Origin of the sequence: Massilia sp. LjRoot122 (genome assembly GCF_964252725.1) — a bacterium.
Lineage (GTDB): Bacteria > Pseudomonadota > Gammaproteobacteria > Burkholderiales > Burkholderiaceae_D > Telluria.
Genome location: NZ_CAXUPB020000001.1, coordinates 848,492 through 1,079,177, shown reverse-complemented (window position 1 = coordinate 1,079,177; position 230,686 = coordinate 848,492). Strand labels below are relative to the sequence as shown.

The 230,686-nt window shown below is 65.7% G+C and carries 166 protein-coding genes, 1 tRNA gene and 1 pseudogene (2 of these 168 cut by a window edge); 88 read left to right on the top strand and 80 right to left on the bottom strand.

Annotated elements, in window-relative coordinates; genetic code table 11:
* Together ACSQ25_RS04615 and ACSQ25_RS04610 are read left to right on the top strand one after the other, a co-directional pair.
* Positions 1–1,697, top strand: partial view of a S9 family peptidase gene (locus ACSQ25_RS04615; protein ID WP_436104536.1) — the 3' portion only. Its footprint begins 337 nt before the window's first position; 1,697 of the gene's 2,034 nt are visible here — the last part of the coding sequence; its start codon lies off the left edge, out of view; the stop codon is at positions 1,695–1,697.
* Positions 1,698–1,767: 70 nt separating this feature from the next.
* Complete coding sequence (locus tag ACSQ25_RS04610; protein ID WP_436104535.1) at positions 1,768–2,238, top strand: hypothetical protein; 471 nt, start codon at positions 1,768–1,770, stop codon at positions 2,236–2,238.
* Here ACSQ25_RS04610 and ACSQ25_RS04605 read toward each other — a convergent pair.
* Genes ACSQ25_RS04605 through ACSQ25_RS04595 form a run of 3 tightly spaced genes read right to left on the bottom strand, consistent with a single transcriptional unit; the run spans position 2,222 to position 6,471 of the window.
* Positions 2,222–2,947: a 2'-5' RNA ligase family protein gene (locus tag ACSQ25_RS04605; protein ID WP_436104534.1), complete on the bottom strand. Its 726-nt coding sequence runs from the start codon at positions 2,945–2,947 to the stop codon at positions 2,222–2,224. The genes ACSQ25_RS04610 and ACSQ25_RS04605 overlap by 17 nt on opposite strands.
* A 9-nt stretch (positions 2,948–2,956) precedes the next feature.
* Positions 2,957–4,819 carry a glucokinase gene (locus ACSQ25_RS04600; protein WP_436104533.1) on the bottom strand — a complete coding sequence of 621 codons (1,863 nt, stop codon included), beginning with the start codon at positions 4,817–4,819 and terminating at the stop codon, positions 2,957–2,959.
* Entirely contained in the window at positions 4,819–6,471 is a 1,653-nt protein-coding gene (locus ACSQ25_RS04595; RefSeq protein ID WP_436104532.1) for an alpha-amylase family glycosyl hydrolase, read from the bottom strand. Before ACSQ25_RS04595 ends, ACSQ25_RS04600 begins: the two co-directional genes overlap by 1 nt.
* Before the next feature lie 260 nt (positions 6,472–6,731).
* Between ACSQ25_RS04595 and ACSQ25_RS04590 the strand changes: the two genes are divergently transcribed.
* A complete protein-coding gene (locus tag ACSQ25_RS04590; protein WP_436104531.1) occupies positions 6,732–8,309 on the top strand; it encodes a POT-type proton-dependent oligopeptide transporter in 1,578 nt (525 codons plus the stop codon).
* A gap of 55 nt (positions 8,310–8,364) precedes the next feature.
* Positions 8,365–11,076: an alpha-1,6-glucosidase domain-containing protein gene (locus ACSQ25_RS04585; RefSeq protein WP_436104530.1), complete on the top strand. Its 2,712-nt coding sequence runs from the start codon at positions 8,365–8,367 to the stop codon at positions 11,074–11,076.
* 4 nt (positions 11,077–11,080) lie between these two features.
* Here the strand turns inward: ACSQ25_RS04585 and ACSQ25_RS04580 are convergent, their stop codons facing one another.
* Both ACSQ25_RS04580 and ACSQ25_RS04575 read right to left on the bottom strand, forming a co-directional pair.
* The gene (locus ACSQ25_RS04580) at positions 11,081–11,395 is read right to left on the bottom strand and encodes a hypothetical protein (protein WP_436104529.1); all 315 of its coding nucleotides are present in this window, start codon (positions 11,393–11,395) and stop codon (positions 11,081–11,083) included.
* A gap of 75 nt (positions 11,396–11,470) precedes the next feature.
* Positions 11,471–12,907, bottom strand: coding sequence for a TonB C-terminal domain-containing protein (locus ACSQ25_RS04575; RefSeq protein ID WP_436104528.1), 1,437 nt, complete (start codon positions 12,905–12,907; stop codon positions 11,471–11,473).
* Positions 12,908–13,042: 135 nt separating this feature from the next.
* Here ACSQ25_RS04575 and ACSQ25_RS04570 point away from each other — a divergent pair, with 135 nt between their 5' ends.
* Complete coding sequence (locus ACSQ25_RS04570) at positions 13,043–13,780, top strand: hypothetical protein (RefSeq protein ID WP_436104527.1); 738 nt, start codon at positions 13,043–13,045, stop codon at positions 13,778–13,780.
* A gap of 161 nt (positions 13,781–13,941) precedes the next feature.
* On the opposite strand, the gene ACSQ25_RS04565 is transcribed toward ACSQ25_RS04570, so the two are convergent.
* The 10 genes from ACSQ25_RS04565 to ACSQ25_RS04520 all read right to left on the bottom strand — a co-directional run bounded on the left by ACSQ25_RS04565 (position 13,942) and on the right by ACSQ25_RS04520 (position 24,763).
* Positions 13,942–14,376, bottom strand: a complete 435-nt coding sequence (locus ACSQ25_RS04565; RefSeq protein WP_436104526.1) for a hypothetical protein — start codon at positions 14,374–14,376, stop codon at positions 13,942–13,944.
* A 107-nt stretch (positions 14,377–14,483) separates the two neighbouring features.
* Positions 14,484–15,233 (bottom strand): ABC transporter ATP-binding protein, encoded by a 750-nt coding sequence (locus ACSQ25_RS04560; RefSeq protein ID WP_436104525.1) that lies wholly within the window; start codon positions 15,231–15,233, stop codon positions 14,484–14,486.
* Positions 15,223–15,981, bottom strand: coding sequence for an ABC transporter permease (locus ACSQ25_RS04555; protein ID WP_436104524.1), 759 nt, complete (start codon positions 15,979–15,981; stop codon positions 15,223–15,225). Before ACSQ25_RS04555 ends, ACSQ25_RS04560 begins: the two co-directional genes overlap by 11 nt.
* A 3-nt stretch (positions 15,982–15,984) precedes the next feature.
* Complete coding sequence (locus tag ACSQ25_RS04550) at positions 15,985–16,407, bottom strand: hypothetical protein (RefSeq protein WP_436104523.1); 423 nt, start codon at positions 16,405–16,407, stop codon at positions 15,985–15,987.
* Positions 16,408–16,983 (bottom strand): SCO family protein, encoded by a 576-nt coding sequence (locus ACSQ25_RS04545; RefSeq protein ID WP_436104522.1) that lies wholly within the window; start codon positions 16,981–16,983, stop codon positions 16,408–16,410. It lies immediately after the preceding gene.
* On the bottom strand, positions 16,980–18,005 hold the full coding sequence (locus tag ACSQ25_RS04540) for an ABC transporter substrate-binding protein (protein ID WP_436104521.1): 1,026 nt from the start codon (positions 18,003–18,005) through the stop codon (positions 16,980–16,982). The genes ACSQ25_RS04545 and ACSQ25_RS04540 overlap by 4 nt, the downstream gene beginning before the upstream one ends.
* Positions 18,006–18,010: 5 nt before the next feature.
* Positions 18,011–19,873: a glucokinase gene (locus ACSQ25_RS04535; protein WP_436104520.1), complete on the bottom strand. Its 1,863-nt coding sequence runs from the start codon at positions 19,871–19,873 to the stop codon at positions 18,011–18,013.
* Between the two features lie 110 nt (positions 19,874–19,983).
* Complete coding sequence (locus tag ACSQ25_RS04530; protein WP_436104519.1) at positions 19,984–21,672, bottom strand: alpha-amylase family glycosyl hydrolase; 1,689 nt, start codon at positions 21,670–21,672, stop codon at positions 19,984–19,986.
* Between the two features lie 28 nt (positions 21,673–21,700).
* Complete coding sequence (locus ACSQ25_RS04525; RefSeq protein WP_436104518.1) at positions 21,701–23,332, bottom strand: alpha-D-glucose phosphate-specific phosphoglucomutase; 1,632 nt, start codon at positions 23,330–23,332, stop codon at positions 21,701–21,703.
* Between the two features lie 93 nt (positions 23,333–23,425).
* Positions 23,426–24,763, bottom strand: a complete 1,338-nt coding sequence (locus tag ACSQ25_RS04520; RefSeq protein ID WP_436104517.1) for an MFS transporter — start codon at positions 24,761–24,763, stop codon at positions 23,426–23,428.
* 211 nt (positions 24,764–24,974) lie between these two features.
* Between ACSQ25_RS04520 and ACSQ25_RS04515 the strand changes: the two genes are divergently transcribed.
* Positions 24,975–25,859 (top strand): alpha/beta hydrolase, encoded by an 885-nt coding sequence (locus ACSQ25_RS04515; RefSeq protein ID WP_436104516.1) that lies wholly within the window; start codon positions 24,975–24,977, stop codon positions 25,857–25,859.
* 124 nt (positions 25,860–25,983) lie between these two features.
* On the opposite strand, the gene ACSQ25_RS04510 is transcribed toward ACSQ25_RS04515, so the two are convergent.
* The 3 genes from ACSQ25_RS04510 to ACSQ25_RS04500 all read right to left on the bottom strand — a co-directional run bounded on the left by ACSQ25_RS04510 (position 25,984) and on the right by ACSQ25_RS04500 (position 32,463).
* Positions 25,984–27,777, bottom strand: a complete 1,794-nt coding sequence (locus ACSQ25_RS04510; protein WP_436104515.1) for a DEAD/DEAH box helicase — start codon at positions 27,775–27,777, stop codon at positions 25,984–25,986.
* 172 nt (positions 27,778–27,949) lie between these two features.
* Entirely contained in the window at positions 27,950–29,470 is a 1,521-nt protein-coding gene (locus ACSQ25_RS04505; RefSeq protein WP_436104514.1) for a tryptophan halogenase family protein, read from the bottom strand.
* Positions 29,471–29,553: 83 nt separating this feature from the next.
* Complete coding sequence (locus tag ACSQ25_RS04500) at positions 29,554–32,463, bottom strand: TonB-dependent receptor (protein ID WP_436104513.1); 2,910 nt, start codon at positions 32,461–32,463, stop codon at positions 29,554–29,556.
* 532 nt (positions 32,464–32,995) lie between these two features.
* On the opposite strand from ACSQ25_RS04500, the gene ACSQ25_RS04495 reads away from it, so the two are divergent.
* Positions 32,996–34,858 (top strand): glycoside hydrolase family 13 protein, encoded by a 1,863-nt coding sequence (locus ACSQ25_RS04495; protein WP_436104512.1) that lies wholly within the window; start codon positions 32,996–32,998, stop codon positions 34,856–34,858.
* Complete coding sequence (locus ACSQ25_RS04490) at positions 34,855–37,758, top strand: MGH1-like glycoside hydrolase domain-containing protein (RefSeq protein WP_436104511.1); 2,904 nt, start codon at positions 34,855–34,857, stop codon at positions 37,756–37,758. The genes ACSQ25_RS04495 and ACSQ25_RS04490 overlap by 4 nt, the downstream gene beginning before the upstream one ends.
* Here the strand turns inward: ACSQ25_RS04490 and ACSQ25_RS04485 are convergent, their stop codons facing one another.
* The 4 genes from ACSQ25_RS04485 to ACSQ25_RS04470 form a co-directional block, all read right to left on the bottom strand.
* Positions 37,759–38,748: a diacylglycerol/lipid kinase family protein gene (locus ACSQ25_RS04485; protein WP_436104510.1), complete on the bottom strand. Its 990-nt coding sequence runs from the start codon at positions 38,746–38,748 to the stop codon at positions 37,759–37,761.
* 67 nt (positions 38,749–38,815) lie between these two features.
* The gene (locus ACSQ25_RS04480) at positions 38,816–39,337 is read right to left on the bottom strand and encodes a GNAT family N-acetyltransferase (protein ID WP_436104509.1); all 522 of its coding nucleotides are present in this window, start codon (positions 39,335–39,337) and stop codon (positions 38,816–38,818) included.
* Positions 39,334–39,861, bottom strand: a complete 528-nt coding sequence (locus ACSQ25_RS04475) for an N-acetyltransferase family protein (RefSeq protein ID WP_436104508.1) — start codon at positions 39,859–39,861, stop codon at positions 39,334–39,336. Before ACSQ25_RS04475 ends, ACSQ25_RS04480 begins: the two co-directional genes overlap by 4 nt.
* Before the next feature lie 103 nt (positions 39,862–39,964).
* Positions 39,965–41,245 (bottom strand): amidohydrolase family protein, encoded by a 1,281-nt coding sequence (locus ACSQ25_RS04470; protein ID WP_436104507.1) that lies wholly within the window; start codon positions 41,243–41,245, stop codon positions 39,965–39,967.
* A 198-nt stretch (positions 41,246–41,443) separates the two neighbouring features.
* Between ACSQ25_RS04470 and ACSQ25_RS04465 the strand changes: the two genes are divergently transcribed.
* From ACSQ25_RS04465 to ACSQ25_RS04455, 3 genes are all read left to right on the top strand, one after another.
* Entirely contained in the window at positions 41,444–42,109 is a 666-nt protein-coding gene (locus tag ACSQ25_RS04465) for a phasin family protein (protein ID WP_436104506.1), read from the top strand.
* A gap of 120 nt (positions 42,110–42,229) precedes the next feature.
* Entirely contained in the window at positions 42,230–43,981 is a 1,752-nt protein-coding gene (locus ACSQ25_RS04460) for an ABC transporter ATP-binding protein (RefSeq protein WP_436104505.1), read from the top strand.
* 22 nt (positions 43,982–44,003) lie between these two features.
* Positions 44,004–45,761, top strand: a complete 1,758-nt coding sequence (locus tag ACSQ25_RS04455) for an ABC transporter ATP-binding protein (protein WP_436108022.1) — start codon at positions 44,004–44,006, stop codon at positions 45,759–45,761.
* A 1-nt stretch (position 45,762) separates the two neighbouring features.
* Here the strand turns inward: ACSQ25_RS04455 and ACSQ25_RS04450 are convergent, their stop codons facing one another.
* The 4 genes from ACSQ25_RS04450 to ACSQ25_RS04435 form a co-directional block, all read right to left on the bottom strand.
* Positions 45,763–46,617, bottom strand: coding sequence for a hypothetical protein (locus tag ACSQ25_RS04450; protein ID WP_436104504.1), 855 nt, complete (start codon positions 46,615–46,617; stop codon positions 45,763–45,765).
* Between the two features lie 12 nt (positions 46,618–46,629).
* Positions 46,630–47,382: a DUF2243 domain-containing protein gene (locus ACSQ25_RS04445; RefSeq protein WP_436104503.1), complete on the bottom strand. Its 753-nt coding sequence runs from the start codon at positions 47,380–47,382 to the stop codon at positions 46,630–46,632.
* A gap of 84 nt (positions 47,383–47,466) precedes the next feature.
* Positions 47,467–49,020 (bottom strand): hypothetical protein, encoded by a 1,554-nt coding sequence (locus tag ACSQ25_RS04440; protein ID WP_436104502.1) that lies wholly within the window; start codon positions 49,018–49,020, stop codon positions 47,467–47,469.
* Positions 49,017–49,892, bottom strand: coding sequence for an ABC transporter ATP-binding protein (locus ACSQ25_RS04435; RefSeq protein WP_436104501.1), 876 nt, complete (start codon positions 49,890–49,892; stop codon positions 49,017–49,019). Before ACSQ25_RS04435 ends, ACSQ25_RS04440 begins: the two co-directional genes overlap by 4 nt.
* A 206-nt stretch (positions 49,893–50,098) precedes the next feature.
* Between ACSQ25_RS04435 and ACSQ25_RS04430 the strand changes: the two genes are divergently transcribed.
* On the top strand, positions 50,099–52,135 hold the full coding sequence (locus tag ACSQ25_RS04430) for a diguanylate cyclase (protein ID WP_436104500.1): 2,037 nt from the start codon (positions 50,099–50,101) through the stop codon (positions 52,133–52,135).
* Between the two features lie 198 nt (positions 52,136–52,333).
* Here ACSQ25_RS04430 and ACSQ25_RS04425 read toward each other — a convergent pair whose 3' ends face one another.
* From ACSQ25_RS04425 to ACSQ25_RS04400, 6 genes are all read right to left on the bottom strand, one after another.
* Positions 52,334–52,630: a hypothetical protein gene (locus ACSQ25_RS04425; RefSeq protein WP_436104499.1), complete on the bottom strand. Its 297-nt coding sequence runs from the start codon at positions 52,628–52,630 to the stop codon at positions 52,334–52,336.
* Positions 52,631–52,703: 73 nt separating this feature from the next.
* A complete protein-coding gene (locus tag ACSQ25_RS04420) occupies positions 52,704–53,504 on the bottom strand; it encodes a hypothetical protein (RefSeq protein WP_436104498.1) in 801 nt (266 codons plus the stop codon).
* Positions 53,505–53,512: 8 nt separating this feature from the next.
* Entirely contained in the window at positions 53,513–57,163 is a 3,651-nt protein-coding gene (locus tag ACSQ25_RS04415) for a tubulin-like doman-containing protein (RefSeq protein ID WP_436104497.1), read from the bottom strand.
* 19 nt (positions 57,164–57,182) lie between these two features.
* Complete coding sequence (locus tag ACSQ25_RS04410; protein ID WP_436104496.1) at positions 57,183–57,641, bottom strand: hypothetical protein; 459 nt, start codon at positions 57,639–57,641, stop codon at positions 57,183–57,185.
* A gap of 23 nt (positions 57,642–57,664) precedes the next feature.
* The gene (locus tag ACSQ25_RS04405; RefSeq protein WP_436104495.1) at positions 57,665–59,155 is read right to left on the bottom strand and encodes a hypothetical protein; all 1,491 of its coding nucleotides are present in this window, start codon (positions 59,153–59,155) and stop codon (positions 57,665–57,667) included.
* Entirely contained in the window at positions 59,152–60,642 is a 1,491-nt protein-coding gene (locus ACSQ25_RS04400; protein ID WP_436104494.1) for a hypothetical protein, read from the bottom strand. The genes ACSQ25_RS04405 and ACSQ25_RS04400 overlap by 4 nt, the downstream gene beginning before the upstream one ends.
* A gap of 223 nt (positions 60,643–60,865) precedes the next feature.
* Between ACSQ25_RS04400 and ACSQ25_RS04395 the strand changes: the two genes are divergently transcribed.
* The 3 genes from ACSQ25_RS04395 to ACSQ25_RS04385 all read left to right on the top strand — a co-directional run bounded on the left by ACSQ25_RS04395 (position 60,866) and on the right by ACSQ25_RS04385 (position 64,194).
* Positions 60,866–61,927 (top strand): hypothetical protein, encoded by a 1,062-nt coding sequence (locus ACSQ25_RS04395; RefSeq protein WP_436104493.1) that lies wholly within the window; start codon positions 60,866–60,868, stop codon positions 61,925–61,927.
* A gap of 58 nt (positions 61,928–61,985) precedes the next feature.
* Positions 61,986–63,170: a GAF domain-containing sensor histidine kinase gene (locus ACSQ25_RS04390; protein WP_436104492.1), complete on the top strand. Its 1,185-nt coding sequence runs from the start codon at positions 61,986–61,988 to the stop codon at positions 63,168–63,170.
* 184 nt (positions 63,171–63,354) lie between these two features.
* On the top strand, positions 63,355–64,194 hold the full coding sequence (locus tag ACSQ25_RS04385) for a phytanoyl-CoA dioxygenase family protein (protein WP_436104491.1): 840 nt from the start codon (positions 63,355–63,357) through the stop codon (positions 64,192–64,194).
* A 6-nt stretch (positions 64,195–64,200) separates the two neighbouring features.
* Here the strand turns inward: ACSQ25_RS04385 and ACSQ25_RS04380 are convergent, their stop codons facing one another.
* Together ACSQ25_RS04380 and ACSQ25_RS04375 are read right to left on the bottom strand one after the other, a co-directional pair.
* Positions 64,201–64,902, bottom strand: coding sequence for an anti-sigma factor (locus ACSQ25_RS04380; protein ID WP_436104490.1), 702 nt, complete (start codon positions 64,900–64,902; stop codon positions 64,201–64,203).
* On the bottom strand, positions 64,899–65,489 hold the full coding sequence (locus tag ACSQ25_RS04375) for an RNA polymerase sigma factor (RefSeq protein WP_436104489.1): 591 nt from the start codon (positions 65,487–65,489) through the stop codon (positions 64,899–64,901). Before ACSQ25_RS04375 ends, ACSQ25_RS04380 begins: the two co-directional genes overlap by 4 nt.
* Positions 65,490–65,707: 218 nt before the next feature.
* Between ACSQ25_RS04375 and ACSQ25_RS04370 the strand changes: the two genes are divergently transcribed.
* The 9 genes from ACSQ25_RS04370 to ACSQ25_RS04330 all read left to right on the top strand — a co-directional run bounded on the left by ACSQ25_RS04370 (position 65,708) and on the right by ACSQ25_RS04330 (position 78,176).
* Positions 65,708–67,204 (top strand): DUF4331 domain-containing protein, encoded by a 1,497-nt coding sequence (locus ACSQ25_RS04370; protein WP_436104488.1) that lies wholly within the window; start codon positions 65,708–65,710, stop codon positions 67,202–67,204.
* Positions 67,205–67,214: 10 nt separating this feature from the next.
* Positions 67,215–67,481, top strand: a complete 267-nt coding sequence (locus tag ACSQ25_RS04365; protein WP_436104487.1) for a hypothetical protein — start codon at positions 67,215–67,217, stop codon at positions 67,479–67,481.
* A 58-nt stretch (positions 67,482–67,539) separates the two neighbouring features.
* Positions 67,540–68,724: a hypothetical protein gene (locus ACSQ25_RS04360; protein WP_436104486.1), complete on the top strand. Its 1,185-nt coding sequence runs from the start codon at positions 67,540–67,542 to the stop codon at positions 68,722–68,724.
* Positions 68,721–69,869 (top strand): HupE/UreJ family protein, encoded by a 1,149-nt coding sequence (locus ACSQ25_RS04355; RefSeq protein WP_436104485.1) that lies wholly within the window; start codon positions 68,721–68,723, stop codon positions 69,867–69,869. The genes ACSQ25_RS04360 and ACSQ25_RS04355 overlap by 4 nt, the downstream gene beginning before the upstream one ends.
* 115 nt (positions 69,870–69,984) lie before the next feature.
* The gene (locus ACSQ25_RS04350) at positions 69,985–72,354 is read left to right on the top strand and encodes a M1 family metallopeptidase (RefSeq protein ID WP_436108021.1); all 2,370 of its coding nucleotides are present in this window, start codon (positions 69,985–69,987) and stop codon (positions 72,352–72,354) included.
* Between the two features lie 85 nt (positions 72,355–72,439).
* Positions 72,440–74,818 (top strand): M1 family metallopeptidase, encoded by a 2,379-nt coding sequence (locus tag ACSQ25_RS04345; RefSeq protein ID WP_436104484.1) that lies wholly within the window; start codon positions 72,440–72,442, stop codon positions 74,816–74,818.
* Positions 74,815–75,321 carry a DUF6702 family protein gene (locus ACSQ25_RS04340; protein ID WP_436104483.1) on the top strand — a complete coding sequence of 169 codons (507 nt, stop codon included), beginning with the start codon at positions 74,815–74,817 and terminating at the stop codon, positions 75,319–75,321. The genes ACSQ25_RS04345 and ACSQ25_RS04340 overlap by 4 nt, the downstream gene beginning before the upstream one ends.
* Complete coding sequence (locus ACSQ25_RS04335; RefSeq protein WP_436104482.1) at positions 75,318–77,372, top strand: TonB-dependent receptor; 2,055 nt, start codon at positions 75,318–75,320, stop codon at positions 77,370–77,372. The genes ACSQ25_RS04340 and ACSQ25_RS04335 overlap by 4 nt, the downstream gene beginning before the upstream one ends.
* Before the next feature lie 51 nt (positions 77,373–77,423).
* Positions 77,424–78,176, top strand: coding sequence for a 2OG-Fe dioxygenase family protein (locus tag ACSQ25_RS04330; RefSeq protein WP_436104481.1), 753 nt, complete (start codon positions 77,424–77,426; stop codon positions 78,174–78,176).
* A 206-nt stretch (positions 78,177–78,382) separates the two neighbouring features.
* Here the strand turns inward: ACSQ25_RS04330 and ACSQ25_RS04325 are convergent, their stop codons facing one another.
* On the bottom strand, positions 78,383–79,429 hold the full coding sequence (locus ACSQ25_RS04325) for a DUF1800 family protein (protein WP_436104480.1): 1,047 nt from the start codon (positions 79,427–79,429) through the stop codon (positions 78,383–78,385).
* Positions 79,430–79,560: 131 nt separating this feature from the next.
* Between ACSQ25_RS04325 and ACSQ25_RS04320 the strand changes: the two genes are divergently transcribed.
* From ACSQ25_RS04320 to ACSQ25_RS04310, 3 genes are all read left to right on the top strand, one after another.
* On the top strand, positions 79,561–80,724 hold the full coding sequence (locus ACSQ25_RS04320) for an efflux RND transporter periplasmic adaptor subunit (protein WP_436104479.1): 1,164 nt from the start codon (positions 79,561–79,563) through the stop codon (positions 80,722–80,724).
* 13 nt (positions 80,725–80,737) lie between these two features.
* A complete protein-coding gene (locus tag ACSQ25_RS04315; RefSeq protein ID WP_436104478.1) occupies positions 80,738–83,860 on the top strand; it encodes an efflux RND transporter permease subunit in 3,123 nt (1,040 codons plus the stop codon).
* Positions 83,861–83,941: 81 nt separating this feature from the next.
* Positions 83,942–84,439 (top strand): hypothetical protein, encoded by a 498-nt coding sequence (locus ACSQ25_RS04310; protein WP_436104477.1) that lies wholly within the window; start codon positions 83,942–83,944, stop codon positions 84,437–84,439.
* A 67-nt stretch (positions 84,440–84,506) separates the two neighbouring features.
* On the opposite strand, the gene ACSQ25_RS04305 is transcribed toward ACSQ25_RS04310, so the two are convergent.
* A complete protein-coding gene (locus tag ACSQ25_RS04305) occupies positions 84,507–85,358 on the bottom strand; it encodes a hypothetical protein (protein WP_436104476.1) in 852 nt (283 codons plus the stop codon).
* Positions 85,359–85,797: 439 nt separating this feature from the next.
* On the opposite strand from ACSQ25_RS04305, the gene ACSQ25_RS04300 reads away from it, so the two are divergent.
* A complete protein-coding gene (locus ACSQ25_RS04300) occupies positions 85,798–86,979 on the top strand; it encodes a DUF2325 domain-containing protein (RefSeq protein ID WP_436104475.1) in 1,182 nt (393 codons plus the stop codon).
* Between the two features lie 50 nt (positions 86,980–87,029).
* On the opposite strand, the gene ACSQ25_RS04295 is transcribed toward ACSQ25_RS04300, so the two are convergent.
* The 3 genes from ACSQ25_RS04295 to pepN form a co-directional block, all read right to left on the bottom strand.
* Positions 87,030–87,105: transfer RNA gene (locus ACSQ25_RS04295), tRNA-Thr, on the bottom strand.
* Positions 87,106–87,201: 96 nt separating this feature from the next.
* Positions 87,202–88,203, bottom strand: coding sequence for a class 1 fructose-bisphosphatase (locus tag ACSQ25_RS04290; protein ID WP_436104474.1), 1,002 nt, complete (start codon positions 88,201–88,203; stop codon positions 87,202–87,204).
* A 42-nt stretch (positions 88,204–88,245) separates the two neighbouring features.
* On the bottom strand, positions 88,246–90,891 hold the full coding sequence (gene pepN / locus ACSQ25_RS04285; protein WP_436104473.1) for an aminopeptidase N: 2,646 nt from the start codon (positions 90,889–90,891) through the stop codon (positions 88,246–88,248).
* A 191-nt stretch (positions 90,892–91,082) separates the two neighbouring features.
* Between pepN and ACSQ25_RS04280 the strand changes: the two genes are divergently transcribed.
* Positions 91,083–91,724, top strand: coding sequence for a DUF4136 domain-containing protein (locus ACSQ25_RS04280; protein WP_436104472.1), 642 nt, complete (start codon positions 91,083–91,085; stop codon positions 91,722–91,724).
* A gap of 146 nt (positions 91,725–91,870) precedes the next feature.
* On the opposite strand, the gene ACSQ25_RS04275 is transcribed toward ACSQ25_RS04280, so the two are convergent.
* The 4 genes from ACSQ25_RS04275 to ACSQ25_RS04260 are packed head-to-tail and all read right to left on the bottom strand — an operon-like array spanning position 91,871 to position 94,294.
* Positions 91,871–91,993 (bottom strand): hypothetical protein, encoded by a 123-nt coding sequence (locus ACSQ25_RS04275; RefSeq protein ID WP_436104471.1) that lies wholly within the window; start codon positions 91,991–91,993, stop codon positions 91,871–91,873.
* On the bottom strand, positions 91,990–92,964 hold the full coding sequence (locus ACSQ25_RS04270; RefSeq protein ID WP_436108020.1) for a quinone oxidoreductase family protein: 975 nt from the start codon (positions 92,962–92,964) through the stop codon (positions 91,990–91,992). Before ACSQ25_RS04270 ends, ACSQ25_RS04275 begins: the two co-directional genes overlap by 4 nt.
* A gap of 14 nt (positions 92,965–92,978) precedes the next feature.
* Entirely contained in the window at positions 92,979–93,377 is a 399-nt protein-coding gene (locus ACSQ25_RS04265) for a methylglyoxal synthase (protein ID WP_436104470.1), read from the bottom strand.
* On the bottom strand, positions 93,374–94,294 hold the full coding sequence (locus ACSQ25_RS04260) for a DMT family transporter (protein WP_436104469.1): 921 nt from the start codon (positions 94,292–94,294) through the stop codon (positions 93,374–93,376). The genes ACSQ25_RS04265 and ACSQ25_RS04260 overlap by 4 nt, the downstream gene beginning before the upstream one ends.
* Positions 94,295–94,495: 201 nt before the next feature.
* Here ACSQ25_RS04260 and ACSQ25_RS04255 point away from each other — a divergent pair, with 201 nt between their 5' ends.
* The 13 genes from ACSQ25_RS04255 to ACSQ25_RS04195 all read left to right on the top strand — a co-directional run bounded on the left by ACSQ25_RS04255 (position 94,496) and on the right by ACSQ25_RS04195 (position 106,338).
* On the top strand, positions 94,496–95,266 hold the full coding sequence (locus tag ACSQ25_RS04255) for a DUF2182 domain-containing protein (RefSeq protein WP_436104468.1): 771 nt from the start codon (positions 94,496–94,498) through the stop codon (positions 95,264–95,266).
* 132 nt (positions 95,267–95,398) lie between these two features.
* Complete coding sequence (locus tag ACSQ25_RS04250; protein ID WP_436104467.1) at positions 95,399–96,127, top strand: YebC/PmpR family DNA-binding transcriptional regulator; 729 nt, start codon at positions 95,399–95,401, stop codon at positions 96,125–96,127.
* 13 nt (positions 96,128–96,140) lie between these two features.
* Entirely contained in the window at positions 96,141–97,406 is a 1,266-nt protein-coding gene (purD, locus tag ACSQ25_RS04245; protein ID WP_436104466.1) for a phosphoribosylamine--glycine ligase, read from the top strand.
* A 208-nt stretch (positions 97,407–97,614) separates the two neighbouring features.
* Positions 97,615–98,526, top strand: a complete 912-nt coding sequence (gene hemF, locus ACSQ25_RS04240; protein ID WP_436104465.1) for an oxygen-dependent coproporphyrinogen oxidase — start codon at positions 97,615–97,617, stop codon at positions 98,524–98,526.
* Positions 98,523–99,182: a nicotinate (nicotinamide) nucleotide adenylyltransferase gene (nadD, locus tag ACSQ25_RS04235; protein WP_436104464.1), complete on the top strand. Its 660-nt coding sequence runs from the start codon at positions 98,523–98,525 to the stop codon at positions 99,180–99,182. The genes hemF and nadD overlap by 4 nt, the downstream gene beginning before the upstream one ends.
* Entirely contained in the window at positions 99,182–99,862 is a 681-nt protein-coding gene (rsfS, locus tag ACSQ25_RS04230; RefSeq protein ID WP_436104463.1) for a ribosome silencing factor, read from the top strand. The genes nadD and rsfS overlap by 1 nt, the downstream gene beginning before the upstream one ends.
* A gap of 7 nt (positions 99,863–99,869) precedes the next feature.
* Positions 99,870–100,340: a 23S rRNA (pseudouridine(1915)-N(3))-methyltransferase RlmH gene (gene rlmH / locus ACSQ25_RS04225; protein WP_436104462.1), complete on the top strand. Its 471-nt coding sequence runs from the start codon at positions 99,870–99,872 to the stop codon at positions 100,338–100,340.
* A 13-nt stretch (positions 100,341–100,353) separates the two neighbouring features.
* Entirely contained in the window at positions 100,354–100,971 is a 618-nt protein-coding gene (locus tag ACSQ25_RS04220) for a Maf family protein (protein ID WP_436104461.1), read from the top strand.
* Positions 100,972–101,049: 78 nt separating this feature from the next.
* A complete protein-coding gene (rng, locus tag ACSQ25_RS04215) occupies positions 101,050–102,522 on the top strand; it encodes a ribonuclease G (protein WP_436104460.1) in 1,473 nt (490 codons plus the stop codon).
* A 43-nt stretch (positions 102,523–102,565) separates the two neighbouring features.
* Entirely contained in the window at positions 102,566–103,456 is an 891-nt protein-coding gene (locus ACSQ25_RS04210; protein ID WP_436104459.1) for a CHAD domain-containing protein, read from the top strand.
* 100 nt (positions 103,457–103,556) lie between these two features.
* Positions 103,557–104,411, top strand: coding sequence for a sensor histidine kinase (locus tag ACSQ25_RS04205; RefSeq protein ID WP_436104458.1), 855 nt, complete (start codon positions 103,557–103,559; stop codon positions 104,409–104,411).
* A 44-nt stretch (positions 104,412–104,455) separates the two neighbouring features.
* Positions 104,456–104,860: a hypothetical protein gene (locus ACSQ25_RS04200; protein WP_436104457.1), complete on the top strand. Its 405-nt coding sequence runs from the start codon at positions 104,456–104,458 to the stop codon at positions 104,858–104,860.
* An 11-nt stretch (positions 104,861–104,871) separates the two neighbouring features.
* Entirely contained in the window at positions 104,872–106,338 is a 1,467-nt protein-coding gene (locus ACSQ25_RS04195; RefSeq protein ID WP_436104456.1) for an RAD55 family ATPase, read from the top strand.
* Positions 106,339–106,356: 18 nt separating this feature from the next.
* Here the strand turns inward: ACSQ25_RS04195 and ACSQ25_RS04190 are convergent, their stop codons facing one another.
* The 7 genes from ACSQ25_RS04190 to ACSQ25_RS04160 all read right to left on the bottom strand — a co-directional run bounded on the left by ACSQ25_RS04190 (position 106,357) and on the right by ACSQ25_RS04160 (position 115,637).
* Positions 106,357–107,163, bottom strand: a complete 807-nt coding sequence (locus tag ACSQ25_RS04190) for a substrate-binding domain-containing protein (protein WP_436104455.1) — start codon at positions 107,161–107,163, stop codon at positions 106,357–106,359.
* Positions 107,164–107,180: 17 nt separating this feature from the next.
* Entirely contained in the window at positions 107,181–107,834 is a 654-nt protein-coding gene (locus ACSQ25_RS04185; RefSeq protein WP_436104454.1) for an energy-coupling factor ABC transporter ATP-binding protein, read from the bottom strand.
* The gene (locus tag ACSQ25_RS04180; protein WP_436104453.1) at positions 107,831–108,538 is read right to left on the bottom strand and encodes an ABC transporter permease; all 708 of its coding nucleotides are present in this window, start codon (positions 108,536–108,538) and stop codon (positions 107,831–107,833) included. Before ACSQ25_RS04180 ends, ACSQ25_RS04185 begins: the two co-directional genes overlap by 4 nt.
* Positions 108,535–109,404 (bottom strand): formate dehydrogenase accessory sulfurtransferase FdhD, encoded by an 870-nt coding sequence (locus ACSQ25_RS04175; protein ID WP_436104452.1) that lies wholly within the window; start codon positions 109,402–109,404, stop codon positions 108,535–108,537. Before ACSQ25_RS04175 ends, ACSQ25_RS04180 begins: the two co-directional genes overlap by 4 nt.
* A complete protein-coding gene (fdhF, locus tag ACSQ25_RS04170) occupies positions 109,401–112,202 on the bottom strand; it encodes a formate dehydrogenase subunit alpha (protein ID WP_436104451.1) in 2,802 nt (933 codons plus the stop codon). Before fdhF ends, ACSQ25_RS04175 begins: the two co-directional genes overlap by 4 nt.
* Before the next feature lie 12 nt (positions 112,203–112,214).
* Positions 112,215–113,915, bottom strand: coding sequence for an NAD(P)H-dependent oxidoreductase subunit E (locus tag ACSQ25_RS04165; RefSeq protein WP_436104450.1), 1,701 nt, complete (start codon positions 113,913–113,915; stop codon positions 112,215–112,217).
* 81 nt (positions 113,916–113,996) lie between these two features.
* Positions 113,997–115,637 (bottom strand): OFA family MFS transporter, encoded by a 1,641-nt coding sequence (locus ACSQ25_RS04160; RefSeq protein ID WP_436104449.1) that lies wholly within the window; start codon positions 115,635–115,637, stop codon positions 113,997–113,999.
* Between the two features lie 123 nt (positions 115,638–115,760).
* Between ACSQ25_RS04160 and ACSQ25_RS04155 the strand changes: the two genes are divergently transcribed.
* Entirely contained in the window at positions 115,761–116,840 is a 1,080-nt protein-coding gene (locus ACSQ25_RS04155; protein WP_436104448.1) for a substrate-binding domain-containing protein, read from the top strand.
* A complete protein-coding gene (locus tag ACSQ25_RS04150) occupies positions 116,837–118,225 on the top strand; it encodes a class I adenylate-forming enzyme family protein (protein WP_436104447.1) in 1,389 nt (462 codons plus the stop codon). Before ACSQ25_RS04155 ends, ACSQ25_RS04150 begins: the two co-directional genes overlap by 4 nt.
* Before the next feature lie 7 nt (positions 118,226–118,232).
* Here the strand turns inward: ACSQ25_RS04150 and ACSQ25_RS04145 are convergent, their stop codons facing one another.
* The gene (locus ACSQ25_RS04145) at positions 118,233–118,463 is read right to left on the bottom strand and encodes a hypothetical protein (protein WP_436104446.1); all 231 of its coding nucleotides are present in this window, start codon (positions 118,461–118,463) and stop codon (positions 118,233–118,235) included.
* 243 nt (positions 118,464–118,706) lie between these two features.
* Between ACSQ25_RS04145 and ACSQ25_RS04140 the strand changes: the two genes are divergently transcribed.
* The gene (locus tag ACSQ25_RS04140) at positions 118,707–120,971 is read left to right on the top strand and encodes a family 1 glycosylhydrolase (RefSeq protein ID WP_436104445.1); all 2,265 of its coding nucleotides are present in this window, start codon (positions 118,707–118,709) and stop codon (positions 120,969–120,971) included.
* Positions 120,972–121,012: 41 nt separating this feature from the next.
* Here ACSQ25_RS04140 and msbA read toward each other — a convergent pair whose 3' ends face one another.
* Both msbA and ACSQ25_RS04130 read right to left on the bottom strand, forming a co-directional pair.
* On the bottom strand, positions 121,013–122,764 hold the full coding sequence (gene msbA, locus ACSQ25_RS04135; protein WP_436104444.1) for a lipid A export permease/ATP-binding protein MsbA: 1,752 nt from the start codon (positions 122,762–122,764) through the stop codon (positions 121,013–121,015).
* Complete coding sequence (locus ACSQ25_RS04130; protein ID WP_436104443.1) at positions 122,730–123,992, bottom strand: O-antigen ligase family protein; 1,263 nt, start codon at positions 123,990–123,992, stop codon at positions 122,730–122,732. Before ACSQ25_RS04130 ends, msbA begins: the two co-directional genes overlap by 35 nt.
* 59 nt (positions 123,993–124,051) lie before the next feature.
* On the opposite strand from ACSQ25_RS04130, the gene ACSQ25_RS04125 reads away from it, so the two are divergent.
* Positions 124,052–124,891, top strand: coding sequence for a glycosyltransferase family 2 protein (locus ACSQ25_RS04125; RefSeq protein WP_436104442.1), 840 nt, complete (start codon positions 124,052–124,054; stop codon positions 124,889–124,891).
* A 17-nt stretch (positions 124,892–124,908) separates the two neighbouring features.
* Here ACSQ25_RS04125 and ACSQ25_RS04120 read toward each other — a convergent pair whose 3' ends face one another.
* Together ACSQ25_RS04120 and ACSQ25_RS04115 are read right to left on the bottom strand one after the other, a co-directional pair.
* Positions 124,909–125,598: a type 1 glutamine amidotransferase domain-containing protein gene (locus ACSQ25_RS04120; protein ID WP_436104441.1), complete on the bottom strand. Its 690-nt coding sequence runs from the start codon at positions 125,596–125,598 to the stop codon at positions 124,909–124,911.
* 87 nt (positions 125,599–125,685) lie between these two features.
* Complete coding sequence (locus ACSQ25_RS04115) at positions 125,686–126,291, bottom strand: TetR/AcrR family transcriptional regulator (protein ID WP_436104440.1); 606 nt, start codon at positions 126,289–126,291, stop codon at positions 125,686–125,688.
* A 137-nt stretch (positions 126,292–126,428) separates the two neighbouring features.
* Here ACSQ25_RS04115 and ACSQ25_RS04110 point away from each other — a divergent pair, with 137 nt between their 5' ends.
* Entirely contained in the window at positions 126,429–127,502 is a 1,074-nt protein-coding gene (locus ACSQ25_RS04110) for a DUF5694 domain-containing protein (protein WP_436104439.1), read from the top strand.
* Between the two features lie 175 nt (positions 127,503–127,677).
* Here the strand turns inward: ACSQ25_RS04110 and dnaE are convergent, their stop codons facing one another.
* The 3 genes from dnaE to ACSQ25_RS04095 all read right to left on the bottom strand — a co-directional run bounded on the left by dnaE (position 127,678) and on the right by ACSQ25_RS04095 (position 135,546).
* Positions 127,678–131,175, bottom strand: coding sequence for a DNA polymerase III subunit alpha (dnaE, locus tag ACSQ25_RS04105; protein ID WP_436104438.1), 3,498 nt, complete (start codon positions 131,173–131,175; stop codon positions 127,678–127,680).
* A gap of 111 nt (positions 131,176–131,286) precedes the next feature.
* Complete coding sequence (locus ACSQ25_RS04100) at positions 131,287–134,223, bottom strand: Ig-like domain-containing protein (protein WP_436104437.1); 2,937 nt, start codon at positions 134,221–134,223, stop codon at positions 131,287–131,289.
* A gap of 174 nt (positions 134,224–134,397) precedes the next feature.
* On the bottom strand, positions 134,398–135,546 hold the full coding sequence (locus tag ACSQ25_RS04095) for an acyltransferase family protein (protein WP_436104436.1): 1,149 nt from the start codon (positions 135,544–135,546) through the stop codon (positions 134,398–134,400).
* A 140-nt stretch (positions 135,547–135,686) separates the two neighbouring features.
* Here ACSQ25_RS04095 and ACSQ25_RS04090 point away from each other — a divergent pair, with 140 nt between their 5' ends.
* Positions 135,687–136,562 (top strand): sulfurtransferase, encoded by an 876-nt coding sequence (locus ACSQ25_RS04090; RefSeq protein WP_436104435.1) that lies wholly within the window; start codon positions 135,687–135,689, stop codon positions 136,560–136,562.
* Positions 136,563–136,635: 73 nt separating this feature from the next.
* Here ACSQ25_RS04090 and ACSQ25_RS04085 read toward each other — a convergent pair whose 3' ends face one another.
* The 6 genes from ACSQ25_RS04085 to ACSQ25_RS04060 all read right to left on the bottom strand — a co-directional run bounded on the left by ACSQ25_RS04085 (position 136,636) and on the right by ACSQ25_RS04060 (position 145,784).
* On the bottom strand, positions 136,636–137,226 hold the full coding sequence (locus ACSQ25_RS04085; RefSeq protein WP_436104434.1) for a DUF4214 domain-containing protein: 591 nt from the start codon (positions 137,224–137,226) through the stop codon (positions 136,636–136,638).
* A 161-nt stretch (positions 137,227–137,387) separates the two neighbouring features.
* Positions 137,388–138,743: a TolC family outer membrane protein gene (locus tag ACSQ25_RS04080; RefSeq protein WP_436104433.1), complete on the bottom strand. Its 1,356-nt coding sequence runs from the start codon at positions 138,741–138,743 to the stop codon at positions 137,388–137,390.
* A gap of 1 nt (position 138,744) precedes the next feature.
* A complete protein-coding gene (locus ACSQ25_RS04075) occupies positions 138,745–140,106 on the bottom strand; it encodes an HlyD family type I secretion periplasmic adaptor subunit (protein WP_436104432.1) in 1,362 nt (453 codons plus the stop codon).
* The gene (locus ACSQ25_RS04070; protein ID WP_436104431.1) at positions 140,106–141,911 is read right to left on the bottom strand and encodes a type I secretion system permease/ATPase; all 1,806 of its coding nucleotides are present in this window, start codon (positions 141,909–141,911) and stop codon (positions 140,106–140,108) included. Before ACSQ25_RS04070 ends, ACSQ25_RS04075 begins: the two co-directional genes overlap by 1 nt.
* Before the next feature lie 221 nt (positions 141,912–142,132).
* Positions 142,133–144,097: a DUF4214 domain-containing protein gene (locus ACSQ25_RS04065; protein ID WP_436104430.1), complete on the bottom strand. Its 1,965-nt coding sequence runs from the start codon at positions 144,095–144,097 to the stop codon at positions 142,133–142,135.
* 316 nt (positions 144,098–144,413) lie between these two features.
* Positions 144,414–145,784 carry a FecR family protein gene (locus ACSQ25_RS04060; protein ID WP_436104429.1) on the bottom strand — a complete coding sequence of 457 codons (1,371 nt, stop codon included), beginning with the start codon at positions 145,782–145,784 and terminating at the stop codon, positions 144,414–144,416.
* Between the two features lie 265 nt (positions 145,785–146,049).
* Here ACSQ25_RS04060 and ACSQ25_RS04055 point away from each other — a divergent pair, with 265 nt between their 5' ends.
* From ACSQ25_RS04055 to ACSQ25_RS03970, 18 genes are all read left to right on the top strand, one after another.
* On the top strand, positions 146,050–147,915 hold the full coding sequence (locus ACSQ25_RS04055) for a CHASE2 domain-containing protein (RefSeq protein WP_436104428.1): 1,866 nt from the start codon (positions 146,050–146,052) through the stop codon (positions 147,913–147,915).
* Positions 147,912–149,171 carry a tetratricopeptide repeat protein gene (locus ACSQ25_RS04050; RefSeq protein WP_436104427.1) on the top strand — a complete coding sequence of 420 codons (1,260 nt, stop codon included), beginning with the start codon at positions 147,912–147,914 and terminating at the stop codon, positions 149,169–149,171. The genes ACSQ25_RS04055 and ACSQ25_RS04050 overlap by 4 nt, the downstream gene beginning before the upstream one ends.
* 45 nt (positions 149,172–149,216) lie before the next feature.
* Positions 149,217–149,543, top strand: coding sequence for a hypothetical protein (locus ACSQ25_RS04045; protein WP_436104426.1), 327 nt, complete (start codon positions 149,217–149,219; stop codon positions 149,541–149,543).
* A 15-nt stretch (positions 149,544–149,558) separates the two neighbouring features.
* Complete coding sequence (locus ACSQ25_RS04040) at positions 149,559–150,311, top strand: Crp/Fnr family transcriptional regulator (RefSeq protein WP_436104425.1); 753 nt, start codon at positions 149,559–149,561, stop codon at positions 150,309–150,311.
* A 60-nt stretch (positions 150,312–150,371) separates the two neighbouring features.
* Entirely contained in the window at positions 150,372–150,686 is a 315-nt protein-coding gene (locus ACSQ25_RS04035) for a hypothetical protein (protein WP_436104424.1), read from the top strand.
* Between the two features lie 182 nt (positions 150,687–150,868).
* Positions 150,869–151,669: an ABC transporter permease gene (locus ACSQ25_RS04030; RefSeq protein ID WP_436104423.1), complete on the top strand. Its 801-nt coding sequence runs from the start codon at positions 150,869–150,871 to the stop codon at positions 151,667–151,669.
* Positions 151,669–152,892, top strand: coding sequence for an ABC transporter ATP-binding protein (locus ACSQ25_RS04025; protein ID WP_436104422.1), 1,224 nt, complete (start codon positions 151,669–151,671; stop codon positions 152,890–152,892). The genes ACSQ25_RS04030 and ACSQ25_RS04025 overlap by 1 nt, the downstream gene beginning before the upstream one ends.
* Entirely contained in the window at positions 152,889–154,208 is a 1,320-nt protein-coding gene (locus ACSQ25_RS04020; RefSeq protein WP_436104421.1) for an FkbM family methyltransferase, read from the top strand. The genes ACSQ25_RS04025 and ACSQ25_RS04020 overlap by 4 nt, the downstream gene beginning before the upstream one ends.
* Positions 154,209–154,213: 5 nt before the next feature.
* Complete coding sequence (locus ACSQ25_RS04015; RefSeq protein WP_436104420.1) at positions 154,214–157,120, top strand: glycosyltransferase; 2,907 nt, start codon at positions 154,214–154,216, stop codon at positions 157,118–157,120.
* Positions 157,110–158,552, top strand: a complete 1,443-nt coding sequence (locus ACSQ25_RS04010) for a UbiA family prenyltransferase (RefSeq protein WP_436104419.1) — start codon at positions 157,110–157,112, stop codon at positions 158,550–158,552. The genes ACSQ25_RS04015 and ACSQ25_RS04010 overlap by 11 nt, the downstream gene beginning before the upstream one ends.
* Positions 158,553–158,555: 3 nt before the next feature.
* A complete protein-coding gene (locus ACSQ25_RS04005; RefSeq protein ID WP_436104418.1) occupies positions 158,556–160,475 on the top strand; it encodes a hypothetical protein in 1,920 nt (639 codons plus the stop codon).
* Entirely contained in the window at positions 160,472–161,518 is a 1,047-nt protein-coding gene (locus tag ACSQ25_RS04000; RefSeq protein ID WP_436104417.1) for a glycosyltransferase family 2 protein, read from the top strand. The genes ACSQ25_RS04005 and ACSQ25_RS04000 overlap by 4 nt, the downstream gene beginning before the upstream one ends.
* The gene (locus tag ACSQ25_RS03995; RefSeq protein WP_436104416.1) at positions 161,515–161,904 is read left to right on the top strand and encodes a GtrA family protein; all 390 of its coding nucleotides are present in this window, start codon (positions 161,515–161,517) and stop codon (positions 161,902–161,904) included. Before ACSQ25_RS04000 ends, ACSQ25_RS03995 begins: the two co-directional genes overlap by 4 nt.
* Positions 161,904–162,758: a GNAT family N-acetyltransferase gene (locus ACSQ25_RS03990; protein ID WP_436104415.1), complete on the top strand. Its 855-nt coding sequence runs from the start codon at positions 161,904–161,906 to the stop codon at positions 162,756–162,758. Before ACSQ25_RS03995 ends, ACSQ25_RS03990 begins: the two co-directional genes overlap by 1 nt.
* Positions 162,748–163,533, top strand: a complete 786-nt coding sequence (locus ACSQ25_RS03985; protein WP_436104414.1) for a PIG-L deacetylase family protein — start codon at positions 162,748–162,750, stop codon at positions 163,531–163,533. The genes ACSQ25_RS03990 and ACSQ25_RS03985 overlap by 11 nt, the downstream gene beginning before the upstream one ends.
* 4 nt (positions 163,534–163,537) lie before the next feature.
* The gene (locus ACSQ25_RS03980; RefSeq protein ID WP_436104413.1) at positions 163,538–165,658 is read left to right on the top strand and encodes a DUF7024 domain-containing protein; all 2,121 of its coding nucleotides are present in this window, start codon (positions 163,538–163,540) and stop codon (positions 165,656–165,658) included.
* Positions 165,659–165,681: 23 nt separating this feature from the next.
* Positions 165,682–167,733, top strand: coding sequence for a DUF7024 domain-containing protein (locus ACSQ25_RS03975; RefSeq protein ID WP_436104412.1), 2,052 nt, complete (start codon positions 165,682–165,684; stop codon positions 167,731–167,733).
* A 133-nt stretch (positions 167,734–167,866) separates the two neighbouring features.
* Positions 167,867–169,558, top strand: coding sequence for a histidine kinase famiy protein (locus ACSQ25_RS03970; protein ID WP_436104411.1), 1,692 nt, complete (start codon positions 167,867–167,869; stop codon positions 169,556–169,558).
* Positions 169,559–169,728: 170 nt separating this feature from the next.
* On the opposite strand, the gene ACSQ25_RS03965 is transcribed toward ACSQ25_RS03970, so the two are convergent.
* The 4 genes from ACSQ25_RS03965 to ACSQ25_RS03950 form a co-directional block, all read right to left on the bottom strand.
* Complete coding sequence (locus tag ACSQ25_RS03965) at positions 169,729–171,258, bottom strand: DEAD/DEAH box helicase (protein WP_436104410.1); 1,530 nt, start codon at positions 171,256–171,258, stop codon at positions 169,729–169,731.
* A 229-nt stretch (positions 171,259–171,487) separates the two neighbouring features.
* Complete coding sequence (locus tag ACSQ25_RS03960) at positions 171,488–172,237, bottom strand: hypothetical protein (protein ID WP_436104409.1); 750 nt, start codon at positions 172,235–172,237, stop codon at positions 171,488–171,490.
* A 10-nt stretch (positions 172,238–172,247) separates the two neighbouring features.
* Positions 172,248–172,868: an LON peptidase substrate-binding domain-containing protein gene (locus tag ACSQ25_RS03955; protein WP_436104408.1), complete on the bottom strand. Its 621-nt coding sequence runs from the start codon at positions 172,866–172,868 to the stop codon at positions 172,248–172,250.
* Positions 172,869–172,939: 71 nt separating this feature from the next.
* A complete protein-coding gene (locus ACSQ25_RS03950; RefSeq protein WP_436104407.1) occupies positions 172,940–173,374 on the bottom strand; it encodes a hypothetical protein in 435 nt (144 codons plus the stop codon).
* A 140-nt stretch (positions 173,375–173,514) separates the two neighbouring features.
* Here ACSQ25_RS03950 and ACSQ25_RS03945 point away from each other — a divergent pair, with 140 nt between their 5' ends.
* Both ACSQ25_RS03945 and ACSQ25_RS03940 read left to right on the top strand, forming a co-directional pair.
* Positions 173,515–175,776: a CHASE domain-containing protein gene (locus ACSQ25_RS03945; protein WP_436104406.1), complete on the top strand. Its 2,262-nt coding sequence runs from the start codon at positions 173,515–173,517 to the stop codon at positions 175,774–175,776.
* Between the two features lie 68 nt (positions 175,777–175,844).
* Entirely contained in the window at positions 175,845–177,134 is a 1,290-nt protein-coding gene (locus ACSQ25_RS03940; protein ID WP_436104405.1) for a cytochrome P450, read from the top strand.
* An 85-nt stretch (positions 177,135–177,219) separates the two neighbouring features.
* Here ACSQ25_RS03940 and ACSQ25_RS03935 read toward each other — a convergent pair whose 3' ends face one another.
* Positions 177,220–179,151, bottom strand: a complete 1,932-nt coding sequence (locus tag ACSQ25_RS03935) for a diguanylate cyclase domain-containing protein (RefSeq protein WP_436104404.1) — start codon at positions 179,149–179,151, stop codon at positions 177,220–177,222.
* Between the two features lie 211 nt (positions 179,152–179,362).
* Here ACSQ25_RS03935 and ACSQ25_RS03930 point away from each other — a divergent pair, with 211 nt between their 5' ends.
* The 6 genes from ACSQ25_RS03930 (at position 179,363) to ACSQ25_RS03905 (ending at position 184,495) form a co-directional block, all read left to right on the top strand.
* Positions 179,363–179,743: a YbaN family protein gene (locus ACSQ25_RS03930; RefSeq protein WP_436104403.1), complete on the top strand. Its 381-nt coding sequence runs from the start codon at positions 179,363–179,365 to the stop codon at positions 179,741–179,743.
* Between the two features lie 487 nt (positions 179,744–180,230).
* Entirely contained in the window at positions 180,231–181,577 is a 1,347-nt protein-coding gene (locus ACSQ25_RS03925) for an RNA-guided endonuclease InsQ/TnpB family protein (protein ID WP_436104402.1), read from the top strand.
* 14 nt (positions 181,578–181,591) lie between these two features.
* A complete protein-coding gene (locus tag ACSQ25_RS03920) occupies positions 181,592–182,488 on the top strand; it encodes an NAD(P)/FAD-dependent oxidoreductase (RefSeq protein WP_436104401.1) in 897 nt (298 codons plus the stop codon).
* A 36-nt stretch (positions 182,489–182,524) separates the two neighbouring features.
* Entirely contained in the window at positions 182,525–183,487 is a 963-nt protein-coding gene (locus tag ACSQ25_RS03915) for a ribonuclease Z (protein WP_436104400.1), read from the top strand.
* A gap of 20 nt (positions 183,488–183,507) precedes the next feature.
* Positions 183,508–183,819 carry a hypothetical protein gene (locus tag ACSQ25_RS03910; RefSeq protein ID WP_436104399.1) on the top strand — a complete coding sequence of 104 codons (312 nt, stop codon included), beginning with the start codon at positions 183,508–183,510 and terminating at the stop codon, positions 183,817–183,819.
* A 10-nt stretch (positions 183,820–183,829) separates the two neighbouring features.
* Entirely contained in the window at positions 183,830–184,495 is a 666-nt protein-coding gene (locus tag ACSQ25_RS03905) for an endonuclease III domain-containing protein (protein WP_436104398.1), read from the top strand.
* 6 nt (positions 184,496–184,501) lie between these two features.
* Here ACSQ25_RS03905 and ACSQ25_RS03900 read toward each other — a convergent pair whose 3' ends face one another.
* Positions 184,502–185,398, bottom strand: coding sequence for a LysR family transcriptional regulator (locus ACSQ25_RS03900; RefSeq protein WP_436104397.1), 897 nt, complete (start codon positions 185,396–185,398; stop codon positions 184,502–184,504).
* A gap of 102 nt (positions 185,399–185,500) precedes the next feature.
* Here ACSQ25_RS03900 and ACSQ25_RS03895 point away from each other — a divergent pair, with 102 nt between their 5' ends.
* Entirely contained in the window at positions 185,501–186,109 is a 609-nt protein-coding gene (locus ACSQ25_RS03895; RefSeq protein ID WP_436104396.1) for a glutathione S-transferase family protein, read from the top strand.
* Positions 186,110–186,112: 3 nt separating this feature from the next.
* Positions 186,113–187,003 carry a pyridoxamine 5'-phosphate oxidase family protein gene (locus tag ACSQ25_RS03890; RefSeq protein ID WP_436104395.1) on the top strand — a complete coding sequence of 297 codons (891 nt, stop codon included), beginning with the start codon at positions 186,113–186,115 and terminating at the stop codon, positions 187,001–187,003.
* Between the two features lie 699 nt (positions 187,004–187,702).
* On the opposite strand, the gene ACSQ25_RS03885 is transcribed toward ACSQ25_RS03890, so the two are convergent.
* The 7 genes from ACSQ25_RS03885 to drmD form a co-directional block, all read right to left on the bottom strand.
* Positions 187,703–188,095, bottom strand: coding sequence for a hypothetical protein (locus ACSQ25_RS03885; protein WP_436104394.1), 393 nt, complete (start codon positions 188,093–188,095; stop codon positions 187,703–187,705).
* Positions 188,096–188,367: 272 nt separating this feature from the next.
* Positions 188,368–191,328: an ATP-binding domain-containing protein gene (locus ACSQ25_RS03880; RefSeq protein WP_436104393.1), complete on the bottom strand. Its 2,961-nt coding sequence runs from the start codon at positions 191,326–191,328 to the stop codon at positions 188,368–188,370.
* A 293-nt stretch (positions 191,329–191,621) separates the two neighbouring features.
* Positions 191,622–192,383 (bottom strand): DISARM system phospholipase D-like protein DrmC, encoded by a 762-nt coding sequence (gene drmC, locus ACSQ25_RS03875; RefSeq protein WP_436104392.1) that lies wholly within the window; start codon positions 192,381–192,383, stop codon positions 191,622–191,624.
* Entirely contained in the window at positions 192,384–194,237 is a 1,854-nt protein-coding gene (gene drmB / locus ACSQ25_RS03870; protein ID WP_436104391.1) for a DrmB family protein, read from the bottom strand.
* Positions 194,230–198,219: a DISARM system helicase DrmA gene (gene drmA / locus ACSQ25_RS03865; RefSeq protein WP_436104390.1), complete on the bottom strand. Its 3,990-nt coding sequence runs from the start codon at positions 198,217–198,219 to the stop codon at positions 194,230–194,232. Before drmA ends, drmB begins: the two co-directional genes overlap by 8 nt.
* Entirely contained in the window at positions 198,216–199,880 is a 1,665-nt protein-coding gene (locus ACSQ25_RS03860; protein WP_436104389.1) for a hypothetical protein, read from the bottom strand. Before ACSQ25_RS03860 ends, drmA begins: the two co-directional genes overlap by 4 nt.
* Positions 199,877–203,017: a DISARM system SNF2-like helicase DrmD gene (drmD, locus tag ACSQ25_RS03855; RefSeq protein ID WP_436104388.1), complete on the bottom strand. Its 3,141-nt coding sequence runs from the start codon at positions 203,015–203,017 to the stop codon at positions 199,877–199,879. The genes ACSQ25_RS03860 and drmD overlap by 4 nt, the downstream gene beginning before the upstream one ends.
* A gap of 861 nt (positions 203,018–203,878) precedes the next feature.
* Here drmD and ACSQ25_RS03850 point away from each other — a divergent pair.
* The 5 genes and pseudogenes from ACSQ25_RS03850 (at position 203,879) to ACSQ25_RS03830 (ending at position 208,388) form a co-directional block, all read left to right on the top strand.
* Positions 203,879–205,018, top strand: coding sequence for a DNA cytosine methyltransferase (locus ACSQ25_RS03850; RefSeq protein ID WP_436104387.1), 1,140 nt, complete (start codon positions 203,879–203,881; stop codon positions 205,016–205,018).
* 56 nt (positions 205,019–205,074) lie between these two features.
* Entirely contained in the window at positions 205,075–205,938 is an 864-nt protein-coding gene (locus ACSQ25_RS03845) for a hypothetical protein (protein WP_436104386.1), read from the top strand.
* Between the two features lie 37 nt (positions 205,939–205,975).
* On the top strand, positions 205,976–206,407 hold the full coding sequence (locus tag ACSQ25_RS03840) for a very short patch repair endonuclease (protein WP_436104385.1): 432 nt from the start codon (positions 205,976–205,978) through the stop codon (positions 206,405–206,407).
* A 253-nt stretch (positions 206,408–206,660) separates the two neighbouring features.
* Complete coding sequence (locus ACSQ25_RS03835) at positions 206,661–206,873, top strand: hypothetical protein (protein ID WP_436104384.1); 213 nt, start codon at positions 206,661–206,663, stop codon at positions 206,871–206,873.
* A 234-nt stretch (positions 206,874–207,107) separates the two neighbouring features.
* Positions 207,108–208,388 (top strand): annotated as a pseudogene (locus tag ACSQ25_RS03830) (IS3 family transposase).
* 235 nt (positions 208,389–208,623) lie between these two features.
* On the opposite strand, the gene ACSQ25_RS03825 reads toward ACSQ25_RS03830, so the two are convergent.
* A complete protein-coding gene (locus ACSQ25_RS03825; protein WP_436104383.1) occupies positions 208,624–210,252 on the bottom strand; it encodes a DEAD/DEAH box helicase family protein in 1,629 nt (542 codons plus the stop codon).
* 6 nt (positions 210,253–210,258) lie between these two features.
* Complete coding sequence (locus ACSQ25_RS03820) at positions 210,259–212,583, bottom strand: ATP-binding protein (protein ID WP_436104382.1); 2,325 nt, start codon at positions 212,581–212,583, stop codon at positions 210,259–210,261.
* A 1,989-nt stretch (positions 212,584–214,572) separates the two neighbouring features.
* Between ACSQ25_RS03820 and ACSQ25_RS03815 the strand changes: the two genes are divergently transcribed.
* Complete coding sequence (locus tag ACSQ25_RS03815; protein ID WP_436104381.1) at positions 214,573–214,902, top strand: hypothetical protein; 330 nt, start codon at positions 214,573–214,575, stop codon at positions 214,900–214,902.
* Positions 214,903–215,061: 159 nt separating this feature from the next.
* Here the strand turns inward: ACSQ25_RS03815 and ACSQ25_RS03810 are convergent, their stop codons facing one another.
* Positions 215,062–215,763: a hypothetical protein gene (locus ACSQ25_RS03810; RefSeq protein ID WP_436104380.1), complete on the bottom strand. Its 702-nt coding sequence runs from the start codon at positions 215,761–215,763 to the stop codon at positions 215,062–215,064.
* A 177-nt stretch (positions 215,764–215,940) separates the two neighbouring features.
* Between ACSQ25_RS03810 and ACSQ25_RS03805 the strand changes: the two genes are divergently transcribed.
* The 6 genes in view from ACSQ25_RS03805 to brxD are tightly spaced (at most 30 nt apart) and all read left to right on the top strand, a layout consistent with a single transcriptional unit that may run on beyond the window.
* Entirely contained in the window at positions 215,941–216,162 is a 222-nt protein-coding gene (locus ACSQ25_RS03805; protein ID WP_436104379.1) for a helix-turn-helix domain-containing protein, read from the top strand.
* A complete protein-coding gene (gene pglW, locus ACSQ25_RS03800) occupies positions 216,159–220,439 on the top strand; it encodes a BREX system serine/threonine kinase PglW (RefSeq protein WP_436104378.1) in 4,281 nt (1,426 codons plus the stop codon). Before ACSQ25_RS03805 ends, pglW begins: the two co-directional genes overlap by 4 nt.
* A complete protein-coding gene (gene pglX, locus ACSQ25_RS03795) occupies positions 220,432–224,190 on the top strand; it encodes a BREX-2 system adenine-specific DNA-methyltransferase PglX (protein ID WP_436104377.1) in 3,759 nt (1,252 codons plus the stop codon). Before pglW ends, pglX begins: the two co-directional genes overlap by 8 nt.
* 30 nt (positions 224,191–224,220) lie before the next feature.
* A complete protein-coding gene (locus tag ACSQ25_RS03790; RefSeq protein WP_436104376.1) occupies positions 224,221–227,907 on the top strand; it encodes a phage resistance protein in 3,687 nt (1,228 codons plus the stop codon).
* Entirely contained in the window at positions 227,904–230,603 is a 2,700-nt protein-coding gene (gene pglZ, locus ACSQ25_RS03785) for a BREX-2 system phosphatase PglZ (RefSeq protein WP_436104375.1), read from the top strand. Before ACSQ25_RS03790 ends, pglZ begins: the two co-directional genes overlap by 4 nt.
* Positions 230,600–230,686: the start of a BREX system ATP-binding protein BrxD gene (gene brxD / locus ACSQ25_RS03780; protein WP_436104374.1), read on the top strand. It continues 1,224 nt past the right edge of the window; the window shows 87 of its 1,311 coding nt (coding positions 1–87); it begins with the start codon at positions 230,600–230,602; the stop codon falls past the right edge of the window. The genes pglZ and brxD overlap by 4 nt, the downstream gene beginning before the upstream one ends.

Sequence of the window (230,686 nt, the reverse complement as noted above, 5' to 3'; positions counted from 1 at the left end):
TGCTGTTCGTCGCCCAGCAGGACGCGGTGGCGGCGATCGGCGTGCGCGACGGCGCCGGCGGCCGCATCGCCATGCTCGACAAGGAAGGACAGCAGCGCTTCGCCGGCGTCGACCCCAGCATGCCGCGCCATGCCCTCCTCGAGGAGAACGACACGGCCAGGGGCAGCACGCGCCTGGTGCGCATCGGCGCCGACGGCGCCCGCAGCATCCTGTACGAAGGACCGGGCAGCGTCGCCGCCCCCCTGTTCAAGCCGGACGGCACGCCCGCCATCCTGCGCCGCCAGGACCGCGATTTCACGCAGCGGATCCTGCAGCGGCGCGGCAAGGACTGGATCGAAGCCGCGCGCTGCCGGCCGCTGCGCACCTGCGTCCCGCTGGCGCTGTCGGCGGACGGCAGCCGGCTGTTCCTGCGCACCCTGCACGCCGATGACCGCGAAGCGCTGGTCGAGGTGCCGCTCACCAAGGGAGCGGGCCGCGTGGTCCATACCGATCCGGACAAGCTGGCGGACCTGGTCGGCGTGACGCTGAACCCGATGGACGGGCAGCCGATGCTGGCCGCCTACCAGTTGCCGGCGCCGCGCCTGTACGGAATCGACGCCGCTGGCCGGCGCATCGCTGCCGCCATCGCGCGCCGCTTCCCGGAAGGCGGCGTGGTCGTCGAATCCTGCGCCCCTAGCGCCTGCCTGCTGGCCGAGCGCGGCGCGCGCATGGCGCAGGCGCGCTTCTGGCTCCTCGACCTGAAGGGGGATAGCTTCCGTCCCGTGCTCGACGATGTGCGGGCCCGCGCCGCCTTCCCGCCCGAGCGCCACCTGGCGCAGCGCATCGCCCTGCGCTACCCGGCCTCGGACGGCATGATGGTGCACGGCTACCTGACCCTGCCGCCCGGACTGCCGGCGCGCTCCCTGCCCCTGGTCACCATCGTCCACGGCGGGCCCTGGGGTCACGTGACCGGCGGCTACAGCGGCGGCGCCCAGCTGCTGGCCAACCGCGGCGTCGCGGTCTTCGAACCGAACTTCCGCGGCTCGACCGGCTACGGCGAACGCTATACGCGGGCGCCGGGCGCCGACTACGGCAACGGCCGCGTGCAGGCCGACATCATCGACGGCGTGCGCTGGCTGCTGGCCCAGGGCGTCGGCGATCCACGGCGGCTAGGCATCGCGGGCTCGTCCTTCGGCGGCTATGCCACCCTGCTCGCGCTGAGCCATACGCCGGACATGTTCCGCTTCGGACTGGCGGGCCAGCCGCCCACCGACTTCGCCCGCAACATGCGGGGCCTGGCAGCGGCACCGGCCAAGCCGGGCGAGCGGCCGCTGCGCCGGGTGCTGGCGGAAGTGGGCATCGACCCGGACGATCCGGCGCAGATGCAGCCGATATCGCGCGCCGCCCCCGTGCGCCTGGCCGCGCAGGTGCGCGCACCGCTGCTGGTGATCGCCGGCGGCAAGGACGAACTGGTCGAGGTGGAGGCGGTCGCCGACTACGTCGCGCGCCTGCAGGAACTGGGCAAGCCGGTCAGCCTGCTGGTCGATCCCGACGAAGGCCACAACGCCCGCAACCCGCTGGCGCGCAAGGCGCAGATGCACCTGCTGCTGCGGATGCTGCACCGTTACCTGGGCGCCCCGCCGCCGCCGGCCCCGAGCGCCGAGCTGGCGCGCTACCTCGCGCGCAACTTGCGGGCCGATGCTGCCCTGGGCCGCTGACGCTTGCCACTGAGTGTTGCTGCTCGAACATACAGGGTGTAGACTGCCCGCTCACCCCTGTGAGGCAACCATGTCGATTCGCGCTGCAATCCGTCCTTCCCTGTCCCTGCTGGCCGCTGCCCTGGTCCTGGCCCTGGCGGCCACCGGCTGCAAGCGCGCCGAGCGCGAGGAAGCGAAGCCGGCGCCCGCGGCCGTGACCGTCAAGGAAGCGCCGCTGCGCACCAGGGAGCAGGCCATGACGACCCTGCTCGCCGTGCCGGAACTGAAGGCCTGGTCCGAGCAGATCGAGAAGCGCTCGAAGGGCAAGGCCCACGGTGCGGTGATCGAGGACGATCCGGTGCCGCGCGAGATCAACGGCAAGAAGTACTACCAGCTGAGCTTTGTCGAAAACCGCGCGGCCGACGTCCGCCGCCGCGAAAGCTTCCTCGTCTCCCAGCAGGGGGACGAGATCCTGGTGGAAGAAGCCGAGACCGATACCCTGCTGTCGCTGCAGGAATGGCGCCGCAAAATCCAACGGGTCGAACTCAAGAGCGCGGACTAGGCTCCGGCAGGCGCAATACCTCTACCCGCTCCAGCTGCGCGCTCGACATATACCAGTCGTTGATCACCAGCTCGAGCTGGTCCACCCGCATGCTGCCGAGCGGCGCGTCGCGCAGTTCGGCCAGCAGCGCCGCGAAGCGCGACGGCTGCCGCAAGGGTGCGGCAAAGCGGAACAGGGTCGCATGGGCGGTCACCAGGCGGTAACGCTGGTCGAGCGTGCCGGCCAGGCCGCGCGCCAGCAATTCGCCGCGCAGGCGTTCACGCAAGCCTTCCAGCGCCGGGCCGCGGGGAATACCGCGCGCCAGCACCGCGCCGCGCGACAGCGCGATGCCGTCGAAGTCGATCTCGAAGGCCGCCATGCCGTCCAGCGCCGCATGCACGGCTGCGCGGTACTCCTCCAACCGGGCCAGCTGGGCGGCCGGATCTTCCGTGGCGGTGAACAGGGACAGGACGGTGAGGTGCATGTCGGCCGGGGGATGGCGGTACTGATCCGGTTCGGCGGCGGCCAGCCGGTCGAGCAGCGTATCGAAGCGCGCCGCCAGCGCCGCGCCGGGACGCGCGATGAGGGTCAGGCCGCGGCGCGTATCGGGTCCGGCGGCCAGTCGCTCGTCGCGGTCGACGTCGCCGGCGCCGATCGCGCCATGAGCGCGCTCCCACATGGCGGCGTAATGGGCGTGCAGGTCGGGCGAAGCCGGGCTGTTGCTCGTCATGCCGCCGGCTCAGCTGTCCAGATGCGAGATTAGCAGCCGGCGCTGTTCGATGTCCTGCGCTTCGCCGTGCTGGCCATCCACCGAGATCCCCACCGCAAGGATGTCGATCAGCAGCAGTTGCAGGATGCGCGAGATCATCGACAGGAAGCTGGTGCTGTCTTCCGCATGGTCCACCGCCAGGCAGACCGTGGCCTTGCGCGCCAACGGCGACTGGCTGTTGCTGATGGCGATCACGTCGGCGCCGGCGGCGCGGGCGATGTCCACCGCTTCAAGCAATTCGGCGATGCTGCCCGAATTCGATACCGCGATCACGACGTCGCCCGGCTGCAGCAGTTCGGCCGCGAGGCGGAACAGGTGCGAATCGCCATACAGCGAGGTCGGGATGCGGAAGCGGAAGAACTTGTGCTGCCCGTCCAGCGCCACCGCACGCGAGTTCCCCATCGCGAAGAACTCGACGCGGCGCGCCCGGCTCACCAGTTCGATGGCGCGGTCGAGCGCGCGCACGTCGAGCTGGTCGCGGAAGCGCAGGATCGCCGACACCGTGTTGTCGATCACCTTGGCCGACAGGTCGTGGGTGCTGTCGCTGAAACGCACCTGGCTGTGGCGCACCGGGATCGAGCCGGTCAGGCTGCTCGCGAACTTCAGCTTGAAATCGGCCAGGCCCTGGAAGCCGAGCGAGCGGCAGAAACGGATCACAGTCGGCTGGCTGACGTCGGCCAGGCGCGCGATCTCGGCGATCGGCTCGTTCAGCACCAGGCGCGGCTGCTCCAGCACCAGCGCCGCCACCCGCTGCTCGGCCGGGCTCAGGGTGTGGCGCAGCTGCTGGACCCGCTCCATCAGGGTGTTGGCGCCGCTGCGGCCGCGCAGGTGCTCGGCAAGGATGCTCGCTACCCCGCGCAAGGCCGGGTTGGGCGCGGTGATGACGTAGGTCGGGATGTCGGCCAGGTAGGTCGAAAAGCGGCCCTTGGCCTCGAAGCGCGCGCGGAAGGGCGAGCTCGCGAACCATTCGCCCATGCGCGGCACGATGCCGCCGCCGATGAAGATGCCGCCAAAAGCGCCCAGCGTCACCGCCAGGTTGGCGGCGGCGCCGCCCAGCATGCCGCAGAAGCATTCCAGGGTTTCCAGGCACAGCGGGTCCTGCTGGTCCAGCGCGCAGGCGATGATGTCGGCCGCCTTGCGCGCTGGCGCAGCGACGCCGTTGCGCTCGGCCAGCGCGCGGTGGATGATTTCCATGCCCGGACCGGAGATCAGGCGCTCGTTCGAGACGTGCTGCCATTCCCTCCACGCGGTCTGCAGGATGGCGAATTCGCGCTCGTCGGCCGGAGCGAAGTTGACGTGCCCCCCTTCACTGCCGAGGGTGACGACACCGTCGGCGGTCGGGATCACGCCCGACACGCCCAGGCCCGTGCCCGGCCCCAGCACGCCGACCACGGCGTTCGGCGCCGGCGCGCCCTGCCCCACCTGCATCAGGTCGGCCGGAGCGAAGCCGGGGATGGCCATCGCCAGCGCGGTGAAATCGTTGACGATCAGGAGGGTGCTCAAGCCCAGCTCGCGCCGCACCGCGTCGGTCGAGAACTGCCAGTCGCGGTTGGTCATGCGGACGAAGTCGCCGCTGATCGGGTTGGCCACGGCCAGGGCCGCGTGGTGCAGCCTGATGCCGCTATGGTCTTGCAGGTAGTGGCGCAGCAGCGGGACGATGCCCTCGAAATCCTCGCACTTGAGCACGCGCACGGCGCTGAACACGCCGGGCGCGGTCTGCAGGGCGAAGCGCGCGTGGGTGGCGCCGATGTCGGCCAGCAGGCGCGGTCCGTCGGCGAAGGCGCTGCGGGCGGACTTCTCCGCGAACTTGCCGAGCTCCCCCGCGCTGCCCATTATTGTGCGCCGCCCGGGATGCTGCCGAACCAGGCGCCGTAAGGCGGGAGCGTGAGCTTGCCGGCAACTGCCTGGCCCGGCAGGCCGTGCGCGTCCAGCCCTTGCGCCCTTGCGCTTTCCGGCCAGTCGAAGCTGACCTCCCTATTCGAGAGGTTGAAGGCGGCCAGCACGCCGTCCATGCCGGCGACGTCGCGGCGCAGGGCGAGCACCGGTTCCGGCGCATCGAAGAAGGCGATCTCGCCGCGGGTCAGCTGCGGCATGCTGCGGCGCCAGGCGATGAAGCGGCGCTGGAAGTTCAGCATCGACTCCGGATCGCGGTCCTGCTGCGCGACGCTGGCCGCGCGGTGCGGCTCGGCCACCGGCAGCCACGGGGTGCCGGTGGTGAAGCCGGCATGCGGCGCGTCCGGCGTCCAGGGCATCGGGGTGCGGCAGCCGTCGCGGCCCTTGAACTCGGGCCAGAAGGTGATGCCGTAGGGGTCCTGCAGCAGCTCGTAAGGCACATCCGCCTCGCTCAGGGCCAGCTCGTCGCCCTGGTACAGGCAAGGGGTGCCCTTGAGCGAGAGCTGCATGGCCAGCACCAGCTTGGCCAAGGCCGGGGTCGCGCTTTGTCCTTCCGCGCCGCCCCAGCGGGTGACCACCCGGATGGCGTCGTGGTTGCCGACCGACCAGGAGGCCCAGCCATCCTTCACGCGCTCCTTGAAATCCTCGACCTGCTTGCGGATGTGGGCTGCCGTGAACTGCGGCGTGAGCAGGTTGAAGCTGTAGGCCATGTGCAGCTTGTCGCCGCCCTCGGTGTACTCGGCCATCTGCGCCAGCGCGTCATCGGAGCTAACTTCGCCGATCGAGACCGCGCCGAACTCGTTCAGCTGGGCGCGCACGCGCTGCAGGAAGGCGATGTTCTCCGGCTGGGTCTTGTCGTAGAGGTGGGCCTGCATGCCGTAGGGGTTCACGTCCGTCACGGTCGAGGTGTCGCGCACCAGCGCCGGCGGGTTGCTGCGCAACTGGCGGTCGTGGAAGTGGAACACGCAGGCGTCCATGCGCACGCCGTCCACGCCGCGCTCGAGCCAGAAGCGCTGGGCATCGAGGTGGGCCTGCTGCACTTCCGGGTTGTGGAAGTTCAGCTGCGGCTGGCTGACCAGGAAGTTGTGCATGTAGTACTGCTTGCGGCGGGTATCCCACTGCCAGGCCGAGCCGCCGAACACCGACAGCCAGTTGTTGGGCGGGCAGCCGTCCGGGAGCGGGTCGGCCCATACGTACCAGTCCGATTTCGGGTTGTCGCGGCTCTTGCGGCTTTCGGCGAACCAGGGATGGGTGTCGGCGGTGTGCGACATCACCTGGTCGATCATGATCTTCAGGCCCAGGCTGTGCGCCTTGGCGATCAGCTTGTCGAAGTCGTCCAGGGTGCCGAACAGCGGGTCGACGTCGCAGTAGTCGGCGATGTCGTAGCCGAAGTCCTTCATCGGCGACTTGAAGAAGGGCGACAGCCAGACGATGTCCACGCCCAGGCTCGCGATGTAGTCGAGCTTCTCGGTGATGCCCGCCAGGTCGCCCACGCCATCGCCATTGGTGTCGAGGTAGCTGCGCGGATAGACCTGGTAGATGATGGCTTCTTTCCACCAGTTCGGGTTGTCGGTCGTCGAGATCTGGGTCATGGCTGGTCCGTGAGGATAGGTCAGAATTCTAGGCAATATACAGGATGAGAAAAAACTTTACAATCGGCCAATCATGCGCGTTTTGAAGGCTATTTCCTTTTATTTCAATCACTTAAGCTAAACCGCCGCGTGCCGGCCACAAACAAAAAGTAGCTAAACTACGCGTCATTTGTATCCGTAATGTTTCGCGACGATATTTTTATTGCAAAGTAACTCAGCCTCGGCATAGGATCGCGTCTGTATCGTTTTCCGAGGAAGCCATGACTTCTCCAGCAACCGAAGTGAAGAGCACCGGCCGCATGCCGCGGCAGATCCCCTACATCATCGCCAACGAGGGCTGCGAGCGCTTCAGCTTCTACGGGATGCGCAACATCCTGACGCCCTTCCTGATCTCGACCTTGCTGCTGTTCGTGGCCGAGGCCCATCGCCCCAGCGAAGCCAAGCACGTGTTCCACACCTTCATGATGGGTGTGTATTTCTTCCCCTTGCTGGGCGGCTGGCTGGCCGACCGTTTCTTCGGGAAGTACAACACCATCTTCTGGTTCAGCCTGATCTATTGCGCCGGCCACGCCTGCCTGGCCATTTTCGAGGACAGCGTCAATGGCTTCTATGTTGGCCTGTTCCTGATTGCCTTCGGCTCGGGCGGCATCAAGCCGCTGGTGGCGTCTTTCGTGGGCGACCAGTTCGACAAGACCAACAAGGACAAGGCGAAGGTGGTGTTCGACGCCTTCTACTGGATCATCAACTTCGGCTCCTTCTTCGCATCGGCACTGATGCCGATCTTCCTGCGCGACTACGGCCCCTCGGTCGCCTTCGGCATCCCGGGCATCCTGATGTTCATCGCCACCATGGTCCTGTGGAGCGGCAAGAAGAAATACGTGCACGTGCCGCCGGCGCCGAGCGATCCGCACTCCTTCCTGCGCGTGGTGCGCACCGCCGTGCTGGCAAGGCAGCCCGGCGCGGGCCGTCCGGGGCTGATCGTCGCCGTGATCGGCATGATCGGCGCCCTCTACGCGCTGGCGAACATCCCGGACTGGGGTTTCGTCATCGCCGCCTGTACCGCGCTGGTGTTGCTGCTGGCCTGCATCGGCATCGGCGCGTCGATGCAACTGGACCGCGCCCGCGGCGTCCATCCCGACGCCGCCGTCGATGGCGTGCGCGCCGTGCTGCGCATCCTGATCGTGTTCGCCCTGGTGACCCCGTTCTGGTCGCTGTTCGACCAGAAGGCCTCGACCTGGATCGTGCAGGCCAACGCCATGTCCACCGAAGTGAACCTGCTGGGCTGGACCTTCAACGTCATCCCGGCCCAGATGCAGGCACTGAACCCGCTGCTGGTGATGCTGCTCATCCCCTTCAACAACCTGGTGCTGTTCCCGCTGCTGAACAAGATGGGCCTGGTCCCGACCGCCCTGCGCCGCATGACCGCCGGCATCGCGTTTTCGGCGCTGGCCTGGATCGTGGTCGGCAACCTGCAGGTACAGCTCGATGGCGGCGACACGGTGTCGATCGCATGGCAGATCCTGCCGTATGCGCTGCTGACCCTGGGCGAGGTGCTGGTCTCGGCCACCGGCCTCGAATTCGCCTACAGCCAGGCCCCCGCATCGATGAAGGGCGTGATCATGGCGCTGTGGTACCTGGCGGTCACCGTCGGCAACCTGTGGGTGCTGATCGTGAACGCGGGCGTGAAGAACGAGGCCGTGATCGCCCACATCAAGAACTCCGGCGTGGGCGTGATCGCCTTCCAGATGTATTTCTTCGCCGGCTTCGCGCTGCTGGCCGCCCTTGCCTTCGGCCTGTACGCCAAGCGCTACAAGATGGTCGACCACTACCGCGCCTGATTTTTTCCATGGGCGGGCCGCGGCCCGCCCTGCTTCACCCACTTTCCTCGCCACGATGACCCGACTACATTACGCGGCCCTTGCGGCCGCCGCTTTCGCCTCGTCCGCCCACGCCGCGGTTCCCCTCGAGACCTGCAACGACCCTGCGTTCCAGCAGGTGCTGCATGCCTCCAGCGCCAGCGTCGACGCGCGCGCCGTCTGGCTCGACCGCCGCCTCCTGACCTGGCCCGGCGCCGATGCAGGTGCCGGCTTCCGCCTCTATCATTCTGCCAATGCCTCGATCGTGGCCAGGCCGGGTGCGAAAGTGGAAGGCGCCGATGGCGCGCTGGTCCTTGATGCTTCCGACGCAACACTGCCGGTCCGCTTCAAGTACGTGGCCGCCGGGCCGGTGCTGTCGCTGCGCGCGGCCGACCTGGCGCGCATGAAGGACTTGCACCGCGGCCAGCTGGTGCTGGTGCAGGAAGCCGCGGACGGCACGGTGCGCGCCGCGACCCGCGTCCAGGTGGCGGGCGCGCTGGATGACCTGTACGCCGCCGCCGAAGGCATCTCCGACCTGGGCGTGACGCCGAAGAAGGGCCGCACCGGTTTCCGCCTGTGGGCGCCGACCGCGCGCACGGCCGCTGTCTGCACCTACGACAGCGCCACCGGCAAGGCCCGCGCGGTGCACCAGATGGCCTTCGACGCGCGTACCGGCGCCTGGAACGCGCAGGTGGCACGCGACCTCTCCGGCAGCTACTACCGCTACGCGGTGGACGTGGCGGTCGACGGCATGGGCCTGGTGCGCAACCTGGTGACCGATCCCTACTCGGTCAGCCTCACCACCGACTCGAAGCGCAGCTACGTCGCCGACCTCGGCGCGGCAAACCTGAAGCCGAAGGACTGGGACGCGACGCGCCCGCCGGACACGGTCAAGGCCCAGACCGACATGGTGATCTACGAGCTGCACGTCCGCGATTTCTCGATCAACGATCCGAGCGTGCCGGCCGAAAAACGCGGCAAGTATACGGCTTTCGGCGAAAGCAGTTCGAACGGCATGCGCCACCTGAAGGCCCTGGCCAAGGCGGGCCTGACCGACATCCACCTGCTGCCGGTCTATGACCTCGGCAGCGTGCCGGAAAAGGATTGCGCCGTGCCGCAGCCTGCCGGCACCCCGGACGGCGAGAGCCAGCAGGCCCTCACCCGTAAGACCGCCGAGCTGGATTGCTTCAACTGGGGCTACGATCCCTACCACTACAGCGCACCGGAAGGCAGCTACGCGAGCGATCCTGCGGACGGCGCGCGCCGTATCCTCGAATTCCGCCAGATGGTGATGGACCTGCACCGCGCCGGCCTGCGGGTGGGCACGGACGTGGTCTACAACCACACCTTCATCGCCGGCCAGAACGAGAAGTCGGTGCTGGACCGCGTGGTGCCGGGCTACTACCACCGCCTCAACGCGACCGGCACCATCGAGCGCTCGACCTGCTGCGACAACACGGCCACTGAAAACCGCATGATGGCCAAGCTGATGATCGACTCGGCCGAGCTGTGGACCCGCCACTACAAGATCGATTCCTTCCGCTTCGACCTGATGGGCCACCAGCCGCGCGCGGCGATGGAGCGCCTGCAGCAACGGGTGAACAAGGCCGCCGGCCGCCACGTGCAGCTGATCGGCGAAGGCTGGAACTTCGGCGAGGTGGCCGACGGCGCGCGCTTCGTGCAAGCCTCGCAGCTGTCGCTGAACGGTTCCGGCATCGGCACCTTCAGCGACCGCGCGCGCGACGCGGTGCGCGGCGGCTCGGCCGGCGACTCGGGCGAAGCGATGGTGCGGCGCCAGGGCTACATCAATGGCCTGGTCTATGAGCCAAACGCGCAAGGCGGCGAACACAAGCAGGTCGATCTGCTGCGCGCTGCCGACATGATCCGCGTCGGCCTGGCCGGCTCGGTGCGCCCGTATGCCTTCCAGACCTTCGAAGGCCAGCTGCGCAAGCTGGAAGACATCGCCTACGGCAGCCAGCCGGCCGGCTATGCCAGCCAGCCGGGCGAAGTGGTGAACTACGTCGAGAACCACGACAACCAGACCCTGTTCGACATCAACGTGCTCAAGCTGCCGGTGGACACCACGCCGGCCGAGCGCGCCCGCGTGCAGGTGCTGGGCATGGCGATCAACGCCTTCAGCCAGGGCGTGGCCTACTACCATGCCGGCATCGATACCCTGCGCTCGAAGTCGCTGGACAAGAACAGCTTCAATTCTGGCGACTGGTTCAACCGCATCGACTGGAGCTACCAGGACAACTACTTCGGCACCGGCCTGCCCCAGAGCGACGACAACGGCAAGGACTGGGCCCTGCTCAAGCCATACCTGGCCAGGGCCGCGGCGATCAAGCCCCAGCCATCCGACATCGCCTTCGCGCGCGATGCCTTCCGCGACCTGCTGGCGATCCGCGCCAGCTCGACCCTGTTCCGCCTGCGCTCCAGCGCCGACATCGTCGAGCGCCTGCGCTTCTTCAACACGGGACCGCAGCAGCAGGCCACCGTGCTGGCGGCCTGGATCGATGGCAAGGGCTATCCGGGCGCGAAGTTCGCCGGCATCAGCTACCTGGTGAACGTGGACAAGGTGGCGCACACGGTGAGCGATGCGGCGCTGCGCGGCAAGCGCCTGAAGCTGCATCCGGTGCATGCGGCGGCGGGTGCGGCCGACAAGCGCGCGGCGCAGGCGCGCTTCGACAGCGCGAGCGGCAGCTTCACGGTGCCGCCGCGCACTGCCGTGGTCTTCGTCGCACAGTAGAGCGTCAGCCCGTCGGCCCAGCCAGGCGGGCGATCTCCACCGAGCCCTTCTCGTCGAAGATCGGGCATTCCTCGGCCACGCTGACCGCCTCGTTGAAGTCGGCGGCGGTGATGACGCAGTAACCCGAGAGCGAGGTGCTGTTGAGTTTCGGGCCGCGCAGGCGGCTCGGCACCTCGACGCTGCTGTGCGACAGTCCGCCGCGGTCCACCAGCGTGGCGCCGAGCATCTCGAACCACTCGGCCCAGCGCTGCGGGTCATGCTGCGGCCCTTCCGACTCGTCGACGGTCGATCCGCGGTAAACGATCAGGTATCGTTCCATGCCGGCTCCTCTGGTGTCATGTCCGGCAAACCTTATCAGAAGCCCGGCAGCGCCGACGCACAACAGGCCGTCCCCTCACTCCAGCCGGACGGCCATGTCGAAGACCCAGGTGCGGCGGATTTCGATGACGTCGTACTGGCGCGCCAGGGCCGGCGGGAAGGCACCGTAGGGCGCCTGGCTGGCGATGATCTTGCGCACCGCCTCGTCGAGCGCGGCCACGCCGCTGGAACTCACGAAGCTCACCTTTTCCACGCTGCCGTCGGCGCGCACCGCCACCGTGACCACCGGACGGACGTGCGGCTGCCTGACCAGCTCGCGCACCATGTCGAAGCTCATGTTCAGCTCGATCTTGCGGCCCATGGCTTGCGCGTACTGGACGAGTTCGGCGTTGGGGTCGGCGCGTCCGAACATCCATCCGCGGCGCAGGCCGCTGACAGTGCGCTGGGCCGCCTCCTGGTCGAGCTGCCGGCCGATCGCGCGCAGGCGCTCCTCGCGCTTGGCCTCCTGCTCGGCCTTCTCCAGGCCGGCCTGGTCTTTCCTGGCCTGCTCCTGCCTTGCCTGTTCCTGGCGGGCCTGCTCCTGTTTCGCGAGCTCCTGCCTTGCCTGTTCCTGCTTCGCCTGCTCCTGCCTTGCCTGTTCCTGCCTTGCCTGCTCCTGCCTTGCCTGCTCCTGCCTTGCCTGCTCCTGCCTTGCCTGCTCCTGCCTTGCCTGCTCCTGCCTTGCCTGTTCCTGCTTCGCTTGCTCCTGCTTCGCCAGCTCCTGCCTTGCCTGCTCCTGCTTCGCCAGCTCCTGCTTCGCCAGCTCCTGCTTCGCCAGTTCCTGCCTTGCCAGCTCCTGCTTCGCTTGTTCCTGCCGCGCCGCCTCGCGTTGCGCCAGTTTGAGCTGCTCCTGGCGCAGCATCTCCTGGCGTTCGGCTTCGACTTGCGCCTGCGTCGCCTGCTCCTTGCGTGCCGCGTCCAGCCTTTCCTGCTCCTGCCTTGCCGCATCCAGGCGTCCGGCTTCCATCCTCGCAGCCTCGTCCCTTGCGGCCTGCGCGACGCGGAACGCCTCCTGCCGCAATTCTTCCTGGCGCGCCGCTTCCCGCTGCGCGAGCGCGATCAGTTCCGCCTGGCGCTGCTGCGCATCCTGCGTCTCGCGCGCGAGCGTGGCCTGCGCCGGCACGGGTTTGCTGTCTTCCTGCCCGATCTCCACATCTGGCTTGATGCTTTCAGCTGCGAGCGGCTCCGGCACCGGACGGGGAAGCGGCGCCGGACGGACCGCGATGCCAGGTTCGACCAGCGGAGCCGGCTGCTCGGCGGGCACAGGTGCCGGCGCAGGCGCTGCGGCTTCGAGCACGACATGCAAGTCATGTGCGGCGAGACGCCGTTCTTCCCAGGGAAAGCGCAAGCCGGGGAGTCCAAACGCATCGCCGCCGAGGCTCAGGCTCAGGAGCAGTGCATGCGCCAGCAGGGAGCCCAGCACCGCGATGCGCAGGCGCCATGGAAAACGAGGCTGGTAGAGGAGCGTGCTCAAGAGAAAATGGCGGATGCCGATGAGACAAGGAATTCGTCGATGCTAGCACAACAACATCAGCGGCTGAGCGATTGAACTTGCAAAGAGAGAATTGGTGGATATGCAGCGCAGGCCATTCGCTATACTGCCGGGAACATGGCCAGCATCCCCCTTCCCTCCGCCGCCCCGCACGCAGGTCTCGCAGCCGACCGCCGCCTGGCCGGCATCCTCGCCACGGTCCTCGTCCATGCGGCACTGGTCATGGTCTGGCAGCTGACCCGCACGCAGCCGCCGGCGCAGCAGGAAGAAGCAGCGCTCATGCAATGGGTCGACTTGCCGCCCCTGGTGGCGGCCACCGTCCCGGTGCCCGTACCGAAGGCCGTGGAGACACCCCGGCCCGGCCGTCCCGCACGTGCCGCCCAGGTGCCCACCGCGCCCGCCGCGCCGGAAACGGCGGCTGCCATCGTCGAGGAAGCCGCGCCGGAGCCCGCAGCAGCGGAAACGCCGGCCCGGCCCAGCGCCGCCGCCATCCTTGAAAATGCCCGGCGCAGCGTCGGCAGCATCGACCGCGCCTTGCGCAAGGAAAGCAAGCCGCTCATCGTGGCGCCGCCGGACAGTCCGCAGCTGCGCATGCGTCATGGTATGGAGCAGGCCCACGCCCTGGCAGCGCCGCGCCTGTTCGAGGCCCCGAAGGTCGAGGAACTGGTGAACAACACCGGCGACGGCGCACGCCGCACGCGCGTCATCACCGGCAACCGTACCTATTGCATCACCGAGCGCTCGCCCGCCACCAACGTCGAGATGATCGAAATGCACGGCAAGATCAGGCTGACCAACTGCCCTGCGCCCGAGACGCCCGCCAAGCGGCAGGAATGGCGCACGGCGCGCGACTAAGAACCTATCTCAGTAGGGAGGAGGAAGCTGGCGGCGATGCATGGGAAGCGCGGGCAAGGCGCGAGGAGGCCGCATGGCTAGCCATGCAACGACGAGCAACGCCGCCCGCGCTTGCCAGGCGCGCCGAAAGCGACTCATTCCCTACTGGGATAGGTTCTAAGTTACCTGGCGGAGCGGATGCCGATGATGACGCTGGCTTCGCCCGTCTTGTTGATCCTCAGCTGACGCGGTCCTTCGGCCAGGACTCGCGCCGAGACCTCTTCCGGAACCAGTTCGTCGCGCAACAGGGCCAGCGCCCATTTGCTGCCGCATTTTCTTTCGAGCTTCAGGGCCGCCTCCACGATCGCATCATGGACGCGGTTCTTCCTTCTGCAAGCAAAGGCTGGCACAGACACGAGGGGCGGTGGCGAAGCAGGTCGCGCGCCATTCGGTGTGCGCTTCTGCTCCGTGAACAAAACTCTCTGAACAATATCGCGTGGGATATGTTCGCGCTCAAGATAGGCCCGCGCTTCATCCAGGCCGAGCATTTCTTTGTAAATCAGGGCGACATCGATGTGCTGCGAGATCAGTTTTTCTTGACGAACATCGTTACTCATAAGAATCCCAAAGCACAAGACTGTCGGAGTGCAACATCTGCATCTGACAAATTCTACAGGGACACACCGAGAGGCGATGCGCGAAAGGAAAACGTTGTGGTGACCGTTCAGTCGAACTGCAAGCCAAGCTGCGCCAGGATGTCATCCTTCATCTGCTGCAGGGCCGGGTCCGACAGCTTGCGCGGATGCGGTTGCGCGATCGGGAACACCGAGCGGATCGTGGTCGGGCGCGGCGACAGCACCACCACGCGGTCGGCCAGGTAGATCGCCTCTTCCACGTCGTGCGTGATCAGGATGACCGTATGGTTCTCTTCGCGCAGCACGCGCAGCAGCTCGTTGCGCATCTTCAGCGCGGTCAGCGCGTCGAGCGCCGAGAAGGGCTCGTCCATCAGCAGGATGTCGGGCTTCACCGCCAGCGCGCGCGCGATCTCGACGCGCTTGAGCATGCCGCCCGAGAGCTCGTGCGGGTAGGATTTCTCGAAGCCCTTCAGTCCCACCATCTCGGCGTAGTGGTCGGCGGTCGCCTCCTTGGCGGCATCGTCCCTGCCGGACAGGCCGAACATCAGGTTCTCGCGCACCGTCAGCCAGGGGAAGACAGAACCGTGCTGCGAGATGACGATCGCGTTCGGCGAGGGCCGCGTGACCTTCAGGCCGTCGATCGCCACCACCCCGCTGTCGGGATGCTCGAAGCCGGACAACAGCTTCATGAGGGTCGACTTGCCGCAGCCGGAGGGGCCGACGATGGCGATGAATTCGCCCGGCGCGACGTCCAGGTCGATGCCGTCCACCACCTGCAGCGATTTGAACCCCTTGCGCAGGGCGCGGATCGCGATCTTGGATTCGACCTTAGCGTCCATAGCGCCACCTTACCTGTTTGAGGCCTTCGAGGCGGCGCATCAGCGCGTCCAGCCCCAGGCCGATGAGACCGATGATGATCATGGCCGCCACCACCAGGTCGTAGCGGTTGCCGGCATTGCGTGCGTCCATGATCAGGAAACCCAGGCCCGAGCTGCGCACGATCATCTCGGCGGCCACCACCACCAGCCAGGCCACGCCGAGGGCGATGCGCATGCCGGTCAGGACTTCGGGCAGCACGGCCGGCACGATCACCTGGCGGAACAGCTTGGCGCGCGGGACGCCGAAGTTCTCGGCCGCGCGCAGGTAGCGCCCGTCGATGGCATGCACGCCCGCCGAGGTCTGCACGATCAGCGGGAACACCGCGGCCAGGAAGATCAGGAACACCGGCGCGACGTCGCCCACGCCGAACCACAGGATCGCGATCGGGATCCAGGCGATCGGCGAGATCGGGCGCATGATCTGGAAGACCGGATTGAGCGTGCGGTAGGCGCCGTCCACCCGTCCCATCCACAGGCCGAGCGGCACCGCGACCACGAGCGCCAGCAGGAAGCCGGTGGCCACCCGCACCAGCGAGGCGATGATGTGTTCCCACAGCGTGCCGTCCCTGGCCAGTTCCAGCACGCCGCTGGCCACCTGCTGCGGCGACGGGAAGATCAGGCTGCCGCTGGCCACGATCACCGCCCACCACAGGAGCACGATGGCGGCGATCACCAGCAGCGGGGGCCATATCCGGTTCAGTCTATCCATGGCTTATGCCTTGCCGTTCAAAAGGGAATGCAGGCGCCACTTCAGGCGCGGCAGGCCGGCGGCAGGCGCCTCCTCGACCAGCACCGTCATCCTGCCGCTGGCGTGGGCGGTGCAGTCGAAGGGGTGCTCGCCGACCTGGGCGAAGGGCAGGCGGAAGTCCTGGCCCGGCATGATCAGGACGGGGCCGAACATCTGCGGCACCGTATCGCTGTTGCGCAGCAGGAGCACGTCGCGCAGGCCCAGGGTCAGGGTAAGCTGCTCCGGCAGGATGCTGGTCTTGTCGCCCTTCATGCGGCGCTCCCAGCTTCCCTTCGGGATCTCGAACAGCTGCTCGCGCGAGGATGCCCGCAGCGGTGCGAATGCGGCCCAGGCAAACGATGCCGCCAACAGCGCCACCATGAGGGCGATACCGATCCGCTTGTTCATCTATTCGGCCGCCAGCACGTTCACGTCGTGCACGATCTCGTCGGCCGGACGGCCGAAGGGCATCAGGGCGCGCAGCATGCCCTTCCTGTCGATGAAATACAGGTAGGACGAGTGGCCCATCTGGTAGCCGGCCTGGCCGGCGGGGGCTGCGAACTTCGTGGCCGTGATGCCGTAGTCCTTGCGGATGGCGGCCATCTGCTCGGGCGTACCGGTCAGGCCGATGAAGCTCTTGTCGAACTGCGCCAAGTAGGACTTCAGGCGCGCCGGCGTGTCGCGCTCCGGGTCGACCGAGACGAACACCACCTGCAGCCGGTCGGCGTGCGGACCGAGCTTCTGGCGCGCCTGTGCCAGCGTCGCCAGCGAGGCCGGGCACACGGCCGGGCAATGGGTGAAGCCGAACTCCAGCACCACCACCTTGCCGCGCAGCGCGGACAGGCGGAAGTCGCTGCCGTCGGCGGACGTCAAGGCGATCTCCGGCGCCGGGCGCGCCGGCGAGAACGTACCGGACTTCAGTACCGGGGCGGCATGCGCGGCAGCAGCCAGGAGCAGCAGCGCCGCAAGCAGGATGCGCTTCATAAGCTCACCTTCACGGGCCGGATGTTCTTGACGAAGCTCTCGTCCACGTACTGTTCGTAGCGTACCGGGCGCTTGAGCGTACCCGCCTGCACCGACAGCTGCATCATCTCGTCGAACTCGGCGCGCAACATGCGCAGGTCGCCGTAGGTCACGCGGTCCGCGGGATTGTTCATGACGAAGCGGATGATGTTCGGATCCTGGTTGAAGAATTGTCGCTTGGCCGCGATCACGGCCGCCTTGTCGCGGTTGGCCGGCGACGCATCGAGCCAGTTGCCGGCCGCCTGCACGTAGTTGACCAGGTCCTGCACCAGCGGCCGGTTGGTGTCGATGAGTTCCTGGCGCGCGGTCAGCACGCAGCAGATATAGTTGCGCCAGTGGTCGCGCGTCATCGACAGCGGGCGCGCATAGCCGGCGCGCTGGGCCGCGGCCCCGAAAGGCTCGCCGGTGCAGTAGGCGTCCACGGCGCGGGCGTACAGCGCGGCCGGCATGTCCGGCGGCGCCATCTCGATGATCTCGATGTCCTTGGCCGTCATGCCCTCGCGCGCCAGCATCTTGCGCAGGAAGAGATAGTCCACCGCGAAGCGGCTCGGGATGGCGATGCTCTTGCCGCGCAGGTCGGCAAACTTCCGGAATGGCGAATCGGTGCGCACCATGATGACGGCGCCGGAACGGTGGCCCAGCGAGACGATCTTCAGCGGGATGCGCCAGTCGGTCAGGTCCATCACCAGCGGCGCCAGCATGTAGGCGGCCTGGATGCGGCCCGTCATCAGGGATTCCTTGATCTCCGGCCAGCCCGAGAACTTGTTGTACTCGAAAGCGGTGAAGGACGCCTCCGGCTTGCCGTCGGCCGCCGCCCTGGCCTTGCAGGCAATCGGCAGCGTCAGGTTGCAGGTGACGGGCAAGCCACCCACGCGCAGGGGCCGGTCGGCCACTGCTGCGCTCGCGCCTGCGCCCATGCCGACCAGCGGCAGGGCCATTGCGCCACCAAGCAGCTGGCGCCGGCGCGGGGAATGCTCGTACATGGGCTTTAAATGTCCAGGTGGGAGATCAGGAGCCTGCGTTCCGCATCGCCCTCGCCCGCTTCCCCATTGCCGCCCTGGTTGCCGAGCGAAATCCCGACCGACATGATGTCGATGAGGAGCAGCTGCAGGATGCGCGAGATCATCGACAGGAAGGTCGTGCTGTCCTCGCTATGGTCGACCGCCAGGCAGACGGTGGCTTTCTTCGCCAGCGCCGATTTGCTGCTGGTGATGGCGATGACGTCGGCCCCGGTGGCGCGCGCCGTATCCACCGCTTCGAGCAGCTCCGGCAGCTGGCCGCCGGTGGAGATCGCGATCACCACGTCGCCCGGTCCCAGCAGGCCGGCGGCCAGCGTGAACAGGTGCGAGTCGCCGTACAGCGCGGCGGGAATGCGGAAGCGGAAGAACTTGTGCTGGCCGTCCAGCGCCACCGCGCGCGCATTGCCCATCGCGTAGAACTCGACGCGGCGCGCGCGGCGCAGCAGTTCGATGGCGCGGTCGATCGCATGCACGTCGAGCTGGTCGCGGAACTTCAGGATCGCCGACACCGTGTTGTCGATGACTTTCGCCGACAGGTCGTGGGTGCTGTCGCTCATGCGCACCTGGCTGTGGCGCACCGGGATGGTTCCGGTCAGGCTGCCGGCGAACTTGAGCTTGAAATCGGCCAGGCCCTGGAAACCGAGCGAACGGCAGAAGCGGATCACGGTCGGCTGGCTGACGTCGGCCAGGCGCGCGATCTCGGCGATCGGCTCGGACAGCACCTTGCGCGGGTGTTCCAGCACCAGGGCGGCGACGCGCTGTTCGGCCGGCGAGAGTTCGTGGCGCAGCTGCTGCACCCGGTCCATCAGGGTGTTGGCGCCGCTGCGGCCGCGCAGGTGTTCGGACAGGATGCGCGCGACCCCGTACAGCGCCGGATTCGGCGTCATGATGACGTAGGTCGGAATCTGGGCGATGTACTCGGTAAAGCGGCCCTTGGCTTCGAAACGGGCGCGGAAGGGAGAAGTGGCGAACCACTCGGCGATGCGCGGCACGATGCCGCCGCCGATGAAGATGCCGCCGAAGGCGCCCAGGGTCACCGCCAGGTTGGCGGCCGCGCTGCCCAGCATGCCGGCGAAGCTTTCCAGGGTTTCGAGGCAGAGCGCATCGCCGCCCTCGAGCGCGCCGCTGACGATCTCGGCGGTGCTGCGCGGCGGGACCTGCACGCCATTTCTCTGCGCCAGCGCGCGGTACATCAGTTCGATGCCGGGGCCGGAGATCAGGCGCTCGTTCGACACGTGCGGCCATTCCTTCCAGGCGTATTGCAGGATCGCGAACTCGCGCTCGTCGGCCGGGGCAAAATTGACGTGGCCGCCCTCGCTGCCGAGGGTGACGAAACCGTCGATGGTCGGGATCACGCCCGACACGCCCAGGCCCGTGCCCGGGCCGAGCACGCCGGCCACCGCATGGCTCTGCGGCGCGCCGCCGCCGACCTGCAGCAGGTCCTTCGGCTCGAAGCCCGGCAGCGCCATCGCCAGCGCCGTGAAATCGTTCACGATCAGCAGGGTCGACAGGCCGAGGGCACGGCGCACCTCATCGGTCGAGAACTGCCAGTCGCGGTTGGTCATGCGGATGTAGTCGCCGCTGATCGGATTGGCCAGCGCGAAGGCGGCGTGGTTGATGCGCACCCCGCCGGCCTGCGCCAGGTAGGCGTGCAGCAGCGGCACGATGCCGGTGTAGTCGTCGCAGCGCAGCACGGCGACCTGGCGCAGCACGCCGGGCGCGGTCTCGAGGCCGAAGCGCGCGTGCGTGGCGCCGATGTCCGCGAGCAGGCGCGGGCCATCGGCAAATGCGGCGCGGGAGGGTTTCAGTTCGGTGTCGGGTTCAACAGTCATTGCGATCGTTTCGGGGGCGGGACGACAGTCCCGGATCGCGCTAGGATACCATTGATCGAATGGCAAAAATACGCCCGCCTGCTTCCCCCCTCCACCAAGGCTTGCGCGGCTCAGTCCTGGGCGATAAGCGCCACCGGCGCCGCGGCATCGAACTGCACCTTGCCGCCCTTGACCACCGCGGTTTTGCCCGAATACCAGTCACGCACCGTCTGGCCGTCGTTGAACACGCCGGCCACCTGGATCGGCAGCGCCTTGTCCTTCGGCAGGTCGAGCGCCACCACCACGCGGTCGGACACGCCGTCTTTCTCCCAGGTGCGCTTGAAGGTATAGGGGCTGGAAGCCAGCATCTGGTGCAGGCCCGCGCCCACCGCCGGGTGGGCGGCGCGGAAGCGGCCCAGTTTGGCCCAGTGCTCGCGCACCTCGGCCACGCGGTGCATGCCGCGCTGCGCGTTGGACGCCAGCTCGTCCCAGTTCATGAAGGAACGCAGCTTGGCGTCGCCTTCCGCCCCTTCGATGTTCAGCATGCGCGCGGTCTCGTCGCCGTAGTAGATCTGGGCCGAGCCCGGCGCCAGCATCAGCTTGTTGGCCGATTCGAGCGGGCGCTGGCGCGCCGGGTCGAAGGGGCTGCCGTCGTCGTGCGAGCTGATGTAGTTCAGCACCGAGTAGCCCTTCATCGGGCCGTGCAGGGCCTGCGAGTAATCTGAGAACAGCTTCTCGTAGCCCTGGCCCGCATCCGACTTCATGCTGAAGTTGATCATGCTGTCGAAGCCGTTGGCGAGCCAGTCGACCTTGACGCCGCCGCCCATGTCGAAGCTGCGCGCGTGCTTGATCGAGTAGCCGTAGACTTCCGAGGTCATGAAGAACGGCAGATTGCCGAGGCGCTTGGCCGGATTGGCGCGCTTCCATTCTTCATAGGCCAGGCTGGCTTCCTGCTTGAGTTCCTTCCACACGCCCGGTTCGGTGTGCTTGACGGTGTCGGCCCGGAAGCCGTCCACGCCGTATTTGCGCACCCAGTCGGCGTGCCACTTGACCAGGTAGTAGCGCGGCGCGCGCGGATAGCCGGTGCGCTTGAAGAAGGCGTCCAGCTCTTTCACTTCACGCTCGTAGCGCCCTTCCTTCTTCCACTTCGCCACCAGCTGCGGCGGCAGGGCCACGTTCTCGTTGCTGTTGGTGAGGAAGTCCGGCAGGTTGTCCACCAGGGTGCAGTCGACCGTGGTCGGCACGTCCTTGTAGGTACATTTCGGTTTGGTGCGCACCCAGTCCGACGGCCAGGCCGGATCCATCTTCGTCACCGGGCCGGTATGGTTCATCACCACGTCGAGGATCACGCGGATGCCGTTCGCATGCGCGGTCTCGACAAACGTACGGAAATCCTTTTCGGTGCCGAGGTTGGCGTCGACTGCGGTGAAGTCCCTGGCCCAGTAGCCGTGGAAGCCGTAGGAGTTGCCGGTGCCTTCGTCGGTGGATGCGTGGATCTGCTCGACCGGGGGCGTGAGCCAGATCGCGTTCACGCCCAGCTCCTTGAAATACCCATCCTTGATCTTGGCCGTGATGCCAGCCAGGTCGCCGCCCATGAAACCGCGCAGCTTGGCCGCATCGTCCTTGCGCCCGTAGGCATGGTCGTTCGCCTTGTCGCCGTTGTTGAAGCGGTCCGTCAGCAGGAAGTAGACGGTGGCATTCTCCCAGACGAAGGGCCTGCCGGCAGGCTTGCTGGCGGCGGTAGTCTGTGCGCCGGCCTGGGTGGCGAATGTGCCAACTGAGGCAAGCAGCAGGGAGGCGGCAAGGACGGGAAGTTTCATGCGGGTTCCTGTGTGGATGGGTGGATGGTCAGGTGATCACGGTCGGGGTGTCCCGGCCGGTGCGCCGGCGCAGCTCGGCCACGTCGTCGGCGATGGCGATCAGTTCGGAAAGGGCTTGCTGGGTGTCGAGTTCGTGGCGTGCCGGGTCGGCCTCGTAGCGTTCGAGGTAGAGGCGGATGGTGGCGCCTTCGGTGCCGGTGCCGGACAGGCGGAACACGATGCGCGAGCCGTCCGCCATGATGATCCGGATCCCCTGGCGGGTCGCCACCGAGCCGTCGACCGGGTCGTTGTAGACGAAGTCGTCGGCCTCCGCCACGCGGAAGCTGCCCAGCGTGCGGCCGGCCAGGTCCGGCAGCTTCGCGCGCAGCGCCGCCATCATGGTGTCGGCGGCGCCGGCATCCACCGCTTCATAGTCATGGCGCGAGTAGTAGTTGCGGCCGAAACGGGCCCAGTGCGCGCGCACGATCTCGTTCACGGATTGCTTGCGCGCGGCCAGCAGGTTCAGCCAGAACAGCACGGCCCACAGGCCATCCTTCTCGCGGATATGGTGCGAACCGGTGCCGTAGCTTTCTTCGCCGCACAGGGTCGCCAGGTTGGCGTCCATCAGGTTGCCGAAGTACTTCCAGCCGGTCGGGGTCTCGAAGCAGGTGATGCCGAGGGCATCCGCCACGCGGTCGGCCGCCTGCGAGGTGGGCATCGAGCGCGCGATGCCGGTGATGCCCTTGGTGTAGCCCGGCGCCACGGTGGCGTTGGCGGCGATGATGGCCAGGCTGTCGGAAGGCGTCACGGCCAGATTGCGGCCGACGATCATGTTGCGGTCGCCGTCGCCGTCGGAAGCCGCGCCGAAGTCGGGTGCGTCGGGGCCGTTCATGTGGGCGATCAGGTCGGCCGCGTTGACCGGATTCGGGTCCGGGTGGCCGCCGCCGAAATCCTCCAGCGGTTCGCAGTTCACCACCGTGCCCGCGGGGGCGCCGAGCATGCCCTCGAGGATGGCTTTCGCATAGGGACCGGATACCGCGTGCATGGCGTCGAAGCGCATGCGGAAGCCGCCGGCGAACAGCGCGCGGATGGCGCCGAAGTCGAACAGGCGCGCCATCAGCTCGCTGTAGTCGGCCACCGGATCGATGACCTCGACCACCATGTTCTCGATCTGGGTGCGCCCCGGCTGGTCGAGGTCGACCGGGCCGGCGTCGCTGATCCGGTAGGCCGTCAAGGCCTGGGTGTTGGCGAAGATCGCCTCGGTGATCTTTTCCGGCGCGGGGCCGCCATTCTCGATGTTGTACTTGATGCCGAAGTCGCCGTCCGGGCCGCCGGGATTGTGGCTGGCCGAGAGCACGATGCCGCCGAAGGCCGCGTGCTTGCGGATCACGCAGCTGACCGCCGGCGTGGACAGGATGCCGCCGCGTCCCACCAGGCACCTGGCCACGCCGTGGGCGGCGGCCATGCGCAGGATGGTCTGGATCGCTTCACGGTTGAAATAGCGGCCGTCGCCGCCGACGACCAGGGTGTGGCCGATGCCCTCGCCCAGGGTCAGGAAGATCGCTTGGACAAAATTCTCGAGGTAGCCGGGCTGCTGGAACTCGGTCACCTTCTTGCGCAGGCCCGAGGTGCCGGGCCGCTGTCCGGCGAAGGGCGTGGTCGGGACGTTCTGGATGCTCATGCTTCGCTCCTGTCGTAATAACGTATTGCAACATCAGCCGATGTTGGTAAAACGTTACGATACGACAGGCGCGAAATCACTGGCGCGCGGGGCTTAGATGCCTGCCTTGACCGGCGCCGCGCGGTCGGTGACGAACAGGGTCAGCACGGCCGCGATCAGCATGCAGCCGCCGCCCAGCGCCACCGTCATGACGGTATGGCCGCCGAAGAAGTGCTTGGTCACGCCGCCCAGCAGCAGGCCACTGCAGATCTGCGGGATCACGACGAAGAAGTTGAACAGGCCCATGAAGTAGCCCATGCGCTTGGCCGGCAGCGAACCGGCCAGGATGGCGTAGGGCATGGTCAGGATCGAGGCCCAGGCCAGGCCCACGCCGATCATCGGCAGCATCAGCATGTTCTTGTCGGTGATCAGGTAGATGCTGGCCAGGCTCAGGCCGCCGATCGCCAGGCAGCAGGCGTGCACGGTCTTGCGCGAGGTCGCCCGTGCGAATACCGGCAGCAGGAAGGCAGCCAGCGCCGAGACGCCGCTGTACACCGCGAACATGACGCCGACGAAGCTGCCGGCGGCCTGGAATTCGGACGACTGCGCATCGGTGGTACCGAAGACGTTGTCGGCGATCGCCGAGCCGGTATAGATCCACATGGCGAACAGCGCGATCCAGGTGAAGAACTGCACGAAGGCCAGTTGCACCATGGTCTTGGGCATCCGGGTGAAGCCGCCGACGATCTCGGTCAGGGCCACGCCCAGGCTGCGCGCGTGCTTGCGCTCGGCGTTGAAGGCGTCCATGTCGGCAGGCGGCAGTTCGTCGGCGCTGACGACGGTCCACAGCACGGCCAGGAAGAAGATCGCGCCGCCGGCATAGAAGGAATAGCGCACGGTCTGGGGAATCATGCCGCCCACCGCTTCGTTCGACACGCCCATCGATTCGAAGAACACCGGCAGCAGCGAGGCGATCACCGCGCCGCAGCCGATGAAGAAGGTCTGCATCGCGTAACCGGCGGTCTGCTGCGAGGCGTCCAGCTTGTCGCCGACGAAGGCGCGGAAGGGTTCCATCGACACGTTGATGGCGGCATCCATCATCCACAGCACGGCCACGGCCATCCACAATGCCGCGGAATTCGGCATCAGGAACAGGGCGATGGCGGCCAGCACGGCGCCGATGAAGAAGAAGGGACGGCGGCGGCCCCATTTCGGGTGCCAGGTGTTGTCGCTCAGGTAGCCGATCACCGGCTGCACCAGCAGGCCGGTCACGGGCGCGGCGAGCCAGTACAGGGCCAGGTTGTCGGGGTCGGCGCCGAGCGTCGAGAAGATACGGCTGGTGTTGGCGTTCTGCAGTGCGAAGCCGAACTGGATGCCGAAGAAGCCGAAGCTCATGTTCCAGAGCTGCCAGAACGACAGGCGTGGCTTGATCGCGCCGGTTTGCATATCCATGTGAGTCCCCAATCTGGCCCGGACAGTCCGGGCTCTCGTGTGATGCAGGCAGCCCGGATGAGGCCGACCTACAGGTAGCTGTAGCAAAATAACATGGCGATTTCTAGGTGTCAATCGAAGAGCTGTCATAGTAGAATCAGCACAACAGAGGTGGCTGAATACCACAGCTCTGTAGTCAAACAACATAAGAATCGATCAAGGAGACCTTCCCATGCCGTCGCTTCGCCCCGCTTCCCTCCCCTTCCTGCTGGCTGCCCTGCTGTGTGCATCCGCGGGCGCCGCCGACAAGCCGGCCGACTCCCCGAAACCGTCGACCGCCCTGCCCGGCGTCAGCCTGCTGGGCGCACCGCTCGAGATGCCGGGCCTGGAGCGCAAGCGTCAGTTGCGCCTCTACCTGCCGCCGGGCTACGCGACGTCCAACAAGCGCTACCCGGTGCTCTACATGCACGACGGCCAGAACCTGTTCGACAACGCGACTGCCTATGCCGGTGAGTGGAAGGTGGACGAGACGCTCGATGCGCTGGCGAAGGATGGCAAGCTGGAACTGATCGTGGTCGGCATCGACAACGGCCAGGAGAAGCGCATGACGGAGCTGAACGCCTGGGACTTCAAGGAAGCCGGCAAGGGCGAAGGCCGCGAGTACACCGACTTCATCGTCAAGACGGTCAAGCCGCTGATCGACAGGCAGTACCGCACCCTGCCGGGGCGCGAGCATACGGCGATCATGGGCAGCTCGATGGGCGGCCTGGCCTCGCACTACGCGCTGGTGCAGTATCCGCAGGTGTTCAGCAAGGCGGGCGTGTTCTCGCCGGCCTACTGGACGGCGAAGCCGGCCTTCGACTTCGTGGCGGCTAAACCGGTGCCGAAGGATGCGCGCGTGTTCATGCTGATGGGCGAGAAGGAAGGCCCGCAGATGAACGGGGACGTCAAGAAGATGGCCAAGGTGATGGGCCAGACCGGGCATCCGGCGGCCAACACGGTGCTGAAGATCGTGCCGGGGGCGGAACACAACGAGGCCTTCTGGGCGGGGGAACTGCGTGAGGCGCTGCTGTGGATGTTTGCGGCGCCGGAGACCAAGGTCGCCAGCAGCCGCTAGGCGGTTTGTAGGGTGGGCGGCTATGCCGCCCACGCGTTCAACCAACGTGGAAATGGACGCAGCACCTGCTTTCAAGGTGTAGTTGGACGCGTGGGCGGGAGACCCGCCCACCCTACGGCATACCTCAGCCCTTGCGGTGTGGCTTCTTGCCGCCCGCCTTGTCCGCCAAGCGCCTGTCGGCGCCCGGCTTCGCAAACGCCTTCTTCTTCGGCGCCGTGACGATCGGCGCTTCCTGGCCGTCACGGGTCATGTTCAGCTGCTGCCCGGCCACCCACACCGTCTTGAGGTGGTCGATCAGCTCCTGCGTCATGTCATCCGGCAGGTCGATGGTGCTGTAGTCGTCGTAGATCTCGATGCGGCCCATGTACTTGGCCGGCATGTCGGCCTCGTTGGCGATCGCGCCGACGATGTTGCCCGGCTTGACGCCGTGCTGGTGGCCGACTTCGATGCGGAAGGTCGCCATGCCCGGCTCCGGCGCGCGCTCGACGCGCTCCTTCTTGAAGGCCGGCTCGCGCGGTTCACGCGGCGGACGCGCCGGGCGGTCTTCCCAGGCGCCCTGCTCGCGCGGCGCGAATTCAGGCTTCACTTCACGGTCCGGCTTGTCCAGCAGCAGCGGCTGATCGCCGCGCGCCAGCTTGGCCAGCGCGGCGGCGATGTCCACCGCCGGCACGTTGTGCTCGCGCTCGTAGTCTTCGATCAGCGAGCGGAACATGTCCAGCCCGCCCTCGGCCAGTGCGGCCGCGATCTGTTCCTTGAACTTCGCGATGCGCACCTCGTTGACCGCCTTCACGGTCGGCAGCTGCAGCGGCGCGACCGGCTGGCGGGTGGCACGTTCGATCGCCTTCAGCAGGCCGCGTTCGCGCGGGGTGATGAACAGGATCGCCTCGCCGCTGCGGCCGGCACGGCCGGTACGGCCGATGCGGTGGGTGTAGCTTTCCGGATCGGACGGCACGTCGTAGTTGATCACGTGACTGATGCGCTCCACGTCGAGGCCGCGGGCGGCGACGTCGGTCGCCACCAGGATGTCGATCTTGCCGTTCTTGAGCTGCTCGATGGTGCGTTCGCGCGCCTGCTGGGCCATGTCGCCGTTGATGGCGACGGCCGCGAAGCCGCGCGCCTGCAGCTTGGTCGCCAGTTCTTCGGTGCCGAGCTTGGTGCGCGCGAAGACGATCATGCCGTCGAAGGGTTCGGCTTCCAGGATGCGGGTCAGCGCGTCGAGCTTCTGCATGCCGGCCACCAGCCAGTAGCGCTGGGTGATGTTGGCGGCGGTGCCGGTCTTGGCGGCCACGGTGATCTCCTGCGGGTCGCGCAGGTAGGTCTTGGCGATGCGCTTGATCGCCGGCGGCATGGTGGCCGAGAACAGCGTGGTCTGGCGCTCGGGCGGGGTCTGCTGCAGGATGTGTTCGACGTCGTCGATGAAGCCCATGCGCAGCATTTCGTCCGCCTCATCCAGCACCAGGGTCTTCAGCTGGGACAGGTCGAGCGAGCCTTTTTCGATGTGGTCGATCACGCGGCCCGGGGTCGCCACGACCACGTGCACGCCGCGGCGCAAGGCCGACAGCTGCGGCCCGTAGCTCTGGCCGCCGTAGATCGGCAGCACGTGGAAGCCCTTGATGTGGGCGGCGTAGGTCTGGAAGGCTTCGGCCACCTGGATCGCCAGCTCGCGGGTCGGCGCCAGCACCAGCGCCTGCGGCGCCATCTGCTTGATGTCGATGCGCGACAGGATCGGCAGCGCGAAGGCGGCGGTCTTGCCGGTGCCGGTCTGGGCCTGCCCGAGCACGTCACGGTTGGCCAGCAGCAGCGGGATGGTCGCGGCCTGGATCGGCGACGGCGTTTCGTAACCGACTTCCTTCAGCGCCTTGAGTACGGGGGCGGAAAGATCCAGGTCGGCAAACGTCGGGAGGGGGGTGTCAGACATTGTAAAGCTTTCAAAGTTGATACTAAAGCGCAGTTTACTCCCTTGCAGGAGGACGGCGGGCACAATTTGGAACGGGCCGGGCTGCGGCTACGGTTATGCTGTAGAGCAACCCAAAAAGAAATCGGCCCCGGGCGCTGCTGCGCGCGGGGCCGCAGATGATACAGGATCGTGCTTACATCTTCTTCGCCGGGCACATCTTCGCGATGTAGTCATTATGCGAAGGCATCACGTCCACGCACTTGGCGATCACCTCGCGCACGCTGGCAAGGTAGTCCGCGATGTCGGCCTCGGACTGGGTATCGGCCAGCGGGTGGTAGCCGTCGATCGGCATGTTCTGCCCTTCGAAGACCTGGATCCAGCCGACCTCCGAGAACAGCTCGTTGTCGATCCGGACCACGCGGCCATGCGAGCGGTACATGTCCATCTTGTGGCGCAGGCTGTCCGGGATGGCCATGTTGGCGCACTCTTTCCAGTACGCGGAATCGCTGCGCTGGTTCAGGTGGTAGTGCAGGACGATGAAGTCGCGGATCCGTTCGTACTCGAAACGGGACTGGCGGTTGAACTCGACGCGGTCGACCTCGCTGAAACGGCGGTCCGGGAAGAAGTCGATCAGGCGCTGGATGGTGGACTGGATCAGGTGGATGCTGGTCGACTCGATCGGCTCGAGGAAGCCGCCGGCCAGGCCGATGGCCACCACGTTCTTGTTCCAGGCCTGCTTGCGCATCCCGGTCTGGAACTTGATCAGGCGCGGGTCGGCCAGCGGCTTGCCGTCCAGGTTGGCCAGCAGGGTGCTGGCCGCCTCGTCGTCGCTGATGAAGCGGCTGCAGTACACATGGCCGTTGCCGGTGCGGTGCTGCAGCGGGATGCGCCACTGCCAGCCCGAGCTGTGCGCGGTCGCGCGGGTATAGGGCGTCATCACCGGCACCGATTCGCAGGGCACGGCCAGCGCGCGGTCGGCCGGCAGCCAGCGGGTCCAGTCCTCGTAGCCCGTCTCCAGGGTCTGTTCGATCAGCAGGCCGCGGAAGCCCGAGCAGTCGATGAACAGCTCGCCCTCGACACGGCTGCCGTTCTCCAGTTCCACGGCATCGATGTGGCCATCGCAGTCTCCACCCTGACGCCGGGTGGCGCGCGTGATCTTGCCTTCGATGCGGCTCACGCCGCGCGCTTCGGCCAGCTTGCGCAGGAATTTTGCGTACAGGCCGGCATCGAAGTGATAGGCGTAGTTGATGTCGCGCAGCGGCGAATTCTGCACGTCGAAGCGCGGCGGCATGAACTTGTTGGCCTTGGCGGCCATGCGCGTGATCGAGTATTCCTCGAGCGGCGCGGCCTTGCCTGCCAGGCGCATTTTCTGCCAGTACTGGTCGAAGGCTACCGTGGCCAGGTCCTGGCCCAGGCGTCCGAAACCGTGCATGTAGCGGTCACCCAGCTTGCCCCAGTTGACGAACTCGACGCCGAGCTTGAAGCTGCCCTGAGTCTCGCGCATGAACTCGTGCTCGTCGATGCCGAGCACGCGGTTGAAGCGCTGGATCATCGGGATGGTGGCTTCGCCGACGCCGACGATGCCGATCTCGTCCGACTCCACGAGGCGGATGTTGTAGCGGCCATTGAGCATGGTGGACAGCGCCGCCGCCGTCATCCAGCCGGCGGTGCCGCCGCCGACGATGACGATGTCCTTGATTGGTTCGTTGTGCATGTGTATTCGCCCGGAGGTCAAAAAAACGACCCCTGGCAGGCGCAGGCCCGGCAGGGGTCGTTACTTTACCTTACTTCAGCAGCTTAGAACTTGTAGCTGGCGCCGAAGTGGTAGGTACGGCCGAAGGCGCGGCGGTTGGACGGGTTTTCTTCGTCCGTGGTGAACTCGAGGAACGGTGCGTTGTTCCAGTTCTGCGCCTGGGCATACAGGCTCACACCCTTCAGCCAGCCACGCTGGATCTCGTACGAAGCCTGCAGGTCGACGATGGTCTCACCCTTGATGAAGGTGAGCTGCGCGTTGTCCTGGAAGTCCGAGACCTGGCCCAGGAAGCTCGAACGCTTGCGCGCTGCGGCGGCGATCTGGAAGCCGTTCTTCTCGTAGTACAGACGCAGGTTGGTCACCTTGCGCGACAGGCCCGGCAGCGGAATGCTGGTCATGTCGCCGTTCACGTTGGCGAAGCCGCTCTCCGGCAGGTTCACGTTGCTCTTCGTGTCCGAGTGGTTGACCATCACGCCGAAGCCGTCCAGGTACTGGGTCAGCATCGAGAACGGCACGTTCACCGCCAGCTCCCAGCCCTTCAGGTTGCCGCCGTCGCCGTTGGTCGGCTGGGTCAGCAGGCCCTGGGTCGAGCCCTTGTACGGGCCGGTCAGCGGCAGCGGGGTGGTCGGGGTCACGAACGGGCCGAAGTCGAAGGCGCGCGGCGCACGGATGATGTAGGTGTCCAGCTTCTTGTAGAAGTAGGCGGCGCTCACATAACCCTTGTTGCCGAAGTACTTCTCGTACGACAGGTCGAAGGCCTTGGCGCGGAACGGCTTCAGCTGCGGATTGCCGGCGCTGCCGGTCAGGATCGACACGCCCTGGGTCGCCAGGCCGAAGTTACCGCCGGCGCGCAGGTCGTCCAGGTTGGCGCGCGAGACCACCTTGGCCAGGCCGAGGCGCACTTTCTGCTCGTTCTTCAGGTCGAAGGACAGGTTCATGCTCGGCAGGACATCCCAGTAGCTGTCGGTTTCCGCCACACGCTGCGCCGGGCAGGTCTGGGCGGTGTTGCCGACGCAACGGGCCTTGTCGATCACGTAGCCGCCACCGGTCTGGTTGGTGTGGATCGCCTGCAGGCCGACGTTACCGGTGTAGTTCAGGCCGAACAGCTCGCCTTCCATGTCGCCCATGACGTAGGCGGTATTGATACGCTCGCGCACGTCCCAGAACTTGTTGTAGATGTCGGCGTCAACCTTGTTGGCAAGTTCGTAGACCGAACCGAGCGAGCCGCGCGGATCCCACGACACCACGTTGAAGCCCGAAGCGCCGGCTTGGGCAACGTCGCTGCCCGGCACGGCCACGGCCGCGTACGGGCCGGCACCACCCTTGATCACCAGGCGGCCTTCGTCGCCGGTACGCGACTTGTCGCGCGAGGTGTGGTTGAAGCCGAAGCTGGTGCCGACCAGCGGGCCAAACTCGATGGCGCGCTTGGCGGTCAGGCGCACGGCCTTGACCTGGTCTTCGATGTAAGGCTGCGCCAGGTAGCCGGCCTGTGGCGAGGTTTCGCCGCCCGACCAGCCCATCACGTCGGTCAGGCGCGCAACGCCGCGGTCCGCGTAGTTGCTGACCGGGGTGTACTTCACCTCGCTGACGTTGCTGCCGTTGAAATTGGTGTACTTCAGGCTGTCCTGGGTGCGGCCCGGGATACCGGCGGTGGTTTCGTAGCGCGAGGACAGCTTGGTGGCCTTCGACCAGGTCAGGTCGGCCGCGGTGGTCCAGTCGGCGATCTTCAGCTCGCTGTTCCAGCCGATCGTCTTCAGGTCATCCTTGGCGCCTTCGTAGTGGTTACGCACCACGCCCTTCCAGTTGCTGATGGTGCCGCTGGTAGCGACGCCGTTCGACACGGTGGCCGCGCTCAGCACGTGCGGCAGCTCGTAGGCGCCGCCGGCGTTGTAGGCCACGCCGCCTTCGAAACCGGTCTTCTTCTGGCCGGTTTCGCCGGCCGAGTAGAACAGGTCGACGGTCGACTTGAAGTTCTTGTTAGGACGGAACTGCAGCGAGGCGAAGGCGCCGTCACGTTCGTGCGAGTCGACCACGGTGTCGTAGCCGAAGCCGCCCGGGGTCTTCACTTTGCCGCCAGCGAAGTCCATCTCGGCGGTGCCCCAGGAATTGAAGGTCGTCTGGCCGCCGCCGGTTTCCTCGTAGCGGGTGAAGCCCATTGCCACGCCGATGGTGCGGTTCGCGAACTGGTCGATGTACGACAGGGTGGCGCGCTTGCCGTCGCCTTCCGGCAGGCCGTCCGGGTGCTTCACGCCGAGGCGGGTCTTCTTGTAGCTGACGGCGACGGTGCGCTTGCCGAAGTCGAGCGGCTGCACGGTGCGCAGGTCGATGGTCGAGGCCAGGCCCTGGCCAATGACGCTGGCGTCCGGGGTCTTGTAGATGACGATGGAACCCATCAGTTCGGCCGGGAACAGGTCGAACTCAGGCGAACGGGCATTGCCGGTCGAGGCCATTTCGCGGCCGTTCAGCAGGGTGCCGTTGAAGCTTGGCGACAGGCCGCGCACCGAGATGTCCGATGCCTTGCCCGAGCTGCGGCCGCGCTGGGCCGACACGCCCGGCAGGCGCGAGATCGAATCGACGACGCTCTGGTCCGGCAGTTTGCCGATGTCTTCGGCCGAGATGGCTTCGACGATCGAGCTGGAATTCTTCTTGATCGAGATTGCCGCTTCGATGCCGCGGCGGATACCGGTCACCTGGACGGTGGCGACGCCCGGGGCCGGGGTCGCGCCCGGCGGGGTCGGCTCGGCGGCGGCTGCTGCCTGCTCGGCCGATGCCGGCTGGGTAGCGACGCTCGAGGTGGCGCTGGTGGTGGTAGTGGTGTTGTCCTGCGTCGTGGCTTGCGCGTAGGCGCTACCGGCGAACACGGACAGGAAGACTGCGCAGCCGGCGGCGACCGGGCTCAGCTGAAATGCATTGCGGACCGGCTCGCCGGTGCGCTTGGTTGCGAAGATGCTCATTTGTCCCCTCAATAAAGACCAATAATTTTTTCCCGAAACTACAGCGCGACAGCCAGCTGCACGGCAGCCTCAAGCAAACGGTTTTGAACGTTCTGTCAAGGATTCTGTATTAAAACTAGATGCACTGTCAACGGGAGTTGCTTGTTACTACGATAATGGCATGTTTTTCCGAAAATCGGCAGTAGAGCACGGGTTTTCCGTTGTATTTGGGCTACAGGATCGTGTACAGACGTCTGTAGTCGGACTACAAACGCCCATTTGCGTCGCATATTTCGGCAGAAATGCACCAACTTGGTGCGTCGCTTCGAGCGCGCTGGTGGTGGCGCCGACTTACATGCGCTAGGGAAATGAAGCTTTCCATCAAAAAAGCTGTACTTTGACTAGATATATGAACGGCAATCCGTTTGTCCGCAGCGACCGATCCATAGTATTCTCGCTGCAATTTAACCAAGCACGGCACTCGCTTTGTATCAGGAGTCACACTGAAGCTGTAGTCTGACTACGCGAAATCAAAGAAACGCCCGATATCCTCATGAGACACTTCTTCGCCAGCATCCTGATCGGCAGCGCCGCCCTGTTCCCGCTTGCCGTCCACGCACAGTCCCCTGCGATTGCCCACATGGAGCCGCCCTTCTGGTGGACCGGCATGCAGCACAAGGGGCTGCAGCTGATGGTGCATGGCGAAGGCATCGCCGACCTGGAACCGAGCCTGGCCTACCCCGGCGTGCGCATCGCCTCGGTCACCCGGGTACCCAGCAGGAATTATCTGTTCATCGACCTGGAGATCGGCGCGCACGCGAAGCCGGGCAAGTTCGAGATCGTCTTCAAGGGCGCCGGCCGCCAGGCAAGCCATTCCTACCAGCTGCTGGCGCGCGCGCCCGGCTCGGCGCAGCGGATCGGCTTCAACGGCAGCGACGCGATCTACCAGATCATGCCGGACCGCTTCGCCAACGGCGATCCACGCAACGACAGCACCCCGGACACGCTGGAAAAGGCGAACCGCGCCAACGGCTCCGGACGCCACGGCGGCGACATCCAGGGCATCATCGACCGCCTCGACTACATCAAGGGCATGGGCTTCACCCAGCTGTGGCCGACGCCGCTGGTCGAGAACAATATGCCGGTCTATTCCTACCACGGCTATGCCGCCACCGACCACTACCGCATCGATCCGCGCTACGGCAGCAACGACGACTTCCGCCGCTTGTCAGCGGAGGCGAAGAAGCGCGGCATCGGCCTGATCCAGGACGTGGTGCTGTCGCACATCGGCAGCGGGCACTGGTGGATGAAGGACCTGCCGACCCCGGACTGGATCAACTATGGCGGCAAGTTCGTGCCGACCCAGCACCACCGCACCGCCGTGCAGGACCCCTATGCCGCGAAGGAAGATGCCGACAACTTCACGCGCGGCTGGTTCGTCGAGAGCATGCCCGACCTGAACCAGTCCAACCCGCTGGTCGCGAACTACCTCATCCAGAACAACATCTGGTGGATCGAGTACGCCGGCCTGTCGGGGCTGCGCATCGACACCTTCGGCTATTCGGACGGCGCCTTCCTGTCCGCGTACACGCAGCGCCTGATGGCCGAATACCCGAAGCTGAACATGGTGGGCGAGGAATGGAGCAAGCTGGTGCCGGTCGTCGCGCGCTGGCAGCGCGGCAAGGACAACTTCGACGGCTACCGCGCCTCCACCCCGAGCCTGATGGACTTCCCGCTGGCCGAAGCCATGCGCACCGCGCTCGCCACCAAAGAAGGCTATAACGTCTTCGGCGACGTATACGAGACCCTCTCGCTCGACTACCTGTACCCGGAACCGAGCAATCTGGTGCTGTTCTCGGATAACCACGACATGTCGCGCATCTGGAGCGTGGTGGGCGAAGACTTCGACCGCTACCGCATGGCCCAGGTGTTCCTGATGACGATGCCGCGCATCCCGCAGTTCTACGTGGGCGATGAAATCCTGATGACCAGCGCGACCAAGGAGCGCAACGACGTCAGCTACCGCAGCGACTTCCCAGGCGGCTGGGCCGGCGACAGGATCGATGCCTTCGCCGTCAAGGGCCTCAGCAGCCAGCAGCGCGCCGCGCAGGAACTGGTACGCAAGCTGGCCAACTGGCGCAAGGGCCAGCCGCTCATCCACCACGGCAAATTGATGCACTACGGCCCGCGCGACAACACCTGGGTCTATTTCCGTTATGACGACAAGAAGAAGCTGCTGGTCGCCTTCAACAACAACCCCAAGGAGATGGTGCTGGACGCAGGACGCTTCCACGAAATGCTGGCGGGCGTCGCCGGCGGCACCGATGTCCTGAGCGGCAAGCGCTTCGACCTGAGCAAGGAATTGCGCCTGCCCGCCAAGGCCAGCGTGATCCTCGAACTGGATGCCGCGCGATGAAGCGCTCCCTGCTGGCGGCCGCCGCCCTGCTCGCCTGCCTGTCCGCATCGGCACAGGAAAAGGCGCTGTACATCCGCGGCGCCTTCAACGGCTGGGGTACCGACAATGCCCTGGTCCACAAGGGCAAGGGCGTGTACGAAGCCGACATCCTGGTCAGCCCCGGCAACCATGCCTTCAAGGTGGGCAGCCGCGACTGGGCCGAGGAATGGGTGGCCGATGTCAACCAAAGCGTGACGGTGGCGCCGGACACGCCCTACCGGCTCGAAACCCAGGCGGGCCCGGAAGACTACCTGTTCGTGCGCCGCACCGGCACCTACCGCTTTACGGTGGACGCTTCCAATCGGGCCGCGCCGAGCCTGCGCATCGTGCGCCTCGAGACGCCGCAGGCGGCCGGCGCCCCCGACCCGCATGCGGGACGCAAGGCCGTCGCCGCGCTCACCTGGCCGACCTGGGACGGCAAGCAGGAAACGGCCCGCATCTCGTCGCCGGATGCGATGGCGCCGCTGCGCACCTACACGCACTCGACCACCCTGAGCCTGCGCGACCCGGGCCCCCAGCACAGCGAGTACCGCGAGGACGCCGGCCTGCCGCGCATCCGGACCGGCAACCTGGCCTATGACGCGCTGTTCGCGCTGGCCGGCGCCGAGATGCGCCTCGATTCGGTCAGCCATATCCGCGACGGCAATTACCAGGGCGGCGCCGCGATCCCCTGCGAGTGCTTCGCCACCGGCGAGAAGTGGCACTACGTCTGGACCCGCGATCTGTCGTATGCGGCCGACCTGGGCCTGGCCCTGCTCGACCCGCAGCGGGTGCGCAATTCGCTCGAGTTCAAGCTGTCCGGCTGGCGCAAGGGCGTGCCGATTGCGCCGCAGGTCGCCGGGAAGGGTTACGCAACTGAGGACGGCCTGCAGATCGTGCAGGACACCGGCAGCGGCGGCAGCTGGCCGGTCAGCACCGACCGCGTCACCTGGGCCTTCGCGGCCGAGGAAACCCTGCGCACCCTGCCCGCATCTGAGCGCACGCGCTTCGCCCGGCGCGCATTGGCGGCGCTGGCGAACACCATCGAGAACGACCGCATCGCGGCCTTCGATGCGAAAACCGGCCTGTACATGGGCGAGCAGTCCTTCCTCGACTGGCGCGACCAGAGCTATGCCGGGTGGATCCCGAGCGACCTGGCCTCGATGTCGACCTCGAAGTCGCTGTCGACCAACGTCGGCCATTACCAGGCCTTGCGCCTGGCCGCGCAACTGGCGCGCGAGCATGGCGACACGGCCCGCGGCAAGCGCTACGCGGGCTGGGCGCAAGCGCTCAAGCGCGCCATCAACCGCGAACTGTGGCTGCCCGGCGCCGGCATGTACAGCAGCCTGACGGCCGGCCACCTCGACGGCGCGCCCCTGCACAAGTTCGACTGGCTCGGCCAGTCGCTCGCCATCCTCAGCGGCATCGCCGGCGAGGAGCGCGCGCGTTCGATCCTGGCGCGCTATCCGCACGGCCCGATGGGTGCGCCCGTGATCTGGCCGCAGCAGCCGGGCATGCCGGTCTACCACAACCGCGCGCTGTGGCCTTTCGTGACGGCCTACGGCCTGCGTGCGGCGGCGCAGGCCGGGAACGTGGCGGTCGCCGATGCGGCCTACGATTCGCTGCTGCGCGGCGCCGCGCTGAACATGTCGAACATGGAGAACCTCGAGTGGCTGTCGGGCCAGCCGCTGCTGCTCGACGAACGCCATCCGACGCTGATCGGGCCGGTGATCAATTCGCGCCGCCAGCTGTGGTCGGTCGGCGCCTACCTCGGCATGGTGGTGGGCGAGGTGTTCGGGGTGTCGGTGCGGGACGAGGGCATCGCCCTGCGTCCCTTCGTGACCGCGAAGCTGCGGCGCGAGATGTTCGGCGCCAGCAGTGAAGTCTCCCTGCACGCGCTGCAGCTGCACGGCAAGCGCATCGACGTGCGCCTGCGCCTGCCCGCCGTGAGCCGGGACAATGGCTATTACGCGGTCGAGCGGGTGCTCCTGAACGGCAAGCCGGCCGGGCAAACCCTGCGCCTCGCACAACTCGCGGCGGACAACCAGGTCGAGATCGTGCTCGGGAAGCTGCTGGCCGGGCAGCAGGACATCCGCCGCGTGCAGGACGATCCGTATGCCGACGGCGGCGCCACGTTCGGTCCGCGCGAGCCGGCCATCACGGCATTGAAGCGCGATGCCGACGGTGTGACGCTGCAGATCGCCGGCAGCGGCAAGGAGCAGGATGTAAGCTACAGCATCTACCGCGACGGCAAGCGCGTGGTCGATGGCTTGCGGGCCGGCACCTGGACCGACCGCGCGGCAAGCGCCTTCGCTTGCTATGCGGTCGAAGCACGCTTCGGCGCAACGGGCAACCGCAGTCACCACAGCGCGCCGCGCTGCGCCGATGCCGGCATCGAGGTCGCCGTCACCGATCCGCGCACGGTCTCCAACCTCAAACTCAGCCCGCCGAATGCGCGCTTCGCGGCGCCCCACCTGGCCGGCTGGGGCCAGCCCGGCGACCGCTACACCGTCGAGCGTATCGAGGTGCCGGCGGCCGGCAACTACCAGGTCCAGCTGCGCTACCACAATGCCGCCAACCAGGTGAACCTGGGGATCAGCGGCGGGGTGAAATGGCTGGCGGTGAAGGACGGCCGCGGCCGGGTCGTGGCCCAGGGCGTGGTGGGCCTGCCGCATGCGCCGCTGGCGAAGGCGGACACGCCGACCGTGTATTCGACGCCGCTGGCGGTGCGCCTGGAGCGCGGGACCTACCGCATCGAGATGAGCGACTACTACAATATGAGCTATCTCGACAGCAACAGCAGCTTCAGCGCGGCCGGCGGGCTGACAGGACCGTCCAACCGCTTCGACATCTACGGGGTACGCCTGCTGCGGACGAACTAGTCATGCAGCCTCGGCCTCGCCGGGAACCGTACGCGCTTCCTTGCGCGACGGTCCCTGGGCCATCAGCAGCAGCCGCCCTTCCAGCACGCGGAATTCCAGCGGCATCGTCATCTTCGCCACTTCACCGTCGGCCGCCACCTTCATGTGCTTGCGGCCGTACACCGAGGGGGTGCGCACCAGCAGGCGCTTGAAGGCGAAGGCTTCCACCTCGTCATCGTCGCCCAGCCGTCCCAGCATGCCCCGCACCAGCAGGCGCAACAGGCCGAGCTTGCCCATCGGCTTGGGCGCGATGCCGACCAGCTGCCCGTCTTCCACCGCCTCGATCAGGCCGTCGCGCATGCCGACCTGCTCCAGCTGCAGACGATTATTTCCTATGAACAAAGTCGTGGTACGCAGGCGGCGTTCCTTGCCGTCGAGCTCGAGCGTGATGCGCAGGTGACGGTGCGGGCGCAGTGCGATCTTGATCGCCGAAAAGAAGGCGACGACACGGCTGCGCCCGTACTGGCGCTTGTCCTCTTCGCGCGCCTCGAGCATCTTCGGATACAGGCCGACGCTCGCGTTGACGAGGAAGATCTTGTTGTTCAGCAAGCCCACCTGGACTGGCTGCACTTTTGCGCGCAGCAGGGCATAGACGGCCTCTTCCAGGTCTTCGGGAATGCCGTGGGTGCGGCCGAAATAGTTGAATGTTCCTTGCGGCAAGACACCGAAGGGACAGCCGGCCAGCACCGCTTCGTGGGCGACCGTGTTGATGGTGCCGTCGCCGCCCGCCGCCACCAGGATGCCGCCGCTGCCGGCGGCGCGCGCCGCCAGCTCATGCGCTTTTGCGGCCAGCTCGGCCGGATCGTCGACCAGCTCCAGGTGGCAGCTGCGGCCGGCTGCTGCCAGCACGGTTTCGATGGTCGAGCGACGCAGCGCGGTCTCGGAATGGCCCGATCCGGCGTTGAGGACAATATAGAACGGTGCGTCGGGGCTCGGTTCGGTGGTCGGCATCGATGGTTCGATCGGTTGATGGATCAGCGACGCCATCCTACCACCACCGGCGCAGCGCCACGGTGCGCTAGCGCTCCCGGGACAGGGCCATGCCGTAGAGGTTGAGCGCGGGTTCGCCTTCCACCAGGGAGCGCGTGCCTTCGAAGCACATGCCCAGCCTGAGCAGCAGCCCGATCGAGGCCGCATTGCCCGGAGTCGTGATGGCCACCAGCCGCGGGATGCCGAGCGTGCGCGCATGCGCCACCACGGCCTGGGCGGCTTCGAAGGCATAGCCCTGCCCGCGATGGCGCGCCAGGAAGGCGTAGCCGATATCGACGTCCTCGAGGGTATCGCGCTTGATCAGGCCGGACAGGCCGACCGCTACCGCGCCCTCGAGCAGCTCCACCATGTACATCGAGTGGCCGCGCGTGCGCTGCATCGTTACCGGGCCCTCCTCGATCGACTTGACGGCGTCGTCGAGGGTGCGTACGCCGCGGTCGCCGATATGTTCGATGAAGGCCGGGTCGTTGAGGATGTCCAGGTAGACGGCGGCATCGCGCGCGTCGACCAGGCGCAGGCGCAGGCGATCGGTACGCGCCACCTCGGTCATGCGTCTACCGTCGGCCAGTGGTCCGGGTCGTGCAGCAGCTGGTACATGACGTAGGCGTCGACGTAGCCGAGGCGCTTGTGGCGGTAGGCCTTGGGCAGGGTGCCGACGATCGAGAAACCGAGCCTCTTCCACAGCCGGATGGCGGCGGTGTTGGTGCTCACGACGTAGTTGAACTGCATGGCAAGATAATGCAGGCGCCGCGCCTCCGCCAGGCTGTGCTCGCCGAGCAGGCGTCCGACGCCGGCGCCCTGGGCCGAGGGACTGACCATGTAGGAAGCGTTGGCCACGTGATGTCCGCGCCCGACCTGGTTCGGCACCAGGCGGTACATGCCGAGCACGCGCTCGCCGCCGGAGGTCGCGACGAAGCTCGTCACCTCGGGCCCGAGCCAGTAGGCATGGCCCGCCTCGCGCGAGATCGCGGTCGTGAACGGATAGGTTTCGCCGGCGGCGACGTGGGCACAGAAGATGCTCCACATCGCATCGAAATCGTGCTCACCGGCGGGACGGATCTGGATGTCTTTCACGGTGTCGGAAGGCGTTGCTGAACTGGAAAGCGCTCTATTCTAGCCGCAATCGGTACGCGATTTCACGTATCGTGCCGTCCTTTTTGTCGGCATTGTCATTCCGCTATTGCGCAGGCGGCATCCTGAAATCGGTGCCGGCCGGCCGCCCCGGCAGGTGCAGGGTCACCCGCGCAGACGGTGCCTCGGCCACCACGGCGCCGCGCCGCACCACCAGCCTGCGCGGTGCGCGCAGGCGGATCGCTTCCACCGTGGAGCCGGCGTCCAGCAGCACCAGGTCGGCATGGCAGCCAGGCGCCAGCCCGTAGCCCTCGAGGCCCAGGATGCGCGCCGGGGTCTCGGTCACCGCCAGGAAGCACTGGTGCATCGCCTCCACGCCCGTCATTTGCGCCACGTGCAGGCCCATGTGCGCCACTTCCAGCATGTCGCCCGAGCCCATGCCGTACCAGGGATCGAGCACGCAATCGTGGCCGAAGGCGACGTCGACGCCGGCCGCGAGCAGCTCCGGCACGCGGGTCATGCCGCGCCGCTTCGGGTAGCTGTCGTGGCGGCCCTGCAGCGTGATGTTGATCAGGGGGTTGGCGATGGCGGCGACGCCGCTCTCCGCGATCAGGGGCAGCAGCTTGCTCACATAATAGTTGTCCATCGAATGCATCGAGGTCAGGTGCGAGCCGGCCACTAGGCCCTGCATGCCGAGGCGATGGGTCTGCGCGGCCAGGGTCTCGATGTGGCGCGACATCGGGTCGTCGGTCTCGTCGCAGTGCATGTCCACGCGCCGGTCGTGTTGCGCCGCGAATTCGCACAGCAGGCGGATCGATTCGACGCCGTCCGCCATGGTGCGTTCGAAGTGAGGGATGCCGCCGACCACGTCGACGCCCATCGCGATGGCGCGCTTCAGGTTGTCGAAGGCGCCGGGACTGCGCAGCAGGCCGTCCTGGGGGAAGGCGACCAGCTGCAGGTCGAGGTAGGGCGCCACCTGCTTGCGCACTTCCAGCAGCGCCTCGACCGCCAGCAGGCGGTCGTCGCAGATGTCGACGTGGGTACGGATCGCCAACAGCCCGCGCGCCACCGCCCAGTCGCAATAGCGCAGCGCGCGCTCGACCAGCGCATCCTGGGCCAGCTGGGGCTTGAGCTCTCCCCACAGGCGGATCCCTTCCAGCAGGGTGCCGCTGCGGTTCACCCGCGGCAGGCCGTAGCTGAGGGTCGAATCCATGTGGAAGTGCGCGTCCACGAACGGTGGACTCACCAGGTCGCCGTCGGCATCGATCTCGCGCGCGCCCTGCGCCGCCAGCCGCTTTTCCACGGCGGCGATGCGGCCGCCGCTGATGCCGATGTCGATGCCGCGGCTGCCGTCCGGCAGGGTGGCATTGCGAATCACGAGATCCATGCGCGCTCCTCTTGTTGTCTGGCTGATTGTAACCATTTCCTGCCGGATTTGAGGGCTGAGCGACATTCATGAAGCCATGAGATGCTGCGGCGCAATATTTCTCGCTTTAAAGTATAAAATAAGTAGTTGGCAACACCTGCCTTTCATGGATACACTAGTTGATATTGCAGTGCGCCATAAACTGACAAGGAAACCTTCATGACATCACTCAGCGACCAGTTTTCCGCAGTACGCAAGGCCCAGTTCGAAGCACAGTTCGATTTCTTCAATTCCATGACCACCCAGGCGCTCGAGAGCGCCAGCCGCGTGGCTGCCCTCAACCTGGCGGTATCGCGCGACGCGGTCCAGCGTTCGCTCGGTACCGGCTTCGCACTGCTGAACGCGCGCGATCCACGCGACGTCTTCACCCTGGGCGGCCAGGCCGAAGAGCAGGTGCGTCACCTGTTCGACTATGGCCGTGAACTGCTCGGCATCGCCAGCGGCGTGCGCCCGTATGTCGCGCTTCCGCAGGCACTCGCGCAGGCGCGGCAGCAGCCCATCGAGACTGTCGAGGTGGTCGAGCGTGCAGCCGAGGCCGTCGTTGCGCCTGCACCTGCTCCTGCAGCTGAACCCGTCGCCGCAGCGCATGTCGCCGCCGAGGCTGGCGCCGAAGCCGAACCCGTCGTCCTGGCCGAGCCGGCGCCTGAGCCGCTGGCCGCCGTGACCGAACCCGCACCTGCCGCCGAACCGACGGCCATCGCCAAGGCCGCCGGCAAGGGCACACCCCGCGCCGCCGTGGCCCCGCATCCGGACGCCGCCCCGGTGGCCGCCGCCGAGCTGCCGAAGGTCGAGATCGCACGCCCGTCTTCCAAACGGAGGAAGTAAGCGATCCCTGCCGGGTGCGCACGAGCACCCGATTGGCAAAGCGACTACACTAGCGGGCTTCGGCCCGCTAGTCGTTTCTGGACGCAAAAATCGGGCCGCAAAGATCTCCAAGGAAACTGTATGAGTCTTGCAAGCCTGATCGGCGGTTTCGTCCGCCGGCATTGGCCCGCCTATGTCTCGTCGGCCTTCATGCTGGCCGGCGTCGCCATCTGCACGGTCTTGATTCCGCGCAAGGTTGGCGCCCTGATCGACGGCCTGGCGGCGCACAGCCTGGACCAGCGTGCACTGCTGCTCGGCCTGGCCCAACTGCTCGGCCTCGGAGTCGCCATCTACGTGTTGCGCGTGGGCTGGCGCATCCGCCTGTATTCGGCCGCCTACAATCTCGGCGTCGAGCTGCGCACCCGCCTGTACGCGCGCCTGTCGAACCAGGGACCGGCCTTCTACCAGCGCCAGCGCACCGGTGACCTGATGGCGCTGGCGACCAACGACATCGACGCCATCGAGATGGCGGCCGGCGAAGCCATGCTGGCTGGTTTCGACGGCACCCTCACCCTGGTCATGGTGCTGGGCATCATGACGCTCGGCGTCGATCCGCGCCTGGCCGGGATCGCCCTGCTGCCCTTCCCGCTGATGGCCTTCGCGTTCTGGCGCATCTCGAGCCAGGTCCACACGGCCGAGGCCGACGCACTGAAGCGTTTCTCGGCCCTGAACGACCACGTGCAGGAATCCTTGTCCGGCGTACGCACCCTGCGCGCGCTCGGCCTGGAAGCGCGCAGCAGCGCCCAGTTCAGCGAACTGGCGGGCAATGCGGCCGCCGCCAGCCTGAGTGCGCAGCGCTGGGAGGCCGCCTACGAACCCGCGGTCGGCCTGACCCTGACCGCCGCCACCGGCCTGACCCTGGGCCTGGGCGGCTACCTGGTCTGGAACAATGAGCTGACGGTCGGCGCCCTGACCAGCTTCTCGATGTACCTGGGCCAGCTGATCTGGCCGATGTTCGCGGCCGGCTGGGTGCTGTCGCTGATCGAACGCGGACGCGCCGGCCTGGCGCGCCTGCAGCCCCTGCTCGATGCGCCCTTGAGCGTCGAGGACAAGGGCAGGCTGGACGCGGTCGGACGCGGCGCGCTGGTGCTGGACCGGGTGGGCTACGCCTACCAGGATGCCGAGCGGCCGGCGCTGAGCGAGGTATCGGTGCGCCTGGAGCCGGGCCAGACCCTGGGCCTGGTCGGCCCCACCGGCGCCGGCAAGTCGACCCTGCTGCGCGTGCTGCTGCGCCAGGCCACCCCGCAGCACGGAACGGTCGCCTGGGCCGGCCACCCGATCGAGCACTACCGCCTGGAAGCCCTGCGCGCGGCCATGAGCTGGGTGCCCCAGGAATCCTTCCTGTTCTCGGCGACCATCGCGGAGAACATCGCGCTGGCCCGTCCGGGCGCCTCGCGTGCGGAGATCGAAGGGGCGGCGCAGATGGCCTCGATCCACGACGACATCCTGCGCTTCCCGCAGGGCTACGACACGCCGGTGGGCGAGAAAGGCATCACGCTCTCGGGCGGCCAGCGCCAGCGCGTCGCGATCGCGCGCGCCCTGCTGGCCGACAGCGCCCTGCTGCTGCTCGACGATGCCCTGTCGGCGGTGGACACCGGCACCGAAACCCGCATCCTCGAACACCTCGAGGAATTGCGTGCGGCACGTCCCGAACGCGCCGCCATCATCGCCAGCCACCGCCTGTCGAGCGTGGCCGGGGCCGACCGCATCGTGGTGCTGCGCGACGGCCGCATCACCGAGTCCGGCACCCACGACGAACTGCTGCTGCTGGACGGCTGGTATGCCAGCCAGTGGCGCTACCAGCAACTGGAGGCCAGCATTGACGCCGACTGAACCCAAACTCGACACCAGGGATATGCGCACGCAGGCCAGGCAGGCGGCCGGCCTGCTGCGCCGCGCCGCCGCGCCGGAGAAGCGTCACTTGTATTGGGCCACCTTCTGGCTCGCCATCGCGGCCGGCCTCGAAGTACTCGGCCCCTTGCTGGGCAAGGCGCTGATCGACGACCACCTGTTGACCCGCAACCTGGACTGGACCCGCATGTCGCTGCTGCTCGGCGGCCTGGTGCTCACCGGCTGGGCCTCGTCCTGGATCCGCTACCTGCAGCTGATCCGCCTCTCGGGCCTGGCGATGCGCTCGGTGCGGCGCCTGCGCGAATGGGTCTACGGCCACGTGCTGCGCCTGCCGATGGCCTTCTTCGACCGCGCTATCACCGGCCAGCTGGTGAGCCGCGTGACCAACGACACCGAGGCCGTCAAGACCCTCTACATCCAGGTGCTGTTCGTGATGCTCGACTCGAGCATTGTGCTGGTCGGGACGCTGGCGGCGATGGCCTGGCTCGACTGGCGCCTGATGCTGGTGGTGCTGGCCCTGGTGCCGGCCGTGGTCGGCATCGTCTGGCTCTACCAGCGCCTGTCGGCGCCGGCGGTGACGCGCGCCCGCGCCCTGCGCAGCGACATCAACGGCCAGATGGCCGAATCGATCGGCGGCATGAGCGTCCTGCAGGCGAGCAATGCCCAGCTGCGCTTCGGCGAGCGCTTCCTGCACACCAACCGCGCGCACCGCAAGGCACGCCTGGCCGAACTGAAGGCCAATGCCTTCCTGCTGCGCCCCGCCCTGGACCTGCTCAACGTGGTGCTGCTCACCATCGTGATCTACGGCTTCGGCCAGCGCCAGATGAACGCGGTGGAAGTGGGCGTGCTGTACGCCTTCATCAGCTACATCGCGCGCGTGGTCGAGCCTCTCATCCAGATCACCATGCAGTTCAGCGGCCTGCAGCAGGCGGTGGTGGCCACGGCGCGTGTCTCCAGCCTGCTCGACGAGACCGGCGCGGCCGAACATGCCCTTGGGCGCGTGGGCAACGAGGCGGCCTTCGATCCGCAGGCGCCGGCGGTGCGCGTGCGCGGCCTGAACTTCGCCTACGTGGCAGGCCAGCGCGTGCTGCACGACCTGTCGCTCGACATTCCGCAGGGCGCCTTCTTCGGCATCGTCGGCCACACCGGCAGCGGCAAGTCCACCCTGCTCTCGCTGCTGCTGCGCTACTACACGGCGGACGAGGGCAGCATCGAGATCGGCGGCCTGCCGCTTGCCTCGATCGGCAACGAACGCTTCCGCAACGAAGTGGGCCTGGTGCCACAGGATCCCTTCATCCTGGCCGCGACGGCGCGCGAAAACATCGACATGGGACGCGGACTGCCGCTCGATCGCATCGAGGCGGCGGCGCGCGCCGCGCACGCGCACGGCTTCATCGCGGCATTGGAACAGGGCTACGAGACCCAGCTGGGCGAAGGCGGTTCGCGCCTGTCCTCGGGCCAGAAACAGCTGATCGCGATCGCGCGCGCACTGGCGGGTGAACCGCGCATCCTGCTGCTGGACGAAGCGACTTCGCGCATCGACAGCGCCACCGAGCAGATCGTGCAGGAAGCGCTGGAGGAACTACGCGGCAAGGTGACCATCATCGCGATCGCGCACCGCCTGTCGACGATCCGCGCGGCCGACCGCATCATCGTGCTGAACCACGGCCGCATCAGCGAGGCCGGTTCGCACGAGGAGCTGATGCGCATCGAGGGCGGCCTGTACCAACGCCTCTACCTGCTGCAGCAGATCGCGGTCTAGCTCAGCCCTGCCGGCGCCGGAGGTCGTTCACGACCTGGGTGGCGAGCCGGTCGAGCGCCGCGAAATGCGGGCCCAGGCCCTGCTGCAGGGCCGCCGGGACGCTGTCGGCGCACCAGCCGAGCTGCATGCACAGCTCCAGAGTGCGCGGTGATGCCGGTCCACAGTCGGCGCCCAGGCGGCAGGCGACCAGCGCGGCGCCGAAGGGAATGCCGCGCGCAGTCGAATCCCGTTCGTCGCGCACCGGCGCGCGTTCCAGGATGACCGGGGCAAGGAGGGAAGCGATGACCTCGGGATTGCCCTGTTCGAAGGAGGCCAGCAGCATCCGCATGCGGCCTTCCGGACCATCGGCGGCCAGGTAGTCGAACAGGCTGCCCAGGAGCGGGTCGGTGGCCAGGTCCAGGTGCCGGGCCGCGTGGAGCTCGCGCTCGGCATCGGCCAGGCCTTCGGGCGTGAAATCGCAGCGCCGCAGCAGTTCCTCGGCGGCTGTGCGGCGCGGCGCCGGGAGGTCGGACCTTGTTTTCTCCAATGCGCGGCGGCAGGTCTCGAGCACATTGCTCGCATAGAAATAGGCACCGTCCCCGGGCTTGCGCATGGCCTCATAGAAGAATACGCGCAGGCTCCGGGCATGCACCAGTTTCGCGTGCATGTCGCGCCAGGATGTCCCCGGGCGCTGTTCGACGGCCGGCGCCGTGGCGGCGGTGTGCGCCGCCGGCAATGGCGCGGCGGCCGGCGCTGACACCAGGGCCGGCGCGGGCAAGGCGAGCTTGACCGGTTCCGGGGAAGGCATGGTCCCTACCACGACGCCGGCGAGCACCGCACTCAGCACGGCGCCAATGACGATTTCACGAATCCGCATGTCGGCATCTTATCAGCCCTTGCTCCAGTTGAAGCAAGCCGCCGGCACCCCTGCCCCGCTCACCAGCAGCGCGCCGTGCCGGTAGAAACCCCAGCGCCTTTCCTCCGGCACGGCCACCACCACGACGCCCATCGCGCGGTCGCTCCACACCAGGCGCGCGTCGAGGGCGTCGAGGGCCGCGAACACCTCGCGCGGGCCGGCGCCGGGCTGGAATACCACGGTGACGAAGCCGGTCTGGGCCGGCGGGACCAGGGCCCAGGCACCGGCGCCGGACGTCACGGCCACCAGCGCCAGCATCGCCGCCCCGCCCTGCAGGCCCGGACCGCCGCCCTTGCGCCGCAGGCGCAGGCCGAGCGCCAGCGGCAGCAGGCCGAACAACGCCAGCCACAGCAGGTCCCACAGCAGCGGCGCTTCGCTGTCGATGCGGATGCGGTGGATCCCGAGCAGCCAGTGCGAGAGCGCGGCGTCGACCACGTGCCAGAGGCCGAAGCCGACCAGCACCGCGCCCGCCAGCGGCCAGCCCCAGTTGCCGGCGCCGCGCCGGTGCAGGCGCCACAGGCCGACCAGGCCGGCCAGCGCGATCAGGTACATCAGCGCATGGAACCAGCCGTCCCACAGCACCTGCAGGCGCAGCTCATCGATGCCCGGAACCAGGCTGAGCAGATGGTGCCATTGCAGGATCTGGTGCAGCAGGATGCCGTCGAAGAAGCCGCCCAGCGCGAAACCAAGCACGGCGCCCCAGCGCGCCCACGGTGTGTTCCACATCGCCTTCCTCCCGAGCAGGACATGACCTGCCCGAGTATAGCCAGGCCGCCGTGACGGCCGATGCACCATTCGTCAAGGAATGCGCTAGCTGCGGCGGCTCCATGCGGCGCCCGCCGCCACCGCCGCCAGGCCGGCCGCGAGGAAGCCGGCGGCTGTCGCCAGCGTGGCGTCGCCGTGGAAGCCGACCACGTCCATCATCGCCATGCCCTTGGCCTGGATCATCACGTAGAAGCCGAACAGGAACAGACCGAGGAACAGGCGCGGCGTGCGGCTCAGTTGGCCGAACAGGGCGGCGCAGCCGGACAGCCCTACAAGGCCGGCCAGCAGCGCGAACGCGCGCACCGGCTCATCGAGGCTCCAGCGCAGCCCGACGCTTCCCATGAACAGCAGGCCGAGCAGCAGCGCGGCCGCCCACTGGCGCAGGAAGCGGCGGCGGATTCCGCCCGGCACGGCGGCGCTCAGGCCGTCGCAGCCGGCGCTGGTGTCGCGCGTGCTGCTCTCGCTGCACAGGATGCCCCAGAAGGCCAGCGCTCCCGCCAGCAGGCCGGGCAGGAAACTTGCCGGCAGCAGCAGGCCGCCGGCCAGGCAGACGGCGAGCACCAGGACCGCGCTGGGCGCCGACATCAGCACCAGGCCGGCATCGGCCAATACCTGACCCGCCGGTCCCGGCAGGCGCGCGGCCAGGCGCATCAGGGGCTGCACGGTGCGTGCCAGCGGGCGCAGCCAGCCGTTCAGCAGGGCCAGCGGCGAACGTCGCCGGCGCGCCTTGCCGGCCTTGACCCGGTCCGGCGAGAAGCGGTGGAACAGCAACACGGCCGGCAGCAGCGGCAGCAGGGCCAGCCCGCAGGAGAGCATGCGCTCGCGCGCCATGGCCCCGCTCCACAGCCATTGCGGCAGTTCGACCGGGGGCAGCGCGGCCTTGAAGGGCATCATGCCGATGCCCATGGCCGCCGTGTCGGCATGGTGGCGCAGGCCCATGATCGCATTCGACATGCCGGTGAAATCGACCAGGGTGAGCCAGGCCGGCGCCCCGCCCTCCTCCACCGCGCCCCCGACCGACAGCTGCGCCACCCAGACCATGAAATACAGGATGTCGCCGCCCTTGCCCATCAGCGGGCCCCAGCTGTCGCACAGCACCGCGCAGCTGGCGGCAAAGAAGGCCATCGGCAGCAACAGCAGCGCATAGGTCTGCAGGTAGACCAGGGGCTGGAGCGGGCCGTCGCCGCGCAGCAGGTGGCAGGCGAAGGTGGTCAGCATGAAGGCGCCGAGCAGCAGCACCAGCCAGGCGGCGGCGCCCAGCCAGCGGCTGGCGACCAGCAGGACGTCGCCGGCCGGGGTGGCGCCGATCACGCCGCCGATCCCGCTGCGCAGGTCCTCGCCGGTGCGTCCGCGCGCCAGGTAGAAGCCGGCGAGGCTGAACAGGAGGCTGGCCATGGTGGCGCTGCCGACCGCCAGCGCGGAACTGGTGTACAGCACGCGCGCGTCGTTCAGCACGATCAGGGTCCGGCCGGTGGACACGTCCTCGATCATGGCCCAGGTGAGCGCCACCACGGCCAGCACCGCCACCAGGGTGGACAGGCGGCGCAGGCGCAGCCGCACTTCGCTGCCGGCCAGAAGGAACAAGGGGTGCGCCATCATGCCGCCTCCGCCTCCGCCTGCAGCGCATAGCGCTGCGCCATCAGGGCTTCTTCCAGGCTCGGTTCGGCCTCGCGCGCGCCCAGGCAGGGCAGCTCGGGATGCGCGATGCGCAGCAGCATGCGGCCGTCCTGGCGCTGGGCCTGCAGCACGTGCACGCGTTCGCGCAGCGCCGCATAATCTGCTTCGAGCATGCTGACGCTCCAGACCTGGCCGCGTGCGCGGCGCAGCACCGCGTCCGGCGTTTCGTGCGCGACCAGCCGCCCCGCCCGCATGATCGCCAGTTCGGTCGCGATGCTCTCCACGTCCGACACGATGTGGGTCGACAGGATCACCAGCTTGCCCTGCCCGAGCTCGGCCAGCAGGTTGCGGAAGCGCAGCCGTTCTTCCGGGTCGAGCCCGGCGGTCGGTTCGTCCACCACCAGGATGTCGGGATCGTTCAGCAGGGCCTGGGCAATGCCGAGGCGGCGCTTCATGCCGCCCGAGAACGAGGCCGCCGGCCGCTGCGCCTGCTCGTGCAGGTTGACCAGTTCCAGCAGCCGGCGGATCCGGGCCGCGTCGCGCACGCCCTTCAGGGCCGCGAAGTACTGCATGAATTCGAGCGCGCTGAGGTTGGGGTAGACGCCGAAATCCTGCGGCAGGTAGCCCAGGCGGCGCCGGATCGCGTCGGGCTTGCGCACGATGTCGACGCCGTCGAACAGGATCTGGCCTGCGCTGGGACGCGCCAGGGTGGCGATCATGCCCATCAGGGTCGACTTGCCGGCACCGTTGTGGCCGATCAGGCCGACCACGCCCTGGCCCAGCGACAGCGTCACGTCGTCCACCGCCTTCAGGTCCTTGCCGAATTGTTTGCTTACCGCGCGCAGTTCCAGCATGTCTTTCCCCTCGTGTTGTTGTTGGGTCGACTATAGGAAAGGGATGGCGCCGGTTCCAGCGCTTTGCGACAAGCGGTCAAAAACGGGGGATGAGCGCGGTGTGTCTTTTTGGTGACAATTGGGGAGAAAGCGAATTTCCCTTGTGCAACAGGAATATAATTGAATGACATCAACGGATGTGACTTTGCCAGCGTTCCGATACTTCCATGGCCCATCTCCACCCCTGCCTGCCAGCGCTTCTCCGATGCATCGCACTTGCCGCGGCGCTCAGCACCGCACCAGTGGCGGCGGCAGACGGTACGACGTCCCTGGCCGGCCGCCTGGCGGAAATCCGTGAACTCAACAAGTACGTGCCCGGGCGTGCCCTGCCGATCCTGCTTGCAATGGAGCAGGAAGGCCGGGGCGCAGCGCTGAGGGAGCGCATCGAGTTCCTCAACCAGCTGTCGAACGGCTACTACGGCCTTGGCAAGCTCGAAGAAGCCGGCGCCGTCGCCGACGAGCTGGTAGCCATCGGCCGCAGCCGGAACAACAAGGTGGCGCTCGCCAAGGGGCTGCTGCGCAAGGCCTACATCGCCTACCGCCGCTCGGAACTGGCGGAATCGCACCAGCTGGCCTGGGAAGCCGAGCGGCTGGCCTATACCACGGATGACAGCGACCTGAAGGTATGGGCGACGATCTCGTCGGGCGAGTCCTTTAAAGAAGAAGGCAACTTCCCGAAGGCGCTCGAGCGCCTGCAGGCGGCGGCCGCGCTGGCGCGCAGGCACGGCGACCCGATCCAGATCGTCATGTCGCTGAATGCCCTGATCGGCCTCTACGAGCAGATGCGCGAGTACGACAAGGGCTTCGAAGCGCTGGCCGAAGCCATCGAGGCGGCGCAAAAGACGAATTCGCCGGGACGCATGGCGACCCTCAAGCACGCCGAATACGGCCTGGCGGCCGCCACCGGCCAGTACGGACGCGGCCTGAAGGCCCTGCTCGAAAGCCTGGCGATCGAGCGCTCGCTCGGCGCCCACGCGAGCGCCGCCTATTCGCTGGTGAACCTGTCGGATTGCTATCTGAAGCTGCGCGACTACCGCAATGCCGCGCGCTATGCCGAACAGACCGTCACGGCGGCGCGTGCGCTGAACGACGCCGGCCTGGAGGCGACCGCGCGCCTCAACCTGGGCCAGGCCTATCTGGCCACCGGCCGCCTGGCCGAGGGCAAGCGCCATATCGAAGCCGGCATGACGGCCTACGAGAACCTGGGCGACCAGCCGCAGCTGCAGGCGGTGCTGGTCGAATACGGCCAGGCGCTCGAACGCGCCGGCGACCTGCCGGGCGCGCTGCGCGCCTACCACCGCGAACGCAAGATTTCGAACGCGCTGTTCGAGAAGCGCCGCCAGCGCGCGGTACTCGACCTGCAGGCAAAATACGAAACCGAAAAGAAGCAGCGCCAGATCGAACTGCTGCGCAGCGAAAACGAAGTCAACCGCCTGCAGCAGCGCGTCTGGTGGCTGCTGGCGGCGGTCTTCGGGCTGGCTTCGGTGGTAGTCGGCCTCCTGTACCGCAAGGTGCGCCAGGCCAACGCCAAGCTCTACGAAAAGAACCGGGAACTCAAGCAGCAGAGCGTGCTCGACCCGCTGACCGGGCTGTACAACCGCCGCCATTTCCTGGAATACATGCGCGCGATGCCCCAGCCCGGCCTGCAGGCCGCCGCCGCCGAGCAGTGCGGCGCCCTCTTCCTGCTGGACGTCGACCATTTCAAGCACATCAACGATACCTGGGGCCATGCGGCCGGCGACGCAGTGCTGACCGCCATGTCCGCCAGCCTGCGCGAGATCCTGCGCGAGACCGATATGATCGTGCGCTGGGGCGGCGAGGAATTCCTGGCCTTCCTTCCCGCCATTCCGCGCGCGGGCCTGGACGAAGTCGCGCAGCGCATCCTGGCCGGGATCTCGGCGGTGCGCATCGCGCACGGCGGCCACTCCTTGAGCGTGAACGTATCGATCGGCTTCGCGCCCTTCCCGCTGTGCTGCGGCGGGCAGATGCTGCCCTGGGAACGTGCGGTCAATATGGTGGACATGGCGCTGTACCTGGCCAAGTCGCATGGCCGCAACCGGGCCTACGGGGTGCAGGGCTTCGGCGATCCGGCACAGGTCTGCGTGGAAGAGATCGAGCAGAACCTGGAGCGCGCATGGCGTGCGGGGCAGGTGAATCTGTCGGTGGTGCTGGGGAATCAGCAGGAGTTACGGGCCAGCGCGTAGAGCGTGGCTACCAACGCATGCGCCGTCGTTCCGGCGAAGGCCGGAATAATGCCACTGGCATTATTCCGCCCAAGTTCGTCGCGCGCTGCTTCCTCCTCGCGCTGAACGCAAACTCTGAGCGACGGAATTGGATCCCGGCCTTCGCCGGGATGACGGCTTTTAGGGCGGCTAATTAATCACAAGCTGGCTATCGGTCGATTAATCAGCCACGTCCTGGATCTTCTCCCCGGCGTCTTCCACTTTCTCGCCGACCTTTTCGGTGGCCTTCTCCAGGCCGTTCCTGGCATCCTTGGTCGCATCCTTGATCTTCTCGCGCGCTTCCTCGGCGGCCCGGTCGGCCTTGGCCAGCTCCTTGTCCACCTGGTGGGTGACCTTGGCCCCGGCGTCGTCCAGCGCCTTGCCGGCGCGTTGGGCCGGCCCCATCGCTTCTTCTTCACGGCTGCAGCCTGCCAGCGCGGCAAGCAGCAGCAGTGTGCCCAACATGTTCGTTTTCATGTCCGCCTCCTGGCTGTCTGCTTGCCGACCAGCATACACCGGCGCCGGAAAACGCGGCTGACGCTTGGCCCGCTTATTCTCCGCGGCTCGGATCGGCCAGCGGATGTTCGCGCTCGTCGTTGATCTCCAGCCTCAGCGCGCGGGTCTGCTCGTCCTCGCCCCAGCGCCTGGTGAACACGGCCAGCCGGGCCAGCGCCTTGTCATAGGTGCGCGCCCGGCGCAGCTTCTGGACCGCGCCGGTGGTCTCGCGCCAGGCCCTGGCGCGCTGTTCGGCGCGGGTGCAGTCGGCCGCCGCCTTGTTCAGCGACTGTTGCACCTGGCGCAGCTGCTCGGGAGTGGCGCGGGTATCGCGCAGGGCGATCAGTTCATCCTGCGCTTGCTTGGCCTTGCACTCGACGGCCAGGGCCACGGCGCGCTCCATGCGCCGCTCGATGCGGCTGCCTTCGGGACGCACGATCGTCCAGATCAGCCACAGCGCGACCAGCGCGGCGATCCACCAGCGCAGCCGTATCGGCGCGCGCCGCGGTGGTGGCGCCGGCGATGGGCCGGACGCGGCGCCGCGGCCGACGCCCGGTGGCGGCGGGATGCCGGGCTCGCGCCCTTGCTGCGCTTTTTGCTGCGCTTGTGGCGGTGCTTGCGGCGGCGTGGACGGCATGGGGGCCGGCGTCGGCGTTGCGACAGCCGGTGCGGCTGCGGGCGCCGCCGGCACAGGCCGCGGCGGCTCCACAGGCGGCTTCGCCAGCACCGGCGGCACGGCAGCCGGCTGCGCGGCCTGCTGGGCCGTGCCGCACCAGGGACAGAAATTCACCCGCCTCGGCATCAGGCGCCCGCAGTGCGGGCCGATGCAGCGGTAGACCGCGTCGTCTTGCACCATGCCGTCCTTCATTCCGGGTCAGGGATGCCGTCGGCGCCGCCCGGCGCATCGTCGGGATCGGGGATCGCATCGCCCAGCACCGCCGCCAGCTCGGGCAAGGCGCCGACGGTGCTCCATTTGTCGAGCTTCGGATTCCAGGCCATGTTCCAGGCGCGCGTCGCGGCATCGATCTCGCCGCGCGCCGCCTGGCGGGCAATCTCGTCGATCGTGAACGGGCCGCGCTGGGCGCCCTGCACGAACAGCTTGTAGCGCGGCTGCACCACTTGCACCGGCGCTTTGGCCAGCTCCACGCCGCCGGCCGCGCGGCGCTGCAGGACCACGGCGGCGCGCTCGTCGCTGGCCAGATACTCGGGCAGCAGCACGCGCTTGTCCACCGGCCGCTCGACTTCCCAGCTGTAGGCATCGCCGGCGGAATCCGGCACCGCCTCGGTCCAGCCCTGGATGCCCGCCAGCGCGGTTTCGATCTGGCTCGGGGACAGGGTCGGGTCGAGCGCGGCGGCGCGGCGGATCCAGCCTTCATACAGGCGCCGCGCGGTGATGTTCGGCAGCGAGGGCGACGGCAACTGGGCCCCGGTCTCGTCCACTTCCAGGCGCGGTTCGTACACGCGCAGCTGGTAGTAGCGCATCAGGGCTGCCAGCAGCACCAGCTGGTGCGGCCCCACGTTCGCCAGGCGGTGCCGCACCGCGCCGATCACGCCGTCGCGGTAATACGGCGGCAAGCCGTTCGAGCGGATCGCATACTCGTTGCCGATCTGGAGCCACTCGCCCGATCCCGGCTCGACTTCGAACAGATACTGGCCGCGCGGCTGGAAGCTGGCCTCGCGGTCGCCCAGGTCGGCCTTGCGACGGATCACGCCGAGCGCGATCGCCTGCAGGAACCATTCGTAGTCGTCGGCCAGGCGGTTCAGTTCATCCATCGAGGGCGACAGCGGATGGCGGAAGCGGGTGGCGTCGAAATGCAGATGGGTCGGGATCTTCGGGTTCTCGATCTGGTACGAGGCGCGCCAGGTCGGCAGGCCGCGCAGCACCGTCATCGGGTAGCCCGACAGCTCGATGTAGCAGACCGCCTTGCCGGCGATGCCGGTGTTGACGACCGAGAGCAGCTCGCCGTGGAAGTAACCGGTCGGCACCGCGGCGCGCAGCTCGGCTTCCATCCTGCGCCAGGCGCCGGCGTCGCCGACGCCGATGAAGCACTTGAACTGGTCGGCATTCGGCGTGAACTCGGCCGAAAAGCGCGCGTTCACCCAGGGCATGGCGCTGCGGATCCATTCGGCGAACACGCGCTGGCGCTCCTGCGGCGTCATCGACGACAGGCGCTCCAGCAGCGGGTCGACCGGCTCCGGCTGCTCCAGCTCCTGGCTTGACAGCTGCAGCTGGGCGCGGCGGAACAGCTTGAGCAGCAGGTCGGCGCGCAGGCGCTCGTCGCCCAGCTGCGGGAACAGGCGCGCCGAGCCGCCGAACTCCAGCAGCACTTCCTCGCTCCAGGCGCTGACGTCGCCGGTGAGGCGCACCGGCGGCGGCAGCACGTCGCTGGCCAGCTTGATGTAGGTGGCGTGCTCCTGGCGCGCATCGGCGCGCAGCTGGCTGATGCGCTGGTCGGCCGCGACCAGCATCGCCTGCACCATGCGCCGCCCTTCCTGGAATTCGCCGGCGATGCCGCTCCACTGGGCATTCCCGTGTTCGTCGGTGGACTGCGGTTCGCCCAGCCAGGCCGACATATTGCGCATCACTTCGGTCGACTGGCCGGCCGCCACCGCCAGCAGGTGGAAGCGCAGGTAGTCGGCGATGTCGCGCTTGAGGTGGTTCATCACCTCGCGCGCCTGCGGCTCCTTGCCGAACATGCGCCCGGCGGCCTGCGACAGGTTGTTCAGCGATTCCTCCACCTGGCGGGTGCGCAGCGCGTCGCGGATGTCGCGGTAGCGGCGTCCGTTGCGCTCGGCGTTGGCCAGGTCGCGCTGCGACAGGCGCGCCTTGACCTGCTCCAGCAGCGACAGCACGAATTCGAGGCCGCCCTGCTTGCGGTCGTCGAGCAGGGCGTACAGGCGCTCGCGCACCCGGGTCTTCAGGCGGCCCGTCAACTCTCCCGTGTGGCGCTTGATGCGATCTTCGCTGGTCTCGGCGGTGGCGCCGGCTTCGCGGATGGCGTCGCGCTCGAGCTGCGGCAGCAGTTCGGCCACTTTCTCGCGCCACTGCCGGATGTCGTAGGACGCCATGATGCGGTCCACTTCGAGCTGCACCTTGCTCTCGACCCGCTCGAGCAGCAGGCGCCCGTCCTTGTCGAGCAGCAGGGCGCCGGTGAGCGCGTATTCCGGGAAGGGCGTCACGTCCACCGTCCCCTTGCGGAAGTCCGGGAAGATGTCGAAGGGGCGTTCGGCCATGTCCATGTGCTCGCGCATGAAGCTGTCGCGCTCGGCGTCGCCGGCACGGCGTGCCGCCATGCCATCGGTCCCGACCAGCCCGAAGAAGGCCTTCACCATCAGCCCGGCCAGCTCATAGGCGCGAATGTCGTCGCGCAGGCTCTGCTGGGTGTCGAGCACGGACTGGCCGAAGGCGGAATAGACCTTGGAGTAAGACAGGCGCATGTCGCCGAAGCGCTGCTCCGGCACGCGCGGGTTGTAGGGCCCCAGCTTGTGCTGCTGCTGGTTGACCGCGACCGAGCGCTTGCGGTTGGCGAAGTCGGCCGAGGCGAAGTCTTCGAACAGGGTGTCGGCCACCATCTGGTACACGTCCTTGACGTCGAGCGTGGCCTTGTTGGCGAGGTTGGCGGTATCGACGAAATACACGTCGTCGAAGGGCGCGCCGCGGCCCGTGATGCTGTCCGGGTCCATCCAGTGGACTTGCGCGTTCATGTCGCGCATCGCCGTTTCCAGTTCCATCAGGGTGGCGTAGGCATTGGCCTCGGTGCGCTCCTTGTTGGCTTTGGCGAAGCCGCCGGGCATCAGGAGCACCAGGTCGACCTGGCTGTCCGAGACTTCCTGGCGCGCGATGGCTTTCGACAGCCAGCCCAGGTCCAGCACGCTGCCGGCGCCGGTACCGCCCGCACAGGAAGCGATGACGACGATGCGGAACTTCGAGGTATCGACCTGCAGGCCGAGGCGCTGGTAATTCTCCTTGCGCTCGATGCCGGCATTACTGCTCAGGAAGTTCAGCGCACCCTTGATGCGGCCGCGCAGCTTGGGGTATTTGTCGAACAGGTAGAGCCGCGCCAGCGCGCGGATCTGCCCTGCCCCTTTCGAGGGGTCGATGCCGAGCGAGCGCAGTTTTTTGGGACGCAGCGGCATCCAGCTTTCGATCAGCGGGAAGCGCGCCAGGCTGTCGTCGGACTCGTGATACTGCGGCAGGTCGAGCGGCTCGACCAGGCGTTCTTCGTCGGTGAGCTTGACCAGTTCGTACCAGGGATCGGTACGCTGCGACTTGCCCTCGTCGATGACGGCATTGTTGTCGAGGTCGAAGTGCAGGAAGCGCGCCACCGGGAAGTCGGCGATCGACTCGACCCGGGTCGGATTGTGCCGGTTCCAGACCGCCGACAGGATGCGGCGGCGGATGCGCATCATCACTTCCATGCCGGTACCGCCGGCGCCGATGAACAGGGTCGGGCGCAGGTCGACTTTCAGCTCTGCCTTGGCGTTCACGGCTGCGGGGTTGGGGAAATCTGCCATATCGCGTCTTTCAGGTAAATTAGCGGCGGCCGATGAACAGGGCCGCGACCAGCGCCACCAAGCCCACCGCCACCAGCGGGCCGGTGACGGCGAAGGTCAGGAACTTGCTGGCATTGATGATGGCCAGCACCGCGGCGGCCGACAGGAAGCCCAGGCCGACGAACAGCAGCCAGCCGGCGCTGCCCGCCGACGAGGGCGCGACCCGCCGCACCACCAGGTGGTGCACGTAGGCGTTGCGCACGAAGAAGTACACCACCAGCAGCACCACGAACACCGCCGCGCCGATCGCCAGGTCGCGCGACGAGGTGTCGGTGGCCGGCACCGGCGCAGTCGTCGTGCCCGGCACTACCTCGACCGGACGGCCTGCAGTTTCCGGCTGGGTCTGGGGCAGCGTGTCCTGGGTGGAGGCCGATTCTTCCGGCAGCTTGAAGCCGGGATCGGCGGGCGACGGGGCGGATGGTTTCTGGGTGCCTTGCATGGGGTTTCCTTTCCTTTTTATTGTTAGCGGCCGAGCCGGACCTGGGCGCCTTCGCGCAGGTCGGTCAGCTGGTGGCCGAACAGGGTGGTCTTGAGCATCGCCACCTGTTGTCCGGCCTTGTCGTAAATCGGCTGCGTGGTGCCGGGACGGGCCCGCATCGTGCGCAGCTCGTCCTCCACGGTGACCTGGGCCACGCGCGGCCTGCCATACATCCACGCGGCCGCGCCGGCTGCCGCCAGCGCCGCCGCCGCGAGGCCGCCCAGTGCCGCCAGCGGGCCCATGCCGTAATGCACCCGCACTTCGAGCGGCAGCACCGCGGTCGAGGCCTGGATGCTGGGCGGCGGCGTGAAGATATCGGGCAGCGGGTCGCCCGGGAACAGCGCCGCCATGCGCTGGCGGAAGTCCTGCGACAGGGCCAGGCGCTGGTTCGCCAGGTGCAGCTCGATCCGGCCCGGCAGCACATAGGCCGAGCCGGCCGACTTGAGCGCGGCCATCGACCATTTTTCGGGCAGCTGGGCCACCGGCAGCTGCATCGTCGAGCCGAGCGGCAGCGGCTTGCCCGGCGCCAGATTCTCCACGCGGCTGCTGGCCAGGGCGATCTTGCGGTCTTCGCCGGCCAGCATCGAGCGCGCGCCGAGCGTGGCCGAGACGATGGTGTACGGGTACATCGTGTTCTCGAGCTGCCAGCGCACGCTGGCGCGCGGCGTGCGCGCATCGGGATCGACGTCGGCGCGCAGGGCGCCGCCCGGGGCCTGCGAGAAGGCCACGCCGGGCGCATCCTCGACCTGGGCCGGCACCAGGCGCACGGTGTCGCGGTCGAGCGGCTTCAGGCGCGCCGGCCGTTCGGTGATCACGCGGGCGATGCGGCCGGAGGCCAGCAGGCCGTCGAGCGCGCGGCTGCCCTCCTGGCCGACGGCAAAGGCGTAGATCATCAACCCGTTGGCCTGATAGTGCTTGCCCTGGACCGGCATGCGCAGAGGGAAGGCCACCACCTTGTCGATGGCCCGGCCGCGGTGGATCAGCTCATAGAACTCACGGTTGCGCGCAGCCGTGGCCTGGTCGTTGTTGGGGCTGTTGCGGTTGTTGGTCACCAGCCAGACGATGCCCGGCTTGCCGCCCAGCGCGCTGGCAATCGCGGCCTGCACCGCTTCGCCGAGGTCGGTGTCGGCCAAGGCGCTGCTGTTCGGCTTGCGCGCCGTGTCGAGGCCGGCCAGGGCCGCGTCGACGCGGCTGCGCACGGTCTTGCCGTCGACCTTGAACGAGGCCAGCGCCTTTGGCGACGGCGCGCCCGGCAGCGACTGGTTGAAGGCGGCCAGCACCAGCGCGTCGCCCGGCTGCACCACTGCCCCGGCCAGGGCGCCGACGAGCGGCTTGAACTGGCTGTTCGGGTCGCTGTAGAAGGGCTCCATCCAGCCCGAGTTCTGCACCAGGAAGACGTGTGGCGTGGCGCAGGCACCGGCTGCCGCGAACAGCAGCGCCAGCGCAGCCACGATGTGCCGGGACAGCGCCCTCATGCCTGCTCTTCCAGAGTCCAGCCGCGCACCGCGTTCCAGTCAGGATGGTGCAGCCACAGGCAGCCGTCGTACACGAAGGGGACGCAATCGAGCGGCCGCGCCAGGCGTACCACTTCGTCGAGGATGACGTTGCGCCGGCCGATCCATTCGATCGTGGTGCGCGCGATCACGCGGTTTTCCAGCGCGTCTTCGGCACGGCCGGTGACCTTGTGCAGGCGCAGCACCAGCCCGCTCGGCTGGCTGCGGTTGTTGTTGAAGGCGCGCAGCAGCGGCAGCACCAGGGTCTCGTCCTGGTTCAGGTCTTCGACGTGCTCGCCCGACCAGGGTTCGTCGACCACCGGGTGACCGCGCCGGAACAGGAAATTGGCGAATCCCAGGCGCGCGCCGTCGATCGGCGCAGCCTCGGGCCGTTCGCTGCCGAGTTCGAGGAAAGAGTAGCCCTGCCCGTCATGGCCGATGTGCCACAGGCGGCCGTCGCGGCTCTGGGTCGGGCCGCCGAAGGCGAGGCGCGGCTGCCAGCCGGGCGGCCAGGGCGTGAACAGCGGCGGCTCGCCCGGACGCCAGGCAAGCTGGCCCTCTTCGTGCAGCCAGAACAGGCGGCCGTCGTAGCCGATCGGGCGCGACCAGCCCGCTGCCGGCACGTCCGGACAGGCGTATTCCTCGACGTCGCCGGTATCGACCCGCGTGCTCCATAAACGGACCGCGCCATCGGGCGCCAGCAGGCAGGCGATGTGGCGGCGCATGGCGCCCGGCGCGGCGGCGAGCGGCGCCTCCAGCACGGGTTCAAGGCGGTAGGTCTCGCTGACGGGATTGATCCACAGGCGCTGCAGGCCGCCATTGGTCGGCACGATGGCGACTTCGCCACGGCGCGGCTCCAGCACCGGCAGCCATGCATACGCGGATACCGTGAAGGCCAGGCCGGCGGCGCCTTCTTCCGGGGTCATCACGTGCCACAGGCCGGCCACCGGGTCCCAGTATTGCAGCACGCCGCGGGTGTGGGCCAGCGCCAGCAGGCGCTGTTCGGGAAAGCCGTAATGGGCGGCGGCGAACACGCAGCAGGCATTCGGCGGCACCGGCATGCTGCGGTCGGCACGGCCGGGATGCGGCGCGGCCGGACGTTCTTCGAGGCTGTCGCCGAGCGGCAGCGAAGTGACCGGCAGGCCGTGGGGCACGTGGCGCGGCAGCATGGCGTCGCCGCCCGGGCCCCACCAGCCGGCCAGGCGCGACGGCGTGCCCGGCAGGCGCTGCAGCGGCTTGCCGCAGTTGGGGCAGAAAGCGAAGCCTTCGGGGTAGATGGGGGCACAGCCGCAACTGGTGGGCAGCGAGGCGCCAAGCAGGCGCGCAATATCCGACAGACGCGCAGGCAGGCGGCCGGGCGCATGCGCCTGCCAGTCGATGCGGCCCAGCCCTTCGCTGGCCAGCAAGGCAAACTGCCCTTCCTCGTCCTCCTGCCAGACACTGGCAGGCGTTTCCCATCGGTATACCATCTGTCGCCTTGTGCCTTGATTACATTGATCGAAATCGGGCCTGGCGCGGCCCTTGTTGTTGCTCAAATCATAGCGCCGGGCACTGCCGCGCGGCGCGCCGTACACCGGGTAGCGCGCCCTGACCCCTCAGGGATCAATAGATGAGCCATTTCCGGACTGATGCGGGGAACTTTCAGCCAACGTACGTATAATGGCGGCGATTTCCCTTCCATTTCCCCGCAACATGCATACCCCAGATCCGACCGCCCTCCCCCAGCAGGACGACCTGCCCGCGACCGCCATCGACGCCGCCGCCGCGCACCTGCGCGACATCCTGGCGATCGCGCTCGAACACGGTCCCGGACAGCAGGCGCTGGTCGTCTACGACGAACGCACTGCGCTGGCGCGCGCCCTGGCCGAGGGCTACCGCCGCAACCTCCCGGACGCGCGCTTCGTCGACTTCGACAGCGCCACGCCGGACGCCGTGCTGGCCGCCTTCCGCGCGATGGCAGCGCAGGACCTGGTGGTGCTGGTGCAGTCCACCAACTTCCGCCTCGACGGCTTTCGCATCCGGGTCGAGCTGTTCAAGCTGGGGCTGAAGGTGATCGAGCACGTGCACCTGTCGCGCATGCCGGGCCCGCAGTCGGCGCACTACATCGAGGCGCTGGCCTACGACCCGGCCTATTTCCGCGGCACCGGACGCGCACTGAAGGCGCGTATCGACGCGGCGCCGCATGCGCGCGTGCTCGGCGGCGGCGAAACCCTGCATTTCAGTTCGCCTCTCGAGCCGGCCAAGCTGAACGTGGGCGACTACAGCGAGATGCATAACGTCGGCGGCCAGTTCCCGATCGGCGAGGTGTTCACCGAAGCGCTCGACCTGGAAGCCGTGCACGGCCGGGTGCAGGTGCACGTCTTCGGCGACACCTCCTACCGCTCCAACCGCCCGGATATTCCGGTCACCCTGATCATCGAACGCGGGCGCGTGGTCGGCACCGAGAACGCGACGCCGGCCTTCCAGCAGGTGCTGGACAACATCACCGCGGATGAAGGCGAGGTCTGGGTGCGCGAGCTGGGCTTCGGCATGAATCGCGCCTTCACGCGCGAGCGCCGCGTGGACGACATCGGCACCTACGAGCGCATGTGCGGCATCCACCTGTCGCTGGGCGCCAAGCACGGGGTGTACCCGAAGCCGGGCTTCAAGCGCAAGGATGCGCGCTACCACATCGACGTGTTCGCGGTGACCGATGCGGTCTACCTCGGCGATGAACGTGTTTACGCGGACGGGCGCTGGATTTGTAACAGCTGAGCGGTCCCGCCTTCACAGGTGTTACCATGCCCGGATAATTATTTTCGTGGGGCGGTCCATGGCTGGCAGCACACCTACTTGCGTCGACGAGATCCAGGCGATCGGCGCCGTCCCGAAGATCCTCGAAACCGTGGCCGCGATGACCGGCCTGCGCTTCGTGTGCATCGCCCACGTCACCCGGGATTCCTGGACCGCCTGCGCGGTGCTCGACCGGCTCGAATTCGGCCTCCATCCGGGCGACCCGCTCGACGTCACCACCACCTTGTGCGAGGAAGTCCGCGATACCGGCGCCGCCGTGATCATCGACCACGTACGTGAAAGTGCGCAGTACTGCGAGCACCACACCCCGCGCATCTACGGCTTCCAGAGCTACTTCTCGATTCCCGTGTTCCGGCCCGACGGCCAGTATTTCGGTACCCTGTGCGGCCTCGACCCGGAACCGGCCAGGCTGACCGATGCCGTCACCGTCTCGACCCTGCAGCTGTTCACCGAACTGATCGCCAAGCAGCTCGAGAGCGAGCGCTCGCTGGGCGAAGCGCGTGCCGCCCTGCTCGATGAACGCGAGACGGCCGAGCTGCGCGAGCAGTTCATCGCCGTGCTCGGGCACGACCTGCGCACCCCGCTCGGCTCCGTCCTGTCGGGCACCGAGATCCTGCTGCTGAAGCACCAGGACCCGTCCACCCGCCAGGTGGTCGAACGGATCCGGCGCAGCACCCGGCGCATGGCGGCGCTGGTCGAGGACGTGGTCGACTTCACGCGCGGCCGCATGGGCGGCGGCATCGCGCTCGACCTGCGGCCGGTGAAGGGCGCCGACCTGCGCCTGTACGACGTCGTGGACGAGCTCTCGGGGCTGTATCCGGAGCGCGTGATCGATACCGCGTTCCAGCCCGGCATGTCGCTGCACTGCGACCCGGAGCGGCTGGCGCAGCTGCTGTCGAATCTATTGAAGAACGCCCTGGTACACGGCAGCGAGCAGCATCCCGTGTTCGTCGTCGCCCACGTGCGCGAGGGCCGCTTCACCCTGCGCGTCACCAACGGCGGGCCGGACCTCAGCCCCGCCGTCATCGACCAGCTCCTGAAACCCTACTGGCGCGCAGCCTCGCGCGCCGGCAGCGAAGGCCTCGGGCTCGGCCTCTACATCGTCGACCAGATCGCGCGCGGCCACGGCGGCACGATCGAGATCGGGTCAAGCGCCGGCTCCACCTCGTTCACCTTCACGATGGCGGCGGACGCGGTGGCCTGAGCCGCCCGTCTGTGGCGCGCTAGAAGGTCACAGGGTCAGGTCTGACATTTGGACACGAGCCCAGCTCTAGTACAATGATTTTCACGCAGTATGTCCGACTATCGGACCTGCCCCCAGCTTTTTCCCGCTTGCCTGATACCCTGTGCAGCAACGCTACAATGGCGTTTTGCCCCGGATCTCCCACATGCTGACACCAGAACAGCGCGACCAATTCCAGCGTGACGGCTTCCTCGTCGTCCCCGGCTTCAAGAACCTCGACGAGATCGCTGCGCTGCGCCGGCGCGCCGAGGAGATCGTCGACGCCTTCGACCCCAGCGAATCGCGGGCCATCTTCACCACCAAAGACCAGGAACGCGCCAGCGACGCCTGGTTCCTCGGCTCGGACAACACGGTACGCTGCTTCTTCGAAGAGGAAGCCTTCGGTGCGGACGGCCAACTGCGCCAGGCCAAGGCCCTGTCGATCAACAAGATCGGCCACGCGATGCACGACCTCGATCCGGTCTTCAATGCGTTCACGCGCGACCCGAAACTGGCCGCCGTGGCGCGCGATCTCGGCCTCGAACAGGCGCAGGTCTGGCAGTCGATGTACATCTTCAAGCAGCCGGGCATCGGCGGCGAGGTGCGCTGGCACCAGGATGCCACCTTCTTCGACAGCGACCCGATCACCGTGACCACCTTCTGGTTCGCGCTCGAAGACGCGACCGTGGACAACGGCTGCCTGTGGGCCGAACCGGGCGGGCACCGCGGCCCGCTGCGCGAACGCTTCCTGCGCGATGGCGACGCCATCAGCATGGAAAAGCTGGATGCGACACCCTGGCCGGACGACAGCACCGCCGTACCGCTCGAAGCGAAAGCGGGCACCCTGGTCTGCTTCCACGGCCTCCTGCCGCACTACAGCGCGCCGAACCGCTCGCCGGTGTCGCGCCATGCGTTCACGCTGCATGCGACCGATGCGCGCTCGGCCTACTCGCCGCGCAACTGGATCCAGCGCGATGCCGGATTCCCAGTGCGCGGCTTCGACTAACGCTCCCTACATCACCCTGACCCAGCCCCCCTTGTAGAGGATCGGCCCGGTCGGCCCGTTCGGATCCGGCGAGCCGCCCTTCGGTTCCAGGCTGACCGCGAGCAGCGCCACGTCGGCGCCGAGCGCCTGGCGCGTAAGCGGCAAGGTCAGCTCGCGTCCAGCGCCCAGCACGCCGAGCGAACGCGGCTTGCCCTGTAGCGGCACCGCCCACAGTTGCAGCGTCTGCGCCGGGCTGACCGGTTGTGCCTCGACCAGGCGCACGCTCAGGAGCTGGCGCTCGCGGTCGGCCAGCACCAGCAGTGCGGTGCGGGCCTGCTCGTCGGTCAGGGTGGCGATGTCGCTGAAGGACGGCTCGCTGCGTTCCTGCATCACGGCCACCAGCAGCAGCGCCGCCACCATGCTCGCGCTCACGCCAAGCGTGCGCCAGTAGCCGAGCGTGCCGTGGCGCCAGAACTGCCAGGCCGGCGCCGGCGCGCGCAGCCCGAGGCGTGCCTCGATGGCGCGCCACACCTGACTGCGCGGGGTCGCCGGAGGCACGAATTCGGCCATGGCGCCGATCCGGTCGCGCCATTCGGCCACCGTGCGGCGCAGTGCGCCGTCGCCGTGCATATAGCCCTCGAAGCGGCGGCGCGCCCTGCCCCGCAGCGTCCCCAGCACGTATTCGGCCGCCAGGCGGTCACGCAATCTGTCCTTGCCGCGCAGGTTCATGCCGCCCTCCCGCCCGTCAGGCAGTCCTGCAGGCGCGCCAGGCTGCGCCGGATCCAGGTCTTCACCGTCCCGATCGGCAGTGCGAGCTTCTGCGCCACATCGCTATGCGACAGGTCGTGGAAGAAGGCCAGGCCGACCACGTGCCGGTGTTTTTCCTCGAGCGCGGACATGCAGGTCGCCAGCGCCTTGGCTTCGCTGCTCAGCTCGAGGGCTTCGGCCGGGTTGGAAGCAGGGTCGCGCAGGCAGGCCAGCACCCGCTCGTCGAAATCCGCACCATCGATCTCGACATCCGCCTGCAGGCGCCGCAACAGGTCGAAGGACTTGTTGCGGACGATGGTCGTCATCCAGGTCATCGGCGCCGACAGCCCGGCCTGGTAATCGCCGGCGTGGTGCCAGATCGACACAAAACTTTCCTGCAAGGCTTCCTCGGCCAGCTCGCGGCGGCGCAGGATGCGCAGCGCCAGCCCGTACAGGCGCGGCGAACTTGCCTCGTATAAGTGACGAAAAGCGAGCGCATCTTTCTGCGCGGCGCCACGTAACCAGGTATTCAGTTCTAATGAATTTAGCGAATTTGACGACTGAAGCACGGGAGCACCTTCCGGATCGAAGATATTTTGACGATTTTGCCAAGCAATCAAGAACTTAGCATATTTACGCAAAGGCAATGCAACAAAAAATAATATTTTGAATCCGATAAGGCGCTGCCTGCGTATATGCCTGGGTAGCCATGCCGCGCAGGGTCCTGTCTTCCCCGCAAGCTTGCCCACCCCCTGGAGGGGACCACAACATCAATGAGGAGATCACCATGCATTCTGCCAAGTATCACCCTTGGGCCGTCGCCCTGCTTTCGGGCGCGGCCCTTGCCGCACTGGCCTTGCCCGCCGCAGCCTCGAGCCACCGCGAAGCCCCGTTCCTGACCAATGTGCCCAAGGTCGACGGGACCGACTTCTACCTGTTCCGCAGCTACGCGCCAGGGCGCGAAGGCTACGTGACCATGATCGCCAACTTCATACCCTTCCAGGATCCCCAGGGCGGCCCGAACTTCTACCAGTTCGACAACAACGCCCTCTACGAAATCCACGTCGACAACAACGGCGACGCGAAGGAAGACATTTCCTTCCAGTTCCGCTTCAAGAGCACCTCGAAGCGCACCGCCCTCAACGTGGGCGGCAAACAGGTCCAGATCCCCCTGATCAATTCGAACACGATCAGCGGCGTCAACCCGGCCGCGCTCAACGTGCGCGAGACCTTCACCATCGACATGGTCAAGGGCGACCGCCGCGCCGGCACCCGCACCCGCCTGGCCGCGGCCACCGGCGGCGCCACCGAGTTCGACAAGCCGGTCGACAACATCGGCGACAAGACCTTCGGCAGCGCCACCGGCTACGAAACCTATGCCAACCAGCACATCCACGACGTCAACATCCCCGGCTGCGGTACCGGCCGCGTCTTCGTCGGCCAGCGCAAGGAATCCTTCTACATCGCGGTCGGCAAGATCTTCGACCTGGTCAACCTGAACCCGCTGGGCGCCGAAGTCAACGGCAACAAGAACGACCTCGAGAACAAGAACGTCAGCGCGATTGCGATCGAAGTGCCGATCAGCTGCGTGGTGGCGGCCGGCGAACCGGTCATCGGCGCCTATGCTACCGCCAGCATGCGCCAGGGCCGCCTGCTCAACCCGGCCCCGGCCAGCGGCATCAACAACGCCGCCAAGGAAGGCGGCGCCTGGACCCAGGTGTCGCGCCTGGGCATGCCGCTGGTGAACGAAGTCATCATCGGTTTGGACGACAAGGACCGTTTCAATACCTCGAAGCCGAAGGATGACGGCCAGTTCATCAACTACGTCACCAATCCGACCCTGCCGGCCCTGATCGAGACCCTGTTCCCGTCGGCCAAGGCCCCGACCAACTTCCCGCGCAACGACCTGGTGACCGCCTTCCTGAAAGGCCTGCCGGGCGTGAACCAGCCGAAGAACGTGGTCGCCTCCGAGATGCTGCGCCTGAACACCAGCATCGCACCGACCGCGCTGGCGGCGCAGAACCCGATGGGCGTGGCGGCGGGCGACAATGCCGGCTTCCCGAACGGCCGCCGTCCGGCCGATGACGTCACCGACATCGCGCTGCGGGTCTCGATGGGCGCCCTGTGCGTGCTGACCGGCGCCACCGATGCCCTCGGCGTCGGCTGCAAGCCGTCCGACGCGCCTGCCGGCGGCCTGGCCCTGACCGATGGCGTGCGCAAGAACGCGGCTGCGTACAGGCCGACCTTCCCCTACCTGAACACGCCGCTGCCGGGCAACCAGTAAGGAGGACGCCATGACATCCATCATCCGCCGCATGCGCCAGGGCGCACTGCTGGTGCCGCTGGCCCTGCTGCTGAGCGCTTGTGGCAGCAGCAGCGACAATGACAGCGCGCAGGCCCCGCCGCCGGTCGCCACCACCCCGCCGCCGCCCGTCGGCGACGCGTTCTTCAACACGATCAGCGCGAACTTCTTTGCGATGACCGACGTCGAGGAACCGGTCCAGGTCGACGCCATCGCCACCACCGCGCCCGAGAACACCGAGCCCGACCCGGTGCAGTAAGAGCACGACCGCAAGGCGGGACGCGGTCCACCGCATCCCGCCTTTCCTGGAGCCCCCGATGAACCCGACGTTCTTCCCCGTTTTGCTGGCGGGCTTGCTGGCGCTGTCCGCCCCCGCCGCCGCCGCACCCTATACTCCGGCCAGCGGCGCCCAGGTGCTCGAGCGCCTGCCGGGCCGCATGGATGCGACCCAGCGCGAGCTGGCGCGCATGCGCACCGAACTGGCCGCCAATCCCTCCGACCTGGCGCGCGCCGCCGCGCTGGCGCGCCGCTATATCGAGCAGGCACGCCACGACGGCGACCCGCGCTACCTCGGCTATGCCCAGGCCGCCCTTGCTCCGTGGTGGAAACAGCCGCGCGAGCGTGCGCCGGCCGAAGTGCTGGTGCTGCGCGCCACCCTCGTCCAGAGCACCCATTCCTTCGGCGAGGCCCTCGCGGATCTCGACGAGGTGGTGCGGCGCGATCCCGGCAATGCCCAGGCCTGGCTCACCCGCTCCACCATCCAGCAAGTGACGGGCGACCATGCCGGCGCACGCGCCAGCTGCGCGCGCCTGTTCGGCCGCGCGCCCGATCTGGTCGTGCAGACCTGCCTGGCCTCGGTGGGCAGCCTGAACGGCCAGGCCCGCCCCAGCTACCTGCGGCTGGAGCGCAGCCTCGCCGCGCGTGCCGACAGCCCGGCGCCGCTGCGCGCCTGGTCCGCCACCCTGCTGGCCGAAATGGCCGAACGGCTCGGCGACCATGCGGCGGCCGACACCCACTTCCGCAGCGCCCTGAATATCGATCAGCAGGATACCTATCTGCTGGCCGCCTACGCCGACTTCCTGCTCGAACGCGGCCGCGCGCAGGACGTGGTGCGCCTGCTCGGCACACGCACCCAGGCCGACGCCCTGCTGCTGCGCCATGCGCTCGCGCTTTCCGAGCTTGGCGCCCCCGATGCGGCGCGCCAGAGCGCGGCACTGCGTGCCCGCTTCGAGGCCGCGCGGCGCCGCGGCGACACGGTCCACCGCCGCGAGGAAGCGCGCTTCGCGCTGGAGCTTGCCGGGGATCCGGCCGCGGCGGTGCGTCTTGCGAAACTCAACTGGGCAGTGCAGAAGGAACCGGCCGACCTGCGCATCCTGGCGCGGGCCGCGGCCGCCAGCGGCGACACCGAGGCTGCGCGCCTGGTACGCGACTGGCTGCGCCACAGCAGGCTGGAAGACCGCACGCTCGACGCCGTCGCGCAGAACCTGGGAGCCAGGACATGATGCGGCCCCTGCTTGCCCTGCTGGCGGCGCTGGCGCTGTCATGGTCCCCTGCGGCATCCGCCCACAAGGCCAGCGACAGCTACCTGAATCTTGCCGTCGACGGTGCGCGCATCGAGGGCCGCTGGGACATCGCCCTGCGCGACCTCGAATTGGCCGTCGGACTGGATGCCGACGGCGACGGCCAGCTGACCTGGGACGAGGTGCGTGCGCGGCACGGCGCCATCGAAGCCTATGCGCTCAGCCGCCTGACACTGTCGTCCGATGGCGCCGCCTGCCCGCTCACGGTCACGCAGCAGCTGGTCGACAGCCATACCGACGGCGCTTATACGGTGCTGGTGCTGCGCGGCGCCTGCGCCGCACCAGTGGACACGCTGGCGGTGGGCTATACGCTGCTGGCCGAACTCGACCCGCAGCACCGCGGCCTGCTGGCCCTGCGCAAGGCAGGTGCCGGCGCCACTTCCACCGCCATCCTCGGCCCCGACAATCCACAACAGCAGCTGCGCCTGGCCGAGCCGGCGCACTGGCGCCAGTTCGCCGATTACGTGAAGCAGGGTGTGTGGCATATCTGGATCGGCTTCGATCACATCCTGTTCCTGCTGTCGCTCCTGCTGCCGGCCGTGCTGCTCTACCGCGACCAGCAATGGGTGGGCCGGGAAGGCTTCCGCAGCGCCGGGATGGACGTGGTGCGCGTCGTCACCGCCTTCACGCTGGCGCACTCGCTGACCCTGAGCCTGGCCGCGCTGGGGGTGTTGGCGCTGCCCTCGCGCCTGGTCGAATCGGCGATCGCGGCCTCGGTGATCGTGGCGGCGCTGAACAACCTGCGGCCGCTATACCAGCGCGGCCGCGTCCTGTTCGCCTTCGGCTTCGGCCTGCTGCACGGTTTCGGTTTCGCCAGCGTACTGGCCGAGCTCGGCCTGCCGCAGAGCGCCCTGCTGCTGTCCCTGGTTGGCTTCAATGTGGGCGTCGAGCTCGGCCAGCTGGCCATCGTCGCCATCTTCCTGCCGCTCGCTTGGTGGCTGCGCAAGGGCTTCTTCTACCGGCGCGTGGTGATGCTGGGCGGGTCGGCCGCGATCGCGCTGGTGGCCGCAGTCTGGCTGCTGGAACGCGCCCTCGATCTGGAGCTGCCTTTCTGGGGCTTGGCCTAGGCATACATATGCATCATGTATCAGTTTTTTTACAAATCCTCTGAGCAATTGATTTTAGGTAAAGATAGAATACTTTTTCCTATTCCAAATAAAATTCAGGGGAAATATGATCCGTATGCCCATCGGATTGGCTGCGTTGTGCCTCAGTGCCACCGTTTTCGCTGCGCCGCCTTTCGACGACAAATTCCGTCAGCTCGATGAATTGCTGCCGACGCCGGGCGCCGTGCGCACCGCGTCGGGCGCACCTGGCCACGCTTACTGGCAGCAGCGCGCCGACTACAAGATGCGCGCCACGCTCGACGAGAGCAAGCGTGCGCTCACCGGCTCCGGCACCATCACGTACCACAACAATTCCCCTGACACGCTGAAATACCTCTGGCTGCAGCTGGACGAGAACATCTACAAGCCGGATTCTGCTGCCCGCAGCACGGCTGTCCTGCCTTCGCGCGAAGCCTGGCAGGCGCGCGGCACGGACGGCGTAAAGTTCGACGCCCTGCGCAACGTCCTCGAAGGGAACAGCTTCCAGGGCGGCTTCAACATCCGCAACGTGCGCGACAGCGGCGGCGGCCAGCTGAAGTACACCATCAACGGCACCATGATGCGCATCGACCTGCCGCAGCCGCTCAAGCCGGGTGCGCGCGTGTCGTTCAGCCTCGACTGGAACTACAACATCAACGAGCAGAAGGTGCTCGGCGGCCGTTCGGGCTACGAGAAGTTCGAGGACGGTAACGACCTGTTCGAGATCGCCCTGTGGTTCCCGCGCATGGCGGCCTACTACGACGTCTACGGCTGGCAGCACAAGCAGTTCCTGGGTGCCGGTGAATTCACGCTGGAGTTCGGCGATTACGACGTGCAGATCACCGTGCCGGCCGACCACATCGTCGCCTCCACCGGCGAACTGCAGAACCCGAACGAAGTGCTCACCGCGGCCCAGCGCGAGCGCCTGCAGCAGGCCCGCACGGCCAAGAAGCCGGTCATCATCGTGACCCAGGCCGAAGCCGAAGCGGCAGAAAAAAAACGCGCCACCACCACCAAGACCTGGCACTTCAAGGCCAGGAACGTGCGCGACTTCGCGTTCGCGTCGAGCCGCAAGTTCATCTGGGATGCCCAGGGTATCAAGTCGGGCAAGCAGGACGTGATGGCCATGTCCTACTACCCGAAGGAAGGCAACCCGCTGTGGGAGCGTTACTCGACCCACGCGATCATCCACACCATCGAGCAGTACAACAAGTACTCGTTCGACTACCCCTACCCGGTCTCGATCTCGGTGAACGGTCCGGTGGGCGGCATGGAATACCCGATGATCACCTTCAACGGTCCGCGTCCGGTCAAGGACAAGAAGACCGGCGAGCTGACTTACTCGAAGCGCACCAAGTACGGCCTGATCGGCGTGATCATCCACGAAGTGGGCCACAATTACTTCCCGATGATCGTCAACTCGGACGAGCGCCAGTGGACCTGGATGGACGAGGGCCTGAACTCCTTCGTGCAGTCGCTGGCCCAGGAAGCCTGGGAAGAAGACTGGGATGAAATGCGCGGCCACCCGCGTTCGATCGTCCAGTACATGCGCAGCCAGAACCAGGTGCCGATCATGACCAACTCGGAGTCGCTGCTCCAGTTCGGCAACAACGCCTATGCCAAGCCGGCCGCCGCACTGAACGTGCTGCGCGAGACCATTCTGGGCCGCGAGCTGTTCGACTTCGCCTTCAAGGAATACGCCGAGCGCTGGAAGTTCAAGCGCCCGACCCCGGCCGACTTCTTCCGCACCATGGAAGACGCTTCCGGCACGGACCTCGACTGGTTCTGGCGCGGCTGGTTCTACACCACCGACGCGGTCGACGTGAGCGTGGACGGCATTACCGAGTACACCGTCAGCACCAAGGATCCGGAGATCGAAAAGGCCTGGGCCCGCGCCCGCAAGCAGGAAGAGCCGATCTCGGTCACCGACCAGCGCAACAAGGGCATGGAGCGCCGTGTCGACCGCTTCCCGGAGCTGAAGGACTTCTACAACCAGAACGACGACTTCACCGTCACCAACAAGGACCGCAACAAGTTCAACGAGACGATGGCCGGCCTGGAAGACTGGGAAAAGAAGCTGCTCAAGGAAGGCAAGCACCTGTACCTGGTGGACTTCTCGAACAAGGGCGGCCTGGTGACTCCGTTGATCGTCGAGATCACGACCAAGAGCGGCAAGAAGTACATCGAGCGCATCCCGGCCGAAGTGTGGCGCTATTCGCCCAAGAAGATCACCAAGCTGTTCGTCACGGACGAGCCGATCGTGGGCCTGACCCAGGACCCGTACTGGGAAACCGCCGACATCGACGTGGGCAACAACAGCTGGCCGGCCAAGCCGACGCCGTCGCGCCTGGAGCTGTTCAAGACCGAGCGTGATCCGGCAACGGGCAACCTGATGCGCGACTTCAATACCAAGCTGGCGCCGCCGAAAGCGGCCGGCCAGAAGGAAGAGGCGCCGAAGGCCGAGTAAGTAGTAGTTCGACTGGAGGCGCTCAGCGCCTCACAACCGGCAGGGCTGCGTGCCCTGCCGTTTCTTTATTGAAGACGACCCGAGCATGAAAATGAAACAACTGCAGGCGGCGATTGTCGCTGTGTTCCTGACCAGCGCCGCGCAGGCCGCGCCGGCTTTCGACGACAAGTTCCGCCAGCTCGACGAGCTGCTGCCGACCGCCACCGACACCCGCACCGCCTCCGGCGCGCCGGGTCACCGCTACTGGCAGCAGCGCGCCGACTACCGCCTGCGCGCCACCCTCGACGAGAGCAAGCGCACCGTCAGCGGCTCGGGCACCGTCACCTATCACAACAATTCGCCGGACACGCTGTCCTACCTGTGGGTGCAGCTGGACCAGAACATGTTCCGCGCCGATTCGGACAACCGCCGCATCGCCACCCTGCCCTCGCGCGAAGCCTGGCAGGCGCGCGGCACCGACGGCGTCAAGTTCGACACCCTGAAGGCCACGCTCGAACAGCGGCGCTTCGAAGGCGGCATCCAGGTCACCAGCCTGACCGGCAGCGACGGCCGCGCCTTGCGTCATACGGTCAACAAGACCATGATGCGGATCGACCTGCCGCAGCCGCTCAAGCCCGGCGCGCGCGCGTCCTTCAACATGGCCTGGACCATCAACATCCCCGAAGCGAACGTCGTCGGCCGCCGCACGGGCTTCGAGAAGTTCGACGACGGCAACGATATCTACCTGAGCGCCCAGTGGTTCCCGCGCATGGCGGCCTACTACGACGTCAAGGGCTGGCAGAACAAGCAGTACATGGGCGACGGCGAGTTCACGCTGGAGTTCGGCGACTACGACGTGCAGATCACCGTGCCGGCCGACCACGTGGTCGCCTCGACCGGCGAGCTGCAGAACCCGGATGCGGTGCTGAGCGCCGCCCAGCGCGAGCGCCTGCGCCAGGCGCGTACGGCGAAGAAGCCGGTCGTCATCGTCACCCAGGGGGAAGCGGAAGCCGCTGAAAAGCAGCGTTCGAAAGCCACCAAGACCTGGCACTTCAAGGCGCGCGACGTGCGCGACTTCGCCTTTGCCTCGAGCCGCAAGTTCATCTGGGACGCCCAGGGCATCAAGAGCGGCGACAAGGACGTGCTGGCGATGTCCTACTACCCGAAGGAAGGCAACCCGCTGTGGGAACGCTATTCGACGGCCGCCGTGATCCACACCATCGAACAGTACAACAAGTATTCCTTCGACTATCCCTACCCGACCGCGATTTCCGTGAACGGCTCGATCGGCGGCATGGAATACCCGATGATCTCGTTCAACGCCGGCCGCCCGGTCAAGGACAAGAAAACCGGTGAACTCACCTATGCGAAGGGCACCAAGTACGGCCTGATCAGCGTGATCATCCACGAGGTCGGCCACAACTACTTCCCGATGATCGTCAACTCGGACGAGCGCCAGTGGACCTGGATGGACGAGGGCATGAACAGCTTCCTGCAGTTCCTGGCCGAGGAAGCCTGGGAAGACAACTACCCGGCGCGCCGCGGCGAGGCGCGTCACATCGTCGACTACATGCGCAGCACCAACCAGGTGCCGGTCATGACGAATGCAGAGTCGACCCTCCAGCGCGGCAACAACGCCTATGCCAAGCCGGCCACCGCGCTGAACGTGCTGCGCGAGACCATCCTGGGCCGTGAGCTGTTCGACTTCGCCTTCAAGGAATACGCCGAGCGCTGGAAGTTCAAGCGCCCGACCCCGGCCGACTTCTTCCGCACCATGGAAGACGCGTCCGGCACGGACCTCGACTGGTTCTGGCGCGGCTGGTTCTACACCACCGACGCGGTCGACATCAGCGTGGACGGCATCACCGAGTACACCGTCAGCAGCAAGGATCCGGAGATCGAAAAGGCCTGGGCCCGCGCCCGCAAGCAGGAAGAGCCGATCTCGGTCACCGACCAGCGCAACAAGGGCATGGAGCGCCGTGTCGACCGCTTCCCGGAGCTGAAGGACTTCTACAACCAGAACGACGACTTCACCGTCACCAACAAGGACCGCAACAAGTTCAACGAGACGATGGCCGGCCTGGAAGAGTGGGAAAAGAAGCTGCTCAAGGAAGGCAAGCACCTGTACCTGGTGGACTTCAGCAACAAGGGTGGCCTGGTGACTCCGTTGATCGTCGAGATCACGACCAAGAGCGGCAAGAAGTACATCGAGCGCATCCCGGCCGAAGTGTGGCGCTACTCGCCCAAGAAGATCACCAAGCTGTTCGTCACGGACGAGCCGATCGTGGGCCTGGCCCAGGACCCGTACTGGGAAACCGCCGACATCGACGTGAGCAACAACAGCTGGCCGGCCAGGACCGTTCCGTCGCGCCTGGAGCTGTTCAAGACCGAGCGTGATCCGGCCACGGGCAACCTGATGCGCGACTTCAATACCAAGCTGGCGCCGCCGAAAGCCCCGGCCGCCGAGAAGAAGGCCGAACAATGATCCTGCACCGCTTCAAGCTGCTGTTCGCCGCCACGCTCCTGTTCGTGAGCGCGGCGGCGGGCGCGCACCGCTTCCACATGGGGATCACCGAAGTCGCGTACAACGCGCGCACCAACAGCACGGAGATCGTCCATACCTACATGGCGCACGACGTCGAGGCGCTCCTGATGAACCTATACGGGCGCCAGTTCGACCTGGGCGATCCGGAAGACCAGGCCGTGCTGCGCAAGTACGTCGAAGGACGCTTCTGGCTCATGGGCCAGGACAAGGCGCGCCTGCCGGTACGCTGGGTCGGCATGACGGCCGACTCGCAGAGCGTGGTCATCTACCAGGAACTGGAGAACGCACCGCTGTCGAAGACCGCCGCGATCCACCAGGGCGTCCTGATCGACTTCCTGCCGGACCAGGTCAACACCGTCAACCTGAACGAGGCCGGCGCGGTCCGTTCGCTGACCTTTACCCAGGCGGCGCTCGAACAGCCGACCCAGGGAAACCGTCCATGACACTCCGCCCCCTTCCCTGTGCGCTGGCTGCGCTGCTGGCCCAGGCACCCGCCATGGCCGACGATTTCGTCCTGCAGCGCGTGCTGGTGGAAGGTTCGCGCGCCAACCAGATCGGCCTTACCGACTCCGCCAGCGCCGGCAGCGTCGGCGCCAGGGAACTGGCCCAGCGCACCGTGTACCGTCCCGGCGAGCTGCTCGAGGCCACCCCTGGCCTGATCGCCAGCCAGCACAGCGGAGAGGGCAAGGCCAACCAGTTTTACCTGCGCGGCTTCAACCTCGACCACGGCACCGACCTCGCCACCTGGGTCGACGGCATGCCGGTCAACCAGCGCAGCCATGCACATGGCCAGGGCTGGACCGACCTGAATTTCCTGATTCCGGAGCTGGTCGCCCGCCTCGACTACCGCAAGGGACCCTACTCCTCGGCCGAAGGAGATTTTTCCTCGGCCGGCAAGGCCTCGCTGGTCTACGCCAACCGGCTGGTAGCGCCGCTGGTGTCGCTGACCGCCGGCCCGGATGGCTATGGGCGCGGCGTCGTGGCCGGATCGCCCGAGCTGTCCGGCGGCACCCTGCTGTACGCGCTGGAGCTGCTGAAGAATGACGGCCCGTGGACGCGCCCGGACGGCTACCGCAAGATCAATGCGGTGCTGCGCTACAGCCGCGGCTTCGCCAACAATGGCTGGAGCGTCAGCGCAATGCACTATCGCGGTCACTGGAACGCGACCGACCAGGTGCCGCTGCGCGCGGTCGCCTCCGGCCGGCTGGGCCGCTACGACACGATCGACCTGAGCGACGGCGGCGAAGCCCAGCGCAGCAGCCTGTCCGGTGTCTGGCGCAAGACCGCCGCCGACACCGCATCGAGCCTGAGCGCCTACGTGATCCGCAACCAGGGCGATCTGTATTCGAACTTCACTTATTTCATGAATGACCCGGTGAACGGCGACCAGTTCAGCCAGCCGGACCGGCGCGTCACCACGGGCCTGGACGGCAGCCATACCTGGCACGTCTACCGCAAGGGCGAGATTTCCTCTGACTTCACCGCAGGCCTGCAGGTCCAGAGCGACAACATCTTCAACGGCCTGCATGACACCCGCGCGCGCCGGCGCCTGGCCACCACCCGCGAAGACCATATCGTCGAATCCAGCCTGGGCGTCTACCTGGAAAACGCGACACGCTGGAGCGAAGCCCTGCGCACCGTCGTGGGGGTGCGGGCGAACGCCTACCGCTTCCGTGTCGAGAGCGACCGCCAGGAGAATTCCGGCCGTTCCCGCGACTCGCTGGCCACGCCGACGCTGAACGTCGCCTACGGCCCCTGGAAGCACAGCGAGTTGTATTTTAATTATGGCCACGGCTTCCACAGCAACGATGCGCGCGGCACGGTGGCGGCGATCGATCCGAAGACGCTCGATCCGGTGGACCGCACGCCGGGCCTGGTGCGTTCGCGCGGCGTCGAAGTGGGCCTGCGCACGGTGGCGATCCCGAAAATGGAAACCACGCTGGCGCTGTACCGCCTGGATTTCGATTCCGAGCTGAGCTACATCGGCGACGCCGGCAATACCGAGGCGGGCGACCCGAGCCGGCGCTACGGCATCGAAGTGTCGAACAGCTACAAGACCAACAAATGGCTGTCGGTCGATTTCGACGCAGCCTACGCGCGGGCGCGTTCGCGCGGCGGCAACCCGGCCGAAGGTGTTGCAAATGCGCGGATTCCGGGTGCGGTCGAAGGCGTGGCCCAGCTCGGCCTGACGGTGGACCGCGTGGGTCCGTGGTCGGGCGCGCTGCGCCTGCGCTACTTCGGCCCGCGTCCGTTGATCGAGGACGACAGCGTGCGCTCGCGCGCGAGCGTCACGCTCAACGGCCGCATCGGCTACCGGATCGGCAAGGACATGCACATCGAGCTGGAAGGCTTCAACCTGGGCAACCGGCGCGATTCGGCGATCGACTACTACTATGCTTCGCGCCTGGCGAACGAGCTTGATGCCGTCGACGACATCCACTTCCACCCGATCGAGCCGCGTTCCTTCCGCCTCAGCCTCACCAAGAACTGGTAGGAAATTGCCCTGGGTCACGCCGGTAGCGTGGAAAAATGCTACGCTAACCGGATGACCACACCTGATCTTCCCTACACCGATCCCTCGCAGCTGGCGGACGCCGTACGCAGCGAGGGCTACGCCCTCCTGCGTCCCCAGGACGTGGCCCGCCTCGCGGGCTGCACCCTCGACGAGCTGCAATCGCTCGTGCCGGGCTGGGACCGGCTCGAACTCGACAACTACCTCAAGGACGGCGGCCGCTACCGGCGCCGCCGCCATTCCTGTTTTATCGACGAGAGCGACGATGCCGGCCATGCCCTGGTACAGGTGGCGCACCGTCCGCACTGGCAGCCGGTCGAGTACAACGCCCTGCACGGCGGCATGCACCGCCTGTTCGCACCGATCGAGACCGCGACCATCGCCAACCCGGCCTGGGGGCGCCTGCTGCGCGCACTGGGCGACGCCTGTTCGGCAGTGCGCGGACGCCAGACCTGGTATGTGGAAGCGCACCAGTTCCGCATCGACACCGCCGACGGCATTGGCCGCCCGACGCCGGAAGGCGCACACCGCGACGGCGTCGACTTCGTTGCCGTCATCCTGATCGGCCGCAGCGGCATCAAGGGCGGGGAAACCCGGGTATTCGAGGCCGACGGGCCTGCCGGCAAGCGTTTCACGATGCTGGAACCGTGGACCCTGCTGCTGCTCGACGACGCCGCCGTCATCCACGAATCGACGCCGATCCAGCCGCTCGGCGAACACGGGCACCGCGACACCTTGGTGCTGACCTGGCGTGCCGGCTCCTTCCAAGGCGCCGACGCGATTTAAACGCAAAAAAAGCGCCCGCGAACCTTGCGGCTGGCGGGCGATAATCCAATTTTCGGAGAAAACTGGAGGAGACGGTTCCAATATAGCGCGATTTTTTGTGCACCGCAATACAGTAGAACTACGGTGCCAGGGTCGGCAAGGAAGCGTTTCCAAAAACAGACACTCCAGTGCGCTTTGTTGCACTGCGCAATATTCACTTCCCCGTATCAATAACGCTGGAAATCCTCGCTGCGCAGCAGTTGGCGCAGGCGGTCGGCATCGGGCGGCTGGCTGCGCGCCGCAGCCGCCATCGCAGCGGCCGAGGGCGTCGGCGCTTCCATCAACACCGGGCCCGGCTGGGCCACCGTGCCCTGTGGCGGCGCTCCCTCGACGGCTGCCCGCATGGGCGGCGCCGAGGAGGCATGCCGGTGCGCCTGCGGCGGCGCCTGGGCCAGCGCCAGCCGGCCGCCGGCCAGCTGTTCCACGAAAGCGCTACGCTCGCCAGGCGCCATCGGAGCCCGCAGGAATTCCGCCAGCGGGGCCACATTTTCCACCGCCACGCCGGATGCCCGCACCGCCGACACGACAAAGCGGAAATCATCCTTGCGTTTGCTGTTCCATTGGGCCGGCGCCAGGAATTCGCGGCTGGTCAGCAATGCGCGCAGCACCGCGCGCTGGTCGCCTCCCGTCTTGTCCCATACCCGCTCCAGTGACCGGTACAGGCCTGCCGATGGAGCGGAGACGAAATGCCGGATCAGTGCCCCCATGGCATCGCGGCCGCTGCCGCCGGCGTATGGCCTGCCCCGCGCAAGCAGATATGGCCTGATTGCCGCGCGCAGTGCGGCGTAGTGGCCCAGCACGTGCGGACGCAATGCCGCGCCTGCGCCAGCTTCCGCATCGCCAGCTTGCCCCTCCATGAAATGCGCCAGCCAGAATGCCGTCAGCACTTCTTCCAGCTGGTGCGGGCTGGCGATGGCGCGCAGCAGGCTTGCCTCGGCAGCCGGCGTGCCGGGGTCGGCCAACTCGCGCAGGCGTGCTTCCAGCCGGGGCGGCAAGGGCGGAGGCGCAAGCTGGCTGTCGACATAGGCATCTACTCCCATGGCGCGTACCCGCTCGACGTCGCCCGGTGCGGGGCCGTAAGCCAGCCGGTTCAGCAGGTGCAGTGCCAGTCGCTCGTCCATCGGCGTGCGGGCATGCGCCTGCGGCGCCGCGGCCACGCCCAGGACCAGCAGCGCCAATGCGGCACGGCGGAACAGATCGATCAGGATTCCCATGCCGTTGTTATATACCCGTGGCGGCGGCGCCTCTACCCCCTTTGGTAAATATTTTGTAAGCGCGCGAATCGTACTCACGTCATTGCAATTTTGCTACACTTACCGGCTTGAACCGACGCTTATCGACGACGATGCCTACCCTCCCCCGCCTCCCCCTGAATGTCCCCGTCCCCCTGGTCGCCGCCGCCGGCGCGACGCTCTGCTTCGCCCTGGCCCTGGCCGTGCCGAAGCGCGCCACCGCCAAGGACGAGAAGCCGGCGGCACCGACACCGGCCCTGACCGTCACCACCGGCCAGCCGGCCAGCACCTCGCTGCCGGTGGGACTGACCGCCAACGGCAGCGTCGCCGCCTGGCAGGAAGCGCTCATCAGCAGCGAATCGAACGGCCTGCGCCTGAGGGATGTGCGGGTCAACGTGGGCGACGTGGTCAAGAAGGGCGAGACCCTGGCGGTGTTCGCCAGCGAGACCGTGGGCGCCGACGTCGAGCAGGCCAAAGCCGCGCTGCAGGAAGCGCAGGCCAATGCCAGCGCCGCCAAGCTTGATGCGGACCGCGCCCGTGCCTTGCGCAGTTCCGGTGCGTTGAGCGAACAGCAGGTGACCCAGCTCCTGACCGCCGAGCGTACCGCGCAGGCGCGCGTGAGCGCGGCCAAGGCGACGCTGGCCCAGCAGCAGCTGCGTCTGCGCCAGGCCACCGTGGTCGCGCCCGACAGCGGCATCATCTCGGCACGCAGCGCCACCGTCGGCGCCGTGGCGGGACCGGGCACGGAGCTGTTCCGCATGATCCGCCAGGGCCGCCTGGAATGGCGTGCCGAAGTCACCTCGAATGACCTGGGCCGCATCAAGCCGGGCATGCGCGCAGCGGTGCGCGCCGCCAGCGGCAGCGAGATCACCGGCAAGGTGCGCACGGTGGCGCCGACTGTCGATCCCCAAACCCGGCTGGCGCTGGTCTATGTCGACCTGCCGCCCTCGCTGTCCGCCAACGCGCCGCTGAAGGCCGGCATGTTCGCCAGCGGCCGTTTCGAACTGGGCGCCACCACGGCCCTCACCGTGCCGCAGCAGGCCGTGGCCGTGCGCGACGGCTTCAGCTACGTGTTCCGCCTCAACCGCGACAGCCGCGTGAGCCAGCTGAAGGTCAGCACCGGCCGCCGCCTCGGCGACCGCGTCGAGATCGTCGGCGGACTGGCGGCCGGCACCCCGATCGTGGTCAGCGGTGCGGGCTTCCTGAACGACGGCGACCTTGTACGGAATGTTCCGGCGCCGGCAGTGCCGGCACCGCGCCAGACCGCGGCGCGCTGAGCGGAGCCCATCCATGAACTTTTCCGCTTTATCGATCCGTAACCCGATCCCGGCGATCATGCTTTTCGCCCTGCTCACGCTGGCGGGGCTGCTGGCCTTCAAGGCCAACAAGATCCAGGACTTCCCGGACATCGAACTGCCGATCGTGACCGTCGCCGCCACGCTGGAAGGCGCGGCGCCGGCCCAGTTGGAGACCGAGGTGGCGCGCAAGATCGAGGATTCGGTCGCCACCCTGCAGGGCGTCAAGAACATCTATACCAAGGTGCTCGACGGCGTGGCCACCATCACCGTCGAATTCGTCCTGGAGAAAGACCTGTCCGAGGCGGTCAACGACGTGCGCGACGCCGTGGCGCGCGTGCGCTCCGACCTGCCGCCCGAAATGCGCGAACCGAGCGTGACCAAGGCCGCCACCGCCGGCCGCGTGGTCGCGACCTTCACCGCCGAGCCGAGTAAAACGGCCGGCAGCGCCATGGACGACCAGGAGCTGAGCTGGTTCGTCGACAACGACGTGGCCAAGCGCCTGCTGAGCGTGCCGGGCCTCGGCTCGGTCAAGCGGGTCGGCGGCGTCACCCGCGAAGTGCGGGTGGAGCTGGATGATGCGCGCATGGCCGCGCTGCAGGTATCGGCACTGGACGTGTCGCGCCAGCTGCGCAACGTGCAGCGCGAGGCGCCGGGCGGACGCGGCGACGTCAGCGGCGCCGAGCAGTCGGTGCGCACCATCGCCACCGTGCAGTCGGCCCAAGAACTGGCGCAGATGGACATCCCGCTGCCGGACGGCCGCCACGTCAAGCTCGAACAGGTGGCCACCGTCCTTGATACGGTGGCCGAACCGCGCTCGCTGGCAGAGCAGGACGGCCGCAAGGTGGTCGGCTTCGAAGTCTTCCGCACCCGCGGCGCGGGCGAGGTCGACGTGGCCGAAGGCGCGCGCGCCGCGGTCGCCGCGCTGCAGAAGGAACACCCGAACGTGGTGCTGCGCGAAGTGATCGACAACTCGGCCCCGGTGCAGGAAAACTTCGACGCCTCGATGGAGATGCTGTACGAAGGCGCCGTGCTGGCGGTGCTGGTGGTGTGGTGGTTCCTGCGCGACTGGCGCGCCACCCTGGTGGCCGCGGCCGCGCTGCCGCTGTCGGTGATCCCGGCCTTCCTGGGCCAGTACCTGTTCGGCTACACGTTGAACATGGTGACCCTGCTGTCGCTGGCCCTGGTGATCGGCGTGCTGGTCGACGATGCGATCGTCGAGATCGAGAACATTTCGCGCCACCTGCGCATGGGGAAGACCCCGATGCAGGCGGCGCTGGAAGCGGCCGACGAGATCGGGATGGCGGTGATCGCCACCACCTTCGCCTTGGTCGCGGTGTTCCTGCCGACCGCCTTCATGGGCGGCATCCCGGGTAAATTCTTCAAGCAGTTCGGCTGGACCGCGGTGATCGCGATCCTCGCTTCGCTGGTGGTGGCGCGTCTGCTGACGCCGATGATGGCCGCCTACCTCCTCAAGCCGGCCAAGCACCATGGCGAAGAAAAGGATGGCCCGCTGATGCGCCGCTACATGACGGCGATGCAGTGGTGCCTGCGCCATCGCATGGTGACCGCGATCGGGTCCGCCTTGTTCTTCATCGGCTCGATCGCCCTGGTGTCGCTGCTGCCGACCGGCTTCGTGCCGCCGGCCGACCGCTCGCAGACCCTGATCACCCTCGAATTGCCGCCCGGTTCCACTTTGCATGAAACTCATCTTGTGGCCGAACAGGCGCGCCTGGCGGCCATGCAGGTCACGGGCGTGAAGAGCATCTTCAGCTCGATCGGCGGCGGCTCCAGCGGGGATGCATTCGCCCCGGGCGCCGCGGCCGAAGCGCGGCGCGCGGTGCTGACCGTGACGACGGTGGACCGCCACGACCGCGACGTCGGCTTATCAAGCATCGAGCGCGCCCTGCGCGAGAAGATGGGACAGATCCCGGGCGCGCGCTTCAACGTCGGCGCCAACGACACCGGCACCAAGATGCAGCTGGTGCTGCGCAGCGAAGACCCGGAAGCGCTGACCACCATCGCCCGCCAGGCCGAACGCGAACTGCGCACCCTGCGGAACGTCGGCAACGTCAGCTCGAGCGCCTCGCTGGTGCGTCCGGAAATCATCGTGCGCCCGGACTTCGCGCGCGCGGCCGACCTGGGCGTGACCGCCGCGGCGATCGGCGAGACGGTGCGCGTCGCTACCGCCGGCGACTACGACATCTCGCTAGCCAAGATGAACCTGGCCGAGCGCCAGGTGCCGATCCGCGTCAAGCTGCCGGACGCCGTGCGCGCCGACCTGGATGCCCTGGGCCGCCTGACGGTGCCGGGCTCGCGCGGCCCGGTACTGCTGGCCAACGTCGCCACCATCACGATGGAAAGCGGCCCGGCCCAGATCGACCGCCTGAACCGCACCCGCAACGTCACCCTCGACGTCGAGCTGCAGGGCCGCTCGCTGGGCGAAGTGAATACCGAGGCGCGCGCCCTGCCCGTGTTCCAGAAGCTGCCGCCCAACGTGCAGATCGCGGAACTGGGCGACGCCCAGGAGATGCAGGCGCTGTTCGCCAGCTTCGGCGTGGCGATGCTGATCGGCGTGCTGTGCATCTACGGCGTGCTGGTGCTGCTGTTTAACGACTTCATGCAGCCGGTGACCATCCTGGCCGCACTGCCGCTGTCGATCGGCGGCGCCTTCGTGGCCCTGCTGCTGACGAACAGCGCGCTGTCGATGCCGACCATGATCGGCCTGATCATGCTGATGGGGATCGTGACCAAGAACTCGATCCTGCTGGTGGACTACGCGATCCTGGCGCGCCAGGCCGGCATGAACCGCTTCGATGCCCTGGTCGATGCCTGCCACAAGCGTTCGCGCCCGATCGTGATGACCACCATCGCCATGGGCGCCGGCATGATGCCGCTGGCCCTGGGCCTGTCGGGCGACCCGAGCTTCCGCGCGCCGATGGCGATCGCCGTGATCGGCGGCCTGATCACGTCGACGCTGCTGAGCCTGCTGGTGGTGCCGGCGGTGTTCACCTACGTGGACGACTTCGAGCACTTCATGAAGCGCCAGGTGACCAGGCTGCGGCGCAAGCCGGCGCACGCGCCGGTGAAGGAAAGCGTGAGCGATCCGGTGCAGTGAGCTGTGAGATTGTGAGCGATTTGGCGATGGGCTGTCCGTGTATCCTTGTCGCTCATGTCAATACCAAAGGAATACTCCGGAATGAAGTTCAGCTTTGCGCTTGCGGGCGTGCTTGCCGCCTGCCTGTCACTCTCCCACCCGGCCGCTGCGAACGACAGCGAGATCCCCATGCACGCGGACCGTTTTGTGCGCGCCTTGCAGCAGCAGCGCTTCGACGAGGCCGCAGCCATGTTCAAGCCCGCGGAACAGCATGCGCCGGCCGCAACCGCGGCACAGCTGAAACGGATCGGGACGCGCATCGGCGGCTTTGCGAGCATGCACAATGTGCTGAACCTCCCGGATGGGACGACGCGCATGCTCGAGGTCCCGTCGGCCGTGGCGCCCGCGCCAAGGCCGGCCAGGTACCACATGCTGAAGTACACGGCCACCGCGCTTGATGGCCAGCCGGTGTTCTACGTACTGACCCTCGACGGCGGGATGCCGCCGCAGCGCGTGCTGTGGTTCGAGGTCCACCTCCCGACCTCCGATGCCGCGTCGACCAAACGCGCCGAGCAGGCCCTGGCCGACATCAGCCATTAAGCCGCCAGGTCGATAAAAAACCCGGCCAGGCTCGCGCCTGCCGGGTTTCGTTTTACCGCTTGGTGAATCAGTCGCGGTAGTAGCGGTACTCTTTGCGCTCGGTGGTGTTCGAGCTGCCCAGCAGCTTGGCCAGCAGGAAGCCGACGCCGGCTGCGACCAGCAGGGCGGTACCCGGGTTGGTCTTGACGTACTCGGTGCTCTTGGTCGAGTAGGTCTGGTAGGTCTCGCCCAGCTGGCCCTTGCGCTGGCCCAGGCTTTCCGAGGCGCCGCTCAGCATGCCGGTCAGGCGGTCGACGCCGGCGTGTGCGGTGCTGACCAGGCGGTCGACCAGCGGCTGCGCACCTTGCGCGACCTGGTCGATCTTCTGGTGAACCTTGTCCGGCGACATGTTGGCCATGGCGCCCTTGATGCCGCCCTGCGACTGGTCGCCGCCCGAGGACGACATGTCCGACGACTGCGAGCTGGCGCCACCCATGCTGCCGGTGGTGCCGGTGGTGCTGCCGCTCGAACCGAGGGCGCTGTTGCCGGTGCTGGAACCGCTCATGCTGCCGCTGCTGCCGGCTGCGCTCGAGCCCGTGCCGCCGCCCAGCGAGCTGCCGCTTTGCAGGCCGCCGCTGCTGCCCAAGCCGCTCGAACTCGGCGAGCTGCTGCCCAGGTTGCCCGAGCCCTGCGCGCCGCTCTGCTGGCTGCCGGCATTGCTGGTGCCGCCGATGGCGCCGCTGCTGCTGCCGGTGGCCGGCTTGGCGGTGCTCGGCGAGGCGTTGGTGCTGCCGAGGCTGCCCGACGAGCTGCTCTGGCTGCTGCTCGAAGCACTGCTGCCCTGGTTCAGGCCGGAACTCTGGCTTTTACCGATGCTCGAACCTGCGCCCTCGCGGCTTGCGTCGCTGCCTTTTCCCTCGGTAGATTTCTGATTATCCATGATGTATCCCTCGTAAAAATGTAGACCAACGCGAAGTAGACCGATACTCGACTATCACCACATTCTTCCTCGATTCCGCCTGAAACAGAATGAAGGGACAAGATTGACCTGCGCTACATCAAGGTAGAACTCGGTCACTTACCTTAGGTCACGCCTTCGTTGTCGTGACCTAAAACTAGCGCATAAGTTCCACCGTTAGCGCCGATGCCATCTCGCCGCTGCTGGGGCGGTCGCCTGTGGCGGTCCGAATCGCGCGCAGTATCGGACAACTGCGTCGCGATACAAAAAATACAACGCCGCAGCTTCCGGGACCGTGCGTTGACTAACAGAGCTAGGCCATCCATGGCTGGGCACGGCGATTTCCGCTTGCGTTCCACCTCGTCTGCGTTATCATATGAATGATAATGATTCTCATTCACACGCCGAAAGGAAATGACGTATGTGCGACAAACACGCTCCGCTGGCATCCGATACCGCGCAACAGGGTTCGCGCCGCCGCCGCGTCTGGGAACTCAGCCAGACCAGCCATTGCCCGCTGGTCGGCGTCGCCCTGCCCCTGAACGCCCTGCGCAGGCTGGTGGAACGGGTCACGGGCGGCAAGCTGCTGCACGACGACTACGACATCCACGTCGGCGCCGTCAGCGAGTGCGCGCTGCGCAACCCGCTGTCGGAAGCCCTGCAGAAGGAGTTCGAGCGGCGCTATGCCGGCGATGTCGCCCGCTTCCGCGCCGCCAGGACCACCCAGGAAGTCGGCGCGCTGTGGGACCGCGCGGTCGCCGCGGGGAACGTGCCGGGCGCCTTCTGGGCCGGCCTGACGCATGCGCGCTGCACGCCCGATCTCGAGCAGCGCATGTGCCGCGACATCCACATGGTGCAGCACCAGGCAGGCGCCTGCGTGCGCGCCGACATGGACAAGTACAACATGCTGGTCGCCGACAACGCCCGCCTCGTGCGTGAACTGGCCAGGGCCCAGGGACGCTGCCAGTCCCTGATGCAGGACAAGGCCGCGCAGGCCGAGCGCTTCGAGCAGCAGCTGATGGCGGCACGCGCCACGGCGATCGCGAAGGACACCGACATCCACAACCTGCGCACGGAACTGGCGCAGCTGCAAGCGGAGGTGCCGGAACTGGACACGCGCAAGCGCCTGGCCAACCGGGTGGCACAACTCGAAGCGCGCGAGCTGGCCCTGCGCGGCCATGTCGCGGCACTGAAGGCGGAACGCGATGCGGCGCGCGCGGCGCTGGCGGTGGCGGAAACAATGCAGCAGCCCTGCGCGGCCGCGCCGAGCGCACCGGTCGAAGTGCCGGTACGCCTGTTCAAGCGCAGCGTGCTGTGCGTGGGCGGGCGCAGCGGCAGCATCCCGGTCTACCGTGACGTCGTCGAGCGCGTGGGCGCGCAGTTCGCGCACCATGACGGCGGCCTGGAAGACAGCGCCGGCCAGCTCGATGCCAGCCTGGCGGCGGCCGACCTGGTGATCTGCCAGACCGGCTGCATCAGCCACCATGCCTACTGGCGCGTGAAGGACCATTGCAAGCGCACGGGGAAACGCTGCATTTTTGTCGACAACCCGAGCGTGTCGAGTCTCGTGCGCGGACTGCAGGAAGCAGCCGCGCCGGCCTAGAAAAAGCAAAAGCCCGTGTCCTTGGGAGACACGGGCTTTCAGGAATTTCTTGGTGCCGCTGACCGGAATCGAACTGGTGACCTTCGCATTACGAATGCGCTGCTCTACCGACTGAGCTACAGCGGCTCTACGCGGGCAATCCCGACGAAGAGCCGTATTCTAGCAAACAAGTTCACGAACTTGCTAGTCCGACTCGGCACTCAAGCACAAATTACTAAAAAATCACTCCGCGTGATAGCGGGTGACCAGTTCGACCTCGCTCTTCGAGCCCAGGAACACCGGCACGCGCTGGTGCAGCTTGGTCGGCGGGATCTCCATGATGCGCCCGCGCCCATCGGTGGCGGCGCCGCCGGCCTGCTCGACGATCATCGCCATCGGGTTGGCTTCGTACATCAGGCGCAGCTTGCCCGGCGAGCCCGGATCGCGCAGGTCGGCCGGGTACATGAAGATGCCACCGCGGTTCAGGATGCGGTGCACGTCGGCCACCATCGAGGCGATCCAGCGCATGTTGAAGTCCTTGCCGCGCGGGCCGGTGCTACCCGCCAGCATCTCGTCCACGTAGCGCTGCACCGGCGGATGCCAGTGGCGCTTGTTCGACATGTTGATCGCGAATTCCTTGGTGGCTTCCGGGATCTGCATGTCGCTCTGGGTCAGCACCCAGGAACCCATCTCGCGGTCGAGGGTGAAGCAGTGCACGCCGTTGCCGGTGGTGAGCACCAGCATGGTCTGCGGGCCGTACACCGCGTAGCCGGCCGCCACCTGCTGGGTGCCCGGCTGCAGGAAGTCCTGCTCGCTCGGTTCCTTCATGCCTTCCGGCGCCTTCAGCACCGAGAAGATGGTGCCGATCGAGACGTTGACGTCGATGTTGGACGAGCCGTCGAGCGGGTCGAACAGCAGCAGGAATTCGCCCTTCGGATAACGGCTCGGGATCTTGCGGATGGTTTCCATCTCTTCCGAGGCCATGGCCGCCAGGTGGCCGCCCCACTCGTTCGCCTCGAGCAGGATCTCGTTCGAGATCACGTCGAGCTTCTTCTGCACTTCACCCTGGATGTTCTCGGTCTCGGCACTGCCCAGCACTTCGCCGAGCGCGCCCTTGCTGACCGAATAGCTGATGCGCTTGCAGGCGCGCGCCACCACCTCGATCAGGAGGCGCAGTTCGGCATTGATGGTCTGGTGGAGGCGCTGTTCCTCGACCAGGTACTGCGTCAGACTTACGCGTTTCATGAACTTCCTTTGGTTTGGTTTTGAATCGGTTTTTATCGTCGTTTAATTGGCCAGCGCCTTGGTCACGATCTCGCGCACGTCGTTCGACAGCCGCTGCTGCCCGGCCACCTGCTGCAGCGCCGTTTTCATGTGCTGCTGCAGGGCCGGCGTGTAGCGGCGCCAGCGGTCCATGGCGCGTGCCAGGCGCGCGGCGACCTGTGGGTTGAGGGCGTCGAGCAGGGTCACGTGCTCGGCCCAGAACAGGTAGCCGCTGCCGTTCGGCGCATGGAACTCCACCGGGTTGTTCATGCAATAGGTCGCGATCAGGCTGCGCGCGCGGTTCGGGTTGCGCAGGTTGAAGGCCGGGTGGCGCATCAGTTCGCGGACCTTGGCGATGTCGGTGGTCGGCGCCGAGGCCTGCATCGCGAACCACTTGTCGACCACCAGGGCTTCGTCCTGGAACTCGTCGTAGAAGTGCGCCAGCTCGGTTTCCGCTTCCGGGGCGCGGGCATGGATCAGGGCGCCCAGGCTGGCTGCACGGTCGGTCATGTTGTCGGCCTCGCGGCACTGGCGCAGCGCCAGCGCGATGGTCTCCGCGTCCGGCGCCGCGTTCAGGTAGGACAGGGCCAGGTTCTTGAGGGCGCGCTTGCCGGCGGACGCCGCATCCGGGCTGTAGGGGCCCGGGGTCTGGTTGGCTTCGTACTGGGCCAGCAGTTCGGCACGCAGGCGCGCACCGATGTTGGCGCGCATGAACTGGCGTGCCATGTGTACCGCCAGCGGATCGACGACGCTGAGCTGCTCGGCGATCATGGTTTCGGAGGGCAGCAGCAGCGCCTGCTCGCGGAAGGCCGGATCGAGCGACTCGTCCGTCAGCATCTTGCGCATCGCCTCGATGAAGGTGTCGTCCAGGCTCAGGCGGCTGGAGACCGGCGCTTCGCCGGTCAGCTTCAGCAGGCGGCCCATCGCCAGGCGCTGGCCGGCTTCCCAGCGGTTGACCGGGTCGCTGTCGTGGCTGAACAGGTGCAGCAGGTCGGTATCGCTGTAGCCGTGCTGCAGGATCACCGGGGCCGAGAAGTCGCGCAGCACCGAGGGCACCGGCTGATCCTTCACGCCGGTGAAGACGAAGGTCTGCTGGCTTTCCTTCAGTTCGAGTACGACGGTGGTGCCCACGTCCTTGCCGTCGAGCGTCAAGGGCATGTCCTTGCCCTCGGGGTCGAGCAGGCCGACCGCCACCGGGATATGGAAGGGACGCTTCTCGGGCTGGCCCGGGGTCGGGGGGCAGGTCTGGTACAGGGTGATGCCGTAGGTCTGCGCGCCTTCGTCGTAGCGCGCCTCGAAGCGCAACACCGGGGTGCCGGCCTGGTCGTACCAGCGCTCGAACTGGTCCAGGTCGCGGCCGTTGGCGTCGGCCATGGCCCGGCGGAAGTCGTCGCAGGTGACGGCCTGGCCGTCGTGGCGCTGGAAGTACAGGTCCATGCCCTTGCGGAAGCCTTCGCGGCCGAGCAGGGTCTGGTACATGCGCACCACTTCGGCGCCCTTTTCGTACACGGTGACGGTGTAGAAGTTGTTGATCTCCACAAAGGAGTCCGGGCGCACCGGGTGGGCCATCGGGCCGGCGTCTTCGGGGAACTGGGCCTGGCGCAGGGTGCGCACGTGGTCGATGCGGGTCACGGCGCGGCCGGTCTCGGTACCGATCATGTCGGCGGTGAATTCCTGGTCGCGGAACACCGTCAGGCCTTCCTTCAGCGACAGCTGGAACCAGTCGCGGCAGGTCACGCGGTTGCCGGTCCAGTTGTGGAAGTACTCGTGCGCCACCACCGCCTCGATGCCCTGGAAGTCGATGTCGGTCGCGACGCGCGGGTTGGCCAGCACGAACTTGGTGTTGAAGATGTTCAGGCCCTTGTTTTCCATCGCGCCCATGTTGAAGTCGCCGGTGGCGACGATCATGAAGCGGTCGAGGTCGAGCTCGAGGCCGTAGCGCTCTTCGTCCCAGCGGATGCTGTGCTTGAGCGACTGCATCGCGTAGTCGGTCTTGTCGAGGTTGCCCTCTTCCACCCACACCTGCAGCAGCGCGTCGCGGCCGTCGGCCAGGCGGAAGCTCTCTTCCTGGCATACCAGGCGCGCGGCGACAAGGGCGAACAGGTAGGACGGTTTCTTGAACGGGTCTTCCCACTTGGCATAGTGGCGGCCGTCGCCCAGGTCGCCCTCTTCCAGCAGGTTACCGTTGGATAGCAGCACCGGATAGCGCTCCTTGTCGGCGCGCAGCATCACGGTATAGACCGCCATCACGTCCGGGCGGTCCGGGAAATAGGTAATGCGGCGGAAGCCCTCGGCTTCGCACTGGGTGAAGAAGTTGCCGTTCGACGTGTACAGGCCGCTCAGCGTGGTGTTCTGCTCCGGCACGCACACGGTCTCGATCTCTAGCGTGGCTTCGTCGGGCGCGTTCGGGATGCTCAGCAGGTTGCCGTTGATCGCATAGTCGCGCTCTTCGAGCAGGCGGCCATTCAGGCGCAGCGCCACCAGTTCGATGTCTTCCCCGTACAGCTCGATCTCGCGCTGGGCGCTGTCGGGATTGCGGCGTACCGTCATGCGGTTGGCGACGATGGTACGGGCAGGGTCGAGGTCGAAGCCAAGCTCTACAGTTTCCACCAGGTAGCTCGGCGGGGTATAGTCACTCCGGTAAATCGTCTGGGGCGTATCGGTGCGCATAGGGAGTCCGAAAAAAACGGGTTGGGCTGGCTGAAGTGCTTATTTTACCAACAAGATTTTCGGCTGGCCGTTACGTTTCCTTATGTATCAGAATGTGCATGCCGTAACTGCGTGTAAATAATTATCCGGAGTTTCTGGACAGGCAGTAATCTAGACGATCGGAAAAGTCCGTATTGACGAGGGAGAAAGCAATGAAACGCCTGATGATCGCCGCCGGAGCGGCGTTCGCGATGCTGCTGACGGGGTGCGCCACCACGGTCCGCAGCGATGTCACCACCTTCCACCAGTGGCCGGCACAGATCGAGGACAAGAGCTATGTGTTCGAAGCCCCGAGAGTAGAAGACGACACGCTGGAATACCGCGCCTACCAGGACCTGGTGCGCGGCCAGTTGGCGCGCCTGGGATTCCGTGACGCCGCCGCAAGCGGCAAGCCGGCGCTGACGGTGTCGATGCGCTTCACCACGACCGACGTACCGGTGCGCGTGGTGGAACCGATTTCGCCGTTCTACCACCCGTTCTACAGCCCGATGCCGCGCTTCGGCTACCGCGGCCTCCACCGCCGCTACTGGGGCGGCTGGTACAGCCCCTTCTACGACCCGTTCTGGAGCCCGGCCTACTCGGTCTCGATCGAGCACCGCTATCGCCGCGAACTGCAGCTCGGCATCAAGGCGGCGGCCGACGGCAAGCGCCTGTTCGACGTCACCGTGCACAACACCAGCCGCGAGCTGTCGACCCCGGCACTGATGCCGGCGCTGGTGCAGAGCGCCTTCGAAGGCTTCCCGGGACCGTCCGGCGTGGCGCGCAGGGTGGAGCTGAAGCAGCAGAACGGCTGAATTCGGCCGCAATGAAAAACGGAGCCGCTGGCTCCGTTTTTTGTAGGGTGGTCGGCTCGGCCGACCGCGCGTCCAAACATCGCATGAAACAATGCGAACGTCCGTTCAGACGCCGGTCGAACGCGCGGACGGCGAAGCCGTCCACCCTACGAGAAATACGCCTCTGATCCGAAAGTGATCGCCACGATCAACAGGATCGCCAGGGCCAGCACGATCAGCAGGCGCCCGAACTTCGGCGCGCCGCTGTCTTCCTTGTCGGTATCCCTCATGGCAGCAGCACCGTCGAACCGGTGGTCCGGCGCCCTTCCAGGGCGCGGTGCGCCTCGGCGGCATCACGCAATGCAAAGCGCTGCTTGACCTCGATCTTCACCTTGCCGCTGTCCACCATCGCGAACAGGTCGGCCGCCATCGCCTCGAGCTCGGGGCGGGTGCCGGCATAGGCGAACAGGGTCGGGCGCGTGATGTACAGCGAACCGCGCGATGCCAGTTCGCTCAGCGCGAAGGGCGGCACCGGGCCGGAGGCATTGCCGAAGCTGACCATCAGCCCGCGCGGCTGCAGGCAGTCGAGCGAGCGGATGAAGGTGTCCTTGCCGACCGAGTCGTACACCACCGGCACTTTGGCACCCCCGGTAATCTCGAGCACCCGCTGCACCACGTCCTCGGTGTTGTAGTTGATGACATGGGCCGCGCCATGGGCGCGCGCCAGCGCCGCCTTCTCGTCCGAACCGACGGTGCCGATCAGGTTCACGCCCAGCGCTTTCGCCCACTGGCAGGCGATCAGTCCGACGCCGCCGGCCGCCGCATGGAACAGGATGGTCTGGCCCGGCTGCAGCTGATAAGTGCTGGTGAACAGGTACTGCACCGTCAGGCCCTGCAGCATCATGGCGGCGCCAGTCTCGAAGGAGACCGAATCGGGCAGGCGCACCAGCATATTCGCCGGCATCACGCGCACCTCGCTGTAGGCGCCCGGCGGGCCGCCGGCATAGGCGACGCGGTCGCCCGGCGCCACGTGCGTCACGCCCTCGCCCACCGCCTCGACCACGCCGGCGCCTTCCTGGCCCAGGCCGGACGGCAGGGCCATCTTGTACAGGCCGCTGCGATAGTAGGTGTCGATGTAGTTCAGGCCGATCGCGTGGTGGCGCACGCGCGCTTCGCCCGGCCCCGGTTCGCCGACCTCGACGTCCAGGTAGTCGAGCAACTCGGGGCCGCCGGTGGTGGCGATGCGGATGGCTTTTGCCAGCATGGGTGGTCTCCTCAGGCTTGCGGCTGGGCGCCCATCAGCTGCGACAGCACCAGGCGCGCGGTCGAGACGTTGGTGGCGCAGGCGATGTCGTGCACGTCGCAGGCGCGCACCAGGGCATTGATGTCGGGTTCGTGCGGCTGGGGCGTCATCGGGTCGCGCAGGAAGATCACGCAGTCGATCTCGCCCTCCACCAGCTGGGCGCCGATCTGCAGGTCGCCGCCGACCGGGCCCGAATGCTTGCGCTCGACCGTGAGCCCCAGCTCGTTGGCCAGGCGCCCGCCGGTGGTGCCGGTGGCCGACAGCGTGCAGCCCTTGAGGAAGTCGAGGTACTCGCCTGCGAGGGCGATCATGTCGTCCTTCTTCTTGTCGTGCGCGATCAGCGCGATCCGTGGTTTTTTAGTTGGCGTCATTTTTTCAGCGAGAGAGAATAAATCCCCACAAGCACGAGACCGGTGCCGGCCAGCTGCACGCCGGTGATCGGCTCGCCCAGGATCAGCGCGCCGAGGAACAGCGTGGACACCGGCCCGATCATCCCGGCCTGCGAGGCGGTCGCGGCGCCGATGCGCTGTACCGCGGCCATGGTCATGAACACGGGGAAGATGGTACAGAATACCCCATTCACCAGGGACAGCCAGTAAACCTCGGCCGGCTGCACCAGCATGCTGGCCGGGCGCAGCAGGAAGAACTGGCCGATGCAGGCCACGCTCGACACGCACATGGCGTAGGCCACCAGGCGCAGCGAGCCGATGCGCTTCACCATCTCGCCGGTGCCGAGCAGGTAGACGGCATAGGCCAGGGCCGAGCCCAGCACCAGCAACGAGCCCAGGGCCACGCTGCCGGAACCGCCGGCCAGGTCGTGCACGAACACCAGCACGATGCCGCAATAGGCCAGGCCCAGCGCCGCCCATTCCATCCTGCCGATACGGCGCTTGAACACCAGCACGTTCGCGAGCAGCACGAAGGTCGGCGTCAGGAACAGGATCAGCCGTTCGAGCCCGACCGAGATGTGCTGCAGGCCGAGGAAGTCGAGGTAGCTCGACAGGTAGTAGCCGAGCAGGCCCAGCCCGACGATGCGCCAGCGGTCCTGCTTCGAGAGTGCCGGTCCGGTCCGCATCTTCCAGATCGCCACGGCCGCAAACACCGGAAACGAGAACAGCATCCTGAACGCGATCAAAGTAACTGCGTCGATGTGGTAGCGATACAGCAGTTTGGCGACGACGGCCTTGGTGGAAAACAGGACGGCACCGGCGATGGCAATCGACAGGCCGGCGACGAGGGCCGCACGTGGTAAAGGAGCAGCAGGGTTGGCGGAGGCGCTTGGGTTCATCCGACGATTGTACGAAGGTTCTGCCGAGTTTGCTGGCAGCCCCCGAGAACACAGCCGGCGCCACGCTGTCGAACAGCGCAGACCAACCATACCGAGGAGAGACCACATGACGAATCCGTCAAACCATCGACAGGGGCAGCCCCGTGCCGGCGCAAGCTTTGTTCACGCAGCGGCCCCGAACGCGCATGCCGGGAAACCGCGATGAGCCTGGCCGGCATCGATGAACGCCTCGGGCGGCCGGTCGCGCTGGGCCTGGCGTGGATGGCCCTGCTCGCCTGCGCCTGCTGGGCCTGGTTCATGTTCCGGGGCGCCGAACTGCCGCGTCCCGCGCCGGGCATTTCCCTCCCTTTGCCGGCGCCGCTGCGGGCCGGCGACGTGGTGCTGCTGTTCGCGATGTGGACCGGCCTGTGCGTGGCCCTGATGCTGCCGGCCGCGGCGGCCGCGGTCTGCATCTACCTGCGCGTCGCGCGCTGCCGGGCCGCGGTGCGCTGGCCGTGCCTGGGCACCGTCTTGTTCGGGTGCGGCTGCCTGCTGGCCTGGGCGGGCTTCGCGGCGCTGGTCACCCTGCTGCACTGGGCATTGCATGATGCCGGCCTGCTCGACCATGGGCTGGCGGCGCGCCATCCGGCCGTGCTGGGGCTGGCCCTGGTCGCGGCCGGCGCCTGGCAATGGACCCCGGCCAAGCACGCCTGCCTGCAGCACTGCCGCACGCCGCTGCCCGGCCTGCTGGTCGACTGGCGCGGCGGCGCTTTGGGCGCGCTGTGGCAAGGCGCGGAGCATGGCCGCAGCTGCCTCGGCTGCTGCTGGCTGCTGGTGCCGCTCCTGCTCGGCGGCGGACCGGGCAATCCGGCCATGGTGGCGGCGGTGGGGCTGCTGGCGCTGGCCGAACTGCGGCTCGAGGAAGGTTCGCTGGCATCCTGCGTGGCGGGCGTGGCGATGGTGGCCTGGGGGACCATTTTGTTGTTTCCGTGACAGTTTGCTCACCGCCTTGGGCGATTTGACAAGAGGGGCCTATGCTAGAATGTCGGCCACTCTTGCATACCGGAACCTTGAAAAAGCGGCAGTTTTTTGGGGGTTTCCACATCGTCTAAGGAAGATTTAGATATGGCTGGCCACAGCAAATGGGCAAACATCAAGCATAAGAAAGCCGCCACCGACGCCAAGCGCGGCAAGATCTGGACGCGCCTGATCAAGGAAATTACCGTGGCCGCACGCATGGGCGGCAGCGACATCGCTTCCAACCCGCGCCTGCGCCTGGCGGTCGAGAAGGCGGCCGACGCGAATATGCCGAAGGATAACGTCACCCGTGCGATCCAGCGCGGCGCCGGCGAACTCGAAGGCGTGAACTACGAAGAAATCCGCTACGAAGGCTACGGCATCGGCGGCGCGGCGATCATCGTCGACTGCCTGACCGACAACCGCGTGCGTACCGTGGCCGAAGTGCGCCACGCTTTCAACAAGTACGGCGGCAACATGGGCACCGAGGGTTCGGTGGCCTTCATGTTCAAGCACGTCGGCCAGTTCCAGTTCGCGCCGGGCGTTGACGAGGACAAGCTGATGGAAGCCGCGCTGGAAGCCGGCGCCGACGACGTGCTGGCCGATGAAGAAGGCGGCTTCGAAGTGCTGTGCGATCCCTTCGCCTACTCGGGCGTGAAGGAAGCGCTGGAAAAGGCCGGTTTCAAGGCCGAGGTGTCGGAAGTCATCATGAAGCCGGACAACGAGACCGTGCTCACCGGCGACGACGCCACCAAGATGCAGAAGATCCTCGACGCGCTGGAAAACCTGGACGACGTCCAGGATGTCTACACCAACGCGATCATTGAAGAGCAGTAATCAGAAGGCACGTATGAAAATCCTCGTAGTCGGCTCTGGCGGCCGTGAACACGCCCTGTCCTGGAAACTGGCCCAATCGGAGCGCGTCCAGACCGTCTTCGTTGCCCCGGGCAACGGCGGCACCGCGCTCGATGCGCGCCTGGTGAACCTCGAGATCACCGACCCTGCGGCGCTGGCCGACTTCGTGGTGGCGGAAAACATCGCCCTGACCCTGGTGGGTCCGGAAGCGCCGCTGGCCGCCGGCATCGTCAACCTGTTCCGTGCGCGCGGCCTCAAGATCTTCGGCCCGACGAAGGAAGCGGCGCAGCTGGAAAGCTCGAAGGACTTCGCCAAGGCCTTCATGGAGCGCCACGGCATCCCGACCGCGAAGTACCAGAGCTTCTCCGATGCCGCGCAAGCCCACGCCTACGTCGACGCGAACGGCGCCCCGATCGTCATCAAGGCCGACGGCCTGGCGGCCGGCAAGGGCGTGGTGGTGGCGATGACCCTGGACGAGGCCCACGCTGCGGTCGACCACATGCTGTCGGATAACGCCTTCGGCGACGCCGGCGCACGCATCGTGATCGAGGAATTCCTGGCCGGCGAGGAAGCCAGCTTCATCGTCATGTGCGACGGCAAGAGCGTGCTGCCGCTGGCGACCAGCCAGGACCACAAGCGCCTGAAGGATGCCGACGAAGGCCCGAACACCGGCGGCATGGGCGCCTACTCCCCTGCCCCGATCGTGACCCCGTCGATGCATGCGCGCGTGATGCGCGAGATCATCAACCCGACCATCCAGGGCATGGCGAAGGACGGCATCGTCTTCACCGGTTTCCTGTATGCCGGCCTGATGATCGACGGCGAGGGCAACCCGCGCACCCTGGAATTCAACTGCCGCATGGGCGACCCGGAAACCCAGCCGATCATGGCGCGCCTGAAGAGCGACTACCTGACCGTGCTGGAGCACGCCTGCAACGGCACGCTGGACGCGGTCGAACTGGAATGGGACCGCCGCACCGCGGTGGGTGTCGTGATGGCCGCCGCCGGCTACCCGGACAGCCCGCGCAAGGGCGACATCATCGACGGCATCCCGGCCGAGACCCCGGAATGCGTGACCTTCCACGCGGGCACCCAGCTGGTGGGCGGCAGCCTGCAGACCAACGGCGGGCGCGTGCTGTGCGTCGTCGGCCTGGGCGACAGCGTGAAGATGGCGCAGAAGCAGGCTTACGAGACCGTCGAGAAGATCCATTTCAACGGCGCGCAGTATCGTCGTGATATCGGGTGGCGTGGGGTGAAGTAAGCTTCGTAATACGTATATAAAATTGGGTTCCCGCCTGCGCGGGAACGACGGTCTTTGGGCTAACGGTAAACTCAAACAACGTCATTCCCGCGAAGGCGGGAATCCAAGTTCGCCGCACTCCCCCAGCTCTACCCTCACCACAAGAATAAGTACACCGCCCCACGCAGGTGTACAATCCACCCATTTTTCGACCGCTCACCCCACACGCATGACCACCCCCGACCCATCCGCCATCAAGACCTGGCTGCTCGACTTGCAGTCCCGCATCGTGCAGGCGCTGGAAACGGTCGACGGCAAACCCTTCCTGGTTGACACCTGGGAGCGGCCGGAAGGCGGTGGCGGGATCTCGCGCCTGATCGAGGAAGGTAATGTGTTCGAGCGCGGTGGCGTGAACTTCTCGCACGTGACCGGTTCCAGCCTGCCGCCCTCGGCCATGGCCGCGCGTCCGGAACTGGCGGGCCGTGCCTGGGAAGCGATGGGTGTCTCGCTGGTGCTGCACCCGCGTAATCCCTACGTCCCGACCGTGCACATGAACGTGCGCTTCTTCGAAGCCACCGCCGAGGGCAAGGAGCCGGTCTGGTGGTTCGGCGGCGGCATGGACCTGACGCCGTATTACGGCAACCAGGACGATGCGCGCCACTTCCACCAGGTCTGCCACGACGCCCTGGCGCCCTACGGCGAGGACCTGCACCCGCGCTTCAAGAAGTGGTGCGACGAGTACTTCTACCTGAAGCACCGCAAGGAGCCGCGCGGCGTGGGCGGGATCTTCTTCGACGACTTCAACGAGACCGGCTTCGACGACTCCTTCGCGATGGTGAAACAGGTCGGCGACGGTTTCCTCGACGCCTACCTGCCGATCGTGAAGGCGCGCAAGGACCTGCCCTACGGCGAGCGCGAACGCGACTTCCAGGCTTACCGCCGCGGGCGCTACGTCGAATTCAACCTGGTGTGGGACCGCGGCACCCTGTTCGGCCTGCAGTCGGGCGGCCGCACCGAGGCGATCCTGATGTCGATGCCGCCGATCGTGAAGTGGCGCTACGACTGGCACCCGGAACCGGGCAGTCCTGAAGCGGCGCTGTACACCGACTTCCTTGTCCACCGGGACTGGCTCGCACTGTGAGCCAGTGTATTGCCCTGCTGGGTGGCAGCTTCGACCCGGTACACCACGGCCACGTCGCGCTGGCCGCGCTGTTTGCCGAACTGCTCCAGCCGGACCAGCTGCGCATTTTGCCTGCGCGGCCATGGCAGAAGAGCAGCCTGCAGGCCAGCGACGCCCAGCGCGTCGCCATGCTCGAATTGGCCTTCAGCCGCCAGCCGTTCGAGGTCACGATCGACCTGCAGGAAATCGAACGCGGCAGCGCGACCTATACGGTCGAGACCCTGCGCGGACTGCGCGCCGAACTGGGCGACGCCGCCTCGGTCGTTTTTTTGATGGGCGCCGACCAGCTGCAAAAGCTCGACACCTGGCGCGACTGGCAGGAACTGTTCGCGCTGGCCAACCTGGGCGTGGCTGCGCGCCCGGGCTATGCCCTGGACCAGGACAAGCTGCCGCCCGCGGTGGCCTCGGCACTCGCAGGACGGCTCACAAGCCCGGCGGAAGTGCGCGCCGCAGCCTTCGGCAAGGTATGCCTCGCACATACTCTGGCGGTTGATATTTCCGCCACTCAAGTCCGCAACGCCCTCGGCGCGGGCAAGGACACCGGTACTGACATTGGCGCGCTCCTTCCGCCGCAAGTGCTAGACTATATTCAACAACACAACTTATATAAAAGCTAATGGATATCAAGAAACTGCAAACGCTCGTCGTCGACGCCCTCGAGGATGTCAAGGGCCAGGAAATCGTCCTGTTCGACACGACGCACCTGACCAGCCTGTTCGACCGCATCGCGGTCGTCTCGGGCACCTCGAACCGCCAGACCAAGGCGCTGGCCGCCTCGGTGCGCGATAAGGTCAAGGCAGCAGGCGGCGACGTGATCGGCCTCGAAGGCGAAGACACCGGCGAATGGGTGCTGGTCGACCTGGGCGACATGATCGTCCACATCATGCAGCCGGCCATCCGCCAGTACTACCGCCTGGAAGAAATCTGGGGCGACAAGCCGGTCAAGCTGGGCGCGGCCAAGCGTAAGTCGACGCCGGAAGCCGCGGAAGCGGCCGAGTCGAAGGTCAAGTCCAAGCACCTGGCCGCCAACAAGGACGAGCCGGAAGTCAAGCCGATCAACGAGCGCAAGCCGGCGGCAAAGAAAGCGGCTGCTGCCAAGACCACCGCTGCCAAGAAGCCGGCCGCCAAGAAGGTCCCGACCGGCAAGACCGTGAAAGTGGCGCCGAGCAAGAGCGAAGTCGCCGCCGTCGAAGCCACCAAGGCCAAGCCGCCGAAGCGCACTCCGAAAGCAGCAGCCCCGGCCGACGCCGAACCGGTGAAAAAAGTGATCCGCCGCGTGAAGAAGGCCGCCGAGTAAGCCTTTTATGCAGCTGATCATCGCCGCAGTCGGGCACAAGATGCCGGCCTGGATCGAGGCCGGCTTCGGCGAGTACACGAAGCGCATGCCGCCCGAGCTGCGCATCGTGCTCAAGGAAATCAAGCCGGTCGAGCGCTCCGGCAGCAAGACGGCCGCTACCGCCATGGCGCTCGAGCGCGAACGCATCGAGGCCGTGCTGCCGAAGGGCGTGCGCATCATCGCCCTGGACGAGCGCGGCAAGGACCTGACCAGCGTCGGCCTGTCGCAGATGCTGGAAAGCTGGCAGCAGGACGGGCGCGACACCGCCTTCCTGATCGGCGGCGCCGACGGGCTCGATCCCGGGCTGAAGGCGCGTGCCGAGGGCCTGATCCGCATCTCCAGCATGACGCTGCCGCACGGAATCGTGCGCGTCATGCTGGCGGAACAGTTGTACCGTGCCTGGTCGATTACCCAGAACCATCCGTACCACCGCGTCTGAAGCACGCCGCCCAATGAAACTCACCGACAAGAAAATCTATCTCGCCTCGAAGAGCCCGCGGCGCCGCGAACTGCTGCGCCAGGTCGGCGTGGAGTTCGAACTGCTGATGCTGCGCAGCGATCCGGCGCGCGGCGCCGACGTCAGCGAAGACGTGCTGCCGGGCGAAGACCCGCAGACCTACGTGGCCCGGGTGGCGAAGGAAAAAGGCGCCTTTGCCTGGAACATGCTGCAGATGCGGCGCCAGCCGCTGCGCCCCATCCTCACCGCCGACACCACCGTCACCATCGACGGCGAGATCCTCGGCAAGCCGGCCGACAATGCGGAAGCCGTCGCCATGCTCGAACGCCTGTCCGGGCGCACCCACCAGGTGCTGACCTCGGTGGCGATCCATGCCGAACGCGTGGCGGACCAGATCACCCAGGTGTCGAACGTGCGCTTCGCCGCCCTCACCCCGGCCCAGATCAGGGCCTACTGCGCCACCCCGGAACCCTACGACAAGGCCGGCGGCTACGGCATCCAGGGCCTGGCGGCGCTGTTCGTCGAGCATATCGAAGGCAGCCATTCGGGCATCATGGGCCTGCCGCTGTTCGAGACCGCGATCCTGCTCCGCAAAGCCGGTTATCCCGTGTAAGCTTCATCCAGCCTGCATGTGCCGATGGGGCAGCCCACCGTGTATGATGTCGCTCTGAACAATACTGCACGGCCGGCCATGAACGAAGACATCCTCATCAACATCACCCCGCAGGAAACGCGCGTGGCGCTGGTCCTGCAGGGCGCTGTGCAGGAACTGCACATCGAGCGCACCCTCACGCGCGGGTTGGCGGGGAACGTCTATCTCGGCAAGGTCGTACGCGTCCTGCCCGGCATGCAGTCGGCCTTCATCGACATCGGCCTGGAGCGTGCAGCCTTCCTGCACGTGGCCGACATCTGGGAAGCGCGCAGCCACGAAGGCGGCAACGCTGCCTCCGCACCGCCGACGCCGATCGAAAAGCTGCTGTTCGACGGCCAGGTGCTGACCGTGCAGGTCATCAAGGACCCGATCGGCACCAAGGGCGCGCGCCTGTCGACCCAGATCTCGATCGCCGGCCGCATGCTGGTCTACCTGCCCCAGGACCAGCACATCGGCATCTCACAGAAGATCGAGAAGGAAGCCGACCGCGAACACCTGCGCACCCGCCTGCAGAACCTGCTGCCCAAGGAAGAAAAAGGCGGCTACATCGTGCGCACCCAGGCCGAGGAAGCCTCGGACGCCGACCTTGCAGCCGACGTCGACTACCTGCGCAAGACCTGGGCCGCCATCGTCCAGGGCGCCCGCACCCGGCCGCCGACCTCCCTCCTCTACCAGGACCTGAACCTGGCGCAGCGCGTGCTGCGCGACTTCGTGCACGACGAGACCGCGACCATCCAGGTGGACTCGCGCGAGAACTACAATATGCTGGTCGAGTTCGCGCAGGTCTATACCCCGAGCGTGCTGTCGCGCCTGACGCACTACACCGGCGAGCGCCCGCTGTTCGACCTCTACGGCGTGGAAGAAGAGATCCTGCGCGCACTGGGCCGCCGCGTCGACCTGAAGAGCGGCGGCTACCTGATCGTCGACCAGACCGAGGCGATGACGACCATCGACGTCAACACCGGCGGCTATGTCGGCGGGCGCAACTTCGCCGACACCATCTTCAAGACCAACCTGGAAGCGGCCCACGCCATTGCGCGCCAGCTGCGCCTGCGCAACCTGGGCGGCATCATCATCCTCGACTTCATCGACATGGAGAACAACGAGCACCGCAATGCCGTGCTCGCGGAACTCAAGAAGACCCTGGCGCGCGACCGCACCAAGGTCTCCGTGAGCGGCTTCTCGGCCCTCGGCCTGGTCGAGATGACGCGCAAGCGCACGCGCGAGTCGCTGGCCCACATCCTGTGCGAGCCCTGCCCGGCCTGCAGCGGCAAGGGACAAGTAAAGACTTCGCGCACGATCTGCTACGAGATCCTGCGCGAGCTGCTGCGCGAAGCCAAGCAGTTCAACCCGCGCGAATTCCGCATCGTCGCTTCGCAGGAAGTCATCGACCTGTTCCTGGAAGAGGAATCCCAGCACCTGGCCATGCTGGGCGACTTCATCGGCAAGCGCATCTCGCTGCAGGTGGAGAAGGGTTACCACCAGGAACAATACGACGTGATCCTGATGTAACAATCGTGCGGCTGTCCACCCCGGCATGGGTATGATGGGTCCGATGGACACCGACCTCACACCCAAGGCCGCGCCGGTACGCCTCAAGCGCAAGATGCGCATGGAAGACGCGCTGCAGTGCATCGGCCTGAACTGCATGGCGCAGATCGAGGCCAACCTCCCCGGCGTGCTGGCGACCAGCACAGAGAGCCTGCATCAGATGCGGGTCGGCCTGCGCCGCCTGCGCGCCCTGCTCGACATGTTCCGCAAGCTGGCGCCGCTGCCGTCCGGGCTGGAGGAAGGACTCGACTGGCTGTCCGGCGAACTGGGCGCCGCACGCGACTGGGACGTGCTGGCCGATACCACGCTTCCGGCCATCACCGGCATTCATACGCAGGCACTGCAAGCGGCGGCGAAGGAACGCGCCCGCGTCCTCCACCGCGACATGCTGCCCACCCTGCACGCGCCGCGCTTTACCCAATTGATGCTGGAGATGAACGGCTGGCTGCGCGGCCGCCAGTGGCGTCCGGCCCCCGGCCTGGCGAAGGACGATCCGCTGGCCCAGCCCGCCCTGGATGGCCTGGTACCGCTCGTGCGCAAGGCAGGCAAACGCCTGCGCAAGCGCATCAAGGCGCTCGACGAACGTGACGCGCCATCCCGGCATCGGCTGCGCATCGCGGCCAAGAAGGCGCGCTACGCAGCCGAATTCTTCCGCGACCTGCTGCCGGCAAAGGAGGTCAAGGCGTATATCAAGCGCCTGTCGCGGCTGCAGGACCGCCTGGGCCGCCTGAACGACCTGGCGGTGGCCGCCAGGCTGATGCCTGTGCTCGAGAACAGCGGTCATTCGCATGACGGCGCCTTTGCGCACGGGTATGTGATCGGTGCGGCGGACACCGAAAGTGTCGGTTTGCGGAAGGTCCTCGACAAGCTCGCGCGCAGGAAACTCATCGATTGAGCCCTGAACTACCGGAGATCATCTTTTTTCCTTGACTTGTCAGTCCAAGCTCCTTAGCGTCTCAGGTAGCGGTTTTCATCCATTCATGCCTGCTTCCGACATGCGAACACAATTATCTGGCCACGATGGCGAGGCGCAGGGCCGGCGCCACTTCCGGGGACAAGACGGCAGCGGCACCGACGAAGCACTGGAAGCGGCCGTACGCCGGCTTACCCAGGACCAGATGCTGGTCAACCAGGCGCTGGTGGAGAAAATCCTGGCCTACGAAGAGATCGAAGCCGCACTGCGCGCGTCCGAGCAAAAACTGCACGACCTGCTGGCCCACCAGCTGGCCAACCGTGAAGCCGAACGCAAGCGCATCTCCAGCGAAATCCACGATTCCCTTGCCCAGAATCTGCTGGCGCTGCGCATCGACATCGTCATGCTCTACCAGCATACCGCTACCCGCCAGGGCCGCCTGCACGACTGGGTCAGCGCAGCGCTCGACAATGTCGATACGACGCTGCGCACGGTCAAGCAGCTGATGGGAGAGCTGCGGCCGGCGGGCCTCGAACTGGGCTTGCCGGCGACACTGGAACTGGAAGTCCGCAAATTCACGCGGGCCAGCGGCATCGCCTGCAAGCTCGACTGCGATGGCGCCATCGCCGGCCTGATCCTGGACGAGGAAACCGCGCTCACCGTCTGCCGCGTGCTGCAGGAATGCCTGAACAACGTGTTCCGCCATTCCCTCGCGAGCCGCGTCACGGTGCGGCTCGGGGCATCCGGCGGCCTGCTCATGATGACGGTGGAAGACAATGGCATCGGCTTCGATGCCGCTGCACCGGTCAGGTCGAACAGCTTCGGCCTGGCCGGCCTGCGCGAGCGCCTGTCCATCCATGGCGGCGGGCTTGGCGTCAGCAGCTCCCGGAGCCAGGGTAGCGCGGTCACGATGCGCCTTCCACTGATGGCTCCGTGATCGGATAGAATGCGCCGATACCCACCGCAGCCCAAGCCCGAACCATGCCACCCCTGACAGAGCTGCTTGCCACGATCATGGACCGCCTGCGCCCAGGCGAAACGCCGGGCAATGGCGCCGATGCGGTGCAGGTCTGGAACACGCTCAAGGCCAGGTTCGCTCCCCTGATCGGCCCCCTCAGCACCGATCTGCTGTTCGTCCGCATCCTGTCCGAGCATGCGCGGGACTTCCCATGGCTGGCAGCCTGCGCGGCGAAGGACACGCCGCAGGATAGCTTCGAGGCCTTCGTGCTATGCCTCGGCAAGCTGGCGCCGGCCGACGTCGTCGCGGCCAACCAGACGCTGCTGACCAGCTACATCGTGTATCTGTCCGACCTGATCGGCGAGCGCCTGGTGACGCGCTTCCTGGACTCGGCATTCCCGTCTGGCGCGACGGGCAAGAATATTTAGGAGAACGCAGCATGACCGACAAACTGGATCTGAACCCGATGGCCACCGGCGTTCCTGGTCTCGATACCATTCTCGGCGGCGGCTTGCCCGAACTGTCGTTCAACATCATCGGCGGGGCCCCGGGATGCGGCAAGACCACCTTCGCCCAGCAGCTCATGTTCGGACTCGCGGGTCCACAGTGCAAGGCCCTGTTCTTCACCGCCATGGGCGAACCGCCGACCAAGATGCTGCGCTACCAGCAGCAGTTCAGTTTCTTCGATGTCGACAAGGTCGGCGATTCGGTCCATTTCGTCAGCCTGGCGCCCCAGGTCGAGGAAGGCGATTATGCGGCCGTGCTGGCGCAGATCCTCGATGAAGTGCGGACGCACAAACCTGCGCTGGTGTTCATCGACTCGTTCCGCTCCTTCATCGAAGGCGCGCGCGGCGACTTCCGTGAAGTGGCCTCGCTGCAGACCTTCATCCAGCAGCTGGTGGCGCAGATGACGACCTGGAAGGCGACCAGCTTCCTGATCGGCGAATACACGAGCAACGAGGCCGACCGCAACCCGATCTTTACCGTGGCCGACGGCATCTTCTGGCTCGACCAGCACATGGAGCGCAATGCCATGTCGCGCAAGATCCAGATCGTCAAGATCCGCGGCCAGAAGCAGCGCCCCGGACTGCACGCCTTCCGCATCGACGAACGCGGCATCCGGATTTTCCCGCGCATTATCCCCAGGATCGAACAGTCCGGCGAAGCCGTCGCCGCGCAGCCCCTGCAACGCCTGTCGACCGGGGTGGCCACGCTCGACGACATGCTCGGCGGCGGCATCCCCAAGGGCTATTCGGTGCTGATGGCCGGACCGACCGGATCGGGCAAGACCGTCCTGGCCACCGAGTTCCTGGCCAGCGGCGCCGCCAATGGCGAGACCGGCGTGGTGGCGCTGTTCGAGCGCAGTCCCGATCAGATGATGAACATGAAGCTCGACGCGCTGGTCCGTTCCGGCCAGGTCGCCATGTTGAGCGTGCGCGAACTCGACCTGTCGTTCGACGAGATCGTGCATGAACTGCTGTCGACCATCGACGCCGTCGGGGCCACCCGCGTCGTCCTCGATTCGCTGTCCGGCTTCGAACTGGTCATGACCTCCGAGTACCGCGACAATTTCCGCGAGTCGCTGTATCGCCTCTCGACCGTCCTGCGTGCGAAAGGCGTGACCGTGCTCATGACCAGCGAACAGGAAGACCGCTTCCAGCAACTGAGCCTGGGACCCCATGGCAGCGGCGTCCTGGTGGACGCCATCATCCTGCAACGCTTCGTCGAAGCACAGTGCCAGCTGCATACCCTGATTTCGGTCGTCAAGGTGCGCGGCTCCCGTCACAGCCGTGACTTCCGGAGCTTCGAGATCACCGACCAGAGCATCGTCATCGGAACCGGACCGGCGGCCTTCGACGGCGTGCTGCATGGGACGACACGGATGCGCGAGCCCGGCGAGCAGTGAAGCAGGCCGGGCGACTGTCTAGCGTGCGGCGGACGGGAAGAACAGCTGCTCGCCTCCCGGCCTGAAGTCCGCGATCTTCGCCTGCCCTTCCGGTGAGGTAATCCAGTCGATCAGCTGTTTCGCGCCCTTGTAGTTGACGCCCTTTTGCCTGGCTGGATTGACCGCGATGATGCCGTAGGGGTTGAACATGCGCCTGTCGCCTTCGACCAGCACCGCCAGGCCGGTCCTGGCCTTGTAGGCGCCGTAGGTGGCACGGTCGGTCAGCGTATAGGCGCGCATCTCGGCCGCCATGTTCAGCACCTCGCCCATGCCCAGGCCGGCCGACACGTAGGCGGCGCCCGTGGGTTTCGCTCCCGCCTGCTGCCAGTAGCCCTTCTCCATCACGTCGGTGCCGGAATTGTCGCCGCGCGAGATGAACCTGCTGCCGCTCGCGGCGATCTTGCGGAAGGCCGCGATCACATCCTGGTTGCCCTTGACCCCGGCCGGGTCGCCTGCAGGGCCGACCACGATGAAATCGTTGTACATCACGTCGCGGCGGTCCACGCCCCAACCCTCGGCCACGAACTTGTCTTCCAGCGTGCGCGCGTGCACCAGGGTCACGTCGACGTCGCCATTCTTGCCCAGTTCAAGCGCCTTGCCGGTGCCGACCGAGATCACATGGACCTTGGTCCCCGTCTTTGCCTCGAAGGCCGGCAGCAGCAGCTTGAGCAGGCCCGAGTTCTCGGTGCTGGTGGTGGTGGACAGGCGGATCGTCTCTTGCGCCTGTGCCATTGGTGCAGCCAGGAGGACGCTCAACAGCAAGATAGAAAACGTACGGCGTTGCATCGATATGCTCCTTGTGGTCAGCGGACTTCGAGTCGGCCTTCGCGCAGCTTCAGGCGCTGGATGCCGGGCAGCCCGATCAGGTCGCGGTCGTGGCAGGCCATCACCACGCTGCTGCCCCGGTCGAGCAAGGTGGGAATCAGGGCCATCACCTGCTCGCGCGCCGGGCCGTCGAGGTTGGCCGTGGGTTCGTCGAGCAGCAGCAGGCGCGGCTGCAGCACGCGTGCCCGCGCCAGCGCCACGCGCTGCTTCTCGCCGCCCGACAGGCGCGCCGGATCGGTATCGCGCAGGTGCGCCACGCCGGCCCAGGCCATCGCTTCCTCGACCAGAGGGGCCACGTCGCGCCGGCTGTCGCCGCGCGCCAGCAGGCCGTAGGCGATGTTATGGAAGACGCTGGTCGAGAACATGATCGGGTGCTGGTGCACGAAGACGATGGCGCGCCGCAGTTCTTTCGGATACGGATGCAGGGGCATGCTGCGCCCATCGAATTCGACCGTGCAGGCCTCGCAGCGTTCCAGGCCGGCGAGCGTGCGCAGCAGGGTCGACTTGCCGGCGCCGTTCACGCCGGTCAGGACGTAGGCGCTGGCCGCCTCGATGCTCAAGGTGTCGATCTCGAACAGGGTGCGCTCGCCGTGGCGCTTGCGCAGGCCGTGCACAGTCAACAGGGTCTTCACCAGCGTCCTCCCGCCGTATGCGCTTCGCCCTGCAGCAGCACCAGCGCGCCATTCATCAAGAGCGCCAGCGACACCAGCACGATGCCCAGCGCGATCCCCTGCGCGAACTCGCCCTTGCTGGTTTCCAGCGCGATCGCGGTGGTGATGGTGCGGGTCTGCCCTTCGATATTCCCGCCCACCATCAGCGCGCAGCCGACTTCCGAGATCACGCGGCCGAATCCGCTGATCACGGCCGCCATCACGCCATAGCGCGCCTCGTGCAGCACGGTGGCCATCACCCGCCAGCGCGATGCGCCGTGGGCGATGGCGGTTTCGGCATAGCGCGGGTCGGCCGCCTGCACCGCCGCCAGCGTGAAGGCCAGCAGCACCGGCAAGCCGATCACCATCTGGCCGAGGATCACGCCCTCCTGGGTGAACAGCCACTCCAGCCCGCCCATCGGGCCGCGCCGCGACAGCAGCAGGTAGAGCAGCAGGCCGATCAGCACGGTCGGCAGCGACAGCGCGGCCTGGGCCAGCCAGATGGCGATGCGGCGTCCCCGGAAGCGGTGCATGGCGATGACATAGCCAAGGAAGATCGCCGGCGGCGCCGCCAGCAGCAGTCCCAGGATGCTGGTCTTGAGCGACACCCAGACGATGCGCCACAGCGCCTCGTCGCCGCTGAACAGCAGCGCGAAGGCGTGCGTTGTTGCGTCCAGCACGGTCAAGCCATCCGCGGTGCGTTCAGGGGTTCCAGCAATCCAGGCTCGAACACCAGGCGCTCGTGTCCGGCCAGCAGCAGGAAGTGCTTGCCCGAGCAGCGCGCCAGCAGCGACATGCCGACCTTTTCCGCCACCATGTGGCCCATCTGGGTGGTGCCGGAACGCGACAGCAGGAAGGGAATGCCCATCTGGGCGCCCTTGATGACCATTTCGGAAGTCAGGCGGCCGGTGGTGTAGAACAGCTTGTCCCCGCCCTCCAGGCCGTCGAGCCACATCAGGCCGGCGATGGCATCGACCGCGTTGTGGCGGCCGACGTCTTCCACGAAATACAGCAGTTCCCCATCGTGCGAGAACAGCGCGCAGCCATGCACCGAGCCGGCCTGCTTGTAGATCGACTGCTGGGTGCGGATGGTCTCGACGATGCGGTAGACGACCGACTGCGCCAGGCGCGCATCGGCAGGCAGGGTGATCTGGTCGACCTCGTCCATCAAGCCGCCGAACACCGAGCCCTGCCCGCAGCCGGTGGTGACGACCTTCTTCGCGGTGCGTTCCTCCACGTCCGCAATCCCGTTGCGGGTGACGACCGCCACCGCATCGACCGCCCAGTCGACCTGGATCGAGACGATGTCCTCGATCGAGCGCACCAGGCGCTGGTTGCGCAGGTAGCCGAGGGTCAGCGCCTCGGGCGCGCCGCCCAGGGTCATCAGGGTGACGATCTCGCGCTTGTCCACGTAGACAGTCAGCGGGCGCTCGGCCGGGATCGCGATGCTCGATGCGCGGCCACGCTCGTCCAACGCGCGCACCTCGTGGGTGAGGGGTGCGCGCGCATCGGACAGGACCGGACGGTAGCGTGGCAGGTCGGGACAGTTCATGTTGCCAATTGTGCCATGCCGGCCAGGATTTGGCCGCCACCGTAGCTTCCCTGCGGTGCGGGCTCCCCGCCCGGCGTGACTTTGATGGCGCAATACTTGAATTCCGGAATCTTGCCGAAGGGGTCGAGCGCCGCATTGGTCAGGCGGTTGATCGCCGCTTCGTAGTAACAGAAGGGCACGAAGATCGCTCCCACCGGCGAGCTGTCGTCGGCGCGTGCATACAGCACCACTTCACCGCGGCGCGAGGCGATGGTAATGGCCTGGCCCGGCTGGATGCCCATGCGTTCGAGGTCGAGCGGATGCACCAGCGCGACCGGATCGGGCTCGATCGCGTCCAGCACGGTGGCGCGCCGCGTCATGCTGCCGGTATGCCAGTGCTCGAGCTGGCGGCCGGTGATCAGGACCATCGGGTAGTCGGCATCGGGACGCTCGTCGGCCGGGATGATGTCGGCCGGGACGAAACGCGCCTTGCCGCCCTCGCGCGGGAACAGCTCGGTGAACACCACCGGCTGGCCCTGGTCGCCTTCGTTCATGCAGGGATAGACCACTGCGCCCTCGCGCTCCAGGCGCTCCCAGGTGATGCCGCCGATGCTCGCCATGGTGCGGCGCATCTCGTCGAACACTTCCGACACGTGAGCGTAGTTCCACGGCAGGCCGAGCTGCTTTGCCATCTGCTGGATGATCCACAGGTCCTGCTTCGCCTCCCCCGGCGGGTCGATCGCCTGGCGGCCCAGCTGGACCAGGCGGTCGGTATTGGTGAAGGTGCCGGTCTTTTCAGGGAAGGCCGAGGCAGGCAGGATCACGTCCGCCAGGTAGGCGGTCTCAGTCAGGAAGATGTCCTGTACCACCAGGTGTTCCAGCGCAGCCAGCGCGGCGCGCGCGTGGTTGGCGTCGGGGTCGGACATGGCCGGGTTCTCGCCCATGATGTACATGCCGCGCACCTGGCCGGCATCGATGGCGTCCATGATCTCGACCACCGTCAGGCCCGGCTTCGGTTCGAGGGTGGCGCCCCAGGCGGCTTCGAATTTCGCGCGTGCGGCCGGGTTGTCGACGCGCTGGTAGTCCGGCAGCATCATCGGGATCAGGCCGGCGTCGGACGCGCCCTGGACGTTGTTCTGGCCGCGCAGCGGATGCAGGCCGGTACCGGGACGGCCGATCTGGCCCGTCATCAGCGACAGCGCGATCAGGCAGCGCGCGTTGTCGGTGCCGTGCACGTGCTGCGACACGCCCATGCCCCACAGGATCATCGAGCCCTTCGAGCTCGCGTACAGGCGCGCCACGTAGCGGATGGTCTCGGCGTCGATGCCGCAGATCGGCGCCATCGCTTCCGGGCTGTATTCGGCGACGTTCTGCTCCAGCTCCGCGTAGCCGATGGTGCGGCTGGCGATGAAGGCCTGGTCGACCAGGCCTTCGGTGACGATCACGTGCATCATGGCGTTGAGCAGCGCGACGTCGGTATCGGGCTTGAACTGCAGGTAGCGGTGTGCGTGGCGCGCCAGTTCGGAGCGGCGCGGGTCGAGCACGACCAGCTTGGCGCCGGCCTTGACCGCGTTCTTGATCCAGGTGGCGGCGACCGGGTGGTTGACGGTCGGGTTGGCGCCGATGATCACGATCACCTCGGCGCGGATCACGTCCATCACCGGGTTCGACACCGCGCCCGAGCCGATCCCTTCCAGCAGGGCCGACACCGAGGACGCATGGCACAGGCGGGTGCAGTGGTCGACGTTGTTGGTGCCGAAGCCGGTACGCACCAGTTTCTGGAACAGGTAGGCTTCCTCGTTGCTGCCCTTGGCCGAGCCGAAGCCGGCCAGGGCCGCGCCGCCGTGGGTATCGCGGATCGCGGCAAGCTTGCCGCCGGCCAACGCCAGCGCCTCTTCCCAGCTCGCTTCGCGGAAGACCTCGAGCACGCGCGTCGGGTCCATCGTGAAGTCGCCGGTCTTGGGCATGCCTGCGCGGCGGATCAGCGGCTTGGTCAGGCGGTGCGGGTGGTGCGCGTAGTCGAAGCCGTAGCGTCCCTTGACGCACAGGCGGCCCTGGTTGGCCGGACCGTCGCGGCCCTCCACGTACAGGATCTTGTTGTCCTTGACGTTATAGGTCAGCTGGCAGCCCACGCCGCAGTAGGGGCAGACCGACTCCACCTGCTTGTCGGGGATGTGCAGCGCCACCTCGCGCGCCGGCATCAGGGCGCCGGTCGGGCAAGCCTGCACGCACTCGCCGCAGGCCACGCAGGTGGACGCGCCCATCGGATCGTCCTGGTCGAACACGATCTTGGTGTCCTGGCCGCGGAAGGCCAGGCCGATCACGTCGTTGACCTGCTCGTCGCGGCAGGCGCGCACGCAGCGCGTGCACTGGATGCAGGCATCCAGGTTGACGGTGATCGCCGCATGCGAGACGTCGCGCTGCGGCTGGCGGCGCGTGGCCGCGAAGCGCGGCTTGCCGACGCCGAGCTTCTCGGCCCACAGGTCGACTTCGTTCCTGCGCGTGTACTCGGCTTCCGGCATGTCGGCCTGCAGCAGTTCCAGCACCATCTTCTGGGCCGCGAGGGCGCGCGGGCTGTCGGTGCGCACCTTCATGCCGGCGGCCGGATGGCGGCAGCAGGACGGCGCCAGCACACGCTCGCCGTCGATCTCGACCATGCAGGAGCGGCAGTTGCCGACCGCCTCCATGCCTTCCTTGTAGCACAGGCGCGGCACCTCGATGCCTTCGCGCGCGGCGACCTCGATCAGGCTTTCGTGCGCCAGCGCGTGGACCGTGCGGCCGTTGAGTTCGAATGAAACGGTAGGGATGGAGGCGTTCATTGCGGTTAACCTTTACTGAGCCAACTCGTGCGGGAAATATTTGATGACGCAGTCGATCGGATTCGGCGCCGCCTGGCCCAGGCCGCAGATCGAGGCGTCGCGCATCACCTGCGACAGCTCGCCCAGCAGGCCGGTATCCCATTGCGGCTGGCGGATCAGCTCGAGCGCCTTGGCGGTGCCGTTGCGGCAGGGCGTGCACTGGCCGCAGGACTCGTCCTTGAAGAAAGCCAGGGTGTTGCGGGCGGCGGCCACCGCGCTGTCATGGCTTGATAACACCACCACCGCGGCCGAGCCGATGAAGCAGCCGTAGGGCTGCAAGGTGTCGAAGTCGAGCGGAATGTCGCCCATCGAGGCCGGCAGGATGCCGCCCGAGGCGCCGCCCGGCAGGTAGGCGTAGAAGGCATGGCCGTCCTGCATGCCGCCGCAGTATTCCTCGATGAGCTCCTTGATCGTGATGCCGGCCGGGGCCAGTTTCACGCCCGGATCGCGTACCCGGCCCGAGACCGAGAAGGAGCGCAGGCCGTGGCGGCCGTTGCGCCCGTGGCCGGCAAACCAGTTGCCGCCGCGCTCGAGGATCTCGCGCACCCAGTGCAGTGATTCGAAATTGTGCTCCAGCGTCGGGCGCCCGAACAGGCCCACTTGGGCCACGTAGGGCGGGCGCAGGCGCGGCATGCCGCGCTTGCCTTCGATCGATTCGATCATCGCGGACTCTTCGCCGCAGATGTAGGCGCCGGCGCCGCGGCGCAGGTGGATCGGCGGCATGTTCGCCACCGGCGGATCGGCGCGCAGCCTGTCCAGCTCGGCTTCCAGCATGGCGCGGCAGCCGTGGTATTCGTCGCGCAGGTAGATATAGATGGCCTCGATGCCGACCGCCCAGGCGGCGATCAGGGCGCCTTCCAGGAAGCGGTGCGGGTCGCGTTCGAGGTAGACCCGGTCCTTGAAGGTGCCGGGCTCGCCTTCGTCGATGTTGATGGCCATCAGGCGCGGGCCGGCCTCGGCACGCACGATGCGCCATTTGCGGCCCAGCGGGAAACCGGCGCCGCCGAGGCCGCGCAGGCCGGAGGCTTCCAGCGTGGCGATCACCTGCTCCACCTCGTGGCGGCCGGCGACGCAGTTGCGCAGCAGCGCGTAACCGCCGTCGCGGCGATAGTCGTCGTAGCCGGTGTAGCCGGTGAGCGCATCCCGCGTCTCGCCGGCGCTGACTTTCGCCAGCACCTGTTCGGCGCTCGCCTGCGGCACCGGATGCTGGCCGACCACCGCCACCGGCGCCTGTTCGCAGCGTCCCACGCAGGGCGCTTCGAGCACCCTCACCTCGCGTCCGAGCAGCGCCGGCAGCTTCGCCAGCAGTTCGCGGGCGCCCGCCATCTCGCAGGACAGGCCGGCGCACACGCGCACCGTCAGCGCGGCCGGCGCGGCCTCACCCTCTTTCACCACGTCGAAGTGATGGTAGAAGCTGGCGACCTCGTAGACCTCGGCCTGGGCCAGGCGCATCTCCTGCGCCAGCGCGGCCAGGTGGCTGCTGGCCAGGCAGCCGTAACGGTCCTGGATCTTGTGCAGGTGTTCGATCAGCAGGTCGCGCTGGCGCGACTCCTGGCCCAGCAGCGCCTGCACCTCGGCCAGCGCCTGCGGGTCGACGCGGCGGCCCTTGGGGGCTTCGCGCTTGCGCTGGCGGCTGGCGCCAACGACGGCAATCGGGATGACAGGATGGTTCATGTGTTGGGCCCGGAAAAATCAATGGGGGATGATCGAATGGTACTGCAAGCGCAGACGGCATGGCCGTCTGCGCCAGCGTGCTTACTGGAACAGCACGACCGCCTTCTGCAGCGTGATCCACATGCCGATCAGCAGCGGAATCCCGACCGCCGCCCAGGCGAAGGTGGCCACCGCCGGATTGGTCGCGCCGCTGGCCACGGCCACGCCGCGGCTGCCCGTGCTGGCGTTCACGTCGCGCTCGTGCGCCAGCTTCTTCTCCTGGGCCAGCTCGGCATCGGTCATGAAGTGGCGGTCGGCGATCGGGCGCACCAGCAGGTTGCACAGTACGCCCAGCAGCACCAGCCCGGCCAGCACGTACATCGTCACGTCATAGGCCTGGGCCTTCGGCACGCCGTTGGCGATCTGGTATTCGCGGATGTAGGAGATCAGGATCGGGCCCAGCACGCCGGCCGCGGCCCAGGCCGTCAACAGGCGGCCGTGGATGGCGCCGACCATCTGGGTGCCGAACAGGTCGGCCAGGTAGGCCGGCACGGTCGAGAAGCCGCCGCCGTACATCGACAGGATGACGCAGATGAAGGCGACGAACAGCGCCAGCTGGCCCGAGTGCGCCAGCGAAGGGATCGACACGTACAGGACGAAGCCGAGCACCAGGAACACGAAATAGGTCGCCTTGCGTCCGATGTAGTCCGAGCACGAGGCCCACAGGAAGCGGCCGCAGATGTTAAACAGCGACAGCAGGCCGGTGAAGCCGGCGGCGATGGCCGCGATCTGGCCCTTCTGCGCCGCGTCGAGGTCGTTGAAGGCCGCGTCGACGCCGATCAGGCGTCCGCCGAACACTTCCTGCAGCAGCGGCGAGGCCATCGCCAGGATGCCGATGCCGGCCGAGACGTTCAGGAACAGCACCATCCACACCAGCCAGAACTGGGGAATCGACCAGACCCGGCTCACGTGCACGTGGCGCGAGGTGATCATGGTGTTGGCTTTCTTCGCCTCCGGCGCGGTCCAGCCTTCCGGCTTCCAGCCGTTGGCCGGGACGCGGTAGGCCAGCGCACCGGCCATCATGAAGACGAAATAGATCGCCGCCAGTGCCAGGAAGGTTTCCCAGACGCCGACCGAGGCCGGGGTGGCGAAGAACTTCATCAGCTTGTCGGCCAGCGGTGCGCCGATCATGGCGCCGCCGCCGAAGCCCATGATCGCCATGCCGGTCGCCATGCCGCGCCGGTCCGGGAACCATTTGATGAGGGTGGACACGGGCGAGATGTAGCCCAGCCCCAGGCCGATCCCGCCGATCACGCCCGAGCCGAGCCACATCAGCCAGATCTGGTGCGTGTAGATGCCGAGCGCCGAGATCACCAGGCCGCCGCACCAGCACAGGGCCGAGACGACGCCGGCCTTGCGCGGGCCCGCATGTTCGAGCCAGCCGCCGAACAGCGCGGTGGCCAGGCCGAGGAAGACGAAGAACAGCGTGAACATCCAGCCCAGCATCGAGATCTTCCAGTCGCAGGTGATGGCGAAGATCTCGGCCATGAAGCTCATCTCGGCCGGGCAGGCCAGCGATTCGGTGATGCCGATCGCCTTCGACAGCGGTAGCCAGAACACCGAGAAGCCGTAGGCCATGCCGATGCACAGGTGGATCGCGAGCGCGGCCGGCGGCACCAGCCAGCGGTTGAAACCGGGTCCTGCGATGGTGTGTTCCTTGTCCAGAAAACGTAGTCCAGCCATGTCCCCTCCAAATATTTTTAAGTATCGGAATATGCTTTAAAAAGCATATTATTTCGTCAAATCTTATTGTTTCGCGGAGCGTATCATGATGTTTTTTGGCAAGAAATAGGCTATTTTTAGCATATGCTTAGCGTCCACATCCGCCCGCACTGGGAAATCAGCGTCAACGGCGAGCCGCCGCTGGATACCGGCGACCTGCTCGGCCTGCTGCTCTCGATCCAGGACACCGGCTCCATCGCCCAGGCCGCCAAATCGGTGAAGCTGTCCTACCGCTATGCCTGGGGCTTGCTGCGCACCGCCGAGACCCTGTTCGGCGAACAGCTGCTGCAGACCGGGCGCGGGCGCGGCACCCAGCTCACGCCGCTGGCGCAGAAGCTGGTGTGGGCCGACCGCCGCATCGCGGCGCGCCTGTCGCCCACCTTGCAGAGCCTGGCCTCGGAACTGGAAGCGGAACTGGTGCGCATCACGGCCGGCCGGGCGCGGGCGCTGCGCCTGGACGCCAGCCATGGCTTCGCGGTGGCCGCGCTGCTGGGCTGTATCGACCGCGACGCCCTGCCGCTCGACTCGCGCTACCGCACCAGCACCGATGCGGTCGTGGCGCTGGCGCGGCGCGAATGCGACCTGGCCGGCTTCCACGTCCCGATCGGGCGCTTCCAGGCGCCGACCGCGTCCTGGTACCTGCGCTGGCTCGACCCGGAACAGCATTGCCTGGTGCGGGTGGCGGGCCGCGAGCAGGGCCTGATGGCGGCGCGCGGCAATCCGCTCGGCCTGCGTTCGCTGGCCGACCTGGCGCGCCCGGGCGTGCGCTTCGTGAACCGCCAGGCCGGCTCCGGCACCCGCATGCTGCTCGAGATGATGCTGGCCACCGACGGCCCGCCGCCGGACGCCATCCAGGGCTTCAACAGCGCCGAGTTCACCCATTCCGCGGTGGCGGCCTATATCGCCAGCGGCATGGCCGATGCCGGTTTCGGCATGCGCGCGGCCAGCGCCCAGTTCAAGCTCGATTTCACGCCGCTGGTAGAAGAGGTCTACTATTTCGCCGTGCGCCGCGAGACCCTCGAGGAACCCCTGATGCGCCAGCTGCTGGAGCTGATGCGCACGCCGGCTTACCACAAGCTGGTGGATGCCCTGCCCGGCTACGACGCACGCGGCACTGGCGAGCTGGTATCGATCGCGGACGCCTTTTCGCCGCCGGCCCCATGATCGATCCCTCCCGCCTTCCCGCGCGCATCAGCGACATCGTCCTCCGGCATCCGGCCGGCGCACCCGCCCTGGTCGAAGGAGACCGCGTGTGGACCTACGGCGAACTGCGCCGCGAGATCGCGCGCCATGCCGCCCTGCTGCGCGAACTGGGCGTGCGCGGCGGCGACCGCGTCATGCTGGTCAGCGAAAACTGCGTGGCGCAGGTGGCCCTGATCTTCGCGGTCGCCAGCATCGACGCCTGGAGCGTGACGGTCAACGCGCGCCTGAGCGCAGGCGAACTGGCGACGATCCGCGCCCATTGCGGCGCGCGCTGCGTGCTTACCGCCACGGGCGAGGACGTGAGCGTGGGCCTGTTCGACGCGAGCGCCGTGGCGGAACCGCAGCAAGCCGCCGGCGCACAGGTGGCGGCGCTGGTGTACACCACCGGCACCACCGGCCAGCCCAAGGGCGTGATGCTGACCCATGCGAACCTGCTGTTCGTCGCTGCCACCTCGAGCACCCTGCGCGGCCTGGTGCCGTCGGACCACGCGAGCGGCGTGCTGCCGATCTCGCACGTCTACGGCCTGAGCTCGGTCATGCTCGGCACGCTGTACGCGGGCGCCTGCCTGCACCTGATGCCGCGCTTCTCCGCCGAGGCGCTGCTGGCGCAGATCCGCGCCGGCGAGCTCACCATCGTGCAGGGCGTCCCGGCCATGTACGCGCGCCTGCTGGCGCTCGCCGGCGGCGAGCGGGTCGCGTCGCGGCTGCGCTTCTGCTACGCCGGCGGTTCGCCGCTCGACCCGGCGCTCAAGCGCGAGGTCGAGCGGGTGTTCGGGCTGCCCCTGCACAACGGCTACGGCCTGACCGAGAGCGGCCCGACCGTGTCCCAGACCCGCCTGGACGCGCCGCGTGGCGACACCTCGGTGGGCCACCCCATTCCCGGCGTCGAGCTGCGCATCGTGGGGGGCGAACTGTGGGTGCGCGGCCCCAACGTGATGGCCGGCTACTACCGCGACCCGGTCCAGACGGCCGCCGCGCTGCGTCCCGGCGGCTGGCTCGCCACCGGCGACCTCGCCACGCTGGGCGCGGACGGCGCGCTGTTCATCGCCGGACGCCTGAAGGAACTCATCATCCGCTCGGGCTTCAACGTCTATCCGCTGGAAGTGGAGACGGCGCTCAACAGCCATCCGGCCGTGCTGCAGTCGGCGGTCGTCGGCCGCCCGGCGGCGGGCGGCGAGGAAGAGGTGGTGGCCTTCGTGGAGAGCGCGGGGGACGTCGATGCGGACGCGCTGCAGGAATGGCTGCGGGCGCGGCTGGCGCCGTATAAACGGCCGTCGCGCATCGTGTTCATGGACGCGCTGCCCGCCGCACCGAGCGGGAAGATACTGAAGAGCCGCCTGCCCTAGGAACAGCTCAGCGGCGGCGCTTTTTCCAGTTGTATTCCGGGCCGGTCACGTCCACGCCCGGATGGCCGACCAGGTCCGGATGCTCGGACGACATCGTGATGAAGCGTACGCCCTCGCCCTCGCGCTGGCGCTTGCGCAGCACTTCCATGTATTGCATCGCCTCCACCATTTCCGTGGTCTCGAACAGTTTCTCGTGGGGCGTGCACTTGTCGGCTTCGACAATTGTCCAGTACACCATGTACATTTCATCAGCTCCTGTTTGGACATATTGTCGCCGCTCCGGGCCGCGCGTGGCGCACCGGTCGCATCGATTGATACCTGCAAAAATTTCCAGTTAGCAGAAGTTAGCCACTGAACCAAGGAACATGCCTACAAAAAGTAGGACTTGTCCGAAAAAGCCTTTATATGTGGGCCAACTCACACAACCCGTCGCACGCGCCGCTTAGGCTAGGGGCTGTCTTCACAAAAAGCGGGTCAGAACATGAACACACAGAAGTTTTCCCAGTCAAACCAAACCCCGGAGCTCGACCTCTGGGGGGGACTTGAATGCACGGTCAACCGTGTGCGCGACAACTACTTCAGCCAGATGGACCGCAATGGCCACGCTGAACGCCTGCAGGACATCGAACGCTTCGCCTCATTAGGCATCAAGGCGATCCGCTACCCGGTGCTGTGGGAGCGCACGGCCCCCGACGGCATCGAGTCCGCCGACTGGTCGTGGCCCGACGAGCGCCTGCCGGCCCTGCAGCAGTTGGGCGTCCAGCCGATCGTCGGCCTGGTGCACCACGGGAGCGGCCCACGCCATACGAGCCTGGTCGATCCTTCCTTCCCCGACAAGCTCGCCGAGTACGCGGGCGCGGTCGCCCGGCGCTACCCCTGGGTCGAGTACTACACCCCCGTCAACGAACCCCTGACCACGGCGCGCTTCTCCGGCCTGGCAGGCGTGTGGTACCCGCACGGCAGCGACGAAGCCACGTTTGTCCGCGCCCTCATCAACCAGTGCCGCGCGATCGTGCTGTCGATGCGCGCGATCCGTGAGGTGAATCCCGGCGCGAAGCTGGTCCAGACCGACGACCTGTCCAAGACCTACGGCACCCCCGAGATGGAGGAGATCAGCAACTTCTTCAACGACCGCCGCTGGCTGGCCTGGGACCTGCTGTGCGGGATGGTCGACCAGCACCACGCGCTGTGGGGCTACCTGCTCGAGGCCCAGGCCACCGAAGAGGAGCTGCTCTGGTTCCGCGACAACCCCTGCCCGCCGGACGTCATCGGCGTCAACTATTACATTACCAGCGAGCGCTGGCTCGACCACCGGCCGGAGCGTTATCCCGAGTCGCACCGCCATGTCTATCGCGGGGTCCCGCACGCCGACATCGAGACGCCGCGCGCGCTGGCCACGCCGACGCCCGGCATCGCGCCGCTGCTGATGGAAACCTGGGAGCGCTACCGCCTGCCGCTCGCCATCACCGAAGCCCACATCGACGCCAACCGCGAAGACCAGCTGCGTTGGCTGGTGGAGATCTGGAACGCCGCCCAGAAGGCGAAGCAGCAGGGCGCGGACGTCCGCGCCGTGACGGTCTGGGCCCTGCTCGGCTCCTATGACTGGAACTGCCTGGTGACCGAATGCCGCGGTTACTACGAGCCGGGCCCCTTCGACGTGCGCGGCGGCACGCCGCGTCCGACGGCGGTGGCCACCCTGATGCGCGAACTGGCGACGGGCCGCCCGCTGTCCAGCCCCGTGCTGCAGGGCGAAGGCTGGTGGCGCCGTCCGGGCCGCTTCCTGTGCAAACCGGTGGCGACCCGCACCGCCGTGGCCGACATCGCGATCCGCAGCCAGTTCAAGTCGCACGTGGTGCAGCCGATCCTGATCACCGGCGCCACCGGCACCCTTGGTTCGGCCTATGCCCGCATCTGCGAAAAACGCAACCTGGCCTACCACGTGCTGACGCGCCAGGAGATGGACATCACCGATCCCGCTTCGGTGGAAGCGGCCATCGTGCGCTACAAGCCCTGGGCCATCATCAATGCCGGCGGCTACGTGCGCGTGGACGAGGCCGAGGGCGATGCGGAGCGCTGCATGCGCGAAAACACGCTGGGGCCGACGGTACTGGCGCTGGCCTGCATCCGCCACCAGCTGCGCTTCATGACTTTCTCGACCGACCTGGTGTTCGACGGCACCAAGGGGGCGCCTTACGTCGAGTCGGATGCCCTCAATCCGCTGGGCGTCTACGGCCGCAGCAAGATGGAGGCCGAGCAGCGCGTGCTGGATGCCGATCCGCAGGCCCTGGTGATCCGCACCAGCGCCTTCTTCGGTCCCTGGGACCAGCACAACTTCGTCACGCTGGCGCTCAACGCGCTGGAAGCCGGTCTGCCCTTCCGCGCGGCGGGCGACATGGTGGTCTCGCCGACCTATGTGCCGGACCTGGTGAACGTGTCGCTCGACCTCCTGATCGACCGCGAGCGCGGCGTCTGGCACCTGACCAATGCCGAGGCACTGAGCTGGGCCGACCTGGCCCGGCGCGCCTGCGATGCGGCGCGGGTCGATGCTTCAGGCCTGGAAGTGGTGTCGAGCGAGAGCTGCGGCCTCGCGGCGCGCCGGCCGGAGTTCAGTGCGCTGTCGAGCGAACGGGCCTCCCTGCTGCCGTCGCTGGACGATGCGCTGCGGCGCTATGTGGAGGCGGTGCAGGACCGTGCCCATGGGCGCGATGCGGAGGTGCCGGGAGAAGCGGCGCATTACGCGAGCTAAGCGCTTCTGTAGGGTGGGCGGGGTCTCCCGCCCACGCGGTTTTACGTTTGATCCGCCGCCACGAACTGCAAGCGGTACAGATTCGCATACATCCCGTTCGCATCGAGCAGCTCAGCATGCGTGCCCTGCTCGACGATGCGCCCGTGCTCCATCACCACGATGCGGTCGGCGCGCTCGATGGTCGACAGCCGGTGCGCGATCACGATCGTGGTGCGGCCCGCCATCAGGGTTTCCAGTGCCGCCTGCACCGCGCGTTCGGATTCGTTGTCGAGCGCCGATGTGGCTTCGTCCAGGATCAGGATCGGCGCATCCTTGTAGATCGCGCGCGCGATCGCCACGCGCTGGCGCTGGCCGCCCGACAGGCGCATGCCGTTCTCGCCGATGCGGGTCTCCACGCCGTCTTCCAGCTTCGCCACGACGTCGCTCAGGTGCGCCGCCTTCACGGCCGCGGCCAGGCGCTCGTAGTCGATCTTCTCGACGCCGTAGGCGATGTTGGCCGCCAGGGTGTCGTCGAACAGCACCACGTTCTGGCTCACCATCGCCAGCTGCGCGCGCAGGCTGGCCAGGCGGATGTCCTGGTAGGGCACGCCGTCGAGCAGCAGGCGGCCGCCTTCCGGGTCGTAGAAGCGGGTCACCAGGTTGACGAAGGTCGACTTGCCGCCGCCCGAGACACCCACCAGCGCCACCGTCTGCCCCGGCTGCACGTCCAGGGTCACGTCCTGCAAGGCCGGGTTGAGCGCGTTCGGGTAGCGGAACGTGACGTTCTCGAAGCGCAGGTGGCCGCTGGCGCGTTCGAGCGTGCGCGTACCGGTATCGTGCTCGGCCGGGGAGTCGATCAGGCCGAATACCGTCTCGGCCGCCGCGATCCCGCGCTGCATCGGGCCATTGACTTCGGCCAGCGACTTGAGCGGCGTGAGCAGCATCAGCATCAGCGTCACGAACTGGGTGAACTCGCCCACCGTCATGTTGGCCTGGATCGCCAGCACCACCACCAGCGACAGCGCCATCGCGGTGGCGATCTGGGTGATCGGCGTGGTGGCCGCGAAGGCCACCGTCATGCGCTGCGAGAAGCCGCGCAGGGCCTCGCTGCGGGCATGGAAGCGTGCGCGCTCGTAGCGCTCGCCGGAGAACACCCGGATCACCTGGTGGCCGCGCGTGGCCTCCTCGACCACCTGGGTCATCTCGGCCGTTACGCGCTGGTTCTCGCGGTTCAGGCGGCGCAGGCGGCCGGTGGTGGTGCGCACGATCACGGCGGTCAGCGGGATCACCACGATGGCCACCAGGGTCAGCTTCCAGTTCAGGTACAGCAGGGAGCCGAGCAGGCCGATCACCACCAGGGTGTCGCGCACGAAGGCCACGAACACCGACTGCAGCATGTCCACCACCTGGCGCACGTCGCCCACCACGGTGTTGATGATCTTGCCGGTCGACTCTTCATGGAAGCGCGCCACCGGCAGGCGCAGCACGCGGTCGAAGACCATCGCGCGCAGGTCGTTCAGCACGCGGCTGGTGACCCAGTTGTTGAAGTAGGCGGTCGAGAAGGTGCCGATGCCGCGCAGGACGAAGATCGACACCAGCACGCCGGGAATCCACCACAGGCTGAACGGCACCTTTTCCTTGAAGCCGAGGTCGAGCAGGAGCTGCAGGGCCTCGGCCAACAGCGGCTGGGTGGCGGCGGTGAGCGCCATCGACAGCAGCGCCAGCCAGGACCGCGTCTGGTAGGGTTTCACGACCGCCAGCAGGCGTTTGATGATGACCTTATTTTCCACGCTGTGTATCCATTTCTTTTGCATTCAGGCAGAAGCCCATGAGCAGGGTCACCATGAGCACGTAGAACATGCTGCCCTTCAGGGACCAGAAGATGACTTCGGTGAGCCCGAAGCCGAAGTAACTGAGCACCACCAGCATGCCGGCCAAGGCTGGGGCGAATTGCGGCATCTCGCGCCGGACGCCGGTCCCGACCGAGCGCGCGAAGAAGGCGAAGGGCGCCGCGAGGATGCCGAGGTAGGCCAGCAGGCCGAACACGCCGCCGGTGGCCTGGGCCTGCAGGAGGTCGTTGTGCAGGTGTTCGAAAGGCAGCACCACGTCCTGGATCTTGCCCTGCGCCGCCAGTTGGCGCAGTTCGGCGCGCACGGTCGCGGGATCGAGCCCGAACAGCGGGTGCTCCGCGATGATGGTGCCGGCGCCCGTCCACAATTCGAGGCGGATGCCGACATTCGAGAAGGCGCTGCCGCCGTCGAGCCAGGTCTGCACGTCATGCACGCCCTGGCCGACCCGCTCCTGCACGCCGAAGGCCGGAATGAAGAAGGTCGAGGCGAACAGCGCGAAGCTGCCGATCAGGAGCAGGCGCACGCGCCGGCTCTGCAGCAGCCTGGCGTAGGTCAGGAACAGGATGGCTGCCAGCACCAGGGCGATCCAGCCGCCGCGCGTGCCGCTCAGGATGGTCGCGCCCAGGCCGGCCAGCGCGCCGAGCGCCGGGAACAGCGCCTTGCGGGTGCTGTGGCGGTAGTCGATCGCCGCGGCCAGCGCCACCAGCGCCAGGCACAGCGCGATGTCGCCGAAGGTGATCGAGTTGAGCCAGCCGCCGGGCCGGTCGATGTCCAGCACGATGCGCTGCCACGCGATGAAGGGCAGCGCGGCCAGCGCACCAAGGATCACGCCCCACCACAGGCTCGCGCGTGGCGGCCGCGCCAGCACCACCAGCATGGCGGCGGCCAGGCCGAAGAACATGCGCGAGGGCTTGTCGAGATAGGCCCAGCTGGCCTCCGGACGCAGCAGCACGCACAGCAGCGCGAACAGGAGGTAATAGGCGAAGGCCGCCACCACCCAGCGGATGTCGCGCCAGTGCGGCGCCATCGCCGTCCACGCCTTGCGCGGCACGCACAGCGCGACGAGCACGAAGACCAGGCTGCTGAAGCCGATACCGGAGGGGGTGATGAGGCTGAGGAAAGGGAACAGGAAAACCAGGAGACCGATCCAACGCTGCATCGGCACCCCGATTTTCGTCTGATTATTGTTCATTCATGTTCTTGTGGGATATTCTTGCAGGCCCTGAGCCGTGTTCAAGCCGAATAGACCTTATGCAGCAAACCCCGACCATCTCCGTCGTGATCACCACGTACAACCGCCCGGATGCACTGGAAGCGGTGGTGGAAGCCTGTTTCATGCAGGATGACAAGAATTTTGAAATCATTATCGCTGATGACGGCTCGACTGCCAACACGCGGGACACCATCGACCGCCTGCGCGCCCGCTCGCCGGTGCCCTTGAAACATGTGTGGCAGCCGGACGAAGGCTTCCGCGCCGCGATGGCGCGCAACCGCGGCACGCTGGCGGCAACCGGCAACTATATCATCTTCCTGGACGGCGACTGCGTGCCGCAGCGCGACTTCATCGCCCGCCACCGCGCCTTGGCGCGGCCGGGCTTCCTGGTGTCGGGCAGCCGCATCCTGCTGAGCCAGGCGCTGACCGAACGGGTCCTGCGCGAGCACATCGATGTCGCCGGCATGAGCCTGCTCGACCGCCTGCGCCATCGCCTGCGCGGCGACATGAACAAGGTGCTGCAGACGATGCTGCGCTGGCCCGACCTCGGCCGCGTGCGGCGCACCTTCAGCTGGCGCCGCATCAAGAGCTGCAACCTGGCCGTCTGGCGCGCCGACCTGGACAAGGTCAACGGCTTTGACGAGAGTTTCGTGGGCTGGGGCCACGAAGATTCCGACCTGGTGGTGCGCCTGTTCCACGCGGGCGTACTGCGCAAGGATGGCGCCCTGGCCACCGAGGTGCTGCACCTGTGGCATCGCGAGGCCAAACGCGACGAGGAATCCAGCAACCGCAAGGTGGTGCTGCAGCGGGCGGTGGACAAGACGATCCTGGCCACCCGCGGCCTGCGGGAGCATGCGGGCGAAGCGCCCGCCTCCTAGGTCGACCGGCGCGCCAGTCAGGCAGCCTTGCCGGAAAGCTCGCGCAGCAAGGCGTCGGCAGCGGCCGCCGACGACGCCGGATTCTGTCCGGTGATCAGGAGGCCATCGACGAGCACATAGGGAGCCCAGTCTTCGATGCTCTGGTAGTTGCCGCCTTTCGCCTTGAGTTCGTCCTCCACCAGGAAGGGCACGATGTCGGTCAGTCCGACCGCGGCTTCTTCGGTATTGGTAAAGCCGGTGACCTGCTTGCCCTGCACCAGCGGGGCGCCATCCGGACCCTTCACATGGCGCAGCACGCCCGGTGCGTGGCATACCAGCGCCACCGGCTTGTTCGCCGCGATGAAGGATTCGATCAGGGCGATCGAATCGGCGTCTTCCGCCAGGTCCCACAGCGGGCCGTGGCCGCCCGGGTAGAACACCGCATCGAAATCGTCCTGGGACACGCTGTCGAGGCGCAGGGTATTGGCGAGCTGGGCGCCGGCGGCGGCATCGGCTTCGAAACGGCGGGTCAGTTCGGTCTGGAAGGCCGGCTCATTGCTCTTCGGATCGAGCGGCGGCTGGCCGCCGGCGGGCGAGGCCAGGACGACCTTGGCGCCCGCTTCCTTGAAGGCGTAATACGGGGCCGCCAGCTCTTCGAGCCAGAAGCCGGTCTTGCGGCCGGTGCTGCCGAGGGTGTCGTGGGAGGTAAGTACGATCAGGATATTCATGTTGCGGTCCTTTCTAGTTAGTAGACCAGTCGTCTATAAACAGCTTCAAAAAAAGACGCTTCGCATGAAGCGTCCGGGATGTCCCGCTCAGCGGGACAGGTGCAGTACTTCCTGCGTCGACCGCATCGCCGCATCGAAGGGCGCTGCGTCGCGGGTGATCTTGGCCATGACGCTGGCGCCGAGCCAGAGCTGGTACAGGCTCTCCGCAAGTACACCCGGCTGGCCGGACACGCTCAGCGAGCCCTCGGCCACCCCGCGCTCGATCGCAGCTGCCAGCCGTGCGACGATGCCGGCCGTGCCCTGCTTGAGCGCCAGGCGCATCGGCTCCGACAGGTCGGCCACCTCGGCCCCCAGTTTGACGACCAGGCATTTCCCCTGGCAGTCGGAGAGCAGCTGGTTGCTGCGCCACTTGCCGAAGTAGCGGACCAGGCCTTCCGCCATGCTCAGGTCCGCCTGCTGCAAGGAGGCGTCGAGCTCGGCCAGGTAGTCCTTGAAGTATTTTTCCAGCAAGGCGACGCCGAATGCATCCTTCGACGCGAAGTAATAATAAAAGGACCCCTTCGGCACGCCGGCTGCCGTCAGGATCTCGTTCAGGCCGACCGCCGAGAAGCCCTTGCCCGCCATGATGCGCTGTCCGACCCCGACGATATGGTCGCGGACTTCGGAAGATTCAGTTGTCGTCGCTCTTTGCATGGACACATCATGCCTGGAATTAGACCGGTCGTCTACAAGTATTTTAAGCTTGCTGGCGAGACATGCATAGATTGACCGTCCAGTCCGGCCATGCAATTATCGATTGATGAGCTAAATGTCCGGAAAGGGAAGCCAAGATGCGTCAACTATATGCATTTCTCGCCGTAGCGCTTTTGTCGGGCGCAGCCGCCGCGCAGGCTTACCAGCCCGATTTCGAACCCGGCAAACTGAAGGGACCGGCAACCGGGCCGGCCAACGAGGTGCTGGTGCTCGGCACCCCTCACCTGTCCGCGCTGCCGAAGAGCTTCGATCCCGCCAAGCTGCGCCTGCTCGAGGACCGGCTGGCGGCCTGGCGTCCGGACGGCATCGCGATCGAGGCGCTGTCGGGCATGCAATGCGACCACGTGCGCCGCTATCCGGTGCGCTACGCGGATACGATCGATTCCTACTGCTGGGATCCCGCACCGGCCCAGGCAGCGACGGGACTGGAGGTCCCCGCAGCCACGGTGCAGGCCGAGCAGCTATTGGCGGCCTGGCCCGCCAACCCGGCGGCCAGCCAGCGACGCCGTCTCGCGGCCCTGTTCCTTGCGGGCGGAGAACGCGCGTCGGCAGTGGTGCAGTGGCTGCGCCTGCCGCAAGCGGAACGGCGCACGGGCGACGGCCTTGACGCCAGACTCGTCGAATTGCTGGACCAGCTGAAGGACCGGCGCAATGAAAGCTACCTGATCGCCGCCCGCCTGGCGGCCCGCCTCGGCCACGAACAGGTCCATCCCATGGACGACCACACGGCCGACCGTGTCATCACGGACCGGAAGGGCTGGGCCGACGCGGTCATGACGGCGTGGAAGAACCCGGCGACGGAGATGCGCAGGAAGGCTTCCGCGGCGCTCGAGGCGAATCTCGGCACGCCGGAAGGCGTACTCGCGCTGTACCGCGCGGAGAATGCACCGGGCGCGACGAAGCTGGCCTTCGACAGCGACTTCGGTGCGGCGCTCGAGGAGCCTTCAGGCAAGCGCTTCGGACGCCAGTATGTCGGCTACTGGGAAACGCGCAACCTGCGCATGGCGGGGAATATCCGCGACGCGCTGGCGGCGCGGCCGGGGATGCGCATGCTGGTGATCGTGGGGGCGTCGCACAAGGGCTACCTGGAGGCGTATTTGCACCAGATGCATGATGTGCGGGTGGTGGATGCAGGGGTAGTGTTGCGCTAGTGGTGCGCGACGAACTTGGGTTCCGGCCTTCGCCGGAAGTCGTAGGCCCCAGTGGGGCGTACGACGGTTTTCAGGATAGTGAATGAACAGCGTTAGCGGTCTTCTGGCTACCTAATCAAGCACGTCGTCCCGGCGCAGGCCGGGACCCAAGTTCGCTTGAATACACGCGACGGACTTAGTACTCCACCGCCACATCCTTCGCCCCCAGCGTCAGCTCCAGCTGCTGCTTGAGCGTATCCGACGGCGCCACCCGCCAGTCGTCGCCCAGCTGCAGGATGGCTTCCACACCCTGCGGCTTGATGCGCAGGCTGACCGGCAGGCCGTCCTGCTGGCGATAAGGCTGCAGCACCTCGGCCAGCTTGGCCGGATTCAGGTCGCAGGACACGTCCATCTCGAGCTTGAAGCCGTACTGGATGCGCGCCGCGGCGATGTCGAAGACCTTTTCGGCGGTGATGCGCAGGCCGCCGTTGAAGCGGTCTTCCGAGACCTTGCCGACCACCAGCAGGAACTCGTCTTCCTTGAAGACGTTCTTGTTCTGCTCCAGCAGCTCGCTGTAGATCGTCACCTCGACCACGCCGGTCTTGTCGTCCAGCGCCACGATCAGGATCTTGCCGCGCTGGGTCATCTGGGTACGCACGCCGGTGATCACGCCGCACAGCATGCGCGGGTCGCGCGAGGGTTCCAGGTCCTTCAGCTTGGTCTTGGCAAAGCGCCGCACTTCGGCCGCATACGAGTCGAACATGTGGCCCGACAGGTAGTAGCCGAGCGCGATCTTTTCTTCGGCCAGCTTCTGGCGGTCGGTCCACGGGGTCGCCTTGACGTACTCGGGCGGGGCCACCAGGTCGGAATCGTCGCCGCCGAACAGGCTGACCTGGTTGGCGGCGGCGGCGGCCTGGCCGGCCGCTTCCATCGCGAAGCCGACCGAGGCCAGCAGGACAGAACGATCAACCCCGAATGCGTCCATCGCCCCGGCGCGGATCAGCGATTCGATGGTGCGGCGGTTGATCTGCTTGCGGTCCACCCGCATGCAGAAGTCGAACAGGTCCTTGAACTTGCCGCCGCTGGTGCGGGCCGCGATGATCGCCTCGATCGCGCCCTGCCCCGCCCCCTTCACGCCGCCCAGGCCGTAGCGGATGTTGGACACCTGCTTGCCGGTGACGGAACGCGGCTGGCCTTCCGGCGTGAAGCGGAAGTGCGATTCGTTGACGTCCGGCGGCAGGATGGTCAGCTTGCAGACGTCGATCGCGTCCTCGACCAGGATCTTGATCTTCTCGGTGTCTTCCATCGCCAGCGACATGTTGGCTGCCATGAACGCGGCGGTGTGGTGCACCTTGAGGTAGGCCGTGTGGTAGGACAGCAGCGCGTAGGCGGCGGCGTGCGACTTGTTGAAGCCGTAGCCCGCGAACTTCTCCATCAGGTCGAAGATCTCGTCGGCCTTCTCGGTCGACAGGCCGTCCTTGGCCGCGCCGGCGCGGAAGATCTCGCGGTGCTCGGCCATCTCTTCGGCCTTCTTTTTACCCATCGCGCGGCGCAGCATGTCCGCGCCGCCCAGCGAGTAGCCGCCGACGATCTGCGCCATCTGCATCACCTGCTCCTGGTAGACCATGATGCCGTAGGTCTCGGACAGGATCGACTCGGTACGCGGGTCCGGATAGTCGAACTTCTCGCCGTGCTTGCGCTTGCAGAAGTCGGGGATCAGGTCCATCGGGCCCGGACGGTAGAGCGCCACCAGCGCGATGATGTCCTCGAAGCGGTCGGGACGCGCATCCTTCAGCATGCCCTGCATGCCGCGCGATTCAAGCTGGAAGATGGCGACGGTCTTGGCATCGGACAGCAGCTTGTACGAGGGCCGGTCGTTCAGCGGCAGCGTCTCGAGATTGAACCCGGCATCGGCCGGGTCGAGCGCGCGGATGTAGTTCACCGCGCGGTCGAGGATGGTGAGGGTCGTCAGACCCAGGAAGTCGAACTTCACCAGGCCGACGGCTTCGACGTCGTCCTTGTCGTACTGCGAGACCACGCCGGCGTCGCCGCCCTGGGTGTACAGCGGGCAGAAGTCGGTCAGCTTGCCCGGGGCGATCAGGACGCCGCCGGCGTGCATGCCGATGCCGCGGGTGATGCCTTCGACCTGCTGGGCGAGGTCGAGCAGCTGCTTGACCTCTTCCTCGTTCTCGAGGCGCTCCTTGAGCAGCGGTTCCTCTTCGATCGCCTCGGCGATCGAGACCTGCTTGCCCGGCTTGAAGGGAATCAGCTTGGAGATGCCGTCGCAGAAGTTGTAGCCGAAGTCGAGCACACGACCGACGTCGCGGATCGCGCCTTTCGCGGCCATGGTGCCGAAGGTGGCGATCTGCGAGACCGCGTCGCGGCCGTACAGGTCCTTCACGTGCTGGATGACAAGTTCGCGCTTTTCCTGGCAGAAGTCGATGTCGAAGTCGGGCATCGAGACGCGTTCCGGGTTCAGGAAACGCTCGAACAGCAGGTTGTATTTCAGCGGATCGAGGTCGGTGATTTTTAAAGCATACGCGACCAGGGAACCCGCACCCGAGCCGCGGCCCGGGCCGATCGGCACGCCGTTGTTCTTGCCCCACTGGATGAACTCCGCCACGATCAGGAAGTAGCCCGGGAACTTCATCTTGATGATGGTCTGGTTCTCGAACTCGAGGCGCGCCTCGTAGCGCGGACGCTCCTTCTCGCGCTGCTCTTCGTTCGGATACAGCTGCACCAGGCGCTCTTCCAGGCCCCGCTTGGTTTCCAGGACCAGGAAGTCGTCGATGCTCATGCCGTCCGGGGTCGGGAAGTCCGGCAGCTGGGGCTTGCCCAGGGTGAGGGTGACGTTGCAGCGCTTCGCGATCTCGACCGAATTGGCGAGCGCGCCCGGCAGGTCGGCGAACAGCTCGGCCATCTCGGCCTGCGACTTGAAGCACATGTTTTCGTTGAAGCGGCGCACGCGCTTGGCGTTGGCCAGCATCTCGCCTTCGGCGATACAGGTGCGCGCCTCGTGGGCGATGAATTCGTCCTTGCTGAGGAACTGCACCGGGTGGGTCGCCACCACCGGCAGGCCGAGGCGGCTCGCCAGCGCCACCGAGTGGCGCACGCCCTGCTCCTGGTTGGCCTGGCCGGCGCGCTGGATCTCGATGTAGAAGTGGCCCGGGAAGATGCGCGCCCAGCGCTGGGCTGCGCGTTCGGCGCGTTCGATGTCGCCCTGCTCGATGGCCTGGCCGACGTCGCCGAAACCGGCGCCCGACAGCACGATCAGGGCATTCGTCTGGTCTGCCTCCGGTTCCAGCGTGGAGGTGGACGTCGCCAGCGCTTCCAGCCATTCGACGCGGAGCTCGGCGCGGCCCTTGTATTGATTCGTGAGCCAGGCCTTGGAGAGCAGGTCGCACAACTGCAGGTAGCCGGTGTGGTTCTTCGCCAGGATCAGCAGGCGCGAGGGCTTGTCGCGGTTCTCGTCATTGGTGATCCAGGCGTCGACCCCGACGATCGGCTTGATCCCCTTCCCGCGCGCCGCCTTGTAGAAGCGCACCAGGCAAAACATATTGGCCAGGTCGGTCACGGCCAGGGCCGGCTGCTTGTCCTTGGCGGCGGCGCCCACGATGTCGTCGATGCGCACGAGGCCGTCGACGATCGAGTATTCGGAGTGGACGCGGAGGTGGGTGAAAGTCGGGGAAGTCATCGTGCCATTTTACCTTGCCCGGGGGATCCGCATCCAGCGCCGGCCCGGCTGATCGTTGCGTGGAGGCACGAAAAAAAAGCCTGGCAGAGCCAGGCTTTGTGTGCTTGAAGATCAGCCGCCTTCCGGATAATTCTTCCTGTAGGTCTCCATTGCCGGATCCCTGTCCGAGCAGACCAAGTCCTTGTTCGGATAGACCGAGCCGGTGAACTCGAAGGTGCCGCCCGAACCGCCGGTCGTCGCCCACGACGTCGACTTGCCTTTGTCGATGCCGGCCGCGCCGCAATCGTTGGTGCCGTTCGCGCGCTTGTTGCAGAAACGCGCGAAGACGTGGGCAACACAGTTGTTGGTGTAGGTGACGATGTACCTGCCGTTCTCCATTTTCGCCGAGGCCGCCAGGCAGGATGGCTTACGTTGCGGAATATAGCAGCCGTCCTTGTCGGGATTACCGGACAGCGGCGGCGTTGGTGTTGGCGTCGGCGTCGGCGTCGGTGTTGGGGTTGGCGTCGGAGTTGGCGTCGGGGTCGGCGTCGGGCTAGGCGTCGGGTCCGGATGCGGCACGAATGGCGCCGCCGAGGTGCGGAAGCTCCAGCTGAAGTTGCTCGACAGCGGCGTGCCGCTGGCCGAGCGCACGCCGGTGGTCAGGGTCGCCTGGTACCAGGTGGAGGAACCCAGCATCGAAGGACGGAAGCGCACCTGGTCGGCCCTGACCTCGAAGCTGCCGGGCACCTGGGCGTTGTTGTTCAGGTCGATCAGCTTCAGCGTGTCGGCATTGATCGAGGACGCATCGACCGCGGTGCCCAGGTTGAACAGGACCTGCACCGGCGTTTCGGGGAGCACGTCCGTCACCCCAGGCTGCGGCCAGACGCTGAAGTCGCCGCCCACGTGGAAGAGGACCGTCACGTTTGCCAGCGGCAGCGTCTGGCCGGTGGCGGCTTTGAGCTGGTTGGTCAGGGTGATGATGTAGCGGTCCGGCGCGAAACCGGTGCTCGCGGTGGTGGTGAAGGTCACGCTGCGGCCCGACACCCGGAGTTCGCCCGGGATTTTCCGGTTCATCGAATCGCTCGACACGACGACCGAGGTGCTCGTCACAGTGTTCGGGTTCAAGTCCTTGTCGAAGCTGACCGTCACGGTGCGCGCGATGCCCGCGCCGAAGCTCGGGGCGCTGCGCAGCGTGCCGCCGTGCGCCGGAGCGCTGCCGACATAGTTGAGGAAGTTGGCCGTGTTGGCGCTGGTACCGCATACGTTGCCCTGCACGGTCAGCGGAGACGGACATGCCGTCGGCGCCGGGCCGGTGTACGGCGGCGAAGGCGTTGGGGTCGGGGTCGGGGTCGGGGTCGGCGTTGGCGTCGGATTCGGCGTCGAGCCGCTCGAAGGCAGGCAGACGCCGTAGCTCAGCACCTGTCCGGCCGGGCAGCTGGTGGCGGCCACGCACACGCCGTTGGTCAGCGTGCCCAGCGAGCAGCTGGCGGTGGTCGTGAACGAGTACGACACCGGGGCGTCCAGCACGGCGCCCGAGGCGGCCTGCAGGCCGGCCTGGAAGGTGACCGTGTAGCGGGTGTTCGGACGCAGCTGCAGGTTGTCGGCCATCCCGGTCGGCCAGCTGTAGGTCCAGGCGTTGCCGTTGACCCGTTCGGTGCGTCCCGGGATCGCCGGCGAGACCGTGATCTTGCCGCTGTTGAGGTGCGAGGTCGCCGCCAGCGGCACGTTGAAGGCCGCCATCAGGCTCGAGATGGTGCCCACGTTGGTGGCGCCGTTCGGCGGATCGACCGAGACCAGGGCCAGCTTCGGTACGCAGGCATTATTCGCCAGCACTTCGCCGGCCTTGCAGGAGGCGGCAGGCAGTTTGTAGGCGATGCCGCGCAGGATCTGCGGCAGCACCTGATCCTTGTTCTCCTTCGATTCCGAGAACGAGGTCATGACCGCGGTGCGCGTATTCGCGCCGGAATTCAGGTGCTCCACGAAGAAAGCCAGGCCGGCCGCGTCGGGCAGGCGGTGCAGCACGTTCTGGTACACGCGTTCGACGAAGGCCTTGTTGTCCAGGGCGCCGTAGCGGTCCTTGAATTCCTGGCTGCCGACGAAGCCGGCGGCGACCGCGTCCAGCGACAGCGGCGTCTTTTCGGCCATGTCGATCCAGTAGCCGAGGCCTTCGGCGTCAGGCTGGCGGTTGAACGCGGCCTGGTAGATGCGGTAGATCTGGCCCGGCACGCCGTCCAGGTCCAGCGCCACGGTCGCATCCTGGAACTGGAGGCGCTTGGTGCCCGCGACCGGCGTCTGGCTGCGGCCGGCGCTGTCCGTGATCACGATCTGGTTGTTGTTCGCCAGTGAGATGGTGTAGGCACTGCGGTTGCCCGGGAAGCTCATCGCCTGCGCAGCAGCCGGCGCCGGTGCCACCACCACCGGCGGCGGGGGCACGACCGCGTTCAGGTGGACTTCATCGAGGAAGAAGTGACTGACGCCGGTCGCGTCGCTGCTGCCGGTGAAGCGCAGGCGGATGGTCTGGCCCTTGTAGGCGGAGAGGTCGAGCTCGGGACTCTGGGTCCAGGAGCTGTTCAGCACCGCGTTGCTGTGGGTGGCCAGGGTCCGCAGGACGCGCCCGCTGGCCGGATCGACCACCTCGACCAGTACCTTGTCGCTGCCCGGCGCCGGGTTGGTGTCGCCGCCGGCCATCATGCCGTACCAGTAGCGCAGCATCGCGGAAGTCGCGCCGGCGGGGATGGCGACGTCCTGGTACACGGTGTCGCTGGCATTGTTATAGCCGAGCAGGTAGGCGAAGCCGGTACCCTCATAGGAGAACTCGGCATCCATGCTCAGCACCTCGGCCGAGGCCTGCCAGCCGAAGCTGCCTTCGAAGCCGGGGTTGGTCAGCAGCTGGGTGGGCGCCAAGCTCGATGCCGCCCCGCCGCCGCGCATGCTGCCCACGCCCGGGCTCTTGCCGAAGATGCCGGACAACTCGGAACGGTCGGCCTTGCTGTTGGCGGGATCGCCGGCATTGCAGCCGGCAAGCAGGAGGGAGAGCGCACATGCAGCGCCGCGCAGGAAGGTCGTCATTCTAGGTGCCTGTTCAATATTCGGATGGCTTTTTGTCGGAAAAGCAAAGGCGAATTTTAATGAACGACAACTTTTATTGCAGCAAGAAATGTCAACTCTTGGCGCGCGTAAACATATTTACAACGAATTGTTAAATTTGTTTACTGCAAGTTTCTACCTGAGTTAACAATCCTGTCAGCCCTGCCCCGGTGGCCCGTCCGCAGCGACGGCTGCCAGCGGCGGCGTCTTGCCGCGGGTCCCGTAGTTGCGCCGCATGCGCAGGAAAGGCTCCTCGACGATGTGGTAGCTCAGCGTAGACAGCGCCCAGGTGGCGCCGTAGGTAACGCTCACCATGATGGCGGCGTCCAGCCAGGGCGTGCCGGTCGGCGCGACCAGGCCGATGCGGGCGGCGAAGACGTGCAGCAGGCCCATATGCAGCAGGTAGAACGAGAAGCTGATCTTGCCGCCCTGGCTCAGCGCGCGCTCGACCAGGCCGGGCAGGCGCGGCTGGAAGGCGACCCAGGCCAGGATCACGGCGGCCCAGCCGGCGCTTTCCAGCATCGACCACCAGATCCAGAACGAGGATTTGGGCGTGACGCCGAAGGGGGCGAGGCGGTGCATCAGGGCCGTGTCCCACATGACGAAGGCGACCGCGGCCACCAGCAGCAGCGGCGCGATGCGCGCCAGTTGCCCCTGCCAGCGTTTGTACAGCAAGGCCGCCGCCATGCCGATCAGGAACTGGTCGAAGCGGCCGACCCAGGTGCTGAAGTACATCAGCGTGCTGTTCTCATTGACCGTGTACGCGGCCACCTTGAAGAAGGCCATCAGCACCAGCCAGCCGCCCAGGTAGGCCAGGCCGCGCTCCAGCGTGAAGCGCGCCAGGAAGGGGAACACCAGATAGAACATGAATTCCAGCGAGATGGTCCAGGCCGCGCCGGTGATCACGGTGCCGGAGGTCGGCGCCAGCCCCAGGTTGGAGGCGAACAGATAGAGCAGGTCCTGGGGCGCGAACTTGTCGCGGCCGATCGAGGTCGCGACCAGGAAGATGACCAGGTAGAGCGGCACGATGCGCAGCACGCGGTTGCGCAGGAAGTCGCGGTAGACGATGTCGCGCCCGGCCCCGTGCTGGTGCAGGGCGATCTGCATGAACAGGAAGCCCGACAGCGTGAAGAACAGGCCGACGCCGGTATGCCCTTCCGTCACCAGGGCGGTCCAGGGGCCGCTCAGGCGCACGCCGCCGTTGCCCGCATATTCGAGGTGGAAGTGGAACAGGAAGACCAGGGTGGCGGCGAGCCAGCGCAGCTGGTCGATGCGGGGGTTGTACTGGATGTTCAGCGAATGCATGTCGGGCGGCCAGACCTGTTGTACGGAGCCACGTATTGTAATCGTATTGCCTTACATCCAGACCAATTTGGGCCATAGGCGGCTGCGAACAGGACCGTCTGCCTTTATAATGTCGGCCTGTCTTTACCAGCCTTTCCGCCATGTCTTTTGTCAATATCGCCGCTTACAAGTTCATCACCCTGGACAATCTCGAGGACCTGCGCCCGCAATACCAGGACCAGTGCAACGAGCTGGGACTGAAGGGTACCGTGCTCCTGACGCCGGAAGGCATCAACATGTTCCTGTCCGGGACACGCGAGAACATCGACCGCTTCCTGGCCTGGGTGCGCAGCGATGCACGCCTGGCCGACCTGGAATGGAAGGAAAGCCTGTCGAGCGAGCAGTCGCACAAGCGCATGCTGGTGAAGATCAAGAAGGAAATCATCACGATGCGCATGCCGCTCATCAAGCCGGAACTCGGCCGCGCACCTTCGGTCGATCCGAAGACGCTCAAGCGCTGGCTCGACCAGGGTCACGACGACGAGGGCGTGCCGGTGGTGATGATGGAAACCCGCAATGCCTTCGAGGTGGATGTCGGCACTTTCCAGAACACGCTGGACTACCGGATCGAGAAATTCACCGAATTCCCGGCGGTGGCCGAGCAGCACCGCGAGGAACTGGCCGACAAGACGGTCGTGACCTTCTGCACCGGCGGCATCCGCTGCGAAAAGGCGGCGATCCACATGAAGAACATCGGCTACGAGCGCGTGTACCAGCTCGACGGCGGCATCCTCAAGTACTTCGAGGAAGTCGGCGGCGAGCACTACCAGGGCGATTGCTTCGTGTTCGACTACCGCACCGCCCTGAATCCGAAACTCGAGCCGACCGAAACCACGCAGTGCTTCGCCTGCCGCGCCGTGGTCACCCCACGCCAGCAGCTCGCGCCCGAGTATGTCCCGGGCGTATCCTGCCCCCACTGCGCCGCAGGGCGTGCCGAGGGTTCGGCCGCCGCACAGACTGCGGCTGAGCAAATCTGAAATTTTCTTTCAACGCGACGCTGCGTTTGAAATAATATTTCAGTGTGCGCGGACGCCAGGTCCGCGCGTGTTCTCACAGATAAAAGCCGGTATCTTCAAAGCCGCTCGCGCCGCCGCCGACGATGCGCGCGATCACGCCATCGATGACGCCAGGATCCATGGCCATCGCGGCCGTTTGGAGGTCCTTGATGCCGGCAATCCAGTCCACCGCAATCTTGTTCGCCGCCGCGCCCGAGTAGGCCGTCTGTTCGGCCGGGAGGTCCAGGCGTGTGGTGAACTCGGTGGCTGCGGAGACTTTCGCGTTGTAGGCGAACTGGTCGGTACCCTGAGCGCCGGCAGCGATCTGGGTCACCATGTTGTCGATGGTGATCTGATTGTTGTTGAGCAGGTTGGCCCAGTAGTCGACGCCCGCCGCTTCCGCCTGACGGCCGAACAGGTTGTCATAGACTTCGGCAACCTTGGCGCGCGTGTCCATGCCGGCATAGGTGTCGAGGTATTCCTTCGAGACGGAGAACTGGCGCGACAGTTCCTGTAGGGCGTTCGGGTTGGTGGCCAGCTGGCCTACCCAGTATTTCAATCCTGCGGCATCAGCCGGGCGGCTGAAATAGGAAACATAAAGTTTTTGCACCGCAGTGGTGTTTGCATCTGCCATGTCGACCTCCATTTAGATTGGTAAATCGATATTAGCGCAAGCAGAAAAAACAAGTCGCAAATTACTGAAGAGTGTGCGAGTTGGTTACATTTAGAATCAATTTCCTGCAAGATAGAACATATTGACAGACGATGTTAAAAGGAAAGTTCCGCCGAAGCGGAACTTTTCTGGAGTCATCGGAAGTGTGCGGCGATCTCGCGTACCGAGTCGGCTTGCAGGGTGCCGGCGGCGGCGCGCAGGCGCATCAACCCCACCAGGTAGCTATAGCGGGCCTGGGCCAGGTCGCGCTGGCTGGCGAAGAGCTGCTGCTGGGCGTTCAGCAGGTCGAGGTTGATACGGACGCCGCCTTTGATAGATTGCTCCGTAGCAGTCATCAAGAGCTTGCCGGATTCGACGGCCTTCATCAGCGCATCGATTTTTCTCGCGCTGCTGCTTACCAGGCTGTGGGCTTTTCGCAACTCGACCAGGATCTCATTGGTGCGCGCATCCAGGTCAGCCTGGGCGCGGCCGTACATGGCTGCCGCCTGGCGCGTCGTGGCATTCACCGCCCCGCCCTGGTACAGCGGAATATTCACCTGCAGGCCGAGCTGGCGGTTGGTGTTCTGCTGGTTCAGGTTGGTCAGCGATTCGCTGTCGCTCTTGCTGTAGACCCCGACGAAATCCACGCGCGGATAATGGCCGGCGCGGTTGCGGCCGATATCCAGGCGCGCGTTCTCGACCGCCAGGCGGGCTGCCGCCAGGACGTTGTTGCGCTCGAGTGCAAGCTTGCGCCAGTCTTCAAAAGAGGCAGGATTCAGCTCGCCGGGCCGGAAATTGTCTCCCAGCCGGTCGAGCTGGCCGGGATCCATGCCGATCACGCCTTCCAGCGTATTGCGGGCGGCGATCACGTTATCCTGCGACTCCACCAGCTGCGCCTCGGCCAGGTCGAGCCGGGCCTGGGTCTCCAGCATGTCGGTCTTGGTGCCCTCGCCCTTTTCGAACAGGCGCTGGTTGACCTTCTGGCTCTCCAGGTGGGCGTCGCGCTGGACCTTGGCCAGCTCCAGCTGGTCCTCGGCGAACAGCGCGTCGAGATAGGCGCTGACGACGCGTACCGACACCTCGTCGATGCCGGCTTCGTACGCCTCCTCGCTCTGGGCTGCCTGGACCTTGCCCTGACGGTAGCGCGCGATGCCTTCCATATTGAACAGGGGCTGGCGCAACTGGACGACCGCGGAGCGGCTGGTGTAGCGCGGGTGGGCCTTGGTCGGCAACACCCCGAACTGCAGGTATTCCTGGTCGGCCACGTTCTTGCCGTACGAGTAGCTGGCCCCTACCTGCGGCAGCAGCTGGGCGCGGCCGAGGATGCGGTTCTCCTTGCCCGACTGGTTCTCGTAATAGCGCATGCGGAAGGTCGGGTCGTTCTTGATGGCAGCCTCGTAAGCCTGCTGCAGCGATACCGCGCCGGCGCTGCCGGCGCTGGCCAGCAGCATGCCCAGGATGGCTGCGCGCAAGCCTGCCCTGCCCTTGCGGGCCTTGATGGTCGCGTCCATGTCAGTCCTCGCTCATCGAAGACTGGGCACGGTCCATGAGCGGCTTGAGCAGGTAGTTCATCATCGTACGCTCGCCGGTCTTCACGAACAGCTCCACCGGCATGCCCGGGCGGATGTCCATCCTGTGCTCGGCAATCTTCTTCGCCCCCGCCGGGGTCACCTTCACGTGCACGATGTAGTAAGGCATGCCGGTGCGCTCGTCGACGTTGCGGTCGGCGGCCACGTTCGTGACTTCGCCCTCGATGTGCGGCGTGCGGTTGGTATTGAATGCCGAGAACATCAGTTCGACCTTCAGACCGGCATGCACCTTGTCGACCAGGTTGGTCGGCAGCTGGCCCTCGACGACGAGCGGATCGTCGGTCGGCACGATGTCCATCATCTTGAAGCCGGGCTGGACCACGCCGCCGTTGGTGAAGACCGCCAGGCCCACCACGGTGCCGTCGGCCGGCGCCTTGACCTCGACGTTCGACAGTTCGAAGCGCTGCGCTTCCAGGCGCGCAGCCTGGCTTTGCGCTTCGCGCTGCACTTCCGACAGCTGGGTGCGGACTTCTTTCTGGTATTCCTGCAAGCGCTGGGACTTGCGCAAGCTGAGTTCGGTCACCTGGCGCTGGGAGCGGCCGATGTTGCCGATGTCTTCGGAAATCGCGCCGCCGAGCTGGGCATAGGTACGTTCCAGGTCGAGCAGGCGGTTACGGGCGACGTAGCCCTCCTTGGCAAGGTCGCGCATTCCCGCCAATTGTTCTTTCAGGAAGGCGACCTGCTCCTTCTTGCTGTCGCGCGATTCTTCCAGGCCGCGGATCTGCAGCTTCAGTCCGGCAATGTTCTCGTCGAGCGCACCCAGTTCGTTTTGCAGCGAGGCCTGGCGCGATACCAGCAGTGCATTCTGCAGACTGATCAGGTCGGCGACGCGCGGCTCGTTGCGGCGCTTTTCCAGCTCGGCCGGGAACACGATTTTCTTCAGTCCGTCGCGTTCGGCAGCCAGGCGCGCTTCGGTTGCCGCCGCCGACAGGTACTGGCTCTCCGACATCTCGACGGTCGCTTTCGCGGTCACGGCGTTCATGCGGACCAGGACCTGGCCCGCCTTGACGACGTCGCCGTTGCGCACCAGGATTTGCTGCACGGTGCCGCCGGACAGGTGCTGCACCGCCTGGCGGTTCGATTCCTTGGCCACGGTGCCGCTCAGGGGCACGCCCTTGTCCAGCGGCGCCAGCAGGGCCCACAACAGGAAGCCGCCGACCCCGGCCAGCACGATCAGCCAGCCGAGGCGGCTGTAGGCACGGGCATCGGTATTGACCTCGACCGGCGGCACGTCCTGCGCGACGACATCGGTCGTCGTTTGCGATTTCGTTTGAATCAGTTTCATTACTTTCCTTCTTCGGTCGTTGCTCCGGCAGACGCGGAGGCGCCGGCCGCCCTCGCTGCCGCTGCCGCCTGTGCCGCTGCCGCCTGTTGCTGTGCAGCCTGCGCGGCCTCGAGGGCCTTCCGGTTGGCTTCCTGCAGTGCAGCCAGCACCTGCGCGGTCGGGCCAAACATATGCACGGCGCCGTCACGCATCAGCAGCAGCTTGGTGGTCAGGTTGATCGCAGCCGGGCGGTGCGTGATCAGGATGATGGTCTTGCCGCGCTGGCGCAGGTCCGTGATCGCATTTACCAGGGCCGCTTCGCCGGCGTCGTCGAGATTCGAGTTCGGCTCATCCAGCACGATCAGGGCGGGGTCGCCATACATGGCACGGGCCAGCGCGATACGCTGCTTTTGGCCGCCGGAGAGTCCGGCGCCGCCGTCGCCCAGCTTGGTGTCATAGCCTTCGGGGAAGTGCAGGATCATGTCGTGCACGCCGGCGCGCTTGGCCGCCTGCACCACCTTTTCCGCATCGACTTCACCAAAACGGGCGATGTTGTCGCTGACCGTTCCCCCAAACAATTCGATGTCCTGCGGCAGATAACCGATATGTGGGCCCAGTTCGGCCTTGTTCCATTGATAGATGTCGGCGCCGTCGAGGCGCACGCTGCCCATCATCGCAGGCCAGACGCCGACCAGCAGGCGCGCCAGCGTCGACTTGCCCGAACCGCTCGGTCCCAGCACGCCGAGCACGTCGCCCGGCACGATCCCGAACGACACCCCTTTGACGATCGGGGTCTTGACACCCGGCGGCGCCGCGGTGACCGCTTCCAGCGTCAGCGTGCCTTGCGGTTTCGGCAGGGCCATGCCGGCCGGGCGGTTCGGATTTGCTTCCAGCAGGGCCGTCAGGCGCTCGTAGGAGCTGCGGGTGCTGCTCCAGCTCTTCCAGACCGAGATCACCTGCTGCACCGGCGCCAGCGCACGGCCGACCAGGATCGACGCGGCAATCATCATGCCGGGGGTAATCTTGTTATCGAGTACGAGCAAGGCGCCGAAGCCAAGCACCAGCGACTGCAAGGAGGTCTGCACGAATTTGGTGGCCGCGCCGATGGTGCCGGCCTTCTGGCTGGCGTCGGCTTGCAGGCCCAGGAACTTGCCATGCAGCTTGAACCAACGACCCATCAGGTGCGGCAGCATGCCCATCGATTCGATGACTTCGGCATTGCGCAGGTTGTTGGTGGCCAGCGTGCTGGCCGAAATCGCCATGCTGTTGGCTTCCGCCAGCGGCGTGCGCGTCAGGCGCTCGTTGGCATACGCCAGGATCACCAGGATCACGGTGCCGACCAGCGCGAAGACACCCAGTGAAGGCTGGAAGAAGAAAATGACGATCAGATAGACCGGGAACCAGGGCGCATCGAAAAACGCGAACAAGGCGTTACCGGTCAGGAACTGGCGCAGCGTGGTCAAGTCGTTCAGCGCCTGGCCGGCGTTACCGCCCGCCTGCTTCAGGTTTTGCTCGAACGCCGCCGTGTAGACACGCTTGTTCATCACCATGTCGAAGCGCGCGCCGACGCGGACCAGGACGAAGGAGCGGATCACCTCGAGGCCGCCCATGAACAGGTAGGCACCCAGCATCAGCACGGTCAGCATCAGCAGGGTGATCTCGTTGCGGCTCGCAAGCACGCGGTCGTACACCTGCAGCATGTAGAGCGAGGGCACGAGCATCAGGAGGTTGATGATCGCGCTGAACACCCCCACCGTATAGAAAGTGCTCTTGAAGGCGATGAGCGCCTGTTCGATCTCGTTCTTTTTATCCAGAAGTTTTTTCATATCGGGTTTTGTTGACAGCTACCAGGCGCATCATGTGAGGAAGAAATTGATCAGCGCCCACATTATCCAACAAAATCTTCAAAAAATGTGATGTACGTCACATAATTCTCGCTGTTTTGCAACAAAAAGTAGCACCGATGCGGCGCTTCAGAATGCAGAAAGCCCCGCCACCTTGCGGTGGCGGGGCCTCAGAGCTTAACAGCCTGCTCTGTTACCGGTGATTAGCCGGTGATGATGCCGTTCGACAGAGTGACTTCGGTCGAGGTCACACCGGTCAGGGTGATGGTGATGACTTCGGCGGTAGCAGCGCTCGAACCGAAGGCCGACTTTTCCAGGATGATCTTGGTGTCGGTGCCGTCTTGGACGATGAACGCTTCCAGGACTGCGTCGTTGCCGCCGGTGATCACGTCGGTAGCAGCGTCGAACTTGGCGGTCGTGTTCAGGGTGTACTTCGAACCGATGAACAGCGAGTCGGTGCCTTGCAGGCCGAACAGGGCGATCGACTGAGCAGCGCCGGTGCCGACCAGGTAGATGTCCGAAGCGGCGGTGCCGACTTCCAGGCCAGCGCCCAGGGTCTTCGGTGCAGCCATGCTGTTGTCCACGAATGCCTGCTGAGCAGCAGTGATCGAGCCGTTGACGGCGGTCAGCTGGGCTGCCACGTCGATTGCTGCGTTCATTGCGGTGGTGGCCTTGGTCAGGTCGGTGATCGCCTTGGCTGCAGCGGTCACTTTGGCTTCGTCGGCGCTCAGTTCAGCGACCAGCTTGTTGTCGCCGTAGGCGGTGGTGTAGGTGGTCACCAGTGCCTTGAAGTCGGCAGCAGCGGTTGCCAGGGCGGCGTCGCCCGGGGTAGCAGCGGCCTTGGCGTCCAGGATTTGCTGTTCTGCAGCGATCTGCTCCAGGGACGGCATCGAACCGGTAGCCACGGTGACGTTCTTCATGGCGGCCTTGACAGCGGTCAGGGCGCTTGCTTCAGCGCTGCCGGCGGTCACGTCCAGGTAGTTCACGGTCGCGGTGGTCGAAGCTTCGGCCTTGACAGCGGTTTCCAGGGCTTTTGCAGCAGCCAGGTTAGCGTTGATCGCTGCCAGCAGAGCGGTCACGCCCGGCTTGGCGGTTTCGGTCACAGCCGAGCTGTCCACGACCAGCTTGCCAGCCGTATCCAGCTTGATCAGGCCAGCGACGGTGCCGTTGGCGTTGATGGTGATGGCAGTGCCGCCGTTCAGCGATTCGAAAGCAGCTTCTTTAGCAGCTTGGTCAGCGACAGCCAGGGTCACGGCCTTCTGGGCTGCGACAACAGCAGCTTCAGCAGCGACATCCGAAGCGATGGCGTTCGACAGGCCAGCAACTTTGGCGATGGCGACTTGGTCTTCAGCCACTTCCATCTGTGCAGCAGCCAGGGCGGCGGTGTTAGCAGCAACCTTGTCAGCCAGCAGTGCAGCTTTCACGCCAGCCGAGGTGGTGGTCGAGTAGCCAGCGATGTAGGTGTCGATTGCGGCGGTGGTGGTGGTGACCTTGTCGGTGATCGACAGTTCGGTAACCAGCTTCTGGTCCACTTTGCCGTCGGCTGCGTCCAGGAATGCGGTCTTCGCGTCTTGCGCTGCTTGCAGAGCGCTCAGGCCCGACTGCAGGGTGAACGGGGTGCCGGCGATGACGACTTTCGCCACGGTTGCGTTCAGGGTTGCCGGCGCGGTAGCGACGGTCAGCGATGCATCGCTGGTGATGCTGGTGATGAAGGCCTTGGCCAGCTTGTTGGCTTCAGCGCCGCGGTAGCCGTCTTGCTCAGCCTTGGTGTCCAGGGCAGCGGTGAAAGCAGCTGCGCCAGCAACCTTGTTTTCGTAGGCTTCAGCGTCGGTGGTCTGTGCGCCCTTGGCGATTTCAGCGACAACCTTGTCGATGGTGATGACTTTACGGTCCAGCAGGTCAGCCCAGTAGGCTTGGCCAGCGGCTTCTGCAGGACGGCCGAACAGGTTCTGGTACACCTGGTTCACGACCTGAGCGTTGGTCATGTTGGCGTAGGCGGTCTTGTATTCGGCTTCAGCAGCGAAGGCAGCCGACACAGCAGCGGTCGAGCCCTTCTGAGCTTCAACGACGTTGGTCCAGTATTCCAGGCCAGCAGTGTCAGCAGGACGGTTGAAGTAAGCGACGTACAGTTGCTGAACAGCAGTGACGTGTGCGGTGACGATTGCCATGTATTGCTCCAAAAAAATGAAAGATCGATCGATCGAGTGTTGAATCAAAGTTGCAGTGTGCTCTCGCACCTGTAGTCAACGGACCGCATGATGACAGAAGACATGCTCGCCCTTATGTGATCACCATCACATCCCCGACAAAGTTTTTCGAAATTTCGACACATTCATACAATCCCCCCTCGGTAATTACGCAGCATGGGTAATGAATGATGAAATCCTATAAACACCAGAGCGATTGACGCCCACTTCGTCAATACGAATGCATATAAAACAAAAGCCCGGACCAGCCGGGCTTTTTAAAAAAACGGATGCAGTTTCAGCGCCAGCTGGCCGCGCCATTCACCGTGCGTCTTTCATCCAGGCGGCCTTCGAAAATGGTGGCGGCGCTGCCCCCACGGTCATTGCTCAATATACCCTGGAGATTGACGACGCCGTGGCGCCCCGCCGCATCATTGCCATAGAGGCGGCCCTCGCCCGTCACCGTTCCGGCGGAAGTCAGATGAACGACGTCCAGCGTCGTCGACAGATCCATTGCAGCGTCAAAAGTCCGCGCGCCGAAATCGAGCTTCAGCGAACCATTCGATAATGTGGCCGGCGCGACGACGGTATTACCAAAGCCATACTCGGTGGTGACATAGGCCTCGCTGCTGCGCAGGGAAAAACCAATCGTCCCATTATTCGGCGCGACATAATCCTTGCCCGGCGAGCGGAACAAGGCGAAATATCCCGAAAGCCCGAGCAATTCGTTTTGCTTGCGTTCTTCCGACAGGTTGATTGCCGCGTGACGGTCGAGCACCGCCTGCCAGCGTCCCCAGCTGACGCTGCGGTCCGGCAGGGTGGGCGGCAGCTCGAGCACCGGCGGCGGCATGGTCACCGGCGGATTCGGCGCCGGCTTTTCCGGCTCCTGGCTTGGCGGCGGCGTTCCGACAGCCGGTGGCGGCGTGTTGGCCGCCAGCTTTTCAATCACCGAATTCAGGCCCGCACTCTTCATTGCCTCGACACTGGCGGCCTGGGCCGGCGTCGTGCCCGCGCCGCTCTTCGCGAGCGGTTCGTCGGTGCGCGGCGGCGACACCTGGTCCGGCGACAGCGGGCTGCTCTGCAATACCTGGGCGGCCTGGCCGCGCCGCACCTGCACCAACTGGCCGCGCTGGGCCGCACTCAGCTCGCGGCTGGCTTCGCCTTCGCAGGGGCCGGCGCCGTCGGGCCGGCAGGCGCCGGTGAAGCCGCTGACCACCACGCCGCCCGAAATGACGGCCACGCGCGAGGTTTCCTGGTCGGTGAACACGGTAAAGTCGGTGCCGCGCACGCCGATCGCCGCGACCGGGGTATTGAAGCGGAAATTCTGGCGCGCCAGCTTGACCGCCTCGCCGGATTTGCTGCGTGCGACGCCGCTGAGCAGCTCGAGCTTGATGCGGGTGTTGGCCGGATTCTTGTGGTCGATGTGGTAGGTCACGATGCGCGCCCTGGTATTCGGACGCAGGATGAACAGGCCGTTGTCGACGGTCTTCACATAGATGAAGCCGTCGCTGCCGGTGCTCAGCATCTGTCCTTCCTGGACCGGCGCGCCTTCACGGGCCGCCTGTTCGCCGGCCTGGGCGCTGCCGGCGACGAAGATGATCTTGCCTGCATCGGCATGGGCAGCGTGTGCGGCACACGCAAGCAGTGCAGTAAGTAATAGTTTTCGCAAGATGGCTCCCCTTTTCCTTCCAATGTACCGTGACGGTGCCCGCCAATTCCGTGACAGGCGTCACATTCTATCGAAAAGGATGGGTTAGCTTCCAGGAATTACATTTTGTCGCATTTCCATAAAGACAATGCACAGCAGTAACAGTCACGTTATACTGCGCCATTCGTTTAACTGAAAGTACACCTGTACACTGCTGCGCGTGGCTGAACCGAGATCACAAGCCCGACCCCGAGGACGCTGGGTCATCGCTGCGCTGGCCTTTCTGGTGACCGTGTGGTCGCAGTACGGACATCTGGCGCCGCTGTCGCTTTCGCGCGCCACCTCCAATGATCTGTTGTTTTTACCCAACGAGCGCCTGCGCGATAGCTTCATCCGCATGCAGGCCACGGACGCGCCCGAGCCACGTATCCTGGTGGTCGACATCGACGAAGCCTCGCTCACCGAACTCGGACCCTGGCCCTGGCCGCGCGAGCGCCTCTCCCATCTGGTCGAAATCCTGCTGAGTACCTACGGGGCGCGCGGCGTCGCCCTCGACATCGTGCTGCCTTCCGCCAGCGGCGCGTCCGCCGACGCCCGCCTGGCGCTACTGGCCCGGCACGGCCCGGTGGTGCCGGCCCAGGCTTTCAATTTCGCGCCGCCCGGACTGGAGCCCCTGCGTACCGGCCATCTCGGCGGCGCCACCACCTTGTACCGGGCAGGCGTGCCCGCCACTGGCTACGTCGGCAACTATCCGGAACTGGCCCGCTCGCCGCACATCGGCGCCATCGGTTTCATCCCCGACCCCGACGGCGCGCTGCGCCGCGTGCCGCTGGTAACCGAATTCCAGGGACGCCATTACCCTGCGCTTGCGCTGGCGCTGGTCAACTGCTGCGCGGGCCAGGGGCCGCTGCGCCTCGAAGGCGACGGTTTGACGCGCGTGCCCTTCCTGCGCGACTGGTCCGCCTTCACCCTGGTGAGCGCGGCCGACATCCTGGCCCAGCGGATCGTGCCCGCGAGCGCAGCCGGGCGCCTGGTGGTAGTCGGCTCGTCTTCGCTCGGCATGGGCGACCGGGTGGAAACCCCATTTGCCGCCAGCCGCCCGGGACTGGGTGTGCAGGCCAGCATCCTGTCCGCCCTGCTCGACCGCCAGGAAGGCCGCACGCCCGCGCCATGGCCCGGGCGCCTCATCGCCTGCCTGTACGCGCTGGTCTCGGCGCTCGGGTGCATGCTGCTGTTCCCGCGCCTCTCGGCGGCCGCCGGCATTGCCCTGCTCGCGGCCAGCTCCGCCCTGTGGCTGGCAGTGGCCTATGTGGCGAGCCCGCACGATCCGGACTTCGGACCGGCCGGCCCGCTGGCAAGCAACCTGTTCATGCTGGCCGTGGCCGTGCCCTACCAGTGGCAGGTGGCCCAGCGCCGCTCGCGCCACCTGCTGCAGACGCTGCGCCAGTATGTCGCCCCGGCCGTGGTCGAGGAACTGCTGCGCAGCGAAGAAGAGGATCCGCTGGAGCCGCGCCAGCGCGACGTGACGACCCTGGTGGCCGACATGGAAGGCTACACCGGCCAGGTCGAGACGCTGCCGGTGGAGGAAGCGGCGCAGTTGACGCGCGACTTCCTCGACTGCCTGACCGGCCCGGTCATCGAACACCAGGGAACGCTCGACAAGTACACCGGCGACGGCATGATGGCCTTCTGGGGCGCGCCGCTGCCGCTGGAACAGCACGCCGACCTGGCGCTCGACGCCGCCCGCGAGATGACCCGCCGCGTCGCCGCGCTCAGCGCCAGACGCGAACGCAAGGGATTCGCCCCCCTGCGCGTGCGGATCGGCGTCGAAAGCGGCGTGGCCATGGCGGGAGACTTTGGCACTTCCTTCCGCAGCATTTATACTGCGGTCGGAGACAGCGTCAACACGGCGGCCCGCCTGGAGCAGGTCGCCCGCGATTTCACCCATAACATCATCATCGGCCCCGGCACGGTCGAACGGGCGCGGCGCCACCGCTTCCTCGCCCTGGGCGAGCGCCTGCTGCGCGGTAAAGAAAAAACCACTCCTTTGTATACTCTCGACATCAATGCGGGCCACCTGAACGGCCGCCGGGCGAAGTTCGCCGCGAAAGCGGCCTCATCCGTTACCAGTATCACGGGGCCCTCCGCATGATCGCGCGCATCTCGCCGGGCATGCTGGCCGTCCTGCTGGCGTGCGCGCCGGCCTGGGCGGCCGCCCAGGCAAGCGGTCCCTCGTCCGCGGCCACCCCCGCCCGACCCGAGGAAGCGCTCTATCAGGAAGCGCTGCAGTCACTCTCCGAAGGGCGCAAGAACGACGCCTCGGTCGCGCTGACGCGCCTGATCGAGCAGGTGCCCCAGCACGCCGGGGCCGTGATCGACCTGGCCCTGATCCAATGCAGTCTCGGCAATGCCGACGAAGCCGAACGCCTGTTCGCCATCGTCGAGACCCGCTTCGAGCCTTCGCGCGAGATCCTCGAACTGATCGCCGAAATGCGCGACAGCGGCTGCAAGCGCCCTGCCCCGGCCACCACGGCCAGCATGAGCATCGGCCGCGGCATCGACGACAACGTCAACCAGGGCGCCAGCAACTCGAGCTTCATCGTCAGCGGGCCGGACGGCGAGGTCGAACTGCCGCTGCTGGAAGACTTCCTGCCCAAGCGCGACGGCTACACCACGGTCGGCGCGGACTATGTGCGCGGGGTCGGCAGCAACGGCAGCCTGGGTTTCATGCAATTCCAGGCGCGCCGCTACGACCGCATGCAAGCCTATAACACCAGCGCGGTCTATGGCGGCATCGAATCGCCGTGGCGCTTCGGCGCCTGGACCATGCGCAGCACGGCCTCGCTCGGCATGACGACGATGGCCGGCCGGCTCTACCAGAAGCAGGCGCAGGCGCAACTGCGGGTGGCGGTACCGCTGCCGCTGCCTGCGAACACCCAGTTTTACCTGACCGGCAGCGCCATGCGCACCAACTATGTGACGCTGCACAGCTTCGACTCGGATGTGATGGAAGCGCGTGCGCAGCTGGCGCACCAGACCGGAACGCTGGCCGCCAGCGCCGCGCTGGGGGTGCTGAGCGACCGCGCGCGCGGCAATCGTCCGGGCGGCAACCGTCACGGCAATTACCTGACCCTGTCGCTGCGCAAGGAGCTCGGCTGGGATACCCATGGCGAAATTGCCTGGACACGTCAACAGTGGGACAGCGCGGCGGCCTACTCGCCCGAACTGCTGATCGACCAGGTGCGCGCCCAGCGCACCCGGGTCCTGCGCGCGGCCGTTTCCTACCAGCTTGCCAAGGACCAGACTGTTGTGCTGGAGGGAAGAATGGTGCGGAACCGCGAAAACATCAGTATCTTTCAGTACAATAACCGACAGCTACAGCTGAGCTGGCAATGGCAGTTCCCTTGAGTCTGGCGTTACAATCGCCGCGTTCAATATAAAAAAGCATTGCCGATGCCGCCCGAAGTACTGTTGTTTGTTTGCGCAGCAAGCCTGTTGGTGGTGGCCTGCCTGGTTCCCAACCGCTGGCTGCCGCCCCTGCCCAATGACAAACTCCTGCATTTCGGTGCCTTCGCCGTATTGACCGTGCTGGCCTTGCGGGCAGCCCAGGGAAGGCTGGAAGCCGGCTGGTGGCTGGCCGGACTGCTGGCCGGCGGCTGGTTGATCGAGTGCCTGCAGGCGCTGGTGCCCGACCGGCGCTTTTGCTGGCGCGACCTGGCGGCCAACGCCGCGGGCATCGCCGCCGTGGCACTGCCCGCCTTTGCCATCGGACACTTTTAACCCACTGATCCATCGATGAGTTCTTCCGCCAAGCTTTCCCAGCTCCCCGACCAGCCCGGGCAAGCCGCAGTCCCCGAGGTGCAGGAACGACAACTCCAGGTCCACCTGCGCAAGATTCCGCTGCTGGCCGACCTGACCGACGAAGAGATCCTCCAGGTCCGGGGCGAGCTGCGCTTTCGCCATTATCCGAAGCGCTCGGTCGTGCTGCACAAGGGCGGCAGCGGCGACGGCCTGCTGTTCCTGCTGTCGGGCCACCTGCAGGTGGTCGACGTCACCGAGGACGGCCGCTCGGTCGGCCTGCGCATGCTGTCGGCGGGTGACTTCTTCGGCGAAATCGCCCTGATCAACGATTCGACGCGCTCGGCCTCGGTGGTGTCCACCACCGAAGTGCTGGTCGCCTTCCTGCCGGCGACGATCGCGCTGCACCTGTTCTCGCATTCTCCTTCGGTGGCGCGCAAGATGCTGGGTCACCTGGCCCAGAAAATCCAGCGCGACTCGGAGTTTCGCGCCCTGCTCAGCATCAACAACACGACGCGCCGTATCTATACCTATATCTCCCTGATGCAGCGGATACCGGGTCCGGACGGCAGCGCCGTGGTGGAGAACCTGCCGACCCACCAGGATATCGCCAACATGATCAACACCAGCCGCGAAACCGTGACCCGGGCCCTGCTGACCCTGGTTCAGCAGGGGGTGGTGCAGAAGGAAGCGCACCGGCTGATCATCCTCGATCCGGATGCGCTGCAGCGGCTGGCACAGGGGAATTAGCGTGTGGGGCCGGCCAAGCTGTGATACATTTTTCGCATCCCCACATGTCTGGAGAAGAAGATGAGCACCCTGACCGGCAACAGCTTCACCAAGCCCAGCCTGGGCAAAAGCCTTGTGCGCGTGGCCGCCGCGACCGCGGCGATCCTGCTGATTCCGCTGATCGCCATGCAGTTCACCACCGAGGTGAACTGGACCGGCTCCGACTTCGTCGCCGCCGGCATCCTGCTGGCCCTCACCGGCCTGGTCCTCACCTTCGCCCTGCGCATGGTCCGCACGGCGCAAGGCCGCCTGCTCGCCATCGGCCTGATCGCCCTGGGCTTCCTGTATCTGTGGGCAGAAATGGCAGTCGGGATCTTTACCAATATCGGCAGCTGACAGTCTTGTGGATGCGCGACAAGCGCATGACAAATTCCTATTGACTTAAGACAAGATGTTACACCTGTAACAATAGATTGGCTGTTGGATGAAGTATAATTTTGGGCTCATCCGGCTTAGCCAATCCATATGCAAATCACATTGACGCACCCGAGTGGGGCGCTGCCGACGCGGGCCGCCCCATGATCTCGCCCCTGATGCTGCGCGGCCTATGGGCCTACCGCGGTTTCGTGCTGGGCAGCGTCAAACGCGAATTCCAGTCGAAATACGTGAACGCGATGCTGGGCGCCGTCTGGTCGGTGCTGAGCCCGCTCGCCATGATCCTCGTGTACACCGTGATCTTTTCCGAGGTCATGCGTGCCAAGCTGCCGGGCAACGACTCCGGCGCCGCCTATTCGATCTACCTGTGCGCCGGCATCCTGACCTGGGGCCTGTTCGCCGAGATCGTCGCACGCGGACAAAACATGTTCCTCGAACAGGCCAACCTGATCAAGAAGATCAGCTTCCCGCGCATCTGCCTGCCGATCATCGTCGTCATGAACGCGCTGGTGAATTTCGGCGTCATCTTCGGCCTGTTCCTGTTGTATCTCATCGTCTCCGGCAACTTCCCGGGCATGGTGTTCTTCGCCATGATCCCGGTGCTGCTGCTGCAGATCCTGCTGGCCATCGGCCTGGGCATGGTAAGCGGCATCCTGAACGTGTTCTTCCGCGACGTCGGCCAGTTCGTGACCATCGCCATGCAGTTCTGGTTCTGGCTGACCCCGATCGTCTACCCGGCCTCGATCCTGCCGGAGGAAGTGCATCCTGTGCTCATCTACAACCCGATGGCGGCCGTGGTGGGGGCGCACCAGGCGATCCTGGTCGAAGGCCGCCTGCCCGACTGGAATTCGCTGATCCCGGCGGCCCTGCTCGCCCTGCTGCTGTGCATCCTGGGCCTGCGCCTGTTCCGCAAGCGCTCCGGCGAAATGGTGGATGAACTCTGATGGGCAGCATCGTCGTTTCCAACCTGGGCAAGGCCTACAAGCAGTACCCGACGCGCTGGTCGCGCCTGGGCGAATGGCTGCTGCCGCTGCGCGGCCCGCGCCACAAGCTCAAGTGGGTGCTCACCGACATCAACTTCCAGGTATCGCCGGGCGAAGCCGTGGGCCTGATCGGCATCAACGGCGCGGGCAAGAGCACGCTGCTGAAACTCATCACCGGCACCACCCAGCCGACCACGGGCGCGGTCTGGATGGAAGGCCGCGTGGCTGCCCTGCTCGAGCTGGGCATGGGCTTCCATCCCGATTTCACCGGCCGCCAGAACGTCTACATGGCCGGCCAGCTGCTGGGCATGACGGTGGACGAGATCACGCGCCTGATGCCGCAGATCGAGGACTTCGCCGGCATCGGCGAGTACATGGACCAGCCGGTGCGGGTCTACTCGAGCGGCATGCAGATGCGCGTGGCCTTCTCGGTGGCCACCGCGCGCCGTCCGGACATCCTGATCGTCGACGAAGCCCTGTCGGTGGGCGACGCCTATTTCCAGCACAAGTCCTTCGACCGCATCCGCCAGTTCCGCAAGGAGGGCACCACCCTGCTGCTGGTCTCGCACGACAAGCAGGCGATCCAGTCGGTGTGCGACCGCGCCATCCTGCTCGACGGCGGCCGCCTGGCCAAGGAAGGCAAGCCGGAAGAGATCATGGACTACTACAACGCCATGATCGCGGAACGCGAAAACGACACCGTTCGCCTCAATGAAACCGGCGACGGCAAGGTGCAGACCATTTCCGGCACCGGCGAAGCCACGGTCAGCGACATCGCCCTGCTCGACGAGACCGGGCAGCGCGCCGAAGTGGTGGACGTGGGCGCCGCCGTGACGCTGGAAGTGAAGGTGAAGGTGAACGCGCCGATTCCGCGCATGGTGCTTGGCTACATGATCAAGGACCGCCTCGGTCAGCCGATGTACGGCACCAATACCCACCTCAAGCAGCTGCCGCTCGAGAACGTCGCGGCTGGCGAGGAAGTGGTGTACCGCTTCGCCTTCCCGATGAACCTCGGCCCCGGCACCTATTCGGTCGCGACCGCGATCGTCAGCACCGAGACCCACCTGGTCAACAACTACGAATGGCGCGACCTGGCGCTGGTGTTCACCGTGATGAACATGCGCCGTCCCCACTTCGAGGGCTCGGCCTGGCTCGACCCGGCCGTCGATATACAACGCTCATGACATTCATCTCCTATTCCCAGAACGCCGAAGACGTGCTGCTGTGGCGCGCGCTCGGCCACGTGCAGAACGGCTTCTACATCGACGTCGGCGCCAACGATCCCGAAGAGCATTCGGTCACCAAGGCCTTCTACGACGCCGGCTGGCGCGGCATCAGCATCGAACCCCTGCCTTCCTTCCACCAGGCCTTCCTCGACCAGCGTCCGCGCGACGTCAACCTGGCGATTGCCGCCGGCAGCGCGGACGGCGAGCTGACGCTGTACGACACCCCGCAGGTGCGCGGCTGGGCCTCGCCGGAACAATCGGTGGCCGAGCTGCACCGTTCGGAAGGCCATGAAGTCGTCGAACTGCGCGTGCCGGTACGCACCCTGGCCTCGGTATGCGAAGAGCACGTCAAGGGCGACATCCACTTCCTGAAGATCGACGTCGAAGGCTTCGAAGGCGAAGTGCTGAAGGGGATGGACTTCGTCCGCTGGCGCCCCTGGGTGCTGGTGATCGAGGCCACGCTGCCGAACAGCCGCGAAACCAATCACGCGTCCTGGGAAGCCATGGTCACGGGCCAGCGCTACCGCTTCGTGTGGTTCGATGGCCTGAACCGCTACTACGTGGCGGAAGAACACGGCGAGCTGCTGCAGCACTTCGGCATCCAGCCGAACGTGTTCGACGACTACATCTCCTACCACCTCGACAAGTCCTGGGCCGCCACCAAACAGCTCACCAGGGCGCTCGAGAACGCCCAGCAGGATGCGGCGGGCGCGCACCAGGCGGCGCGCGACACCGCGGAGCGGGCTGCCAGGGCGCTCGACCAGGCGCACCAGGCCACGATGCTGGCGCAGAACGCCCACCAGCATGCATTGGCGGAACTGGCCCAGGCCCGCGCGCAGGCCGAACAGCAGAAGCAGGATGCCGACGCCCAGATCGCGGCCCTGCAGCTGAGCAGCCACCACCTCACCGTGTGGGCGCACGACATGGAAGCGCGCCTGACGGCCACCTATGCCAGCACCTCGTGGAAGGTCACCGCGCCGCTGCGCGCGGTCGGCCGCGTGCTGCGTGCGCTGCGCCGTCCCGGCCTGGCGCGCCGCGTCGTGACTCGCGTAACGGGCAACGAGCGCCTGCGCCGCCTGCTGATCCCCATCCTGCTGCGCTATCCCGCGCTGGGAAAGAAAGTCAGCAGCTCCCTCGCCGTCATCAAGCAGGCCGCGCCGGAACCCGGTACGCCGCTGGCGGCGGTTCCGGAAGAACTCAAGGGCCTGCCGGTCTCGGTGCGTGCGGTGCTGGGCGACCTGCGGCGCGCCCGCGGACAACAGGCGGGACACTGAACACTATGCGTATCGTCATCGACTTCCTCCACGCGCAAGACCGCCTCGAGCCGGCCGCGCTGAACCTGTCCCGGGCGCTCCTGAAGGCCTGCGGCACGCGCGCGCTGTGGATCGCCGCGCCCCTGTCCAATCCGGGCCTGCTCGAAGAGCTGCGCCTGGCCTTCCCCGGCCAGGTCCGCGCCTTCGACCTGAGCGCGAACGAACACCTGCAGCCGGCACTGCGCGAACACGCGCTGGCCAGCCTGTCGCCCGACGTGGTGCTGGTGCTGCGTGAAGGGGACAGGCATGCCGCTGCCCTGCCCTTCCCGGTGCTGGTCCGCGCCCCGCAAGGACTGGACGCGACCGCCCTGCTGGTCGAGCTGGATGCCACCGCGGCCGAGCGCATCAAGCTGACGCAGCCTGCGCACACGGCCCGCCCGCGGCTCGCCTACGTCTCGCCGCTGCCGCCGGTGAAATCCGGCATTGCCGACTACAGCGCCGAGCTGGTGCCCGAACTGGCGAAGTACTACGACATCGAGCTGGTGGTCGAGCAGGAACAGGTGCTGGATGCGCGCCTGGAAGGCTTCACGCTGCGCAGCAGCGACTGGCTGCGCGCCCATGCGCACACGTTTGAACGCGTGGTCTACCACGTCGGCAATTCGCATGCGCACCAGCACATGTTCGAACTGATCCGCGACGTGCCGGGCATCGTGGTGCTGCACGACTTCTACTTCTCGGGCGTGCTCGACAACCTCGAGCGCGAAGGCTACCTGCCGCAGGCCTTCGTGAAAGCGCTGTACGAATCGCACGGCTACACCGGCCTGCTCGGCCACCGCAAGGAAGGCCGCAATCCGGCGATCTGGAAGTACCCGCTCAACAAGGGCGTGCTCGACAACGCGGCCGGCGTGATCGTCCACGCCGATTTTTCGAAAGCGCTGGCGACCCAGTGGTACGGCCCGAACGCGGCCGACGGCTGGCAGACCATCCCCCTGCTGCGCGGCCGCCCGGAAGCCTCAGGCACGCCGGAAGCCCGCGCCGCCGCCCGCGCGCGCCTCGGCCTCCAGGATGGCGACTACCTGGTGACCACCTTCGGCATGCTGGGCCGCACCAAGCTCAATGAAGAGCTGCTCGACGCTTACCTGGCATCGCCACTGGCTGGCGATCCGCACTGCCGCCTGGTCTTCGTCGGCGAGAACGATCCGGGCCTGTACGGCGCCGGCTTGCTGCGCAAGATCGCCGCCAGCCCGGCCGCCAGCCGCATCCGGATCGCCGGCTTCGTCGATGCCGCCACTTACGCCGACTACCTCGCCGCCAGCGACTGCGCGGTGCAACTGCGCGCCTCGACCCGCGGCGAGACCTCGGCCTCGGTGCTCGACTGCCTGCTGTATGGCATCCCGACCATCGTCAACGCCCACGGCTCGACCGCGTCGATCAGCGAGGAACTGCTGGTGAAACTGCAGGATGGCTTCACGACACCGGAACTGGCCGATGCGCTGGCGCGCCTGCGCAGCGATGCGGAGATGCGCGCGGGCCTGTCGCAGCGGGCGCTGGCCCACATGGAACGCGAGCATGCGCCCGCCCATGTCGGCAAGCTCTACTTCGACGCCATCGAAACCTGCGCCACGCGCAGCCCGCTGGCCGCCTACCGCAAGCTGGTGCGCGCGGCCGCGCCGCAAGCCGCGGACGCCGAGCTGCCGCAACTGGCCGCGGCGATCGCCTTCAACCGTCCGGCCAGCGCGCCGCGCCAGCTGCTGGTGGACGTGTCGGCCGTGGTGCAGTCCGACCTCAAGACCGGCATCCAGCGCGTGGTGCGCAGCATCCTGCTGTCCCTGATCGCCGACCCGCCGCCGGGCTTCCGCATCGAGCCGGTCTACTCGCACGGCGGCAACCGCAGCTACCAGTACGCACGCCAGTTCGGCCTGGGCATGGTCGGCGAGACCGGCCTGGCGCTGGAAGACGCGCCGGTCGAGCTGCGCCCGGGCGACATCTTCTTCGGCCTAGACCTGTTCACCAACGGCACCTCGCAGAACGAGCAGCTGCTGCAGTCGATGCGCGACCGCGGCGTCGGCATCTATTTCGTGGTGTTCGACATCCTGCCGATGCTGCGCCCGGACGTCTTCCCCTTCGGGACCGAGCAGTATTTCGGCGACTTCCTGCGCACCGTGCACAAGGTCTCCGACGGCGTGCTGTGCATCTCGCGCGCCGTGGCCGACGAACTGGCGGCCTGGATCGAACGCCAGGGCCTGAAGCGCCGCGCGCCCCTGAAACTCGGCCACTTCCACCTGGGCGCCGACATCGACGCCAGCGCGCCCAGCTTCGGTCTGCCGCCGGACGCCGAGCAGGTGCTGTCGGCCCTCCGGCAGCGCCCCAGCTTCATCATGGTCGGCACGGTGGAGCCGCGCAAGGGCCACACCCAGTCCCTGAACGCCTTCGAGCTGCTGTGGGAACGCGGCGAGGACGTCAACCTGGTGGTGGTCGGCAAGCAGGGCTGGATGATGGAAAAGCTGTGCGAGCGCATGGCCACGCACCCGGAAAAATCGAAGCGCCTGTTCTGGATGAACGGCATCTCGGACGAGATGCTGCTCAAGCTCTATGCCGGCTCCGCGGCCCTGCTGTCGCCCTCCGAAGGCGAAGGCTTCGGCCTGCCGCTGATCGAGGCGGCCCAGCACGGCATCCCGATCATCGCGCGCAGCCTGCCGGTGTTCCGCGAGGTGGCGGGCGAGCACGCCTACTATTTCGACGGCCTCGATTCGAAGGACCTGGCCGATGCCGTCAGCGCCTGGCTGGCCCTGCAGCGCGAAGGCAAGGCGCCGCAGTCGACCGGCATGCCCTGGCTGACCTGGGACGGCAGCGCCCGGCAGGTGCTGGACGGCCTGGTGCGCCAGCAGTGGTACCGCGTCCTGCCGGGGGTGGGAGGATCCGATGCAGGCTGAGGTCGACATCGGCGTCACGACGGCCGCCACGCGCCCGCTGGTCGTCGATCTCGACGGCACCCTGATCCATTCCGACCTGCTGTGGGAATCGATCGTGCTGTTCCTGAAGATGAACATCCTGCGCGCCTGGCTGCTGCCTTTCTGGCTCCTGTCCGGCAAGGCCGGCTTCAAGGAGCGGCTGGCGCGCGAGGTCGAGCTCGACCCCGCCGCCCTGCCCTATGACAGGAAGGTGCTGGCGATGGTCGAGGCGGAGCGTGCGCGCGGCCGTCCCGTGGTGCTGGCCACCGGATCGCAGCGCCGCTTCGCCGAGCAGATCGCCGCCCACCTGGGCCTGTTCGACCTGGTGCTGGCCACCGGCGACGGCATCAACCTGACCTCGCACAACAAGGCGCGCCGCCTGGCCGAACTGTACGGCGAGCGCGGCTACGACTACATCGGCAATTCGCGCGCCGACCTGCCGGTGTGGCTGGGCTGCGCCCATCCCTGGTCGGTCACCGCCAAGCCCTTCCGGCTGCTCGACGGCCGCCACACCGTGCACGCCGGCAGCGTCCGCGGGGGTACGGCCCGCGCCCTGTTCAAGGCCCTGCGCCCGCGCCAATGGCTGAAGAACCTGCTGGTCTTCGTGCCGATGCTGGCCGGCCATGCGCTGGACCCGGCGAGCGTCAGCGCGTCCCTGGTCGCCTTCCTGGCCTTTTCGCTGTGCGCCTCCAGCGCCTACCTGCTGAACGACGCCCTCGACGCCCAGGACGACCGCGTCCACCCGACCAAGCACACGCGCCCGATCGCCTCGGGCGCCCTGTCGCTGCCGCTGGCCCTGCTCGCCAGCCCGCTGCTGGCGCTCGCCGCAATCGTACTGTGCGCCGCCACCAACCTGCTGCTGCTGGGCGCCGTGCTGGTGTATTTCATCAGCACCGTGGCCTATTCGGTCTGGCTGAAACGCCTCTTGATGATCGACATCGTGGCGCTGGCCATCCTGTACAGCCTGCGGGTGATCGGCGGCGCCGCGGCGACCGGCATCCCGCCCTCGTTCTGGCTGCTGGCCTTCTCCTTCTTCATCTTCCTGAGCCTGGCGCTGCTGAAGCGCCACAGTGAACTGATCAACCTGCACAAGCGCGGCCAGGACAAGACCCGCGGGCGCGGCTACACGGTCGAGGACCGCATGCCGGTCGGCGTCATGGGCGTCAACAGCGCCTTCCTGTCGGTGCTGGTCTTCATGCTCTACTTTAATTCCGAGAACGTACTGGACCTGTACCGCACGCCGGCCTGGCTGGCCGGCATCCTGCCGCTGCTGGTGTTCTGGCTCGGCCGCCTGTGGGTCCTGTCTTTCCGCGGCCAGGTCAACGAAGACCCGGTGCTATACGTCAGCAAGGACAAGACCAGCCTGGCCGTGGTGGCCTGCTGCCTCGCCCTCGCCACTCTCGCCTCTTTCTGAGCCATGCAGACCTCCCAAGCCCCCCGCATGTCGTCCTGGCGCTTCCCATTGATGGTGGCGCTGGCGCTGTGCGCCCTGCTCGCCCTGTACAAGCCGTATTATGGCGGCGACGTGGTCGAGTACACGCTCGCCACCGTGGCCATCGCCGACCACGGCTCGCCTGCCATCCGCCTGGAAGACATCGCCCGCGTGCGCGCCCTGCTGCCCATGCTCACCGAGCCCCTGGACTTGCTGGAGCGCGGCATGCGGGCGGGAGACCAGCAGCTATACGCCGCCTTCGTGCGCGGCCGCGACGGCGACGTGTTCCCGGTCCACTACTTCGGCTATTCGCTGCTGGCCGCCGGCCCCTTCAAGCTGTTCGAGGCACTCGGCATCCCGCCCTTCAAGGCCTTCCAGGCGGTCAACCTGGCGGCGGTGTTCGTGCTGGGGCTGGCGCTGCGCCGCTTCTTCGGCTCGGAGACCAAGGCCTGGCTCGGCCTGGGCCTGTTGATGCTGTGCGGCGGCGCCCTCTACCTGCACTGGACCAGCCCGGAATGCGTCAGCGCCGCCCTGCTGCTGGCAGGCCTGCTGTTCTACACGGCCGGCGCGCCGCTCGCCGGCGGCGTGCTGGCCGGACTGGCCGGGCAGCAGAACCCGACCATCGTGTTCTTCTTCGCCTTCGCGCCGCTGTTCAAGCTGTGGCTCGACTACCAGCGCCAGTTGGGATTCCTGGGGAACCTGCGTGCGCAGCTGACCCGCCCGAACATCTTGGGCCTGGCGGCCGGCATGGCGGTGTTCGCGCTGCCGCCGCTGTTCAACCTATGGCAATTCGGCGTCCCGAACATCATCGCCAGGCTGTTCTCCGACCCCGGCCTGATCGGCGCCACGCGTCTGGCCTCGTTCTACTTCGACCTGAACCAGGGCATGATCATCGGCGTGCCCGGCCTGCTGCTGGTCCTGCTCCTGCTGCTGCCGCGCGCCGACGCACGGGCGCGCGGCGTGCTGCTGCTGGCCGCGCTGCTGACCCTGGCGCTGGCGCTGCCCGCGCTGGCGGTGCTGAACTGGAACTCGGGCGCGGCCGGCGTCATGCGCTACGCCTTCTGGGCCGCGATGCCCTTCGCTTTCGCCCTGCTGGTGCTGCTGCGCCGCCTGCCGCGCTGGCCGGGAATCCTGGTGGCCGGCCTGGCCGTCATCCAGGCGACGGCCATGGTCCACGCCAAGCGCTACGACTATGTGCACTTCAGCCCCGCCGCCGTGCGCATGCTGAACCATGCACCCCAGTTCTATCACCCTGAGCCCGAGATCTTCGCCGAGCGCGCGGGCAACCACGACAACTACATCCAGCCCGACAAGCTCTATCAGCTGCAGCGCGACGGCGCCGTGGTGAAGACCCTGGTCCATGCGTCCAACGCCCATGCCGACGAACAGCTATGCGGCAAGGGCGCTACGCTGGCGCCCGACCTGCCGGTGGTGCCGAGCGCGCGCGGCTGGCGCTACATCGACGGCCCGCTGCGCTGCATCACCGGCGGCCTGCTCCAGCGCAGCTTCCAGTACGAGGCGCTGCGCGCCGGCGCGCCGGTGGCCCTGGTGGCGGGCTGGAACCCGCTCGAACAGAACGGTCCGGGCTGGAACGGCGCCTGGTCGCACGGGACGCGCTCGCGCCTGCACGTGCGCCTCGACGGCGGCCCGGCCCAGTCCATCATCATCGCCGGCAACTACCTGGCGCCGAACCGCGAGACCCGCGTGATCGTCAATGGGACCGACCTGGGCTGGCATGCGCTCGACCAGGCCGGCCCGCTGGCACTGCCTCCGCAGGCACGCGCCGCCACCCTCGACATCGCGCTCGAACACGCCGCGCCGCAGGCGCCCGGTCCGCACGACCCGCGTCCGCTCGCCTTCTTCCTGCGCGAGATCAGCGTACGACAAACTCCTGGCACACCATGAACGCTCCCGACAGCCGCCCCGTGAACCCTTCCCTCGATTCCACCATCCTGCATCCGCTGAACATCAGCGATGCGGTCGCGGTGGTGATCCCCAGCTACAAGGTGACCCGCCACATCCTGGGCGTGATCGAAGGCATCGGCCCGGAAGTCACGCGCATCTACGTGGTGGACGACAAATGCCCGGACGGCAGCGGCGCCTTCGTGCGCGCGCATTGCACCGACCCGCGCGTGGTGGTGCTCGAGCACGCGGTCAACCAGGGCGTCGGCGGCGCCGTGATGAGCGGCTACCGCGCCGCGATCGCGGACGGCGCCAAGGTGATGGTCAAGATCGACGGCGACGGCCAGATGGACGGCAGCCTGATCCCGAATTTCATCGCGCCGATCCTGGCGGGCGACGCCGACTACACCAAGGGCAACCGCTTCTTCAACCTGGAACGCCTGGGCACGATGCCGCCGCTGCGCCTGTTCGGCAATGCGGTGCTGTCCCTGATGACCAAGCTGTCCTCGGGCTACTGGGACCTGTTCGACCCGACCAACGGCTATACCGCGATCCACGCCGACTGCGCGCGCTATCTGCCTTTCGAGAAGATCAGCAAGCGCTACTTCTTCGAATCGGACATGCTGTTCCGCCTGAACATCCTGGGCGCCGTGGTGCACGACGTGCCGATGGACGCCGTCTATGGCGACGAGGTCAGCAACCTGAAGATCCGCAAGATCGTCACCGAATTCCTGGCCAAGCACGTGATCAACTTCGGCAAGCGCATCTTCTACAACTACTACCTGCGCAATATGTCGGTGGCCTCGATCGAGCTGCCGCTGGGGATCCTGCTCACCATCTTCGGCGCCGTCTACGGCATCTCGCACTGGATCGCCTCGGCGCACTCGGGCACCGAGACCCCGGCCGGCACCGTGATGCTGGCCGCGCTGCCGGTGATCATGGGCGTGCAGCTGGTGCTAGCCTTCCTGGCGCACGACGTCGCCTCGGTGCCGCGCAGCCCGCTGCACAAGAAGACCCTGTACCGCAGCAAACACGAGAGCTCATGAGCGTTTCCGCACTCGCCTCCCGTTTATTCTCGCGCCAGTTCGCCGTCTTCGTCACGGGCGGCCTGATCTGCGCGCTGACCGACGTCGGCCTGATGCAGCTGCTGCTGCAGGCCGGCGTGCAGCCCACCGCGGCGGCCGCCGCCGGCTTCGCGGCCGGACTGCTGCTCAACTACGCCTTCCACAGCCGTGTTACCTTCAGTGCCGCGGCCAATCCCGCAAGCTTTGCACGCTACCTGTGCGTGGTGGGGATCAATTTTCTCCTGACTATCGCCTGTGTGACGGCCGTGGATGCCGCCTTCGCCAACCCGCTGGCCGGGAAACTGCTGTCGCTGCCCCTGGTGGCGGTGAACGGCTACCTGCTCGGCAAATACTGGATCTTCAAGTGATGCAAGCCCTGCACTTTGCACCGGTACGTAACGACCCCGCCACCCTGGCCAAGTATGGCGCGCTGTTCGCCGCCTGCTTTCCCGGCACCGACAAATTCACGCCCGCCTACCTCGACTGGTTGTACGTCGCCAATCCGGACGGCGCGGCGGTCGGCTACGACGCCTGGGACGGCGAGCGCCTGGCGGCGCATTACGTGTGCGTGCCGGCGCGCGCCTGGGTCGAGGGCCGGGAAGTGCGGGTGCTGCTGTCGCTGAATACCGCCACCCACCCCGACTACCAGGGCAAGGGCCTGTTCACCAAGCTGGCCGCCATGACCTATGAATTGGGGGCGCAGGCCGGCTTCGACGGCTGCTATGGCGTGGCCAATGCCAACAGCACGCCCGGCTTCGTGCGCAAGCTCGGCTTCCAGCTGGTGCGCCCGCTGGAGGCGCGCGTCGGCCTCGGGCGCCTGCGCCATGCGCCGAAACCGGCAGCCGCCTCGCTGTCCTTCGAGCGCAGCTGGAGCCCCGAAGCCCTGGCCTGGCGCTGCGCCAACCCGCACAACCGGGTCTGGCAGCATCGAGCCGGCGCGCGCCTGCAGTTCCATGCCGCCGCAGTGAGCCACATCCCGGCCTATGCCGAACTGGAAGCGTCAGGCCTGCCGGGGCAGCCGGAGGAACGCGCACCGTCCCCGCTACGCCTGTTCATCGGCCTGGCCCCGGACGCCACCAGCCGCTACTGGAACTACGCCAGCATCCCGACGCGGCTGCGTCCTTCGCCGCTGAACCTGATCTGGCGCGCCTTCACGCCGCATGCGCCCCAGCTCGACGCATCGCGCATCCAGTTCAGCTTCCTCGACTTCGATGCCTACTGAAGTGCACACCGCCCTGTTCCTGTTCGCCCACCAGGACGACGAATTCGGCGTCTACCAGCACATCCTCGCCTGCCGCCAACGCGGGCTGCGCGTGGCCTGCGCCTATCTCACCGACGGCCGCACCGCGAGCGCCAGTGCCGAACAGCGCAACCGTGAATCCCTCAGCGTGCTGGCGCGCCTGGGCGTCGCGCCGGAAGACGTGTTCTTCGCCGGTGCGGAACTGGGCATCGGCGATGCGCGCCTGCCCCAGCACCTCGGCAGCGCCGCCGCCTGGATCGGGCGCTGGCTCGATCGCTATCCGCTGATCGACGCCCTGCACGTGACGGCCTGGGAAGGCGGCCACCACGACCACGACGCGCTGCACGCGCTGGCGGTCACGCTCGCCGCCGAACGCGGCCTGCTGGGACGTACCTGGCAGTTCTCGCTGTACCAGGCCAAGAGCCTGCCCGGCCCGCTGTTCCGCGTGCTGGCGCCGATCAGCGAAAACGGTCCCGCGGTCGCCATCGGCATTCCGTGGCGCGCGCGTTTGACCCACCTGCGCGCCTGCCTGTCCTACCCCTCGCAGCGCACGACCTGGATCGGCCTGTTCCCCTTCGTGCTGCTGCACTACCTGCTGCGCGGCGTAGAGCAGCTGCAGCCGGTCGCGCCCGCGCGCCTCGAACAGCGTCCGCACGCGGGCGCCCTGTACTACGAAAAGCGCCGTTTCTTCACCTGGACGCAGATGCAGGCCGCGCTCCAGGAGTGGCGCGCAGCCCTGCCCCGCTCGACGACATAAGCACATGAACCTCGCTTCTCCTCCCGGACATACCCTGGGACACGCACACGCACGCAGTCTTCTTCCTGTCCTGCTGCTCGGGGCCGGTATGGCCCTGGTCGCCTGGTACCTGATCGGGCGCACGCTCGGCCTCTCCCCCGGCATCTTCATGGACGAGTGGTACTACAGCAAGATGGCGCGCCTGGCGCCGCTGTCCGAGGCCGCCGTGCCGTCCTACCTGTATTTGCTGGTGTTCGGCGCCGGCAGCAGCTGCGGTCCCGGCTTCCTCGACTGCGTCCGCATCGGCAACGCCCTGTTCCACGTCGGCGCCGCGCCCTTCCTCTACCTGGTCGCGCGGCGCGTGGTGCCCGCGCCGCTGGCCTGCGCCGTGGCGCTGCTGGCCCTGCTGGTGCCGCTGAACCTGTACACCACCTACTTCATGCCGGAGTCGATGTATTTCTTCGGCTTCGCCGTGCTGGCCTGGGTCGCGATCGCCGGCGCGCAATGGCGCAGCTGGACCCATGCGCTGGCGGCCGGCGCCGTGCTGGGGCTGATGAGCCTGATCAAAGTGCACGCCGTGTTCCTGCTGCCGGCTCTGTGCCTCTACCTCGTCTACGCCGCCCGTCTCCGTGCGCCCGGCGCCTGGATCCTGCGCGGCCTGGATGCGGCGCTGCTGGCCGCGCTCGCCGCCGCCGCCGTCAAGCTGCTGCTCGGCTGGCTGCTGGCCGGTGAAGCCGGCCTGACCCTGTTCGGCGCTTTCTACAGCGCCGGCGCCAGCTCGGCCTCGCAGCACAGCCTCCTGTCGCGCCTGCTCCCGGCCTCGGTCAGCGCGCGCGGCCATGCGATGGGCCTGGTGGTACTGCTGGGATTCCCGCTGGCGGCGCTGCTGCGTGCGCTGTTCCGCCGCGACACCCACCGCGCCGGCAATCCGCTCGGACTGCTCACCGTCTTCACCGTGCTCATGCTCGGCTCCGCGCTCGGCCTGGCCGTCCTGTACACGGCCTCGATCGCCTCGGACGGACCGCTCGAAGGCTTCCGCCTGCACTCGCGCTACTACAGCTTCGCCCTGCCCCTGCTGCTGGTGGCGGGCGCCGCCGCGACCCGGCATGCACTCAAGGAGTCAGAAGGCCGGTCGATGCCGCTGCAGCTTCCGATCGCCCTGGTGCTGGCCGGGCTGCTGGTCCTGGCATGGACCCGCCTGCCCGGCTTCGACCCGCGCATCACCGACAGCCCGGAATTCACGGCACTCGTCAAACACGACAAGCTCGTCACCACCCTGTTCATCCTGCAGGGACTGCTGCTGGCCCTGTGGCTGCGCTACCGCCGTGCCGCGGCCTGGGGCTACCTGGCGCTCGCGCTGCCGCTGGCGCTGTACGTCACCGACGTCGAGGTGCGCAGCTACCTCGGCCACCTGCGCAGCGCGCCGGCTGCGGACCGCGCGGGCATCGCCGCGCGTGGCTTGATTCCGGCCGCCGAGCGCAGCGCCACCATGATCGTCGCCAACGGCGCCGACCTGTTCCGCACCCAGTTCCACCTCGACCAGCCGGAACTGATCCTGCTCGACCTGCCCGACGGCGCCCCGATCGAAGCCTACCGCCTGCCTTCACACGCGCGCTGGCTGATCGCCGTGGGCCGCCACCAGCTGCCGCCAGGCCTGGTCCCGGCGCTGAGTAGGGAGGACTTCACGATCGTGAAGCTGCCGCGCCCGCAGCGCAACCTGGTCGGCGAATTCGCGTTCAGCGTTGCGCCCGGCCCGGACCAGCTGGTCGAACATGCCGCAGGCCTGTCCAATGTGGAAGGCTGGGGACGCTGGTCGGAGGGCAAGCGCGTGGAACTGCGTTTCGCCCGGCCGCTGCCGGCGCGCCTGACGGTGGTCCTGAACGCCGGCGCCTTCGGCGCGAATACGGGCGCGCCCTTCATCCTGCGCGTCGGTGACGCCGAGACCAGCTTCCGCCTGGCCTGGGAAGCGCGCGAAGTGGTGCTCGACCTGGATACCGACGGCCGCCAGCACAGCCTGGTGATCGAGGTGCCGCATCCGCAGCGGCCCAGCGATCTGGGTAACTCCACCGACACCCGTCTGCTGGGGATTTCGCTGGCGCGCCTGCGGATCGAAGTAAGGGCGGAGGAAAGGGCAGCCAAGAAATGAATGCACGGCGTCCAAGCTGGCCCATGGTCCTTGCTGTCGCGCTGGCCTGGGTGGCCTGGTTCCTGTACGGGCGCAACGCCGGCCTCCAGCCCAGCGTCTTCGCCGATGAGTGGTACTACAGCAGGATGGCGCGCCTGGCGCCGCTGGCCGACGCCATCGTGCCCTCCTACCTCTACCTGTGGCTGTTCAAGGCGAGCAGCGCCTGCGGCGACGGTTTCCTCGACTGCGTCCGGATCGGCAACCTCGCCTTCTTCATCGGCGCCGCGCCCTTCGTCTACCTGGTGGCGCGCCGCTACACGGGCGGCGCCCCCGCCTGCATCGTCGCGATACTGAGCACGCTGGCGCCGCTGAATTCCTTCACCGCCTATTTCATGCCCGAAGCCATGTATTACTTCGGCTTCTGCGTGCTGAGCTGGGTAGCCCTGCAGGGCAGCGACTGGCGCCCGGCGCGCCATGCGCTGGCAACGGGCGCCACCCTCGGCCTGATGAGCCTGGTGAAAGTGCATGCGCTGTTCCTGCTGCCAGCCATCCTTCCCTTCCTGCTGCTCGCCAGCCGCCAGCGCGGCGGCGCCTGGGTCCTGCGCGGCCTCGGCATGGCGGCGCTGGCGGCCCTGTCCGCGCTGGCCATCAAATTCGGACTCGGCTGGGTGCTCGCCGGGAAGGCGGGCCTGAGCCTGTTCGGTCCCTTCTACGAGTCGACCAGGCTGGCGACCGACCGGCTGGCCCTGCTGGTGGCGGCCTCGGTCAGCGCGCGCGGGCACCTGATGACGCTGGCGCTGATGTACGGCCTGCCGCTGGCGATCCTGGTCCATGAAGTGTGCACGCGGGCCCTGCGCGCACCCGGCGAATCGGACGCGGCCAGGCGGCGCCAGCTGCTGCACCTGTACGTGCTGCTGGTACTCGGCGCCACCGCCGGCGTGACGATCCTGTACACCGCCGGCCTGCACGTCCCCGGCAGCCGCGAAGGCTTCCGCCTGCACCTGCGCTATTACAGCTTCGTGTTCCCGCTGCTGGCGGTCGTGGCTGCGGCTGCGATCAGGCCTCGTCACGAGCACGAGCGCACGCTTGCTCCCTGGCTGCGCTGGCTGCTGGCCGTCGCGCTGGGCGCGCTGCTGCTGCTGTCGCTGTCCAGGCTGCCGGGCTACACGACGAACGTGGTCGACGGGCCGGACATCTATGGCATCGACCTGGCCGGCAGGCCCTTCTCCATCCTGGTGGGGCTCCAGCTGCTGCTGTTGCTGGCGTGGGCCGCGCGCCTGCGTGCGGCGCCGCTGCTGTTCCTATGCATCGTCCTGCCCATCGCCTACGCGGCCAGCAACCAGGGTGTGGACAAGCACCTCGCGGCGCACCGCCCGCCGAGCCAGACCGACCTGGCGGCCAGGTTCGTCCACGGCCATGTCCCGCCGGCCGAGCGCAGCCAGGTGGTGGTCGCGGGCGTCGACCTGAGCCTGTTGCTGCGTGCGCAATTCCATATCGACCACCCGGACACGACGACGATGATGCTCGACTTCGGTCCGGTCGCCGAGTACCAGCTGCCGCTGAACAAGAAGTGGATGCTGCTGCTGGGCCAGTACGAGGTTCCCGAGCACATCACCACCGTCCTGCGCACGCCGTATTATTCCTTCGTGCGCCTGCCCGAGCCGGAGCTGAAGATCAGCCAGGTGAAACTGTCGGCGCCGCCGGATGCGCGCGTCGTCACCGGCGTCGAAGGCCTGTCCTACATCGAAGCCTGGGGCCGCTGGTCGGACGCGAAGCGGGTCGTCATCCATTTTGCCCAGCCCCTGCCGCGCCGGGCCGGCGTGGTGCTCACCGCCCGCGCCTACGACGTGAATGCCTCGCTGCCGTTCAAGGTACACGTCGGCAGCCAGACCCGGCAGTTGCGGATCGGCTGGCACCTGCAGGAAGTCGGCCTGCATTTCGATACCAGCGGCAAGGACCGCACGCTGGTCATCGACATCCCGCAGCCGGTTTCTCCGGCGGAGCGCGGCAATCCAGCCGATACGCGCAAGCTCGGCATCGGCATCGGCGAGATCATCATTACAGACGCGTCCCGTCCTGCCCAGGCTGCGCCTTGATGCGGATGCTGTGTGCGCTCACGAACGGAATGGCGCCCCTCGCCCCGATAAAGTGATTCCGAACCGGCCACCTCCCGTGGCCGGCGGCTTCCGCACGGGCTGAGCTTGTCCGGACGCTTCACCGGGACAGGCAATGGCAACAGGATCGGACAACGAGGAAGGCCTCAATCGGCAGCTCGACGTGCAAGGCGGCGGCCAGAGCGCGGGCGTGCAGGCCGACGGCGCGGTCGAGGGCAATGCCGTCTCGCCTACCGGCGGCCCCGGCGTCAAGCATTGGCAGGCCAGCTACATCGGCCGCAGCGGCCTCGAAGACCGCGGCAACATCTTCTTCGCCGCCGTCGAAATGACGCGCATGCCCATGATCGTCACCGATCCGAACCAGGACGACAATCCCATCGTGTTCGCCAACGGCGCCTTCTACGACCTCACCGGCTACGAGGAACAGGACATCATGGGCCGCAACTGCCGCTTCCTGCAGGGGCCCGATACCGACCGCGCCACCGTCGCCGAAGTGCGCGAGGCCCTGCGCGAGCAGCGCGCGGTCTCGGTCGACCTCGTCAACTACAAGGCCAACGGCGAAGCCTTCTGGAACGCCCTGTTCATCGGCCCGATCTTCGACCAGGACGGCAAGCTGCTGTATTTCTTCGCCTCCCAGATGGACATCACCGAGCGCCGCAGCATGCTCGAGTCGAATCTGCAGGCGCAGAAGATGGAGGCGATCGGCCAGCTTTCGGCCGGCATGGCGCACGACTTCAACAACCTGCTGCAGGTGATCAACGGCAACCTCGAACTCGCCCTGCTCACTGCCGGAAAGACGCCGGCAGCGGCCGAGCCGATCCGCCGCGCCCAGCGCGCGACCATGCAGGCCGGCAAGCTCACCCAGCAGCTGCTGAGCTTTGCGCGCAAGCAGCGCCTCGAGCAGAAGCGCGTCAGCCTGAATGCCCTCGTCGTCGAATTCTCCGACATGCTGGTGCGCACCCTGGGCGACAAGGTCGAGCTGCGGCTCGACCTGCGGCCCGGCCTGCCCTCCTGCTCGCTCGACCCGACCTACCTGGAAATGGCGCTGCTCAACGTCGTCATCAATGCGCGCGACGCGATGCCGGCGGGCGGCACGGTCAGCGTCGGCACGGCGGTGCTCAGCGAGGCGCGCCGCCTCGCCAACCGGCTGCCGCCGGGCGAGTACGTGGCCATCTGCGTCAACGACGAGGGCGAAGGCATGCCGCCCGATGTCCTCAAGCGCGCCACCGAGCCCTTCTTCACCACCAAGGGCCTGGGCACCGGCCTCGGCCTGGCGATGGTGCACGGCTTCGTCCAGCAGTCGCAGGGCCGGCTCGACATCGAAAGCGAGCCGGGGCGCGGTACGCAAGTGCGCATGATCTTCCCGGTGGCCCAGCAGTCACTGCACGAGGAAGGCGGCATCGATGCCGACACGGCGGCGCGCGACGCCGGCCGCAAGTGCCGCATCCTGGTGGTGGAAGACAATGCCGACGTGCGCGAACTGGCCGAGGCCATGCTGGCGGCGGCCGACTACGAGGTGCTGTCGGCGCCGAGCGGCGAGGACGCGCTGGCGCTGCTGGAAAAGGAAGCGGTGGACCTGCTGTTCACCGACGTGATCATGCCGGGCGGGATGAACGGACTGCAGCTGATCGAGCAGGTGCACGCCACACGGCCGGGGATGCCGGTGCTGGTGACCACCGGCTACATGGACGAGCTGCCGGCGCGCGGGGCGCGCGACAAGTCGCTGGACGTGCTGTCCAAGCCCTACCAGCACCAGGATCTGCTGGATCGGGTGCATGCGGCGCTGCATGCGCGCAGAGCCGCTTGAGAAATCACGCTTTTCGTAGGGTGGGCGGCTTCGCCGCCCGCGCGTTCAACTACATCATGAAATGACGCGTTTCAACTGTTCACCCGCTGGTTGAACGCGCGGGCGGGAGACCCGCCCACCCTACGATTATCGATCCATCACGTTCGCCAATCAGGTGAACGCCCGATTAATCAAGCGTTCGTACGCGGCCCACCACCCAGCAGGAAAGCCAGCTTCTGCTTGCCCGGCTTGGACGCGGCCGGCGCCGGCGTCACGACTTCCTTGCGGGCGGCGCTCGACGGCTCGTAGGGCTTGAGGAACCAGGGATCGACCTTCTCGCGGCGCGGCATGGAGCTGTAGCCGCTGCTGCGCGGCGGACGTTCGCCACGCTCGCCGCCACGCGGGGCGGCTTCTTCGCGGCGTCCGCGGCGTTCGCTGTCGCGGCCGCCGCCTTCGCGCGCAACTTCGCGCGAACGGCTGGAAGGCGCCACGAAGCCTGGCAGCTCGCCGCGCGGAACGGTCTGCTTGATCAGCTTCTCGATATCCTGCAGCAGGCGCTCGTCCTTGTCCGAAAAGACCGATAGCGCGTCGCCCGAGGCGCCGGCACGGCCGGTACGTCCGATGCGGTGCACATAGTCTTCGGCGTTGTACGGCAGGTCGTAGTTGATCACGCAAGGCAGGTCCGAGATGTCGAGGCCGCGCGCGGCCACGTCGGTCGCCACCAGCACTTCGACCGAACCCTGCTTGAAGGCCTCGAGGGCGGCCATGCGCTCCTGCTGGGTCTTGTCGCCGTGGATCGCCGAGGCCTTGATGCCCTTCTGCTCGAGGTGGCGCGACAGGCGCGAGGCGCCGATCTTGGTGTTCGAGAACACGATCACCTGCTTCAGCTTGCGCTCGCGGATGATGTGCTCGACCACGTCGCGCTTGAGTTCCTCGTCGACCTTGTAGGCGATCTGGGTGACCTTCTCGGCGGTGGCATTGCTGCGCGCCACTTCGATCAGCACCGGCTGGTTCAGGAAGCTGTTGGCCAGTTTCTTGATCTCCGGCGAGAAGGTGGCCGAGAACATCAGGTTCTGGCGCTGCTTCGGCAGCAGGTTGATGATGCGCTGCAGGTCGGGCAGGAAGCCCATGTCGAGCATGCGGTCGGCTTCGTCCATGACCAGCATCTGCACCTGGCCCAGGCTGACGTTCTTCTGCTCGATGTGGTCGAGCAGGCGGCCAGGGGTGGCGATGACGATCTCGACGCCGCCCTTCAGCGCGACGGTCTGGCCCTTCATGTCCATGCCGCCGAACACGACGGTGGAACGCAGCGGCGTATGGCGCGAATAGGCCTTGACGTTCTCGGCCACCTGCACCGCCAGTTCGCGGGTCGGGGTCAGCACCAGGGCGCGCACCGGGTGACGCGCCGGCGACATGCTGCTGTTGGCATGCGCCAACAGCAGCTGGATGATCGGCAGCGAGAAACCGGCGGTCTTGCCGGTACCGGTCTGGGCGGCGCCCATGACGTCGCGGCCCTGCAGCACCAGCGGGATCGCCTTGGCTTGAATCGGGGTCGGGTGCTCGTAGCCCTGGTCGGTCAGGGCGCGCAGGATTTCCGGCGCCAGGCCGAGGTCGGTGAAGCGCACGGTCGGCGCCTCGTCGGCCTTCACTTGCTCGACCGGTGCGGCCAGGGTGATGTCGTCGGTGTCGGCGGTGGCGGAAGTATTCTGGATATCAGACATATTCTTGTTGGACAGTATTTCGTTAGCTCTACGGCTGCGCCTGCGGGCACGGCTTGGCCTGCGCGGGTAGCTTCCTGATGGGACGGCGGCCGGTGACCGGACCGCATTTGCCGCGAAGGCGCCGCAACCCGACAAGGGTACGGCAAGGCGGACGTAGAGGCACTTTAGCGGGCTACACGATACCTCAAATCCACCCCCCTGTATATAAGAGCCTGTTTTAGAGCCTGTTTTACGGCGTCCAGCCGCGCTGCTGGGCCGCCCGTTCCGCCGCCGGATCGAGGGTGGCGCCGACGATGCGGGCGTCGATGGCGGCCTGTACCGAGGGCGGCAGGCTGGCGCCGTCGAGCCAGGCCGTGCCCGCCTGCGGCTGGGCCAGGACCGGGATGGTCCAGCGCCCGCCGCCGCGGCAGGCCAGGCCGGCCGTGGTGTCGACCACGAAGCTGCGGCAATAGCTGCCGTCCTTCGACACGAAGGTGACGCCGATGCGCACCCCGGTTTCGGAGGGGCCGGGGCTGGCGAGCTGGCCGCCGAGGGCCTCGACCAGGCGGCCGCGCGCCACCAGGGTGCCGTCGCTGGCTTCGATGACCGCCAGGCCCGGATCGGGACGCAGTTGCTGCCAGCCGAGGGCACCGCCGACGGCGCCGATTACGAGCGCGGCGCCAAGCGCCAGCCAGTGGCGCGGCGTCCAGTCCGGCCGGGCCGGCTGGGGCGGCGGCGGAGCGCCGCGTCCCGGGCGGATGGCGTCGAGGTGGACCACCTTGGCCCCGCCGGGCGGCAGCGGACGCTGCTGGTGGCCGCCGCCATGGCCGTTCGACACGCTGAAGATGTGGGAGCGGCCGGCGTTGCTTTCCCTGCGGTGCTGGGCGACGCGGGCGTTCAGGATCGGATCGGCGCGCATGGCGCGTTCGACCGCGGCGCGGGCCGGCTCGGCCAACTCACCGTTGATGTATGCGATCAGGAGGTCGTCCGAGAATTTCATGCCGGCGCATTCAGCTGGTGATCAGGCCGTGTTCGTCGAGGACGTCGTGCAGCAGTTCCAGGCGGATCACGGGGTTGTCGAGCATGAGCATGTGGTGCTTCTGCTGATTAGGCAGCGGCAACAGTTCGCACCAGCGGTTCGCCACCCAGCCGCAGTCGTCGAGGCGGAACGGCGGCTGCACCGGCCAGCGGTGGCGCGGCACGTCGTGCAGCGAGGACAGCACGCGGTCGAGCGCGTCGGACGCGCCCTGCAGTTCGGACGGCACCCGCACCTCGTGGTCGTCCTCGACCAGTTCGGCCTCGGCCATCCACAGCCCGTTCAGGCGCTGTTCGGCGGTAATCACCGTGAAACGCGAGCCGCCGCGGCAGAGCACCTGCAGCACGCCGGGCGTGCTGGTGGTGAGTTCGGTTACGGACGCGATGGTGCCGGCGGCGGCGAAGCGCTCGGGATCGGCGTCCGGCTGGCGCACCTCATGCCCCTGGGTGAGCAGCACCACCCCGAACGGCGCGTCGTCGGTGAGGCAGCGGCTGACCATGTCGAGGTAGCGGGCCTCGAACACCTGCAGCGGCAGCACCCCGTCCGGAAACAACACCGTACTGAGCGGGAACAAGGGCATGGAAATCGTGGACATGATGCCCATCATGACAGAATCGCCGTCAAAACGGGAGCACGATTGGGACGGTCCGCGGGCCGCTCGCGGCCCTACTCCGGGCCCTGCACGGGCATGGTCCGGATCGCGTGCGCGAAGTTGCCCAGCCGCCAGCGCAGCCGCTCCAGGCCGGGGTCCGGCATCGGTACCACCCGCACCCGCAGCACCCCGCCCGGCAGCGCCGGACACGGGATATCCTGCTCACCGGCCTCCTCGACCGGCAGGCGGAATTCGCCTCCCGGCGCCAGCTGCACCGGCCCGAAGACCAGCGGCGCCGCGCTGGCGTTACGCAGCAGCAGCACGTCCTGCACGCCCAGGGTCAGGCGCACCGCCGTCGGCGCATCCGGGCCGGGCCGCACTTCCAGCAGCAGCTCGTGGCTGGCGCCCCGCAGCGGCGCCAGCATGCCCCATAACAAGGCAAGCAGCAGCCCGCCCGCGAGAAGCGCGAGTGGCCAGTGGCGCCGCAGCAAGATGTGAAAATGTTGCATTGAGTCAATTTTAAGCGATAATATCATTGCTCGACGTGCATGGAGGCGTGCGCCCCAACACAGCAAGGATGCGTATCCTACCTGCTTCCGCGCGTTTCCGATCAACCAGCCCGACGGCGCCGCTCCGCGCGTACGACAACATGCCGCAGTCCCCGCCACCCGCCCAGCCCAGCCGCCTTCCCCTGCCCGGTGGCGGGAATGCACCGCTGCTGCTGGCGATGCTGGTGTTCCTGGTGACTTCGCTGGTGACCTTCAGCGCCTGGACCAGCGCCAGGCTCACCGCCGAGGCCCAGCTGCTCAGGACCTTCGACTACCGCACCCGCGACATGGTGTTCAGCATCGGCCGCCGCATGGCCGTCTACGAACAGGTGCTGCGCGGCGCGCGCGGCTACCTGCGCGGTTCCGTCGAGCTCGATCGCAGCGCCTGGGCCGAGTACTACGGCCTGCAGCGGCTCGACCAGTCCTTCCCCGGCATGGAGGCGCTCGGCATCGCCACCATCATCCCGCCGGCCCGGCTCGCGGCGCACCAGGCGGCCATACGGCGCCAGGGCCATCCCGACTATGCGGTGCATCCGGACGGGCCGCGCAACATGTATACCTCGATTACCCACATCGAGCCCTTCGGCGGCCGCAACCTGCGCGCCTTCGGCTTCGACATGTACAGCGAGCCGGTGCGCCGCGCCGCGATGGAGCGCGCGCGCGACAGCGGTCTGGCGGCCCTGAGCGGCAAGGTGGTGCTGGTCCAGGAAGGCGTGAACCACGCAGGCGCCGGCGCCACCCAGGCCGGCACCCTGATGTACCTGCCGGTGTACCGCGCCGGCCAGCTGGCCGGCACCGTCGAGCAGCGCCGCAAGGCCATCGTCGGCTGGGTCTATGCCCCCTTCCGCATGCACGACCTGATGCGGGGGCTGGGCGGCGCCCACTCGACCGACCTCGACATCGAGATCCACGACGGCGAGCCGGCCGGCGGCGCGACCCTGCTGTACCGCTCGCCCAATGCCTCGGCCCACAAGGGGCGCCTGCGCGCCAGCGCCCAGATCGTTCCCGGCGGGCGCACCTGGACCATCACGATGCGCTCCAGCGCCGCCCTCGAGGACAGCCTCGACACCACGCGTCCACGCCTGGTGGCGCTCACCGGCATCGGCCTGAGCTTCCTGCTCAGCCTCGTGGTGTGGCTGCTGGCCAGCGAACGGCGCCGCGCGCTGCAGCTGGCGCAGGGCATGACGCTGGAACTGCGCCAGTCGCACGACCAGGTGGCCAGCGAGCAGAAACGCATCCAGGTCATCCTCGAAAACGCACCCGACGCCTTCGTGGCGGTCGATGCGGCGGGGCGCATCACCGACTGGAACGCCCAGGCCAGCCGCCTGTTCGGCTGGAGCGCCGCCCAGGCCATCGGCCGCGACGTGCGCGAGCTGCTGCCGGAAGACCGCCGCGCCGCCTTCGGCGCCGGCTTCGAGGACTATGCGCGCGGAGGCGACTGCGCGATGCTGGGCGCGCCGACCGAACTGCTGGTGGTGGACCGCGAGGGCCGCCGCATCCCGGCCGAGGTCACCGTGGCCCAGCTCACCACCGCCGAGGGCTTCGGCGCCACCGCCTTCGTGCGCGACATCCGCCAGCGCAAGGAGGCGGAGGCGCGCGAGCAACAGCGCCAGCAGGGCCTGGACGAAGCACGCCAGGCGCTGGCGCGGGCCCAGAAGCTGGAGGCGGTGGGCAAGCTGACCGGCGGCGTGGCGCATGACTTCAACAACATCCTGCACATCATCAGCGCCAACGTGCAGCTGATCCTGCGCGCCGACAGCAGCCACCGCAAACGCCTGCTCAGCATCCTCGACGCGGTCGAGCGCGGATCGAAACTGGCCGGCCAGCTGCTCGCCTTCGCGCGGCGCCAGCCGCTGCACCCGCTCGAGGTCCAGGTCGACCAGTTGCTTGAACGCATGGACAGCCTGGTGCTGCGCGCCGCGGGCGACCAGATCACGCTGGAAAAGCGCGTCCCGCCCGAGCCCTGGCCGGTCCTGGTGGACCCGAACCAGCTCGAGAACGTGCTGCTCAACCTGGTGATCAATGCACGCGACGCGATGGAGGGCAATGGCCGCATCGTGCTGGAACTGAGCAATGTCCACGTGGAGAACGACGCACTGCTGGCGCCGGGCGACTACGTCACGGTGGCGGTCGCCGATACCGGGCACGGCATGCCGCAGGACGTGATCGAGCGCGCCTTCGAACCCTTCTTCACCACCAAGCCCGAGGGCAAGGGCACCGGCCTCGGCCTGTCGATGGCGCACGGCTTCGCGCGCCAGAGCGGCGGCGACATCCGCCTGTCGAGCCAGCCCGGCAAGGGGACGACCGTGACGATCTATTTACCGCGGCATATGGCGGCGGCGCAGGTGGCGGCGACGCATTGAGCGCGTAAATCGTGCGCGTGCTCACGCGTGCTACATTGGGCTTGCCTGAACTCGTCCAGGAGCCCAGCGTGTCCTTCCCTGACAATCCCTCCCTGCACGTTCCCGTCGAGCAAGCTGTGCCGCGCACGAAAGCCTTCGACAGCACGTTTGCCTTCCTGTCCGAAGGCTATCCTTTCATCCAGCGCCGCTGCGCCGAACTCGATACCGACGTGTTCGCCACCCGCCTGATGGGCCGGCGCGTGATTTGCGTGAGCGGCCCCGAGGCGGCGCGCATGTTCTGGCAGCCGGGCCGCTTCACGCGGCGCGGCGCCATTCCGCCGACCACCCTGATGCTGCTGCAGGACTTCGGCAGCGGCGAGACGCTCGAGGGCGAGGACCACCGCCACCGCAAGGCCATGATGATGTCGCTGCAGACCGCCGCCGACCGCGCGCGCATGGTCGCGATCGCAGCCGAGGAATGGCGCGCGCACTTCGCGCATTGGCCGGCGCGGCAACGCGTCAGCCTGTTCGACGAGGCCGAAACCGTCTTGTGCGCGGCGGCCTGCCGCTGGGCCGGCATTCCGGCCCAATACATCGACCGGGCGCGCCTGACCCGCGAATTTTCCGCCATGATCGACGGCGCCGGCACCGTGTTCCGGCGCACCGTCCAGGGCCTGCTGCTGCGCAGCCGCACCGAGCGCTGGGCCAAGGGGCTGATCGAGGCGGTACGCGCCGGACAGGCGACGCCGCCGCCCGACAGCCCGCTGGCGGTGATCGCGCGCCACCGCGACCGCGACGAACGTCCGCTCCCCGCTGACATCGCCGCCAACGAGCTCATCAACGTGCTGCGCCCCGTAGTCGCGGTGGCGCGCTTCATCGTCTTCGGGGCCCAGGCGATGCACGAGTTCCCGGAGTGGCGTGCGCGCCTTGCCAGCGGCGACGACGCGGCGCTCACCAGCTTCGCGCAGGAGGTGCGGCGCTTCTACCCCTTCTTTCCCGCGGTCGGCGGGCGGGTGCTGCACCCCTTCGGCTGGCGCGGCCTGCAGTTCGACGAAGGCTGCTGGGTGCTGTTCGACATGTACGGCACCAATCACGACGCGCGCCTGTGGCCGGAGCCGCAGCACTTCAGGCCGGAGCGCTTCAGCGGCTGGCAAAGCGACGGCTTCGACCTGGTCGCGCAGGGCGCGGGCGACTACCTGACGGGGCACCGCTGCCCCGGCGAAGCGATGACGGTGGACCTGGTGAAGTCGGCGCTGCAGCTGCTCGCCTCGGAAGTGGTGTATGCGGTGCCGCGCCAGGACCTGAGCATCGACCTGGCGCGCATGCCGGCGCTGCCGGCGAGCCGGTTTCAGATCGAGGTGGCGGCGCCGGTGCGTTAAGCTGCGCCAGCATCCCTGTGACTCGACATTGCAGCTAGCTGTAAGACCGTCGCCGGAACGACGGTCTTTAGGCTAACGGTGAAGTTTAGGCCTCGCTGCGCAGGGGCTGCTCGATGCGCTGGCCGCTGGACACACGGTTGCGCCCGTGCGACTTGGCATCGTACATGGCCAAGTCGGCCGCGCGCAGCAGGGCTTCCGCATCCATCCCGTCATCCGGGAACAGCGCAATGCCCAGGCTGCCCGAAATGTGCAGCACCAGCCCGTCTTCCTTGTCCTCGAAGGGCTGGTTCAGCTGGTACAGGATGTTCTCGGCCACCTTGGCGGCGTCGGCCAGCTCGTCGCAGCGCGGCAACAGCACCACGAATTCGTCGCCGCCGATGCGCGCCAGCGTGTCGGTCTCGCGCAGCCCTGCGCGCAGGCGGCGCGCCACCAGCTGCAGCAGGCGGTCGCCGACGGCGTGGCCGTGGGTGTCGTTGACCGGCTTGAACTTGTCGAGGTCGAAGTAGATCAGCGCCACCTTGTGGCCGTCGCGGCTGGCGGCGCGGATCGCCTGGCGCAGGCGGTCGCCCAGCAGCACGCGGTTCGGCAGGCCGGTGAGCGCGTCCTCGTGCGCCATGCGGCGCATGCGCGCTTCCTCGTGCTTGCGCGCGTCGATGTTGGAGAAGGTGCCGACCATGCGCAAGGGCATGCCGATTTCGTCGCGCTCGCTGCTGGTGCCGCGCGCATCGATCCAGCTCCAGTCGCCGTTGCGCATGCGCACGCGGAACTCGGCCGCGAAGTCCTGGGTGCGTCCGGACAGGTGGCCGCGCAGCTGGGCGCGCAGCTGCGGCAGGTCTTCGGGATGGACGATGGCGTCGAGCGCGCTGCCGTACCATGAGATCACCGGGCGCTCGGTATCGAGGATCATCTGGGCGCGTGCCGACAGCGTGGCCAGGCCGGTGACGACGTCGCAGTCCCAGACGCCGTCGCCGGTGGCGGTGAGGGCCAGCTTCCAGCGCGTCTCGGCGGCCGCCAGCGCCTTGAGCGCACGGCGGCGGCGGTCGGTGGCGCCCAGCGCGGCCCATCCCAGCAGGGTCAGTACGAAGGACACGGCAACCCCGACCCAGGTCAGGGCCTCGTGCTGACGGGAGAAACGTTCCTCGGCATCGCGCACGGCTTCGCCGACCGTCACCACCATGCCGTACTCGGGAATCTTGTGATACGCATAGAAGCGCTCGATGCCGTCGATCTGGCCGACGCGGCGGAAGCTGCCCGTCATCGGGCTGCTCGGTGAATGCGGGTTGTGCTTCAGGACCCGGCCCATGCCATGGCTGCTGCTGCCGCGGGTGCTGCGCGCGATGACGGCGCCGTCGCTGCGCATCAGCGAGACCGAGGCGTTGCGGCCGAGGTCGATGTCATCGTAGAAGCGCACGAAATACTCGGGCGAGACGGTGGCCATCATCACGCCCTGCAGGCGCCCCTGGGCATCGCGGATCGAGCGGCTGAACTGGACGGCCCAGGCATTGGTGAGCGGGCAGATCACCGGGCGGCTGACGTAGATGCGGTCGTCGCTGATCCCGAGGTGGGCCTGGTAGCCGGCCGCGGTGCTCAGGTCCAGTCCGGTGTGCGAGGGACCCGCATTGGTGTAGACCAGCTTGCCCTTCGTATCCAGCACGGTGACCAGGATCGGCACCCGGTGGCGCAGGTGGCGGGCCTGCTCGCCGACGACCTGCGGAAAGCCGGCGCGGTCGCGCTGCCAGGTGCTGCGCAGCTGGACCAGCGACAGGTCGACGATGCCGACCGTGGCGCGCACTTCCTCGGTGAAGACATGGGCATAGTTGCGCAGGTCGCGCTTGTCGCCGGCCTGGGCGATTGCGGCGAAACGCGACTGCTCCACGGCCACCATTCCCCAGACAATGGGCAGCATGAAAGCCAGGTAGATGGCGAGGTCGCGCAGCACGCGGGGACGGAAGAAGTTCGCCAGGCGCGTGCGCGGCGAGGGCTTGGCGGTCGAGGAGGACGGGGCGGACGGAGGCATGACGACGAGCTTTGCGGCAACCGGTAAAAGGCAATAAGAGGCGAAGCCGGGCGTCATGCTCGCGCCAGCAAAATTGTGGATCGCGCCCGTCGTGTACTGATCCATTATACATAGCGTTGCCCTATAGAACTTATTAAGCCCTTAAATTTGACGGAATTGGTGCCTTCAAGCAACAATGAGGGAAATCCAGACCGCATGCTAGAGTGAGCCCATGAAACCGTTCTACAACCTGGCGGGTGCGCTGGCCGTGCTGCTGGGCATACTCGGGATCTTCCTGCCCCTGCTGCCGACCACGCCCTTCCTGCTGCTGGCCTCCTGGTGCTTCGCGCGCGGCTCGGATCGTTTGCACCGCTGGCTGCTCTCGCACCGCGTGTTCGGCGAATACCTGCGCAATTTCGAGGCCGGCCGCGGCATCCCGCTGAAGGCGAAGATCGTCGCCACGGTGATGTTGTGGGGCTCGCTGCTCATGGCGATGCGGCGCTTCGACGGCATCACCGTCCCCGCCCTGCTGGCGCTGACCGGCACCTGCGTCAGCCTCTATCTATGGCGCTTCCTGCCGACCTTGCGCCTCGACCATCCTGCCAAAAACTGAATCCTCACCTGCGACTTGGCCAAGGTGACGCTGCGCGACATCTACGACGCCGTCGGCGCCCCCGCCCTTCTTCGCGATGGGCAACCGCAGCGAAAAGACAAGCTGCCTGGTCGAGCAGGCCGTCAACGCCGCATTGGTCAGGGCCTTCGACTAGGCCGAAGCCCTCCTGATCCGCCAGCTCGGCCACGTGACCCTGGTCGACCTGTCGCGCGACTTCAACCGCCGCCTCAGTGACCAAAATGAGCGACTACAAACGCACCCATCCCCATGGGAGCTACTACTAGCGTGAACCTAAAGTGCTCAGTCGTGTCTACAGTGATTATGGAAAACACCTTTGGAAGAGGGGAAGCCGCCAGGTGGCTGAGCGTGAGGGTCAAGACCTTGCAGTGTTGGAAGCGGGAAAGAAGACTCGTGCCGGCTTCACGCACGGGACACAAGCGCAGGCGCAATTGCCGGCCAGCGTCGTGCCATGCTCAAAGGGAGGGCGATGCTGCTGTCGCACCGCATCAGGATTGAGGCGAACGCCGAGCAGCGCGACTATTTTGCGCGCGCGGCCGGCACCGCGCGCCGGGTCTGGAACTGGGCGCTGGCCGAGTGGAACAGGCTGGCATCCGCCGGCCGCCCTTCGACTGCGATGAGGCTGAAAAAGCAGTTCAACGCTATCAAGTATATCCATCCCGATTGGCTCAATGCCGAAGGGCGGCCATGGCTTGCCTCCATCCACCGCGACGCCCATGCGCAGCCCTTCGCCCACTTGGCGCGCGCCTGGTCGCGCTACTTCGCCGCTCGGCGCGCCGGTCAACCGGCCCACCCGCCCCGCTTCAAGAAGAAAGGCCGCTCGCGCGACAGCTTTTATATTGCGAACGACAAGTTCCGGATAAAAGGCAGGACCGCCGTGCTACCGAAGGTTGGGACGATAGCCCTGACCGAGGCACTGCGCTGGCCCGGCAAGATTATGGGAGCATCGGTGTCGCGGGAGGCGCAACACTGGTTCCTGGCAGTTCAGGTCGAGGTGCCGGATGACGTTGCCAAGTGCCGCCGCAGCGGGAATGGGGTCAAGGGCGTCGACCTCGGGGTGACGACTGCGGCCACCCTCGACAGCGGCGAAAAAATCGCCGCGCCGCGGCCGTTGAAAGCGGTGCTGCGACGTCTGCGCATCCGCAGCCGGCGCCAGAGCCGCAAGCAGCAAGCGGCCAAGGTTCGCGCCGGGATTGAGGGTGCGATCCCCAAGGGGATCAAGCCTTCAAAGTCGAAAAATCAGGCCAAGGGCGCGACAACGTTGGCCCGGCTGCAGGCCCGCATTGCCCGCGTGCGCCGGGATTTCCTTCACAAACTGACGACTCGCCTGTGCCGCGAAAACCAAGCGCTCGGGATCGAGGACCTGTGCGTCAAAGGAATGCTGAGCAATGGCCGGCTAGCGCGCAGTATCGCCGATGTCGGCTTTTACGAATTTCGGCGCCAACTGCAGTACAAGGCGCTGCGCTATGGGACCACCATCGTGTTGGCCGATCGCTGGTATCCGTCGAGCAGGCTATGTTCTACCTGCGGGGCGAAGAACACGACACTCGTATTGAGCGAGCGGACCTGGACCTGCAGATGTGGTGCAGGACACGACCGCGACGTGAACGCGGCCATCAATTTACAGCGGCTCGCCACCGGCGCCCTTGCGGCGCAAACGGCGCTACCCGTGGCGAGCCAGGCAGCGATGCTGGGCACTGCCGCCGGAACGGTTCCGGCGGCAGGCGGGAAAGTGACGCCTGCTAGGCACGAGCACGGTCATCAGGACGGTTCGGGGCAGGAAGAGAACGGTGCGCACATTTGCGCACGTTTTTGAAAGCAGGTTCCACCATGAGCACGACCCAGTTTGACGCCATCGTCATCGGCGGCAGCTACGCCGGCCTGTCCGCCGCCCTGCAACTGGCCCGTGCATGGCGCCAGGTGCTGGTGGTCGGCGCCGGCCAGCGCCGCAACCGCTTCGCCAGCGAATCGCACGGTTTCCTCGGCCGCGACAGCCAGATGGCCGCCGCCATCGCGCAGGCCGGCCGCGCGGATGTGGCTGCCTATCCCAACGTCCAGTGGATTGATGGCAGCGCCCTCGACGCGCGGGCCGAGGGCGAGGGCTTCGTTGTCGAGCTCGACGGCGCCGCTCCGGTGCAGGGCCGCCGCCTGGTGCTGGCCACCGGCGTGCGCGACGAACTGCCGCCCGTCGCGGGCCTGGCCGAGCGTTGGGGCCGCAGCGTCTTCCACTGCCCCTACTGCCACGGCTACGAGTTGCAGCAGGGCGCGATCGGCATCATCGCCAGCGGCGAGATGGCCTTCCACCAGGCGATGCTGCTGCCCGACTGGGGCAAGGTGACGCTGTTCACGGATGGTCGCTACGCTCCGGACGAGGAGCAGCGCGCCGCGATGGAAAAGCGCGGCGTCATCGCGATCGACGACACGCCGATCCTGCGCATCGAAGACGTCGCCACGGTCGTGCTGGCGGACGGCCGCCGCCTGCCGCATGCGGGCCTGTTCACCTACGGCCGCATCCACATGAGCAGCCCCATCGCCGAGCGGCTCGGCTGCGCCTTCGACGACGGCCCGCTCGGCCCCTTCATCCGCACCGACATGGGCAAGCAGACCACCGTGCCCGGCGTGTTCGCAGGCGGCGATGCGACGCGTGCGGCCGGCAACGTTGCCATCGCCGTGGCCGACGGCGCGATGGCCGGCCTCGGCGCGCACCGCTCGCTGGTGTTCGGCTGAACGGCGTCCCTGCCCGCAATTGCGGATAATGGGGCCATGGAAATCCAATTTCTCGGAACCTCATCCGGCACGCCGACCAGGTCGCGCAACATGACCGCCATCGCGATCCGCACGCGCGGGGCGAAGCATTGGTCTCTGGTCGATTGCGCGGAAGGCACGCAATACCGGCTGCTGCGCACCAGCCTGTCGCCAATGAGCCTGCGCGCGATCTTCATCACCCACATGCATGGCGACCACTGCTACGGCCTGCCCGGCCTGCTCGCCAGCGCGGGCATGCTCAATCGCACGGCACCGATGGCCATCGTCGGTCCGCCGCCGCTGCGCGGCATGATCGAGTGCATCATGGAAGCGACCCAGCTGTCCCTGCCCTACCCCATCGAATGGATCACGACCGAGGAATTGGCGCACACGGACGTCCTGCCCGACCTGCGGGTGCGCGCAACCGAGCTGTCGCATCGGATCGCATCGCACGGCTTCAGCTTCACCGAGGCGGCAGTCGAGCGCAAACTCGACATCGACAGGCTGAAGGCGGGCGGCATTCCGTCCGGCCCGGCCTGGGGCGAGATCCAGCAGGGGCGCAATGTCGTGCTGGACGATGGCCGCGCGGTGGTGGCCGAGCAGTTCCTGCTGCCGCCGCGCAGGTCGCGCAAGGTGATCATTGCCGGCGACAACGATACGCCGGAGCTGCTGGCGGCTGAAGCCGCGACTGCGGACCTGCTGGTGCATGAGGCTACCTATACGGAGGAGATCCTGCACAAGGTGGGCCCCGGGCCGCAGCACAGCTCGGCGGCGATGGTGGCGCGCGTGGCGGAGCGGGTAAACGTACCGAACCTCATCCTGACCCACTTCAGCCCGCGCTACCAGGACCGGGAAGGCGCACTGACGCTGGACGACATCGAGCGCGAGGCACGCGCGCATTACTCAGGCAATCTGGCGCTGGCACGTGACCTGGCGAGTTACGAGCTCAGGAAGGACGGCAGCCTGCATCTGCTGCCCTGAGCTCGGGCTACAATCCTCGCATGCCCAAAAAGAACCCCATTTTCCCCGGACCGCAAACCGCCCGCGGCGCCGTGCTCGCCGTACTGCTGTCGAACGAAGATCAAACAGGTGCCGAGCCGATGCGCGGCCGCATCACCCTCGCCGCCATCGTCCGCGCACTCAAGCGCAAGTACCACTGGCCGATCGAGACCGAAAGCTTTCCGTCCAATAGCGTGGATGGCCGCGCCACCTGGGCGACGGTCTACAGCCTGCCGCCGGACGTCATCGCCAAGGCGCTGAATGCGGGCGGACGGGATTGGCTGAAGAGCCGGAAGGCGGGCAAGGAAGAATAAGGAGTGGCTGATGGACAAGCTGCCTTTCGATATCGACGTGGCCCTCGAACGCATCGAGGACGCCGTGCGTCCCTGGCCCAAGGCGGCGCTGTTCCAGCTGTTCGAAGAAGGCTATACCTCGACCTTCGAGCAACTGCTGGCCTGCATCATCTCGATCCGCACCTACGATGAAGTGACGCTGCCGGTCTCGCGCAAGTTGTTTGCACGGGCGCGCACGCCATCGGAGCTCAGCCGGCTGTCCTGGGAAGAGCTGGACGCCTTGATCAGCCCGAGTACGTTTCATGAACGCAAGGCCAATCAGATCCTGAGCATCGCAATGCAGGTCGCCGAGCGCTTCGGGGAGAGCTTGCCCGGCGACCGCGACGTCTTGCTGTCCTTTGCCGGGGTTGGCCCCAAGTGCGCGAACCTGGTGCTGGGTGTCGCCTGCGGAACGCCCGTCATCAGCGTCGACATCCACGTGCACCGGGTCACGGGGCGCTGGGGCTATATCAAGGCTTCCACGCCGGAGAAAACCCTGCTGGCCCTGGAAGCCAAGTTGCCCGAGCAGCACTGGATCGACATCAACCGGCTGCTGGTACCGTTCGGGAAGCATATCTGCACCGGCACCAAACCACGTTGCTCCACCTGCCCGGTCCTCGACATGTGCCAGCAGGTGGGCGTCGTGGAACATCGCTGAGCCGGTTCACTGGATCAGCTTCAGCTGCGCGAACTCTTCCACTGCAAAATCCACGAAGGCACGCACCCGCGCCGCCATGTGCCGCGCACTCGGGAAGACCAGCTGCACCGGCATCGGGTCCGGCTCATACGCGCACAGGATCGGCGTCAAGGTCCCGGCCAGCACATCGGGCGCCGCCTGATAGGACAGGGCACGGACGATGCCGAAGCCTTCGCGTGCCGCGTTCAGCACGCCTTCGACATCGTTCACCTGCAGGCGAGGGGTGAAGCGGACGATCTGTTCGCGCCCGTCGGCCGCCTGGTAGCGCCATTCGGCCAGTCCACGCACGGCAGTCCCCAGGATCAGCTGGTGCTGCGCCAAGTCCTCGGGCCGCGCTGGTTCCCCATGGCGCTGGAGATAGGTGGGGCTGGCCACCGTCATGCGCCGCACCATGCCCAGCTTGCGTGCTACGAAACCGGAGCTGTCGAGCACCCCGATGCGCAAGGCCAGATCGATGCCGTTGTCGATCAGGTCCATGTTGCGATCATTGAGGATGAGCTCGATCTGGATGTCGGGATAGCGCATCAGGAACTTGGTGACGACGGGCGCCATGTGCCGGCGTCCGAAGACGGTCGGCGCCGTCACGCGCAGCATGCCGCGCGGTGGGGCTGCATGGTTGTCGCGGATCGCCATGTCGTAGTCGGCCAGCAGGCGGCGCGCCAGCTCGGCCAGGCGCAGCCCCTCGCTAGTTGCCGTCAGCCGGCGCGTGCTGCGCTCGAACAGCCGCACGCCGGCACGCTCCTCGAGCGTCGCCAGGAGTCGCGTGACGGCGGAAGGCGAGCGGTGCAGCTTCTGCGCCGCCGCGGCCATGCTGCCAGCTTCGAGAATGGCCAGGAAGACCTGCAGTTCATCCAGACGGTCCATCGTTATTGCGCCAAGTGAAAGACTGAATTGCGATTATGCCCCATTCCGCAATACCGGTCTGGTGACTAGGATGAAGCTCCGATCAACCACTTCCTGGCAGACATGAACCCTTCTTCCCTTACCGTCTATGGTGTGGCGCTTTCCGGTCATACTCACCGCGTGGAATTGTTCCTTCATCTGTTGCAGCTGCCCTACCGCCGTATCGATGCCCCCGCCTCGGTACGCCAGAGTGCCGAATTCCGCCGCATCAACCCGCTGGGCCAGATTCCTGTCCTGCAGGACGGCGATCTCGTGCTTGCCGATAGCAACGCCATCCTCGTTTACCTGGCCAAGCGCTATGCCCCGGACAGCGGCTGGCTGCCGGACGGTGCTGTCGAAGCGGCACAGGTGCAACGCTGGCTGTCGCTGGCGGCCGGCGAGATCACCTTCGGCCCGGCCAGCGCGCGGATATCGGCGCGCTGGGGTGCCACCGGGATGCCGCCGGAGCTCATGCGCTCGCTGGCGGAGCGCGTATTGGGGTTCATGGAAGACAGCCTCACGCAGCAGGATTTCCTGGCCGCCGCCAGGCCGACGCTGGCGGACATCGCCTGCTACGCCTACATCGCCCACGCGCCGGAGGGCGGCATCGCGCTGGATCCCTACCCCCAGGTCCGCCACTGGATCGCGCGCATCCAGGCCCTGCCGCATTTCGTCCCGATGCCGGAGAACTGAGCCGTGAACGACCACCGCATCCCCGCGCCCTTCCACGCCGGCGAACTGCGTGCCCAGCAGCTGGCCGGCGGCGGACCGGCCGGCGCGCCGATCCGCAGCCAGATGCCGGAGCAGCACCGCCAGTTCTTTCCGCTGCTGCCCTTCGTCTGCGTGGCTGTGGCCGATGCGAGTGGATGGCCGATTGCAACGCTGCTGCATGGCGAACCGGGCTTTGTATCTTCTCCCGAGCCGGGTCAGCTCTACATTGCTGCCCGGCCCGATCACGACGATCCGGCATCGGCGCATCTCGGCAGGCCGGGCGCCGGCGTCGGGATCCTTGGCATCGACCTGGGCACCCGCAGGCGCAACCGGGAGAACGGTACGATCGCGCATGCGGATCGCGAGGGCCTGCTGGTGGATGTGCATCAGTCCTTCGGCAACTGTCCGAAATATATTCACGTACGCCAGCTCAGCCGTGTGGAGCGGAGGCCGGGTCAGGTCGAGCGCTTCGGTGGCGATCTGCCCGAGGATGCGGTGAAACTGATTGCGTCCTGCGAGACCATGTTCGTGGCCACGTCCAGTGGCATTTCCCCGGAAGACTTGGTAGGCGGTCTCGACATTTCCCATCGCGGGGGCGAGGCTGGCTTCCTGCGGCTGGACGGCAGGGTGCTGACCGTGCCCGACTATCCGGGGAATCGCTACTTCAACACCTTGGGTAACCTGCTGCTGGAACCCCGTGCTGCTCTGGTCATGGTGGATTTCGACAGCGGCGATGTCCTGCAATTGCAGGGGCGGGCCGAGGTGAGATGGCAGCTCGATCGTCCGGCGGAGGATATGCGAGCGGAGCGGGAATGGGCTTTTATCGTCGAACGTGGATGGCTCAGGCGAGCGGCGTTTCCGTTGGGGCAGCGCTGAGCCCTGCGTTGGCGTGCGTCGGCGCTGGCAGCAATTCAATTCTTGGTTAGGGACCTTCGTCGGAATGCCGCGGCAATGTGGCATGCGCTGGGCTAGGCTGATGGTATGAAAACACTATTCCTGCTCTCTGTGCTAGCAAGCGCGCAAGCGGCTGCCAGTCCGTGCAACGATCGCCTCGTCCCCTATTCGACGCCCGTTGCCAAGCAGGAGTATCGGCTGGTGCTGGCCGCCGATGGCGGGCAGCTGACCTATATCGGCGCGCGGCATTCCTCCGACCCGGCCGATCCGCAGTTCGCGGAGATCGAACAACAGTGGAACGCGCAGCGTCCTGACATCGCGTTCTATGAAGGGCCGAACCGGCCGGTGCCCAAGGACAGGATTGAGGCGATCTGCCAGACCGGCGAATCGGGCTTCGTCCGCTGGCTCGCGGCACGCGACGGCGTTCAGTTGGGCGTCTGGAACCTGACCCGAAGGATGAAACCACCGACCTGCTGCGGTAATTCACGCCGGAACAGGTCGGCCTGTTCTATACCTTGCGCGAGACCGCGCGCCTGCGCGAGCGACGCAACATGGGTGAAGCGGAGATCGCACGCACGATCGACGGTTTGCTGGAGCGCGCGGCCAGCATGGGACTCGGCGCCGTTCCCTTCCGCACCTCGGCCGACGTGGCGCAAGCCTACGGGCGCTACTGGCTTTCGATCAGGCCCAGCGCATTTCTCTCAATGCGGCAACCAGCTCCGGTCGCATGATGAATTGAAAATATCCGGTGCTGTCTTCGAGTTGGCCGTCTCTGGAAAACGAGAGGGTCGTCCACCAGCATGGCGCGCCGTTCGGATGGCGTTCTTCGGGCGTAAAGCCAAGCTGTTCAGCTATATGCATCGCGAGGGTTCCATATTGCAGGTTCGCCGCGTTGTAGTTCTCGTATTCCGCGGCGGCCGCCAGCTGCTTCGTGGTGATTGTCACATTCGGCGCTCGGCATTGCGCGCGTAGCATCGCCAAGTGGCTCGAGGGAAGGGTCTTGTCGCGCAGTGCAAGCAAGGCTGCTTTAAATTGTTCAGACGTTGCGATGGGGTTCGAGCTAGTACCTACCATGATGTTCCTTTCACGGGCGTGGAATGCTGCTAACGATTTGAATCATTTAAACCAGCCAAGGATCTGTATGTCCTTGGCTAGCTCGTGACGCATCATCATTCGGATGTTAAGTCAGCGATTTGATCTGCTGCTGCCGCGTTCTGGCGTTGCGTGGCAAATGCACAGTCGACAAAACCTATGCCAAATTAATTTTGGCGAAAGTTCCGCATCGGCTCTTCGTGAATGCCCCTGACAGATGTCGCAATGTCCATGGTGCGCAGAATCGCTTTGGATCAGAGGCGAGCTATCCCGTCCTCATACCGCTGCCAAACCGAATCGAACCCGTTTGCCTCTTGTCCCCTTGCATTGAACAGCACTAGCCGTTTTCGCGCTCGTGTGAGGCCGACGTAGAGTCGGTTCACGTGCGAACGGTCTTCTAGGTCATAGGATTCGAGATGCGGCATCAGCACCACGTCGAACTCCAGCCCTTTCGCATGTGATACGGAGGTGAAATATCGGACATGCCTGCGCGACAAGTCGATCTTCTCGGACAATTCCGTCTCGACGAACGAGGCGGCAAGCGCTGTTTGCAGCCGCGCGTGCATCTCGGCCGCCATGCTGGAATCGGGCAGGATCACGGTGGCAGTCTGGGTCGGCGGCACCTTGCGCAACAATCGGACGATCTGCTCATCCAATTCGGTCAGGCCATCATGGTATTCCAGCTCGGGCCCGTGGATGTCGTCACGATGTTCGATTAAGCGGGTCGACAGTTCCCCAGTGGGCTGACTACCTGTCGAGCCGTCTTGGAAGGTAGCACGGAAGCAGGTGCTGAACCATGCCAAACCCGGGGCGTCGAGCTGGCGAAGGTTCTCCGTCAGTTGAACATGTGCGATCGTCGTCCCTGGAAAGCATTTTCGGACGTCGATGGTACTGCCGTGATGTAACTTCTGCGCGATGTCGCCGACCACCGTGACCGCCTTGTAATCGGGCTTTGCTTGCTCGGCCATTAGATAGATTTGCTGCTCGGTGAAGTCCTGGACCTCGTCGATGAACACGCATTGATAGTATTTCGGGGGTCTCAGTGCGGCCGGACTGCCGTCGAAACCACGCCCGACCAAATGCGACAGGCAGAGTAGCAGATCGATGTCCTCGTCAGCCAATTGCCTGTCACGCAACTGAGCATGGATCGTGCGGGCAAGCACAGGGTCGGGAAAGTCGTTGGCTTGCGTGCCCAACGCTTCCATGTAGACATCCGCCAAGTAGGTCAAGCGCTGTAACAGGGAGCTCTGCAGAGATCGGCGCAAAGTAGCCTCGACGCTTCTGGAGCGCGTGGTGACCGGCACCGCCGGCGCGGTGACTTCGCTCTCATCGCTGTCGGCGTCGTCGTCCGACACTTCGACTTGCGGCTCGAGCAGCTCGAACTTGACGCGTCCCAGTCCGCGCTGCACGGTCAACGGACGCAGCTTGCCATTCCGTAATACGTATGGTCGATCAAGGGCCTCGGGGAGCAAGCGCATCGCAAGCGAATTGACGTCCGCCGCGACGGCGGGAAACGCGTTTCCGCTTGCGTCGCGTACCGCCAATTGGCCCGCGACGAGCATTTCGCGCGTCGACGCGTTCCATTCCAGCTGCTCTCCGTCGAGGGAGAGGAATACGAGGGATTGGTCGACGGGCCCATGCTCGTCGAGTGCTACCAAGCGGGAGGAATCACGCCGGAACAGCGGCACCTTACGCCGGACTAGCAGACTGGCCAACGCGTGTTCATTGCTGGCATGAAGTGTCTGTTCGCCATCGAGCAACCACAGGACATCCTTACCGAGGACTTTGCTGCGTACGTCTTGAATGATGCCAGTCAACGTGTTCGCCAGTCGATCGAGCGCGAAACGACCCTGCATTGGTGTCCGTCGCAAGCTTGCCTGGACCGACCCGATCGCTTCATGCACCGTCTGCAATGCAGCGGCGACGATACGGTCGATCCTCGGGCGTTGTTCGGGGATGAACATCTCGGTGATCGTCGACGGCTCGGGGAGGCCGGGGATCAGTCGGTCTGCGATGCCTGCCGCGATCGCACGGTCGGCTGCGCCGAGCCAGTCCATGGTGGTGTCCGACTGAGTGCCACGCGGCGTGGCAGTCATGCTCCAGCGCCAGCCGGGAATCCTGCTGCGTTCGATCTTGCGGTGTTGGCGCAGGCGTACTTGCAATTCTTTGAATTCGGCCACAGGCAAGTGCGGCAATTCGATTCGCCGACACGTCTCTTTCAAGTATTGCGTCAACTCACCAGTTCGAACAAAACCGATGCTGCCTTCTTGAGAAAACTTTCCGGCAAATTTGCCGGACCAGTACGTCAGCGCATGTCCCACGATGTCGCGAAAATCGCGTTCCTCGGTGACGCTGTTCTCGGTGAAGTCGCACAGCATCTTCGTGCGTCCGAGCGCCGCCGAGGTCTTGCCAGAGCCCGCGACACCTTCGACGAACATTGCCCCAACCGGCGAACGCGCAATGATCTCGTCTTGCTCCCGTGTCCTGTTCACATAGAAGGTTTCCGAGAGGCCGAAATAGCCATCGTCGGACGTTTCCGAGCGTGCGAGATCGTCTTCGCCGTCTTCGTATTCTGCGACCTTCTCGACGTCCTCGGCGTCGTCGTCGGCGATCTCGAGCCGAGCCAACGACAGCCCTACCTGTACAGGTACGCTAGCGACTGGCGCATCCAGGGACTCGCTAGGCATGCTTTCGGTCGAGGATAGCACCGCAGAGTCAGACTCGATGGGCGGGTTTGCCTTCTGTGCCCTTCGCTGCAGTGTCCGACGTAGGTCAGAAACCAGCACATGACCATCGTCACCGCTCACCGTCATGCGCAGGAAGTTGCGGACGTTGTCGTCGAAGTGCAAACCATCGAAACGATCGAACAGTCGGGACTCGACCACGCGATACCAACCCCAAACCGGCGTCTCGTCCTCGTCGCCGGGGCGTAGAAAGCTGCACAAGCGGCCGACCGGAGAGTGGGGAGTGGCGTACCCAGACTTGAAGTCGGGGTAGAGTGCCGGGGTTGAGCTCAGCCGGAAGGTCAAGCGCCCCTTCTTTTCGGATTCGATCACCACCGTCTTCCCGTAGGCATGACGACGCAGTGCTGTGTAAGCAGATCGCATGCCTTCCTGTTTGATCATCTTTTCGGCGTAATCTATTACGCCGTCGAGCACCGCCAGTTCAGTGCTGCATTTTTCTAAGTGTTCATCTGGAAACAACGGTTGTGCCATGCAAGTACGATGTCGAGGGGGTGGGACGTCTGCTCGTCGATCTGATCAACATCACGCGGTGTTGAACGAAGGATGGGCTTTATTAAATTCCATGTGGCGGTCGGTCGAAAAGCCAACGCTACTTTGTAGCATATTGACAATAAACTTTCAAAGAAGAAAATGGTAACGCTGAGGTTTCGTTGCGCCTACACGCCAAAACGTAAGCCTGCTTCGATGTGCCAGCGATGTGACACCGACCAGTCCACTCGTAGGTTTGCACATTGCTACGTACGAATCGCCGGCGCTGGCCAAGATCACACCGGCGTGGCGACACCGGTATGCACCAGCGCGTTCAGATGGTCGTCGAGCATTCGCGGCACGTCGCCGCCCGAAACCAGCAGTCCGGCTTCCATGTTGCGTTCCATGGCGTACCGGGTGAGATTGGCGCTCGTGACGAAACAAACCAGCCCATCGGCCACGGCGACCTTGGCGTGGACGCGTCCGTCGTCGAACTCGTCCGTCTTATCCTGCCATGCATACAGGCGCGCGCTGGGCACGAGGTCCCTCAATCTGCCGATCGCGTCCGTGGAGATACTACCGCCGTGCTCGCGTGAAGACTCCAGCAGCATCGCGATTGCCACGCCGCGTGCGCTCGCAGTGTTGAGGGCGACGACGATGGTCGACACGTCGTAGGCGACGAAGCTCGTGATGAACAACCTGACGCGTGCCGAACCGATCACCTGCAACAATGCCTGCTCCGTCCGTCTCGTCGAGACGAAGGGCGTGGTCGGTCCGGTCCAAACGAGCTCGACGGATTGCTGGCGCGTCATCGCGGTGGCTACATGACTAGCGGCGAGAAGCATGGAAGCCAGTTCGTCGGCTCCAATCGTGGTATCGCGCCATGCCGCGACGACGCGTGCGACGACTTCTGCGGCAGGATGTGTGAGAAGAAGCCTGGACCAGGTTTGGTCGGCGCGGTCCGGATCGGTCTGACGGATCCGCATTGCAATCGCCTCGACTTTTTCCGGCGAGACCAATCTAGCCAAGGCAGTGACTGCTTCTAGGAGTGCTTCCATTCAAATGCGACCGAAAAACGCGGCGTCACTGCAATCGAGCGTGGGTACGAGCAGCGAGCGGTCCAGATAGCGGTTGCCCTGTTCGCACGAGGTCTCGGCCACCAGGGAACAGGCGTGACAGGCTGCCGCATGTAAGGAGCGATCCTCGCCGGGATCGTGTTCGGCACAGAGCGGGTCCGACGAGCAGATCTTGGCGCGCTGAAGTGCTTGTTTGAGCAGGCGGCCGAGGTTCTCCGGCTTGCCCAATTCGACCAGTCCGCCCAGCGTCCCATCCGAATCTGCCGCTGCGGTGTAAATCAAGATACCTGCTTGCGGATGCGGTCCCGAGGTGTTGGCGTAGACACGCTCCCGGATGCTCGCCGCGTTGTATCCGCATTCCAGCGCCAGCTCCCGAATCAACAGATGTGAGAGCGTATGGAGCATGGCGTAACGGACCCCTGGGTAGCCAACCTCCGAGTCGAGCCGACGCGCATTGCGCCAGCCGCGGTGCCCTCGCTCGAGCTTTCGATCGATCCGCTCGACTCCGGGGAGCGAGGCCCACCGCGCAAGCCCTTCTTCTTGGAATTGGATGAAGATGCCTTCCCCGTGGACCTGGGTCGCGGGAATCCATTCCGGCTTATGGTTCGCGAGCCCCGCCATTTGCCGGCGTTCGTCCGGTGCGCGTGCCTCGTCGGGCGGTTCGACTCGAGTGAAGCCCAACAAGGCGTTGACCTCGCGCAGTCGCTCCAGTAGCAGGACTCTGCCGACATGCCGCTCGAAACAGAGCGGCGTGTCGACTACCTTGCTCATGAAGTGTGGGTACTCCGTCGGCGGAGCGCTTGCCGTCAACACGATCCATTCGGGTCCCTTGACGTCTGTGTCGTCCGCGGGAACCTGTTTGACACCGTTGCGGTGAGCCTCGATCGCGGCCCAGACCGCCGCTGCCGAGTGGCAGTCGATGCCCGGCAGTGCGCCAGTCTTCTTGAGCGTCTTGATCGTCGTTGCGACCTCGTTCTCGGATTCGACGTCTTCGAAGAAATCCCAGCCATCAAGGATCAGCTGACTGAGCGTATCCTCGGCTTGCGGTATGGCGAGCGTCGATAGCGTGACGGGGAACCAACTGTTTGTCGAACCCAACAAGACGGGGCGCGCGTCTTCGCCGCAGGCGTCGTCGAAACGGTCGAGATGCGGATGCCTGCCTCGACAACTGGGCAGATTCTCGCTGCCGACTTTACCGAATGCGTTAGCCATGCTACGTGACGCACCGCACCCATCACATTTGACCCATAGATTCTCCGTCTGCAACGATGCGCCGCTCTCGAAGAAGCGTAACGTCCCAGTGCAAAGCTGGTTACCCCGGTGAACGAAATACCGCCATGGAAAGTCGTCGAGGTGCCCGGCCGGACATGCCAACAAGAAACGTGCTGGAACCGCGTCGGCGTCGCGCGCTGGCATCTCGTTCTTGGAACCACGACAGCCCTTGTGGACGAACCGCGTGCGCTCCGGTCGATAGCGATTTTCCTTGATTTCGAGGAGTCCATCGTCAACCGGCGACAGCAGACCGCATTTCACGCAACGCATCCAGCGGGGAAACGGACGGACCGGGACACCGATGCATGCTTCTGCCGACCACGGATCAACTAGTTCGCCTTTTTGGAAGGGCGGCATGCGTAAATCTTCCACTTGCGGCCCGAGACGTTTTCGAACCGCGGCGAGCAGGCGTGGTTCCGGTATTGGCTGACAGCGGTCGCGCTCCCACTGGTCGATGCCCATGGTGACCACAGACAGGTTGGGGAGGTCGATCAGCGCGCCGGGCCCGTTTGTCCACAATAATTGACTCGGGCGGACTTCGCCGACCGGGGTCCGATCATTCATCTACACTCCTTTTCGTCGATGGCGGACGGACTTGCCAGGCAGAGCCATCCTCGACGTTTCCATTTTTCATGATCAGCCTTACGCCGGGCTCGACTTCGCGCATCGACATTGGTACCGTCCAGTCGTGCCAAGGGCGGTTCCCGGGCGCCTCGATCAATCGGACCATGGTCGCCGAGTCGGAGCCGCGCTTTTCGTAGCCGAGTGTCCTGCCGGGGACACGCGCATTCTTGGCCCAGTCATCCGCGCGTTTCTTGGAAGCGCGCTCGACCAGATCCTTGATGGTGGAGGCCTCGCTCACGTTCCAGGCGCGGCGCACCAGGACATCGATCGCCTTGACCATCGCCGGCGCGTCCGGCTCGTGCAGCTCTGCCGCCCCGACGTTCGGGCTGAACGTGTCATCAGCAATGCGCATCAGGCTCACGAGCGCGCCGGTCAGACCACGGTCCAGGGCGCGGGGCGAGAACGGCGTCACCGATTGCGCCTCGACGTGCTTGTAGAACGTCGCGTGGTAATGCTCGAAGGTCTCATAATGGGAGAGGTCGCGCGGACGTGCCCAGGCGAGGACCGTACAGACCAGTCCGGGATGGGCACGTCCGACACGGCTAGTGGCCTGGATGTATTCAGCCGTGCCCTTGGGTTGTCCATTGACCGCCATTACGCCCAGACGATTCACGTCCACGCCGACCGACAGCATGTTGGTCGCGAGCACCACGTCGATCGCGCGGGCCTCCCCCTCGTTCCACTTCGCCACGAACCTGCCCGTATTCGGATCGACGGCTGCCTTGAATTTGACCTCAAGGTCGTCGAGGTACTTCGGAATGTCCTGGCTGGAGACACGCGAGGTCAGCTCACGGATGTCGCCGACCCTGCGCTGGGCCAGCGCTGGGCGTTCGACCATACTCATCCGGACTCGATAGGAACGGGTCTGCACGTCGTCCTCGGCCAGACGGCGCATTCCGCCCAGCTCCCGTAGCGAATTGAAATAGCCGACCAAGGTCATGTACGGGTCCGCGCGCTCGCCGAAACGATCGAATAGGGCTTGGCCTGCAGTCAACAAGGCCGTATACACGCGAATCAAGGTGGCGGGGCGCGAGGCACCAGGTGAACAAATGCCCAGGTAACGGCGGCCGGGTCGTTCCACGATCGGTCGTTGTACCGAGAAGTAGTTGTCGTCTACGTCCAGACCGTGCGGCGGAAATACCGATACCTGCCGCATGAATACACTGTAGACCTGCTCCCCGGCCTTACGCACCGTCGCCGTGGACGCGACGATCTTCGGTTTGACGGTCTTGCCGTCGAGCACCCAGCCGCACAGCTCGTCGACGGTCGATTCGTATAAGCCAACCATCGTCCCCAGTGGACCGCTGATGAGGTGGAATTCGTCCTGGATCACGAGGTCAGGCGGGCGCAGCGGCGCGACCTTCCTGGTTTTCACCGCTGCCAGTCCCTTCTCGGCCGGATGCACGCCGTCACAACAGTCCTCGCCACGCCACAGCAGACCGTGGCGATCACATTCCCGACTCACGCGGCCGAACAACGTGCGGATCTGGCCTCGCCAAGCCATCATGGCGAACTTGTCCACGGTGGCGATCATCATCGTGGGCGGCCGATGATAGATTTCCTCGTCGACCGTCAAGACGGGGATGCCGGGATGCGGCAGGTCGCTGGAGCGGGCGCGTGAGAACGCGCAACTGCCTTTCTTGTCGCCGCAGTAGATCACGGTACGGCTACGTTCCCTGTCCACGACCACATCTTTGGCTGGATCGATCCGGGAACCACACCAGGGACAACTGGTCAATTGCAGGGGCGAGCAGACGTTCGCCTTGTGTCGGCTCGCGTCGCGCATGTTGCGCACCGCGTGATAACTCTCCTCCGTGGTTCCTGGAGTTATCTTGTTGCCAACCCAGAGACCGATCGTGAACGGCAACTTGCCGAGCGAGGTGTCGCCCTGCACCAGGGCGTCACGGCGCAGCTTTTCCATCGCACAGACGAGCGCAGTGGCGCGCTGGAACTGCTGCAGCGTCAACAGACGCAGGGTGTAGCGCATGATCACGGCGAGGCCGCGCGATCCGTCGTATCCGCCCAGGTTGCCTTGAAGACGGCGGATCGCCATCGTGAACGCCGCCACTCCGAGGTAGGCCTCGGTCTTGCCACCACCGGTGGGAAACCACAGCAGATCGGCATGGGCATCGACCGGCCGTACCCGATCCGGATGCATCGGATCGGCGATTGCGGGGATCGACAGCAACAGGAACGCCAATTGGAACGGGCGCCAGCTCCGGTTCCTCGGCAGGTCGAATTGATCGAGACTGACGTCGCGGCCGCGCCGCATCTCAAGTGCATACAGACTACGCACCCGCTGAGTCGCCATCGCCCGGTTGGCGAAGCGGAACGCCGCCAGAGCTCTGGGGTCACCCTCGAGAGTCTCGACGCCCTGCCGCAAGCGTATTCGGATCTCGTCACAACGCTCGAGCGCCTGATTCGCTGGCACGTCGTACCCGACCACGTCCGTGCCGATGCGGGTGCTTTGCTCGGCGATCCAGGCCGCGTAATCGTCGACCAGTACGCTCAGCGCCCGAACCAGTTCGGTCGCCTCCAGCGACGCAAGCCGCTGCATGTCCAGTAGACCGCTCTCGACCATCGCCCGCATTGCCGGACGGTCGACCGGGTCGAGGCCCGGCGTCTCGGTCACCTGTACCTCGTATTGCGGCATGACGGTGGTACGTACCTCGGTGGCCAGCGTGACGTCGTCCGCGGTTATCGCATGTACGGCGACTCCGTGTCCCACCGCGAACTCGACGCGGCTGCGATAGATCATCTCCAGCGTCTCGCGCTCATGATCCGAACCCCCATCTTCCGCCACCGGACGGCGGCGGAAGATGGTTTTCTCAGCCACCTGCGCGTCGGCACGCACGACGAGTTCTGGCTGGAACAGCCAGGCCGTGTCGCCATCGTCCACCTGAGCGTTGACGAGGAACAGCGTCACCAGCCGGTCCCCACGTTCGTTCTCGGCGCGCACGGAGCCCTGTATTCGCACCGCTGGACGCTCCGGGTCTGGTGCCTTGGGTGCCACCGGGCCTTCGCCCAAGAGCAGGAGCAGCGTTCCGCCGCAGGGGATGCGTCGCCAGACCTTGGCCTTCTGCCCATTCGACCGGACAGCCGTGTGTTCCGCCTCGGGAAGACGTTCGTAAGCACCCCAACGCGCCTCGACTTCGATCTGCTCGACGGCGCCATGCACGCAAAAAGTCATCCCGAAACTGCTGGGTACGAGGGACTGGCTGGCGGCCGTGTCGATCTCGTCGGCCGCATCGGATTCCGCGTCCACCCGCCCGCTCACCGTCCCAAATCCGCTTCCCGGCTCGTCTCGACCGGGCACGATGGGGTCGTCCGGTTCCTCATCCGCGACTGGAGACGCTTTGAACTCTCCGCTGCCAGCGGCCGCCACCTGGCGTGGCGCAAGCTTGCCCACTAGATAGCGGTCACGCACGCTCATGTCGACGATGTGCTCGCGCGGCCCGCCGGCCGGGCCGAGCAGGTCGTCGACCACCGCCAATTGGAGCAGCTCGCGGACGTAGGCGGGATCCTCGATCAAGGGCACCTCGTCGACCGTCTTGCTCAGGCTGGAATACGATGCGGCGACGAACGTGTCCCATGGGAGCCTGCCGACGTCACTCGTGGCAGATACGGCTGAAGAGACCGCCGCTATTTTTGTCGGCGTTTCGACGATCGCCATCCGATCGAACATGATCGTCGTAGTGATGTAATCGGAACGGATCCGTGCTACACGGCCGACGCGTGCGATCGCTACGGTGTCGTCCACTACGAGTATCCAGTCGTCCTCGGCGACACTCGGATGGTGAGATCGTTCCCCTCGTAAGACCACGACGTAGCGCGCCAGTCGGACATCGGCGCACAGACCGTGGTCGACGACGATCCACGCGTTACGTGCGGCGTCCGCCGGCATCGAATCACTTCCCATCATCGGTCTCCATACAAATCGGCTTGGTCCGGACGCGGCTTGTTGAGGCGGGTGAGCGATTCGACGTCACGATGAGGGACTACGCGGGCAATGCTCTCGGCATCTTCCGTCAGTCCGTATGCCACCGTCAGTCTGCCCTCCGCGTCGAGGTCCCGCGCCTCGCCCGAGGTCGGATTCAGCTCGATGAATCGGAACTGCCTCGGCCCACCCGGTCGTTGTCCGATCACTTGGATGAGTCGACGCTGCGCCTGCTCAATCGCCTCCCGATACAGCGCACACCTCGCTCCGCCACCGGTGACGAAGATCGGCAAGCCCTCGCGCCATGCGGGGCTGGACGGTTCGCCTCGCGTGTTGGTGCGAGTCGTGTCGACGACGCCGACGATACGGTTCGTCACCTTCGTCATGAATCCCTGGTCTACTGCCATGATCTCGTCGGCAGACTTTCCGTTGCGCTCGCCGAATAGATCGGCCGCCTCGACGGGTGTCGCGTCGTTCCAGCAAAGCTCGAGGCCGAGCTGCGCATACCGGTTGTGGCGCAAATGGTGGGTCCCGAGAGGCACTACCGCGGAGAAGAAGATCGGGATGCGCGGCATGGCCGTTCGGTCGTTGCTCATCACGACGTTGAACGTGGCGACGTCGAGGGTGGCTGCACCGACGTCGATCAGCGCATGCAAGCCCGGGCTCGCTTGCGAAGACGACAGATACCCTGCGATCTGTGCCACGAACTCGGGCACGACCACTGGCTCGCACTCCAGACCGACATCGACGGGTTGGTTCTGCCATGCGGCCTCGATGTCGGACTCGTGGAGGTGTTCCCATGCCGCGGCTTGCCATGCAGTGCGGACGATGCGATGGAACGCTGCTACGATGGCCGGATCGTCGTGCGGTTTGGTCGGGCAGCCCATGTTCAATTCCCAACATAGCGAACGCCCGACCAGCTTTCGACCGATCTCTGTCTTTCGGTACAAGAATGCCCTCGCGTAGCGGATGACCAGAGCCAGATAGGCTACGGTAGCCGTCGGACACCGGTCCAGTCCCTTGCTCTCGATGATCGGAAGCTTCAGATTGGCCTGGATCTGGCCGGCGTCGTCCCGTTGCCAACGATACTCGCCGTCCTCTCCACGAACCACGACGTCGGGTACCACGTAGCGCTCCGCCTCTGCAGCACCAGCTGTGACGCCCGACCATTCGACGGGGACCAGGTCGACGCCGGCTCGGATCGCCACTTTCGTAAATGCCGTCCCGAAATCGATCCCCATCCGGACGATCATGCGGGCCGCCCTGCCCTTGTCGTGTTCGGGATGTTGCAGCGATCGACCGACGTCTGCCCACTCTGGCATGGCTAAGGGGCAGCCAGCGTCGATGTTGGGGCTGAAGGGCACCAGCGCGCCATGGTCGAGACGCGAGGACGGCGCAGTGCAAAGCGGGGCCTCGCGACGAAGGCCACTGTCGCGTCGAGTACCAGCGGTCGATGCAGAGGGATACGCAGTCGCAGATCCCGGGTTCGATCGCGCAGGGCTCTCCGGTTTGGGGGGGACGGCAGCCAACCAGGATGCTGGCGGCTGGAATGCGCCATGCGGCGCCACCCGATCAGCACTCTTGCCGTGACTCGGCTTGCGCAGTGCGGCTCTGATATCGCCCAACTGCTCCTTCAAACTCTTCATGTGCGTCCTCCCGCTGGCATCACGTCCACGAACAACACACAGACGTCGCGTGAGTCGGCCGAAAAAGCTTGGCTCTTGCGTGTCAACGTCGCTCGACGAGTCTCTATCCTGGCAAAAAAGTCCTGCATGTTCTTGCGTTCTGCGTTTGCCAGGCCCTTACGGCGCTTGCCGTCCGCGCTGGATCCGTATAGGGATGCGTTGAACTCATGGTTGGCGATACGTTTCTCGAAGCCTTCCCGTTTCTTGCGGATGTGGTCATCTAAGAGCTGCGAGAGTACGTCGGCGCGGTCGCGATTCTCGCGCGACTTCTCGTCCTTGACGGCGCGGTATCGATCTCGAAGCATTGCTTCGCAGCGTTCCGCCGCGGTGGCGACGTCATCCGGCTCGCTATCGACAGCCACTGTCGGCCAATCGCTTCCTGAACGCCTGATTGCATCGAGTAGCGCCTCGGCCTGGACGTCGTCAAGTGCAGTATCCCCGCCGATCGGTACGGCGGCGAGCAGTAGGTGCTCTTCATCCTTGACGCCGGAGAAGTTGGCTAACCTGGCCATCAGCACATGAGGTCCTACGGGTACGCCGTCGATGACGACTTTCGCCGCGTACAACGGGAAGCGATCTTCGTCTCCTTCCACCTTGCGCGTCAAGAACCGCACGATCGGATGGAAACGATGGATGATCTCCTCGCCGCCTCGAGTTTTGTCGGTGATCTTGTCCGTGAAGCGGCAGCGCCGGAGCTGGCCCGAAGCCAGTCCAGTCTTCCCGACGAGGTTTTCCTGTCGAACGAACTCGTCCAACTCGGCGGCGAAGTCGGGACTCAAGCCGATGTCGAACAAATCGGGATCGCCATGTGCGGCGACAAACCGGCAGCCGGGAGCGTTTCTGAGGCATCCATCGACGTAACGGATCAGGTCATGGCGTGTCACGATCTTGCCGTCGCCGCGCGCCGTCTCGATTTGCGCCAGCAACTGCTGACCATGGGCCACCAACTGGATCGCCTCTCGTTCCAGTTCCTCCTGCGCGCGCTTGGCATTCTCGATCGCTAGGGCGACCTCCTCGATCAAACGCGCCTCCTCCTCGGCTGTCAAATGTTTCGACAACAGGACGTCCTCCAGCTTCCTGACCTGTCCCAGGATCTCCTCAGTGCCGCCCAAGGTGCTCTCGAACACACCGATCCGCTTGGCCAATCTGGTGAGTATGAGCGCGTCGATTGTATTCTTGTGGACGAAGTTCCATACCATGATGCGCTTGGAGCATTGTCCGATGCGATCAATACGGCCGATACGCTGCTCGATGCGCATCGGATTCCATGGCAGATCGTAATTGACGACCAGACGGCAGAATTGCAGGTCCACGCCTTCGGCCGCGACGTCGGTACACACCAATACCCGGCAATTGCGGTCGTCGCGGAATGCGGCGACGATGGCATCCTTGTCGAAACCAGCCCCACCCATCAACAATCCGGCTTCCACGTTTTCTGCGGAGAGTCTTTCGACGAGATAGCGCGCTGTGCCGCGGAACGTGGTGAATACGATCGCCTTGGAATCGCGGTCTTCGGCCATGAATCGCTTGAAGGCGGCGGCCAGCTTTCCAAACTTCGAGTCATTCCTGCTCAGGTCACCGAACTGGAATCGTGGCAGTGTACGGTTTGCCAGCCAACGTTTCAGGCCCGACGTCTTCTCGGCCAGTCTATCCTCGTCGTCGTCGATCTCGTCCAGCGTCACCGCCATGGCATCGGGGTCTAGCCCATCGTCCCCCCAGGTCCGCAACAAGGCGGCTGGGCTGGACGCCACCATGCGCTGCGGTGTGGACAGCAAGAATCCATGCTCTATACCGTGAGCCAACGCATACTCACGCGTCCCTTCGGTAATCGCCTTATAGAGGTCCTCTTCGACGGGCGCCATGTCCGCCTCGAACACCAGCGCATCCCGCAACACGCGTTCCGATTGCACTTCCCTCTTACGGGTGCGGCTGACGATATGTGCAAGCAAGTTGAGTCGTTCGAGTCGGGCCGCGACGTCGATCCGTCGCGCGTTCGTCCAAACCTCGATGGCTTCGACCTCCTCGATCAGGCGTGCAACGCGCTCGGATCGCTCGAACCAGCGCGACGACTCGATTTCACGGATCGCCGACATGATGCGGGTGGGGCTACTATGCGGATCGCGCACCACTTCGCTGGCGGCGATCACCGGGCGATTCGCCTGGACCACGTTACGAAAGTCGTCGGGGTGCTCGAAATGGTCGGGATCGAGCAAGCGCAGGACATTGAACAGGTCATCCGAACCAAGATTGATTGGCGTGGCCGACAGCATCAACTGATGCGTACTGACGTCCCGCAACAGACTCCCGGTGCGCCATGCCCCAGTGTCCTGATTGCGCATATAGTGCGCCTCGTCGAAGATCACCAGATCCAACAGCGGTTCCTGCTCGGCATGCCGGTAGAGTAGATCCGCGAGACGAGCTCGCACCGAGCGTTTGGGCATGTCACCATCCGACGAGTCCCAGTCGCTTGGCGCCCGAACGCCCTGGTAGCTGACGATCCAAGCACGTTCCCGATGCTCGCTCGCGTCGAGCTCCCGATGCAAGGTCTCTGCGTCGACCACTTGTGCGTCCAGGCCAAATCGCGACGAGAGTTCGAAGCGCCACTTCTCGCGGAGCATCGCAGGGCACACCACTAGCAGCCGGCGCATATCGTAACGGGCGCGTAATTCGGTCCAGATCAGTCCCGCCTCGATCGTCTTGCCCAGACCGACTTCGTCTGCGATCAGCAGACCGTTGACGGGGGATTCCAATAGAGTCAACAGCGGTTTGTATTGATGCGCGTAGAAATCGGTCTGCGTCAACCCCATCGCATAAACGACGTTCGATAGCCTGCCAGAGAGATGGATATGGGTCAGCAATCGACGTAGATCGTCGACGCGTCCATAGCGCCCTTCACGAATCAGCTCCAGAGGATCGTCGCCCCCTGCGTCGACCCCAATCAACTCCTCCTCGTAATGCCAGTCCAAGCGGCCATTCCAGTTGACGCGATGCTGATGACCAGACGCGCGCGCACGGGTCTGGTCGGTGACCGTCCCGATCTTGGCGGGGTCATCGACATGGCGGACGAGTTGTCCTGGATTCCACAGCATGTTCAGCATTCCTCTTCGTCGAATCGGTATCGGCTTCGGCCCGCGCGCGTCGACCACGGCCGGACGCACATGTGACGAATGGAGCAGTCTTTGGCGATCATCGCGACGACCCGAGTCGATAGTCTTCGCCGCGGTGGTGATGCAGTGTTTCCGGAGGCGCCAGCAAACACATGGACGAAGCCACGCCAATTGGCCCGGTGTCGAGGTGACTGCTGTGAATTCGCATCACGAATGTTTGATATCTTTGAGACAACCCTGATTGTAGTCAGGAATCATGTAATTTGCTATAGCATTTGGTACAAAATTCGACAGTTGCATGACTTATGGAATGGGTGGCAACACGCTCATCCTTCTCCAGATTGCAGCGTTCGCCGGCTAGCGCATCCTTGATCCGAAAGGTAGTGACAACAAGTGACAAACTTCGTCGTGAGGACTCAAAATCACGCGCCATCGGCCGTCACACGTGCCAGTCCCTTGGACATAGAGGTGCGGAATACCGACGCTAGGTCGTCATTGCGGAATCGGCAATGCCAAGAGCGCCTAACGATTCTCCGAAGGCTGCATTGCGTCGCCTCGCCGTACTGGCGTACTGTCTTCAACGATGCACCGTGTCCTCGGGGTTCTGTTAGGCGCTCGGAGGCGTATTCGTAGGCGTTCGGTCGCCATCATCGTTACGCTCCAGTCCGCATCGTGGGACTTCGATCGTCAGAGTGACTTCCTATTTGCGATGAAGCATCGCATTGCTTCGTGTATACTTTCGTCACCTGATCCATTCCCTACGCACATCTCGTAACCAGGCTTTAGGTTACTTCGACTCACCCGACTCACATACATGGGCTCGGGCTCCTATTTGAATCAAACAAAGTCTTCATGAAAATCGTCGGTCTTTTTAGTGGGATTGGTGGTCTGGAACTCCCCTTCCAGCGAAGAGGCGCACATACCGAACTGCTCTGCGATGTATGGGAAGCCTCGCGTCAGGTGCTTCAGCACCGCTTTCCCGATGTTCCCATCGCGGAGGACGTAGCGACATTGGCATCTCTGCCCAGTGACATCGATGTTGTGACTGCAGGTTTCCCTTGTACGGATCTGTCTCAGGCAGGGCGCACGGCTGGCATTGGTGGCAACGAATCCGGTTTGGTAGCACACGTATTCCGTCTACTCCAAAGTCGAAACATCGAATGGCTGATCTTGGAAAACGTACGCAACATGCTCGTCCTCGACAAAGGCAAGGCGATGCATTACTTGACACATCAACTCGAAGGACTGGGATTTCGGTGGGCCTACCGCGTGGTGGATTCGCGGTTCTCTGGAGTACCGCAGCGTCGCCACCGGGTGCTCCTGGTCGCGTCCCGTCATCACGATCCCAGGCGCGTCCTGTTTGCCGACGATGCCGGTGAGCCCGATGAGGCTACACGCCGCGGCGACGCCTTCGGTTTCTATTGGACCGAAGGACTGACCGGCGTTGGTTGGGCCCGCGATGCGATACCTCCTGTTAAAGGCGGGTCCAAGGTCGGCATTCCTTCCCCTCCCGCGATCTGGATACCGGATGCCGCACCTGGTCGACGTATCGTGACTTGTTCGATCGAGGACACCGAGGCTCTCCAAGGATTCGAGCGCGGCTGGACCGCACCCGCACAGACGGGGGCACGCAACGGCCCTCGTTGGAAGCTGGTCGGTAACGCGGTGACGGTGGGTGTGGCCGACTGGCTGGTCGGTCGCATCTACGAGCCAGGAGACGTGTGTGTGCCAACTACGCCTTTGGAAGCCGGCGCCAGCTGGCCGGAGGCCGCGTATGGCGATGCGGGCCGTGTATGGCGAGTCCACGCGTCTCATTGGCCTGTCCATGGCTCCTATCGTCATCTGCTGGATGTCATCACGCATGCCGACTTGCGTCCGCTGTCGCGACGTGCCAGTGCCGGATTTCTGGAAAGGACACGTCGTTCACGCCTGAAATTCGACCCAAGTTTCATTGCCGATATTGAACAACACGTTATACTTGCGGGAAGTTAATCTGCAATGCGCGTAGAGGCGTGATCGGCTGGGTCACCCATGGCGAAGGAGGATGCATGCAATGGTGTGACCTGATCCCATCCAAAGACATCGAGAGTGCGCTAGGCGATCCTGATGAGCGGACTAGCGCCGATACACAGATAAAAAAGAAAGAGTGGAGCAAGCAGTTCGCCGATCGCTGCGCGCGGGTCATCGCCAAGGAACTGCGCCGCCCGATTCTCTCTAAGAAGCGAGTGCTGCCAGACCCGACTACCGGAACGGAACTCCTGGTTCCCTTGGGCGCGGGGACATCGAAACGAATCGACGTCACTGTCGCGGACCCGTTATTGGGTCTCGAGATCGGTGTATCGCTGAAGGGCTTGAACTTCAGGGATGAAAAGGGCCGAAACTACGATAAGAATCTGACGGGACGTCTCTATGAATTGGCCGACGAAGTCCGATTGGTTCATGAGTACCTGCCGCGGGCCTTGATGGTGGGTGTCTTCTTTCTTCCACTCGGGAGCACCAACGACAAATCGAAGGGCATATCGTCGTTCGCCAAGACCGTCGTGAAACTGCGTGAACGTTCCGGACGACAGGACCCGACGTTGGTCGGACAAGCGTCTCGCTGTGACATGGCGTTCGTCGGCTTGTATTCCGTAGATGAGCCTGGCTATCCACGTGGCTTGCTACGCTTTTTCGACGTTCGAAACAATCCTCCCAGGCGTGGGCGCCCCTTGATCGAAGATACACTCAGCTTGAAGGAAATGGTGGACATGATCGTTGCCAGGGCAATCTTCGCGGAGGGTCTCTCATGGGGGACTGCCGAGGCGGACCACGCGACCGATGCACCGCCATCCGAAGCACGTGTCTTCAGTTTCGACGAGATGGAAGAAATCGCTGCTTCCGCAGATGAAGAGGGGCAACTGGCGGCCGCTTGATGTTAGAGCGCTTGACCATCACTCCGACTTCAAATCGATGTCACCTATTCGCGCCTCATCCAAAGAAGCCAGCAAGCGGATGTCGAAAGTTCGGCAGACCGGGACTGCGGCAGAGATCGCGATCCGCCAGGAGCTGTTCCGTCGCGGCCTACGTTACCGGATAAATTTCAAGGTATCGATAACGCCGCGTCGAGTCGCGGACATCGTGTTTCCTCGGCAAAAGATCGCTGTTTTCGTGGATGGCTGTTTTTGGCACGGCTGTCCAGTCCACGCCACTTGGCCGAAAAACAACGCCGAATTTTGGCGCGCCAAGATTGAAACAAATCGTCTACGCGACGACGACACGAATCGACTGCTTCGGCAGATCGGATGGACCGTACTTCGGTTCTGGGAGCATGTCGAAGCCGGTGCTGCGGCGGACGTCATCGAGCAGCACGTTACCGCAGCCAAATCGCGGCGGCAATGCTAGGCACCGAGTTTCCCCATCGGAACCAGCGAGGCGCATAGATACGACCGAGAGGAAGTTAGTCGGCTAACCGATCTGAAGCACATTACGAAGATCGACCGCATTGCCGACGCGATGGCAACGTGGCTATGAGTTGAATGTTATAGCGCGCTCAGTAAGATAGAGCTACATTCGTCGGACGCGTTGGAAATAATCGTAGAGAGCGACAACATGCACATTCGCGGGTTGACAGACCATCAACAAAGCATTGGAGATTATGATGAGCCAAGCACAAGAACGACGACGAGCAGAAGTATGGGAGTCACAGCATAAGGAAAGCCACGAGAGATCAATCTCTGAGTTGAGAGAGCTCAAAAAGCAGATCGATTCGATGAACCAGTCTTCGGATGCTTACAAAGCTCTGAAGGCAACGTATGACAGCCAATACGCTGCTGCCGAAGCATTCTTTGTGAAATATTACGAGTCCTAATCGTGTGCTGACAATCTGCACCTTGAAAATCTATGGTCCCCTCCTTTTTGCAAGCTGATTTTTGTATGATGTAGTTGGCTTGCTCAAATCTATCCGGCGTCATGTTGGAGACTTGCTCCGCGCCACGATGAGAGTTCGCGCCTGATGGGTCCTAAAAAAGCCCGCGGCCTCGTGAGCCGATTTTTATGCCAGTGACCCGTCCTGAAATAGGTTGACACTTCCAGGAGTGTTGACATGGACAAGAGGGAAAAGCGGACGCAGCGCGATTACACGCTGGCTTTTAAGCTGGCGGTAGTTGATGAGGTAGAAAAAGGCGAGCTGACGTACAAGCAGGCGCAAAAGCGCTACGGGATCCAGGGGCGCTCGACGGTCTTGGTCTGGTTGCGTAAGCACGGACGGCAGGATTGGGGTAGCCTGAGCATGTTAGGCCGACGCAGGAGTGATCCCGTGAGCAAGCAGACAATGCCCCAAACGCCGGAGCAGCGCATCAAGGAACTGGAAACGCAGCTCGAGGAAGCGAATCAAAAGGCTCAGCTTTTCGAAGCGATGCTGGAAGTAATCCGTACGGAATACGGGGTCAAACTGCCAAAAAAGCATTCCGGCGAGTCATCGAGCAAAAGAAGGTAGCCGGCTTGAGTCTCGCCCGAGCTTGCAAATTTTTCGGTTGTAGCCGTCAGGCGTACTACCAGCAGGTCAAGTCTGAAACGGACTTGCATGAGCGCGATGAGAAGGTCGTGGAGCTGGTGCGGGAAGTCAGGCGGCGCCAGCCCAGGATTGGCGTGCGAAAACTGCATCACATGCTGCGTCGGCGTCTGGCAGCCAAGGACATCAAACTGGGCCGCGACGGTATGTTCGCCACCCTCAAACGAGCACACTTGCTCGTCCCAAAAGCGCGTGCCTACCACAAGACCACCGACAGCTTCCATCGGTTCTACAAGCATCCGAACTTGCTCAAGCCCGGAATGGACACAGCTGACGTTCACCGTCCGGAGCAGGTCTGGGTAGCCGACATCACCTATGTCCCGACGCGTGAGCGATGCGTCTATCTGAGCTTGGTGACCGACGCTTACTCACGCAAGATTGTTGGCTACCACGTCCACGCGAGCTTGCAGACCGAAGAGGTAGCCGAGGCGTTCAAGATGGCCTTGCACTCGAGGCGAAGCTGTCTCCCGTTGATCCACCACTCTGACCGCGGCATCCAGTACTGTGCGGGTACCTATCAGGCCTTGCATGCCAAACATGGCACTACTTGCTCAATGACCGATGGGTACGACTGCTATCAGAATGCGCTGGCTGAACGCATCAATGGCATCTTGAAAACCGAGTTCCTCTTGCACCGCCCTCATGACTTGGCGGAAGCAAAGCGTATGGTTGCACAGTCAGTGGCAATCTATAACCGAGAACGACCGCACCAAGCCCTGAAATACAAAACGCCCGATGAGATTCACCGGGCGTTATGAGGACAGGAAGGAACAGTTTTTGGAACTTATAACTGTCAACCTATTCCAGGACTAGTCAGAGCGGAACCGTCAACGGCCAAGGTGACGAAGCTAACATTCCGCAGTCCCACCTGAGCTTCAGAACCTTCACTTCACCACAAGCATGTGCACAACAATTGAATCGCACCGAGCAGTACGCACTTTAGTACGCACCCCCAACGCGCGAAGGCTCGATGCGTACTTTTAAATCGCTCAATTGCTGTTGCGGCTTTCTCTTGAACAAGCGTGCGATAAGCCGGCCCTGAAGACAGTCAGTTGGCGTCAATTGCGGATTCAAGCGCGTCTTCCTCGTTATCATCAGGACTAGCGACCTGCCCCTGCATCAAGTCGAAGACGAACTGGGCGGCATCATGGCTGTTGAACCGCACCAGATTTTCAACCTGTCCAAGAAAATCGAATCTGTCTCCGATCGTCCGTTTCAGGCCGACTACATCCTGCAGCCGCTTGATGTCACTCACAAAATCGACAACAACGACTTTGTCCTTGCCTGATACGGTACGCAGGCCACGCCCCAACTGCTGGAAGAAGATGCGCCTGCTGTGCGTCATCCTCATAAAGCCGAGCATGTCTACGTTTGGAACATCTACACCCTCATTGAAAATATCGACCGTAGTGACGGCGTTAAGTTGTCCGCGCCTGAACTGGGACATGACTCGCCCGCGAACTGCCGTCGGCATCGTTGAGGTCACCGCAGCGGCGTGAAATCCGACCAGGCGAAGCGTTGCTGCGAACAAGCGTGCCTCGTCGACGGTAGGGCAAAATACCACCATCTGCCGCCGGTTCTCCTGTGCAAACACCTGCGCCAGCGTACGTGCAGCCTGCATGTCTTGGACGGGAATGATGTGCTGAGCTTGCACCTTGCGCGGCTGTCGGTGGAGAGCAAGACGATCAAGATCCTCGGCCATCAGCCGGTAATCGATTTTGCTCAGATAGCCCCGCTTGATGCCCTGAGCGATATCGATCCGGACCACAGGTTTACCAAGCATCTGGTCAATGTCATAACTGTCGCCTCGCCATGGCGTAGCGGTCCCGCCCCCAAGCATGGGCGGATCGATCTGCGCGATCAGATCCCGGTATGTGCTGGCGCCGATATGATGCGCTTCATCGACCCAGACCAGCCCAAACCGCGGCAGGTTCCACATCTGGGCTTCAGCACTCTGGACGGTTGCAAATGTGACGCCATCCCAGAATACAGGTGCCTCGCCGCCACAAAGCAGATGGGTTGGTATATCCTTCGGCAGTTGCTGCCAGAAGGCCTGCTGCAACTGGCCGATCAGTTCGATCTTGTCGGCAAGTACTAGAACGCGGCCGTGTGCGACTTGGCCGTCTCGCCATAGCCCGGCAGTCGTCTCGGCCATGATGACGGATTTACCCAAGCCCGTCGCAAGGACGATCTGGGCGCGCCCCGTGTCCTGCAAAGCCGCACGAATCCTGGCCGTGCAGCGTGCCTGGTATGGACGCATGATCTGCCGCGTTGGCGCGTACTGCGGACTCGACTCGGCCATTCCTGCCAGAACTGCGCGCGGCATTTGTTCAATGTAGACCCCGAGCTTTTCCCAGCGGTTGATAGCAATGATCATTGCCCGGCTGAATGGCTGGGAGGCCGCTATCGCAAGCCGATCGGCTTCATAGTAGCGTGCCGCAGCCACGACCTCATCGACAGCGCTGGCTCCGCTCAGGCACTGCGAGCGGAACTTGCACTGGACGACCCATAACTTGCCATGCTTGATGCCGAGGACATCGGCTCCATGATCACCCGACCCACCCACGATCCGAACATCGGTAAATCCGTGTTGAAGCAGCAGACGGGCGACATCGCGCTCGAACGCACTCCACGAACCGTACGTCAGGCGGCGCCCATCCAGAAACAGGCCACCCATGGCATTTCAACCCGGCGTCAAGAGACGAAGTGACAGGGCTGCGCGAATCAAGGCGTTGCGATCCTGGCGCGCCAGGTCGCCAGGTGACTTGGCGGCAAGCCACGCAGCATCAGCAAGGTAACTGTCGAACTGTTCGGATAATGCCTGCCGAGCGGCGTTGTTGACCCTGGCGCTGCCAAGGTTGAGACCCTCATATGGACGCCGCCAGTAATTCCCGTCGAAGAAAAGCTCCGGGTGCCGCCCCACGAAAAACCGGATGGTGTCGTGTTCAGCATGGCCGAGGAACTGGCCGTTTGCGATAAATTCGGAAGTGTCGCAAATCCCGATCGCGGCCGCGCGCCTGCGAATGGTGTCGCGCTCGTCCTGGTCGAGTTCCTCGAATAGCTCTGCCAGTTCCCTTGCATCAGCCTTGCCAGCGATCGACACGGCGATCTTGTAGATCGACTCTTTCGCAATGGACACAAGGTGACCGTATTCGAGGGCGCTTTCGCCAGCATATGCCAGACGAAAGTCAGCCAGTACCTGCGCAAACGTCACGTGGTGGCGCTGCTGTTGCTCTAGGAACGTGTACGCCTTCATAGCCAGCTCGGCGAGCAGGGCGTCCAGCGCAGTCATTGTCATCGACTGAAAAATCCGGTGTCCGAGGTCAACCAGGAACAGATGATCTCCCGGCGACATGACTGACGCGATCAAGGCCCACGGCGCATTGGTGGGAAGGTCCGGATCCTCTGCTGTCACGGAGAAGGCAGCGACACCGAAATCCATGTCAATCAGGCGATGATGATATTTGCCGCTCAGCCCAGGCAATGTTTTCCGGTGCGAGGTCGGTCGGGGCGGGGCTTCAGCAACCACTTCAAGCCGCACATGGCTGGCATCCCTATCACGCCGGGCCGCGCTGGCATCGCGCTCGAGGAAGGCGGGCGGCGGCAGGTTGGGGTCGGCCCGCGCGCCCGTCGCAGCTTCCAGCTCGCGGTCTTGCCGCTCCACCAGCTCGAACCATTTTTCGTCGGACTGGTAGTCAGGGTCGCCGCGGTAGAACAAGTCGGCCATCGCCGCAGCCAGCTTATAGTCCTTCACCGCCAGCACCTGTCCCCACGGAGTTGGGGGTTTGGGTTCGTTGCGCCGAAATGCCTGGAACAGCCGGTAGAGAGGCGCCTGCGACGGGCCGTATCCGAGCTTGCGGGCGATGTTTGGCCTTAGTGGACCATCACCCCGAACCATCGTCAGCATTTCTGCCCATGCCGGGTCACTCCTTTCGAACCTGTCCTTTGTAAAAGTGACGGCACCATGATCGATGTTCACCACCCCGATGATACGGCCCCGATTGCGCATGTCATCAACGGGGTATTCCTGCTCCGACTTGTCATCGTCGCGCCACATGAACAGATCCTTATTCTGGGATTCGATGACGCGGCCGTTCCTCACGAGATCAATACCGTATTTTTCGGGATGAATGAACCGCTGGATTCCGACCCATCCATACAGCCGTCGCTGTATCTGACGAATATCATGGGTCTGGCCGCATTGCGGGCACATGTCGTCGCCATCGAACGTCAGCAGGCAATCGGGACAGTACTGGCGTGGAGGCAGTGGGATTTCGAAACGCTCCACTGCATGCACGTTGCCCATGCGGTCGACCGAGACGGTGCGACTCTCGTCCCACGTGCAGTATTTCCGTGGCGCGACCGGCACCCTGTTGACCTCCAGCTCGAACGGATGTTCGGCGTCGAGTAGCAAGGGCGCGTAGATCCGTGCCAACTCGTTACGCACGCTCTGGATGTTGGTCGCTTTCGAGAAGTATGCGCGGTGCACGATACGCAGTCGTTTTATGCGGATCTCGGTGCCATGCATGGCAGGATCAGATTTCACACGGGTTAGGCCCGGGGCCAAAAAGCTGTTACGGCTGATTAATTCGCCAAAGTCGATGCGCACCCCGATCCAATGGTCGTCGCCGGCGCGCGTGGTATACACCTCTGTGACCAGACCCAGACGGGAAGTTGCGGTATTGAATCCGACACCGAACATCCCCAAGTGGTCATTAGCGTGGTTGCTGCTCCACCCCGCACGAACTGCATGTTCAAGCTCGTCAGCCGACATGCCAGGCCCGTTGTCCTGGACGGTAATGCAGGCCTCGGCATGATCGGCTGTAGGCAGCGTGATCTTGATCTGGCACTGCTCGAAGGAATGGCCGTCGCGAATCGCCTCCTTGAATTTGTCGATCGGATTGTCGATCAGCTCTCCAAGGCACTGGAACTGCTCGATCGGTAGCTCGCCAAGGCGCTCGAGAAGGCGGGGAGTAGGAGTGATGTTGAAATGCCTTTGTTCCGTCACGGTAAGCCTCCTGTCATCAAGCCCGGCCGTCTCGGATGTGCAGCGCCATCGAACAGCCCCAACTAATCAGGATAGACGGTGATCCAACTTTGGCAATCTGTTCTGATAGGCCGATAGAGCGGCGGGAGGATTAGCATGACTGTCCGGACGAGATGTCGTTCAGACTCATTGTGCTCCGGAATCTTCTTAAAGGATTTTCGACCTCGTAATATGATCAGCATTGAACGGGCGAGGTTGTCTACTCGGCCGCCATGCACGCTGCCCAAGTCATCCTCGGTAGGATTGGCAATTTTATAGATTTCCGAACCACGAAGTACGATGGAGCGCAGATGACGGCTGCGGCATTGGGCGCATGCTTGACGCCGCAAGCAAGGTCGCGTCCGGGTATCCCGCAGCTCGCAACAACGAAGACAGACCTTCACCGTGAAACGGAGAGTCGGAGTATTGCAACAGCGGCAGGCCTTGTTGCGCTTCAGGCCATGTTAGGTCCGGCGTGCAACGCGGTTCTACGATGACCGTCTTTCCGGTCTGGCCTCTGGCCTTAGGTTTCCCATCCTCAAGCAGAGAACCATCTCCCCTATGTCGGCAACCAACTACCAGAGTGCCTCCGCGGTCATGTCCGTAGAGTGGCGGCCCATGGCGTCGATCCTCTCGCGCTTCCTTCTTAAAGAGCGCATAGAAAACGCGACTGCGGCGAAGGGACGGCAGCAGTTCGGCTACGGTTCCCGGCAGTCCGCCGTCCCGCAGGATCCATTGCGTTGCGGCGCAAGGACGCACTCAGGTGGACCGTGCCAGTCCCACTCGTCCACGGAGCGAAGCGCTGCCGGATGCACGGGGGCATCAGTCCTATTTCAACTATTCATGTGAGTTTGCAGCCGAGCACCCGAGCAATGAGGTGCGGATGGTGGAAGATCTCAACATGGCATTTCTACATCAACATCAGTCACATCCAAACACTGAGGCCGTGCGCGGCAAGCCAGCGGGGGATGGGCAACGCTACAAAGCCTTTGGCAATAGCTGGGTTGTACCAATAGTACGCTGGATCGGGCGACCGGAGCCCAGCTCTGCGCCGTGGTCGATTTGGGCTGCGCTCCGTGCAACCGCGCCGAGAAGCTGCAATGAAGGGCTGAGCAAGCGGTTTCATCTGCAGCCACGGATTGCTCCAAGTCAATGACGCGGCACTGGCCCAGTCGCAGCGCCCGGAGAATTCCACGCCAAGAGTATCGCCGGAGGAGGCATAACGCCGCGATCAGGTGGGCTGAGTGTCAGCCCACGCGTACGCGCGCTGTTCAGCGTCAGCGTTTGCCTCTTCCTCCGAACCCCGGATGACTTTGGCGTCTCGGTCTTCTATATGGACGAGTGCCCCCGAGGCATCTCGCACGGTAAATGTGCTGTAGAACTGGCCATCGTACGCCGGTTTAGCGACCAAGTCGATATGGTATCCCTTGTAGGCGCGGACGATATGAATGCGGCTCATAAACCCTCCCGTATGTATGGAAGGGTAATCGTAGCATGATGCGCATGTCAGCTTTTAAGCCAGGGAGAACGCTTCATCGCAAGACGCCGATGCCCCGAGGTAGCGAGTTCAAGACCCCGGCCGCCGGCGCCGGACTGCTGCGAGTCGAGCGGGGTCTGATCAAGAGCGCGAAGACGGCAAACCGCGAAAGCCGTTGAGGAGTCGCACCAAAGTCGACACCAATTCCCGAGTCAGCGCGTGGGCAGGAATGCACGTTGGGTTTTCCCGGCATCTGCGGCGCGACTCTGAGACCACCATTTGATGCCACTCCAACCTTCTAGTTGATGGCATAAGCATGAGCCATAAAGCGTTAGATAAGGAATCTGCTACGGCTGCTGTCACTGCCACGCCTGGCTTGATGGCGGATATATCGTAAGCGGAATAACCCGGCAATCTGTCGAGGCGTTCAAGGTCGCTCGCGCAGAAAGCCAGCAGATCTTGAGGTCGAAAGGCGCTACTTAAATGAGTTACGAGTGAGCTTAGCTCGCGTCGTCTTCGGGTGGCATGCAATCAATGCGGTATTTGGCGTGATTCAGTGCTTCGCTGATCAGCATTTCTTCAGTGCCGAGCGGCCGATCCTCGCATCGCTTCAAATTGCTGCCATCGATGGTGTAGCTCCAAGTGAATTGGCCCTGCTTTACTTCGCTCACCGTGATGTTAATCCTGCGCCCTTTATACACCTCGTTGTGTCTCATCATTATCACGCAAATTATCAAAAGGCTACTTTAGCACGAAGAACGAAACAAGAAGTGCCAAGGTCCGAAACACGTCTGCCGGAACGTATTTTCGACAGTCTTCGGTAACATGGGCCGTACTCACATTGAGCACCTGCGCGACTACAGATCAAGAACCAAAGGACGATGGAGGAAATGGTCCAGGGCGCGACACGTGGAAACAATGGAACCAGATCGTCGGCGCAATCAACTTGGCCAACAACATGTGTGAGCAAGGCATAATTGCTATTAACAATGCGGTGGCGTAGGACAGTCGGCTGGTCGGTACGGCCTTGGTGCGCAGGGGGAGCGACAGAGCAAGTCTTCTTGAAAGAGGACCGACTTCTCAACTAGGTATCTATGAATAGGATCACCATGTACTTTGCCCATTTCCCACCCGGCGCCACATCCCTGCTTAATCCACGCAAGAACGTCCTTCTCATATTTGGCATTTGAATGAGATCGATGTCCGACCCAGGGATGTCGGATATCTTCTAAATGAGCCGGCAGTAGTACTGCATTTACCCCGAAATAGTAGTACTCCTTAGACAGCAACACATATTCGCCGCCGAGGTCACGTTTCATATCCCCTGCATTGTGAACCCCCTTGCGTTGCTTGACTCGGTCGCCCTCATAGTAGTAAATGCAGTCTCCTACAAGGCTCTCAAAGGGCGCATTAGGCTTCCAGTTAGGAAGCTTATTAAGAAGATGCGTTTGGCACCATTTGTCATATTGTGCGAAGGTGAGCTTATCGCTCACTCGCATCGCACAAACGACGTGGCGAGACAAGTCGCGCCCTCCTGGAGCGTTCGTCGGGCCGATGGCAACAATCCAGTCGCCAATCTGTGCAGCGTGGCGAATTTTTGGTTTGCATATTGCAAGCGTGCAAACTCCGCCAAAAGGGTTCGGCGCTGCTCCATCATCCGACCGAAGTGCGTACGAGTACAACATAAAGGCAGCCTTTTTGAAAGGGCAACGTCTACTGAATTAAGCAGTGTAGCCAACGAAGCTGGAAGCGTCGACATTAATATTTCTCGAGTGCGCCACATGAAATACTGTCAATCGGGGTTGTGCGGAAAACAGCATTTTGCTATTCTGCGCAACACCCTACGATGATCTCAGGAAAACATGGTCCGCTGCCACCTCTCCGCCCTGATGGGGCGGGACAAGCTCCGCATCTCTGACGTTTCCCGCCTCACCGGCTTGAATCGCAGTACAGTCACAGCCTTGTACAAGGAGACGACGACCCGCCTGGACCTGGCCGCTATCGATGCCCTGTGCCGTCTGTTTCGTTGTCCCGTGGGCGAGCTGTTCGAATACGTGCCGGACGCTGATGGGGTTGCATCGTGACGCTGAACGCCTCTCGCTGGCAAGCGATTGCCGAATCCAATTTCGCTTGGGAGCGTGAAGCTCTAGAGTGGCTCCGTTCCAACCTGCCTGACCGGGACCCCTGGCACGTCTGGAGCAATTTCGAATTCATCGACGACGAGGGCAAAGTCAACGAGGTAGACGCGCTGGTGCTTTCACCCGCCGGCCTCTTTCTAGTGGAAATCAAGAGCCGCCCGGGCGTGCTCCGCGGTGATGCCCATAGCTGGACCTGGACGACAGACGGACGCTCGTCCACCTACGATAACCCGCTGATCCTGGCCAATCGCAAGGCCAAACGCCTGGCCAGTCTGCTGCGGCGACAATCCTCCATCGTCAAAGGCAAAATTCGCTTGCCTTTCGTCGAGCCGGCCATCTTCCTCTCGTCCACGAGCTTGTCGTGCCGGCTAGAGGGTCTGGCCAGGAGTGCCACCTTCCAGCAAGGACGGCCGGGGACGCCGGACGATCCGGGGATCGTTGGCGCCCTGAGCAAGGGCATCACCACGCAGGCGCCAACGCCCGTTGACGCCACGCAGGCCAAAGCGATCGGCAGAGCCTTGGTCCAGGCCGGCATCCGCCAATCGAACAAGCACCGCCAGGTCGGCGACTACAAGCTGACTAAGCTGATCACCGAAGGCGAAGGTTTCCAAGATTGGGAAGCGAGCCATGTCAGCGTCGACACGGTGCACCGGCGCGTGCGCATCTACACGCTCGCCACGGCTTCCAGTCCCGAGAGCCGAGCGACCCGGCTGCGACAGGCCCGCCGTGAGTTCGAGGTCCTTGAAGGCATCGATCACCCGAGCATCCTGCGCGTGCGCGACTACAAAGACACTGAACTCGGCCCTGCCCTAATTTTCGATCACGATCCCAAAGCGGTGCGCCTGGACCACCTGCTCCGCGAGAAGGGCGAAACCCTCACCGTGACGCAGCGGCTGCAGTTGGTGCGCGATATCGCCGAGACGCTGAAGTACGCACATGGCAAACGCCTGTACCACCGCGCCTTGGGCCCGCAGAGCATCCTCGTCCACGATGTGGATGGTGGCGCTATGCACCTGCGCCTGATGAACTGGCAGACTGCCTCGCGCAATGTGGGCGACTCCGCGTCGCCGGACACTGTCCACCGTACGACCGGCACCCGCCACGTCGAGGACTACGTCGAAGATCCGGGTCTCGTCTATTTGGCTCCCGAAACCACCCGGGCCGACCCGGCACATGGCGCCAGTCTCGACGTTTTCTCGCTCGGCTGCATCAGCTACTACATCTTCACCGGGCAGCCCCCCGCAGGGTCGACCCTGGAGCTGTCTGAAAAGCTCCGCATCGGCCAGGGTCTGAGGCTGTCCGATACCATGGACGGCTGCGGCGCGCGGCAGCAAGACCTGATCCAATTCGCCACATCCCCAGACGTGCTGGCGCGCTACGATACGATCCAGGGATTTCTCGACGAACTCGACCTGGTCGAGGATGAGCTGACCACGCCTGACCCGGAAGCCACCGTCGACCCCAGCATTGCCAGTGCAGGAGACAGACTTGAAGGCGGGTTCACCGTCGTCAAGCGCGTGGGCCGTGGCTCGTCGAGTGATGCATTGCTGGTGCGCCGGGATGGCAGCGATGAAGAGAGCATCCTTAAGGTAGCCATCGACATCGGTCACAACGACCGCTTGACATCAGAGGGCGAAGTGCTGGCGCGGCTGCACCACCAGAACATCGTGGCGTACCGCGACACGCTCACGGTGTCCGGTCGAACCGCACTGCTGCTCAAGGGCGCCGGCCCCAGGACTCTGGCGGAAAAGCTCAAGGACGAAGGTCGCCTGTCGCTCGACATGCTCCAGCGCTTCGGCGACGAGCTGATCGAGGCCGTCAATTACCTCGAATCCGAAGGCGTGGCGCACCGGGACATCAAACCCGATAACATTGGCATCGCCGAAAACCGCAGCGGCAAGTTGCAGCTTGTCCTGTTCGATTTTTCGCTGTCCCGTACGCCTGCGGACAACATCACGGCCGGCACCCATCCCTACCTCGACCCGTTCCTGCCACTGCGCCGGCCGGTGCGCTGGGACCTGTATGCGGAGCGCTTCGCGCTTGCCGTAACGCTCTATGAGATGACGGTGGGGCAGCCGCCGGTGTGGGGCGATGGACAGACTTCGCCGTCCATGCTCGACCAGGAAGTGACGATCGAGCGGGACGTCTTCGACCCCGTTACCCGCGAGGGCTTCTCCAGCTTCTTTGAAAAAGGATTGAAGCGCGACTATCGCGAGCGCTTCGACAATGCAGAGGACATGCTCCGCGCCTGGCGCGCGATCTTCACCGCCCGACAGACGGTACACCCGAACGACGCGATGCCCGCAAGCGGCCTGGCCGCCATCGTTCTGACGGCCAATGCGCAAACCACGATGGCCGAACTGGGCTACAGCCTGGAAGCCCAGGACGTGTTGGAGCGCATGGGCGTGCACAACGCCCGCGAATTGTTGGCGGTCGACCGCGTCCGCTTCCGGTATCTCCGCGGGGTCGGCGACAAAATCCGCAAGGAGATCCGCCTCACCGCCAAGGAGCTGGCGCGCCTCAGGCCGGACCTTACCCAAGGGCGGACCGCCGCGCACGACTCGGACGAAGACGCCAAAGGCGCGGTCAGCATCAACGAGCTCGCGGCGCAGTTGTTGCCGCGCCGGCCGGCCGGCGATGACCGGCCCGAAGAAGCCGCGCTGGCCCACTACCTGGGCCTGGACGATACCGTCAAGGCCGGCGCATGGCCGAGCCTGGGCAAGGCAGCCCAGGCTGGCGAAGTCGACCGCGGCACCTTGACGGCTGCCCTGGTCAAGGCTCGCGAGCGCTGGCTCAAGACCCCGGCGTTCACCGAACTGCGTCACCAGATCGATTCGCTGGTCCGCAGCCAGGGCAACGTCATGAGTGCGCAGGAAGGCGCGATGGCCCTGCTGGCCTTGCGCGGCTGCGCTTCGCAGGATGACGCCGAACGGCTGCGCCAGTCCACCGCCGTCCTGCGTGGCGCAGTAGAAGCCGAAGCCCACCTCGACAAGCCGCGCTTCGAGGCCTTCGAGCACCAGCCGTCGATGCTGATCGCCAGCGCGGCCGGGTGGGCCGACTATGCACGCCAGCTTGGCATCGCTGCCGATGCCTGCGCACTGGCGGACCCGCTGCTACCCCCGGCGCGCGTACTGGAGATGCTGGAAGGCGTGTCCCTGCCGGCTTCCGAGCACCTTTGCGGAATCGCGCCGCTGCCGCTGACGCCGACCCGGCTGTTGCGTCTGGCAGCATCGGCGTCTCGCACGGCGGCGGTGTCTAGCCGTCAGGAGATGTATGCGCGCGGCATGGCGCCCCTCCAGGCGCTGCGACAATCCCTGGGTGCCCTAGTCGGTGCACCTGAGTTGTCGGTAAAAGACATCCAGGATCGGGTCCGTGGCCGCTACCCCGAAGCTACTGCCTTGCCCGGCCGTTCAGCCCTGGACCGTCTCCTCGAAGCAGTCGATGCGCCGCTAGCCTGGGACATTAGCGCGGCAAGCGGGAAAGGCGCATACAGGCTCGCCACCTTGGGGCGCGGCCAGACGGCTGGCACCACCACCCAGTTCTCGCGCCAGGCCACCCTGTTGACCAGCCACTCGGAGATCGATGACGAGGTCACCCAGGCGGCGGCGCTCGAGGAACGATTGCTGCGCTGCCTGGACGATGGCGGTATGCTGGTGCTGACCGTGCAGCCGCGCCTGGCCCGGCGCGCCGAAACAGAACTCATGCGCCGCTTCGGCGCTCCCGCCATGCCGTCGGCAGCAGTCAAACGGATCAACTTCGATGTCCTGCTGCTTGGCGCCTTGCGCGAGCAGGCCCGGACAGCAGCTATCGACTGGAATGTGGTGTTGCAGGCCGATGCCGCCGAGCGCGGCAGCAGGAACTGGACCAACCTCCTGCGTCTCGTGCAGCGCGCCCTGCCCGCCGTGCGAGCCGCCTTGCTTGACAGCCCGTCGCCGATCCTGCTGGTCAGCATAGGGCTCCTGGCGCGCTACGAGCTGATGAGCCTGGTCTCCGAACTGGAGCTAAACGCCGGCCGGCCCGGGCACACGCCCAGCGCCTGGATACTGCTGCCCACCAGCCACCAGGGCTTGCCCGTCATCGACGGTGTAGCGATGCCCCTGGTGAACAACATCAATAACACCCGCACCTTGGCGCTGCCGCAGGCCTGGGCGGAAAACCAACACCGGACCAAGACGGGCAGCCGTGCCAGTCAGTCCCTAGCCGGAAAGCTCCATAGTGATTAATGCCTCCCAACTCCTGGCCGACCTGACCAGGCAGCTCAAGCGCCTGGAGAGCGACCTTCTGCAGCGCATCGAAGAACTCCCGGAACTCAAGACTAGCCTGCAAGTCGAATGGCAAGCCGCGCGCGATGCAAACCGCAGTGCCGAAACCTTCGAGACCTGGGTTGACCAAGTCATCACCCAGGCCGGCGTGCACTGGCTGTTGAGCTGCGTGTTTCTGCGGTTTATCGAAGACAATGAGCTGGTGGCTCGTCCCTGGCTGGGCGGCACGCCCGCATCCGGCCGTCTGGCACTGGCGCGGGACCGGCACGAAGCCTATTTCCGGGATCATCCGCTGGAGAACGACCGCGACTATCTGCTGGCGGCGTTCCACGAGGCTGAAGTGCTGCCCGGCCTGCACAGCTTTTTCGACAAGGCGCATAACCCGGTCTTCCGACTCGGGATCAGCGGCGAGGCCGCCATGGCGTTGCGCCAGTTTTGGCAGCAGGTCGATCCGAACACCGGCGCGCTGCTGCATGACTTCACGGACCCTGAATGGACCACCCGCTTCTTGGGCGACTTATACCAGGACCTGTCCGAAGCCACTCGCAAGCGCTATGCGCTGCTGCAAACGCCCGAGTTTGTCGAAGAATTCATCCTCGACCGCACCTTGAGCCCGGCCATCCAGGAGTTCGGCTTCCGCGAGGTGCGCATGATCGACCCCACCTGCGGATCGGGACACTTCCTGCTTGGTGGCTTCTATCGGCTGCTGGCCGAATGGCAGCGCAATGAGCCCGGCCGCAATCCGGTCGACATGGCGCAGAAGGCGCTGGACGGCGTGGCGGGCGTGGACCTGAACCCGTTTGCCGTCGCCATCTCGCGCTTCCGTCTGTTCGTCGCGGCCTTGCAGGCCTCGGGCGTGCGGCACCTGGCCAATGCGCACGACTTCAAAATTTCGGTTGCTATCGGCGATAGCCTGCTGCATGGCACCCGCTTTGGCCTGAAACAGAGTCAGGACTTGTTCGATGCCGCGGAAAGCCATGCCGACACAGGACTGGCTCATGCTTACGCCAGCGAAGACTTGAGCGAGGTGCAGCGCATCCTCGGCCGCCAATACCATGCGGTGGTGGGTAATCCACCCTACATCGTGGTCAAGGATGCGGCGCTGAACGCAGCCTACCGACGTAAGTATGCCAGTTGCCACATGAAGTATTCGCTTGGTGCGCCATTCACAGAGCGCTTCTTCGAACTGGCAGTTACCGGGTCGGATGGCAGGGGTGCGGGTTATGTCGGCCTGATCACCTCCAACTCCTTCATGAAGCGCGAGTTCGGCAGCAAGCTGATCGAGCAGGTACTTCCCCGCCTGGACCTGACTCATGTGGTGGATACGTCGGGCGCCTACATTCCCGGGCATGGCACGCCAACGGTTATCCTGTTCGGACGCCATCGCGGACCGATGGACGAGGGTGTGCGTACCGTCATGGGCATCAACGGAGAGCCCAGCGCCCCGGAGGACCCGGCACAGGGAGTAGTTTGGAGCGCAATTGTCGGCCAAATTGACCAGAGCGGTAGCGAGAGTACCTTCATTAGTGTGACAGATACTCCGCGTATAACCTTTGCGAAGCATCCGTGGAGTATCGGAGGCGGCGGCGCGGCAGATATCAAAGAAGCGATCGAAAGTGTGGCTGACTTAAGGCTTAAAAATGTCGTACAAGAGATGGGCGTGTTTGGAATGACCAATGCGGACGAGGTCATGTTGGCCCCGCAGTCAGCCTTTAACCGTCAGCGGGTTGAAGCGAAGGTCCGTCGGCCACTCGTCGTTGGCGACGAAGTGAGGGACTGGACCGCTTCGACGACCGACGCTGCATTGTTTAGCTATACAGACGCTGGCGTTTCGCCGCTAGATGAGTCATCCAGCATGGCTCGCTGGCTATGGTCCAGTCGTACTGTACTCGGAAATCGAGCGACATTTGGTAAGGGTACCTATTTTCAGGAGGGCCGTCCATGGTGGGGGTGGCATCAAGTCGCCCTGCGCCGTATTGCAACACCTCTTACTATCACGTTCGCGGAAATCGCGACTCATAATCATTTTGTCCTCGACCGGGGCGGCAAGGTATTCAAGCAGACTGCTCCAGTCATCAAGCTGCCGGCTGGCAGTAGCGAAGAGGAGCACTTGGGGCTGCTCGGGCTGCTGAACTCGTCTGTGGCATGCTTTTGGTTGCAGCAGGTGTGCCATAACAAAGGTCGCCCGGGCGCTGACGTGGCCGGCGCGGATGAGCGTTACGAAATGCGCTACGCGATCAACGCGAGTAACGTATCAGAATTTCCACTATGCACCGGTCGACCAGTCGATATCGCCACTCGCCTTGACGCTCAGTCCCTCCAACTTGTCTCCTTACATCCCAGCTCCCTGCTGACAAGTGGCCTATTGCCTACGCGCACTGACTTGGACACTATTCGCGATCAGGCCGCCAGACTTCGCCGCGAAATGGTTGCTAGTCAGGAGGAGCTGGATTGGCGCTGCTACTACCTTTACGGCCTTTTGCCGGATACCGTAACTGCGCACGAGGTAGAGTGGCCGGATCCGGTCGAGGTCAGGCTTGGCGAGCGAGCCTTCGAAATCGTCCTGGCCCGCCGCATGGCCGCTGGCCTCGAGCAAACGACCTGGTTCGAACGCCACGGCTCCACGCCAATCACCGAGATTCCGGCGCACTGGCCCGAGGACTACCGCCGCGTGGTCGCTCGCCGCATCGAGCTGATCGAATCTAATAAGTCCATCGGTCTGATCGAGCGCCCCGAGTTCAAGCGGCGCTGGAACACGCCCGACTGGCATGAGCAGGAGCAGGCCGCCCTGCGTGACTGGCTGCTGGCCCGCCTCGAAGCCCCGGCCCTGTGGCCTGCCGACGCCGGCGAGCCGCCCCAGCTCGGCAGCACCAGTCGCCTGGCCGAGCTGGTATCGCGCGACCCCGAGTTCATGCAGGTCGCCGCGCTGTACGCCGGCCATGCCGACTTCGACCTGCCCGCACTGGTGGCGGAGCTAGTGGCCGAGGAAGCCGTGCCGGCCCTTCCCGTGCAGCGCTATACGGACACTGGCCTACGCAAGCGCGCACAGTGGCAGGACACCTGGGCCTTACAGCGCCGGGAGGATGCCATCGATGCCGAGATCGATCTCCTCGAGGCCGTGCGGCGCCAGGCGCTGATGCGAATCGTCCGTGAGCAGGCCGACGCCGCCGAACCGGACGCCAATGCTCTGGCCTGGGTAAGCGAAGAGCTCGACAAGGAATTTGCGCCGCTCAGGAAGGCCCGAAAAGCCCAGGAAGTCGGCGCCATTCCCGTGCCCCCCAAGTACCAAAACAAGGACTTCCTGAAGGCGGACTTCTGGCGACTGCGCGGCGGCCTGGACGTGCCGAAGGAACGCTGGATCAGCTTCCCCGGCTGCCAGCGCGGCGCCGACGGCAGCCTGGTCATCGCCTGGGCCGGCTGGAACCATCTGCAGCAGGCCACGGCCATCGCCGGCTACTACCTGGACATGAAGGATACCGATGGCTGGGAGCCGGCCCGCTTGCAGCCCTTGCTGGCAGGCCTGCTGGAGTTGCTGCCCTGGCTGGAGCAATGGCATAACGAGGTGGATCCCGCGTACGGCGAACGCATGGGCGACTACTACCGCGCCTTCGTCAGCGACGAAGCGCGAGCGCTCGGCTTCACGCTCGACGACCTGCGCGCCTGGAAGCCTGCCATCATCGCTGCAAAGCGCGGTCGCCGCAAAGCGAGCTGATCGCCGTAGAGAACACAAGAAAGCACAACAATGACTCTGCTAAAAGACCTCATTACGATCCCCGAACGGGTACACCAGGGCGACTTCGTCCTGCAACTGTCCAGGGGCGTCACCGAACCCGAGCAAACCCTGCGCGACTACGTCGTCACACCACAGCTGGTGGACGCCTTTGCCAACGCGCTGGGCTTCATTCAGCAGGCGGTGCAAAGCGGCGGCAGCAAGGCGGCTTACCTGCATGGCAGTTTCGGTTCGGGTAAGAGCCACTTCATGGCCGTGCTGAACCTGCTCCTGGCTGGCAACACCCTTGCACGTGCCACACCCGAGTTGGCCGACGTGGTGGCGCGCCATTGCTGGACCGAAGGAAAAAAATTCCTGCTCGTGCCCTACCACATGATCGGTGCGCGCGACATGGAGTCGGCCATCCTCGGCCAGTACGCCGAGTTCGTCCGCAAGAAACACCCGGACGCGCCCGTGCCCGGCTTTTACCTGGCGGAGGGCTTGTTCAAGGATGCGCGCGACCTGCGCGAACGGATGGGCGACGAAGCCTTCTTCGCCAAGCTCAATGAAGGGGCAAGTGCCGCCGGCGACGGCGGCTGGGGCGCGTTCGAGAGCGGCTGGGACGCCACCGCCTTCGATGCTGCCATGCTGGAGGCACCCAACGGCGAAGAGCGCTCGCGCCTGGTGGGCGACCTGATCACCCAATTCTTCTCGGCCTACCGGTCGCTGGCGGGCAGCGGCGAAGCCTTTGTCTCGCTCGACGACGGCTTGAGCATCATGAGCCGACATGCGAAGGCCCTCGGCTACGACGCCGTCATCCTGTTCCTGGACGAACTGGTGCTGTGGCTGGCCAGCCATGCGGCCGACGTCAACTTCGTCAGCCGCGAAGGCACCAAATTGGTCAAGCTGGTCGAGGCAACCAATGCCGACCGCCCTATTCCCTTGATCAGCTTCGTGGCCAGGCAGCGCGATTTGCGCGACCTTGTTGGCGAAAACCTGGCGGGGGCCGTCCAGGTGCAGTTCGGCGATGTGCTGAAGCACTGGGAAGCACGCTTCCACCGCATCACGCTGGAGGACCGCAACCTGCCCGCCATCGCGGAAAAGCGGGTGCTGCGTCCGGTCGACGAGGCGGCGCGCCAAACCTTGCACAGCACCTTCGACGACTTGCTGCGGATGCGCAAGGATGTTCTTGACACCCTGTTGACCACCACGGCCGACCGCGAGATGTTCCGCAAGGTCTATCCGTTCACGCCGGCCTTGGTCCAGACCTTGATTGCCGTGTCAGCCGCCCTGCAGCGGGAACGCACCGCCCTCAAGCTGATGCTGCAGCTGCTGGTGGACCGGCGTGCCGACCTCGAGCTGGGCCAGCTGATCCCGGTGGGCGACCTGTATGACGCCATTGCCGAGGGGGACGAACCGTTCAGCGAGGGCATGCGCCTGCACTTCGAAAACGCCAAGCGCCTGTATAACCAGCGCTTGTTGCCGATGCTGGAGCGCCAGCATAACGTGACCTGGGAGGCCATCAAGCTGGGCCAGGCAGACCCCGTGGCGGCCAAGAACCTGCGCAACGATGCCCGCCTCCTCAAGACGCTGCTGCTGGGCGCCCTGGTGCCCGAGGTCGAATCCCTCAAGGCTTTGACGCCGCTGCGGCTTGCGGCCCTGAACCATGGCACCTTCCGCTCCCCGATTCCCGGGCGCGAGGCGCAGGACGTGCTGCGCAAATGCAAGGACTGGGCCAGCGAGATCGGCGAGCTCAAGATCACTGAGGACCACAACTCGATCGTGTCGATCCAGGTGACCGGCGTCGATATCGAACCGATTCTTCGCGCGGCCGAAACCAACGACAACGCGGGAAATCGCCGCAAGCGCATCCGCGAAGCGCTGTTCAAGGAACTGGAGATTCCGGACGTCGGCGACCTGTTCAACACCTACAAGTTCAATTGGCGCGGCACCCCCCGGGAAATCGAACTCCTCTACGAAAACGTTCGCGAGATGACGGACGACCGCTTGCGCGGCCGCTCGGGCACATGGACGGTGGTGCTGGATTTCCCGTTTGACGATAACAACTTCGGCCCAGCCGATGACCTGGCGCGCCTGGCTGAATACCGGGCTGGCGACTCCAGGACACTGGTGTGGCTGCCTTCGTTCCTGAGCAACAAGGCACTGGCCGATCTGGGCCGCCTCGTGGTGCTGGACTACATCCTGCAGGGCGAGCGTTTCGACACCTATGCCGGCCATCTGTCGTTCGTGGACCGGGTGCAGGCCAAGGCCCTGGCGCGCAACCAGCTCGACCAGTTGCGCAGCAAGCTGCGCTCCCAGCTGGAGGTGGCGTATGGCGTCAGCCCCGAACCGCGCGATGCCATCAACGTCCCGCTGACGGCGGACCAGCAGTTCCGCTCCCTGGACCCAACCTTCTCGCCGCGCCCTCCGGTTGGGGCGGATTTCAAGTCGGCATTTGAGAACCTGCTGGGCCAGTTGTTCGCCCACCAGTATCCCGCCCATCCGGAGTTCGACACCGACATCAAACCTGCCGCCATTCGCAAGATCTGGCCTGAGGTGCAAAAGGCGATCGAGTCCACTGGGCATCGCGGACTGGTGCAGGACTCAGGGCTGCGCAAGCTGGTGCGCTCCGTCGTCAACCCCTGCAAACTCGGACAGATGGGAGAGACCCACCTGCTGATCGAACCGCATTGGCAATCGCATTTCTCGCAATGCCAGGCCCGCGACGGCGGCCCGATCACTGTGCCCAAACTGCGGCAGTGGATCGACACCCCCGTGCCCATGGGACTGCCGGTCGAACTGCAGAACCTGATTATCCTGACCTACGCCGCCAGTACCAACCGCCGTTTCACCAGGTATGGCGGTCCCTACGAGCCGACGGTCGACAACATTCCGGAAGACCTCGAGCTGCGGGAGCAAGCGCTGCCCGACCCCAGCCATTGGCAGGTCGCATTGGGGCGCGCATCCAGCTTGTTCGGACTGACGCTCAGCCAGACCTTGAATGCGGCGAACGTCGGCAAGCTGGTCGACGAAGTGAAGCAGAAGACGGCTGAGAAGCGCGACCTGGTGACTCGTCTGGTGGTCGACGTGCGCGACCGGATTGGCCGCTATGCAGCCGGTACGCCGAGTGCTCGCCAGCAGACCGCCGAGTCTGCCCAGGCACTGCTCGCGGCCCTGGCGCAGGCGGCGGAGGCTGAGGTTGTCGCCACGCTCGCACTGGCAGAATTGCAGACCACCGAAGCTGCTGTCGGCCGTACTTTAGGGCAGGCCAAAACGAGCGTAGAGGCACTCGCAGCGGGCGGCTGGGAGATTTTCGACGCGGTGCGCAAGCTGAGCGATCATCGGGCTGCAGCGGCTCAGAACATCGTTCAACGCTTGGTCGAAGCTTTGACCAGCGATGAGCATGTCATCCCCTTAAGAAGCCGGCTCGACGAGCTGCGGCGCGATGCCTTAGGCTTGCTTGCCGCGCCGGCGCCTACGCCCGCGCCGACGCCAACTCCGGAACCTTCGCCAGAGCCAACGCCTGTTCCCGGCGCCGTGACGATTCCGCCTGTGCCAGGTAACCGGCTCCCCGAAGTGGTGGCGGAGCAGCAGAATATGCACTTCAAGGGCACCGACGCTGTCGCCGCTCTGGAGGCACTCAAGGCCAGGGTCGCCAGCGAACAGGATCTCGAGCTGACGCTGAGCTGGCGCTTGCAGCGCAAGGGCACACAGCCATGAGTCTGTCGACGCCGCAGATCACTGCCCAGCTCGAACGGGTGCTGGCGAGCGACGCGACGGCGCTGGCCATCGCCATTCGTTCGAGTGTCAAGCAGGCCTGGCCGGATTCGGTCACTCAACATGGCCGGGAATTTCAGGTGCGCTGGTGCGAATCGTCGTTGGCGATACGGGAAGCCTTGTGCGACCTGGAGCGCCAGGACTCCCCGACTAAAGGCGTCGTCGTGGTGACACCCTTGTCGACGCATGAAATCGCCGAAGACGTCGCCTCTCGCCTGGCGCGCGCCCGTGTGTTCCAACCGGAAGGCTGGGACATCGTTCGCATGATGTTCCAGGCCAAAGAGTCCGACGCCCGCCTGGCCCGATTCGCATGGATGCCGCAGGCACTGATCGATGGCGCAGCACAAGGCGATTATCAGCCCGTCGCCAATGGCTTTCTGGACCTCGAAACGGCCTGGCGGCAAGTGCTCAGCCGCTTCCTGGGCATCGATACGGCCCGCCCCGATGCAGTGACCCTTCTGCAATGGTCGATGACGCCGGATGCGGCTCCCAGGCTTGGCCCTTTACCTGTCGCGATGCGCATGGACATGCTGTCCTGGCTCGCCGAAAGCACCGGCGCCGCTGGCGCCATGCTGTTGGGCTGCGTGGAAGCCGGCCGCACGAACGACGCGCTGCCCCTGGGTCTGGTGAGCGGCGTGATCTTCGCCCCGGATGGCGAGGGCCAAGCGACTTTGGGCCAGGCCGCGATCCGTCTTGAACGCTTCGTCAACGACAGGAATGTCGGCGTCATGGAGGGCCGCGCCTGGGCTTTGGCGGCTGAACAGGCAGTGCGCCGTCTTGGACTGGCATCTTGCCGCCCCATGCTGGACCGCGCAGATTTGCTGCTTCGTGACCTTCGCATCTTCGAGTTCGCCCACTTGAGCGAGGTGTTGCCCTCGGCATTGGATCAGCGCTTGACGGAGTTTGCTCATGCCCTGAGCGCGCATGTCGCCGAGCCCACCCAGGCCCACCTCCAGCAGGTGGAGTCGTGCGCTGATCGCGTACTTCGGCATGCCCTGGCAAACGAGCAGAAGCCCCGCATGGAACGTGTCGAAATGGCGCGGCGCGTGGCGCGCTGGCTGCTTACCCCGATGGTGTCGGGTGCGTCGCTACCGGATTCTGTCGAATGGCAAGCGGACCAGGGGGCATACGTCGACTGGGCCAGGTTCAGACTGCTGGGCGGTGACGAGCTCAGCGAGCTGTCCCAAGCCTATGCGGCATGCCGGCAAGCGCTTATCGCGCGACGCAACGAGTTCGCCAGATCGTTTGCGCAAACCCTGGTGCAGTGGAACGCCCAAGTGCCGGACGACACCGGGCGTGTCGTGCCGCTCGAACGCGTGCTTGACAAAGTGGTGGCGCCGATCGCTGCCGCGCAGCCGGTCATGCTGCTGGTGATGGACGGTTTGAGCACCAGCATCTTCCGTGAGCTGTTTTCTCGCATCGCGACGCAGGGTTGGGCGGAGCTGGTGCCTGCCTCATCAGACAAGCCACTGGTTGGCGTGGCAGCGATTCCTACCGTAACCGAAGTGAGCCGTGCCAGTCTGCTGTGCGGCCGTTTGACGATTGGAACGCAAGCGCAGGAGAAGCCCGGCTTCGCATCCCATCCGGTGCTGCTGGCAAACAGCCGCGCCGAGCTTCCACCACGGCTGTTCCACAAGGGAGACCTGTCGGACGCTGGCAATCTGGCTCCGGAGGTCCGGGCTGCCATATCGAACCCGCGCCAACAGGTCGTGGGCGTGGTGTATAACGCCGTCGACGACCATCTGAGCGGCCCGGATCAGCTGAATCAGCGGTGGTCGCTGGAGGATCTGCGCTTATTGCTGCCTTTGTTGCGCGAGGCACGCGAGGCCAGGCGCATTGTGGTGGTCACTGCAGATCATGGACATTTGCTGGAGGACGGGACCACCCAGGTGCCTGGTGGTCAAAGCGACCGTTGGCGGCGTGGCGACAGCGCCGCCTCTTCAAACGAACTGCTGGTCAGCGGCGGCCGGGTGGTGACCAGCGATGGAACAAACATGGTGGTTTGCCTCTGGGGCGAAAGCAGCAGGTACGCCGGGCGCAAGAACGGCTATCACGGCGGCTTGTCGCCCCAGGAGATGACTGTGCCGCTCAGCGTGTTTGTACCGGTAGGTGCCGGCCTTGCCGGGTGGAGCCCTGCCCCGCCGACCGAGCCGGAGTGGTGGGAGCTGCCTCCCATCCTGCACGCGCAGAAGCGGCCCGTTCCGGTGTCTCCGCCACAGCCAGCGCGCAAAAAGCCTGTGCCGACCGACGTCCAGCCTGGTCTGTTCGCACCTGTGGACCTGCCTTTGCCGGCCGCGGACGAAGCAAAGGTCGATGATTGGATCGCAAGCCTGTTGGCCAGCCCGGTATATGCCTCGCAACGGCAACTTGCGGCACGGGTGGCTTTAGCCGACGATAAGATGCGTTTGCTCCTTGAGGCGCTGTCGGAGCGCGGCGGCAAGCTATCGCGAAATGCACTGGCCAATCGCCTGTCCATGCCCGAAATGCGCCTGAGTGGTCTCCTGAGCGCTGTCCGAAGGCTGCTCAACGTGGACCAGATGCCGGTCCTTGGCGTCGATGAGGCGGCTGGCACGGTCGAGCTCAATATCTCCTTGCTACAACAGCAGTTCAACTTGCCCCGTCAGGGAGACGTCCGATGATTAGTGCAGCACGCCGAGAAGACATCGTCAGCGCATTGAGACGAGGTACAGTGCCGAACAGCGGCCTGGATACTTTGGCGGTT

What these genes read in the sequence shown, in the direction of transcription:
- ACSQ25_RS04610 (WP_436104535.1), top strand. Translation starts at nt 1,768, where the DNA reads ATGTCGATTCGCGCTGCAATCCGTCCTTCCCTGTCCCTGCTGGCCGCT.
- ACSQ25_RS04605 (WP_436104534.1), bottom strand. Translation starts at nt 2,947, where the DNA reads ATGACGAGCAACAGCCCGGCTTCGCCCGACCTGCACGCCCATTACGCC.
- ACSQ25_RS04600 (WP_436104533.1), bottom strand. Translation starts at nt 4,819, where the DNA reads ATGGGCAGCGCGGGGGAGCTCGGCAAGTTCGCGGAGAAGTCCGCCCGC.
- ACSQ25_RS04595 (WP_436104532.1), bottom strand. Translation starts at nt 6,471, where the DNA reads ATGACCCAGATCTCGACGACCGACAACCCGAACTGGTGGAAAGAAGCC.
- ACSQ25_RS04590 (WP_436104531.1), top strand. Translation starts at nt 6,732, where the DNA reads ATGACTTCTCCAGCAACCGAAGTGAAGAGCACCGGCCGCATGCCGCGG.
- ACSQ25_RS04585 (WP_436104530.1), top strand. Translation starts at nt 8,365, where the DNA reads ATGACCCGACTACATTACGCGGCCCTTGCGGCCGCCGCTTTCGCCTCG.
- ACSQ25_RS04580 (WP_436104529.1), bottom strand. Translation starts at nt 11,395, where the DNA reads ATGGAACGATACCTGATCGTTTACCGCGGATCGACCGTCGACGAGTCG.
- ACSQ25_RS04570 (WP_436104527.1), top strand. Translation starts at nt 13,043, where the DNA reads ATGGCCAGCATCCCCCTTCCCTCCGCCGCCCCGCACGCAGGTCTCGCA.
- ACSQ25_RS04565 (WP_436104526.1), bottom strand. Translation starts at nt 14,376, where the DNA reads ATGAGTAACGATGTTCGTCAAGAAAAACTGATCTCGCAGCACATCGAT.
- ACSQ25_RS04560 (WP_436104525.1), bottom strand. Translation starts at nt 15,233, where the DNA reads ATGGACGCTAAGGTCGAATCCAAGATCGCGATCCGCGCCCTGCGCAAG.
- ACSQ25_RS04555 (WP_436104524.1), bottom strand. Translation starts at nt 15,981, where the DNA reads ATGGATAGACTGAACCGGATATGGCCCCCGCTGCTGGTGATCGCCGCC.
- ACSQ25_RS04550 (WP_436104523.1), bottom strand. Translation starts at nt 16,407, where the DNA reads ATGAACAAGCGGATCGGTATCGCCCTCATGGTGGCGCTGTTGGCGGCA.
- ACSQ25_RS04545 (WP_436104522.1), bottom strand. Translation starts at nt 16,983, where the DNA reads ATGAAGCGCATCCTGCTTGCGGCGCTGCTGCTCCTGGCTGCTGCCGCG.
- ACSQ25_RS04540 (WP_436104521.1), bottom strand. Translation starts at nt 18,005, where the DNA reads ATGTACGAGCATTCCCCGCGCCGGCGCCAGCTGCTTGGTGGCGCAATG.
- ACSQ25_RS04535 (WP_436104520.1), bottom strand. Translation starts at nt 19,873, where the DNA reads ATGACTGTTGAACCCGACACCGAACTGAAACCCTCCCGCGCCGCATTT.
- ACSQ25_RS04530 (WP_436104519.1), bottom strand. Translation starts at nt 21,672, where the DNA reads ATGAAACTTCCCGTCCTTGCCGCCTCCCTGCTGCTTGCCTCAGTTGGC.
- ACSQ25_RS04525 (WP_436104518.1), bottom strand. Translation starts at nt 23,332, where the DNA reads ATGAGCATCCAGAACGTCCCGACCACGCCCTTCGCCGGACAGCGGCCC.
- ACSQ25_RS04520 (WP_436104517.1), bottom strand. Translation starts at nt 24,763, where the DNA reads ATGGATATGCAAACCGGCGCGATCAAGCCACGCCTGTCGTTCTGGCAG.
- ACSQ25_RS04515 (WP_436104516.1), top strand. Translation starts at nt 24,975, where the DNA reads ATGCCGTCGCTTCGCCCCGCTTCCCTCCCCTTCCTGCTGGCTGCCCTG.
- ACSQ25_RS04510 (WP_436104515.1), bottom strand. Translation starts at nt 27,777, where the DNA reads ATGTCTGACACCCCCCTCCCGACGTTTGCCGACCTGGATCTTTCCGCC.
- ACSQ25_RS04505 (WP_436104514.1), bottom strand. Translation starts at nt 29,470, where the DNA reads ATGCACAACGAACCAATCAAGGACATCGTCATCGTCGGCGGCGGCACC.
- ACSQ25_RS04500 (WP_436104513.1), bottom strand. Translation starts at nt 32,463, where the DNA reads ATGAGCATCTTCGCAACCAAGCGCACCGGCGAGCCGGTCCGCAATGCA.
- ACSQ25_RS04495 (WP_436104512.1), top strand. Translation starts at nt 32,996, where the DNA reads ATGAGACACTTCTTCGCCAGCATCCTGATCGGCAGCGCCGCCCTGTTC.
- ACSQ25_RS04490 (WP_436104511.1), top strand. Translation starts at nt 34,855, where the DNA reads ATGAAGCGCTCCCTGCTGGCGGCCGCCGCCCTGCTCGCCTGCCTGTCC.
- ACSQ25_RS04485 (WP_436104510.1), bottom strand. Translation starts at nt 38,748, where the DNA reads ATGCCGACCACCGAACCGAGCCCCGACGCACCGTTCTATATTGTCCTC.
- ACSQ25_RS04480 (WP_436104509.1), bottom strand. Translation starts at nt 39,337, where the DNA reads ATGACCGAGGTGGCGCGTACCGATCGCCTGCGCCTGCGCCTGGTCGAC.
- ACSQ25_RS04470 (WP_436104507.1), bottom strand. Translation starts at nt 41,245, where the DNA reads ATGGATCTCGTGATTCGCAATGCCACCCTGCCGGACGGCAGCCGCGGC.
- ACSQ25_RS04465 (WP_436104506.1), top strand. Translation starts at nt 41,444, where the DNA reads ATGACATCACTCAGCGACCAGTTTTCCGCAGTACGCAAGGCCCAGTTC.
- ACSQ25_RS04460 (WP_436104505.1), top strand. Translation starts at nt 42,230, where the DNA reads ATGAGTCTTGCAAGCCTGATCGGCGGTTTCGTCCGCCGGCATTGGCCC.
- ACSQ25_RS04455 (WP_436108022.1), top strand. Translation starts at nt 44,004, where the DNA reads ATGCGCACGCAGGCCAGGCAGGCGGCCGGCCTGCTGCGCCGCGCCGCC.
- ACSQ25_RS04450 (WP_436104504.1), bottom strand. Translation starts at nt 46,617, where the DNA reads ATGCGGATTCGTGAAATCGTCATTGGCGCCGTGCTGAGTGCGGTGCTC.
- ACSQ25_RS04445 (WP_436104503.1), bottom strand. Translation starts at nt 47,382, where the DNA reads ATGTGGAACACACCGTGGGCGCGCTGGGGCGCCGTGCTTGGTTTCGCG.
- ACSQ25_RS04440 (WP_436104502.1), bottom strand. Translation starts at nt 49,020, where the DNA reads ATGATGGCGCACCCCTTGTTCCTTCTGGCCGGCAGCGAAGTGCGGCTG.
- ACSQ25_RS04435 (WP_436104501.1), bottom strand. Translation starts at nt 49,892, where the DNA reads ATGCTGGAACTGCGCGCGGTAAGCAAACAATTCGGCAAGGACCTGAAG.
- ACSQ25_RS04430 (WP_436104500.1), top strand. Translation starts at nt 50,099, where the DNA reads ATGGCCCATCTCCACCCCTGCCTGCCAGCGCTTCTCCGATGCATCGCA.
- ACSQ25_RS04425 (WP_436104499.1), bottom strand. Translation starts at nt 52,630, where the DNA reads ATGAAAACGAACATGTTGGGCACACTGCTGCTGCTTGCCGCGCTGGCA.
- ACSQ25_RS04420 (WP_436104498.1), bottom strand. Translation starts at nt 53,504, where the DNA reads ATGGTGCAAGACGACGCGGTCTACCGCTGCATCGGCCCGCACTGCGGG.
- ACSQ25_RS04415 (WP_436104497.1), bottom strand. Translation starts at nt 57,163, where the DNA reads ATGGCAGATTTCCCCAACCCCGCAGCCGTGAACGCCAAGGCAGAGCTG.
- ACSQ25_RS04410 (WP_436104496.1), bottom strand. Translation starts at nt 57,641, where the DNA reads ATGCAAGGCACCCAGAAACCATCCGCCCCGTCGCCCGCCGATCCCGGC.
- ACSQ25_RS04405 (WP_436104495.1), bottom strand. Translation starts at nt 59,155, where the DNA reads ATGAGGGCGCTGTCCCGGCACATCGTGGCTGCGCTGGCGCTGCTGTTC.
- ACSQ25_RS04400 (WP_436104494.1), bottom strand. Translation starts at nt 60,642, where the DNA reads ATGGTATACCGATGGGAAACGCCTGCCAGTGTCTGGCAGGAGGACGAG.
- ACSQ25_RS04395 (WP_436104493.1), top strand. Translation starts at nt 60,866, where the DNA reads ATGCATACCCCAGATCCGACCGCCCTCCCCCAGCAGGACGACCTGCCC.
- ACSQ25_RS04390 (WP_436104492.1), top strand. Translation starts at nt 61,986, where the DNA reads ATGGCTGGCAGCACACCTACTTGCGTCGACGAGATCCAGGCGATCGGC.
- ACSQ25_RS04385 (WP_436104491.1), top strand. Translation starts at nt 63,355, where the DNA reads ATGCTGACACCAGAACAGCGCGACCAATTCCAGCGTGACGGCTTCCTC.
- ACSQ25_RS04380 (WP_436104490.1), bottom strand. Translation starts at nt 64,902, where the DNA reads ATGAACCTGCGCGGCAAGGACAGATTGCGTGACCGCCTGGCGGCCGAA.
- ACSQ25_RS04370 (WP_436104488.1), top strand. Translation starts at nt 65,708, where the DNA reads ATGCATTCTGCCAAGTATCACCCTTGGGCCGTCGCCCTGCTTTCGGGC.
- ACSQ25_RS04365 (WP_436104487.1), top strand. Translation starts at nt 67,215, where the DNA reads ATGACATCCATCATCCGCCGCATGCGCCAGGGCGCACTGCTGGTGCCG.
- ACSQ25_RS04360 (WP_436104486.1), top strand. Translation starts at nt 67,540, where the DNA reads ATGAACCCGACGTTCTTCCCCGTTTTGCTGGCGGGCTTGCTGGCGCTG.
- ACSQ25_RS04355 (WP_436104485.1), top strand. Translation starts at nt 68,721, where the DNA reads ATGATGCGGCCCCTGCTTGCCCTGCTGGCGGCGCTGGCGCTGTCATGG.
- ACSQ25_RS04350 (WP_436108021.1), top strand. Translation starts at nt 69,985, where the DNA reads ATGCCCATCGGATTGGCTGCGTTGTGCCTCAGTGCCACCGTTTTCGCT.
- ACSQ25_RS04345 (WP_436104484.1), top strand. Translation starts at nt 72,440, where the DNA reads ATGAAAATGAAACAACTGCAGGCGGCGATTGTCGCTGTGTTCCTGACC.
- ACSQ25_RS04340 (WP_436104483.1), top strand. Translation starts at nt 74,815, where the DNA reads ATGATCCTGCACCGCTTCAAGCTGCTGTTCGCCGCCACGCTCCTGTTC.
- ACSQ25_RS04335 (WP_436104482.1), top strand. Translation starts at nt 75,318, where the DNA reads ATGACACTCCGCCCCCTTCCCTGTGCGCTGGCTGCGCTGCTGGCCCAG.
- ACSQ25_RS04330 (WP_436104481.1), top strand. Translation starts at nt 77,424, where the DNA reads ATGACCACACCTGATCTTCCCTACACCGATCCCTCGCAGCTGGCGGAC.
- ACSQ25_RS04325 (WP_436104480.1), bottom strand. Translation starts at nt 79,429, where the DNA reads ATGGGAATCCTGATCGATCTGTTCCGCCGTGCCGCATTGGCGCTGCTG.
- ACSQ25_RS04320 (WP_436104479.1), top strand. Translation starts at nt 79,561, where the DNA reads ATGCCTACCCTCCCCCGCCTCCCCCTGAATGTCCCCGTCCCCCTGGTC.
- ACSQ25_RS04315 (WP_436104478.1), top strand. Translation starts at nt 80,738, where the DNA reads ATGAACTTTTCCGCTTTATCGATCCGTAACCCGATCCCGGCGATCATG.
- ACSQ25_RS04310 (WP_436104477.1), top strand. Translation starts at nt 83,942, where the DNA reads ATGAAGTTCAGCTTTGCGCTTGCGGGCGTGCTTGCCGCCTGCCTGTCA.
- ACSQ25_RS04305 (WP_436104476.1), bottom strand. Translation starts at nt 85,358, where the DNA reads ATGGATAATCAGAAATCTACCGAGGGAAAAGGCAGCGACGCAAGCCGC.
- ACSQ25_RS04300 (WP_436104475.1), top strand. Translation starts at nt 85,798, where the DNA reads ATGTGCGACAAACACGCTCCGCTGGCATCCGATACCGCGCAACAGGGT.
- ACSQ25_RS04290 (WP_436104474.1), bottom strand. Translation starts at nt 88,203, where the DNA reads ATGAAACGCGTAAGTCTGACGCAGTACCTGGTCGAGGAACAGCGCCTC.
- pepN (WP_436104473.1), bottom strand. Translation starts at nt 90,891, where the DNA reads ATGCGCACCGATACGCCCCAGACGATTTACCGGAGTGACTATACCCCG.
- ACSQ25_RS04280 (WP_436104472.1), top strand. Translation starts at nt 91,083, where the DNA reads ATGAAACGCCTGATGATCGCCGCCGGAGCGGCGTTCGCGATGCTGCTG.
- ACSQ25_RS04275 (WP_436104471.1), bottom strand. Translation starts at nt 91,993, where the DNA reads ATGAGGGATACCGACAAGGAAGACAGCGGCGCGCCGAAGTTCGGGCGC.
- ACSQ25_RS04265 (WP_436104470.1), bottom strand. Translation starts at nt 93,377, where the DNA reads ATGACGCCAACTAAAAAACCACGGATCGCGCTGATCGCGCACGACAAG.
- ACSQ25_RS04260 (WP_436104469.1), bottom strand. Translation starts at nt 94,294, where the DNA reads ATGAACCCAAGCGCCTCCGCCAACCCTGCTGCTCCTTTACCACGTGCG.
- ACSQ25_RS04255 (WP_436104468.1), top strand. Translation starts at nt 94,496, where the DNA reads ATGAGCCTGGCCGGCATCGATGAACGCCTCGGGCGGCCGGTCGCGCTG.
- ACSQ25_RS04250 (WP_436104467.1), top strand. Translation starts at nt 95,399, where the DNA reads ATGGCTGGCCACAGCAAATGGGCAAACATCAAGCATAAGAAAGCCGCC.
- purD (WP_436104466.1), top strand. Translation starts at nt 96,141, where the DNA reads ATGAAAATCCTCGTAGTCGGCTCTGGCGGCCGTGAACACGCCCTGTCC.
- hemF (WP_436104465.1), top strand. Translation starts at nt 97,615, where the DNA reads ATGACCACCCCCGACCCATCCGCCATCAAGACCTGGCTGCTCGACTTG.
- rsfS (WP_436104463.1), top strand. Translation starts at nt 99,182, where the DNA reads ATGGATATCAAGAAACTGCAAACGCTCGTCGTCGACGCCCTCGAGGAT.
- rlmH (WP_436104462.1), top strand. Translation starts at nt 99,870, where the DNA reads ATGCAGCTGATCATCGCCGCAGTCGGGCACAAGATGCCGGCCTGGATC.
- ACSQ25_RS04220 (WP_436104461.1), top strand. Translation starts at nt 100,354, where the DNA reads ATGAAACTCACCGACAAGAAAATCTATCTCGCCTCGAAGAGCCCGCGG.
- rng (WP_436104460.1), top strand. Translation starts at nt 101,050, where the DNA reads ATGAACGAAGACATCCTCATCAACATCACCCCGCAGGAAACGCGCGTG.
- ACSQ25_RS04210 (WP_436104459.1), top strand. Translation starts at nt 102,566, where the DNA reads ATGGACACCGACCTCACACCCAAGGCCGCGCCGGTACGCCTCAAGCGC.
- ACSQ25_RS04205 (WP_436104458.1), top strand. Translation starts at nt 103,557, where the DNA reads ATGCGAACACAATTATCTGGCCACGATGGCGAGGCGCAGGGCCGGCGC.
- ACSQ25_RS04200 (WP_436104457.1), top strand. Translation starts at nt 104,456, where the DNA reads ATGCCACCCCTGACAGAGCTGCTTGCCACGATCATGGACCGCCTGCGC.
- ACSQ25_RS04195 (WP_436104456.1), top strand. Translation starts at nt 104,872, where the DNA reads ATGACCGACAAACTGGATCTGAACCCGATGGCCACCGGCGTTCCTGGT.
- ACSQ25_RS04190 (WP_436104455.1), bottom strand. Translation starts at nt 107,163, where the DNA reads ATGCAACGCCGTACGTTTTCTATCTTGCTGTTGAGCGTCCTCCTGGCT.
- ACSQ25_RS04175 (WP_436104452.1), bottom strand. Translation starts at nt 109,404, where the DNA reads ATGAACTGTCCCGACCTGCCACGCTACCGTCCGGTCCTGTCCGATGCG.
- fdhF (WP_436104451.1), bottom strand. Translation starts at nt 112,202, where the DNA reads ATGAACGCCTCCATCCCTACCGTTTCATTCGAACTCAACGGCCGCACG.
- ACSQ25_RS04165 (WP_436104450.1), bottom strand. Translation starts at nt 113,915, where the DNA reads ATGAACCATCCTGTCATCCCGATTGCCGTCGTTGGCGCCAGCCGCCAG.
- ACSQ25_RS04160 (WP_436104449.1), bottom strand. Translation starts at nt 115,637, where the DNA reads ATGGCTGGACTACGTTTTCTGGACAAGGAACACACCATCGCAGGACCC.
- ACSQ25_RS04155 (WP_436104448.1), top strand. Translation starts at nt 115,761, where the DNA reads ATGCTTAGCGTCCACATCCGCCCGCACTGGGAAATCAGCGTCAACGGC.
- ACSQ25_RS04150 (WP_436104447.1), top strand. Translation starts at nt 116,837, where the DNA reads ATGATCGATCCCTCCCGCCTTCCCGCGCGCATCAGCGACATCGTCCTC.
- ACSQ25_RS04145 (WP_436104446.1), bottom strand. Translation starts at nt 118,463, where the DNA reads ATGGTGTACTGGACAATTGTCGAAGCCGACAAGTGCACGCCCCACGAG.
- ACSQ25_RS04140 (WP_436104445.1), top strand. Translation starts at nt 118,707, where the DNA reads ATGAACACACAGAAGTTTTCCCAGTCAAACCAAACCCCGGAGCTCGAC.
- msbA (WP_436104444.1), bottom strand. Translation starts at nt 122,764, where the DNA reads ATGCAAAAGAAATGGATACACAGCGTGGAAAATAAGGTCATCATCAAA.
- ACSQ25_RS04130 (WP_436104443.1), bottom strand. Translation starts at nt 123,992, where the DNA reads ATGAACAATAATCAGACGAAAATCGGGGTGCCGATGCAGCGTTGGATC.
- ACSQ25_RS04125 (WP_436104442.1), top strand. Translation starts at nt 124,052, where the DNA reads ATGCAGCAAACCCCGACCATCTCCGTCGTGATCACCACGTACAACCGC.
- ACSQ25_RS04120 (WP_436104441.1), bottom strand. Translation starts at nt 125,598, where the DNA reads ATGAATATCCTGATCGTACTTACCTCCCACGACACCCTCGGCAGCACC.
- ACSQ25_RS04115 (WP_436104440.1), bottom strand. Translation starts at nt 126,291, where the DNA reads ATGCAAAGAGCGACGACAACTGAATCTTCCGAAGTCCGCGACCATATC.
- ACSQ25_RS04110 (WP_436104439.1), top strand. Translation starts at nt 126,429, where the DNA reads ATGCGTCAACTATATGCATTTCTCGCCGTAGCGCTTTTGTCGGGCGCA.
- dnaE (WP_436104438.1), bottom strand. Translation starts at nt 131,175, where the DNA reads ATGACTTCCCCGACTTTCACCCACCTCCGCGTCCACTCCGAATACTCG.
- ACSQ25_RS04100 (WP_436104437.1), bottom strand. Translation starts at nt 134,223, where the DNA reads ATGACGACCTTCCTGCGCGGCGCTGCATGTGCGCTCTCCCTCCTGCTT.
- ACSQ25_RS04095 (WP_436104436.1), bottom strand. Translation starts at nt 135,546, where the DNA reads ATGCATTCGCTGAACATCCAGTACAACCCCCGCATCGACCAGCTGCGC.
- ACSQ25_RS04090 (WP_436104435.1), top strand. Translation starts at nt 135,687, where the DNA reads ATGTCTTTTGTCAATATCGCCGCTTACAAGTTCATCACCCTGGACAAT.
- ACSQ25_RS04085 (WP_436104434.1), bottom strand. Translation starts at nt 137,226, where the DNA reads ATGGAGGTCGACATGGCAGATGCAAACACCACTGCGGTGCAAAAACTT.
- ACSQ25_RS04080 (WP_436104433.1), bottom strand. Translation starts at nt 138,743, where the DNA reads ATGGACGCGACCATCAAGGCCCGCAAGGGCAGGGCAGGCTTGCGCGCA.
- ACSQ25_RS04075 (WP_436104432.1), bottom strand. Translation starts at nt 140,106, where the DNA reads ATGAAACTGATTCAAACGAAATCGCAAACGACGACCGATGTCGTCGCG.
- ACSQ25_RS04070 (WP_436104431.1), bottom strand. Translation starts at nt 141,911, where the DNA reads ATGAAAAAACTTCTGGATAAAAAGAACGAGATCGAACAGGCGCTCATC.
- ACSQ25_RS04065 (WP_436104430.1), bottom strand. Translation starts at nt 144,097, where the DNA reads ATGGCAATCGTCACCGCACACGTCACTGCTGTTCAGCAACTGTACGTC.
- ACSQ25_RS04050 (WP_436104427.1), top strand. Translation starts at nt 147,912, where the DNA reads ATGATCGCGCGCATCTCGCCGGGCATGCTGGCCGTCCTGCTGGCGTGC.
- ACSQ25_RS04045 (WP_436104426.1), top strand. Translation starts at nt 149,217, where the DNA reads ATGCCGCCCGAAGTACTGTTGTTTGTTTGCGCAGCAAGCCTGTTGGTG.
- ACSQ25_RS04040 (WP_436104425.1), top strand. Translation starts at nt 149,559, where the DNA reads ATGAGTTCTTCCGCCAAGCTTTCCCAGCTCCCCGACCAGCCCGGGCAA.
- ACSQ25_RS04035 (WP_436104424.1), top strand. Translation starts at nt 150,372, where the DNA reads ATGAGCACCCTGACCGGCAACAGCTTCACCAAGCCCAGCCTGGGCAAA.
- ACSQ25_RS04030 (WP_436104423.1), top strand. Translation starts at nt 150,869, where the DNA reads ATGATCTCGCCCCTGATGCTGCGCGGCCTATGGGCCTACCGCGGTTTC.
- ACSQ25_RS04025 (WP_436104422.1), top strand. Translation starts at nt 151,669, where the DNA reads ATGGGCAGCATCGTCGTTTCCAACCTGGGCAAGGCCTACAAGCAGTAC.
- ACSQ25_RS04020 (WP_436104421.1), top strand. Translation starts at nt 152,889, where the DNA reads ATGACATTCATCTCCTATTCCCAGAACGCCGAAGACGTGCTGCTGTGG.
- ACSQ25_RS04015 (WP_436104420.1), top strand. Translation starts at nt 154,214, where the DNA reads ATGCGTATCGTCATCGACTTCCTCCACGCGCAAGACCGCCTCGAGCCG.
- ACSQ25_RS04010 (WP_436104419.1), top strand. Translation starts at nt 157,110, where the DNA reads ATGCAGGCTGAGGTCGACATCGGCGTCACGACGGCCGCCACGCGCCCG.
- ACSQ25_RS04005 (WP_436104418.1), top strand. Translation starts at nt 158,556, where the DNA reads ATGCAGACCTCCCAAGCCCCCCGCATGTCGTCCTGGCGCTTCCCATTG.
- ACSQ25_RS04000 (WP_436104417.1), top strand. Translation starts at nt 160,472, where the DNA reads ATGAACGCTCCCGACAGCCGCCCCGTGAACCCTTCCCTCGATTCCACC.
- ACSQ25_RS03995 (WP_436104416.1), top strand. Translation starts at nt 161,515, where the DNA reads ATGAGCGTTTCCGCACTCGCCTCCCGTTTATTCTCGCGCCAGTTCGCC.
- ACSQ25_RS03990 (WP_436104415.1), top strand. Translation starts at nt 161,904, where the DNA reads ATGCAAGCCCTGCACTTTGCACCGGTACGTAACGACCCCGCCACCCTG.
- ACSQ25_RS03985 (WP_436104414.1), top strand. Translation starts at nt 162,748, where the DNA reads ATGCCTACTGAAGTGCACACCGCCCTGTTCCTGTTCGCCCACCAGGAC.
- ACSQ25_RS03980 (WP_436104413.1), top strand. Translation starts at nt 163,538, where the DNA reads ATGAACCTCGCTTCTCCTCCCGGACATACCCTGGGACACGCACACGCA.
- ACSQ25_RS03975 (WP_436104412.1), top strand. Translation starts at nt 165,682, where the DNA reads ATGGTCCTTGCTGTCGCGCTGGCCTGGGTGGCCTGGTTCCTGTACGGG.
- ACSQ25_RS03970 (WP_436104411.1), top strand. Translation starts at nt 167,867, where the DNA reads ATGGCAACAGGATCGGACAACGAGGAAGGCCTCAATCGGCAGCTCGAC.
- ACSQ25_RS03965 (WP_436104410.1), bottom strand. Translation starts at nt 171,258, where the DNA reads ATGTCTGATATCCAGAATACTTCCGCCACCGCCGACACCGACGACATC.
- ACSQ25_RS03960 (WP_436104409.1), bottom strand. Translation starts at nt 172,237, where the DNA reads ATGAAATTCTCGGACGACCTCCTGATCGCATACATCAACGGTGAGTTG.
- ACSQ25_RS03955 (WP_436104408.1), bottom strand. Translation starts at nt 172,868, where the DNA reads ATGTCCACGATTTCCATGCCCTTGTTCCCGCTCAGTACGGTGTTGTTT.
- ACSQ25_RS03950 (WP_436104407.1), bottom strand. Translation starts at nt 173,374, where the DNA reads ATGCAACATTTTCACATCTTGCTGCGGCGCCACTGGCCACTCGCGCTT.
- ACSQ25_RS03945 (WP_436104406.1), top strand. Translation starts at nt 173,515, where the DNA reads ATGCCGCAGTCCCCGCCACCCGCCCAGCCCAGCCGCCTTCCCCTGCCC.
- ACSQ25_RS03935 (WP_436104404.1), bottom strand. Translation starts at nt 179,151, where the DNA reads ATGCCTCCGTCCGCCCCGTCCTCCTCGACCGCCAAGCCCTCGCCGCGC.
- ACSQ25_RS03930 (WP_436104403.1), top strand. Translation starts at nt 179,363, where the DNA reads ATGAAACCGTTCTACAACCTGGCGGGTGCGCTGGCCGTGCTGCTGGGC.
- ACSQ25_RS03925 (WP_436104402.1), top strand. Translation starts at nt 180,231, where the DNA reads ATGCTGCTGTCGCACCGCATCAGGATTGAGGCGAACGCCGAGCAGCGC.
- ACSQ25_RS03920 (WP_436104401.1), top strand. Translation starts at nt 181,592, where the DNA reads ATGAGCACGACCCAGTTTGACGCCATCGTCATCGGCGGCAGCTACGCC.
- ACSQ25_RS03915 (WP_436104400.1), top strand. Translation starts at nt 182,525, where the DNA reads ATGGAAATCCAATTTCTCGGAACCTCATCCGGCACGCCGACCAGGTCG.
- ACSQ25_RS03910 (WP_436104399.1), top strand. Translation starts at nt 183,508, where the DNA reads ATGCCCAAAAAGAACCCCATTTTCCCCGGACCGCAAACCGCCCGCGGC.
- ACSQ25_RS03905 (WP_436104398.1), top strand. Translation starts at nt 183,830, where the DNA reads ATGGACAAGCTGCCTTTCGATATCGACGTGGCCCTCGAACGCATCGAG.
- ACSQ25_RS03900 (WP_436104397.1), bottom strand. Translation starts at nt 185,398, where the DNA reads ATGGACCGTCTGGATGAACTGCAGGTCTTCCTGGCCATTCTCGAAGCT.
- ACSQ25_RS03895 (WP_436104396.1), top strand. Translation starts at nt 185,501, where the DNA reads ATGAACCCTTCTTCCCTTACCGTCTATGGTGTGGCGCTTTCCGGTCAT.
- ACSQ25_RS03885 (WP_436104394.1), bottom strand. Translation starts at nt 188,095, where the DNA reads ATGGTAGGTACTAGCTCGAACCCCATCGCAACGTCTGAACAATTTAAA.
- ACSQ25_RS03880 (WP_436104393.1), bottom strand. Translation starts at nt 191,328, where the DNA reads ATGGCACAACCGTTGTTTCCAGATGAACACTTAGAAAAATGCAGCACT.
- drmC (WP_436104392.1), bottom strand. Translation starts at nt 192,383, where the DNA reads ATGGAAGCACTCCTAGAAGCAGTCACTGCCTTGGCTAGATTGGTCTCG.
- drmB (WP_436104391.1), bottom strand. Translation starts at nt 194,237, where the DNA reads ATGAATGATCGGACCCCGGTCGGCGAAGTCCGCCCGAGTCAATTATTG.
- drmA (WP_436104390.1), bottom strand. Translation starts at nt 198,219, where the DNA reads ATGATGGGAAGTGATTCGATGCCGGCGGACGCCGCACGTAACGCGTGG.
- ACSQ25_RS03860 (WP_436104389.1), bottom strand. Translation starts at nt 199,880, where the DNA reads ATGAAGAGTTTGAAGGAGCAGTTGGGCGATATCAGAGCCGCACTGCGC.
- drmD (WP_436104388.1), bottom strand. Translation starts at nt 203,017, where the DNA reads ATGCTGAACATGCTGTGGAATCCAGGACAACTCGTCCGCCATGTCGAT.
- ACSQ25_RS03850 (WP_436104387.1), top strand. Translation starts at nt 203,879, where the DNA reads ATGAAAATCGTCGGTCTTTTTAGTGGGATTGGTGGTCTGGAACTCCCC.
- ACSQ25_RS03845 (WP_436104386.1), top strand. Translation starts at nt 205,075, where the DNA reads ATGCAATGGTGTGACCTGATCCCATCCAAAGACATCGAGAGTGCGCTA.
- ACSQ25_RS03840 (WP_436104385.1), top strand. Translation starts at nt 205,976, where the DNA reads ATGTCACCTATTCGCGCCTCATCCAAAGAAGCCAGCAAGCGGATGTCG.
- ACSQ25_RS03835 (WP_436104384.1), top strand. Translation starts at nt 206,661, where the DNA reads ATGATGAGCCAAGCACAAGAACGACGACGAGCAGAAGTATGGGAGTCA.
- ACSQ25_RS03825 (WP_436104383.1), bottom strand. Translation starts at nt 210,252, where the DNA reads ATGGGTGGCCTGTTTCTGGATGGGCGCCGCCTGACGTACGGTTCGTGG.
- ACSQ25_RS03810 (WP_436104380.1), bottom strand. Translation starts at nt 215,763, where the DNA reads ATGTTGTACTCGTACGCACTTCGGTCGGATGATGGAGCAGCGCCGAAC.
- ACSQ25_RS03805 (WP_436104379.1), top strand. Translation starts at nt 215,941, where the DNA reads ATGGTCCGCTGCCACCTCTCCGCCCTGATGGGGCGGGACAAGCTCCGC.
- ACSQ25_RS03790 (WP_436104376.1), top strand. Translation starts at nt 224,221, where the DNA reads ATGACTCTGCTAAAAGACCTCATTACGATCCCCGAACGGGTACACCAG.
- pglZ (WP_436104375.1), top strand. Translation starts at nt 227,904, where the DNA reads ATGAGTCTGTCGACGCCGCAGATCACTGCCCAGCTCGAACGGGTGCTG.